Here is a 230,686-nt window from a genome sequence, read left to right as displayed (position 1 = left end):
GTGCTTTCATTTCTAAACTCATCTTCAATTTCTTTGTAGCTCTTTATCGTTTGTTTTTTATTAATGGGTTCTTGATATTCTTTTAAAATTTCCGCAGAACTTTGAGGATAAAAAATTTCCGCATTTTTGTCCCATTTATATCCCCTTTTTCTTAAGATAGTTTTGATGGAATTTTTATTTTGACTATCTTTACTCTCTTTAAATAATTTTTCCAGTTTTTGATTCTGAAATTGATTGTAATATTCCAATCGAGCGTTAGTACGAATGGAGTTTTCGGTCATCTTATTTTCTATATAATTAAAGGCTTCTTGTCCAGCTTTCACTGGAAGGCCTCCAATTGCTTTAATATAATTTTTCATCTTATATCCTCGTCTCGTATATTTATTTGAGTCTATAAATAAACTCTAGAATATCACTAAATTCTCTGATTTTTCATGAAAGATTTGTTTTATTTATTATCGATGGGTTCACCTAAAGTTTTATATATAGTATTGCTGATTGACTTTCCTAATGGCCCTTTTATTGTTAAGAACCTGTTGAATGAAGATGTATAGGCAGCTACTCCCACTAAAACAGCGAATGGTCCACCAAATGTAATGAGAGGCAGACCAATCAACAATTTACCTAATTGTTTTATCGGTTTCGTACTAAATATCACTTGTACTGACATAATATTTTTATTCGGTTCTTCAGCTATTGTGATGTAATAGTTACTTTTTCGATGGGTTAATGAGTAGACCGTGATTTTCGTATTATCTTCGAAAAGTTTTATCAGTTCTCTTGAAGTGTTATCAAGGGACTGACTTACAATCTCATCCTTATTTAAAAATTTTTCTGTTTTATGATACTTGTATCCTTTATTTAGTACGAGAGTCTTTAAAGTTTCTTCAAATTCAGTCAAATCTTTTTTCTCATAGTTTATAAATTTCATTTCTATTCTCCATTTCTTTTTAGTCAGTTGGTTTTATGATTCATATAAACTCGATTCATTTCAATCAATCGATTAGTGATATGTTCTCGAACATAATCAGGTGAAATGACGTGTACATATGGGGAGTGATTGAAGCATAGGTTGTGGATCTCGGATATATTCAATTTAAATATTGCGACAATGTATTCATCTGTGTCTTCTTCGATGGAATGGATGAACTGATTATTTTGAAGTGTATGCCACACTCTTCTATCAATCTCAAGTGTTACAGTGTGTTCCGATGTATTTGATGTTTGTTTGTCTAAAGTGAAGTTACCGCTATCTAGTGGTAATCCTTCGAAAGACTTTTGATTTTCCACAAGTAAGGTAAACTGGCCATATTGAAAATTGAGTGCGTTGGGTAGAATTCTCTTTTTCAATTCAGTATGATAAATGGCTTTTGATTGAATGATTGCATTCCAAACATTGTCTATATTTCTCTTTGGTAATACATCACCTATAACGTTGAATGTCTTAAGAATGGCTACCAACTCTTCACTCTTATCTCGATATCTCTGATATATCTCAGATTCGATGAACTGATAAATTTCTTTATTAATCGTGGGTGTTAATGTTCGAATTATGATTAAAAGATACTTAAATGTGTAATCATTGTATGAAGTGATTTCATTGTCTAAGAAATAACAGTTATCCTGATGAGAATATGTGACTTCAACCCGTCTACCCCCGTATTCTTCAGAGTCATAGAAGTGGGTGCGAATATCGTCAATATCTCGTTGGATCGTACGGGCATTTACCCTCATTTCTGTACTTAATTCTGCTTTATTTATTCGTTGCCCTTTGAGTAATCGAATGAAGATAGACAATATACGGTCAGAGCGGTTCACAATCTCACCTCCAGATACTAATTACTATAATTTTATCGAATGGGATAGTCGTCTCCCGTCACTCTTATCACTCAATCTAAAAATATTCTAAATTATGTGATTGTTGGTAATTATGGTATGCGGAACATAAAAAAAATCAGATAGACAATATACGTCTAACTGAATGAAGGATAGAGTGATAATGCGGAGTTGAGCTTTGCTTATGAATATTATGAGGAGGTTTCTTCTGTCTGTTTTTCATCAGATTGAGAGCGTATCTCCCCCTTCTCCACCATCCACAAACTTCTTGTGGCAGGTGTCAATGGATGACATAGTTTCTTGCTGCGTGGATTAATCAACACTCGAATTTTATCCGGGTAGGGCTCAAGAATTGTGTGAATATCTTTTACTCTGACAGAGAATATTTTTGATGTGATTGACCCCCAAGCGAGAATCACAGTATCACTGCTTTCTATCGCTTTTAAGATAAATTTATCCGTATCCTCATGAATAGTGTCTTCGACTTCATCTGCTTGTTTGTGCATCTGCATATTCGAACACAAGTTAACCATCTGTACCCCTCCAAATCCCATATCAGAGACATTATTAATAATGAGTTGCGTGGTCAGGTCAACCTTAATATCGCCGTCATAGTTCGGAAATTTAGTGATTACAGTAACGAGCGGTTGTTTTGAATTCCAGACTTTCTTAAGTAGTAGTCTGTGTCTACCATCATCTGTGAAATGACTTTCAGTGCGTAGTGTACTTTTTATGATATTGCTCATTTGAATCGCTCCTTAGTAAGTTATTTTCCATTGTTTTCTTCAAGTATCTTTATGATTTCCGTGGCAAGTATGATGCCGATTTGAACGACTTGAACCCAGTTCATTTAATGACCTCCTTAAATATCTCCAAATGCTTTCATAGAATAAAACTCATTATTGTTATTGATGATGATGTGATCCAGTACTTCGATTCCAAGTATTTCTCCCGAATCCACAAGTCTTTTGGTGAAAAAACGATCTTCATTTGAGGGTTGAATATTTTGAGAGGGATGGTTATGTGCGATGAAGATGGCAGCAGCATTGGAAAGGATGGCATTTTTGAAGATTTCACGTGGATGAACGGCACAATTATTTAAAGTGCCGATGTGTGCAATTTCAATATTTAAGATTTGATTTTTCGTACCGAGACTGATGACAGCAAAATGTTCACGGTCTGTATCTGCAATGAGTGGCTGAACCACTGAAAGACCCATTTCAGGGCTTGTAATCCTGTCGTGGGTGATGCTTAACTGCTCGATGGCTTTCTGGTAGATACGGTTTAAAGGGATTTGTGTATTCATGTATTCATTCCTTTCACTGATATGCATTTATATTTTTTTGATGAGTGTTTTATTGCCGTGCTTTAGATACAATATGTGTTGTTCGTCCTCTATCATGTAGCCGAGAGCAACAAGTTTTTGATTTTGGTAGATTTCAAAAGGGAAAATGGGAGTATTGTCTGTTGTGTAGTAGTAGAGGTTGTGTGTCATTTCTTGGTCAGGAAATAATGATTGTATATGCGGGTCTTGAAAAGTCTCGATACTGGATAGGACAAAAGATTCTGAAGGACAGTCTTCCAATGGTCGTTCCAAGTGACTATACATGTAATGTTGTAACAATGGGTTCAAGTGAGTTACCTCCTCTTTTTAGTTTCAAACTCGAAAACTCGTGAATGTTTGAATGAATATGATTGTATTTATATTTATTTCTGATGTGAGATTCTCTTTAAATATTATTCATATATGATTATTTACGAGTTTACGAGATGAATGTTGGTTTAATTTCATCGTTTAAAATTGAAAAACACAAACTCGAAAACTCGCTATTTTAAGGGGGATTACAATTATTTTTGATTTCAATATTTGTTTCTCTTTTAAAATATTATTTATATAAATATTTACGAGTTTACGAGTTGGTCTATTCTCAAAGGATTAAATCAATGGTGTATTTTTCTGTTGTTTCATTCAATCTTTGATGGATAAATGCTTTGGGGGAGGGATTTCAAGAGGGATTGGTTTAAGACTTTGGAATAGGACAGTATTGAAATGGTTGTACTTCTTATGGCAGACACCTCCTTTATGATTATTCGTTGATATAATATATATCTGATTTCTGTTTTATTGCATGTGTCTGAATATCGTTGATTTGAATGCCTTGAGAATATGAAAAAAGCGAAGACTGTTTAGAGTCTTCGCTGGTCTGTTTCCCTGCCAATAGTGTGTGACCAACATCTTTTTTCAGGTGTATTGTGAGTTTCTTGATTTGACGTGGTCGTGTTTTTTCAAAGGTGATTGTATCAATGACGGATAAATACATCTCTTTGATTAACATTTTATTTTCTTTTTTGAAGGATACTTTCAACTGAGTCAGAACATTATCGAGTGTCTGTGTATCGTACAAGATTGGTGATTCAACCGTTTCTGTCTCAGGCTCCAAATTTTTGAGATTCTTCTTTTTTGCATCCAATTCACTGTTCAGTTCTTTAATTCGATCCGAGAGCATCGGTTTCAAGTCACTGTCTGTTTCTATCGCTAAATTCAGACGATTTATTTTTTCAGTGATTTCGATAATTTCAGTCTCAATTTGTGGGGATTGACTCTGCAGTGTTTCAACATTTGCTTTAATTCTTTCATTTACTTCTTCTATGACCTGTTTCATCAATGACGGTTGGTCTAACAGTTCAATGATAAGACTTTCAACACGAGATTCAATATCATCTGCTCTCACGCTATTCGCACTACAAGCCGTCGCACCTTGTGCTCTGAATTTTTGACAGGAATAATACCGGATTCGTTTCTTGGTTCCGTCTTTCAGCGTATTGGTTGTGTTGGCAGCCATCATTGCAGAACCGCATTGAGGGCAACGTAGGATACCAGTCAGTAGGTTGGAACCATCACCAATGACTTTGGGTCTGAATGAACGCTTCTGCATCATCTCCTGTACCGTGTCCCATTGTTTTTCAGTGATGATGCTCTCATGTTGACCATCGACCAGTATAGGATTATCATTCTTGCCTTTTCGTCTTTTAGTGTTCCAGTCGACATAGTTATTGAAGCGTATTTTTCCGGCATATATCGGATTCTTCAATATATATTTCACTGAACATAATCCGAAAGGTTTTCCTTTCTTCGTCCGATATCCACAATGATTTAAATGGTTGGCAATTGCTCTATGACCTTGCCCCTTTTCATACATATCGAAAATTTGTTTGACAATCGCTGCTTCGTATTGATTTACTGTCATTGGATCCCGGGATGATTCTGCTTGATTATATCCAAGAACAGTGACACCGTTGGTTAATCCGTCCATGGCTCTTTGTGCCTGTCCGAGTTTTACATTATCGATGATGATGTTCCGTTCGTATTCACTGACTGCTGCCAGAAGCTGCATCATGAACATCCCGGTACTGGTGGTGACCTCGAAGCTTTCACTTAGTGAATGAAAATCGACATTGTGTTTTTGAAGGTCTTCCACAATTGACAGTAAATCACGAGTATTTCTGGCCAGACGGGATAATTTCCACACATATATTTTGTTGAATTTACCATGCTTTGCGTCCTCCAGCATGGTCAGTAAATTGGGTCGCTTTGACATATTACTGCCGCTCAGTCCTTTATCGGTATACACTTTATAAATATCGTAGCCCTGTTTCTTACAGTACTCCTGTAACGTTTCAATCTGTGCATCAATGGAATAGCCTTCTGCGGCCTGCATCTCTGTCGATACGCGGGCGTAAATGGCTACCTTGATTGTTTTGCCCTGTGCTTTATCATTTATCATTAGTGCTGTCCTCCTCTATTGGTTTACAAATACTGTGTTCCCATCCTTTTAAATATATATTGATGATGTCACCATCTGTATTGACTTCAACTGTTTCAACTAACTGCCATAAGGCCATATCTACATCTGAACGGTGTTGAATGAGTCCGGAAACTTGTTCTAAAGTTACATTGAGAGCAGCGGTCTGTTTCAAGGTCTTTTTATCTGATTCCAGCTCATGAACTTGTGCTTTGAACTCAGATATGTCAATGTATCCTTCTGCCAATGCAGTAACTAGTTCATCCTTCTTCTTCTGATTGTCTTTTAGTGAGTTTTGTTGTTGAGCGTATACCTCTTTCAGTTGATGATTGACCTTCGTATGAATTTGATTTAATGCATCTCCATACGTCAAAAATGTTTTGAGATACTGCATGACCTGATGTTCTAATGATTTAATGGGTATACGCTTCATTGCGCAATCATGGTATTGTCCTGATAATTTTGAAGGACATACGTAAAATGGTGTCGCATTAGGCTGCTTATGGTAGTGGTATGTGGACAGTTTTTTTCCGCATAAAGGACAGATGATTTTATGCCTTAAATTTGCATTTACTGTATGTTTTCTTTCACGTTGTTTGGATTCTCGTAGTTTCTTGGCTGTTTCAAACATCTCTTTTGAAATGATTGGTGGCAGCGCATCTCGAATAATCCCATATTTTCCGACATAATCACCCGTATACTTTGGATTGAGTATGATATATCGCACTTGTGCTGGGTTCCGTCTAATTAGTGTGGGATGTGCCTGAAGTGATTGAGAAATCTTTTTATATCCATTTCCAGAGACATACATTTCAAATACGTATCCTACCGTCTTTGCCTCTTTTTCATGAATCACAAACTGTTTATTTTCATATCGATAACCAAATGGTGCAAAGGTAGTAATGACATATCCTTTTTGAAATTTGGATTTTAATGAGTTCTGGATATTTTCACTAATTATATTACGTTGCAATTCAGCCATTATAGCGAGTGTCTGTACTTTAAACTTATCTGATGCGTTTTGATATCCCAAGACTTCATCATTGAGGCTTTCAAGCGATACTTGATGTTGACTGCAGAGTTCCAAGAAGTGAAGCAAATCTTTTGTATTACGGGCAATACGATCCATCCGCCATACAATCACCTTGTCTACCGCATTGGATTGAATAAGTGAAAGCAGACGTTGCATCTGCTTTCGCTTTAAATTCTTTCCTGAGGCGGTATCACTTAACTCCATATCAACTGACAATCTCTGCACTTTACAGTACTGTTTAATGCCTTCAAGCTGTCCAACAGTAGAGGATGCCTTATCTGTTTTCTTGAGTGACTGCCTGGCATATGCAATGATTTTTTTATTACTCAGCATTTAGTAGATTACCTCCTGTTTAAAAACAGTACAGGGGGACTTAGATACTCCCCCTTACTGCAACTGTTAGTCTTCTTCCACGGATGTGACATCATTCATTAATATATTTACCAATGATGTTACGACCATATCGATGTCTTGATTCATACAATTACCTCCCTATAATTAAAGCCCTTTTAAGTCTTCTTCGATGCTGTCTATGGTCTGTTTAAAAGGACTTACAGCACTGTTTGAATTATGTTCTTCTATCAGCTTCTGATTGTTTTCAAGTATTGAACTTGATTTTTGATTTTCGATATACTCAAAATCCCCGTAGTTTTCTTTTGGAATAAGCAATTTATAAAAGGAGCCGATTCGCTCACCATCAGTTGACTCTTGCATAGCGGTTCTATCGGAGCTGTTAGTGAGAAAATATTTTTTATCTTTAAGTGCTCTTGCTACTATCGTATGACCTTGAAAACCGTTATTATCGCAGAATTTTTTAAAGTCATTTCTTAAAATTCTGATATAATATTCTTCATGTGTACCTTGTTCAAAGAATCCAATAGTTTCAGTACGGTGAGGCACATCCGATTTTTTATCGACAATCTTATTTTGATTATTAATCAAGTATTCAATTAGTAATACGAATGCAGATTGAGCTAAATCACGTTGTTTGCTGACATTTTTCTCATGATTAACTAAAAAATCAAAAAGCTCTTCTTCATTAATGCTGACATCATGTTTTTCGAAAGTACTGGTACAATTTAGGGTTGTGGCTGCAAGAAGGAAAGCAGCATAATGATTGATTAATCGATCCGCAACATCACTGGAGCCTGTTAAACTGTTTTTTAATGTTTCGATGGCTTCATCATAGATTTCCAAAATCGTATTTACAGGTGTTTCCAGTAGTTCTGAAGCAACCTGAGGTAAGATATGTCCGTAATTATCATGAATGACGGATTTAATATTTTCTGACTGTTGAGCACTATTTGTGAATGTGTCTTTAAAGGAGAACGTTCGGATGTTTAATCCGATGTTCTTCTTTGAACTTGGCAATTCATCAATTCCCATCTCTCCAGTAGATAATACGATTGTTGACCAATGACGGGGTGGCCTTGCCACACCATTTACATCAGAACGGGAACGTTCCACACCTTCAGAAATTGTATATATTAAATCCGTGATGCTAAGATTGTTACTAGCGGAAATTTCATCGAAGCATACGGGGATACCCATATTATTGGATAATTTACCGATAATCGCATTTGATGTTGCATTCCAGTTGTCAAACAGTCCTTTATTTGACTTTGGACTGCCAGCAGTTGATAATGCGAGTTTGGCAGCCGTAGTTTTCCCCGTGCTGCTCTCACCACTGATGTGCACTACGGGGCAAAACACATCCTTCCCTGCATCTTTTAAATAAGTGAGTACAACGCCACTCACACCAAGAACAACAGCAAATTCCAAAGGCGTATTTCCTTCCACTTGTTCTTTGAACATTTTCATCCATTCTTCGGCAGAACCGCTTGGTGAGAGGTTATAAGGAGATTTTGAATCGAGTTCAGCATCTTTTCGGAGCGCTCTGTCACCATAGTAATCTAAACCATTTCCATCATTTATCAGACCAACTTGTTCATACAGTGTGGTTTCAGGTAAATTAAATGCCATATCCATTAAGGCAGCTGATAATGCCACCTTATTTCTTGAGTGGACTGGAAGACCATATGTTGCCAGTTCTTCAATCCTTCTGCTGGATAATATCGCCATGTCATCTTCGTGTATTTTTTGTCCATTAAGTGATATTTCAATCACTGTTTTATTCGATGGACTAAAAACACGTTTCTTTGAAATCCTAATGGGTGGTGCGACCAACACTTCTTTTTTTGTTTTGGGGTTGTATTCATACCAACCGCCTTCTTTTAATTCCATAAAACACATCATCCCTTCCACTTTTAACTTAAAATTGAAGATTGCACTGTAGTGACCCTTAGTGCAATCTCTGTTGATTAAAGTCTACGATAAATATAGTTATTACCGCTTTTTCCTACTTTGGCGAAATGCTCGCTGTTATTCTGCAGGTAGTGAGATAACTTACGACTTATAATTTGCTTTTCTTTGGTATTCAACTGCTGATGAACAGAGTTGTATAGACTACCAGTAGAAAATGTAGTGCCTGCTGGTAACGCATAGGCACTAGCAATCATTTGTCGGTAAACATTTGATAAGTTTGCCGTTAAATACTTCATTAAAATGTCCTCCTCTCAAATAATATCGAGTCACCTGCGGACGCAAACGATTTGTCTTTAAAGTGAATCTGTTGCTATATGATGAAATATCTTCAGTTTGTCTGGTGAAAATATATTATTTTATACTCAAAGTTATTTTATTCATTGAAAACATTTCATCCCGCATTATATTTATTGCTTTAGAAGTATGTTAGTAGTAACTGATTCCTCTAGCTTTTAGTCGAAGCAGTTGTCGTTTTTAGATGTCCTCCGATAAATTGATTTCAGAAATTTGAAGCTCTTCTTTAAATGTAAGAATATTAACATCATATTTTTTGGCATAATCTAGTACAGCGTTTACGATTTGGGTATTTTTTGAAATTTCATCAGTGTTAAACAGGAATAAGTTATCAACAGTTTTGAATCGAATATGATGAAGTGCATCAATTAACCTAGGTTGATCATTAATCATCTCTCTGAGCTCGTCCTGTATAAAATCCAAATCATCTAATTCAGTATAAAATCCTTCTGTAAAAGGACAATCGGAATACATGTGGACAGTACTCTCCAATTGATAGCCATGATAAATGTTGGACAAGTATTTTTCCCGTTTCCATGACAGATCAATTGAAATTGTGAACTCACCATTTTCATTGGTGGATGAGGATGAAGGTACTTCTAGTACATCTGTAGGCTCATTACCCATATTGCGGTAAATAATATTTTTAGAATCTTTATTTAATAATTCTCGAGGGATGACTACCATCTTCTTTTTCAAAGCTTCTTCTTTATTAATACGTTTGTAATAATCCAAGAAATTCTTTACAAAAAATCCTTGAGGATCTTTTATTGATTTTTCATAATTGAACGGTGATTTTTCATAGCGATTTACTAGCTCAATAAACTTGTTTATGTGACTGGCAAGGTAAATAGACTGGTCAAATATAAATATTGATCGATCCAATATTTCTTTTGGAATGTCGCTTAAAATCGAACGCCATATACAAGATGAATAAATATAGTCCTCAATACTTATTTCAGGGGATATGAAAAATTGCGTTATACTATCGAAATAAAATATGATATTAAAGTATTCATTTCCATAGGTGTATCCGTCGATCTCGAAAGCTAACTCGTTATAACTTTCAATAGTTAAATGATGTAAAACATAGTCATGACTATGATTTATAAAATGATGTACTTCTTCTAAAGTGTTTGAGGTTTCATATTTCAGACAATTCCTTGATTCCGATGCGATGCTATTTTCTGTGTAGTTATCAAATCCGAACTGTGTTTCACTTAATGTTGCATCGATAAACAATGTTTTCTTCTTCATACGTATTCTCACTCCTATTTTTAAATTAATTAGGCCCTTAATATCAAAATTGTCTTAGATGTAGTAGGATAATCACCCTACTCTTTGTATCGTATTTTCACTCCTTTCGTAGCACTATTTCATTTCGTCGAGGACCTAACAATACTAAGATTAATAGAGTTCAAGACAAAAATAATTAGCCTATCCAAAAGAATATTTTTTGGATAGGCTATATACATGGGAGTTATTTTTTGTTTAATGACTTTAAATTATCTAGCATTTTATATGCAAAATTCCAAGAAGTGATATTTTCAGAACTTTTTTGAATGTGATTATTATCTTTAAAGGACTGAGTAATACGTAAGAATTCTTTGTATAAGCTTATTATCGTGCTAACATCCTTTTGGTTATGACTAGATTCAGCGATACCATAGTTTTGCATGATTTCAAAAACTCTATTTGTATCCCTCATAAAATAATCTAGTAGGATTGGGGACACACCATCTTTTATAAACCTAGTTCTATTCACTTGCATTAATAAAACCATTTTTTTGAATGTTTTATAAAATTCATTAAATGTGGGTTTAAAATATTCATGGTTTTCTAGTGTCATATTATCATCTTTTATTATTTCAATTTTTTTAATATAGTCCATGGTCTTATAAAGATTGACATTATATGAATTAACGGCGTCTTGAATTTTATCTAAGTTCTCATAATGCTCATCTTCAATTTTCATACTAACAGGATCATTAATTTCCCAAAAATTACTGAATTCTATCAATCTGGGAATACCAGCTTTTTTCTTTTTATCTTTCATTTCCTTGATTTGTTTTTGTATTATTTCCTTTTCATCTTCACGTCCTTCACGCATTTTAGATAGTGTATTTACAATAAACCAATCTAATAGCTGGTCATCCGTCGAATGATTATATCTATTTGTAGAGTCTTGCTGCTTGTAATATTCAAATCTTTTATAAGTCTGTTCCAAGTCAGTGAAGTTTGGATGTAAGTCAAAATTCATATACTTGGTCTTTATAATCTCAGGCTCAGGACCTTCGTCTAAAAGTTCAAATATCATTTCATCAATTCGATAAGCCAGTTCTCTGTGTCTTTTAGCGCTTTCGATAGGATCAAGGGAACCAGTATATTGAATGAACATTGAAAAAGAATCCTCTAATTTTTTTCGAGCAGATAAAAATTCTAACGTTTCGTCATATATTTTATTGGCATATATATAAGCTTTTAGAGGTTGATCTTCTATGTCATCGATTGCTTGTACTACATTTTCTATAAATTTTATAAAGGAATCAGGGTTATTATCTCGATTTTTTATTCTATATTCTTCATCAGACATTTTTGATTCGGTAACTTTAAATGGTGCCGTTTTAAGACCATTCATTAGTACAATCAGTAGTTCAGCTTCATATTTATTAAATCGATAATTAGCCGATTTAGACCCAGCCTCTACTTGATACAGTGTTAAATCCAATCCGTATAACACCCATAACTTATTAACGTTCTGAGAAAAAATTTTAGGGGTTATTTTTAGTCGATCCTGAATATATTTACCAGTATACGATTCGTTTAGCAAATTCATCACCTCTTTTATATAGTATTTATAAATATAATATATAATCAAAAATTTTAATAGTTTCAATTGTTCAATATATTATAGATAAAGTAAATGACTTGATATAAGGAACGTATGTTCCTATAATGTACTGAAGAAGTAAAATAATTATTCTGACATTTAATGGAGGTCCTGAGGTTGGGAAATAGAATTGAAGACAACGAAAGTATACGTCTTATAAAATCATTGAAGGATGATTTAAATAATAGTCGAACTGTATATCCAAATCATAAAGTAGATGAAATAACAGAAAATATTGAGACATTATCTTTGATTCCAGATAAATATAATGAAATATTTTTAAGTAGTGGATGGATTGCACATGAAACATTGGATATAGAAATCATGAACAAAGCAATCAACATTTATAACGAAGAGAATCTCAGCCGTGCCGAAGAATATATTCTTTCAATGTACAGGAAGAAAATTAAAACCAATTTAAAAATCGTAATAGCGCAAAGCCCTATTTTTTCACGCAAACGGCTTATTTATTTAGCCCAAGAAGATTATAACAATAAAAGATATCACTCCTGCATACCTGTGATTTTAATGTTATTAGATGGTATTGTTGATGATATTAAGAATTCAGGACTATACTCAACGAATACTGATTTAGAGATTGAAGACAGTATTACTGGGCATAAGCGAGGACTTAAGAAATTAATTGAATTAATCACTAGTGCTACTCAAAAAACTAATGTAAATTCAATCTCGATTCCATACAGGAATCGTATTTTACATGGCAGGGAGTTATCGTATGATAATGAAATAGTCGCAGTTAAAACTTTTGCCTTATTATTTTACGTATCAGATTGGATTAGAAGTTTACGAAATGAAGAGCAACGTAAAAAGGATTCCATTGCTATGAATAACCTAACAATACCTACTAGACAAGATATAGTAGCTCATGATGATAAGAAAAGAGAAGACTTATTTAAACAATGGAAGCCGAGAGAAAGAATCCATCTTGAAAATCCTGATTTAAATACACATAATACTACAACACCCGAAGGTACAGTTTTAGCGTTTTTTAAGTATATTCAGGAAAAAAATTACGGGACTCCTGGTAAGTTCTACTTTAAAGAGATTTATGGAGATGTATCCAGTGGGCAACAAGCAGGAGTCTTAAAAATCCCTTGGGAAAATAAGGAAATAATTGGAGTGAGAAACTTAGTGTGTACTGATACCGGTCCTTCGAAATCAGATATAACTGTCCAAGTTGAATATAAAGTTAATGGTTGTAAAAAAACAAAAGAAATAAGTGTGTGGACTATTTATGAATTAGAAGGATATGCCCCTAATAGAATCTTGGAAGGTGGCATTTGGACAATTCCAAGAATAGAAAGTATAGGATGGGAATTAGACTAGTTATACAGAATGAATGACAGTAATTATATTAAAAAAATGTGAACTAATTTGATTAAGAAACTGTCCTCCTAATCAGCAACAAGTCATTGGTTAACTAAGAGAATTTATATATAGTTTAAATCAGGATATGAATAACGGAGCTATAGTTGGATCGCCAGATATTTCTAAGTATGAAGAAGAATGTATAAAGAAAATGATAGAAGCAACACCAAAATTCGACTATAAACCTATACTAACTAAATATAAGAAGTACATCATTGTTTAGATAACGAAAAAGATATGAATAAAACAGATTTATTCATAGAGCAGATACTTTTAATTAAATAGGTTAGAAATAAATTTACACATTACTCTCCTATCATGAATCATCCCAGTGAGGACATGGATGAAGGTATTGATATTATTGAGAAGTTTAAGGGATTTAATATCTGTTTAAATAAATTTTCAAGTGGTAAGAGAATCTATCCAGATACTTTTTTATCATTAGATTTCCTGAAAGTGTTATGGAAAAAAGACCGCACCATAAAGTGATACGTAGCAAGTTATCATAAATGATTGGATATTTTGAAAAAATATATAGATATACGAAAATAGTGGAGGAATAAATGTAACAGAATCTATAGTCCTCTTGGCTAGTGTTATTGCTGCGTCTATTTTTAACGTATCTAGCCATAAATAGTACTAGAGATAATGATGAACAAGTTTACAGAAACCATATTAAATCAGGATGGATTATACTTGTAGATGTGTTAATTGTGGGTATGGGACTTTATTACTTTTTTAAACTAATATGACTGTTTTGTATCAGAAGACGGATTTGAACAAATCAAGTGATTTTTATATTGAATATAAGATTTTTAGTGAGATTTAATCCTGATATTGTGAAGGTTATCAATTTTTGTCCAAATGTCACTATAGTTATTATAGGGAATACTTTGCTTCATATAACCGTAAATAGCTATTCTGTATTCTCTTTGAGATGTATATAAATTAGGTTTGTAGAATACTGTATCTAAAACATTGTCGATATCATTAAAGTTATCGAACAATGGATGCTTGGTATCGAAATACTCGACAGGTCCCATTCGATAGGAAATATATTCTTTTTCTAATAATTGATTTTTAATAGTATTGACAAAATGATTTGGATCTAAGGTTATGTAGATAATTCTCTTTTCTGAGTAAGTAGGTAAAGAGTCAAGATATGAAGTTTTAAATTTATATAACCCATCTTCAGTTGATTCTACATCTTCTGAAGTAATGATTGTAAAACAGTGTATTTTTATATTTTCTATATCGCTTTTCCATTTTGAATGGCGAAGTGACTTCAGTTCTTTTAATTGATGTATCTCACTTTCACCTTCAATCTGAAAAAGTACTATATAATTATTTGGATCTTTCTCATGGCAAGCGACACCTTCATCTAAATCTTTAATCAGTGTATCAGGCACACCTTCGTCTTTATAATAAAATAAATTTTGCATAAAAATCTTACCGCTTTCAAAATCTGAGGCATATTCCGGTAATACATATTTTAAGAAGCCAATTATCTTCATTTTTAATCTCCTTTACAATAATGATAATATATGAAAAAGATTACTCATTCGTAACTCTACTATAGTAAAATATAATTCACAATATCTAGGAGAGATAATAAAATGAAGAAGTATTTATTAGCTCATATTTTATTTTAGATGCTTGTGGGTATTCCGAAGAAGCAATAAATGTAAACATTCAAAATGAATTAGAGATTTAGGCATCAAATGGTGAGTATAAGCTTAGGGAAAAGAATTATAAGGGTTTAATAGCTTTTAAAAAGGGACTGGAGAGTAGCGTATGAGCGATTTTAGTGAAATTCCACAAATTAAAGAACAAGAAAATTTCGCTAAGGAATTTAAGAGAAATGAGAAGTTTTTTAAGCGATTACTACCTAAAGAAAAATATGAAGAAGCTCGGTTAGTAGTAGAGAATATAGAGAAATTAATTATATTACCTTCAAAATATAATCAATTATTTTCAGACCATGGTTGGATTGCTCATGAGTCTATAAAACCAGAATTGATGGAAGAAGCTATTAGAAAATTTAATGAGAAAGATTTTGAATCGGCAGAAAGTTACATTATGAAATGCTATGAAGAAAAAATCAAGAAGGGAATAAAATTTACCACAGCTGTAGAACCATTATTTTCTAGAAGAAGATTAATTAATCTTGCTATTGAGGACTTTACAGAAGAACGATATCACGCATGTATACCGATTATACTTATGTTAGTAGATGGTGTTGTAAATGATATAAAAGACAGTGGTTTATTTGCAGAATCAACAGAGTTAGAGGTGTGGGACAGTATTTCGGGTCATAGTGAAGGACTTAAAAAGGTGGTTAAAATTTATAATAAAGGCAGAAAAAAAACTACCGAAGAACAATTAAACCTTCCGTATCGTAACGGGATTTTACATGGCAGAGATTTAAATTATGATAATAAGAAAGTAGCATTAAAAAGCTTTGCACTTGTATTTTACCTTTCAGATTGGATTCGTGCTTATAAAAGTGAAAGTTCGAGAAAAGAGGAATATTTGGCTAACATAAATTATACTTTTGAAGATTACATTTCTCATAAAAAAGATATGCAAGAATTTGAAGAGCTTCAAAATGAATGGGAGCCAAGGGATATGATAGTGATTGATAATCCCAAATTAGAAGATTATGATGAAAGTACTCCAGAAGGTACTGCGATTCTTTTTATTAACTATATTAAGCAAGGTAACTTTGGATCCCCTACTAAATATTTTTCTGAACAGCATTATGGTGATTTACTTAAGAAACACAGAATCAGACAACTAAAAGAGACTTTCGAAAATAAAGTTATAATATCACTTGAAAAAGTTACTTGTGAAGATATTGGCAGTGCAAAATCCAAAATCAATGTAACTCTGACATATTCATCAGATATTTATAGCGAAAACAAAGTAGAGATGGAATTAAATTTAAACTATGAAATGAATGGCAAAATTGAAAATAGATTGAAAGAGAATGGTAAGTGGATTATCAGAAATATTCTAGGAGCCGGGTGGTTATTAGTTTAAGATAGTACATTTGAAATATATAAAGAATTTTGTTTTGACTGTGGTTATCCTATTGCTCAAAAAATCTGGATTAAACGTTTTGGTAAACCAGACTATAGAAGAATTAACATGTGGGGAAACGATGTAGATCACTTAATCTGGGTCAGACCTGTGCCGGAAGTATAGAATAAAACCGAATCATAAAGTGATACGTATTTGCATATCACAGTTGATTCGGTTTTATAATGTATTTCTTAATAGAAATGCTGTCTCTTGGAATCTTCAAATCTATGTTTCTTAGCTATTATTTTTATTTCGACGGGGCTATTCTCGAGCTATTTCTAACATATAAAAAATTTAATCCAGTCCCTACCCTGTACTCTTTGCATCGCTGATTATAGCGTTAATCTCACCACCGATTAAAATCAAAAGAGAAGATAGATACAGCCATATCATTAAAATGACGATGGTTCCAAGATTTCCATAAATCATGGAATAATCAGCGATACTTACATAATACGAGAATCCGAGTGAAACCAGGTGCCATCCAATTACAGCGAATAATGTGCCTGGAATGATATCAAGGAAGCGTAATTTTTTATTTGGAGCGAAGTAATACAGACATGCAAATACGACTATTAAAATGATAAAGCTGATCGTCCAGCGAAATGTGTTCCAATCCTGAAGGAAGGCCGAATCAAATCCTAGGAAGGAAGAAATAGATAAGCCGATTTCTCTTCCAAAAACAAGGAATATTAAAGAGATGATCACACCTATAATCATACCGAAGGTCAGCAGAATCATCACACCAAGAGCATTAAAAAAAGACCTGCTCTCCTCCACCTGATAAGCACTGTTTAATGTCCGTATTAATGCACCTGTGCCCATTGCTGACAGCCATATCGCCACAATCATACTTAGCGACATTAAGTCACCCCTGGTGACCTCAAGTACCTGGTATAGGTTGGCTTCAATCAGCTGCATTGATCCTTCCGGTGCATAAGGTCTGATGGTATCCAGCACTGTTTCGGTTCTAATGGGCAGAAAACGCATTAAGGTAAACATCAAAATTAAAAATGGAAACAATGCGAGCAGTAAATAATAAGCGAGTTGCGCAGCCATATCAAACACTTTATTTTTCATTGAATGTTGGAATAGATTTTTGAAAAAGCTTTTTATTCGGGTCATCATCTAATTTCCCTTCAAAGTTATTCGTTTCGATAGAAACTTTCTATATGAGAACTGTATTTATTTTAGCACTGTGGTTCATTACACAAACTGTAGAGTCAGTTTGTTATGTATCTTGGGTCTTCGTATTCTTCCTCACACAGTGATTACAGCATGTTTATACATACCCGCTATTTTATACTGCTACTCCGAAATTTTATAAGTATCATCTTTTTTTCTGCAGAATATCGTGTATTATATTATTAAATCGAAAGTCATACTTATGATGAAATGAGAAACTGAAATATGAACTGTAATGATACAGCTCTTTATAGTTTTGATAACTGACACAGGGTAATCATAGAATATTTCAATATTAGAAAGGGGAAAGTTACATGGACAAAGAAACACTAAAAGAATGGGTTAAACCTTATAAGGACAATTCAAGTCACCCGTATTATCGTCCATTTATCGCACATGATGATCAAAAGAAATACAATGTTTTCTTAGTTGGTATTAATCCGGCAACGCCGATATATTCCCATGAAATAGATTTAGATAAGTATGTTGAATTGCTGACAGATTATGAGGAATTTCATAAAAAATATGATGAAATCCGTATAAACCAAGGTAAATTAAAAATGTCGCGCACCCGAATCGGAATAACCAGTTTTGTTGATGAAATTGAAAAACGCACGGGGGAATCAACGCTGGAGACAAATGTTAATTCTTATCCAACAAAAAATAAAAAAGAATTAAAGAAGGTTGAATCGGAAATTATAAATCATGGATTCCGTTTATTTTATGAAGTTTTGATGGATCACTCACCACAGGTAATCATTGTACATAGTAAAAAAGGAATCGAAGACTTAGTGAAAGTACTCTATAAATACAATATCATTGATGAACAACTATTTTGTAAAGAGTCAGTATCTGAAATGGAAAGCAGTAAAGAACCATTTATAAAGTTAGATTATCAAAATGGTAAAAAAGGAGCAGTATTTGTTTGCAGACATCTTATGCTTCATGGTTATAGTGGAAGTTCATTTTCAGCATTTAAAGATAAAGTAGCGGCCTATTTGAAAGATTGTTAAATGAATTTTATTTTAAATCTAATTACTATTATATTGCTGGTTGATCAATAATGTACTATAATTAGTACTAAATATAGTGCTTATAATAGGTTTTAAGGAGTGTGTGATATGAAAATTCTAGATGTTCCATATACAAGTTTATCCGATATGAAAAAATCCCCGGCCAATGCATTCGTTAAAGCAAGAGAAAGTAAGACAGGAGTTTACGTATTCAAAAATAGCAAACCGTATGGTGTGGTTATGACTAGTGAGCAATATGAAGAATTAAATTTAGAAATTGAGTCATTGTATGACAAAATAGATGAGCTGATTGTTAAAGAACGTATTGCAGAAACTAATATCAAAGTATATTCAGAAGAAGAAGTGCTTGGTGATGTATTAAATAATGTTGAATATGATGACAATGACGGTTGGGAGTAATCTATGTATGAATTACAATTTACGCAATATTCACAAGCGGAACTAGATAAACTTGATGGTAGTAAAAAAATATTCGTATATAAAGCGTTCCAAAGAATAAAAATTAGAGGCATGGAAGCTGGACAGCCATTATCTGGAGAACTTAATCAATGCAGGAAACTTAAAAATAATAAATTGGGACTGCGTATTGTTTTTAGAGAAGTGAACGACAAAATAGAAGTGATAGAAATAGTGGCGATTGGCAATCGATCAGATAAAGAAGTGTACAAGAATTCTATTAAAAGACTCAGGGACGTATAACAGGGATAACTATGTAATGAAGCAGGTTTATCTAATTATAGAAGCAATTTGGACTGCCAGGAGAAGGTCGTTCAAGTTGCTTTTTTCTTAATTTTACTCCATGGCGCTATTACTTTAATTTTTTGGAACTTATAATGAGCAAAAATATAGAGAAAATTGGTAGACTAGTTGATACAAATCTTAGAGAATTAAAAATCTCATACTTACTTTACCAATGGTTTATTTCTTAGAAGGATCATTAGAAAAATATTTCGGGAGCTTTAATTTTGTAGTTATAATTGTGTTTTTCATTAATTACAGGGATTCTAATAATAATATTTCTTAGTGGAATTTATCCTTTTTAGTGAGAGTTCTAGTTTTGGTAGTGGTTAAGTAGCATAGTCCGAAAGGTACTTATATCATTTTTATTCTAAAAAAGATTCAAAGTCATATTTCAGTATAGGTTTGAGTCTTAGTATTTTATCAGTATTAAGATAAAGTATGCATTGTTCAGTATTATAATTTACCAGGGTCCTTATTTATCTTATATTGTAAGATATTGTTACAAAGATTATTTCAAAAATATTTGTAATAATCTATAATTAAAAATATATAAGGAGGGGTTTCATGACTACAATAAATGAAGATATAAATAATCTAGGAATACATATTGATTTTATGGATACTTATAGTTACGTACTATGCCAGAATGAAGTATCTATTGTGACTCAATTTAATATTGAAAATAATAGTGGAGAAGAAATTGAAGATATTAGAATTAAATTTTACTCTGATTCCAATATAGAATTATTTAATGAATTTAATCAAGAAATTACTTTACTTCCTCCCCAAAGAACATTTTGGATGAACAATATAGCATTGGATTTAAATTTCGAGTATTTCTTCAATATAAAAGAAAAAACTGTAACTTATATCAATGTTGAAATCAAAGTAGGACATGGAAAAGTATTTCAAACTAGGTTAAAAATAAATGTTCTTCCTTTTAACCATTGGTTAGGAACGTATATTCAGCCAGAATTAACAGCTGGTTTTGTGCTGCCAAATAATAGTGAAGTATTAAGAATTATTTCAGAGGCTAGTAAATTATTGAATGAATGGACAGGTAACCCAAGTTTTGATGGTTATCAGTCAAGGAATCCAGAACGAGTTAGGAATCAAATTGCAGCAATTTACGGTGCCCTAAAAAATGATGGAATTGCATATATTAACCCACCTGCTAGTTTTGAAAATTACGGACAGAAAATCAGATTTCCCAATGAAATAATTAATTATAAACAAGGAACATGCCTGGATTTATCATTCTTGTATGCAGCTTGTTTAGAATGCATCGGCTTGCATCCCTTAATAATATATACGAACGGTCATGCTTTTATAGGCTGTTGGTTGGAAGAATTAAGATTCTCCGAAGCTATTATCGATGATATAACGGAACTTACAAAAAGAATGTCTAAAGGAATCAGCCAGGTTATTTTAATCGAAACAACTGCTGTAACTTATGGAAGTAATCATAACTTTCAATCTGCTGTCGAAATAGGACAAAACAATTTAAGCAATATAAATGACTTTAACTTATTTATTGATATATCTCGTGCCAGACAAGACAGAATCTTACCGTTACCTTTTTATCTAAATGATAATGAATCATATAAATCAGAAGGATATGGTGAGGTCGAGAAAGTTCATAACATACCGATGGACAATATTATAGTACATAAAAACATAAATACAGAAAAAGTTGAGGATATTTCAAAAACTTCTGTTTGGGGTAGACATCTCCTAGATATGACCTTAAGGAATCCAATGTTGAATTTTAAAGCAACTAAAGGCTCTCTTCAACTTATGGTACATGATCTTGCAGAATTAGAAAATGAACTAGCATCACATTCTCATTTTAAAATCATCAATAAACCAAGAGATTATAAAATCGATATTAGTGATAACAACTTTTATAATATAAAAAACTTGAAGCATCTATATGGTGATATTATTGAATCAAATTTTAGAGAAGACGTAATCAGAAGTTTTGAAACCAAGGATTCTTTAGAGAGGAAAATGACTGAAATATATAGAAAGGCAAGAAATAGTATCGAAGAGAATGGTTCAAATACTCTGTTTCTTGCTATTGGTTTTTTAAAATGGTATGAAACTGAAACAAGTCAAAAAACACTTTATGCTCCTATATTACTTCTTCCTCTCTCATTTGAGAAAAAGAGAGCCAAAAGCTCTTTTTATCTTCAATTAAATGATGAAGAGCCGCAAATTAATGTCACTTTGTTAGAATATTTGTATCAAAAGTTTGGGATAGATATACGTGGTTTAAGAGAGTTGCCTTTAGATGAAAGTGGGATTGATATCTCTCAACTATTTTCAGCTATAAGACGTCAGATTATGGATCGCGCTGGGTGGGATGTAGAAGAGTATGCTTTTATAGGTAATTTTTCATTCAGTAGTTTTGTTATGTGGAATGATTTACAAATTCGTAATAAAGAACTTATTCATAATAAAAATATTCAAACGCTCATAGAACAAAAATATGATGAAACCGATACTGTTAAAAGTATTATAGCACGGGATATCGACAAACAAATTCTACCGCATCAACTTCCGATGGGGAGTCAAGTGGACTCTTCCCAATTGGAGGCAGTTAAAGCCAGCATTGATGGGCGAAGCTTTGTTTTGCATGGCCCTCCAGGTACGGGTAAATCACAAACAATCACTAACATGATTATCAGTAATTTAAATAAAGGCAGGAAAGTTCTATTTGTGGCTGAAAAAATGGCTGCCCTGAATGTTGTGCATGAAAGATTAGAAAGGCTCGGTTTAGATGAGTATACATTAGAACTTCATTCAAACAAAACTAAGAAAAGTGATTTCTTAAATAAACTTGATAAGACTTTGAACAGTAAAAACAATTTGCCAGTGTCGGATTATGTAGATAAATCTGAACACCTCCATAATTTAAAAAAAGAATTGAATGACTATGTTGATGCGCTACATTTACCTGACAGTAGTGGTACTAGTTTATATGATCTCATTCAACAAAACGAAGACTATAAACACGTACCTAATGATATTAAGATAAATATAAAGAATGTGAACCAGTCTGTAATAGAAAAAGTAAAAGATGAATCTTCACTTTTACAGGGAGCAATGGAAGAGATTAAAGGTTCATTTTTTGAACATTCGTTAAGAGATTTCAATATGGTTGAGTACTCTATTAAAAAAAGTACAGAGTTAGCAGAAATAATTCAGAGGTTCACTGAGTTGATTAATAGGATAACAGCTGACAAGAATATTTATAAATTTGAACCAGATATTATTGAGGAAGCAGAACTTCAAATTATTAAGGAAATTGCAAGTATTATTGATAGTAGAAATTTGAATATAAATATACCAAAAGAAATTGAACAATCAAACAGCCTTGAAGAATTATCAACTCAATTTAAAGAGGCAGAAAATCTTATTAATCTTTATCTTAACAGTATGAAATCAGTAGATTCTATATTTAAACAAGGCATCATGAATCTCAATGAAAATGAATTATTATTAGAATTTGAAAATATAGAAAATAAACTTACATTATTCAAGAAACGAAAATTAAATAGAGTAGTGGATAAATTGAGAATTCATGCGTTAGATATGAATAATTTAACTATTGATACATTCAAAGATAATATACAAGATATTACTAATTATAAAAATGCAAAGCAGAATTTATTCGATAGAGAAAAATATTTCACCACAATATTTGGAGAGTTATGGAGACAGGAAGATACTGATTTAAATATTTTAGGTGAGATAATTAGTTTTTTGAAGAAAGTTCAAGATATTCGACTGACAGAAGATGATTACAACTATATTAACCATTTGGTAGAGATACGTAAATCATCAATAAATGAATATGATAATTTTTTGGAGATGTTGAGTTCATATTCAAAAATAAAAAATGATCTTGTAAATAAGTTTGGATTAAAAAATGAGAAAATAAAAAATTATACTTTGACAGAATTGACTAGTAAAAGTAATCATTATATAGAGGGAATAAAGGACTACAGAGCATTAGCGTCCATTAATAATGCAATCCAAAATATGGATGACATTTTCAAATCAGAATTGCGGGAACAATTTTTAAATGTTTCCGATAGAAATATTCCAATTCAAGATTATATTTTCAAAAATATCACCGGGCAATTAATTGATAATCATTTTGAGAGAAATTCTATGATTAATTCATTCAATGGTATGGACATGAATAATAAAATAGAACTTTTGAAGAAAAGAGAGTTGGAATTCTATAATCTTAATATACAAGATACAATAAATAAAATATCATTCGAAGTGGACAAAGTAAAAACAGACGCTAAATATGATGATGAATTGGTTTTCTTACAAAAATCTATACGTAGTCGTAATAGATCCACATCAATTAGAAATATTTTTAACCAAGCACCAGACATCTTAAGGTCAATATTCCCAATAATGCTGATGAGTCCAATTTCAGTAGCGCAATATATTGATACAAAATTTCCTAAATTTGATTTAGTTATTTTTGATGAGGCATCTCAAATTCCAACATCAATCGCAATTGGTGCAATTTCCAGGGCTGAAAATTGTATAGTTGTAGGAGACCCAAATCAAATGCCACCAACTAACTTCTTTAAATCGAATAATATTGATGAAGATAATATTGAATTAGAAGATTTGGAAAGCTTACTAGATGATTTTCTCGCAGCTAGCCTGCCTGAGAAACATTTACTATGGCATTATAGATCAAGACATGAGAGTTTGATTTCTTTTAGTAATGTAAACTATTATGATAGTTCTTTGAGAACTTATCCATCAATTGATGCGTTAAAGTCCCACGTTACAATGGAAAATGTCCATGGTATTTATGATCGGGGGAGTACACGCACCAACCAAAAAGAAGCTAAAGCAATTGTTAAGGAAATTATTGAAAGATTGAATGACTCAAACTTAAAAAATAAAAGTATTGGGGTTGTAACTTTTAACAGTTCACAACAAGATTTAATAGAAGATTTTCTTCAAGAAGAATTTTCAAAACATCCCGAATTGGAATCTTTTAACTTAAATATGGAAGAACCGATATTTATTAAAAACCTGGAGAATGTTCAAGGTGATGAACGAGATGTTATTTTATTTTCTACGACCTATGGATATGACGATAATGGAAAAATGACTATGAATTTTGGTCCTCTTAATCAAGAGGGAGGATGGAGACGTTTAAATGTAGCTATCTCTCGTTCCCGTGAAGAAATGAGATTATTCACTTCATTTAACCCAGAAGATATTGATATTAACAGAACTCGTGCAAAAGGTGTCCATAATCTTAAAAGTTTTTTAGAATTCGCAAAAAATAATCATGCTTTGTCTACTCCCCTTTTTGATACTCGAGAACACAATAACCAAATTATCAAAGAGATTGAAGAAAACCTCAAGTTAAAAGGATATCAAGTTGAGAGAAACGTTGGGAATTCTGAATTTAAAATTGATTTAGCAGTAAGAAACCCGATAAATGAAAATTCTTTTTTACTGGGTATAATGTTGGATGGTAAAACTTACTATAATTCAAGTACTACAAAAGATAGAAATATTATTCAACCTGATGTCCTCAATCGTTTAGGTTGGCAACTTCATAGGGTATGGACAATTGACTGGTATGAAAATAGTGAACGTGAGATAACTCGTATTTATGATAAGTTAAATAGTATTACAGTATAAAATATTATTCTGTATAATTAGGACCCGTATTTGAGAAAATTCACGTGCGGGTCCTGTTTTTTGTTTGGTACATTAATTCTTATTTGTGTCTTACAAATTTAGAAATATGTGTACGATAAAATAATCTTTATGTTTTAAATTATGTGGTCTAGAAAACTTATAGAATCGTATTTTCTTAAAACGCAAAATCAATCCTCCTCCCCCGTCAATATGCGTCATTATTGAGCGGCTCCAATAATTATGGTAAAGTACTTTTGTTAAATATGGAGTAGGAGGATGCCGTCATGATTAGGGCTAACTGTGATGAAGAGAAAGAAATGCCTGTGGTTACAGGCGCGTCGTTGAAAGTAATATCCCGAAGTGTGTGTCACACGGGGTTGAATGAAATGAGGGTGACATATGCCTGATCACCATTTGTTAGTTGAGAATCTTACTTCTGTTTGGTGGATAGTACTGGTTGCTGCACTCGCACCGATACTTGCATTGATTTCACGCAGGTATGTACCTGATGTGGTGTGGCTCCTTGCATTCGGGGTGGTTATCGGTCCGAACATGCTCGGCCTGGCGGAGCAGACGGTTGCCGTAGAGTTCCTGCGGGAACTCGGGATGGGATTTTTATTCCTGCTCGCGGGTTTTGAAGTCAGTACGTCTGATATGCGGGCGCGTCAAGGTAAACACGCGGCTCTTACATGGATGATATGTGCCGCTCTTGGTGTCGGTGCGGGGCTGTTACTTACGGACGGTGAATTCCGTGTGGCAATAGTGCTCGCTATCGCCTCTACATCAACGGCACTCGGTACACTGCTGCCGATACTGAAAGATTCTGGCGTAATGAACACCTCACTCGGCAGGGCGACGATGACGCATGGTACGTACGGGGAACTGCTGCCGATTGTAGCGATGTCACTGCTCCTTTCCACATTCGCAACATGGCAGGCATCGATTGTTCTGATTGTCTTCGCTGTTATTGCTGTTCTGGTTGTCGGTCTTCCGATACGATTCATCCGAAAAGTACCGCTTCTAGGCAGAGCGGTCGTATCAGCATCCAACACGACCATGCAGACAACATTAAGAATGACAGTTTTTGCACTGGTGACACTGATGCTGCTGACAGCTGTATTTGAACTGGATATTGCGCTCGGTGCATTTTCTGCAGGTTTATTACTCAATGTGGTATTCAAAACGTTCTCTCCGGAACACGGTGAAGAAATTGCACACAAAGTTGAAGTTGTCGGATTCAGTTTTCTTATTCCGATTTTCTTCGTCACAAGCGGAATGAGTATTAATCTCGGTCAGGTGTTAAGTGAATGGCAGCTCCTGATTGGATTTGTCGCTTTAATAGCGATTGTCCGGGGTCTGGTGGTCTTCCTCCGTGAGCGGTTGACCAGCACATATTCAGGAATTGAATCACCGAGAGAGCAAATTGCGCTCGGCTTATATTCAGCGACCGGCCTACCGATTATTGTTGCAGTGACGCAGATTGCGGCCTCATCAGGAATCATCGATCAGGTAACGGCTGCCACTATGGTCACCGGCGGGGCTTTGACAGTATTGATCTTCCCGCTTATCGCAAACCTGATTCTGCCGAAAAATCATTAAAAGAATGCCGGTTTCAGCCTGATTAATAAAAGACGGGATGACATAGTTGTCGTCCCACCTTTTTTCGTATAGATATTTTATTAAAATAAAGGGAATCGGTGCAGTTTATTCAGCCTACTGCTCTGTATCCGAATCCGTACTTGTACCCCGCCAGTAACGGTATGAGATAATGGTCAGAGTAATCACGGCTATCCATGCAGCCACTAATACGACACCGTTAAATACAGATTGTTTTACTGCAAAGGCACCTAATGCGACCAGGGAGACCTGTCCCGGTATAGAGGCAAGAAATGTTGCAGATATGAAGGCATGCTGTTTTACACCCAGGGCACCGGCACCGTAATTAACCGGCCAGTACGGCAGTCCCGGCATCAACCTCGCCGTACACATTGCCCAGAATCCGGCGTTATTAAGATATTTCTTTACAGTAGAACTGTGCCGGCCGAGGAGTTTAAAAGTGATATTCTGACCTGCAGTACGGGCGAGCCAGTAACCAATCCATGAACCAAGTATCACGCCGGAGAAAGAAAACAATGTCCCTCCGACAACACCGTAAAGAGAACCTGCGACTAATGCAGGGACCGTAATGGGGATAGGCGTAACAGCAATTGCTGCAGTAATGCCGATAAAGACCAGCCACCCGGCCCAGCCGTATCCGAGGATGATTTCACGCATCTCTTCGGGTTCAGGTAAATCCATGTTAAAGCTGATCCACAAAAAAGATACCCCGAGTATAATGAGCGCAATCAAAGAAATGATTGATCTCGGTGAAAATGCATCACTACGGTCTCCTCCGGAACTCATAATGACTGCCCTATTCTTAAATTTTTATCAAAGGCACCAAACAATGCATTCGATTTTCCAACGTTGTCTATGATTTTCATTCCAAATCCTCCTGAATTTTGATTTGTAAATTTCTTGTTAGAACGCTGCCTGCATTTATGTAAAATATGAACAAGAGTCTGGGTATCAGACTCTTGTGTTAACATGTCATTCTAATTTTGTATCTAATGTTCCGGTTCTCTTTTACAGGAGACAGGAATATGAAATGTGTCTTCCGGAAGTATTAAGGCAGCTGGTTCCCTGCCGCGAGATAAATATCATACCATTCCTGTCTATCGAGGACGATGTCCGCCCCGGCAGCACTGTCAGCAATTCTTTTCGGATTCATCGTGCCGAGGATCACCTGGAAGTTTGCCGGATGTCTTAATATCCATGCAGCAGCTACCGCATTTTTAGTTACGCCGTATTTTAAAGATAGTTTTTCCAGAGTCTCATTTAATTTCGGGAATTTTTCATTATCTATAAAGACCCCGTCGAAGGTACCGTATTGGAATGGTGACCATGCCTGGATAGTTGTGCCTTCATTTTGTGAAAAAGTGAGTATTGAACCGTCATGGTCGACAGATTGTGAATCCGTCATGTTTGCATGTAACCCGACATCTATCATACCGCTGTGCATGATACTGAACTGCAGTTGATTAATAATGAGTTTCTGGCTGACATTATTCTGAAGTAATTTGAACTGCTCAGTGTTGAAATTGGACACACCGAAATGTTTTACCTTACCCGACTTCTCCAGTTCATCAAAAACCGAAGCCACTTCTGCCACGTCCATCAACGGATCCGGACGGTGAAGCAGGAAGGAATCCAAATAGTCAATCTGCATTCTCTCCAAGATACCGTCTACGGAATTAAGTAAGTGTTCTCTGGAAAAATCATATCTTTTTTGTTCCCTGTTTTCTGCAGTCGGCGGCACAATTCCTGCCTTTGATTGTATGAAAATGTCTTCACGGTTTACAGAAGACTGTTTGAGAGCCTGTCCAAAAATGATTTCAGACTGTCCTTTGCCGTAAATATCCGCAGAGTCAAAAAAATTAATGCCGTTGTGATATGCAGTTTCTATCACTTCCGCTGCCTCATCAACAGAAAGTTTGTCCATTCTCATGTTACCCAGGATGACTGATGATGCCTGCCATTCAGTGTTTCCAACATTTTGTGTCTTCATTAAAATCCTCCTGAATGATTCATTAATATTTAGCGGTGAAATTAAAAACATATCCATTACTTTAATTTCAATCCCCTATTCAATTTAAATATACTGTTTAAGTGCCTGTAGTTCAACTTTTTGAGAATGATATAATATATTCATCATCGTTACAGGGACTGTAGTTTTAAAGAATATACTTTTAAAATAATTATACTGTAAATATGAGTGGGAATCTCGAGTGGCTGAGAAAAATAATAAATACAATATCGCTGTGATTATCGTACTCATTGTTGGTCTCGGTTTAGGTCTCTTAGGATATTTTGGTTTCATGGAGTTTATAAAACATTTTCCAATGAATGGTTGATTTAAGAGATTATTTTAAGAAAAATAATATAAATAAAGGGTGAGATTTTTGGAAAAAGCAATTGTCATCGGATGCCCGGGAAGCGGGAAAAGTACATTTTCAAGATTATTGATGAAGAAAACGGGTCTGCCGCTGTTTCATTTGGATATGCTGCAATGGAAGCAGGACAGAACAACAGTCTCAGGGGAAGTTTTTCAGGAACGGCTGGATGACATTTTAAATACAAATCAGTGGATTATTGATGGTAATTACTTATCAACCATGGAAGAAAGAATGAGGGAAAGTGATACAATATTCTTTTTGGATTACCCTGTAGAGACATGTCTTTCAGGTGTCAGAGAAAGAATAGGAAAAAAGAGATCGGATATGCCCTGGGTTGAAGTGACAGAGGACGCGGAATTTATGGCATTCATCAAGAATTTTAATGTAGATACGAGACCGGTGATACAGGAGTTATTAGAAAAATATTCATATAAGAGAGTAATTATATTTAAGGGCAGAAAGCAGGCAGAACAATTTTTAGAGGGAATAGTGTAAATTCTTATGCGGTATTATTAAAATGAGGGAAACTATTATGTAGATGCTGTTTATAAATGAAGGAATTTATAGTAAAAGAGACCATTCTGTGTTAACTCAGAATGGTCTCTTTTGATTAGCATAGAAAATATGTTTAGCTACTTCTGTTTTTTTCGTGTGAAGAACAATAATGTGGCACCTATAAGAATTAAACCTAAGATAATTACAATTATATTATTTGCTGACACACCGGTTAATGGTAATTCATCTGCTGTTTCAGTATCAGATGTGCTGCCTGTCACTTGACTATTATTATCTGTGTTCTCAGGTGTTTCCGGATTCTCAGGTGTTTCCGGGTTCTCAGGTGTTTCTGGATTCTCAGGTGTTTCTGGATTCTCAGGTGTTTCTGGATTCTCAGGTGTTTCTGGATTCTCAGGTGTTTCCGGGTTCTCAGGTGTTTCCGGGTTCTCAGGTGTTTCCGGGTTCTCAGGTGTTTCCGGATTCTCAGGTGTTTCCGGGTTCTCAGGTGTTTCTGGATTCTCAGGTGTTTCTGGATTCTCAGGCGTTTCCGGATTTTCAGGTGTTTCCGGATTCTCAGGTGTTTCTGGAGTCTCAGGGTCTGGGACTTCAGGTTCTTGTTCTTTGGTTGGTATAACGATTACAGTATTCGTATCTTTCGATTGACTGCCGAACGTTACAGTAGCAGTATTCTCAACGCCATCTTTTAATGCATTTTGGTCAATATTATTGAATGTGGCATAAATAGTCATCTTAATATTCTGGCCTTTTAATGTCTCAATAACTTCTGGATCAGTGATTGTGAATTCAATATCCTGACCAGTGACTGTCAACACACCATAATCTAAAATACTGCCTGAAGAAATTTCTATACTATTATTTTCAAGAGATTCAATTTCTGAATTAACTGCATCGATTTCAGTATTTAAAGATTCAATACGAGTTGTCATCTCTGAAATTGATTCTTTGACAGCTTCAGTATTTACTACAATTTCTGCCTTAGTATCTTCTTCAGTCTGGAATTCTTCTTTGTTTTCTGTTTCTTCAGGAACTTCTTCAATAGGTGTTATCTCGGTAGTATCGCTATCATCAGTTCCTTCATTTTTTTCAGCTTCAGCAGGTTCTTCCTGAATGCTAGTCTGATCTGATATTTCTTCATTTGCATCTTCAGAAATATCATTACTATTAGTATCTTCAGGCAACTTACTTGTTTCAACTTCATCAGATTCTTTCTGAGCAGTAGTATCATCTACTGCTTCTTCATTCACATCTTCAGAGATTTGTTCCTGAGAGTCTGACTCCTCATCAGATATTGCTTGATCTAAAGTTGTCTGGAGTGCTTGGAGTTCAGCCTCGGCTTCGTTAAGTTCTGTGGTTAGTCTCTCTTTTTGTTCTTCTAACTCTTCGAGTCCCTCTGGTGTTTCTTCAGATGATGTATTACTATCAATAGTCACATCTACAGAGCCAATCGTAAGTCTTTCATCAATTCTGTCAAATATACGGAATGAATTGATATTAAGAGACGGGTCAATTACAGTTTCAATATCAAAAACAAAACTCTCATTGTTGTCCGATAATTGGTGTTGTCCTTTACCATTCACTGACTTTTTAGTTGCAAGGTCGGGAACCGGTGTCTCCTCAGTCGGTACCTCAGTTTTTATTATGGCATCGTCTATATCAAATACTAGAACATTTTTTGGTGAAATACCTGAGACAATTGCTTTGTTTGTAATTGTTGAATACTGTAATTGTTCTTCAGTAACTTGATGTTGAATATCTATTGTTGTATTTTCACCAGGTTCCAGTGAAGTTGTTTCTAATGTGATGTTACCACCGAGCATTGGATCGTTAAGAACAAGATTTGTTAGGTTAACATCACCATTGTTTGTAATCTTGAAAGTATATGTGACTGTATCTCCAGCTTGAGTCACTGTGTCAGTATCGCTGGATTTTTCCAACGTGATGCTTGGATTTTCCTCAGTATCTGTCACTGGAACATCAACTTCATCTTCATCTCTCGGAGTTTCCCCACTCGGAGTTTCTCCGGTAACTGACGCGATGTTGTGAATATTTCCAGCATCGATATCGTCCTGAGTGACAGTATATTCCTGCGTGACAGTCGTTGAGTCACCCGGTGCGAGCTCGGTTACATCCAGATTGATGTTTCCGCCCAGCATTGGGTCATCAAGGATTACATTTGTTAGGTTAACGTCGCCATTATTTGTCACCTTGAAAGTATATGTGACTGTATCTCCAGCTTGAGTCACTGTGTCAGTATCGCTGGATTTTTCAAGCGTGATGTTCGGATTTTCCTCAGTATCTGTCACTGGAACATCAACTTCATCTTCATCTCTCGGAGTTTCCCCACTCGGAGTTTCTCCGGTAACTGACGCGATGTTGTGAATATTTCCAGCATCGATATCGTCCTGAGTGACAGTATATTCCTGCGTGACAGTCGTTGAGTCACCCGGTGCGAGCTCGGTCACATCCAGATTGATGTTTCCGCCCAGCATTGGATCATCAAGAACAAGATTTGAAACGGTTACGTTACTGTCGTTCGTCACGATAAATTCATACGTGACGATTTGACCGGCTTCAACAACGGCATCCAGGTCACTGGATTTTTGAAGGGTTAAGCTGCCTTCAACATCCTGAGGCACAGACACTGTGTCTGTATCCTGGACAGGCTCCTCAGAACCAGGTGGTGTACCAGATACGGTCGCTTCGTTGTTGACGACGCCTGTATCGACATCGGCTTGAGTCACAGTGTAACTTGCTTCCGCAATGAGTATATCACCCGGTTGGAGGGTGATGTTTTCGACATCTTCAATGGTTTCATCATTAATAGTTAAGTAATTAATATCACTAATGCCATCAAGAATATCAGTCAGATTGACATTGCTCAGTGTGACATTCCCATTATTCGTTGCGGTGAAGGTATATTGGATATCTTCACCTTCGACTAAGTCATTTCGGTCCGCGATCTTTTCAAGAGAAATACTTGGCTCCTGTGTCCCCGGAAGTTCATCTTCGTCAGTATCTTCCGGTGTGCCGCCTCTCGGATCTTCACCCGTGATAGACGCAATGTTTTGGATACCACCATTGTTGAGGTCCTCCTGCGTCACAGTGTATTCCTGCGTGACAGTCGTTGAGTCACCCGGTGCGAGCTCGGTCACATCCAGATTGATGTTTCCGCCCAACATTGGATCATCAAGAACAAGATTTGAAACGGTCACGTTACTGTCGTTCGTCACGATAAATTCATACGTCACGACTTGACCGGCTTCGACAAATGCATCCAGATCACTGGATTTTTGAAGGGTTAAGCTGCCTTCGACATCCTGTGGCACAGAGACTGTGTCAGTATCCTGAACGGGTTCTTCCGAATTTGGTGGTGTTCCGGATACGGTTGCTTCATTGTTGACAACGCCGGTATCGACATCGGCTTGAGTCACGGTGTAACTTGCTTCCGCAATGAGTATATCACCCGGTTGGAGGGCGATGTTTTCGACATCTTCAATGGTTTCTCCGTTCACAGATACATATGTGATGTCACTAATACCATCAAGAATATCAGTCAGATTGACATTACTCAGCGTCACATTTCCATTATTCGTGGCAGTGAAGGTATATTGGATATCTTCGCCTTCGACTAAGTCATTTCGGTCGGCTGCTTTTTCAAGAGAAATACTCGGCTCCTGTGTCCCTGGAAGTTCATCTTCATCCGCATCTTCCGGTGTACCGCCTCGTGGGTCTTCCCCTGTGACGGACGCGATGTTTTGGATATTTCCAGCATTAATATCGTCCTGAGTCACAGCATATTCCTGCGTAACAGTCGTTGAGTCACCGGGTGCGAGTTCAGTCACATCCAGATTGATGTTTCCGCCCAACATTGGATCATCCAGTACCAGATTCGAAACGGTCACGTTACTATCGTTGGTTACGATAAATTCATACGTGACGATTTGACCAGCTTCGACAAATGCGTCCAGGTCACTGGACTTTTGAAGGGTTAAGCTGCCTTCAACATCCTGAGGCACAGAGACTGTATCTGTATCCTGTACCGGTTCTTCAGAATTCGGTGGTGTTCCGGATACGGTTGCTTCATTGTTGACAATACCGGTATCGACATCGGCTTGAGTCACGGTGTAGCTTGCTTCCGCAATGAGTATATCACCCGGTTGGAGGACGATGTTTTCGACATCCTCAATGGTTTCTCCGTTCACCGATACGTATGTGATGTCACTTAGACCCTCTAATACATCGGTCAAGTTCACATTAGATAATGTGACATTCCCATTATTCGTGGCAGTGAAGGTATATTGGATATCTTCACCTTCGACTAAGTCATTACGGTCCGCGGTTTTTTCAAGAGAAATACTCGGCTCCTGTGTCCCTGGAAGCTCATCTTCGTCGGTATCTTCCGGTGTGCCGCCTCTCGGGTCTTCCCCTGTGACTGACGCGATGTTATGAATATTTCCAGCATTAATATCGTCCTGAGTCACAGTGTATTCCTGCGTCACTGTCGTTGAATCTCCTGGTGCGAGTTCGGTCACATCGAGTGCGATGTTGCCACCAAGTATTGGATCATCGAGTACCAGGTTCGAGATGGTTACATTACTGTCATTGGTAATGATAAATTCATACGTCACAACTTGACCGGCTTCAACAAATGACTCTAAGTCACTGGACTTTTGAAGGATTAAGCTCCCCTCGACATCCTGCGGGACAGAGACTGTATCTATGTCCTGCACCGGTTCTTCTGAATTCGGTGGTGTTCCGGATACGGTTGCTTCATTGTTGACAATTCCTGCATCGACATCAGCCTGTGTGACAGTGTAACTTGCTTCCGCAACCAATACATCATTGGGCTGAAGTGTGATGTTTTCGACATCTTCAATGTCTTCTCCGTTTACTGAAACATATGTGATATCGCTCAGGCCCTCTAACACATCGGTTAAGTTCACATTAGATAATGTGACATTCCCATTATTCGTTGCGGTGAAAGTATAGTGGATATCTTCCCCTTCGACTAAGTCATTTCGGTCCGCGGTCTTTTCAAGAGAAATACTCGGTTCCTGTGTTCCTGGAAGCTCATCTTCGTCCGTATCTTCCGGTGTGCCGCCTCTTGGGTCTTCCCCTGTGACGGACGCGATGTTTTGTATGCCACCGTTATTGAGGTCCTCCTGCGTCACAGTGTATTCTTGAGTGACAGTCGTTGAACCCTCCGGTGCGAGTTCGGTCACATCGAGCGTAATGTTGCCGCCCAGCATTGGATCATCGAGTACCAGGTTCGAGACGGTTACATTACTGTCATTCGTCACGATAAATTCATACGTGACGATTTGACCAGCTTCAACAAATGCATCCAGATCACTGGACTTTTGAAGGGTTAAGCTGCCTTCAACATCCTGAGGTACAGAGACTGTGTCTGTGTCCTGGACCGGTTCTTCTGAATTCGGTGGTGTTCCGGATACGGTTGCTTCATTGTTGACGATACCAGTGTCGACATCGGCCTGCGTGACGGTGTAATTTGCTTCCGCAATGAGTACATCACCCGGTTGGAGTGTGATGTTTTCGACATCTTGAATGTCTTCTCCGTTCACCGATACATATGTGATTTCACTCAGACCATCAAGGATATCAGTCAGATTGACATTACTCAGCGTCACATTCCCATCATTCGTTGCGGTGAAGGTATATTGGATATCTTCGCCTTCGACTAAGTCATTTCGGTCCGCGGTTTTTTCAAGAGAAATACTCGGCTCTTGTGTTCCTGGAAGTTCATCTTCATCCTCATCTTCCGGTGTGCCACCTCTTGGGTCTTCCCCTGTGACGGACGCGATGTTATGAATATTTCCAGCATTAATATCGTCCTGAGTCACAGTGTATTCCTGCGTCACTGTCGTTGAATCTCCTGGTGCAAGTTCGGTCACATCGAGTGCGATGTTACCGCCCAGCATTGGGTCATCCAGTACCAGGTTTGTCACTGTTACGTTACTGTCGTTTGTCACGATAAATTCATACGTGACCACTTGACCAGCTTCAATAAATGCATCCAGGTCACTGGACTTTTGAAGGGTTAAGCTGCCTTCAACATCCTGAGGCACAGAGACTGTATCTGTATCCTGTACCGGTTCTTCAGAATTCGGTGGTGTTCCGGATACGGTCGCTTCGTTGTTGACAACGCCGGTATCGACATCAGTCTGTGTGACGGCGTAACTTGCTTCCGCATTGAGTACATCGCCCGGTTGGAGGATGATGTTTTCGATATCTTCAATGGTTTCATCATTAATGGTTAAGTAATTAATATCACTTAGACCCTCTAATACATCGGTTAAGTTCACATTATTCAGCGTCACATTCCCATTATTCGTGACAGTGAAGGTATATTGAATGTTTTCGTCTGCGACTAAGTCATTTCGGTCGGCTGTTTTTTCAAGAGAAATACTCGGCTCCTGTGTCCCTGGGAGTTCATCTTCGTCGGTATCTTCCGGTGTACCGCCCCTCGGATCTTCCCCTGTGACGGACGCGATGTTTTGGATACCGCCGTTGTTGAGGTCCTCCTGCGTCACAGTGTATTCCTGCGTCACAGTGGTTGAGTCACCGGGTACGAGTTCGGTCACATCGAGTGTGATGTTGCCACCCAACATCGGATCATCCAGTACCAGGTTCGAGATGGTTACATTACTGTCGTTCGTAATGATAAATTCATACGTGACGACTTGCCCAGCTTCGACAAATGCATCCAGGTCACTAGATTTTTGAAGGGTTAAGCTGCCTTCGACATCCTGAGGCACAGAGACTGTGTCTGTGTCCTGCACCGGTTCCTCAGAACCAGGCGGTGTTCCCGATACGGTTGCTTCGTTGTTGACAATACCTGCATCGACATCAGTCTGTGTGACAGTGTAACTTGCTTCCGCAACCAATACATCATTGGGCTGAAGTATGATGTTTTCGACATCTTCAATGTCTTCCCCGTTTATCGATACATATGTGATATCACTAATGCCATCAAGGATATCAGTCAGATTGACATTATTCAGCGTCACATTCCCATTATTCGTTGCGGTGAAGGTATATTGGATATCTTCACCTGCGACTAAGTCATTTCGGTCCGCTGTTTTTTCAAGAGAAATACTTGGCTCCTGTGTCCCGGGAAGTTCATCTTCGTCCGTATCTTCCGGTGTACCGCCTCTCGGATCTTCCCCTGTGACGGACGCGATGTTTTGGATACCACCGTTGTTGAGGTCCTCCTGAGTTACAGTGTATTCCTGCGTGACAGTCGTTGAGTCTCCCGGTACGAGTTCGGTCACATCGAGTGTGATGTTCCCACCCAGCATTGGGTCATCCAGTACCAGATTTGTCACTGTAACATTACCAGTATTTTCAACCTCAAAGGTGTATGTTATTGTTTGACCGACTTCAGTAATCTCTTCCACATTACTAGTCTTTTCCAAACTGATAGATGAATTTACTTCAAGTGTATTAATGATATCAAATCCATCTTCACTGTACTCAGTGGTATAGCCATCTACAGTAACTTCTTGAACATAATATTCATAAATTTCTCCTGTTGAGGAGTATGACGGATGTCCTTCAAAAACATATCCCCACTCATCATTCTCATTTGGAGTCACTGTAACAGTTTCAACAAAAGTGCCATCTGTCTGGTTTTCAGTTGTTCTATACAAGTGGATTTCGATTTCCGGAGGGCGGTTCATTTCTCCACCATCATCTTCCCAGATTTTTATCCCCGAAACTTCTAAAGACGTTCCGCTAATCTGAGGAACTTCGAACTCTCTTACAGTATCCGGGTTGTCAGCATTAGGAATAAATGTTGTTGTCCCATTTGTTCTGAAATAATCGTCGCTTGTGAAGTTTTCATTATCTGTATCAAGATGTACTTTATAACGTAAATTTACAGATTGTCCTGCTGCCAGATTTAGATTATCAAGAGTGATTGTTTCACCATCTAAAGAAACATTTACACCGTTAAGGAGTGCAGAATCACTTGCACTTAAGAAATAATCACCATCTGATAAGTTCGCATCACTTGCCGCTGTAAATGAATCACCCTGCAGCGCCAGTTCAACCATTTCTCCCATCGGATCAGTTACAGTCCCATTTTGGATACTTCCTATAAGACCTGTTGAAATTTGACTTAAAATTTCAACGATTTGAGATACTTGTGCAGCATTATAATATTGAGACGGGCTAGAAGCGATATTTTCCATTACATGGGTTACTTGTTGTAATGAAGCACCGGCATCTCCGGTTAATTCTATCCCGATGGAATGCATGTCAATACCGTTGCTTTTTAAAGTCTGCGCCGCATTTATTGTATTTGTTCCATGGTTAAATCTGTTGTTAGAACCATAGAAGAAACTAGTGCCCCGACCTTGAATCGTATTGCCATCATGACTAATAGTCGGTGCTCCGTCAGTAATAGTAATAATCACCTTATTTTCAGCATTGCTTGCAGCCAGAATATTTCCTGCTTCATTCAAAGCTTCTTGTGTGTATGTTCCGCCATTATTTCCGGAACCTCTATTGTTAGGAACATTCGCAGGCAGTCGATTAATTAAACTGCTTGGGTTCGTTGTTAATGTTTTGTGAGAATAATTGCCCATATTCCCACCATAAACAGTATTACGTCTGCCATCCATGACATGGGTCCCGTATGATACGAGAGCCATTCTGATATTTTCGTTATCGTCAGTCAGCATTTGATTGATAAAATCGGAAACTGCATTATATGCAATGCCCACTCTGTTATTATTTGCCATACTGTTGGAATTATCATAAACAATAACAATGTCAGTGGGTTCAACAGTCTCCCTGTTTTTCCCTTCAATATTTAAGTCGATAAAATATTCTCCGGGAGTCCCTGTATATGTAGCATTTTTCGAAATAATTGATTCTTCAAATTCCTGGGGTGCTCCCGGGTTAATCATTCCGCCTGTACCATCATCATGTATTTCTTCAGCCAAAGCTCTATTATCACTATCTCCAATAAATGATATGTAGCTGAAAATACTTGAGCTGATGATTAACAGTGCTAAAAAGACTAATCCAAATTTTTTGGAAAAACTTCCTAGTACCACTATTCTTCACTTCTTTCTTTAAAATTGAATAATATTTAATTTAAACCTTATTTTTACAATAAATTGCGATAAAAATTAAGTGTCATAATAATTGATAATTTAATCGATCCTCCTTTTAATAGAATTGTTGAATCATAGGTGAATATCATTAAATCAAACCTTAAATTTATTATTTAGAAGTCTGCTAATAACTATTTGTAAAGTTGTATGTAAGCAAAGGATTTGATAATGATATTCAGATCTAAATCCATCTGTTGAAAAACTTAATCTACTATTACAATTTTTAATATATCACCTTTGTATTAATAAAAATCGCTATGATTTGTCATGATTTGCATAGGAAGATGTAAATTATGGTTTTAAGGATTTGCTTGTACTGTATTAATTAATGAGAGCTTATATTTTATAATTTAAAGATAGATAAGAGTATTAATATCAGAAGGCAGGGATAGGGTATGTGGGATGTGGTTCCCTCAATTGAAAAGCACAAATTTAACATGATTGAATACTTATTTTCTGAAAGTATGCCTGTAACAATACAAGAGCTTTCTGAAGTTTTGATGATTTCACGGAGAAGTGTTGGTTATTATTTATCAGACCTAAAAAAAATTTGTAAAGATTTAGACGGGGAATTGATTACTTCAACAGAGGGTATCAGTCTTAAACTGCCGGTCAATATTGGTTTGGATTATTTCCAGCGTGCTGTATTTAAAAACACTGAATCATTTCAGCTTTTGGAAAAATTATTTTTTGAGGATGTTGTCAGTAAAAAAGAAATGGCAGATTATTTGTATATTAGTCCATCAACTTTAAACAGGTTGTTAAAGAACTTGAACACCACCCTGGATTATTTTGGACTATCAATTCATACAAGTCCATTATATATAACTGGTGAAGAATTAATGATTCGAACATTTTATATTTCATATTTTCAGGAAGCCTATAGTGTTACTGAATGGCCGTTTCATAATATTGATGAGAGAACCTTCAAAAAATTGATAGAAAAATTGTCCGGTTCTTTTAGATTTGAAGAAAATTCATTTAATATAATAGAGTATCGTAATATTATAGCGGTATGTACTGTGCGGGCACTGCATAATCATTTGTTGGTAGGGGGAAGTAAATATTCATGTGAAGATATTGAGTGGTTGAAAAATACTGTTTCGAGTCTAAATCTACCAGAAAAAGTCCGTCAAAATTGTTACAATGAGCTTTTAAGCATGCATCATTTTTTCGCAGATATATTTACAGATAATCAGATGAATTCAGCATTAAGGTATAATGATGAAGTAAGAAATATTGCCGAAGTGAACGATATTGCTGAAATAATTAACACTTTATCAGAACAGTTTAATCTTCCTGATGATGTTAGACCATCCAAATTTGATATTTATCGAATTAATTTAAAAATATCCTATTATGGAAAAGGTTTATCAACTTGTAAATCAATCAACTACTTATTATTTAAGCCGCGGGAATATAAACTCGTAACGATATATGAGCATCATTATTCCCCATTTTATAATGCCCTTTACCAGCTGTTGGTTGAGTTGTTTGATAAGCGAAAATTGTATTTTGGTGAGGATATGATTAAGGATATACTTAGCTCGTTTATCCTCACATGGAGTAACTTAACGAAAAATTTGTTCTATCAGTTTAACTCCTGCAGATTGTTAGTCTACAATCATAGTACTGATTCAATTGCTTTAAGTTTCTCTGAGGAACTTAAAAGTACATTAAGACGGTTTATTGAAGTAGACACTATACCAGGTAGGGAAATCAGTGAAAGGAAATTGCTTCAACATGATTTTGATGTATTAATTTCATCGACTACTTTACAGTTGAATATTAAGCAGCCGATATTTTACCTGCACCGCCTGCCTGATTTTTCACTGCGGCTGGCTGAACTCGAACAGTTGATTGATACTATCCTGCAGAAGAAAAGAAATCGTTTGTTACCGCATAAGTAATTATGGATGTGCCTGAAATATGATAAAGGTCTGTAGCAGATTAATGTTAAATAAAGAACTCAAGATTCTCCCAGCTGATAGCTTAGAGTTCTTGAGTTCTTTATTATATTAAAGGCTGTTCTGAATGGTAGATTTAATGATGATATCTATCTCCCCATTCTTCACGTAACACACCCATCCGGATAGAATCATAATAGTGATTGTTATAGTATCTTACTTTTCTTATTCTGGCTTCCATCTGCATGCCTAATTTTTCTCCAACTCTGATCATCCGTTCATTTCCGGACCAGGTGGTAAAACCTGCACGGACGAGCTGCATAGTATTAAATAAATGGCTGATCCACATACGCATTGCACGTGTACCTATTCCCCTGCCCCAGCTGACAGATTCATATAAAATAATACCAGTCTCAAGCCACTTGGACGGCTCGTGTTCCCAGTAGTATGAAACTGTCCCGATACACTCGCCGGATACTTCAATCACCCACATACTATCGTCACCAATTAGTGATTCAGCTGTTTTCATAAAGTCCTCATAGGACTTCGAAGCATGGGGATAATACGGGGCATCCCATTGCTTCCATTCAGGTGCTTCTTCCTTATATACAAGTCTCCATATATGCGGAAGGTCTTTTCTTTCAATCGGCCGCAGCACTAATTCATTATCTTTATACACAGAATTCCTCTTTTCATTTTTTAATTGGAAAAGAAGAGTCCTACTCCTACTTTTCCATCACCAGGTTTTCATATAAGTTTTTCATGTCATCACACCTCTCTAATTAATACATTAATTTTAACATTTAATGTAAATGAACACTATTTATAATCTAAATTAAATTTATTTTGCAGGACAGTATGACATTCTGTATAGAAAATGATTCGGCATGAGATGTCGTGGTATGATAATGACACAGCATAATCTTAATGCAGATGGGTACGAACAATATAAAAACTAAAGATAGAGGATAGATATGATGAATAAAAGAACGAGAACACAGAAGCAGGATACGACATGGGTGGTTAAGGAAAAGACTGAGGTATTGAAGTTTTTAATTGAAATGATGCCGTCACAGAGCCGAAAATCAGTAAAAAGTATTTTAAGCCGCGGGCAGATTTTTGTGAATGGAAAGGGTACGACTCAGTTTAATGATGAACTTGTACCGGGAGACCGCGTGGAGATTCGTTCAGCGGCCAGTAATATTAAGCTTAAAGGCATACAGATATTTCATGAAGATGAGGATATTATTGTCGTTGAGAAAGAAGCCGGCGTATTATCCATCGCTTCAGAGAAAGAAAGTAAAATAACTGCCTACCGCCTGCTTTCAGACTATGTGCAGAAAAAGAATCCAAGAAACCGTATTTTTGTCGTGCACCGCTTAGACCGTGATACATCTGGTGTGATGGTGTTTGCACGGCGCAGGGAAGTACAGCAGAAGCTGCAGAATGCATGGAAAAATGCTGTCAAAGAACGGACATATATCGCACTGGTGGAAGGCACGGTTACTGAAGGCGGTAAAATCACTTCATGGCTGACGGAGAATAAAGCCCTTATTATGAGATCCAGTAAAAATCCTAACAAAGGTAAAAAAGCAGTTACACGATATAAAGTATTAAAATCCAATAAAAAATTCTCACTGCTTAAGGTGAATCTGGATACAGGACGTAAAAACCAGATTCGTGTGCATATGCAGGATCTGGGGCACCCTATCGTTGGTGATAAGAAATACGGTGCACAAAATAATCCTATCCGCAGAATCGGTCTTCATGCACATGTCATTTCATTCAACCACCCTGTAACAGGAGAATTGTTACGGTTTGAATCAAAAGTACCGGAAGAATTCACAAGAGGGTTTAAGTAAGTCTTGCAGGAAGAAATATATTCATGAACGTATGACTATTACAGATGAGGTGATTAATTGACTGATTTAAGTTCAGCACTGCCCGGCACCTGGATAATTAAAGGTACAACATTTCCAATGTGGACTTCAGGAAAAAGACTTAGCCCTGCGATTACTTATACACTGAAGCAATCTAATCCGTTAAAGTTTTTTGATTTAGTGACCTATACAAATAAAAACAAGATAAAAGAAATTAAGGGTATTGATCATTTTAGAGAAGGACAGTTTGTATGGAGAGGGAACGGTATTTTAAAATTATTAAAAAGTAAGTGGGAAGTGATTTTTATCAATGACGACCTGCTCATTATTCAGTTTCAGTCCTCTCTGGTTACACCATCAGGTCTTGATATACTGACGCGTAAGGAACATCCTGATTTTGATGTGAAAAAATATGTAGAGAACAATCTGCCCGGTCTCAACCTGACTGAAGAAATGCTAGAGAGCGTTGAATGGCTTTAAGTTATTAAAAAATGTAACTGATTATCCGTGTTTAACTCCTCGTAATTTCAGGTACATATATGGAGAATAATGATGAGGCAAGAGGTGATTGGAATGAATAAATTAGAAGGAAAGACTGCTGTACTGACAGGTTCAAGTACGGGAATCGGACAGGCATCAGCGAAGGTGATGGCTGAGCAGGGGGCACATGTTCTGATGCTCGATATATCGGAAAGTGTTGAAGATGCAGCCCTGAAATTAAGAAATCAGGGATTTAAGGCGGATGCATTTATAGTGGATATTTCTGAAGAATCTGCAGTGAAAGAGACTGTCGATGAAATTGAAAAACGTTTTGGAAAGATAGATATATTATTCAATAATGCAGGAATTGATAATCCAGCCGGCAGAGTTCATGAGTTTCCGGTCGAAGTATTTGATAAAATTGTCGGTGTAGATTTGAGAGGGACTTTCCTTGTCACTAAGTTCTTTCTGCCGCTGATGCTCGATAACGGCGGATCTATTATCAATACCGCTTCTTTCTCGGGCCTCGCAGCTGATTTAAACCGTTCTGCATACAATGCAGCGAAGGGTGGAATTATTAATTTCACAAAATCCATCGCTATTGAATACGGCCGGGAAAATATACGTGCCAATTCAATTGCACCGGGCACAATTGAGACTCCTTTAGTGGATAATCTGGTGGGAGACAGTGAAGATGATGCCGGGAAGGAATTCCGGGATAACCAAAAATGGATCACACCACTTGGCCGGTTAGGTACGCCTGAAGAAGTAGGTAAACTGGTTACGTTCCTTGCTTCTGATGATTCATCATTCATTACTGGAGAGAATATTACGATTGACGGCGGTGTGATGGCATATACCTGGCCGGGTGAAATGCTCAGTGACTCAAAATGGAAAGAAACAACAGAATAATATTCACAGTTAAATAAGAGATGGTCTACATAACCGCTATGCAGACCATCTCTCTTTGATATTTTTATTTTACGATAATGACTGGTTTTTTAACACGCTTCACTACTTTATGGCTGACACTGCCCATGACCATTTCCTGAAAACTGTTTAATCCTCTGCTGCCGAGAACTACCAATTGAAACGGACCGTTGTTGGCAAAAGAGACGACTGTTTCGTCAGGGATGCCGTATTCAAAATAGAGTTCATAATGAATGTTCTGTTCTTTGTATAATTCAATAATTTTCGAAAGCTTTTTTTTACGTTTGGTTTTTAGACCTTCTGAACTTTTCTGGTGCAGCACATCTTTTTTAATTTCATTACTGTTAATAACATTAAGGATTGTAACCACGCTGTCTTCATGTATGAAATTTAAACTCTCCTCTGCGGCTCTGAAACTGTTCTCCGAACCATCTGCGGCCAGTAATATTTCATTATACATATTCATTTATACCTCCTTATTAAGTGAGATGCTGCTCGTTTAATTTACTAAGTTCCTTCATGATTTTCCTGCTGTCTGCATTCAATTGATTGACGGAAACCTGATTACCATGATCTTCAAATTTTTTAACAATTGTATCAATCGCATCCACAGCGGAGTCATCCCAAAGGTGAGCTTTTGAAAAATCCAGATAAATATCTTTCCCGTATTTCTTAAATTTAAGCTGCTCTATCGTCGTATCAATGGAGGCAAAGAAAATCTGTCCCTCGAAATGAAATGTAATCTGATGTGTAGTCTCTTCGACAGATACATTTACTTTTGATATTTTTGTTGCAAAGAAGATGGCACTGAATATAACACCTGTAACTACACCGACGGCAAGGTTGTGTGTAAATAAAACGATGGTTACTGTAATAAGCATCACAAAAGCATCTGTCCGAGGTGCTTTTACCAGGTATTTAAATGAGCCCCAGTCAAACGTACTGACAGAAACCATGACCATAATACCCGCAAGAATAGGCATTGGGATCTGAACCACCCAGTCGCCAAGAACGATAATCAAGAACATTAATACGACACCTGCAGTAAATGTGGACAGACGCGTGGTTGCACCTGATGTCACATTAATTATTGACTGGCCGATCATTGCACATCCGCCCATACCGCCGAAGAAACCATTGATAAAGTTTGCGATACCCTGTCCCCTCGATTCTCTGTTTTTACTGCTGTATGTATCTGTAGCATTATCAACAATTTTGGCAGTCAAAAGACTTTCCACCAGCCCGACAACGGCCATCGATAATGAATAAGGCAGTATAATTTTTAAAGTTTCGAGGTTAAAGGGTATATCCGGTATAAGAAAGGCTGGCAGTGAACGGTCAATTGTGCCCAAGTCCCCTACTGTTCTCAAGTCACTTCCAAATATAATATAAATTCCTGTCAATATTACAATCACAAAAAGTGGAGCCGGTATTTTCTTTAGGAATCTCGGCAGAATATAAAGAATTGCCAGTGTGACAATTACATATATGTATGTATCAAATGATATACCGAATATGTGCTCGAGCTGTGTCATAAAAATAAGTATCGCTAAAGCATTCACAAAACCGATCATTACAGAATTGGGAATGAATTTTAAAAGTTTCCCGACCTTAAGTATGCCGAGAATGATTTGAATCAATCCCATTAGAATCGTTGCAGCGAGTAAATAGTCGAGACCATATTCTCTGACCAAAGGAACAACGATTAATGCGACTGCGCCGGTGGCAGCTGAAATCATGGCGGGACGACCGCCGACAAATGAAATCACTACAGCAATAATGAAAGAGGCATATAAACCGACCATTGGGTCAACACCCGCAATAATTGAGAAAGCAATTGCCTCCGGTATTAAGGCAAGAGCAACAACAATGCCTGACAGTATATTTACAGCAGGTTCAGTGAACCATTCTTTTTTAATAGTTTCGATCATATTGAATGCTCCTTGTAATATGTAAAAGCTGATATATTATTATAGCAGAAAACAGTGATATAAATGATATGGTATTTTCGTAATTTAGAAATAGATTATTTAAATAGAAACATCTAAAAAAACTCCGTATGATCTTTCGACCATACGGAGTTTCAGCTATATTAGTTAAATCTTACCACCAGTTATTTTGGTTACGGAATTGAACTGCAGATTCTACAGAACCATAACGGTCTTCAGCATATTTTAACATACCTTGAGTCTGTTCTTGAACAGAACCAGTACCCCATGATTGTTTAGTCTGACCAAGACCTTGGAAGCCTGTTGGACTTACTGCGTTCGGGTTACCACCGGATTCAGGCATTACGATAGACTGCCACATAGCTTCAGTACCACCAGCAGCTAAGAATTGTGATTTAGTAGAACCGCTGTTTGAAGACTGAGTTTTTTGTGGTGCAGCTGCCTGAGAGTCATTTGACTGCTGTTGTGCAGGCTGTTGAGTTTGAGCTTTTTCAGAAGCTGTATTGTTGTTTGAGTTATTTGTGTTGTACTGAACATTGTTTGTTTGTACTGTTTCCTGGGTATTATTGTTGTATTCAACATTTTGAACTGGTTCAGGCTGACTTACTTCCTGTGTAGGCTGAGCATTGCCGTTACCGTATGACCATGAAAAGTTAACGCCGTCTGATTCAAAGTTGTAGTTAACACCGTTGATGTTGAAGTTATAGTTATATGAACCTGCATGAAGCGGTGCATTATTTAATTCGCCTGCATTTGACTGAGCAAGTTGTGCAAGTTCTTCCTTATTGATTTCAGAAGCTTCTGCAGTCTGACCGGATGTAATACTTGTTAAACCTAAAGTGAATACTAAAGTAGTAGCTAAAATTGCTTTTTTCATAATGTATGATTCCTCCAAAATTATATTGAACACGCTGTAATTAATATAAATGTATGATAAAACCGATAGGTTCTAAATGTTCTTGTTCGTTTAAGACAATGAATAATATATCATAATTTTTTTATTTGTATGTTACAGTCTGACAATAAAGAGATTACATTTCGTAGTAATACATGAAATGTTGTTATATTTCTGTATTCTGGCTGTATTATTTCTGAATATTCTCTGGTATAGAACCAATTGAAATCCTTATGTAAGTAAAAATTTAATGATATTTCTTTAAATGGTATTTTTTGATAATTATAAATTAAGTACATAATCTTTATCACAGTAAGTATTTTAATGATATATGTATATAAAAATGGATGCCGGAACCCGGCATCCATTTTTGAGTTTAAATCTTACCACCAGTTATTCTGATTACGGAAGTCCATTGCAGCGTCAACAGAGCCATAACGTTCTTCAGCATAGTTCAGCATACCTTCAGTCTGTTCTTGAACAGAGCCGGTACCCCATGATTCTTTAGTCTGACCAAGGCCTTGATAACCCAGTTCATTTACTGCATTAGGGTCACCGCTTGATTCAGGCATTACGATAGATTCCCACATAGCGTCTGTGCCGCCTGCAGCAAGAAATTGTTCTTTAACTGATCCGTCGTTTGAGCTGGATGCAGTTGGAGCTGCGGGCTGTGAAGTTTCTTCTGTGTTTTGTACAGGTTCAACAGACTCAACTTCTGCTTCCTGAGTTTCCTGCTGTACTGGTTCAGTATTTTGAACCGGTTCAGCTACTTGTTCCTCTTGAACATCATATTGTACAGGCTCACTTACTTCCTGAGCTTGTTCATTATTGTAGCCGTTATATTCCCATGAATAGTTTGTACCATCTGATGAGAAGTTATAGTCAACATTGTTGTGGTTAAAGTTATAGTCATATTCACCTTCGTGGAGCGGTGCATTATTTAATTCGTTTGAATTAGACTGCGCTTTTTGTGCAAGCTCTCCATGATTGATGGATTGTTCAGATGCCTCTGCATCCTGATCTGCTGTGATACTCGCTGCGCCTAAGCCTAATATTAAAGTCGTAGTTAAGATTGTTTTTTTCATAACTATGTTCGTCCTCCTAATAAATTTCTGCTAATTAAAGCGGACGTGTTTTAATCATTTAAGATCAAAGAGCACATTCAGTCTTAAATTTTTAAGACAATGCCTAATGTAACACATATATCCGTGTCATGTGTTACAGCTCAATAATAATGAGGTTACAATTCCCCTCTTTCCATGTAATTGTTGATATCTCATTGTATTATTTCTGAGTATTTTCGCTGTCAGGTACAATTTACACCTTGTGAATGCTTTGATTAAACCTAAAAAATAGAAACAGCTGATAATTGTCAGCTGCTTCTATATAAATGCTCTTTTTGTTAAGAAGTTATTATTCCGTATGGTTTTGCAGTTTTTGATTAATAGACTTTGAATCTCTGACTGTCAGCAGATAGTTAATCGTCATAATCACGAGCATTGTGATGCCGATAAATAATGCAGTCTCCAAAATTTCAAGGACAGTCAGATTCATTGATCCGAGATAGACACTGATAGTAATAAAAGCAATAATACCAACTGAAATCTGGATGCCGTACCGTATTAATGCCGGCAGAGCAGTATGATGAATCATCGTTGTCATGCCGATTAATGCCGATGCCGTCCATACGCCGATAATACCGGCAGTTGTAATAAATGTACTCTCCCCGCTTATTGTGAATATAGAAAATAAGAGATAGAGAAAACTCCCGATATAAATGGACTGCAGTGTGTACGCTGTTAAGTATCTCATTTTCCTTCCTCCTTCTTGTTTAGATTCCGAGTGCTTCTTTTAATAAAGTCACATATCTACGGGATATACTGACTTTCATACCATTTGAAAGATGTGCGAGTAAATTTCCTGAAAACGAAGGCTCTACTTTTTTAATATGATGTATATTGATTAATGACGATTTTGATACCTGTACAAAGGTCTGTTTTGGTAAGTCCTCGTACAGAGATGCAAGGGTGCTTGAAGTCTTATGCTCATCTTCTGTTGTATATACGGTCAGTTCTTTCTGGTAAACTTCTGCAAATATAATGTCTGTTTTTTTAACGATAATATAACTGTCATCCTGCTTAATAACCATTGAAGATTCATTTTTATTAAGCGGCTGGAGCTGATTCATAATCTCTGCGCCTGTATTTGGTGACTGACAGCGGATAATAATATTATCTTCAGACAGGTGTTCTTCTATAGACAGTTCAATATTGTAGTTTTTTCTCATAACCGGCCTCCTTGTGCTTAGTATATGAAAGAAAATAGATTTTGTGTGGAAATTTTCCCGAGCGGGTCAAATATCTGCCGGACCGGTTCAAACAAAATCATCCTCCGGAATTCCGGAGGATGATTCTTCTGATTAATGAGGCGGTATCACCTATATCATCAATGCGCGTATTAGGTTGAATAAGGCAAAAAGGAATAAAGAGATTCCTGTCCCGATGCCGGTGACGGCACTGTTTGCAACATCCAGCCTTTTTGACAGCGGCAGTGAAATGAGTGAAACGACAGTGATGAGACCGCCTAAAATATTATAGGTGAAATCATTAAATACAAAACTGAGTGGAAAGAAATGAACACCGACAACGAATGCAATCCAGGGGGCGACATAATCAGAATGCTTTTTAATCAGCAGAACTGCACTGACAACGGCCGCGACTGTGAATTCAATAGCAACAAAAATAATGTAATAAGTGAAGTTTGACTGCTCGTGAAGGATGGACGCATTGTTCCAGTGAGTGATACTCAAATAGATGCCGGCTGCAGAAACAATGATTCCGAGTGCCGAACCGATACCGAGATAGACTCTCCATGATTTCCTTGGTCTTTCCTGAGCCCAGCCGAACCAGACAAAGGAAAACAGTCCGAGTATTGCAGCTGCCATCGTATAATCGCGGATATATTCTTCCATAACAACACCGCCCTTTTAAATGTCTATACCCATATATAGAAGGAAATAAAAAAAGACTCCGGGGAGTCTTTAAAGTTTTTCATCGTTATCATTGTTTTCTGATTCAATATCACTGTAGTCTTCTTCTGTGTCATCAGTATCAAAATCAGTTGTTTCTTCAACTTTATTAAAGTTTGCAGCATCACTCTTTGATAATCCTTCAAGGAAGCTGTTGACATCAAATCCTGTCATCTGGCCCATACTTTCCTGGAGCTTTGCCATTGTTCCCGTAACAGTAGTCGGCAGTGATTTAATCTGATCACCCTGCCCGCCGTCAATAATTCGGATGGATTCCACACTGCTCATTGATTCGCTGACTGCTTTTGCAAATTCAGGCATCATTTCAATCAGTTTTTCCAGAATGATGACATCTTTATGTTCTGCCATTGCTTTAGCCCGGCGCTCAATTGCTTCCGCTTCTGCAAGACTCTTTTCGCGAATGACTTTCGCTTCCGCCTTACCTTCCGCAATACGTGCCTCGGATGCAGCTTCTGCTTCTTTAACACGGGCATAGTAATCTGCCTCTGCCTGCTGACGGCGTACTTCTACCTGCTGCTTTTCTATTTCAACATCGTTTTCCCGTTCCAGTTTCCGCAGTTTTAACTCATTCTCTTTTTCCTGCTCCCGGATTTCAAGGCGTTTTCGTTCAACATCGAGGCGTCGTTCTTCCTCCTCAAGTTTCCCTGCTGCTCTTGCTGCAGCATTTTCTTTTTCTGTTTCTGCAAGGTTTCTTGCAGCTTTCAGGTCTTTTTCCTTACGGCTGTCGGCAATATTCATTTCTCTTTTATACTGCTCGTTGGAGATAGTTTCATTATCCTTAGCCTGCTGGATTTCTGTTTCACGTCTGTTTTCAGACTCCGCAATCTCTGCTTCTTTTCGGACTCGTGCAATCTGCGGCCGCCCGAGGTTCTCAAGATAGTTTTCATCATCTCTTAAGTCGGATAATCCTAATGAAGTAATTTTGAAACCCATCCGGTTCAGTTGATCCTGCGCAATTTCACGCACTTGTTCGTTAAAGCTTTCCCGGTCCTTATTAATCTGCTCCACTGTCATTTTAGATAAGATGGCGCGGAGATTTGAATTCAGGACTTCTGATATCTCATGCTGAATATCTTTCTGGTCTTTTCCGAGGAACTGTTCGGCGTATTTAACAATGCCATCAAGGTCATCCGCTACTTTAACAGTGGCAACAGCCTGACCGTATATTCCGACACCTTCCAAAGTGTATACTTTCGGTGTCGATATCTGAAGCTGAAATGATTTTAATGAGACTCTTGTGCCTGTCTGGAAAAGTTTCAATCTGTGCCCGCCGCCGCGGGTGACTTTCATGTACCGTCCCTGATCATCCCGGTAAATATTACTCTCTTTCTTCTCATCTCCAAGATTCGGACCTGTAATAATGAGGGCTTCATTGGAAGGGACTGTGCGGTATCTCGCTTTCATAAATAAATACCAGCCGATTCCGCCGATAAGAAGAACACCAATCAAAATGAAGACAATAATTAATGCACCAGTAAATTCAAACATATTCGAACTCCTTTTCTCTTAATTTTGTGAAGCAGAAGTATAACAATTTAAGATTCCCATATATTGTATAAGTAGTCAATGAATATTCAGAAATTAAAGATAACTGATTAAAAAACCGGCACCGAGAATAAAATACTCAATGCCGGTTTAAATGATTATTACAGAGGCTCACTTCTGATATGGAATCTGACACCTCTCGGGCCTTCGACACTGAACATGCCGCCGATACCGTCAACCACATCCAGTGTAATCTGTGTGTGCTTCCAGTATTCATACTGCTTTTTGTGCATGTAAAACGGTACACCCTCTACTTCACCGAGTTGAATGTCTGCTGCACCGATAATCATTGTGCCTTCTTTTAAACACATGGGACTCGAGCCGTCGCAGCATCCGCCGGACTGATGGAATATGAGGTTCCCATGTTCTTTTTTTAAATCATGAATGAGTGATTTCGCTTTGTCAGTTGCTTCTACTTTTTCAAGTACAGCCACTTAGAAAAATCCTTTCGGTGATTCGCCGTAGCTGACCAGTAAGTTCTTGGTCTGTTGATAGTGTCCAAGCATCATCTTATGATTTTCGCGTCCGATACCACTCATTTTATATCCGCCGAATGCAGCATGTGCGGGATAATCATGATACGTATTGACCCATACACGTCCTGCTTCAATCGCACGTCCCAAACGATACGCTCTGTTCTGACTGCGTGTCCATACACCGGCACCAAGTCCGTATAAAGTATCATTCGCAATCTCAATCGCTTCATCATCGTCCTTATACGTCGTTACTGCGAGTACCGGACCGAAAATTTCTTCCTGGAAGATACGCATTTTATTGTGGCCTTTGAAGATTGTCGGCTCAAAATAATATCCGCCTTCGATATCTGCGTCGTCAATCTCTTTTAAGTTACCGCCTGTCAGTACTTCCGCCCCCTCTTTTTTACCGATATCGAGGTAGGAGGCGATTTTTTCTTTCTGCTCTTTTGAAGTCTGTGCACCCATCATAGTATCCGGATCCAGCGGATTGCCAATCTTAATCTGTTCAACACGTTTAATCACTTTTTCCATGAATGCATCGAAAATATCTTCATGGATGATTGCACGTGACGGGCATGTACATACTTCTCCCTGGTTCAATGCGAACATGACAAGACCCTCAATTGCTTTATCAAGATAGCCGTCATCTTCATCCATCACATCTTTTGCGAAAATGTTCGGTGATTTACCACCGAGTTCAAGTGTTACCGGAATGATATTCTGGCTGGCATTCTGCATAATAATCCGGCCGGTGGTTGTTTCTCCGGTAAACGCGATTTTATTGATTCCTTCATGCGTTGCGAGTGCCTGCCCTGCTTCTGATCCGAAGCCGTTAACAATATTCAGGACACCCGGAGGCAGTAAATCACCGATGAGTTCAACAAAATGAAGAATGGTTGTCGGTGTCTGTTCCGCCGGTTTTAATACGATGGAGTTACCTGCAGCAAGTGCCGGGGCAATTTTCCATGCCGCCATCAGCAGCGGGAAGTTCCAGGGAATAATCTGGCCGACAACACCGATTGGTTCATGATAATGATAGGCTACTGTATCGTTATCAAGCTGTGAAATACCGCCTTCCTGTGCGCGGATCACCCCTGCAAAATATCTAAAGTGATCAACGAGAAGCGGCAGGTCTGCATTTAAAGTTTCACGAACAGCCTTACCGTTCTCAAAGGTTTCTAAAACAGCGAATTCTTCCAGATTTTCTTCTACACGGTTGGCGATTTTATTCAAAATATTACTGCGTTCTGTAACTGAAGTCGTCCCCCACGACTTCTGTGCTTCCTGTGCAGCAGCGACCGCTTTATCAATATCCGCCTGCTTTGAGCGCGGTACTTTTGAAACAGCTTTACCGATAACAGGTGATTCATTATCGAAGTATTCACCGTCTGCCGGTGCTGTCCACTCTCCGTTGATATAGTTCTCGTACTGACTCTTTACTTTGTACTGTGCATTTTCTTTATTCGGGAATTCAAAAACCATTTTGTTACCCCCTTTTCTGTGATACTTTAATTTTAACTAAAGCGCTTTCATTATGTAAAGAGTTAACGCTTAATAAGGTAAAAAATGTTTTATTATCTATCTATTGGAATCGCTTTGTTGAAGTGCCGGACAATAAAAAAATGCCCGCATTGCGGGCATTATCTTATGAGTCTATTTCAACCAGTTCACCGTTGACTGCATTAATTTCTACATCAACATTATTGTCGTCATCGTCATCATCATCGTCGTCATCATCGTCATTGCTGCTGTGGTCACTGTTGATGACTTCAAATTCGTATTTCAGATCGTCTACATCATACTGCCAGTCTGTCACTTCACCGCCGGCTTCTTCAACAGCTTTATCTTCTGCTTCCTGAAGTGAGATGATATCTTCTTCATGAGCGTCTACGAGTTTATTGTAGCTGCGTTCATTACTGTCTTCATTTTCACGGTCTTCTTCAACTACGGATAAGTCTTCAGCATCAAGCGTTACTTCATATTCTTCAGTCTGACTTTCGAGGTTGACCTCATAATAGTTTTTACCGTTTTCTTCTTCAAAGCTGATACTTTCAAGTACACCGTCAAAGTTATCCTGAGCAGTCTGTACAGCTTCTGCTGCCTTGTCATCACCTAAAGCATCAAGGATATTTGAAGCATCGACTGAAGTGTTTTCAGTATTTGCAGATGCCTCGGAACCTTTGGTATTCTCATCGTCATTGGCGCTTGCATTTCCGCCGCATGCACCAAGTAATAGTGCAGATGCGACTGTTCCGGTGATTAAAAAGTTCTTGTTAAATTTCATATTATTCATCCTCCAAAAATATTTTGTTTATTTATTTGTTACCTGTAGTATATCCACCGGAACCTAAAGGACAATTAATGAATTATTAAAAGATGATTAAAATGTTTTTTACGGAAAAATATACGTTTAGTTATGATTCAAATTGCCTGATCCGTTGTCTGTTTGTTTTTCCTGTACAAAGAATCCGTCATTTTTATTCCATTCGGCAAAAAATATATCGTTTATCTCGTATCCGGTCTCATGCTTTAAGTGTTCTTTCAGCCAGTTTTCGTCATAACCGCACTGCTCCAGAGTCTCATGCTCGACTTTGCCGTCGTCTATAAATAAGTGGGACCGGACATTTTCCGGAAATTGTTTCATGGTCTCACCCCGGGTCGGCGGGTCTTCGGATGCATATTTCAGTATGGATAACTGCCCGTTCTCTTCAAGAAGTGCATATCGTACTTCTCTGAGTGTAAAAACATTGTGCCGCCTGAGGAGCGACCGTACTTCATCGACTTCCATATGATTTTTACGCATGACTTTACTGTCAAGTTCACCATCATTAATTAAAATCACGGGCTGCCCCTTTGTTAACCGCCGGAACCGGCGGCTTTTTAAAGCAAACTTCTCAATCAAATAAATGAGTACTGCCCAGTAAAGGAGCGCAAAAATGATTTCATATACATCTACCGAAGGATCAAAAAGCGATTCTTCTACAATGCTGCCGAGAATGAGCGCGTAAACAAAATCGAGGGGCGTAATCTGTGCCAGTTCTTTTTTACCCATGAATCTTAGAACGAGCATGACACCGATAAGACCGACAGTCAGTTTTAATGCATATTCCATCATTATTATCCACTCCCTAAGTGTAATATTTCTTTTTAATACCCCGATACGAGACCGGGAAACAGGAAGGAGAGTTATATTTTCATAATCTTTCAGAATATTTGTTGAACTAAAATATGCACTGTGGTATCTTATTTCTTAATTTGCTTAGGCAGAATGTTATTTATTTTATTGAAAGAAGGCAGATGAATGATGGAAATTAGAGTACTTGAGACAATGGATGCACTTTCTGAGATCAGCAGAATTGAAGAAACAGTATGGGGCATGCCGCCGCTTCCTGTGCATCAGACATTAACTGCTGTTAAAAACGGCGGTCTTGTGATTGCTGCGTATGACGCGGACAAAATAATCGGTTTCAGTTATGGTTTCGCCGGGTTTAAAGAAGGCAGAGTGTATCTCTGTTCTCATATGCTCGGTATAGATGAAGGATACCGTTCGCAGAAAATCGGTGAAAAGCTTAAGAGAAAACAACGTGAATCAGCAGTGGAAAAAGGATATGAGGAAATACGCTGGACGTATGATCCGCTTGAGACACGGAATGCTTTTTTAAATTTAACAAAGCTGAACGGGGTGTGTACGACTTATATAGAAGATGCGTACGGTGAGATGAAGGATGGTATTAATCGCGGTCTGCCCTCCGATCGTTTTGAAGTACACTGGCATATTAACAGTCCGCATGTACAGAAACCGTATGTACATGATACTTCCGGTACAGTGAAGCTGAATGATATTTCCTACAATTCAGCAGGGCTGCCTGTGTGTGAGGAAGTTCCTTATAATGATTTAAAAAAACATTCATATGCAGTAAAAGTGCCTAAAGACTTTCAGAATTTAAAGAAGCATGATACATCATTGGCGTTATACTGGCGTTACAGCACCCGTACATTATTCCAGGCACTGTTCAAAGCAGGGTATGCGGCGGTGAATCTTGAAGTGTCGGAAAAAGAGGCGGTATACGTCTTTGTAAAAAAAGATGTTTTAAATTTAACGTGTTAAACACCACCTCAGACGGGATGAATAATGAATATCCGTCCGATTGCCTGACAGGACAGATATTTTCACGTAAAGAGAAGACAGAATTCTTTATATTTATGTTATATTAATATTAATTCAATTGATATTTGAGATTGTCCCTTGAATAGTTATTATAAAATGGAGGTTCTTTAAATGGGTCAGGAAAAACCAAAAGATGTCATATTAATAGGCGCAGGTGTTTTAAGCACGACATTCGGCACACTACTTAAAAATATAGAGCCGGATTGGAATATTAAGCTTTTTGAACGTCTGGATCAGCCGGCGATTGAAAGTTCTAATGAAAGAAACAATGCGGGTACCGGACATGCGGCACTGTGTGAACTGAATTATACAGTTGAGCAGGCGGACGGTTCTATAGATGTTGAGAAAGCGAAAGAGATTAACGAACAGTTTGAAGTGTCAAAACAGTTCTGGTCTTACCTGGTTAAGAATAAAGAAATTGATAATCCGAAAGCATTCATCCATGCCCTTCCCCATATCAGCTTTGTGCAGGGAGAGGAGAATGTGGATTTTCTCAAGAAACGCTTTGAGAAACTGCAGCCGCTCGAAATGTTTGAAGGTATTGAATATACAGAAGACCATGATGAATTGAGACAGTGGATACCTTTAATGATGGAAAACCGCAGTCAGGATGACAAAGTGGCGGCAAGTAAAATTGATTATGGTACAGATGTGAATTTCGGTGAGTTGACACGTAAACTCGCTGCAAACTTAAGTAAACATGATAATGCAGACGTACACTATCGTCACGAAATCACAGGATTCAGAAGACTTCCTGATAACAGATGGGAAGTTAAAGTGACAAATCTTTCAAGCGGACAGACAGAATATCATATCGCTGATTATATATTTATCGGTGCGGGCGGGAATGCGATACCTTTACTTCAGAAAACAAAAATTCCTGAAAGCAGAAATCTCGGAGGCTTCCCAATCAGCGGTGCATTTTTAGTATGTAATAATCCTGAAATTGTGAACCGTCATGATGCGAAAGTGTACGGTAAAGAACCGAAAGGCACACCGCCTATGACAGTACCTCACCTTGACAGACGGTATATAGAGGGTGAAAAGAGTCTGCTCTTCGGTCCGTTTGCGGCAATTGGTCCAAAATTTCTTAAAAACGGTTCGAATCTGGATCTTTTCAAATCCGTCAATTCAAGCAACCTTATAACATTGATGTCCTCAGGCGTTAAAAATATGTCTCTTGTAAAGTACTCTATTGAACAGGTATTAATGAAAAAAGAAGACCGCATGAAGGAACTCAGAAGATTTGTTCCGGATGCGAAAGATGAGGACTGGGATCTGCATATTGCAGGTAAACGTGTCCAGGTCATTAAAGATACAGAAGAATACGGCAGAGGATTCATCCAGTTCGGAACTGAAGTGGTTCATTCGGAAGATCATTCTGTGATTGCGATGCTTGGGGAATCACCGGGTGCATCAGTATCCGTATCTGCAGCACTTGAAGCAATTGAGAAGAATTTCCCCGAGTATATGAATACATGGGATGAAAGAATTAAAAAAATGATTCCTTCATTCGGGGCATCTTTAATTGAAGACGCTGATTTAATGAAAGAAATCAGAAAAGCAACTGACAGTGATCTCGAACTGCAGTAAGTGATAAAAGCCTTTCTCCATAACCGGAGAAAGGCTTTAATTTGTTACACGAGCTTTTTCTTTGAAAATTTATTCATCAGCCATCTCACCGTCAGTGCAATACCGATGGTAATTCCGACATAGCCGAGAATCGGGTAGACGATATTTACGAGTTCGACAAAGCCGACAAACGTCATTAAATAACTGATAACCATAGAAGCAATTAACAAAAGTTTATACTTTTTAGAGTACGCTGTTGTAAAACGTGTCAAAAACGGATACATGAGTCCGACGACAGAGTTGTATATCAGAAGCAGGATAACGATTGAGAAGATGACTGCCACTGTCGGATGCATATTTTGAGCCATTGCCATTGTCGGCAGTGCGACTTCATTTGCCTGGGTAATAGTTGATAAAATACCGCCGTTCACAAGCAGCATTAAAAGCAGTATCACAAGGCCGCCATATATGGCACCGCGCCTTGCCGCCCGGTGTTTAGTGGCCTCAGACCCCATGATAGAAAGGAAACTGAATGCACATGCAAGAACGGTACCGCTGTAAGTAATTGCATCAAGCCACCAGAAACCGGTGGGGGTTCTGGTGATATCGGCATAGTCATTCACTTCGCTGAAAGGAATCTGCGGATTCATCATGTTGTAACCCGTAATAATAATGACTGCTAAAACAAGGATTGGTGTAATACCACCGACAACAGCTACGATTTTACTGAAATCAAGAAGCAGTGTAACGGATACTGCAATAATTAAAAATATAATTCCGAGCCATGGTTCAATCCCGAAACTCTCATTAAATGTCGCTCCGGATCCGGCAATCATGACAGTCGCGAGGCCGTATAAAAAGAAGACCAATATGTAATCGACCACTTTGCCGAGCTTTTCTCCAAACAGCGCATAGATGGGAAGGACGTGTGATTCGGCATTGAGCCTGTAGCCGAGCTTTGAAGCCTGTCTTCCGATAAACATAATCGTAAAGGCGGATAGAAGTACACCCGCAAAACTCCATAAACCGAAGCTTGAGAAAAATTGAAGTACCTCCTGCCCTGTTGAAAATCCGGCACCGACAATAATACCGGCATAGGCGAGACCGATTTTCCACGATTCGCGGTGATAATGTTCTTTCATATCTACTGCTCCCTTCGTAATAATTATATATACCACAAAAAATGATAAGTAATCATAATTGTAAGTAAATGAAAGGAAACTAGAATATATACAGGCAGTTGTACAAACAGTAAAGGCATCCGATATCGGATGCCTTAAATTCTTTTATTTTTAAACATTAAGTACAGGAAGTAAGGTGCACCGATAATTGCGACCACAATGCCCGCAGGAATTGTGCCTGTCTCAACCGCAATCTGTCCAAGTGTGTCAGCTGTAACAAGGAGTACAGCACCGGCTAAAAGTGCGACCGGCATATAAAGCTGATGTCTCGGACCGACAATACTGCGTGCGATATGCGGACCCATCAGTCCGATGAAGCCGATACCGCCGGCAACTGACACTGCTGCTGAGGACAGGAGTACCGCAAGGGTTAACAGTACGATACGCTCCCGGTTTAAATTGATGCCGAGATTCCTTGCAGTCAGGTCATCTGTATTAATAATATTAAGCACATTGGATTTCATAAAGATGACCGGCACAATAATAATCAGCCATGGCAGAAGTGCATAGACAAACTCCCATTGATCACCCCAAATGGTCCCTGCCTGCCAGTTCGCGATAAATTCAATCTGGTCGGGTCTTAAACTCCGCATAATCAGTATAGACGCCCCGCTTAATCCGCCGGCTAAGCCGATACCGATTAATACCATACTTGCCGGTGTGATGCCTTTACCTTTACTGTAACTAAACATAAATATCAGTAATGCAGCCAACAGTCCGCCGATAACACTGACTACAGGAATAACGTATATAAAATGTGCCGGATTAACAGTACCGAAAGCTATAAAAACAGTAACAGCAAAGCCTCCGCCGGCATTAATACCGAGAATACCCGGGTCAGCCAGAGGGTTTTTGGAAACGCTCTGCAGAACAGCCCCGCTCATACTTAAAGCCATACCCGTCAGTGCTGCAACAATCATCCGAGGCATCCTGAATTCCATTAGTATGAGCTGATCCCGGGCATCACCGCCGCCGAATAAAGTTTTGAAAAAGGTACCGGCTGACATTTTATAGTCCCCTGTAGTAATGTTCCAGGCAATAGTAAGAAACAGTATGATAAGAAATGAGAAAAATACAATCCGCTGAAGCCTGAGAAGTTTAGGATGTATCATATAATCCGTCCTCCCCGCTTCACTAAAAATAAAAAGTACGGTACGCCGATGAATGAAATCACCGCACTGATCGGTGTCTCTCCTGCGAGCCTGCCGATAGTGTCCGCAGCCATTACAAATGAAGCACCGAGCAATACAGTCATCGGAATGACTTTTCGGTAATCCGTACCGACGAGAAAGCGTGCAATATGCGGCACCATTAAGCCGACAAAGGCGACCTGCCCGACTAAAGAAACGGCAGTACCTGCTAAAAGCATACTGAAAAGCAGTGTAACGTTTCTGATGACACTGACATTCTGACCGAGTCCGCGTGCAATATCTTCACCGAGGTTCAATATCGTTAACTGCCGGCTCATTAAAAACATCAGGACAGTAATTGTTAGAATAACGGGTAGTGCAATGTATATCTGCGGCCACGTAGTGCCTGATACCCCGCCGGAGCTCCAAAATAAAATAGATTGATTTAATTGAAAATAAATAGCTACCGCCTGTGCAACTGCGGTGAGAAGTGCACTGATGGCAGCGCCCGCCAGAATGAGGCGGACTGCATTAAAGCCGTCCCGCCTCGATCTGCCGATTAATATCACTAATGTCCCGCCGAGGATTGCTCCGATAAAGCCCGCGAGCATTAATACAGAAAATGATACAGTCGGTGAGAAGGCAAACGTTAAGGCAATCATCAGACTGGCGCCGGCATTCAGACCGATTAAGCCCGGATCACCGAGACTGTTGCGTGTAACACTCTGTATGCCGGTACCGGCAAGAGCGAGAGCAATACCGACAAGTAATGCCCCGATGTTTCTTGGAATACGTATATCGGCAATGATACTGTGATCCATATTGGAAGCGTCATAATGAAAGACTGACTGCCATATGGTACTCATTGTGATATTTGCACTGCCGAGTAATATGGACAGCAGAAAGACAGTGACAAAAATAATGGTGGTAATGATTATTTTAAGAGTGAAATGACTTTGACCTGGTTTACTCATAATCATTCAGCTCACTGACTTTCGATGATGATATATACTGTCTTTCAGCCAGTTGGTAATTGAGAATAAACGGCTTTCCTGTAACTTCATCGGTACTCAGAACGGCATCTATTTTAAAGACATCATGGAGCAGTGCTTTATTTAAAATATCATCCACTTTACCGGTTGCAACAAGTTCTCCGTCTTTCATTGTCGCGATATAGTCCGAGAACCTGACGGCCTGATTGATATCATGAAGAACCATGACAACTGTGACACCGTGCAGTCTGTTCAGTTCTGTGACAAGTTCCAGAATCTCAAGCTGATGTGAAATATCAAGAAATGTTGTAGGTTCATCCAGGAATATGATATCTGTCTTCTGTGCAAGAGCCATCGCAATCCACACCCGCTGCTTCTGTCCGCCGCTTAAATCGTTAATCGTTCTATATTTAAAATCTTCTATACCTGTGACGGTCATTGCCCAGGAAATAATCTTTTTATCTTCTTTTGATAAGCTGCCCATCCCTTTTTGATAAGGATATCGTCCATAAGAGACAAGCTCCCCCGCAGTCAGGCCGTCGGAAACGACCGGTGACTGAGGGAGTACTGCAATTTTTCTGGCTATTTCTTTTGATGGTATATCATGAATATTTTTACCGTCCAGTGTAATCTTCCCTGAGGATACAGGGTGCAGTCTTGACAGTGCTTTAATTAAAGTCGATTTTCCGCAGCCGTTCGGACCGATGACAGAGGTGATTTTTTTATCCGGAATTTCAATGTCCATATTTTTTATAATCACTCTGTCACCGTATTGAACTTGAACTGCTTCGCCGATTAAACGGTTCATATTACCCATCCTTATCCGTTTATTTCATTTGATCTAACTGCTCGTTAATCACGCCTCTTTGGTATTCCAGTGAAATAGGATCATTGTATCTTGATTCAGCCATGTCGAGTGTGATGACATGTTCATTTTGAACTGCCTCGGCATTCTTCCAGACTGCAGTTTCAACGATCTCTGACGGCTCACTGCCGTTTACCGCAAGTACAGTATAATCTCCGATGTACTGTGGAAGATCCTCAGGTGATAATTCTACAGAGAACTGTCCTTCAGTCACTTCTGCAAGCGCATCAGGCTGTACAAAACCGTAACCTTCATACAGTATCTCCCCGCCGCGTCCGTAGTTCGGGCCGAATGAAGCAAATCCTCTGGAATCTGAAGAAAAGATAGATAAAGTATTTCCTTCAATCAATTCGCCGTATTTTTCGCGTCCTTCTGCCATTGAAGCATCCCAGTCAGACAACCACTGTTCTGCCTGTTCTTTTTCATTAATCAGTTCACCGAGAAGCAGTGTATTGTCTCTGAATGTGCTGATATTTGAATCGAATGTTACTGTCGGTGCGATATCCTGCAGTTGTGACAGGTTTTCGTCCTGTGCCGTCGCAACAATCAGGTCAGGATCATAATTGACGATTTCTTCAAGGTTTGCAGGGTCGATTCTGTCAATTCCTTCAGTTGCATCATTCAAAACAGCATCCTGTTCTACAAAGAACGGTACAGCTTCCGGTGTATAACCGAATTCAATCAAGGCACCGATGTATGTCGGGTGCAGTACAACAATACGTTCAGGGTTTTCAGGTACTTCAACCTCTTCACCGGAATCTGTTGTGAACATTTTTGTGCCGGATGCCTCTTCTGCTTCTGAGTTATTCGAAGTTTCTTCAGTTGTTTCTGTGGAATCATCACTTTCGTCAGATGAAGCACTGTCATTACTGCAGGCAGCTATCACGAGCAGTAAACTTCCTAAAATCAGCAGCCAAAATTTATTCATATATATCAGTCCTTATTTTTTATTATTTAATTTTAAAATTTTTGAAACAGTAATTATTGATTCTTCAAAGTTTCCTCGCTGTACATGTACTTCATATTTTTCTCATCGAGAATATGGTTATGTGAAGATACTTCAGCAGTTTTATGTGCATCAGGCTGAATGAACAGCTTTGCATTGTTGACGGCATTCACAGCATCCTGGTAGGCACCCGCAATCAGATGGACTTTCCCAGGGTATTTGACACAGTCTCCAGCTGCGTATACGCCCTCCACTTTTGTTTCGCCCGTAGATGAGGCCGGGATATAGAAGTTATCTACCAGTTCGATATCAATCTTATTTTCTTTAAACAGGAGATTATCTTTGTTATAGCCGTGGTTGATTAATACCGCATCATATTCCTGTTCATAATGCTCTCCGGTTTTATTGTTATAGAGTTTAACGGAGGACACTTCATTGTGACCGTTGAAATCAACAATTTCAGTATTTGTAATCATCCGGACACCATTATTTTGCATGCGGGTAATATCCGCCTCAAGTGCCCTCACTTTGTCACCGCGGTAGATTAATGTCAGACTTCTGGCATTTGGTGCAAGGTCATTACCCCAGTCGACTGCTGTTGGACCGCCGCCGGAAACAAGCACATCCTTATTATCAAAATCCTTAACATCAAAGACAGTATAGTGCAGTCCCTTTCCTTCATATGATTCTGCACTCGGCACATCGATTTTTTGATGGCTGATAATACCACTGCCGCCGATTGCGACAATGACTGTTCTGGAATAATGCACAGTTTTAGACTCAGTATGTATGTTGAAAATACCGTCATCATCTTTCGAAATTCCGGTAACAATCGTATTGAGTTCTACAGCGGGATCAAAAGTCAGAGCCTGTTCGATGGAATCATCAATCAGCTGCTGTCCGGTCACCGGTTTTACACCGCCGACATCCCAAACCATCTTCTGGGGGTACACTTTCACTTTGCCGCCGAGTTCTGGATTACCTTCGAGTATTTTCGTCTTCATTTCCCTGAGCCCGGCGTAAAATGCAGAAAATAAGCCCGCAGGTCCTGAACCGATAATAGTAATGTCATATATATCTTTTGTCATGGATTCACTCCTCATATAATTGATAATGATTATCAATCTCATATTATGGCGAAAGAATCAGAAAGTCAACATATATTTTTGCTTTTAAATAAAGATATACATAATAAAAAAGCGGCACCAGCGCCGCTTTTTTTGTGAGTTATAAGTTTATGTGTTCTATGGCATGCTCAGCTGTGTCATTCTGCCTCCGTCAACAGTGTAAACCTGACCGGTAATAAAAGACGCATCATCAGATGCAAGGAAACAAATGAGTGCCGCAGCCTCCTCAGGTGTCCCTGTTCTTCGAATAGGATGAATCTTCTTGATGTCATCTTTAAAAGTATCCGCATTCGGAAGATTATCAATCATATTAACATTCAGTTCAGTATCAATCCATCCCGGTGCAACAGCGTTACACCGTATCCCCTCGTGTCCGTGATCCACTGCAACAGAGCGGGTCAATCCATGAAGCCCTGCTTTCGTTGCACTGTAGGCAGCATGCATCGGATTGGGTGAGATTCCTTCAATGGATCCTGTATTTACAATGCAGCCGCCTGTCTTTCTTAAGTGCGGGAGTGCCGCACGGATGAGAAGAAATGGTGTGGTTAAATTAACACTGATATTTTTTTCCCAATCTGAAACACTCATACTTTCGATTCCCGATTCTGTCATCATTCCGGCGTTATTTATCAATATATCAAGTCTGCCGGTACGCTGAATGACTTCATTGATGACCATTTCAGCTGCTCCAGGCTGTGAGAAATCAGCCTGAATACATTCAAATTCGGAATCTTCACTGCGCTGTACTGTAATCACTTCAGCACCTTCACTGAGAAGACGGCGGGCAGCTGCTCTGCCGATTCCCGTTCTTCCGCCTGTGACTAATGCCACTCTTCCTTCAAATCTTTTTCTGTCTGCCATTGTTATTCCCCCGTTATACGTTTAGTTTAAATACGCTCTTCTAAAAGACCGGACCGATAAAATTAAACAGTAAACCGAAGATACCGGACCATGCTGCGATACTTACAGCCATCCAAAACATCAAATACGAACGTTTAATGTCAAATGTGCATGCAATCAGTGCTGTCAGATGACTGCTTAAAAGACCGACACCTAAAAAACTCAGGCCCGGAACCCCGTATTTCTCAAAGTATCCTCTTAATCTGTCATCGGTACTCCTCTTCTTTTGCTTCTGTTTATTTTCCAGTTCCTGAGTGCTCATCCGCTTTTCCCGGAAGTTTTTAATCCAGGCACTGACTTTATCTACGAATATAATCAATAAGCCGACAGTCAGTGTATTTCCGATAAAAGCTGCAATGATTGTCGGAATCACCGGCAGACCCAAAAGAATACCGCCCGGCACCGCAAGCATATATTCTATAAACGGTACTGCTGCAGATAATGCAACAATAACAAGTTCCCTTATGATATCCAAAAACGACATGAAACATACCTCCTGATGTATATTATTTACATATAATATAATTAATGATTACTATTAGCATAAATATTTAATCAGATAAATTCAACTGTTTCTGATATTTAAGTACATCTCTATCAGTCTTTATAACGCCGGGCGTTATTTTAGTTTGATGCTTTAATAACAATGTTTTTCAGAATCTTTTTCATAGTTTATGTACGGTGTTATAACGCCTCGAAAAATACAGTAATGAATTCACTTATATGAAATATATGAATGTTTTAATAAGTCTAAATACTTGCGCTTAAGTACACTTTAGAATGTAAAATGAAATTATTAAATCATAAAAGGATGGTTACCATGGGAAATGACATTCCAAAAAATTCAAATATGGAAGTATTCGAAACATTGGAGTCAGAAGTGCGGAGTTACAGCAGAGGCTGGCCGGCAGTTTTTGAAAGTGCCAAAGGATATAAAATCCGCGATACAGAAGGCAGGGAATACATCGACTTTTTTGCAGGTGCAGGAACACTAAACTACGGGCATAATGATGACCGGATGCAGGAGAAATTAATTGAGTATATTAAGAATGACGGCATCATCCACAGCCTTGATATGGGAACAAATCCGAGAAAGGATTTTCTTGAAGCATTTAATGATATTATACTGAAACCGAGAAATTTGAGTTATAAGGTGATGTTTCCAGGGCCGACCGGTACGAATAGTGTGGAAAGTGCGTTGAAGATTGCGAGAAAAGTCACCGGACGTGATACAATCATCAGTTTTACAAATGCCTTCCACGGAATGACACTGGGTTCTCTTTCTGTGACCGGTAATATATTTAAGCGGCGGGGGGCAGGTGTTCCGCTTGCTGATACAGTATTTATGCCGTTCGATCATTACATTGAGGGTGTGGATACTGCGGATTATATGGAACGTTATCTCGCGGATAACGGCAGCGGTGTAGACCTGCCGGCAGCTGTAATACTCGAAACTGTGCAGGGAGAAGGCGGTATCAATGCAGCAAGCATGGACTGGCTGAAGAAAATCCATGCACTCTGCAAAAAGTATGATATTTTGCTGATTGTAGATGATATACAGGCGGGCAATGGACGGACAGGTACATTTTTCAGTTTTGAACCGGCAGGGATTGAACCGGATATTATCTGTCTGTCTAAATCCATCGGCGGTTTCGGTCTGCCGATGGCGGTGACACTGATTAAGCCGGAATACGACCAATGGGCACCCGGCGAACACAATGGCACATTCAGAGGCAATAATATGGCATTTATCGCAGCTGTAGAAGCATTCAGATACTGGAAGAACAGTGATTTTGAAAACAGTGTGAATGAAAAAGCAGCATATATGGCTAAAGAAATTGAACGTCTGATTCGGACTTACCCGGGTCTGCAGGGATCACCAAGGGGCAGAGGTTTAATGCAGGGAATCGCAGTCGGTAAAGAAAATCTGGCATCGGAAATTTGTGCAGAAGCTTTCAGGAACGGTCTGATTGTGGAAACTTCCGGTCCGGCGGATGAGGTGGTTAAATTTCTGCCGCCGTTAATCATTGATAAAGCCGGTCTCGCTGAAGGATTTGAAATTTTGGAGAAAAGTATACAGAATGTCCTTTAAAAAATGTAGTGAATAAGGGGGAGAGATGTTTGGAAACGGTACTTTTTGTTAATATCAGACCCTATAAAGTTGAACGGGTCCGTCCGATTTATGCTGCGAAACAACTCGGATACAGAGTGGCGGTAATCGCAGATGAAGATCCAGGGCTTGACCCCGGCATGATTGATGACCTGATTATCGCCGACACCTATGATATGGACACTTCACTTAAGAAAGCAGTGGAATACGCCGGAGGACATTGTGTCACGGGTGTAATGACATGGACGGATAAAGATGTGGAACTGACTGCGAAAATCGCGGAAGCTTTAAATCTTCCCGGAATCAGTGTGGACGCATCAAAAAAAGCGAGAAATAAGTATTTAATGCGGGAAGCATTAAAAGATCTGCCGGATATTTCCCCGAAATACAAAAGAGTCCGTACGCTGGATGATTTAAAGCAGGCAGTTGAAACAGTCGGACGGCCGGGTATTTTCAAACCAGTCGGCGGTGCCGGAAGTAAAGGAATCTTTAAAGTGGATATGGATACAGATATTCAGCACCTGTACGCGGAAATGGTTGAAACGGCGTCTCCGGAACACGATAAAATTTATACGTACTACCCGGACGAATATGTGTATGAAGAATATCTGGAGGGTGCTGAGATATCTGTCGACGGTGTAATCCAGAATGATACGGTGTATATTACCGGTGCCGCGGATAATCTTGTGACAGATGATTATTCACTGGATTACCTTGAGGTTTTTCCGTCTGAAGAAGACAGCAGCACCATAGAACATATTAAGGAGACGGTGGAAACAACAGTTAAAGCACTCGGGTTTAATCATTGTGCCTTTCACCTGGAAGGACGATTGACCCCGGACGGTTTTAAAATCATTGAAGTCGCAGGTCGTCCGGGCGGCGGGTTTATCGCCACACATGTGATTGAACATGCCGCAGGTGTATCTTATTTGGAATTTATCATTAAAGTCGCGACTGGACAGAACATCAAAGACAGCTGGCCGGAATTCGATAAAATCAGCACCCAGAGTGTCTGTCATTATGAAGTGCTGGCTGAAAAAGCAGGTACAGTAAAGGATTTACGAGGTTTGGATGATGTGATTGAAGATGAGGATATTATTGTGCTGGTGCCGTTAGGAAATATTAACGATGAGATTACACTGCCTCCGAAGGATTTTGAAACCTGTTATCTTGCGACAGCTGTTTTGAAGGGTGAAAATTTTGAAGGAATAAAACGAACCATCGCCCGGCTTGAGGAGAAGCTGACGTACCAAATTGAATAAAAGTATTGCCTCGAATGGGTTATTCGGGGCTTTTATTTTCCTTATAGTCAACTATAAGTTGATTTATTCTATGAATGTTGATATATAGGAGATACATTATTTAGGAATGATGATATAAAATTGAAGTGAGGTGATATCGATGAACCAGATGAATATCAGGGAAAATATTTTGGAGAACAGAAAGCGTTTGAATTTTACGCAGCAGAACCTGGCGGAATTTTTGAATATCAGCAAGGCTGCTGTATCAAAATGGGAGCAGGGACATTCTGTGCCGGACATTCAGTACGTCGGTGAGATGGCAGTGCTGTTTGATATATCTGTGGATGAACTGATTGGGTTTTCACCTGATCTTTCTAAAGAACAGATTAAAACAATTTTTCATTCTCTTTCGGCTTCGTTCAGCCGTGAAAATTATGATGATGTGCTTCAGGAAGTAAAGCGTTACGGCAAACGTTACTATAACTGTTATCCTTTTTTAGCAACACTGATTAACTTACTGGTAAACCATGTGAATCTTGCTGAAACACCGGAAGAAACACTTGAATTGACGGAGACGTTCATTGACAGAGTGATGACACATACAGATTCTGCGAAGCTGAAAGAACAGATGATGTTTTACCGTGCGGCTATGCTGATTACACACGGGCAGCCGGGAGAAGTCATCCCTCTCCTGAAAGATTATACAGAGCCGCGGATGCCGATTAACAGTGTGCTTGCACAATCATATTTGATGACCGGCGTGCCGGGTAAGGCAAAGGAAGTGCTGCAGGCAGAAGTTTACGAGTCCATGGTATTTATCATGAGTGATATGACAATGATGATGTATTCTGACTTGTATAATGATCTCGAGGCGGTGATAGAACGCGGAACTGCCCTGGATGAAGCGTTTAAATTGAAGGCGCTCCATCCAAGCTCGACATTGAATTTCTATCTGGTCGCTGCGATGAAGATGAGCGGCGATAAGGAAAGGTGTCTTTTCTACCTGAATGAATTTCTCGAGTGTGTGAAACATCTGGCGGATGCGTATTATTTACATGGAGATGAATTTTTTTCGGATATCGACGACTGGCTGAATAATCTTGATATCGGAAATAATGCACCGGTGAGCTTAATGAATGCCAAAAAACAGCTGATACATTCAGTGACTGATAATGAAGTATTTAGAGATTACAAAGAAGATATCGCATTTAAAAATATTGTACACACTTTAAAAACAACATTGGAGGAGAAATGATATGGACATTGAACTCAGAGAACTGCTGCCTTTTCTCATCCCATTAATTATTCTGCAGTCGGTCTTAATGATTACAGCGCTTGTCATGATTTTCAGGCAGCAGACATTTAAGTATCTTAACAGGTGGGTATGGGTCCTCATCGTCATTGTTTTTAACCTTGTCGGACCGATTATTTATTTTGTACTGGAGCGTCGGTAGTGATGGAAATTCTTAAAATTGACGGACTCAAAAAGGCGTTTCACGGTAAACAGGTCATTGACGGTTTAACAATGTCAGTGGAAGAAGGGACAATTTACGGTTTTATCGGAAACAACGGCACAGGGAAAACAACGACGATGAAGATGATTCTCGGTCTTTTGAAACAGGATTCAGGGACAGTATTTGTCTCAGGGGAACAGGTCACATTCGGAGATACAGCAACGAACAGACATATCGGCTACCTGCCGGATGTTCCTGAGTTTTATCCATATATGAATGCCCGGGAATATTTAAATTTATGTGCAGAAATTACTGATGTAAATAAACAAGAGCGTGCAGAAAGAATTGAAACACTGTTAAAATTGGTCGGTCTTAACGGCGAAACATCAAAAATCAGAACATATTCAAGAGGCATGAAGCAGCGGCTCGGCATCGCCCAGGCGTTAATTCACCGCCCGAAACTGCTGATTTGTGACGAGCCGACAAGTGCACTCGATCCAGGCGGCAGAATGGAAATATTAAATATATTGAAAGAAATTAAAAGTGAGACAACTGTGATTTTCTCCACACATGTACTGACAGATGTGGAGCGGATATGCGATCAGGCGGGCGTCCTTCATGAAGGAAAAATTCTTCAGGAATTTAATTTGAAGGCGGATGATTTCGGAGATAAGGGGATTATCATCAGACTGAATCCGGATGAGTTCAGCTGTCTCAGTCATCATTTAAACATGACGCATATTGAGAATACAGACTATCGTGTCACTAATCATTCATTACAGGAAGTATATGAAGTACTTCATAAAAACAATATTTATCCGGAATCTATTGTACGTGAGAAAAAATCACTTGAGGATGTTTATCTGGAGGTGACAAAATGAGTCAGCTGACTGCGATGTTTAAGAAAGAGTGGATGGAATCCATCCGTCAGTTTAAAACCGCCGCACTGGTGATTGTATTGATTATTTTCGGGATAATAAGTCCGCTGACGGCATTATTAATGCCGGATATTATGGAGATGGTAATGGAAGACAGCGGTGTTCATTTTGAACTTCCGGCAGTACAGGCCGTTGATTCATATATGCAGTTTTTCAGTAACTTGAATCAGATGGGACTTGTGATACTTGTTATCGTTCTTGGCAGTACGCTGACTAATGAAATCTCCCGTCATACACTCATTAACCTTGTCACAAAAGGGTTGAAGCGGCGTACTGTGATATTTGTGAAATATTTCTATGCATGTCTGGTGTGGACAGTGGGTTATGTGATGAGTGCAGTCATTACATATCTGTACACGATTTATTATTGGGATAATGATGTGCCGCATGTGCTGCTTAGTTTCAGTCTGACATGGCTGTTTGGAATATTTTTAATCAGTATTATTATGTTCGCATCGTCGATTTTTAAATCCAGTTACATTGCGGTGTTGATGACAGTACTTGCTGTTGTTGTGGTCATGATTGCTTTAAGCATTCATCCGGGACTTTCGGAATATATGCCGCAGTATTTACTCGGGGGGAGTACAGGATTGTTGAACGGCAGTCTTCAGCCGGAGGATGTCTCTCCTGCCGTGACTGTCACTGTTTTAACGAGTATTTTAATGTTTGTTTCTGCAGTCTTTATTTTTGATAAAGCTGAAATATAAGAGCGCCCGCCGGGGCGCTATTTTTCTATGAATAAAGGAATCAATTCCTGTTTTTTAACATCAACGAGGCCGAGGTTACTGAGCCTGATCTCAGGTATAACGGTCAGTGCCAGAGAGGACATTGCCATGGATGGTGCCCTTCTGCCGACTTTTACTCCCATATTAAGTGAGGTTTCATTAAATTTGAAGATGACCGGTGCGAGTGTCTCAACAGAACTGTCAGCCATCAGTCCTGCAACCGGGAGGTCAACTGCCGCCTGCAGTTCGCCTTCATCAAATAATACAAGTCCGCCGCCTGTTGATTCAAGATATTTCGCAGCATGATACATATCTTCAGCGTTCGTGCCGACAACAATCAAATTGTGGCTGTCATGGGACAAGGTAGTGGCATATGCCCCTCTTGAAAGACCGGCGTTTTTCAGTACGCCTGTAAATGGTTTATCCCCCTGGCCGTGTCGTCCGATGACGGATGCAAAAAGGTAGCCTTCCGGCAGGCGGCGGATGATTCCGTCTTCTGTTTCGAGGTCGAGTGTGCCTCTTTCGGTGGTGCCGATTTTTGTCATCTCCATCGTATTAATTGAGACGGTTTTTTTATTATCAGGAGTGGTAATGTGAAAGTCATCTATTTTAATATCAGGAATTTTTACAGTGTTTTCCCGGAGCACTGCTGCAGATGACTGAATATCATGAATCATTCTGCCGTCTTTGACTTGATGGATGCCTTTTGTAAATACGTCTGTCACATCCATTTTTTCCAGAGAATCAACAAGTGAGAAATCTGCAGAGTATCCGGGACCGATACCGCCGCGATGCTTTAACTGATAACGCTGTGCACCGTTCAGCGAGGCGTAACGGACGGCGAGCGGTGCCGGGATTCCCTCTTCAATACATCTTCTGACGACTCTGTTCATCTGACCGCCTTGATACATATCACTCGCTTCAACATCATCTGTGCACATCGCGATATTTGCAGCATAAGGAACTTCACGCCAGGCATCGGCGGCAATATCTGCAAACTGGCTGACACTTGATTCACGGATGTACACTGTCATCCCCTGCCGGAGCTTCTCTATAATTTCATCGGCGGAGCGGCTCTCATGATCTGAATCGACACCCGCTGCCATGTACGTATCAAGGTGACGTCCGACAGTTCTTGGGAGGTGTCCTTCATTACAGACACCGCGTTTCAGTCCTTCGTCAATAATTCCTGCCATGCGGTCGCTCTGATTGATAACGCCGATATAATCCATAATTTCTGCAATGCCGACAACACGTTCTTCTTCAAGCAGGCTGCCGATGTCTTCCGCTTCAAAGACAGCACCCGAAGTTTCAAGACCAGGGACCGCCGGTACAGCGGAAGGGATGGTGATGAATATATCAACCGGCATATCTTTTGTTGCGTCAATCATGTATTTAACACCGTCGACACCAAGAACATTCGCAATCTCGTGAGGGTCAATGACTGCGGCGGTGGTACCTCTTTCAATCAGTGCCTTTACAAAGTTTTCAGGTGTCACCATGGTACTCTCGATATGTACATGACAGTCTATGAAGCCAGGTACAGCATACTTTCCGGAACCGTCAATCTCTGTATCGCCGGACATTTCGTAAGCCGGTTTTCCTTCCTGATACCGTGCAACACCTGCAAAAACATCTTCTTTAATACCGATGTCCGCCCTGTATATTTCAGCGGTGAATACATTGACAAGATTGACGTTTCGAATGACAGTATCCATTGGAATATCCCCGCGTGATGCTGCAGTGATTTGAGATTTTTTATACATAAATACGCCCCTTTACAAAAAAAGACGGAGAATTATCTCCGTCTGTAGTTTTATTCGCTTAATCTAATGTTAATACCAGGGCCGACAGGCAGGTCAAGAAGCACCCATACGACCATCAGTAAAATCCAGCCGGTTAATAGGAAAATCGTATATGGAATCATTGTTGAAATAATTGAACCGAGTCCTGAACGTGAATCGTAGCGTTTCATAAAGCCGAGGACCATGATCAAGTACGGATTCAGCGGCGTTAGAAGACTTGTTGATGAGTCACCGATACGATATGCAACCTGGGTAAATGCGGGATGATAGTCGAGCAGCATAAACATCGGTACAAATACCGGAGCCATCAGTGCCCATTGTGCAGATCCGCTGGTAATAAACTGATTCAATACACCCATTACTAAAATAAATATAATAATTAAAGGTAAGCCGGTAAAGTTAACAGATTCCAGAAAATCTGCGCTGTTTACGGCAATAATAGTACTTAAGTTTGTCCAGTTGAAGTACGCAATAAACTGGGAAATTGCGAATACTAAAACGATGTATGGTGCCATACCTTTAATGGCACTTGTCATATACACCGGAACGTCCGATGCTTTTTTAATCGTTTTTGCAGTTACACCGTATGTTACAGATACAACAATGAATAACAGGAATATAATCGGTATAATATTTGACAGGAATGGTGATGGAACAAGGCTGCCGTTCTCACCACGGAGCACGGAATTTTCCGGCCAGATTAAAGCAATCACGAGACCAGCGTAAAGGAGAGCGGAAATAATTGAGTATATCAACGCTTTCATTTCCTGCTTGGACACTTCGTCCTGCTCCTGCTCCAATACACCTTCCTCGGCATATTCAGGGTTATATTCTCCGAGTCTTGGCTCGATAATCTTTTCAGTAACAATACCGACCAGGAAAACAACAACAAACACGGAAGCAGAGATAAAGAAATAGTTATCTACTGCTGTAACGACCATATTCGGATCAATTGACTGAGCTGCTTCTGTTGTAATACCTGCAAGAAGTGCATCAGTTCCGGCAATCATCAGGTTGGCTGTGAATCCTCCGATAGCACCGGCAAAACCGGTTGCGATACCTGCGATAGGATTTCTTCCAAGACTGTAAAAAATCATCGCGGCGAGCGGCGGAATAATTATAACGGCCGCATCTGATGCGATATTCCCCATCACGGCAACAAAAGCGATAGCGTATGTAATGACTGCTCTCGGTGCTTTTGCGATGGAAGCTTTAATGGCAGTATCGAACAGGCCGACACCCTGCGCAACACCAATACCGAGAATCATTGTAAGAACCAGGCCGAGTGGTGCGAATCCTGTAAAGTTCGACAGCATGGATTCAAGTGCGAATAAAAGCCCTTCACCGGATAACAGATTCTGTGCAGATACTTCCTCACCGGTCCCCGGATGGACAACCGATACATCAAAGTAAGCAACGACTGCTGAAATCACAATAATAATTGCAGCAAGGTAAACGAATATCATAAATGGATGCGGGAGTTTATTACCAAAGTACTCCACAAAATCAAGAACACTCTGTGTTCTTGATTTATTTTGATCTGTATTGTTCATCATACACCTCTTTATAGTAATAGAATTTTAGTTTAATTTGGATGGTGTGACGCCTTTTGGAATCGGACATTCATAAGGTCTGCCATTTTTCCGGCGGTCGAATTCTTCTTTTGCAGCAGTGATTTTCTCAGGGCTGTCAAGCAGTGCACCGGCAGTCTGTGCCATGATTTTTGCGGCATGAATCATACCTTTCGCAGCGTAAGTAGTCTTTCCCTGTGTGACAGTCTGCCATGTGTGCATTTGTGTACCGAAAGCATAACAAGTCGCAAGACATTGTACCGTAGGTGCAAGCTGGCTGACATCTCCGACATCTGAAGAGCCCGGCAGCAGGTCGACTGCTTTTGAATACGGCGCAGGATCGCCGCACAATATACCATACGAATCCGGTGCCTCCTGACCTGCTCTGTGGTATGAACCTGTAATCTGTGCACTTGAATGATTAATTTCATCTTCTGTTAGTGTCTCTTGAATCTGCTCTGCAAACTCAAGCTCATCAGCAGAATAGGAAATACCGCCGATTTCTTTAAGCTGTGTTTCCATTACTTCTTCAAGTACGTTGTTGCGCAGGTAGTTTGAGCATGCTTTTTCGAAATGGATACTGAGTTCGGTTTCTGTCATTAATGCCGCACCCTCAGCAATTTTCTTCACACGCTCGTAAACAGCTCCCGCCTTTTCGACAGTAAGGTCACGCATTAAATAAAGAACTTCCGCCTCTGCCTGAACAACATTCGGCGATACACCGCCGGTGTTTGTCACAGCGTAATGCAGGCGTGCACTGTCCTCAACATGTTCTCTCAAATAGTTCGCACCAACATTCATCAGCTCGACAGCATCAAGTGCGCTCCGTCCGAGATGCGGACTTGATGCCGCGTGGGTAGAAACACCTTTGAATTTAAAGGATACTTGATAATTTGCGAGTGTCTCACTTGTCCATACCTGCGTGTGGACCCAGGGGTGCCAGCAGATGGCAACGTCAATATCATCAAAGACGCCTTCCCGGGCCATAAACGTTTTGCCGGAGCCGCCCTCTTCACCCGGGCAGCCGAAAAACTGTATGGTGCCTTCGAGATTATTTTCAACCAGATAATCACGTGCAGCTATTGCTGCAGCCATGGCGCTTGTACCTAACATATGGTGGCCGCATCCATGTCCGCTGCCGCCTTCTTCAATCGCTTCCTGCCGAGGCGATTCTGCTTTCTGACTGAGATTTGACAACGCATCAAACTCACCAAGAAAAGCAATGGTCGGACCACTTGAACCGAAAGAAGCTGAAAATGCTGTTTCAATGTCTGCGATCCCCCGTTCAACTTCAAAGCCTTGTTGTTCTATGTAATCTGCAAGTTTTGCACTGGAAATATTCTCTTCGAAGCGGAGCTCCGGATGATCCCATATGTCCCGTGAAATTCTGACGTAATCCCTTTCTTTCCCCTCAATACTTTGTTGTATGGTGTCATATAATGACATATTCCATCCCCCTTGATTAATTATGTAGATACACAAGAATTTAATCATTTTAGCATAGTATCACAGTATAGACAATGTTAATAAGTCAGAAAAATCTCAATACTATTTTTGGAAATTGGCTGATTATGGTGGTCTTTAAAGCATGTGGTATCGGGATTTTAATTGTTGATGGTCTATAGAAGACTATTTTCCCTGAAAGTATTTTAGTATAATTATGCATAAACAGATGATTTTTCAAGGTGAATCATATAGAATAATAGATATGGTTCCGTAGCTCAGCGGGAGAGCGCTTGCTTGACATGCAAGAGGTCGGTGGTTCGATCCCACTCGGAGCCACTTTGTACAGATTTATAAAGGGATGTGCTGTCGTGAGGCAGCGCATCTTTTTACATACAGGCAGAATTTTTAATTTGACTGCTTCTGAATGATACACTTTATTATATATTAAAAATAGAGAGGTGTTATTTATAATGAAAGTTCTAGTTGCAGGTGCAAATGGAAAAGTCGCAAAACACTTTGCAGATATTACAGTGAATCATTCTGATATTAAAGAGAAAGCAGTGATTCGTAACAAGGAACAGCAACCTTTCTTCGATGAGCGCGGTATTGAAACAGTGGTTTTGGATATCGTTCACGACTCCATCGAAGATTTCGCAGAAGCGATGAAAGATGTGGATGCGGTGATATTCTCTGCCGGAGCGGGCGGTAAAGGGCTCGATCAGACAGTGATGATTGACCTTGACGGTGCTGTGAAAATCATGACAGCAGCGGAAAAAGCAGGTGTAAAACGATTTGTGATGGTCAGTACGTTCCGTACCGGACGCGAAGAAATCGCAAGAGAAATCAAAGAAGACGAAGCTCTTAAAGTTTACACAATCGCAAAACACTATGCAGATGAATGGTTGAAAAACCGGACATCTCTTGACTGGACTATTATTCATCCGGGTATCTTAACAGATGATGCAGGGACCGGAAAAATTAAAACCGGTATGAATCAGGATATTAATGAAGTGCCCCGTGCAGATGTCGCTGAAGCACTAGCAGCGGTGCTTGAAAACAACGATACCATTCATAAGGAATTTGAAGTGTTATCAGGTGACGAGACGGTGGTTGACGCAGTTAAATCTGTCTGACATTTAAAATAAGGCATGCCCCTCGGGGCATGCCTTATTTTTGATGATACTTTCTGAGAAACTTTTTGACTTCTTTTGAGAGTATTTCATCCGGTCCGTCAACATCAGCATGAATGACATCTGTCACTGACAATCCTTTAAGTGAACCGGACTGTATCCCCCACTCTTTCTTCCACGCTGTTAATTGTATGACAGAACTCGCGTAAACAATCCGGCCGAGACCAACCAGAGCATGGGCGGAAGCACACATTGAACAGTGTTCTCCTGATGTATAAACAACAGCTCTTTTTCTGTCAGCAGCATTTAAATGTTCTGCCGCCCATCTTGCGATTTCAAATTCCGGATGACGCGTGTTATCGCCGCCTGAAATTCTGTTGCGGTCTTCAAATAACACCTCACCTTCGCCGGAAACCAGCACAGAACCGAACGGTGCATCACCATTTCGAAGTGCTTCTTCAGCTAATTCAATACACCGCTTTAAATGTACTTTGTCTATTTCAGAAATCATATTATCACACCTCATTTCCCGGGAAATATAAAATATTATAGTTACTATTATATCGATAAAATTATGTAATATGTATGAGAGTTAGTATTTGAATGAAAATACAGCCCATCATCCATTTTAAACCATGATATTCAAATATCTTCTATTATAAAATTCTATTTCAGTTTAAAGAAAACGTTTAATACATGAATATCATCCATTTAAAAGTGTTTTTACACCAGTGAACTTTGACAGACTGCCGAAAAATATGTTTAAAATGTAACTTGTGTGTTAAAAGTCCTTCACATTCTCACTTCCACTTACTTATTTAGTGAAAATAAATTTTATTTAAATCAAAAATGGAGTTGATTATTTGAGTTCTGATCATAAGGACGAAATTAAAATAGGATTTGCCTATGTCGGTGTTGTACTCGGTGCAGGTTTCTCGACAGGACAGGAAATTCTTCAGTTTTTCAGTAATTTTGGAACAATGAGTTATGCAGCTGTCATTTTATCTGCTGTCGTGATTATGTTTATCGGCAGACAGGCAGCAAAGCTTGGAAATCGAATGGATGCTGAATCACATCTGGAACCGATAAAATTATTATTCGGCAGTACGCTTGGGAAAATTATCGACTATGTACTGGTGTTTTTCCTATATGGTGTAATGGTGATTATGCTTGCCGGCGGCGGTTCGGCATTTGAAGAAAGTTTCGGAATCCCTTCATGGATCGGGTCATTCATTATGATGATTGCGATGGTGATTACATTAATGCTGGATTTTGATAAAATATTGACTGCTCTCGGGGCAGTAACGCCGTTTCTTGTTATTATTGTGATGATTATTGCGGTGTTCAGTTTCATTAATCCATCTGTATCATTTGGTGAACTGAACCAGTATTCAGATATAAGTAAAACACCTACAGGCTACTGGTGGCTTGATGCAGTCACCTACAGTGGTATTGTACTTGCGATGGCTTTCAGCATATTATCAATTATGGGCGCGCAGTCAAGAACACATAAAGTCGCGAGACACGGCGGCTTATACGGTGGTGTGATACTGCTCGTACTGATGCTTTTGATGAACGGCGGACTGGTGTCCAAAATGGATGTCACATCCACAGCAGATCTCCCGACACTTGTACTAGCGGCAGAAATTCATCCGCTCTTATCATTGTCACTAACGATAGTGATGCTGTTGATTATCTATAATACAGCAGTCGGAATGCTGTATCCTTTCCTCTCAAGATTTTGGAAACCATACAGCAGAAATTACAAGACAGCACTTATCATCAGTGCAGTTGCGGGTTACGTACTCAGCCTTGTCGGCTTTGTTGATCTTGTGAACTTTTTCTATCCGATACTTGGATATCTGGGTGTCTTAATGGGTATAATGCTCACCATTCGATGGGTGAGAAATAAAACATCAAAAAAACAATTACTCTAAAAACAGCCCTTAGACTGTGCATAACAGTTTAAGGGTTTTACTGCATCTACTGATTGGTGATTTCATCAATCAGCAGGTGCATTTTTTCAGCATCAATCCTGTGACCGGCAATCTCTGTGTGGGTGAAATGCTTTCCAGAGACAAATACGGACTCAATATTCAGGATGTTTTCAAAGTGTTCAATGGGATTTTCATTAAGAAGGATATAGCCGTCGTCCTCTCCTGTAACTTTCCGGGCTTCAACAGTCGCTTTGTAAAGTACTTCATAAGCATTAAGACCGAGAGATTTAAATTCATTCAGCTCTTCAATCATTGAAAGTCCGGGGTATACCCATGTACCTGCAGGTGCATCCGTTCCAATATACACTTCACCGCAAAGTGCCAGATATTTTTTCGTAATCTTTTTAACCATTTTCAGCTGCCATGCCTGCTTCTCCATAAAATCAGAATCCAGATAGGTTTCAATCTCCAAGAACTGCCGGTTAACAGTAAACACTTCTTCATTATCGAATAACTGAAGCTGCTTCGAATCTGACAGTGCTTCCCCGTTAAAACTGCGTCCCTTCTTTGATAAATGTGCATATAATGAAAGCGTCGGTACAATCTTTACGTCCTGATCAATTAGAGATTTGAGCACCCCGGTCAGTTTATCCTCATCAACCTCCTGTGCCCGGAGTGCGTCAAACTGCTCAATTGGCATATTCGGATGAAAATCCGGGTACAGACTTTGAATAATTCCGGAAGCGTGTTCCAGCCAGGTAACGCCGTAACGGGCTGCTTTCAGTGCATCAATAGATTTTGACTGGAGGAAATCACCCGCAGCTTCAAGATTGTATGAGCGACTTTTATCAGTGACTATTTTAAGAATATTTTCCTGAATATTGCCGTATACTTTAACAAAGCGTGCCTTTTGTTCATATAGTTCATCTACCGCTTCTGCTGCCTGCTCTGTATCATTCGTCGAGATATTTCCATATGAAGTCGGTCCCCATAGTCCAGGATCTCCGTCGATGAAACGGTAAGTTGCATAAATTTTCGGCGAGACACGGTCAATTGAATGAATGAGGTCAAAATTTCCACCGGTATTACGAACGGATGTGACGCCGCTGTACAAGTAATGTCTGGCACTGGCAGGAGTAATATGAGTGTGCATATCTACGAGTCCAGGCATCAAATATTTCCCTGTACCGTCAATGGTTAAGTCGACAGTGCCCGGAATGTGGATATCTTTTATTTCAATCTTTTTTTCTTCTAAATTAATCCAGTTTACATTTTTAATACGATACATCATAACCCTCCTTTTCTAACTTTTGATATAGAAAGACACGCATGTTTTTCTTGATGTTATCGTCAATCAGCTCTGAAAAATTCATTTCATACTTTTCTTCAAGCTGCCATATTTTCAGGATGATTTTCCAATGTCCCTGGAATGAAATATCAAGAAGCTGGAACCATTCCTCTACATTCCCCTGATAGTCATGGGTTGTTCTGATTCTGTCTATTAAAAGCTGCCATGATTCTTCCATCCCGTGCTGCGCCTGAATTTTTGAAATGTCATGAACCACCTTCAGCTCATCCGGAGACAAACAGCGTGCGAGCGTATCTGATTTTAACTGCTCCAGCTCAGCCATTTCCTTAATACTGTGTACATCCTGTTCTGAATAGTAATTGAGGAGTTCTTTAATACTTTTCACCATACCGAGATCTCTACTGATCTCTTTTTCCTTATACGTCACGGCATTTTTGAAGAGGGTGTGTATATCATCACTGTTTTTCATTTCTGTCCGGATTTTTGACAGGCTGTATCCTGATTTTTTGAGAAATAAAACGACAAACAGCTCGGTGATTTTCTCACGGCTGAAATAACGATGGCTGTTTTTCCGGAGACTCGCTGTTACAATTCCTTCATTGTCATAATACCTGACAGTGCGCTCAGTAATGTTGAGCAGTGATGCAGTATCTTTTGTCGAATACATATCCATCAATCCTCTCTGGCTTTATTATACGTACTGACGTAACGTCAATTGCAAGTTTTAATTTCAAAAAATTCTAAACTCTGTAAATAAGTGTACTAGTATGATATTTAATACTCACTCTTAAATCACCGGGGAAATTCTCTATGAGACATAAAGATTTTTCATTATTAAGTACAGCCCTTGGTGTATCGACTTATGCCAATCACTTCGGCTCTTTTCTTTTATCATGGATGGTCTATGATTTAACCGGTTCAAAGCTTGCGATGGGAACGTTATGGCTTTCAATTATCATCGGGCAGATGCTTGCACAGTTTTTAATCGGACCGTATCTTGACCGGTGGCGGAGAAAGAATGTCATGATTGTTTCTGAAATGTTAAGGCTCGTGATTTTCAGTGTTCTGCTGGTGTTTATATTACTTGGAAGCGAGACCCTGATACTGATTTATGCAGGTGCATTTTTAATTTCAATCGCATTCTTCGAACCTGCAGCAAACGCACTGATTCCAAGTATCGTAGATGACAAGCAATTGATTTCAGCGAATGCCAGAGCGACATCGATCATTCAAATGACGAGAATTGCTGGTGTGCTTTCTGCGGGACTTGTGGCACTGCTCGGGGTGACTTTGTCTGTTTCACTGGTCATCATACTGCTCGTTACCTCAATGATGTTCATTATCATGATTAATGAAGACGGGAGACGGATCAATCATAGGACCTCATGGATGACACAATTTAAAAAGGGATCGGTTATATATTTACAGAAACCGGTTTTGATTTACCTCGGTATATTTATGGCAGTGTCAAACTTCAGTATATTTGCGGCACAGGCAATGTACCTGCCCTTTGCCATGGAAAACTTAAACGGCAATGCATGGACGTATGGTATATTCGCAGCATCATGGCCGGTCGGTTACATTATCGGAGCACTGATTCTCGGCAGTCTGCCGGATTTCGAGCTTTCGGTACGAATCAAAATCATGATTGCAGCGTTAGTTCTCGGTGCATTGACATTTATACTGCTGGCATTCTCAGGAAATATTTATACTGCAGTAGTTGTTGAGATTGCTGCAGGGATTTCAGGACCTTTCTGGAATGTCTACAGTACCCATCTCTACCAAATCACCGTACCAGAAGGCATACGTGCCCAGGTATTTTCATTCAAAATACTGATTGCGAGAATCTTTGCACCTGTCGGTATATTATTCGGCACGTTTGTCTCTGCTGCTTTTGGCATAGAAATTATGCTGATGATAGTGGGTACCCTCTCATGCACAGTGATTCTTCTTGTATACTTTATCTTTATGAGAGGACGTAAGGAAAAACTGCTCGATAGATCATCTATTGGGAGTTAAAACATTGAGTCGGACCTTATTCAGAAAGTATCGTTCTTTTTCAAGAATAAAAACCAAAACCCAGTAAACAAAAAAGGCGCCTCGTAGAGGTGCCTTTTTTGTTAAATATATATAAGTGTTTCGAGGGGGCTTAGTTATAATATCTCATCAATAGGTGCCTGGAATCCTTTTAATACGTCAACAGAGTGGGCGAATTTCTTCTGCTCATCTTCATCCAGAGCGACTTCGATGATTTCACGAATACCGTTACGGTTAATGACAGCAGGGATACCTGTGTACACACCATCATGTCCGTATTCTCCTTCCAGATATCCGGAAACGGTCAGCACTGCATTTTCATCGCTGAATATTGCTTTAGTGATGCGTGCAAGTCCCATCGCAACGCCGTAATAAGTGGAGCCTTTAGCTTCGATAATTTCGTATGCGGCATCGCGGGTTTTTACAAACATTTCTTCAGCAGCATTTGGATCTTTGTTATCGAGTACTTCTTTTACGGACTTACCTGCAACATTGGCATGTGACCAGTGTGCGAGTGAGGAATCACCGTGTTCTCCTAGCATGTTGGCATCAACACTTGACGGTGCGACATTAAAGATTTCTGAAATATTATACTGCAGTCTTGCAGAGTCAAGTATGGTTCCGGATCCGATGACACGTTCTTTAGGCAGTCCGGAGAGTTTCATTACAGCGTATGATAATACGTCTACTGGGTTTGTTGCGATCAGGAAGATACCGTCGAAACCTGTTTTCATCACTTCATCAACGATGCCTTTAAAAATGTTGGTGTTTTTTGCTACAAGGTCGAGACGCGTTTCACCCGGTTTCTGTGCAGCACCTGCACAGATGACGATTAAATCAGCATCCTTACAATCTTCGTATGTGCCGGCGTTAATTCTGATCGGCGACGGTGAATAAGCGACACAGTGATTTAAATCTGCGACATCACCTTTTACTTTATTGGTATCGAGATCAATGATGCTGAGTTCATCAGCAATTCCCTGGTTGACCAGACTGAATGCATAACTGGAGCCAACCATTCCGTTACCGATTAATACGACTTTATTTCCTTTAAATTTGTTCATTTGAATTACCCCTCTTTAATCAATTTTTATAATTATTTATATTTGTTTTGTGTTAAATAAACAGCGTCAGTATGAAGGTCAGGATACAGATGAATACAAGCATACCCAGACTGTACTTCAAGGTCATTTTAAGAAGTTTGGATTCTTCGCCGACCTTTTGAACGGCGGCAGTTGCGATTGCTATAGACTGCGGTGAAATCAGTTTTGCTGCGACACCGCCGGCAGTGTTTGCTGCGACGAGCAGAGATCCGCTGGTGCCGATTTCAGTTGCGACAGTAGCCTGTATCGGTGCAAACAGTGTGTTGTTATTGACGACTGAACCTGTCATGAATACTCCGATCCATCCGAGGATTGGAGAGAATATCGGAAATGCATTTCCGACCGATGCGATACCCTGACTCATTGCGTTGGTTAATCCGCCGTAAGTAGTGATTCTCGCGATAGCAAGGATCAAACATATGGTAATCACCGGTAAAAATAGTTCTTTAGTTGTCTGGCCGAGCAGTCCGCCGGCCTCTTTAAAGTTAATTGTACTTGCAATGATGATGGTAATCAAAGCAGACAATAGTATCGCAGTACCTGTAGCGCCGATGATGTTGACGTTCAAAGTGATGAGTCCGCCGGTAATATCATTAGCAGTACCGGGTATCGGCAGGTTGAATACGAGTGCGTTTAAAATTCCGCCTTCTGTGAACAAGTCCTTGAAGAATTGAGCACTCCATATTAATACTAAGATGGTTAAGATATAGAACGGGCTCCATGCGTAAATGACTTCCCGGACAGTTCTGAGTTTAGGTGCTTCAACATTTTCTGCATTCAGTCTAAAGATGTTTTTTGGTTGATAGAATCTTGAAAGTACAGCAAGTGCAACCATTGCTGCGAGCGGTGGAATAATATCCGCAAGTTCAGGTCCGTTAAAGACAATGATGAATGTCTGAAGACCGGTATATACTATAGAGACAACGAGTATTGCCGGCAGTATTTCTTTTATTCCTTTGAAACCGTCAAGCATGAAAATGATTAAAAATGGAATCAGGAATGCAAGGAACGGTAAAATAAGTGCTGACATCTGGGATACATCCATCGCCGTGATGCCGCCTTCTAAATTAAGTGAATCCACGATACCAATCGGTATACCAATCGCGCCGAATGCACCGGAAGCACCGTTCGCAACTAGGCAGAGCATTGCGGCTTGAAGCGGTTTAAAACCAAGTTGAATGAGTAATACCGCACAGACTGCGATCGGCACTCCGAATCCTGCAGCCCCTTCTAAAAAGGCATTGAAACAAAATCCGATAAGCAGCAGCTGGATTCTCTGGTCCTGTGAAATTCCGGCGATACTGTCTTCAATGATTTTGAACTGGCCGGTGTGCTGTGAGATTTTATAGAGCCATACCGCCATAATAATGATGTAGCCGATAGGCAGCAGTCCCTGGAAAGCCCCTTCCAGCATACCGCCGGCTGAAATGTTGATTGGTGTGTCAAACACAAAAGTAGCAATCGGAATAGTGATCACTAATGTGGTCAGTGCTGCATATACACCTTTCATCTTTAACAGTGTTAAACATAATAAGAAGACGATAATCGGTGTGCTTGCCACAAGTGTAGATAATAAGAAATTATCAAATGGCATAATTGATGATAGATACATTATTGTTTTCTCCCCTCGAGAAAAGTTTGTTATTTATTTCACAATTAATATATCACGAGAGAAGAAAGATGAAAACAGTTATTTGTGAAAATTATCACATAAAACGTTTTCAATATAAATCTGACTGGTTTTTATAGACAATGGCATCCTGCGCTGTTTCAAAATGTGTAAATAAAAAGGAACTTATACGTGTAAGTTCCTGTGAATTTGAAGTGGTACCGACTCAACTTATATTTTATTTTTAACCAAATGTCAGATGTTCAAACATAATTTAAAGTATTTCATACGACATCATCGGGTGAAGAGTTAATCACTTAGAAAAATGATGAATACTTTGATAGTTCATATCGTTACATATATCTAAGGAGAAATCATCAAGGTGATAAACAACGGACCACTCTGTATCCCATTCACCGTTCCATTCAATACTCACCTTCTCGAGTAGGTGCATTGCTTCGGCAGCGGTCAGTGTTGAAGCGGATGATTTCAGTGTTTCTTTTAACTCATTATACCGGTCGTGTCCGATACCCGTACCGAAATCTTTTCCCGGGGAAAGCTGGAAGTTTGTTGCACAGCGGGCATCAACGATATTCATCTCCTGTTCCGACCAATCCACTACAACAGTATGCCCTGTCTTGTCGGCAATGAGCAGGTGATACGGCATCCCTGCAGAAGAATGCATATCATATGTGCCGAGCATAGCGACCGCCTCGTTTACATTGGCAGCCTTATCAAGAAGCATTCTTACAGCGAGTGTCGTAATGATATTGGTTTTCCCAGTGTTCTGGGCAGTCGGTTCGGTCTGTAACTCCAAAACTGATACGCTGAGTCCTTTTTCATTGAGTCCGTCCACCGGACCGTAGGGTGCTGCAAGTATCGAAAATTTGCCAATCAGTGTTTCAGGCATTGTTCCTGTTTCCTCAGATACACCGAGATGTGCGAGGTTGACCATAGAATATGAACGGTACCCTTCTTTTGGTGAGGTATATACCAATAAGGCAGCAGCCTGCGCATAATCAAAATTCCGTCCGACAATATGTTTTCCTTCCGGGGTTTCTGCAGAAAAAGCACTGCATCCGAAGAGATTTTCATTTGTTTTAACCGGATAACCGAAGAACAGTTTTTTCGACAGTATTCCTTCGAGTTCATCAACATTTTTGACACCTGTTTTTAAAATATCATCGAGTTTGTAGTTGGCATGATAATCGACCTGATATAAATCACCTTCAATATTTTTAATGCTGCGCATGGTTTTAATTCTTGTGAATAAAATGACGGCGCCTGCAGTGATGACACTGAATATTACGATACATAAAGCAATGATGCCTCTATATGTTTTCATGTTTTACTCCCTTCAACATCATGTTCTTTACGAAAGATGCTGTATATCTGCTTTTATTATAAAATGTAAGGAAAACACCGGCAATGTTCAATGCAGGGAGAAACTGTCTGTTTATCGACACTACGCCCGATTTCTGTCGGATATTGATGAATGGAGATGGGAGTATGGATGCTGTGAATAATGACAGGCGTGTTCGAAAAACAAAGCGCGCATTACATGAAGCACTGATTAATTTAATGAGTGAGAAAGACATTCGGAGTATTTCGGTTAAATCTCTGACTGAGAAAGCAGATATCCACAGATCAACATTTTATGCCCATTATGTTGATATTTTTGATTTATATGATGATCTGGAAGATACTGTGATGTTCGAGCTCGAACATTTGATTACCGAAAATTTTTCTTTAAAACTGCATGATTATTTTAGAGTACTTTTTAATTATATTGATGAGAATAAAAACCTCTGCAGACTTTTGTTTACCGGTGAGCATGCGTCCTGTTTCCTGGCCAGGCTTACGGACTTATTCAAGGCAGCATGTCTCGAAAACTGGTCGGGTTTTATGGGTGAGAGAGGAAGGCATGAAGCATTAGCATATTATGCTGAATACCATCTGAACGGGGGTTTTGCGATGGTCCGCAGATGGGTCGATTCAGATTTCAAATATCCGAAAGAGGAAATGGTACGCATGATTGCCGGACTGGATGCACATATATCAAAATACCTGGCAGAGGAACAGCAAACAGAGACCCTGAAGTGACTTCAAGGTCTCTGTCTGTTATTTGTTTTCAGCATCTTTTCGTTTGGTGTAAAGTGACAGGCCGAATATAATGATGATGCTTATAATGAACAGTGAAACGGCTGAAACAATCAGATACTGTTCACTGCCCGGACTGTTGGTAGTCAGTTGGGCGATAATATTCGGCAGTGAGAGTGCGAATGCAAGAACAGCATAGAAATATTTTTTAATGATGCATGCCGTGATTACTATCACACCAAGTAAAATAAAGCCGATAATCATGTTAGTACTATCCTGAAGTGTGAATAACTCAAAAACCGGGTAACGGTTCACAAGGAATAAGCCGCCCGTCAGAACCCCCATATACAGAATACTGAACAGGATGATTGTGAGTATTCCCTGCTTATCTATTTTTTCTGTCTTAAAGTCTGTATGATTGACGATGATATATTTAAAAGTGGCATAAATTGCTAACGGACCAAGAGTGATCAGCAGTGCATAATAGACGAATTGACTGACAGTCCAGTCAAAGCTGCCGCTGATTAATGACGGTGTCATAAATATGCCGATCATATAAACGATGAAAAGTGTCATCCATTTTTTAAGATGATTTTCCTGAGGCATTTCCCGGGAAATACTGCTGAGATATTCTTTGACCGATCCCCCGGTAACATCGTTTATTGATTTCCCATCTTTCTCAGCTTCTGTCAGATGATCCTCGAGTTCTGCTTCCATTTCTTCCATCTCATCATCTTTTTTTCCTCTGGCCATCATTTCAACCCGAAACAATCTTAAAAATTTTTCCGATTCTTTACTTAACATTTAAATCACCTCTAACCAGGCTGTTCATACCTGTATTTAGTTTTGACCATTTTTCTGTAAAAATCTTAAGTTCTTTGGCACCTGACTCGCTGATGGAATAATATTTCCGCTTCGGTCCCCCGCTGTCAGACTTCACCATACGTGTGTTGACATATCCTTTTTTACTGAGTCTGAGCAATACCGGATAAATACTCCCCTCGCTGATATCGGGGAATTGATGGGACTTTAGTTTTTCCGTAATTTCGTAACCGTATGTTTCCCCGTGCGAGATTAATCCCAATATAGCCCCGTCTAAAAGACCTTTCATGATTTGATCACTGACTGACACGGCAGAACCTCCTCTCTATCTTTTAATATAAGGTAGTGGATTATTTAAAAAGACAATCAACAGTGACTATCTTATATTAAAAGATACTATATAAATGGTATGCTGTCAACTATATTACATAGAAAGATAGTTAGGAAATTAAAAATCCTTCGAAATTATATTCCGAAGGATTTAAATATTATGCATCCTGTTCTTCATTCTCCAATTCTTTAATCTCTTCTTCGGTCATTTTAGTCATTGTGAAGCCTGTGAAACCGTACAGTAATGAAAATACCGGTGTGAAGAATGCCAGAAATAGAAATGGTATGAATGTTAATGGTGCGACACCGAGTGCTGCCGCTGCAAAGATTGCGTTCGCATTCCACGGGATTGCCGCTGCACCCTGTGTGGCGGTGTCTTCCATGACACGGGAAAGGTTTTTCGGCTGCAGACGATGCTTATCAAATAATGGTTTCACCATAGTTCCCGTGAGAGCCATTGCAGAACTTGCAGACCCCATGATTGCGGTGGCGAGATAACTGGTCACCATTGTAGTTGGGATCAGACTTCTGACAGATTTTACGTGACTGAAAAACGTTTTTAAGAATGTGTTCAGTATTCCGGACTCATTAAGAATGCCTCCAAGTCCAAGGGCGAATAAAAACAACGCAACAAGGTTAAACATGCTTGTCACTCCGCCTTGAGAGAGTAAGGAATCCATGACTTCGATTCCGGAACTTGCCACATACCCGTTATACATGACATCTATTGCCTCCGACAGGCTTACATTCTGGTAAAAAATGGCGACAACACCGCCGACTGCTGCACCGATAAATATGGATGTAATCGGCGGTTTTTTAAATATAAGCAGAGAGATGACAATTACTACGGGAATCAGTGTGATGATGCCGAGATTAAAGCTTTCCGAAAGATAATTTGTCATCGCATTAATATCTGTGAGACTTGCATCACCCTGACCGTAATTCAATCCTAAAATGAAAAAGACGATGAATGTCAGTATATATGCGGGGATGGTTGTCCAGAGCATATGTTTAACGTGATCAATGACATCTGCACCGACCACTGCTGCAGCGAGATTGGTAGTATCAGATAATGGTGAAATTTTATCTCCGAAGTATGCTCCGCTGATGATAGCGCCGGCAGACATTCCTGCCGGGAGGCCGAGGCTGTGGCTGATTCCCATTAAAGCAACACCTGCAGTCCCCATTGTTCCCCATGAGGTACCTGTAGATACCGATACAATTGTACAGAAAAGCAGTGCTGTAACAAAAAAGTACGTTGGTGAAACAATTTGAATGCCGTAATAAATCAGTGTCGGCACAGTACCGGAAATGAGCCATGCACCAATCATGGCACCAACCACCAGTACAATCATTGACGGCAGCAGGGCTTTTGACATCATGGAAAACATTGCTTTTTGAATATGGTCATAAGAATGTCCTAAGTATAAGATAAATGGAATAGTGATCATTAAAGCAATCAACAGCATCATTTCGATGGAGGCATCAAAAAATACAATACCCGACATTATAACCAGTATGACAACCGCCATTACTAAAATGGAATACCCGATTGATGGTGTTTTAATATTTTTGTTCAAAATATATCAGCTCCTTTTAAGAAATGAAACACAGAGATAAATACATATACCCTAACTGCCGGGTTATAATGATTACTCTGTGTAAACGTGATGTCCTAAGCTTATAAAAGCAGTGACATAATATATTATTTTTTAAGGCATTGAAAGCCCAGTAACACTATATTATATTGAGCGGAATAAGTATACCCGGAATGTTAAAGTGCGACTATTGTGTGAAATCAGGATGATGTAATATAAAGGTGATGCATTATTATTTCAGATTGATGTCTACACTTTAAGAAAATATCTGACAGGAGATGAATTTATGGAGTTATGCGAATTCTGCTATCCGGAATTGAATGATAATCAGATAATTATTCTGGAGAATGATGTATGTCGGTTTATGTGTTTAAAAGACAATGCAGGAAGCGGCAGACCGCTTGAAGGGTCCGGAGTGATAGTGACGAAAGCGCACCGGCTGTCGCCATTTGAGTTAACTGACGGGGAGTGGATGGGAATTAAAAGGTTATTTGAGAAGGTGAAGGAATATATAGATGAAATGTATCAACCTGATGGTTTCAATATTGGGTGGAATGTAGGAGAGACAGGCGGTCAGCATATACCGCACTGCCACCTCCACATTATCCCGAGATATTCAGATGAATCTCTTGCCGGACAGGGTATCCGCAGTTATTTGAAGAGTGATAAGAATATTCGCTGATATCATATATCGAGCACTTTTTTGATGTGATGGATGACTTGATTGATATAGGAATCCTGATGTGGGACAAAGCGCGTTTTATCAAACGTCTGCACTGTTTTTTGCAGCTGATCATCTGTCCCGGGTATCTGTCCTTCTGCCTGAACGGCAGATACTTCCCCTGACCATAATGATTCAAAAGATTTTAAATCAATATCCATCATTCCGGAGACCTCTTCTTTTTGGAATTGATATGAAGGTTCATATCCGTCCGGCATCACATATATATAAACATGGGCAAATTCTCTGTCTGTAAAGTGATTTAAATATATTTCATCACGGATTTTTCCTGCATATATTAAATCATTGAAGGAAACATTAATACCGAGCTCTTCGTGAACTTCCCGGACGCCGTCTTCTGTCGTCTCATTACTCAGAAGATGCCCCGCTGCTGAAATATCAAGCATATCCGGAAAGTCTTTCTTATCCGCACTTCTCAATTGAAAATGTATCATTGGAATACCGTTCTTTCTGCTGATAATCCAGCAGTGGAACGTTTCATGCCAAAGTCCTTTTGAATGCACTTCATCCCTCATTGAGACACCTGAGTATACACCCTGTTCTGTAAAAATTTTTAACTGTTCTTTTTCCATGATATCCCCTTTTCTGCGTCTGATTTATCTCCATTATTCCATAACCGGTAAGGATAATAAAAAAATAGGCAGCATCGGTGGTGAATATTGAATATCAGAGCATCTAAACTTCTGCATACAAAAAAGACCGCCACAACTGTGACGGTCTGATTTCTTAGAGTTGTCGGATAGTGAGTATTAAATCATCCAGCTTCCTCTCCATACGGTGAAGCAGGAAGAAAGTAATCACTACCGGGAACCCGACATCACTCACAAGAGGTATCCAGTCCATTTTAAACTAAAACTGATTCCTGCTGCTCGACAATCTTAGCAGATGCAACACTGACTGGTTTCCCCTGTGACGGTGTTAAGCTGCTTGAATCAATGATCTTCTGTGCTTCTGCCATAACCTGCGCGCTTGTTAAACCTGTTTTGGGATTGTTCAGGGTTAACGTGAATTTACGTTCATCCTGAGTGTTAAATACAATGATTAATTTTCTGTTCATGATGTGCCTCCTTAATTGTAATTACTAAAACCGGGTTGATCTGTGTTTAGCGGATAACGTGAGTCTGTACTTTTTCGACAATCGCATAGACATCCTCTGTGAGTGCTTCAAATGCAGCTGCCAGAGCGTTAATCTGTGTATCATTTGCAAGAATATCGACATTTGATACAGTGCGGGAGCGCAGTACGTCTTTGCCTTCGTCATTTGTGACGAAATAGTAGAACTTAGCTGATGTTTGTTTTAGCATGTGTTTCACCTCCTCACACATATATATCGAACACGTTTTTAAAAAGGACAATTTTTTCGGAAATAAAAAAAGACTTCACTTACCGGGGTAAGTAAAGCCTGTATATTTTACTGTTCTTTTGGAGAGATGCCTCTTTCAAACACTTCCCAGATGTGTGTGATGCCTTCTTTTTTATATTCTTCTTTGTACATCACCGGTGTAGTGGACAATCCGTCCACGAGAAGGAAGTACGTATCATAAATCTGCTGGTTTGAAAGAGCAGGATCAATTTCCCCGTTTTCTTTTCCGCGTTGAATGAGGTCATTGAACATCTCAGTCATAATCTGTTCGTTTTCTTCAAACTTCTGAACAATCACCGCCTCTAAGTCTGCCGGCTGATACCTGGAATACCTGTAATAAAACTCTGAACTGCTCTCATCATCATAGAGTGAGAATCTGAGCAGGAGATCATGCAGCAGTGATTTCACCGGTCGATCCGTGTCGGACAAGACTTTAGCGACACTTGAAGTGTATTCGATGAATTCCTGTTCCATGACAGCCTTGAAAATGGCTTCTTTACTTTTATAGTGTGCGTAGAGTGACGGCTTTTTAATCCCAACACTCCTGGCGATGACAGCCATGGACGTTTCCTCATAGCCGGACTTCGCAAAAAATTCTCTTGCAGACTGCAGTATTTTTTCTTTAGTATCCATAAAATATGCCCCCTATGTCACGATTTTCTGGAAATTCTTCGCTTTGAATAAAATCACGAGACCTACAATCAGGCCGATAATACCGAAACCGGTTAACACAGTCTGTACAGCAATACCTGCACCAGTCAGACCGGATACAACGGCATAGGCAATCGGATCAAAGCCGTTCATTGCGAGGAAGATCAGACTCATGACACGTCCGGTCATCCGGTTGTCTGTCACTTCCTGTGCAGCTGTAAAGAACGGAATAAAGACAAATGACATAGATAATCCGATGAAGAGCAGAACGAATGTCAACATGCCGAGATTTCCGACAACACTGAATATCAGGAAGAATACAGTCGTCGCCAGCAGACCGTATAATGTGGTCCGCCCTTTTTTATTTACAACATAGTTGCCGAGTATCATTGTACCGATAATCATACCGATACTTAAACTCACTTCCATATATGAAAGGTTAATCGGTGTACCGCCGAATAAATCGACAAGAAGCGGCATTGCGATGTGCAGCGTTCCGAATATGAAGAAGTTTAATGTGATGAGTATTAAAATACCGATCATCAGGAAGTTTGAGCTTCTGACATATTTGAAGCCTTCCACAAGGTTCTGCATCGGTGTCTGTTTCACTTCATTTTCAACCGGACCCTCTTTAATAAACGGCGGGAATACGAGAACTGCAGATATCGCAATCAGTATGGCACCGACTAAATAGCTGGTCGACACCGAGCCGAACTCCATAATAACACCCGCCAGTACCGGCCCGAGTATAAACGATACCTGATCGACACTTTGGAAGTATGCATTTGCTTTTTGAAATGATCCTTTTTTAAATATTTTAGGAATCATTGATGTACTCGCCGGGCCGAAAAATGCGTCCAGCATACCGAAAAGGCCGCCGAGAATCAGAAGCCATACAATATTCAGCTGATCTGTAAAAATTAAAATTGTCATTACAGCAAGTATGACCGCCTGACTTAAGTTCGTTCCGAACATAATGACAGTCTTTTTATAATTATCCGCCAAAACCCCGCCGTAAGTCATCATTACAAGACGCGGTACAGTAATCGCAATCAGCACCCAGCCGAGCATAGACGGCATATCAAGTACCCTGATGACGTACCATGTTGTTGTAGTCAAAAACATACTGAATCCTGTAACGGCAAAAATACTGGTTAAGAATAACAGTAGAAATGTTCTATTTTTAAATATATTGGTTTCCATTTAATTCACCTACCTACCGTTAGGTAGTATAAACGATGGAGTAGGTTAAAGTCAATAGAAATTGAATAGAAAAGATATTAAACTACCATATTCAGAAATTAAAATAAGAAATAGTCTGTTGACAGAAACAAAGAAGAAATTTATACTGTTTATGAAATCGATACCATAAATGAGGTGATTCTATGGCAACTATTAAGGAAGTGGCAAAACATGCGGGGCTGTCTGTAACAACTGTGTCACGCTATTTAAATAACCACCCTTATATCTCTGATGAAAAGAAAGAAAAGATTCAGAAGGCTATGGAAGCGCTGGATTATACACCGAATGCCGCAGCAACACAGCTGCGTTCGAATAAGTCTTATACAATTGGAATTATTGTGTCACGGATTACAAATCCTTATTTTTCCTACCTCATTGATGCGATTGAGCAGGTCGTTAAACCGACCCCCTACCACACTTTAATACTGCAGACTTATGATGATCCGAAAGAAGAAGTACGACTGCTTGATATGCTGAAGCAGAGGACGATTGACGGAATAATTATGTGTTCTATAGAGAATGACATATCCCTTATCAAGCAATACAAACAGTACGGACCGATTGTGGTAACCGGAGATATTTCATTGAAAAAATCAGGACTCCCGGTTGTGGCGACAGATCAGGAAGAAGCAACGTATCTGGCGATTAAATACCTGCTTGATAAAGGCTACACGGAAATCGGCTATTGTACAGGCGGTATATTTTCGAAGTCGAAACATGGTTCTTCAAGAAAAAATGGATTTATCAAAGCATTGAATGAACATCACATTGAACTGAATGACAGCAGAATATACAACAATGTCCACACGATTGATGATGGATTTAAACTCGGACGAAGCATTTTAAATTCACCGAAGAATGAATGGCCTGAGGTGATATTTACAAGCAGTGATGAGGTGGCAATCAGCCTGATTCATACATTTATTGAAGCGGGAGTGAAGGTGCCCGGGGATATTGCAGTGATGGGTTATGACAACCAGCCGCTCACCTCTATGATACAGGTGCCATTGACGACAGTATCACAACCTGTCCAGGCGATTGGTGAGGAAGCTGTGCATTTATTAATCAGTTTATTAAATGAAGAATCATATGAAGTGAACGAAGACAGGTTAATGCTTGAAATTGTAGAACGAAAATCAGTATAAAAAAGGACAGCTGCGGCTGTCCTAAAAATTAAAAAACATGGTATCGATACCATAATTACAGGAGATGAAAAAATGGAAACAAAATGGTGGCAGAAAGAAGTCATTTATCAAATTTATCCGAGGAGTTTTAATGATTCAAATGATGATGGTGTCGGTGACATCAAAGGGATCATTGAAAAACTGCCCTATTTGAATGACCTTGGTATTACGATGATTTGGATATGTCCAATTTTTAAATCACCGATGGTTGATAATGGTTATGATATTTCTGATTATGAGGATGTGAATCCCGAATTCGGTACAATGTCGGATTTGGATGAACTGCTTAAAAAAGCGGCTGATTACGGAATTAAATTAATCCTTGATCTTGTAATCAATCACACTTCTGATGAGCATGTATGGTTTAAAGAGGCACTTAAAAATCCTGAGAGTAAGTACAGAGACTACTATATATTTAAAGACAGCCGAGACGGGATGCCGCCGAACAACTGGCGTTCCATATTCGGAGGCAGTGTCTGGGAGAAAGTACAGGGTGAGGATAAATACTATATGCATGTGTTTGATAAAAAACAGCCGGATTTAAATTTCGAGAATCCTGAAGTTAGAAAAGAAATTTATCAAATGATCAACAGATGGCTCGATAAAGGGCTTGCCGGCTTTCGGATTGACTCCATTACGTTTTTGAAGAAAGATCAGGATTTTGAGAGTCTGCCTGCTGATGGGAATGATAACCTCGTGACTTGTAAATATAAAACAAGAAATAGACCGGGGCTTGATCAGTTTTTAATGGATTTGAAGAGAGAAACATTTGATAAGTACGACTGCGTGACTGTCGGTGAGGCACCGGGTGTCCAATACGATGAATTTGATGATTTTATCGGGGAAGACGGTTACTTCTCAATGATTTTTGATTTTAAATACGCAGATATTGATGTGGAGTCCGGAAGTGACTGGTTTAAACGTACCAACTGGACACCGAAAGATTTCAGAGAACTGCTTTTTAAAAGTCAGGATGCCATACAAAAAGTCGGCTGGGGTGCAAACTTTATCGAGAACCATGATCAGCCGCGTGCCTTGTCGAAGTTCATCAAGGATGAGCGTTATCATAATGAAATTGGCGGAAGTGCACTTGCTCTGATGTACTTTTTCTTAAGAGGCACACCGTTTATATACCAAGGCCAGGAAATTGGAATGACGAATTTTGAACGCTCTTCCATCAAAGAGTTCAATGATATTTCAAGTATCGATAATTACTACCGCTCAATGGAAGAAGGATTCAGTGAAACAGAAGCGTTGAATTTTGTTAACTTAAGAAGCCGTGATAATACGCGTACCCCTTTCCCGTGGAATGCGGAGGAGTATGCCGGATTTTCAAAGGCAGAGCCGTGGCTCGCGCTTACTGAGAATTATAAAGAAATCAATGTAGATACAATTGCCGGCAGGGAGTCTTCATTACTTGATTTCTATAAAGAATTAATCCAGCTCAGAAATCATTCTGTTTATAGTAACACTCTGATATACGGTGAGTTCGAAGCGGATGATTCAGCATCAGAAAACATTATTAGTTATAGAAGACAGCATCAAAATGAAAGGCTGCAGGTTGTTGTGAATCTGTCCAATCAGACAGAAAATTATACATTTGATAATGCGCCGAGGCGTGTCATTATCAGTAATTATGATCAGTTCGATATTAACGAATGCAGATTACAGTTGAAGCCTTACGAAGCAGTGTTGGTGGAAGTTTAGTTTTTGTATCCAAATAAAGAGAGGTGAATCATATGTCAAAAGAAAATAAGTACAAAAAGATTGCAGAAGAGATAGTGAATGTTGTCGGTGAAGATAATATTGAAAGTGCCACACATTGTGCCACCAGACTAAGACTGTCGGTTAAGGACCGTAAGGCAATCAATGATGAAGACATAGAGGAAATTGATGAAGTAAAAGGAATATTTTATACCGGCGGTCAATATCAGATTATTCTCGGCACGGGTATTGTAAATAACGTGTATGAAGAAATGAATAAGATAAGTGAATTTGAAGAAGTAACGAAGGAAGAAATGAAGGAGAATAACCAAAAAGGAATACAGCGGGCCATTCGTTTGCTTGCGGATGTATTTATACCGATTATACCGGTACTTGGTGCAACAGGGTTATTCCTCGGTCTTCAGGGTGTTGTGTTTAATGAATCGGTGTTGGGTGCATTCGGTTTAACGCCGGATATGATTCCGGATTATGTAAGGACGATAGTCAGCGTACTTACAGACACAGCATTCGGTTTCCTGCCGGCATTTATATCATGGAGTGCATTCAGAACTTTCGGGGGAACGCCAATTATTGGTTTCTTGATTGGTCTGATGCTGGTGTCCCCTGCCCTGCCGAATGCTTATGAAGTAGCGGGCGGTGACGCAGATCCGATTATGGTGGCAGGTTTCATTCCGATTGTGGGTTATCAGGGAAGTATTCTGACATCATTATTCGCAGGTATTATTGGTGCGAAACTCGAAAAACGTTTAAGAAAAATAATGCCGAACGCATTGGATTTAATATTTACACCGTTTTTCGTCATATTAATTATTATGCTGTTCTCTATGTTTGTGATGGGTCCTATCGTTCATTTGATTGAATCGGCAGGAATCTCTATGGTAAGAACATTCATACAGATGCCGTTTGGTCTCGGTGGACTTCTGATTGGCTTCATCTATCCTCTGGCAGTCATGACAGGGTTACACCATATGTTTATCATTGTAGAAACATCATTGCTGGCTTCAACAGGATTTAATCCGTTAATCACGCTTGCTGCGATGTACGGTTTCTCAAATGCCGGCGTGTGTCTGGCACTTGCACTGAGAAGCAGGAAAGCGTCATTTAAGACAGCAGGAATCAGTGCAACAGTGACACAGCTGCTTGGTGTGAGTGAGCCGGCACTCTTCGGTGTCGTGCTGCGCTCCGGTATTAAAGCGCTCGGTATTATGCTTGCATGTTCCGCAATCGGCGGCGGTGTACTGGCGTTATTAAATATCCAGGCCAACTCATACGGCCTCGCAGTAATTTTGTCACCGTTAATGTATATCTATGATTTCAGTCAGGTTCTCACATACGTGATTGTCGGTGTGGCAGTGTTTGCAGCAGGCTTTATTATTACGAATATGTTCGGCGTGCCGAAAACGGGCGACGTTGCGACAGCAAATGTGAGTGCGGGTCCCTTACAGGAGGAAAAAACATCTGTCATTAAGGAAGAAAAGAATGACACACCTGCAGTACAGTCACTGGTTTCTGTAACAGACGGAACGTTATTGTCACTGGCAGATGTGAATGACCCGGTATTTTCAAACAGAATGATGGGAGACGGTTATGCAGTACAGCCGGATTCCGATGAAATCAGCAGCCCTGTATCAGGCAGAGTAACTTTGATTTCAGATACGAAACATGCGATCGGCATTGAAACAGATGATGGACTCGAAATACTGGTTCACATGGGCATCGATACAGTCGACATTAAAGAAGAAGTCTTTGATATTAAAGTAAGTGAAGGCGATGCAATTAAACACGGCGATTTAATCGCGACGATGAACAGAGCACGTATTGAAGCACTTGGAAAAGAGAGCACAGTCATTGTTGTTGTAACGAATACTGCAGATAAAGTATCCAGGCTGGTACTTACAGATCAGGGTAAAATTGAGCGTAATGTTAAATCAGCGGAACTGGAGTTAAAGTAAATAATTTGTCTATGCAGTATTGTATTTAAAAGGCTGATAGTATAGTATGTATAAAGTTGGATGGACTGAAGTTTGTCCGGCTGCACAGGTTCGAAAACCTCCCTGTATAAAAAACTAAGGAGACGATACTATCAAAAATAAATTATTACTCTATAATGCAGTGCTTGCTGCGATTTACGTTGTTACAACTGTAATTAATCCAATCGGTACGATGGCGATTCAAATCCGGGTCAGTGAAATGCTCGCAGTGATTCCCTTCATCAACCGACAGTATATCCCGGGGCTGATACTCGGTGTTGCCATTGCGAACTTATTTTCACCGCTGGGTATTATTGATGTTGCGGTGGGTGTCAGTATCGCAGTCATATCGTATACAATCAGTTACTTTGTGAAGAATATATGGGTTAACGTAGTTCAGTACAGTGTATTATGCGGAATCATTGTCGGCTTTATGTTGTGGTCTGTGACCGGCATTCCTTTCTGGCTGAACTTTGCAACAATCACAATATCGACGTTAATCACGACATCAATCGGTGCAGTATTATTCGGTAAAATTCTTCATAGAATTCTGCCGGAAGTAAAATAAAAAGATTTCCCGGGTAATTATCTCTATAATTATCCGGTTTTTTTACTGGATTGAAAGATAAATAACAGGGTAAAGAGGAATAAGGAGTGATTAATATGCTGTTTCAGGTATTTATCCGAAGTGTGCTTCCTTTTGCGATTTTAATGTCTATTGCTGCATTCCTTTACTATGACGGTCAGCTGGAGAGTGCACAGGGCACATTTACCGCAGGTATTATTTTTACCATCGTCAGCGGTGCCTCGGTGATTTATGATTTAAATCACTGGAGTATTGTAAAACGCAGTGTCGTTCACTTTCTTGTGATGCTTGTTACGATATATCCAATCCTTCTGATGAGCGGCTGGTTTGAGCTGAACTCTGTAATGGATTACGCAGTGGTACTCATTGTGTTTATTTGTACCGGTATTGTTTTATGGGTATTGATGCTGTTAGTTGTCACTCTGATTTCAAAATTTAAAAATAAGAATGAAGATTAAATGTATCGTCCTTTGATTGGACGATGCATTTTTATTTTCATAGGGCAAATGGATGGTTATTTTAATAACAAAAAATGAGATAAAAATAAAATTAATGAATAAATATAAACAAAACATGAAAATTGTTGTATACTTTTAATTAAGTATTACAACCTTTTTTTGGATATATGACTATCATCATCCAAATCAAGAGGAGCAATGGATTTGTCTGCCAATAAATTGTGAAGAATAACGTCTTTTATTATCTGAATATTGCGATTTATAGGTTCGGTCAACAAATTGAAAATATAAGGGGAGAACATATTTACAGTAGTTGAATTAAGAAATATCACTATTCATTAGAAAAGGGGTTAATGAGTATGAGTGAAAAGAGTGTTGAGCTGACTGAAAAAGAGCAGCAGGAATTATTGGAAAAATTTGATGCGGAATCCAATACCAGAAATTTAAAAGGGATTATTGCATCAGTCATATTTGTATTATTAATTGTCTTTTCACTTTTTCAGCTTTACACAGGGATTTTTGGACAGTTTACTGCATATATTCAACGAACAGTGCATCTGGGGTTTGCACTGGCATTAATCTTTCTTCTGTTCCCGGCAAGAAGAAAGATGAAAAAAGATACGATCCCATGGTATGACTACATATTGATGATTTTATCAGTCGTTGTCTGTGCATACTGGCCGGTGTACTACGACACCCTCGTACAACAATTCGGAGGCATTTCGCTCATGCAGATGATTATTGGTGGCCTTGCAATTCTTCTCGTACTGGAAGCAGCACGGAGAGCGGTTGGTTTTCCGATTACAGTAATTGCGCTTCTGTTTCTCGGTTATGCATTATTCGGGGCGTATATGCCGGGTGCACTCGCCCACCGCGGGTTGTCTCTTGAACAGTTAATACAATCTATGTTCTTTACCACTGAAGGGATATTAGGCACCCCGCTTCAGGTGTCATCAACAATTATATTTTTGTTCCTTCTGTTCGGTGCATTTCTGGTACAGACAGGCATCGGTAATTATTTTAATGATCTTGCTATCAGTATTGCCGGAAAACGTGTCGGCGGCCCTGCCAAAGTGGCAATTTTTTCTTCAGCCTTGAACGGGACAATCTCGGGAAGTTCAGTTGCAAATACTGTAACAACAGGTTCATACACCATCCCGATGATGAAAAAGCTTGGTTACAATAAGAACTTTGCGGGTGCAGTAGAAGCGGCTTCATCAACCGGCGGTCAGATTATGCCGCCGATTATGGGTGCTGCAGCATTTTTAATGATTGAGTTTGCAGGGGAAAGTTATTGGGATATTGCTAAGGCGGCAATGATTCCTGCATTACTTTATTTTTCAGGAATCTGGATTATGACACATTTTGAGGCGAAAAGGATTGGATTAGTCGGTCTGCCGGATGATGAGATTCCTAAGAAGCGTGACGTGCTTAAAAAGATTCACCTGCTGATTCCGATTATCGCCATTGTTTACTTTCTGTTCGTGGGCATGAGTGTTGAACGTGCAGCAGTTTACGGTATTTTATCTATCATACTTGTCAGTTTATTCAGAAAAGATACAAGAATTACGCCGACGAAATTCTTTTTAGGGTTGGAACAGGGAGCAAGAACAGCTCTCGGTGTCGCAGCCGCTACGGCCTGTGCAGGAATTATTGTAGGAGTTGTAACTAAGACAGGGCTGGGTTTGAAGCTGGGTAATAGTTTAGTTTCTATGGCAGGAGTGATTGCCAACTCACCGGAACTTCAGTTGATGTTAACACTGATTTTCACCATGATTACTTCAATTATTCTTGGTATGGGATCACCGACTACAGCGAACTATATCATCACATCTACGATTGCACTTCCTGCAATTATTGCACTGAATGGTGAGCTGGACGCAGCGATTCCTGTTTTAGCTGCACATATGTTTGTATTTTATTTTGGAATTGTTGCAGACATTACACCACCGGTTGCCCTGGCAGCTTTTGCTGCAAGTGGTATATCCGGAGGAGAACCGATACGAACCGGGTTGAATGCAACAAGATTAGCGATTGCCGCGTTTATTATTCCATATATGTTTGTGTTGAATCCGGCCCTTCTGATGATTGACGCAACAACGACTGAAATCATTTTCTCTCTAGTTACCGCTATGCTTGGGATGGTTTCACTTGGAGCGGGGTTAATCGGTTACTGGTATCGACCGGTTAAATGGTTTGAAAGAATTATCGCAATTATTGCAGGTTTATTGTTAATTTATCCAGAGGGATATTCAGATACAGCAGGATTTGTAATTTTCATTATCATGCTCGTGATACAGTTTATGACAAGAGACAAAAAGAGCAGCCAAACTAAAGCAACAATGAATTAAGTAATATAGAAAAATAATAGTAAAGGAGGCTTGGAAGTGCAATCTCTGCGCAAGAGGTGGTAAAAGCATGTAAGAATCATCTGTTTAATAATGATTAAGTGTTGTTTCATTCAAAGAGGAGGAATTTTAGATGCAAAACAAGGGATTATTCAAACTGTTTTTAATTTCAATGCTGGTATTAATTATTGCAGCTTGTGGAAATGAAGATTCATCAGGGGACGGGGAAGTCGCAGATGAAAGTGAAGATCCGGATATGATTCAAATCGCAACAGGCGGCACGAGCGGTGTGTACTACCCGCTCGGCGGTGAAATCGCAACAATTATTACCAATAACACAGACGTGGGTGCAGATGCGATATCTTCCAATGGGTCGGCAGAGAATGTGATGTCAATTGAAAACGGTGATGTGGAGATGGCACTTCTGCAGACTGATATTGCGTCATATGCTGTTGACGGAGAAAACTCTTTTGAAGAACCTGTAGAACATCTGTATGCAGTCGGTTCGCTGCATCCTGAAACAATTCAGATTGTGACAACAGAGGGTTCAGGGATAGAATCAGTAGAAGATCTTGCAGGTAAAAATGTTTCTGTCGGTGCACCGGGATCTGGAACATATATAAATGCAGAGCAGATTCTCGAAGTTCACGACATGACTATCGACGATATTAATGCGCAAAACCTTGATTTCAGTGAATCTACAGGCGGTATCCAGGATGGTAATATAGATGCAGCATTTATCACTGCCGGGGTGCCGACAGGTGCGGTGGAAGGTTTATCAGCGACATCGGATATCCAGATTGTACCGATTGCCGGTGACAAAGTCGACGAACTTGTAGAAGCATACCCTTTCTATGCACCATTTACAGTTGAAAGCGGCACATATGGTTTGTCAGAAGATGTTGAAACCGTTGCTGTATTTGCGATGATTGCTGCTTCAGACGCATTGTCTGAGGATTTAGTATATGAAATTACTAAACAAATATATGAAAATGCTGAAGGAATGGCGCATGAAAAAGCACAATTTATCAGTTTAGACAGAGTGGATGAAGGTATCAGTATTGATTTCCATCCAGGGGCATTAAGATACTTTGAAGAAGAAGGTATAGAAGTAGGTAACTAAAATTTAAAAATAAAGCTGATCCGTTTGGTGAACATTCACTTGAACGGGTCAGCTTTATTTATCTCAGCAGTAATACTGCAGCAAAAAATACAATCGCAATAATTAATATTCTCTCAAGGAGTTTGTCCGGCAGTATACTTGCATACTTCCCGCCCATAAATCCTCCGATGGCAGAGCCGACAGCCAATGCAGCAGCAAATCTCCAGTCAATTAGTCCATTGGATAAAAATACGAAGGTGGAGACAAATATGTAGATGAAAGTCACAATGGTTTTTACACCGTGAACCTCAGCCATAGGGATTTTAGGGACAAGAATCACCAGTGTTAGTGCCATGAAAAACCCGACTCCTGCCTGAAGTGCACCACCGTAAACACCAATTAATAAGAAGGCAGCCAGTAACAGCACAAGAGAAGTTTTAGGATTCACTTTTCCTTTGAAGAACCGTTGGGGTTTCACAATGAGGAGAACCGCAAAAATAATCATGAATGTTGCCAGCAGCGAATCAAATGTGTCCTCAGCAATATTAACAGCCAGATTAGCACCATATATCGAAGCAATGGTTGTCGGCACCGCAAGTAATAAACCGAGCTTCCAGTTTAAGTGGCCGTTTTTATGGAATTGAAATAAGGCAGAGGCGTTTTGAAACAGTATTGCGATTCTGTTGGTTCCGTTTGCTACATTGGACGGAAGACCGAAAAAAATCAGCATCGGCAGGGTCAGCATGGAGCCCCCGGCTGATACAATATTGATAAAACCAACGATAATTCCGACCAGGAGTACCGCGATTAGTATGAATATATCCATTTATATGCTTCTTTCTATGTAAAATTGTGATCTGCTTAATTTAATTATACGATAAAAATAAAAGATATTACAGACTGCATCTTCTGAAAGAAACATACTATAATATTCATACACTAATGGAGGTGGTTTTATGGACGAAACAACTAACGGCCCGGACAACGGCCCATTTTTTCACGGAACAAAGGCAGAACTTCATATCGGCGATGTTCTGACACCGAATTATGAGTCAAATTATCAACGTAAAAAAGCGAACTATATTTACTTTACCGCAACGCTCGATGCTGCCAAATGGGGAGCGGAACTTGCGAAGGGTGATTTGAAAGAAAGAATTTATCTCGTTGAACCTGAAGGGATATTCGAAAATGATCCGAATGTTACGGACAAGCGTTTTCCAGGGAACCCCACCCGTTCGTACCGTTCGAAGGAGCCGTTGAAAGTCATTGCAGAACTGAAGTGCTGGGAGCGTCATTCTGATGAGATGCTGAATCATATGCGTACGAGCCTTGATAATCTGAGGAAACAGGGACTTGATGTGATTGATGACTAATCTTAAAAAATCAAATGGAGAGAAATGCTATGAGTAGATTTGAGAAAATGCAGACATTGGTTATACTGGCAGCAGTGATTACGGGATTAATGATTGGACAGAATGCTTTCATTTCTCATTATGCAGAAAACTTCATCATGCCGTTCTTACTCTTGATGCTGTACGGCCTGTTTTTATCTGTACCAGTCAAAAATCTGCAGGCTGCATTTAAAAACTTAAAATTTTTGAGTATCAGCACCATCATTAACTTTATATGGACACCTCTACTTGCTTACGGTCTCGGTGCTCTGTTTTTATCTGATCATCCGGCACTCTGGCTCGGCTTTATACTGCTGCTTGTCACACCCTGTACCGACTGGTATTTAATATTTACATCCATTGCGAAAGGAAATCTGTCCTTATCCACATCCATCCTTCCCGTTAACCTGATACTGCAGATGGTGCTGCTGCCGGTGTATTTATTGATATTCTCAAGTACTTTTGAAACAGTTTCAGCAGGCACAGTTTTCGAAAGTGTATTTTTAGTACTCGTTCTTCCCTTTATTCTGGCTAATATCACTAAATATTTATTTAGAAATAAAAACCAGTTCCTGAAACAGAGACTTCTTCCGTTTTTCTCATCCTCACAGATATTCCTGCTGTCACTCGCTGTTACGGCGATGTTTGCTTCAGAGGGTGGTGTGCTCTTTGAAAATCTTGATATTATGATATTAATTCTGATACCGCTTCTTTTATTTTTCGTTGTGAATTTTATTGTTGCAGAAACAGCCGGCAGAATATTTAAGTTCAGCTATGAAAATCTGGTCAGTCTGAATATGACTGTTGCCGCAAGGAATTCTCCACTTGCACTCGGAATTGTCATCGCAGCATTTCCGGATGAACCGCTTGTTGCGTTTGTGCTCGTGGCAGGACCTTTAGTAGAGCTTCCGGTACTTGCCCTAGTTTCGAATGTGTTATTGAGATCAAGAAAATACAGATAAGAGATAAAAGGATATAATAGATATAAGTGAAGTGTTCTGTGAGTGGGAAATAGTAATCAAAAATTCGGTAGTTTACGAGTCAGAGGAAGGGTGTTATTGATGGGGAGTAATAATTATGATGCATTGGCAGAGAAAATTATTGCCGGTGTCGGCGGCGCCGGTAATATTGAAAATGTGATTCACTGTGTCACCCGGCTGCGATTTTATTTAAAGGATAAAACGCAGGCAGAAACAAATGAGATTGAGCAGCTGACGGGTGTGATGGGTGTTGTGGAAGCGAGCGGGCAGTATCAGGTTGTGATCGGCTCTGCAGTTGACGATGTCTATAAATCTGTCATTAATCAGTTATCCTCAGAAGACCGGGATGTGTCAAATGAGAGAGATGAATCTGATGCAGAAAGAACTTTTTTTCAAAGTGTACGACATAATTTTAACCGGCTGATCGGTGTGATTACCGGATCTGTGATGCCGATTATCAGCATTCTTGCAGCAGCCGGTATTATTAAAGGACTGCTTGCACTTTTGACGACTTCCAACCTCATAACGGACAGTGGAACTGCGTATTTAATTATTAACGCAATGTCGGATGCTGTGTTTTATTTCCTGCCTGTTTTAATCGGGTATAATGCAGCGAAGCAGTTAAACGGAAATCCCATACTTACAGCTGTAATCGGCGGTGTGATTATTCATCCGACAGTTCTCGAGGCTGCGGGCAGCGAGATGAGTATTTTATCTATCGGATCATTCGACTTTCCTTTTATTGAGTATACATACTCCATATTCCCGATGATACTTGCAGCATGGATGGTAAAAGTCCTTGAAAACTGGCTGAAAAGCTGGGTTTCGTCGTATATTCAGGCGATATTTATACCTATCGCAGTTATCGGCATCGTCGGTGCGGCGACGATTATCATTACGGGACCGGTACTGGTTGGATTTTCATCTCTTCTGGCTAACGGTCTCGAATATATGCTGAATGTAAATGCACCGGTATTTGGTGCTGTGATTAACGGTTTCTATCAGATACTGGTTGTTTTCGGACTTCACTGGGGAATTATTCCGGTTTACGTCAATGACTTTGCGACACTCGGCTACAGTTATTTATCAGCAATGGTCAGTATGACAATTGTGGCACAGGGCGGTGCTGCACTTGCGGTCGCTGTAAAAACGAAGAAGCCTGAGATTAAAGAAGTCGGCTATGCGGGTGCCTTTTCAGCATTCTGTGGGATTACTGAACCCGCAATTTACGGTATTAATCTGCGCTTTCGAAGACCATTTATCTGTGCAAGTATTGCCAGTGCACTCGGCGGTCTTCTGACAGGTCTGTTTGGTATTAATATGTGGAGTATTATCGGTTCTGTGATTGGTCTGCCGTCCTTTATCGATCCGGAGAACGGTATCACAGCGAACTTCTGGTATGCAGTGCTTGTCACATTTATCACATTGGCTGCTGCTTTTATCCTGACGTATATATGGGGATACAATGATAATATGACAATGCGGAAGAAACGTGATAAACCTAAAAATCCTTCAAAAAATTAAGAAAAGTAAAATGATAATACGGTTTCATTATTGAACGGTCTGTAGTAGAGTGAATATTGAAATATATTTTCACAGGTATACAAAAAATAAGTTAGATATTACGATGAATTGCCACATCAGCGGAGGGAAAACATGAAAAAAACAATGAAAGTGTTAATGACCGCAAGCGCCTTTATAGGCGTCATTGTCGGGGCTGGATTTGCATCAGGACAGGAAGTGCTTCAGTACTTTACCAGCTTTGGTCTGCCGGGAATTTTTGCAGTACTTATCTCAACAGTAATTTTTGCATATATTGGAATGATGCTGGTCTGGCTGGGGAGTAAGGCGCAGACCACTTCGTATAATACTGTGATCTATAAAATCAGTCACTTTAAAGTTGTAGGGATACTGGTAGACTGTGTACTGGTATTTACCCTGTTTGGTGTCGGCGTTGTGATGATTGCCGGTGCGGGAGCAAACCTGAATCAGCAGTTTGGAGTACCGCACATTATTGGTGCGGTTCTGATGGCTGTACTGGTGATGCTGACAGGTATGTTGAAAGTAAATAAAGTGATTGCTGTAATCAGCAGTATTACACCATTCCTGATTATATTTGTTATCATTATTTCTATTTACAGTTTTGTTACTATGGATAGTTCTCTTACAGATTTAAATGAAACTGCACAAAGCCACGGCCCATTCTTTCCAAACTGGTTTATTGCAGGTTTGAACTATGCTGCATTTAATACTTCTGTCGGTGCTGCGATGTCGATTGTAATGGGGAGTGCAGAAAAAGATGGGAGAACAGCAGCACTCGGCGGCCTGGTTGGCGGTCTGGGTCTCGGTGCATTGATTCTGCTGAGTTACTTTGCGATTTTCTCAAAAATAGAAGAAGTCGGGCATTTAGAGATGCCGATGCTCGGTATTGTAAATGATATCTCCCCTGTTCTTGGAATCATCATGGCTGTTGTCATATTCGGTATGATCTTTAATACAGCAATCAGTATGTTCTTTGCGTTTGTCAGCCGTTTTATCCCGGTTGAGACAAAACGTTTCAATATTGTGCTTGCAGTCACACTTATTGTTGGTTTATTGTTAAGCGGTATTGGGTTCACTGATCTGGTATCTCATTTCTATGGTGCTATTGGTTACATGGGTCTCTTATTAATCATTGTATTAATTATTACCGCATTCAGATTCAAAAAAATTAAATTTGATGAATAAAAAAACGGGCTGATGCCCGTTTTCTTATTCAGTCCCGCTTTTAAATTCCACAAACATTACATGCTCAATAAAAGAATGCGCAACCTCTCCGTTTCTGCTTTTTGTGATTAATTTCAGTTCCTGATGAAATGTATCGCCTACAGGAATAATCATTCTGCCGCCCGGTGCAAGATGATTAATAAGGGCTTGAGGGACTTCCCCGCCTGCTGCAGTGACCATAATTCTGTCAAATGGTGCGTGTTCCTGCCATCCTGAATGTCCGTCACCGTGAAGAAAATGAATATTGGAATATCCAAGTGCTGTGAGACGTTCCTCCGCCCTTATATACAGTGCATTAATCCGTTCAATTGTATAGACTGCACGGGAAAGTTCAGCAAGCAGTGCAGTCTGAAAGCCGGATCCGGTCCCTATTTCAAGAACTTTACTGTCCGGTTCAAGATCTAAATACAGTGTCATACTAAGAACAAGACTCGGCTGTGAGATTGTCTGCCCGTGTCCTATTGGCACAGCCCGGTCAAAATATGCAGATTCCTGGTGTATATCCATAAACGACTTTCGGTCCAGGTTCAAAAAGCAGGACTTTATCTTCGATTTAGAATATTTCAACAGCATCACCCGCTTATATCTAATCGTAACGTCTAAAAAAGTTTATAAAGATTGTCACATGCTTTTGCTGCGGTAATATCTTTTTCAGTCAGTGCTTTTTTAGAGAATGTAATCCATGAGATTTTAACTGTTGTGTATGCAATTGAAATACCCGGATGATGCTGGGCACCTTCAGCATACACGCCCACCTTTTTGACAAAGTCCAAACCGTCCAGATAGTGATTAAACTTAAAATTCTTTCGTATTCTCTCACCGTCAAGTTCCCAGCCATCCAGTTCTTCTACAGCCTTTTTGACATCTGACATATGAATGTCTCCCCTCAAAAAATAATCGTATTTTATATTCTCTACCCGGTATATAGCAGCACCAATCAGTTATTTTAATACCGAATACGTTTCGGTACGGGTCTCATGGGTAGTATGTGTTACAGGAGGCGGTTGAATGCGTTACTTTTACGATGCAGCAGTTGTTATTGTCAGTACTTTAATATTGTATTACTCTATGCGTATAATGGATATTTTCTTTAATACGGTGACTTCAAGTCTGCTGTTAAATGTTGATTTTATAAGAGATTATCAATCAGTTACTTTCTTTGAAGAAATGGCGTATCATACAATTGTGTCAATGATAGTATATATTATTCTGCTTAATATTAACTGCCGTTTAAATCAATTTTATAGATTCTCAATTATATTTAGTGTAATCATTTTCGGTGCTCTGTATTTTGTTCTTACACTGGCAGCGGAGCGTGAAATATTTATAATTAATTCTGCCGGTTTTATTGTTTGGATTACAGGACATTGTATTTATTTAGTATTTGTCCACTATGCTGTAATCTGGAGGAACAGATTTTCAGACCGTAATTAACTAGGCAATCAAGTAACAGCATTGAGGAAGAGAAAACTTTTATAAAAAAATAAACAAGTGAATCAGTATATGTATTGTAAATGTAAAGATCCCTGCTGAAATCTCAGCAGGGATCTTTACGTTTTATAAGTCTCTTTCGTCTACACCGGCATCTTTTTGTTCCTGATATTTCTTTTCTTCTTCATCAAGATATTCTTTTAAACGGTGTTTGTTTGGTGTAATCGTAAGACCTAAATGTTTTCTTTCTTTATTGGCATCTTTATAGAACGAATACATCATCATGATAATGACAAAACTGAATGGCAGTGCAGCAATAATCGCTGCAGACTGTAATGCCTCAAGACCGGTTTCTCCGCCTGAGAGCAGCAGGATAAACGCGATTGATGATAATGCAATTCCCCATACAATTTTAATGAAAGCAGACGGTCGAAGTGAACCGTATGCAGTCTGCATTCCGAGAACAAATGTTGCGGAGTCTGCAGATGTAATAAAGAATGAGGATACTAATATAATTGCAAGTATTGATAATGGTATGCTTAGCGGCATTTCATTGAATATTGCATAAAGCTGTGTTTCAGGACCGAAATCTATTATGCTCGGCACCTGTTCTGCCATTTCTATACCTGTTACACCGAATACTGTAAACCAGATGATACCGATTGCTGTAGGTACAGTCAGTAAGGCAAGAACAAATTCTCTTACTGTACGTCCTTTTGAAACACGCGCGATAAAAATACCGACAAACGGACTCCAGCTTAACCACCATGCCCAATAATAAATTGTCCATGTCTGGAGCCACTCATTCTGGTTGGAATTCAGTGGTGCTGCATCCAGAGTTTTAGAGATAAAAGTGTTAATATACTCACCCGTTGCTGTTGGAATCATATTCAAAATAACCATAGTTGGTCCAAGGAATAACACTGCAAGGAGAAGGATCAACGCTAAAAACATGTTTAAATTACTAAGGTATTTGATTCCTTTACTTAGCCCGCTCCATGCACTTCCCAGGAATAAGAATGTGACTACGATAATAATGATTCCCTGTACTGTAATGTTAATTGGAACATCGAACAGGTAGTTCAATCCGCCGTTTACCTGTGTTGTCCCGAGACCGAGGGACACAGCGACACCTACTACAGTAGCGAAAACCGTTAATACATCAATAAATGTACCGATTGGACCGTCTACTCTGTCACCAAGAATCGGACGAAGTGTTTTTGAGAGAAGCCCGGACTCACCTTTTCTGAACTGGAAATATGCAAGAGCAAGAGCGACTGCCCCGTACATACCCCATGCATGTGCTCCCCAGTGGAAGATTGTCGCACGGATGGACTCAAGTATCGCTTCATCACTGCCCGCATCTGCAACAGCAGGTGCAATCACATGCGAGATAGGTTCAGATGTACTGTAGAAAACAACACCAATCCCCATTCCGGCACTAAACAGCATTGTCAGCCATGAACGTGTACTGAACTCCGGTTTATGATGCGGTTTACCGAGTTTTAATTTACCAATTGGACTGAATATGAGAAATATACAAAAGAATAACATCCCTGATGTAATAATCATATAGTACCAGCCGAAGTGATTGCTGACCCAGTTGGAAATGGCACCTGAAACAGCACCAAATTGGGTTGGATTAATAGCGCCGAGTATAACGATTATGGCAACTATAATTACCGAAACTTTAAATACACCCGATAATTTCTTATTATTTGAATCTGAAGAATCGTTCATTAATTTGCTCCTTTAAGTATTATTTATAGTATTGAAGTGTATACTGCTCTTAAATTAATCTGCATAAAGATATAACTTCATGATGGTAACAAAATTACATAATGAGTGCAATTTAGATTCACAGAAAAATAGCGGTTACATCATATATAAGCGTTATATTATCGTTTCTTTGCTTTATGTAAACGTTGATTTGAAAGGCTTTTTAAAGTAACGATATGTGTTATAACTTAAGTGGTAATATTACTCTATTATTTTCCTGGGAAATTAATAAAGAGAAGCCATATGCAATTTATATACTGTTTATAACCTATTCATACAGTGTTTAATCATTTTTATGAAAAATAGATAGAAATTAGTATGGGAAATTTCGAATCCTGTACCGAGCTGATGATATAATTTTAAGTATTAACAGATGATTCACGTGAAACAAGGTCAGGAGACATGCATAATGAATATTAAATATTATGAACGTAATCAAATGCGTAATCAAATGCCGGCAATGTGTATGATGCAAAATAAGGCTCGAGGTGCAAACATAGTGACAACACCTCGAGCCTTATTTTTTCGAATCTCTGAAGAAATCCTGCAATACCTTATATTGTGAAGATTTTTTGATTCTAAAATGTCAGTTTATTTATTTAATTTAAATGTCCGATACTCTTAAGTAATTCTGTGAACAGTGCTGTTCTTTCCGTCAGGGTATTAATTTCCAGGTATTCATCGTCACTATGCTGAGCACCGCCGACAGGGCCGAGACCATCGATTGTATCAATACCAATCGCGGCCGGAAAAGAGGCATCGGAGCCACCGCCGGTCGCAGTATGCTGTACTTCAATTCCTAGTTTACGCCCTTCTCTTTGAATCAGATGAACGAGTGAATCTGTACCTTCTGTAAATTCCATAGGTGGTCTGTTCAACCCGCCTGAAAGTTCGATGACTGTACCTTCAACATCTGCTTGTGCCACAATCTTTTTAATTTCGGAGTCCACCCACTCCCCTTGCGCCTGTGTGGATATTCTGACGTCTACCGATGCAGTGGCATTTGGTGCGATGATATTAGATGCTTTCCCACCTGAAATTTGAACAACATTCACATGTAGTCCTTCTTCAGGACGGGACAATGCTTCAATTTTAAAAATCTTATGTGCGAGTTCTTTAATGGCACTGCGCCCGTTATCGGGTTCAATTCCTGAATGTGCTGCAACACCGGTAATATTTAACTGGTAATTGCTGCTCCCCCGCCTTGAGCTGACGATAGAGCCGTCGATTCTCGCCGGTTCGAGAACAAGTGCATATTTTTTCCCTCTTGATTTTTCAATGATGAGGTTTTTAGAAGTTTTAGATCCAATCTCTTCATCACTGTTAAATACCAGTATTACATTTTTATATGTATTATCCCCCTGCTCAACTAGATATTTTAAAGTGTGATAAAGCATTACATGGCTGGCCTTCATGTCTATTACTCCGGGACCATATGCTCTTTCTTTTTTGACAGTAAATGGACGTTCTTCAGCAGTGCCTTTCGTAAATACAGTGTCCATATGTGCAAGGATTATTATCTCAGGATTCTCTGCGTCTTTGTGTTTAATCACAAGGTTGTTCCCTGCCGCATTATTTAGGACCTCCTCTGTTTGAAATCCTATTGCCGAGTAAAGGTTTTGAAGATATTTTCCAAAAGCATCGATACCTTCCTTATCATAAGAACCGCTGTCCATGTTAACAATTTCTTCGAGCATGTTTAACATATCACTTAGTTGATTATTGAAATCCAAAAAACCACCTCTTGTCAGAAAATTTAGTCATTATGATATTATAAAGAAAAATGAATGAGAAATAAAGTACGCTTAATCACAAAGATTAAGCGTACTTTATATAAATAGTTATTTTTCAAATACATCTTTAAAAACTTTTTCTGATGCTTTCCCATCATCCCAGCTGCAGAAGCGGTTATAGAATGTTGTGTAACGTTCATTATAATTTTCTTGAACATCTTGTATATTTTTGATTGAATCAAGTACTTCATCATTCGTGCTTAATAGAGGACCAGGGAGTTCCTTTGCCATATCGATATAAAAACCTCTCAACTGTCCTTGATATTTTTCAATATCATAAGTGTAGAACAGTATTGGACGTTTAAGGTTTGCATAATCAAAGAATACTGAAGAGTAATCTGTAATCAGAATGTCAGATACTAAATATAATTCACTGATATCGTTATAGCTCGAGAAGTCATATGCAAAGTCCTCAAGACCGGTCAAATCAATGTTAGAAGAAACCACATAATGCATACGGAGAAGAATAATATAATCATCACCGAGTTCTTCTTTCATACGTTGAAGGTCGAGCTGCAGGGTAAAACGGTATTTCCCCACTTTATAGAATTCATCATCTCTCCAGGTGGGTGCGTATAGAATCACTTTTTTATCAGAAGGAAGATTCATCTGTTTCTTCAAACTGTTTATAAGGTTCACATCATTATTATTCGTTAATACATCATTTCTTGGGTAACCGGTGTTAAGCATTGTATTATCGAACCAGAAAGCCCTTTTAAATATATCAGCAGAATACTGGTTGGGTGCAATTAAATAATCCCACTTACTTGTCTCGCGGTTGAAATTCCTCTTATACCTGGCTGAATTTGTGCCGGGCATATGAACATCTTCCATATCCCCTGCGAGCCTTTTGAGAGGTGTTCCATGCCAGGTTTGAAGAAATACCTGGTCACTCCGTTTAATATAGTTATTCGGCATCCTTACATTACTGACGATGTATTTTGCCCGTGCAATGTAGTAGTAATATTTAAGTGAGGCGCGTTTTACTGTTTTCGGCCGGCCGGGTATATGAAAATCATTGTTTTTAACCCATACATATTCATAATTTTTATCATTTTTCAACATATACTGGTAAATATATTTAGGGCTGTCAGAGTATGATTTCCCTTGAAAACTTTCAAATACTACAAGATTATTTTTAAGTTTTAATTTAGAGAAAAACCTTTTGTAAAGGATACTTTTACGGCCTTTTTTAGAGTCAAAGCCGTGATAAATGTCTCTAAGAAAATGGTGAAAATTACTTAATGTTTTAAATACATTTATTTTATTTGTTTTGATTGCCCTAACATCGTTTTTTAGTACGAAGTCTTTATTCTGTATAATACTGGAATCGATTTTACTGATACTTTCTGAAAGTCCTTCAAAATAGTAGTCGATAACATTATCATCTTTGAATTCAGTAATCAGTCTTCTACGATAGAAATTTAAAAGCTTATTATCCAAAAATTTTTCAGCATCAGGACTGAGTTCATTACTTTTCAGAATGTTGTAGGCGCTGAAAAGATCTTTGGCCAGCTGTTCGACAGGTAACTGACGAAGAGACGGGTTATTGATAGGATCATTTTTTCTTCTGCGGAAGTAAATAGCTTCTCCGACATAGGGAACAAGTTCAATCTTCTCAAGCAATGGCACCATGAATGTTAAATCAGAGTATGTTACCAAATTCTCATTGAATTGTAGATTATTATCATCAATTATTTCTTTTGATATTAAGAAATTCAGGGCTGAGTTATTTTTTATAAGATTAAATTTTCTGGCAGAGAATGTCTTAATTTGATGCAGTCCGGGTAATATTACAGCACTGCTTGAACTGAAGTCTGCCGCTTTAATATGACCTCTGATTATTGGTGCTTCTCCAATGCTGTCATGCAGAATTTGAAGTGTTTTTTCCGGTATATAGTCATCGCTGTCAAAGAAATAAATATACTCCCCTTGTGAATGCTCAAGACCAATGTTACGGGCAGATCCAATTGTTGATACTGCTGGAAGTTCGATGTAACGGAATCTATTATCTTCAATGTATTTTTGGTCCAGATGTTTTTTCAGTAAACTAATATTTGAATGAAGAATAACAGCTTCAAAATTTTCATGAGTCTGTTTGAACAAAGAATCAAGTGACTGATTTAAATACTTTTCATTGTTTTCGGCAGAAGTGATAACGGAAATTAATTTGTTCATTTTTACCTCTACTTTCTCTATTGAATAATGCTATCGTGACATATATAACGATAACTTTTTAAATTTATACATCATACTATTATCACATATTTTTTAACAAAATCGAAGAGAATTCATTTTTTGTTAGATTATAATGAGTGTGCCAATTTCAGGATTCATATCATTTTTAGAGAAATATAATTATAAATCACTGATGAGGTTATTATACTATTATTCATCATAAAATCTACTATCTAATCATATAGGTACGACAAAAAATATATTTCGAAAACAGTAGATTTCCGATTTATCTTAAAATTGAGACAATAATTTTATTTAAAGTGATATAATTATAAGGATAATATAATATTTGGAGTGAAAAGAATGAGTGATTTAAAGAGTACATTAATTGAATGGCGACGTGATTTTCATAAGCATCCGGAAGTAGGGTTTTTGGAGATGCGTACTGCGTCCCTCGTGGCAAAAAGACTGACAGATCTCGGTTATGAAGTGAAACTCGGCCGTGAAGTAATGAATCCGGATTACTGTATGGGGAAACCTGATGATGAAGAAACTGCTGAACATTATGAATGGGCAAAAGAAAACGGTGCACTTGAAGAATTTCTGCCTTACTTAAAGGATGGATATACTGGTGTTGTCGGCATACTGGATACTAAAGCGCCCGGCCCTACGGTTGCATACAGAGTGGACATGGACGCTCTTCCGATTTATGAATCGACAGAGGAAAGTCATGTGCCGAAACAAAAAGATTTCCGTTCTGTCAATAATTATATGCATGCGTGTGGTCATGATGCGCATACAACTATCGGACTCGGTCTTGCAACACTTCTTAGTGAAAACAAGGATCAGCTCCGGGGGAAAATTAAATTAATATTCCAGCCGGCAGAAGAAGGTGTACGCGGTGCACGCTCGATGGTAGAAGCAGGTGTAGTGGATGATGTGGATTATTTTATGGCCCTTCATATCGGTACAGGTGTACCGTTCAATGAGTTCCTTGCTTCAAATAACGGATACCTCGCTACTTCAAAGCTGGATGTAACATTTAAAGGTCTGGCTTCACATGCCGGCGGACATCCTGAAGAAGGTAAAAATGCGATGCTTGCAGCAGCAAGTGCTGTATTAAATCTACATGCGATACCGAGACATTCGGGAGGCTCGACACGTGTCAATGTGGGTGAACTTCATGCAGGAAGCGGCCGTAATGTTATAGCTGACAGTGCCAGTCTGAAAGTGGAAATACGCGGTGAGAATTCAGAACTGAATGCATATATGAAAAATTATGCTGAGGAAGTTATCAAAGGTGCAGCACTGATGCATCAGGTGGATTACGATATTAAACTTGTGGGTGAAGCAGTTAATGCTGTAGGATCTGTAAAACTGGCTGAGAAGATGTTCCAGGAAGCAGAAAAAGTAGGTTTGAAATGTCAACTTGAGGAGAATAAGCCGTCAGGTTCAGAAGATGCGACCTACTTTATCAATGCAGTTCAAAAACAAGGCGGGTACGCCACATATTGTGTCTTCGGTACGAATTTAGCAGCCGGGCACCATAACGAAAAATTTGATATTGATGAAGAAAGTATTCTTCCAGCAGTACAGACTTTATTTGAAACGACGAAGTCTTTAACAGCCGAATAATAAAAAGAATGCCTCTCTAAGTTTTATTTCTGCTTGGAGAGGTTTTATTTTTTGAGAAGTGACTGAGCAGTGATAAAATAATGATAATAATGAGGTGATATAATGCATACTTTCTTGCTGAAAAACATACGTACAGAACGAAAACGATGGACGGAAAATATATCAACAGCAGGTGATGTGACAGCCAGTACTAATCTCTTGATACGAGATGGTAAAGTTGAGGCGTACATTGATGATATCAGCACCTTCAATGAAGACATAAAAATAGTCGATGGAAATGATTTATTAATCGTACCTGCTCTGCGTGAGATGCACTGCCATATAGATAAGAGTAAACTTGGGACCAGCTGGACCCCTGTTTCTAAAGCGTCTTCGATTGTTGAGAGGTTTACAAATGAACCTAAAGAGCTTGATAAACTGGAAATCCCTATGGTTGAAAGAGCAGCAAATCTGATTGCACTGGAGCTTTCTCACGGTGTGGATTTTTTCAGGACACATATTGATGTGCACAGTGCTGTCGGACAGAGGTTTTTGGAGCAGAGCCTGACTGCTGCTGAACGTTTTCAGGGAGCGGCCGATTTTGAGTTTGTGGCATTTCCACAGCACGGGCTGCTGCGCTCGCGTTCTATCGAAGAAGTAGATACTGCACTGAAAAACGGTGCTACGATTATTGGGGGTGTAGACCCTGCTTCTGTAGATGGTGATTCTAAAGCTTCACTCAATGCCACTTTTGAACTCGCAGTAAAACATGATGTTGATATTGATTTACATATTCATGACAGGTATGATGATTTTCTGGAGACATTAAAATATTTACTTGATTTCACTGAAGAGGCAGGTTATCAAAACCGGGTGGCAGTTAGTCACGGCTTCGGCTTGAATGACCTTGGACATGAAGAAAGCGGGTTGTTTAACCGCATAAAAACAAATGGTATTAAAGTGATATCAAGTGTGCCGCTTACAGGTAATATCCCGCCGCTGGAAAAACTGCGGATATACGGAGTTGATGTTAATATCGGCTGTGACAATATTTATGACTGCTGGAGCCCATATGGTTCTGGAGACATACGTGAAAAACTGAGGCGTTATGGTGAGGCATTTAATATTAGAACACATAATGAAATTGCAGATATATTGCCCGTAGTCACAGGGAAACCTCTGGATTATGAAAATGAGTTTAATGCATCAGGTATCAATGTAGGCGACGAGGCATCGTTTTTACTCACAGAGGCATCATGTATTACTGAATTTATTGCCAGACCGACAGTAATCAACAAGAGATTTTATAAAGGAAAATGCATTAATTTCCCGGGAAATTAATGCACGAGATAAAGGTGATATGATATGAAAAAAGCAGTGTTATTTGATATGGATGGTACTTTAGTTAAAACAGAAATTATTCTGGAAGAGGCGTTAAGTATTACTTTAAAGTCTTTGGACAGGAATGATATAAAATATATAGACAATCCCATAGAAAAATATAATGAAATTATGGGAGTACCGCTGAATGTTGTCTGGAGAAATATACTATCGAAGCCGAGTGATCACCATATTCATATGGCCAACAGGTGGTTTCAAAATGCATTGATATATTGTATAGGTGAAGGGAAAAGCAAAATGTATGAAGGTGCAGAAGATACGCTGGAGTATATAAAATCCAAGGGTTACGAAATTTTTATTGCAAGTAACGGTGATAAAGATTACCTGGAGGCACTTTATCAAAATCATCATATGGAACGCTTTATTACAGGCGTATACAGTATAAATGATATAGAAACTTCCAGTAAGTCGGATTTGGTGAAACATATCATCCAAGAGGAACAGGTGGCACCGGAATATATTGTTGGTGACAGGTTATCTGATTTTATTGCAGGTAAAAACAATGATATTCATGTGATTGGATGTAAGTTTTATTTTTCTAAACCGGATGAGCTTATAGAAGCGGATGATGTGATAGAGTCATTGGGTGAATTGAAAAAAATAATATGAATTAATAAAGACAGTATGCGGAAAACCCGTATACTGTCTTTACTTTAACTATCTTTTTTTTGAACCAGGCTCTCAGCCAGTGAGAACCATTTCTTTTGATAGCTCTTTTTACTGAAATGGGTATTTATATACTTACGCGCTTTATGACCCATTTTTCTGTTTAAGTCTTTATTTTGAAGTAAATAAATAATCTTATCAGCGAGCTCATCGATATTTCCCTTTTCAACCAATATTCCGTTTTCACCGTCAATAATCATGTCGGAAGGACCATAACTGATATCATAGCTGATTACAGGTGCTCCGTTAACCATACTCTCCATAACACCAAGTGAAAAACCCTCCGAACGGGAAGTCATCAACGAGAATGCCGCTGACTGATAGACTTTATTCGGTTTACGGGTATACCCTTTTAATTTTACTGACTTGTTGAGATTGAGCTTTTTAATTTCCTGCTCGTATTCTTTGGAATAATTTCCGTGACCCCATATTTCAAGTTTCGCTTCAGGCACATGCTGTACGACTTTTGAAAAAGCTTTAATAGAATGTGTGATATTTTTAAGCTTAGAGAATCGGGAAACGATGACAACTTTATTTAAATCACGTGTTTTTATATAATTTCGTTTATAACGTGTATAAGCTATGGTTGATCGGATTCCGGTAATTCGTGGAACATGCACTTCAGTGTAGTTTGGAATAACATGTATTTTTTCGTCCTGACCAAAACGCTCAACAATATCGGATTTTTGTTTTTCCGTAAGCACTGCGATGGCATCGACATTTTGAATGTTTTCTATTAAATACTTATTCTTTCCTGTCAGACCAGAGTAGATATCGTCCGGATTTTTCAGATGATTACTGTGTAACCTGAGAACTTTTTTTGCATTTTTATAATCAAATTTAGTTAGCAGATAATCTGTTGATCTTGTATCCGAAATAATGACAGTATGTTTGCTGGATTCATCGATAATTGATTTTAACCAGTATTTTTTATGAACAGTTTCATTACCGGTTGTCTCTGTAATTAACTCTTGTGATGGGGAAAGATTCAGTACTTTGTTAGCTTTCATGGTGTCGGTATTATACCAAATCTTTAGGAAGGGATTTTCAAATTGATCATAAAAATCAACTTGTTTCACCTTTTTATTTTCCTCAGAATAGTACTGTCTTCGTGAAAGGTGATTGTAATAGTTAAATAAATCCCTTTGATATTTAAAACGATTTTCATCAAAATAGTCAATATAATCCAAGGTATTATCTTTTCTTAGAACTGCAGTTTTGTGGAGAATACCATCTTTCAACAAGGAATATCCGTTAAAGTTTTTAGCCTCAGCAATTTCATATTTTTCAGAATAGCGATTTTTATCAAAATATAATTCCTCGAGAGATGAAGTGTTTTTGTCCGTATATCCACCACGGTCTTCAAACATATTACGGATAGTGACATTGGGACTTACTTTGTCTAATTCCACTAGTGTATTGCAAATGATGGGAAATCTTGTTTCGTGCCGGAAAGTCAGAATTTGAGTATCATACCCTGCATCAGCGAATGTGCTTGCCTGCCTTAGGCAGGCATGAGTCAGGCCGCCCCGGTCAACATCAATTGAATTTAATAAAAAAATAATTCTCGGTTTCATAATTATTCACCTTATATGTGTGACTTCTATATTCTTTAGTACATTTACTGATTATACGCAGTGCAGTGAATATAATATAGGGCAATCTCATACCGGAATGTATTTTGAAAGACAAAATATTATAGTCTAGTATAAATATTTTAAAAGAATATATCATTTAAAGCAAATATTATCAGACTTTGCATCAACTGAGGCTGTATCGATTTTCCTTAAACGGCAGACCGAGTTCGTCTCTTAATGTTTCTCCATTATATGATATGTCATAGTACCCTTTTTCCACAAGAATCGGTACCACTTTATTAATAAAATCATCATAGACACTGCCGAGGACATGGGAAGTCATTACAAAGCCGTCAGCCGCTTCATTATCAATCCATTCTATCAATGTGTCTGCGACTTCTTCATAAGTACCCATAAAAGGTGTTTCCCGGGTGGTCTCTCTTAATGCTACTTCCCTCAGCGTCCAGTTGTTTTCTTTTGCATCCTGCTTAATTGCATCTGTTGTTGACTGGAAGCTGTTTTTACCGACATCACCAAGTTCCGGGAAAGGCGCATCAAGGTCATACTGACTGAAGTCATGATGGTCAAAATAACGACCCAGATAATCAAGCGCCTGGTCGATAGTCACGAGATTCTGGATTTCTTTATAACGTTCTTGTACCTGTTCATGAGTGGCACCGACAATCGGAGAAAGTGCAGGAAAAACCTTAACAGAATTTTCATCACGTCCGGCCTCTCTCACCTTCTCTTTTAAAGCTTTGTATGAATCTTTTGCCTGCTCCAAAGTGCCGCCGTGGGTAAATACTGCATCTGCATATTTTGCTGCAAATCCAGAACCTTTTTTGGAAGCACCTGCCTGGAATATAATCGGCTGACCCTGCTCAGAACGATCAATATTTAGAGGACCTTTAACGTTGAAAAATTCTCCCTTATAATTCAATTCATGCATCTTGTTTTTATCAAAATACTGATTATTACGAGCATCCCGGACAAAGGCATCATCTTCCCATGAATCCCATAATCCCTGCACTACCTGCAGGTGTTCTTCAGCGATATCATAACGCAGGCTGTGTTCAGGATGTTTATCTTTACTGTAGTTGTCAGCACTGCCTTCAAGCGGAGATGTGACTACATTCCACCCTGCACGTCCCCGGCTTATTTTATCGATTGATGCAAGCTGTCTTGCAACAGTATAAGGCTCGCTGTAAGATGTTGAAATTGTACCGACCAAACCTATATTTTTGGTCAGCGGTGCCAGTGCAGAAAGAACAGTCAATGGTTCAAAGCGGCTTAAAAAATGAGGTATGGATTTTTCATTGATATATAAGCCGTCTGCAACAAAAACAAATGAGAAACCTGCATTCTCTGCTTTTTTAGTTATTTTTAAATAATGATTAAAATTAGTACTAGCATCAGAAGGAACTTCGTTACTTCTCCATGCATTCATGTGTCCGCCTGGTCCATGTAGAATAATGCCGAATTGAATTTTTTTGTTAGTCATTGTACCCCTGCTTTCTGATAGTTATTAATATGTGCCGGTGCAAGTGACTGCACGGTATTTAATCTGATTTCTGCATCTGTCGTGGGAAGGTGAAGCATAAATTCATCAATCTGCTTATCATTATTAAGTTCAGACAGCGTCTCAATGACTTCCTGCTGACTGCCGAGAATTATTTTAGCTTGTCTTCGTTTGACCTGAATGTCTTCACCGGAGTTTTCAAGGAAATTATCGACCTGTTTTTGTGTCAGAACACGAAGTTTTCGGCCGTTTTCAAAAGAAAGCTGATAGTATTGATTTTCTTTTTTAATGCGCTGTTTTGTTTCATCGTCTTCTGTCACGATTGCTGAAAGTGCCACAATCAATGTCCCGTTTTCAGATTGGTTTCTGTAAGCATCTACAACCTGTTTTAACAGTTTAATATCGTTATTAATGAAATGTGCAAAAATATAATTAACGCCTTCCGATGCTGCGAATTCGGCAGACTCTACACTGCCGCCGAGGAGAAAAAGCTCCGGTGGACTGCTTGTATCTGGCGAGACTTTAAGTGAATGATGATCTTCATGGGTGTTATTCAAATAATTTTTTAAGGAAGTAAACCGTGTGTTAAATGAGTCGATGTCTTTTCTCAGCTCAGATTGAAGCGCATGTGTTGCGGTCGGTGTACCACCCGGTGCTTTCCCTACCCCAAGGTCGATTCTCCCGGGGGCAAGATGATTAATCAGCTGGAACTGTTCAGCGACATGAAAAGGATTATGGTGTGACAGCATGATACCTCCTGCACCAATATGTATTGTGTTAGTGTGGGCGGCAAGGTGAGACACCAGCACTTCAGGTGAGGTGCCGATAAGCTTGTCCATATTGTGATGTTCTGAAACAAAATAACGCTTATATCCCAGATGTTCTGCTTCCAGCGCTAAATCAATCGTGTTTTTTAATGATTGTTCCACACTGTGATTTTTTAGAACAGGGCTTTGATTTAAAATACTGAGCTCCATAGAATCCTCCTCGTAATGTAATATAGCATATCTTTTAACTATGAATTAGAATCATGTTATCATGCTTTTAAAAATAATCAAGTATATCAGCCTGAAAAGTTTGAAATTTGAATAAAATGATGAAGAAAGTACTCTCACTAATGCTGGAATATTATTTAAGGCGAGGAAATAAAGATGATTCCTTCCTGTTTTCATTCAGAAAATTATGATAAAATTTAATGAAATAAATATACAGGAGATACATATGGAGTCGAAAGAAAAATTATTGATTAATGAAACGGAACGTGCACGATTCTATAGAAAAGTCCTGATTGTGGTCAGTATTTCTCAGATATTCGGTGGAGCAGGACTTGCTGCAGGTGTTACGGTCGGGGCCTTGATTGCCCAGGAGATACTCGGGACAGAGGTGTATGCGGGTGTACCCGCGGCATTATTGACTCTCGGTTCTGCCGGTGCAGCATTAATGATCGGCATGCTGTCCCAAAAATTTGGGAGGCGTTACGGCCTCGGTATCGGGTTTATGCTCGGCGGTCTTGGAGCTGTGCTCGTGATTACGGCGGCAGCACTTAATAATGTATGGCTGCTGTTTGCATCTCTTTTGATTTACGGTTCAGGTACTGCATCCAACCTGCAGGCGAGATACGCCGGTACTGATCTCGCGAAGCCTTCTCAAAGGGGGAAGGCTGTCAGCTTCACAATGGTTATGACAACATTCGGTGCAGTACTCGGACCGAATCTGGCAGAATTCATGGGCAGGATAGCTGTATCATGGAGTCTTCCTGCCCTGTCAGGACCGTTTATACTTGGTGCAGCAGCCTACATATTGGCAGGTTTGGTTCTATTTATCATGCTGCGGCCGGATCCGTTATTTATTGCAAGACAGATAAGACAGCAGGAAGCGGACACATTAAATAACGATAAAGTAACGGCATCATCAGCAGCAACAAACAGACATAAAATTATTTTCGGTGCATTCGTAATGATTTTAACGCAGATGGTAATGGTTGCTTTAATGACAATGACACCGGTACATATGGGTCATCACGGCCATTCTTTATCTGCAATCGGGATGGTAATCTCAATTCATGTTGCAGCGATGTACTTCCCTTCTTTAGTTACCGGGATGTTAGTTGACCGTATCGGTACTACTAAAATGAGCGTTATTGCGGCGGTTACTTTACTTATGGCGGGATTATTTTCAGCATTTGCACCCGGAGATTCCATGATATTAATGGCAGTCGGACTCGCGTTACTGGGTCTTGGATGGAATTTTGGACTGATTAGTGGTACAACAGCAATTGTACATGGTACAACGCCGGAAACACGTGCAAAAACGCAGGGTAAGATTGATGTGTTTATTGCCTTGTCAGGTGCAACGGGCGGTGCATTATCCGGGATGATGATGGCCGGCACAAGTTACATGTTACTGTCTTTAACAGGGGGGTTATTATCGCTCTGTATCATTCCGTTACTGACCTTTAACCGCAGAGCATAAAATTATCATTTTACACCTTTATGTGAGAAAATAACCGTGAGATACATACTCTTCAGCCAATAATGGATAATAGGAGGTGTATAGCAATGGGTAAAGTCATCCGGCTGATTACTGAAAAAAGTACAGCATATTTGATTGATGAAGAGAATAACGAAACGATTGAAGTGAGCATCGATGAAAAAGCGGCAGATAAATTATCATCCTGGACTGAAGATGAGTATGTGATAAAGCTTGGAAAACCAAATGAAGAATGGGATTCCAATATGGTCGATGAAGGGGCAATGACGAGTGTTCAATATTATTATGATCTTAGGGATTCAGCATCAAAAAAGCCTAAAATATCATAATGAAATTGAATAATATGTTTGTTGTGACGGCGCTGCATTCCTGATGCAGCGTCTCACTTTTAGTATAGGAATGCCATGTGTTATTTTATTGTAACGCATGGCATTATAAATTTTGTGTCTGGAGAGATAACATGTCAAGATCAGAAAAAGTGATTCTTACAAATATGTGTATGATAGAGGACGACAGCGGAAAGATATTGATTCAAAACAGAGCAGGGAAAAGCTGGCCCGGTGTCACTTTTCCGGGCGGACATATCGAATACGGAGAATCATTTGTTGATGCTGTTGTGCGTGAGGTACAAGAAGAAACCGGATTGACTATAAGAAATCCACAGTTGTGCGGTACAAAGCAGTTTCAAACGCGTAACGATGAGCGTTATATTGTATTGATGTATAAAACGAATGAATTTTCAGGAGAAATTCAAAGTTCGAGTGAAGGAGAAGTGTCCTGGATTAATCAGTCGGACTTGAATTCCTATACACTTGCAAATGATTTTGAATCGATGTATGAGGTAATGATTTCAAACAGGCTGAGCGAATTTTATTATGATAGAAATTCTAAGGTCCATCTAAAGTGATGATGAATAAAATCAAAAAGCACGTAATGGAGGACGTACAGTGATTATTACATTATTTTTGTTATTAACAGGACTGATTGCAGCTGTTGTAGGTTCTTTAGTCGGACTTGGCGGCGGTATTATTATTGTTCCAATGCTTATATTCCTGGGGATTGAACTGAATATGCTGGAAGGCATTACACCTCAGACGGCTATCGGGACATCCAGTATGGTCCTTGTATTTATAGGTTTATCGTCTATTATTTCATATAACCGCTCAAAACAGGTGGATATAAAAAACGGAATGTATTTTATCATAGGTGCGATACCCGGTGCATTTTTGGGATCATACACCAGCGGTCTGTTTACGATTGACAGTATGCGTATATATTTCGGATTGTTTATTATATTAGTCAGTTTTATATTGATATTCAGGGATAAAATAAAACCTTCACGTATGTTTCAGAATGAGAAATACATAAAACCGCATACGGATGGAAAAGGAGAGGTCCACTATTACGGCTTCCCACCGTATATAGGAATTGCAGGGAGTTTTATCGCAGGATTTACTTCAGGTTTGTTCGGTGTCGGCGGCGGTGCTTTGATGACACCGATGATGATTCTCTTGTTCCTGATGCCACCGTCTATTGCGGTGGGAACAAGCATGTTTATCGTTTTCTTTTCGAGCCTTGGTGGTGCTATGGGACACATGTTTCAGGGGAATATTAATTATCTTTATGCGGCCGTTCTCATTCCGGCAGCATACATTGGTGCTAAAATTGGTGTCCGTATTAACCGCAAATTTTCTTCTGATGCGATTGTGACAGCACTGCGGGTAGTCCTGCTGTTGCTCGGACTGTATATGATTGTGCAGGGATTTAGTTAAAATAATACCCACTGAGGAGAATTGCTCTCCCAGTGGGTGTTTAAATTTATCTTTGTCTCGGTTTTGATTTTGAAAAACCAAGCCATTTCATTACACGTTTAATACCTGGAATGTGAAGAAGCATGAATTCGAGAACCTTCAAATCTCTCTTCAGGCGGCTCGGCTGTTTAATCAGACGGTAGAGCCATTCAATTTGGAATTTAATCCAAAATTTCGGTGCTCTGCTGACATTTCCAGATAAGACATCCAGACTGCCCCCCACTCCGATAAATATTCCTTTATCAAATTTATCCATACTGTGATAAATCCATTCTTCCTGTCTCTGCATACCAAGCGCTGCAAAAATAATATCAGGTTTTGTACTTGCTACATAATCACTGATCTCCGGATCCAATCGGTTGAAGTATCCGTTTCTGCGTCCTGCAATAATTAAATCAGGGAATTGCCTTTTGGCTTCTTCGGCTGCTTTCTTATTGGCATCCTCTTTAGCACCGAGAAAAAAGACACTGTATCCGTGTTCGTTCGCATGCTCCAGCATCTTATACATGACATCCACACCTGTTACACGTTCAACGAGACGCTGTCCGGTAAAGTTTGCAGCATGAATGATTCCAACACCATCAGGCAGAACATAATCTGATGACTGAACAATAGCTTTAAAGTCGGGGTTGTCTCGTGTTGCGACGACAAATTCGGGATTTGCAGTTACTATGAAACATTTTTCCTGATTTTTAAGCTTTGGATAAATAATGTCGTCGAGAAATCTTTTTTCAGTAATATTAATAAATTTTACACCCATTAAATGAGCATACCCATATTGATCTGACATCACAACACCCCCAAACTGTTAGAATGATTGACAACTTACTTTAATGCAATACGGACTGCTTTGTAAAGCAATATCCATTGTATCTTAAAAAGACACCTGAACGGTGCCTTTCAATGCGTAAAAATATTTACCACAAAAGAAACAGGGTTATACCTCTTCTTCATGTAAAACATGGTTACTGTGTATCCATACTTTGTCATCGGTTTCTTCAATCGTACCTCGGTACCATATATTTTTGCCGATTAAAATTGTTTCACTGACAGAGAATTGACGTCCGGCAAAATGCTCCAGAGTTTCGTGGGCAGACTGACGGTTCCCGCCCCACGGTTTATAAGCTGCACTGCCCTCACCATTCAATATAAAAGATTTTGAATCGAAGTCTACCATTGTGTGGACATGTGATGTTGTTTCTGAGGCTTTTATCCAGCCGATCACCCCGTCCTCACCGCTCGGCTCATCACTCAGCAGATAGTAGTCTTCAAAGTGATGTGTCGCAGCGCGCTTAACATAATAGACTTTATTTTTATAATGGGATGCTTTTAACTTATCCTCTTCGATATCAGGCGCCTGATAGATGTATGTCGCATACGTTTTTAAATGCGCCAGTCTGCTGACAGGACGGATTTCGTATGTCTGGGAAGCATCCAGAAGCTGTTCGGTATCTTCCATCAGTGTCAGACTGCCGATTTGTTTGTATTTTAAGGTTTTAGAGTCCTTATTTAACATTGAAGTTCTGTATTTTTCGCGTTCTGTTTTTGACATGGACTGCCATTTATTAAGAAATGCTTCATATAAAGGAATGATATCACTGACGTCACCGTAAGCTTTTACACGCCCGAATTCTAGCCATAATAACTTATCACAGAAACTCTTTACCTGACCGATTGAGTGGCTGACAAAGATGATGGTTTTACCCTGCTGTTTAAATTCTGTCATACGTCTCAGACTTTTTTCGGCGAATGCTTTATCCCCGACTGACAATGCTTCGTCAATAATAATAATGTCGGGATCAATGTGTACGCTGATAGCGAAACCGAGACGTGACTTCATACCGCTGGAGTATGACTTTACAGGCTGATCAATAAAGCTCTCAAGTTCGGACAGTTCGATGATTCCCGGCTCAAGCTCTTTAATCTCCTGTTTTGAGAAACCGAGCATTAGACATTTAAGTTCAATATTATCGCGGCCGGTCAAATCATTATTGAGACCGGCTGCTACGGCAATCAGTGCGGTTTGACCATTGACAGACACTTTCCCGCTCGTTTCAGGGACTATGCCGGCCACAATGTTGGATAATGTGGATTTACCTGAACCGTTAATACCGATAAAGCCGACAACATCTCCCTTATCCGCTTCAAAATTAACACCGTTCAATGCATAAAAGTCTTTACCATGCGATTTCGGGCTGATTAAATCAAGCATCCGTTCTTTGGATGTATCGTACAGCTTATATTTTTTGACAACGTCTTTAATTACTATTGCTTTTGTCATATATACAACCTTCTTATAAGTAGTCGATGAAATTTCGTCGGAATTTTACATGTAGTATTGAGCCGACCATGAACATTATGAAAATAACGGCCCAGAAATATAATGTATATTCCCAATGTGTGACAAGGTACCATTCAGTACCGAAAAATGCTGCACGGTAACCTTCAATTAAATATACAAGCGGATTTAACTGCATAATCACCTGCAGTGTCGGGAAATCAGCGAGTATAGACAACGGCCAGAGCACACCGGATAAGTATAGTACCATTCTGAGCAGTGAGTTCAGTAATAAATGCACATCACGCACAAGTGTTGAAAGTGTTGATGTAATCAATGCGAATGACAGTATAAAAGCGTATGTGCCGAATATAAAGTACGGCAGCTGTACAAAGTAAATATCGACGTAATACCCTGCAAACTGAAAGACGATAAATGCTAATGTGAGCATAATTAAATGCGTGTAAAATTTGGAAAACACAGGTATATTAGGAATCACGCTCAATGGGAAATTCATTTTTGACAGCATTTTGAGTCTGCTGTAAATGGACTTTGAACCCTCAATACTGGCCTGATAGAAAAATGTCCAGACAATAAATCCCGCAACCAGCCAGAAGAAGAACGGCACTTCCATTCCGCCTATTTCTACAGGTGCACGCTGACGTAATGTACCGAATACAAACCAGTAGATTAAAATACTGATTGTCGGAGTCAGTACTTCCCATACAATGCCGAGATAATTATTTTGATTTTTACTTTTCATGTCATACAGAGACAAACGCCTCACCAGATAGAAGTGGGACAGCTGCTCACGTAATACGAGCCACATGGATTTCATATTTTTTTCACAACCATTCAATTAACTAATGCTGAATTATATAATTTTGTTTTGTAAATGTCTAATGATTTCATCACTGACTTTTTGAGATGCAGTTCCATCTTCCAGGTAACAGAAACGATCCCTGAATTCTTGCGTATTATATATATCATTAAAATTATTCCCGGCGCAGTGATTGATTTCAGAAATCAGTTCAGAAGTAGTTTTAACAAGCGGCCCCGGCGCTTCCCGTTCAAAATCGATATAGAAGCCGCGTAAATTATCCCTGTAATTTTCAATGTCATATACATAAAATATCATCGGTCTTTTGAGGTTGGCGAAGTCGAAGAAGACTGATGAATAGTCAGTAATCAGCATATCCGAAATCGTATATAAGTCTCTGATATCATCGTGCTTCGAAAAGTCATAGAAAAAGCCCTTGTATTTACTGAGATCAAGGTTATCTGCAATTAAATAATGGAGTCTTAATATAATGACATAGTCTTCGGACAATGCGCTGTACATCTCATCACAGTCAAACTGCAGTGAAAATTTGTATTTCCCTTGGGCATGGTAATCATTATCACGCCATGTAGGTGCATAAAAAATCACTTTTTTATCAAGCGGGATACCGAGACGCTGTTTCAACTCAGTCTGATCCGACTCATTGTTATGGCTGTAGAGAAAATCATTCCTTGGATATCCCGTCTCTAGAAGATTCCGGTTGAACTGGAACGCCCGCTTAAAAATATCGCTGGAATAACGGTTGGGTGACACCAGGAAATCCCATTTATCAGCTTCCAGAATAAAATTCTTTTTGTACTGTTCTGTGTTTGTAGAAGGCATATGGACTTCATCCATATCATTCGCCAGGCGTTTCAGCGGTGTACCGTGCCATGTCTGCAGGTATGTCGTCCCTTTGGCTTTAGGAATCCATAAGGGCAGGCGGCAGTTTGTAATCCAAAGTGTGGCCTTTGACATATAAATCAGCCAGGATAGAGAAAGTCGTGTGACAAAAGGGATTTCATTGTCTCTGAAATATTGTACATGCCTCTTATCAACGCTCCAAAGAAGCCTGTAACCGGGATAATTCACAGACATGTACTCATAGATTGCTCTCGGATTGTCACTGTACTGTTTGCCGAGAAAGCTTTCAAACATAATGAGTGTCGGATCTTTGTAAAAAGATTTTTCACATAATAAGAAGAGCATTTTATACACTTTAAATATTACTTTTTTAATTAATTTCATGATTAGATCACCTGAGAATGTATTCGTTATTTTGATATGTGTTATAATCTATTGTAATCTTAATTATTATACCATTTAAAAAAGCTTGAGTATATCGGAGGATTAACGTTATGAAAAAAGTAATTACGTATGGGACATTTGACTTAATTCACAGTGGACATATCCACTTGTTAAGACGTGCAAAGGCATTGGGAGATTACTTGATTGTTGCGGTTTCTACAGATGAATTTAACCAGATTAAGCATAAAGAGGCATACCATTCATTTGCTGACAGAAAGTTAATTCTGGAGGCGATCCAGTATGTGGACGAAGTGATTGGTGAGGATAACTGGGAACAGAAAGTTACTGATGTTAAAGACCATGACATTGATATTTTTGTTATGGGTGATGATTGGACAGGTGAATTCGACTTCTTAAAAGAGCAGTGTGAAGTTGTTTATCTCCCGAGAACAGAGGGCATTTCCACGACAAAGATTAAAAATGATTTGTCGATTAATGATTAAAGAAGCAGCACTATTTCTTTACCTCCTCCTTGTGAGGGTATTGTTTTCCCTGTGCAGGTGTTTCAGCATTCAAAATAAAACGGTACTGCTGACATCATTCGGTGATAACATGCAGCATGTTGTCACCGAGCTGGAACGTTCAACAGACTCAAAAGTGATTATACTGAAAGAGCCGCGTTGTTCATTCCGGTTTCAATTTCAAAAACAGCATGTGACATTATCTTTTTCTCCCTTATCACCGATTCATTTCATCAGAGGAATGTATCATCTGGCGACGAGCAGAGTAGTTTTCGTAGATAATTATCATGTGATTCTTGCAGGCTGCCGTTTTCATAAGAGCGTCACCTGCGTGCAGTTATGGCATGCAAACGGTGCGGTCAAATTGTTCGGTTTAAAGGATAAGTCTGTCAGCGGCAGAACACGTTCAGCCAGGCACCGCTTTCGTGCAGTGTATAAAAATTTTCATAAACTTGCTGTCAGTTCTGATGATATGGCTTCTATTTTTAAAGAAGCATTCGACAAAACAGATGACAGCATTTTAAGAACCGGTGTTCCGCGGACTGACTTTTATTTTGATGAGGAAAAAGTGTCGGCATCACGTGATGCTGTGAGAAGAAAGCTGTCACAGCCCGATGATAAAATACTGTTGCTGTATGCACCGACTTACAGATCTGAGGAGTTGAACGTTGAATCGGTTAATTTGGATATCTTTAAGTTAAAGGAGCAGCTTGGCGAAAGGTATCACCTTTTAATAAGAGTGCACCCTGCTGTAAATTTGTCAGCAGTTGCTGATGATGGGTTTGTTACGAATGTATCCGGGGATTATCAGATTGAGGAGTTACTGGCAGCATCAGATGTGTTAATCACTGATTACTCATCGACGCCATTTGAATTCTCAATACTAAACAAACCGATGCTCTTTTATCCTTATGATCTGGCATCCTATGAAGAGAAAACGGGAATCTGGTTTGATTACCAAAAAAATATCCCGGGAAATATCGCGATGACAACTAAGGACTTAATACGTATGATTCAGACCGAAGATTATCATTTTCATAAAGTGAAATCTTTTAATGACAGATGGAATAAGTATGCAGACGGACATTCGACGGAACGTCTGATTAACATGTTGTATAGATAAAGGCAGCCGATTAATCGGCTGCCTTTATCTTATTTAATACTGCTTTATAAATACGCTCGCGGTTGTGATGATCCTGATATTCAAAAATACCGGAAAGGTCTGTATGTCTGCTCATAAACTGATTTTGGATGCTTTCTTCGATTAAATCAATGAGAGTTTCTTCATCTTTAGCTGTATCACCAATAAAGGTCTCATGTAACGGACGTAATTTTCCATTTTTAAAGAAGCGGCCGACATCAAAATGGTAGTAAATGACAGGCTTATTCATCAATGAGAAATCAAAGCTTACACTGGAGTAGTCGGTAATCAGCAGGGAATGGCTGATTAATAATTCCTGAACTGTCCGGTCTCCAAGCTCTATAAAGTGAATTCGGCTGGTTGTATCCACATGTGATGCATTAAAAAAGACCTGTGCCCGGTAATGCGGGTAGAAATTTAAATTAACATTATAATCCTCAAGAACTTTATGCAGGCGGGGATTTTGAATCAGGTTCACATAGCGGTGGTAATACCTGCTCTTCAAAAATCCGTCATCAGATGTAATCCAGTCTCTCCATGTCGGCATCAGGAGTATATTTTCTGTCTTATGATTAAATGGGAGAAGGTCGAATCTCGCAAGTCCTGTTACGGCTGTTTCCTGTTCACTGTACCCCATTTTTTTCATGACTATATCTTCTTTTTCAGGAATACTGCTTACAATAAACAAATCAAATGGAAGTTCATAATATTTTTTATGATATTCTGCTGGTTTTCGGCCTAATACCCCGTGTTGGAGAAACACTTTGACGGTGTTTTCGTAACCGTAAAATCCACTTGCGGGTTTATACGGCAGCAGGTTCTCGAGGTCGTGTGTACCGAGCAGCACCCCGGCTTTAAAAGAGATATGAAAATGCTTATCGGAACCGAAAATCAGGACATTTTCTGTATCTTTAATTTTAAGGAAATCTTTCGAATCTCTTTCAATGACATAATATGCATCAACATCAGTATGTTCTCTTAACCACAGGAACATGGAGTAACCGTTGTCCTGTGCGGTATCATAACGTTCACCAATCAGCCATACATTCATATCTTTTTTGATACCGGCATATGATTTATCGATATTCCCGGGCACCATGAATGATTCGATCTTTATATTATTATAAGGTGTCGTTGTAATCAGCTGGAAGTGTTTATTTCCTTCACTGTCGACAGTATAATCGGCACCATAATAATTGTCTTTTTTGTAGTTGGAATGCTGATATTTAATCTTTCCTTTACGAATAACTTCCCCTTTCCCATCGGTAATAATGACGAATAAATCAATAATGGTTTTATTTTTACTTTTGATATTAATCAAATCAATATCCTTCAGGTTAATTTTAAAGTTATTTTGAATTTCAATTTGTACATTATCCGAAGTATATCTTTCTTCAAGTAACAGATAAGCGTTACAGTTTTCAAACTCATCCAGTCCCGTAATGTACCCGGCTATGGTGTAATCTTCAATGTGTGTCACAAGGCGTCTGACTTTGGGACGGGTTGCTTTAAATCCGAGCAAAGTATCTTTACGTTCATAAAACCAAATTTTAATACGTTCAGAATTAAAAAGAACACGCAGACGATCATTAAAACCTATTTCATTTAATTGGGATACGGAAGGCTGAATATAATACGATACAGGTTCTTCAGTATGCAGAACAATACGTTTTCTTGAGAAATTACTGACAAGATTTTCAATAGGGAGGTCTGCAGTGTATTCTCCGTGATTATTGTATTCCGCCCTGAAAGCGGTGCTTTCCTGAGTCAGAGTATCAGTGACAATAACAGAATCTAATTTGAACGTATCAGAGTATCCGGCTGTTAAGCGGACGTTATCCCCGTGAATGGTACTTTCAAATTTATTAAGATGTACTTTATGTGTTTCAATATTGGCGATAGGTTTGTGATTTCTCTTATTGATTACCACCTGATAATAAGGAGTATTAAAAGTGACAGTCTGATCTATTGCAAGTACATGAAGACCGGAGCCTCTAACAGCATAAACCCGTGCTGTCCCTTCATTAACAGCTTCAAAATCTTCTGCAGAAAATTCTCTGCTGTTTACAGTGTCGTTCTCGATCTCGACTATTTTATGATTGTATATCAATGCTATGCCGGTAATTTCGTCGGCATCATAGTTAAAAGAAAAATGATTATAGGACGCAGTGATATTTTCTGCTTTAACAGTTTCAGCTTCAAATGAGTAGCTCGGGAACATATGGGCTAACTTTAAACTGCCGTCTGCAGAAATATTAAACAATTTATTGTCGGCAAAAAAAGAGCTTTGATCAAATTTAAGAGCATCTGCAGTATAAATAAGCATTTTCTTATTATTGACAGACACCTGGATTTTTGAGGTTCCTTCTAAATGAATAAAGTATTCATACGGTATATTGATGGAGAGTGTCTGGTTAATAATACGATACGGTAAATGGCGGACATCGGCACCATTATTTAAAGTGACACTGATTTCATTTATATTAATAAAGTTCTTCATTGAGAGCGTCAGTGATACGTATGTATCGAAAGGTGTCACATCCTGAAGGGTGACTTTTTTAATAAAATATTTTCTAATATTTTTCCACTGTCTTTTTATTACACTCATATCTTGAACCCCTAATTATTCATAATCTGCTGTTATTTAATATGCATTCTTATCCATTATACAATGTAAGAATCAAAGTAAAAACAATAATCAATCATATGGAAAAAGACACAATATTTAAAAGTTAGGATATACGAAATTTACAGCCGGAATGTTTCAATTTTTCAGTTTTTATTTCGGGGTATCTAAACATTAATTTTTGTATATAAAAAGCCTTGATTATCATCTGTGAATGTTGGATAATAAGTTCTCATTGATGAGTGGACGGGTGATAAAATGGGGAATATTAATAATCTTAAATTAGCTCAAAGAGGTGCATACTTAAGCCTTGTTGTTTACATTATACTTTCTGTAGTGAAACTTTATGTCGGTGTTGTGTATGGTTCATCTGCAGTATTTGCGGATGGATGGAATAACACAACAGATATATTCGTGTCTATTGCGGTTTTAATCGGTCTGAAAATATCCATTAAGCCGCCCGATGAAAATCACCCCTACGGACATTTAAAGTCTGAAAACATTGCAGCGCTTCTTGTATCATTCATTATTATGTTTGTCGGCGTTCAAATCATTTTGGACAGTATACCGAAGATGATTAATAATGAGTACAGTACACCGAATACAGTTACGATTTATGTCAGCATCATCAGTGGATTAATCATGCTTGTTGTGTACATGATTAATGCAAGGCTTGCAAAAGAGACAAAAAGCAGCTCTTTGAAGTCAGCAGCGGCAGATAATATGTCGGACAGTTTTGTCAGTCTCGGTACAGGGGCAGGATTAATATTAACCCAATTTGGAATGCCTGTTCTCGATGTGATTATTGCCTGTATTCTGGGTGTCCTGATTACGTACACCGGCTTTAAAATATTTAAAGAAGCAGTATTCACATTAACAGATGGTTTTGATGATGAAGATTTAATGGAATATAAAGAAGATGTACTTGAGGTGAAGGGTGTTAAAGATGTTAAGTCGATTAAAGGGCGTTACCACGGCAGCAGCATATTTTTAGATGTAACGATTATTGTGGATGCGGACATCACTGTTACAGAAGCGCATCATATATGTGATGAAGTGGAAAAAGACATGCATTATAAAGGCGTTTCATCACTTTATGTACATCCTGAGCCGTATATAGAAAAGGAATAACAGATTTGATTCTAAATAAAATAAAGACCGCGTCACTCCTTTTAACTTCAAGGGGTGGCGCGGTCTTTTGTTTCAGTGATATTTACTGCGTTGTTTTAGTCTTTATTAGAAGGATAGCTGTAAGGGTTGTCTTCAGATTTTGTCTCTGAATCGTTCTCTTTCTGATCTTTCATTTTATCGACATCACGCTGTGTAATAATTTCTCCTTCTGGAGTCATATATTTCTTGTTCATTCTTCGTGTCTCTGAATCAATTAAACTGTAGATGATTGGAATAACAAACAATGTCAGGAATGTGCTTGCTGTCAGGCCGCCGATAACGACGATACCCATTGGTGCAATTCCTTCAGTTCCTTCACCAAGCTCAAGTGTGAGCGGCAGCATACCTAATATGGTTGTTACTGCTGTGATTAAAATTGGTCTGAAGCGGTCCTGTACACTTTCTACAATTGCATCATAACTGGACATGCCCTTTTCTTTTTGCTGTAGGATGTAGTTGATGATGAGTATGGCGTTATTAACTACGATACCAACAAGCAGTATCAGACCGACCATTGCAACAACACTTAGAGAATTTCCAGTAAGGAATAATGCCAGTGAAACACCAATAGTTGACAGCGGTATAGTCATAACAACAACAAATGGTGCTCTGAATGATTCAAATTGTGCTGCCATTACAAGGTAAGTGAATACGATACCGAGTGCAACTGCCAGTGCCATTTGCGGTATTGCGTCAGACAGCATTTCCATATCGCCGCCCATGGAATAACTTGTATCTTCGTGCAGGTCAAGGTCTTCTATTGTATCTGTGACCAGCTGGTTGGCAGCATCTAAAGAAGTGCTGCTGTTATAAATGATTGTCAGTACTCTAGTATCTGTCATATTATCACGGTTTATCTGAGGCAGAGAATCTGCACGTTCAAGAGAAGCAACTTCATTCAGTTCAACATAATCTCCCGAACTGTTTGGAATAGAAATGTTATTGAAAGATTCTTCACTGTGAAGGATATCTTCCGGATATTTCACATTGATAGACAGATAACTGTCGTTCTCTTCAATGGTTGAGGCCTCAACACCGTTCGCTGCCTGATACAGAGCCTGTCCGATTTCTGCAGGCTGCAGACCGTTTTCCCGTGCTGCTTCCTGATCAACAATGACCTGAAGCTCTTCTACTGTTCCTGTATTGCTTGATGTCACACTTGTAATGTCCGCTTCATCTTCAAGTGCTGAGATCACTTCATTTTCAGCTTCATTTAAACGGTCGGTATTATTATCTGACAGATTTAGTTCAAGTGTGTTAGGCTCACCCATTCCCGCCTGGGACATTGGTGAAATATTAATGTCAGCAGCATCATCAATTTCTGTAATATCTGCTTCAATCTCATCAATGAAGTCAATGGTGGATTGATTTCTGTCAGCAGCATCAACCAGTGTCGCAGTGATCGTTGCTTTATTGCTCTCATCAGTGAAGGACATCATTCCTGATGAACCGGTTGTACTTAAATAAGAATCTACAATTGACTGATTATCGAGCTCTTCCTCAATCGCTTCAACTGTTTCTAAAGTATCGCTGAGCAGTGTTCCCTGATCTTTTTCAACTTCGATCATGAAAGATCCTTCATCCTGTTCCGGCATGAATTCAATACCTTGTGAGAACATGCCGACAGCACCGACGACGAAGATAATGACTGTAGTAATCAGGACAAAAACGCGGTGTTTTAAAGTCCAGGCTGTCATTTGACGAATCTTCTTCATGTAGCCTTTCTCTTTTCGTTCGTCCTCGCGCATATTGTCAGGTACTGTTAAAATACGGCTCGCGAGCATTGGTACGACAGTCACCGCAACGAATAATGAGGCAAACAGACTGAATACGACTGTAACTGCAAGCGGTGTGAATAACTGACCCATCAGTCCTGTAACAAATACAACCGGCAGGAACACAGCGCCTGTTGTCAATGTTGCAGCGAGAATTGCGGTGATGACTTCCTGTGTACCTTCACGGGCTGCACGTTTAGGGTCTTTGCCCATGGTCAGATGGCGGTATATATTTTCTATAACAACAATAGAGTTATCGAGAAGCATACCGATACCGAGAGCCAGACCGCCTAGTGTCATCATATTAATACTGATGCCTGCAAAGTACAGAAGTGCAAATGTCGTGATGATGGAAAACGGAATAGATAATCCGATGATTAAAGGTGCTTTTAAATTGCGTAAAAATGCAAACAGTACAATCATTGCAAGAATTGCACCGGTAATCAAGGATACATAAATACTGTTAATCGCAGTATCGATATAGTCTCCTTCATCATAAAGTGTATCTACAGAAAGCTGTTCGTATTCATCAGAATCGAGCAGATCATTAAGCTGTGTATTAAATTCTTTATTTACAGCAGATGCATTTGCCCCGTCAGCAAGCATCATTTCCATCTGAACAGCAGTGTCCTGATTAAAGTGTGTAATCACACCGCCGTTATCTTCTGTAACGTTTACTTCAGCAACATCAGCTAAAGTGACGGTCCCTGCATCCTCAGGAAGTTCAAATAGTACAAGGTCTCTAAGTTCCTCAACACCTTCCATTCGGTTCAGTGTACGCGTAGAAATATTGTAGCCCTCTTCAGTATCTTCAATTGTACTGATTGGCATAGAGAAATTATTCGCTTCAATAATATTTGCAATGTCGGACTGTGAGAGATCGTATTCACTGAGTGAATCCTGGTTTAATTCAACAGCGATTTCTCTGTCGAGCAGACCGTTAACATTGATTGAAGCAACGCCTTCAATGGACTCAAGTTCACTAACCAGGTCATTAACCTGATTTTCAAATTCAAGAGTGTCATCATTTTGTGATGTAACAGCCATTTGAATACTTGGAAGCATGGAGATATCGAATTCTATGAAGTTAGGATCCTCAGCTTCCTCGGGAAGATTGGTCTGGCTGATTGTACGTGTAATTTCATTCTCGACTTCAGATATACTCATATCGAAATCAAATTCGAGAATGATTAAAGACGAGCTTTCCTGGGACTGGGATGTAATGTTTTTAAGCCCCGTTACTGTGGACAAGTCATCTTCCAAGGGCTCTGTCACACTGTCGAGCACCTCATCAGGTCCTGCACCCGGATAGCTTGTAGCAACTACAGCGACAGGCGGGTCTATATTCGGCATCAACTGAATTGGAAGCCTTGTTAGAGATACGACTCCAAGTATCAGAAGAACAAACATAACGACCAGAGTGAATTTCGGTCGCTTGATAGAAAAATTGGATAAATTCTTCAATGATAAAACTCCTTTTATAAAAATATTCTTTAAGATTTTAAAATTACAACAACGTGTTGTATCATATCTTATTATACTAAAATTAATAATGTATAATCACAATAAACAATTCACAGTAAAATGTTCAAAAAGGAGTATTTGATAGATGAATGTCAAAGAACAGACAAAATTAAATTTAAAAGAAGCATTTTGGAAAGTGTATAAGGAAAAGCCGTTAAACAAAATATCAATCAAGGAGATTACTGATATTGCAGGTTACAACCGAGGGACATTTTATAATTACTATAAAGATGTTCATGACATGTTTGAAGAGATAAAACAGAGTCTGATGCCGCCGGAAGAAGAAATTGCAGTTATGTTAAAAACGATTAAGCAGAAGGAATGGGATAAAATGATTGATGTGAGAGATTCGAGTGAAGACATCAATCAGAGAGATCAGATTTTACTGCTCTTCGGGCCGAATGGAGATCCGAATTTCATTCATGAGTATAAGAGGGATATCCGGAGAAAAATCTTAAGACAGGTAAACGATATCAGTACTAAAGACAGCTTAAAACTTGAGTATGTACTGGAGTTTATGCTGTCAGGATTGTTGAGTGTAGCAATGCTTTGGTCTGAAAATGATGAAAATATTCCTGAAGAAGAACTGGATCAGGTATTCTATGAAATCATGGAAAGCGGATTGAAGGAGATTCTGGTAAACATTTTGAGTGATTGATTAGAATGTTTTTAAGCATTACTTGAGCATTATATACAGAGGTTTTTCACCCCTGTATATACTGCTTCTAAAGTGTTTTTAAGAATAATGCATACCGTTACTGAAATAGCTTTTTCTCCATAATGATATCAGTCTGCGGATCATCCCCCATTACGAAATGATGACGCCCTGTAGATTTGAATCCCATTTTTTCATAAAATTCAATAGCATTCGGATTATGTTCCCATACACCGAGCCATATTTTTGAGCATCTGTAGTTTCTTGCGAGTGTCAATGCTTTGTTGTATAACTGCTTGCCGAGCCCCTTCTTTTGAAATTCATTCTTGATATAGATACGTTCTATTTCAAGGGAATCCCTGCCCATGTCTTCAGTTTGAGCGTCTCCGATATTTACTTTTAAATATCCTGCCAGTCTGTCGTGAAGATATATAAAGTGGAATTCCGAGTTTGGATTCTGCAGCTCACTTTTAAGTTTCTCTTCTGTAAACGCTTCTGATAAGTATGCCTCCATATTTGCAGCGGTATTTCCAGGTCTGAACGTTTCGTCAAATGTTTGATAGGATATATCAAGCAGTGTATCCCAGTCTTTGATTGTACAAGCGACAATTTGTATACTCAAATGAATCTCCCCTTTCCAATTAATCGTTTTCTAAATATATTTCGTTGTACATATTCTGCATATGAGATTCCACTTGTGAGATGTTCTCCGAACATGCTTTAAGCTCATCCTGATATTTACTTGTATCTTTGAAAGTGTTTTTATAGCGGAGTTTATGCTCTAAACTTGCCCACATATCCATACCAATAGTACGCAGCTGAATTTCTACAGGCACTTCTTCAACAGAATTCGATAAAAATACAGGGACGGATATCACGATATGGAGACTTTGGTACCCATTCTCTTTAGGGTTTTCTATATAATCTTTCCGTTTGATTAATTTGATATCTTCCTGTTTCAGTAAGAGGTTCTCAACAGTATAAATATCTTTGATATAGTTGCATATCACCCGTACCCCGGCAATATCAAGAATATTTTTCTTTGCAGACTCAGGTGTCATATCACAGCCTTTTCTCTCCATTTTTTTGGCAAGACTTCTGACATCTTTTACTCTGTGTTCTGTATGATGAATCGGGTTATGCATATACACAAGTTCAAACTCCTTATCCAATATACGAAGCTTGGTTGTGATCTCATCCAACGCAGAATCATATAGGTTTTGGAGTGTCACAAAACCGATTAAGCGGTTAAAAGTGTCCTCAGGATTACTTAGTTTTCCGAAATTTTCTAAGAACTCTTTTCGCAAAGAATCTAATTTTGAAGGTTGGTTTTCTTCAATATACATTGCCAACTACCTTTCTTAGGAATATTATAGTTATATTATATATGAAGAATTCATTTTATACTCGTTTAATGGGTGTAAAAGATGTGGATGAAGGGGGTTTATAAATGATTGTAACCACTGCAGGCCGGACAAACGATATACTGAGAGAGCATGCAGTAAAAACAGCTGAAAAATATGGTCTGACATACGTAGAGCGCGATAAACAGTCAATAAGCAGTTTATTTAAAAAATATGATTCAGATGTGTATTGTGTCGGTGCTTTTAAAAATATGCTGAATATCATCGGAACAGGCCGGGTACTTCAATTCCACCCGAACATAGCACAAATCAGAGCCAAAAGAATTCTGTCGGGTAAAACTGACAGGCTGATTGAGCTAACAGAGATTGCTGAAGGAACAACTATTCTGGACTGCACCATGGGGCTTGCTTCAGACAGTATCATTATGAGTCTGATGAGCGGCATCAAAGGAAATGTAACAGCAATTGAAAGTGATTTTTCTGTGTACATGATGGTTTCAGAGGGACTGAATTATTATGATACCGGAGTAAGTACAGTTAATGCAGCAATGCGGAGGATTCAAACTGTACATGGAAATTATAAAAAGGTTCTGCAGAACCTGCCGGACAATAGTTATGATGTGGTATATTTTGATCCAATGTTTTCCGAGACGGTAAAAAGTTCTGATGGAATGATGTATATGACAGGTCTTGTTAATAATGAAGAATTGTCTGAAGAAAACGTACGGGAAGCTGTACGGGTGGCGAAGCGTAAAGTGGTAATTAAAGATCATTTTAGGAGCCCGAAATTTGATGAATTAGGATTTAAAAAGGATATCAGGCCATCGAGCAGTTTTCATTTTGGAGTCATCAATGTCCATGAATGCTGAGAAAAATAAAGAAGCACAGGATTCACTCCTGTGCTTCTTTGTTTGTTTTTAAAATTAGATACCTCTTGGAGGCTCGTCTTCCTGTTCTAAGAAGGCTTTTACTTCTTCTTCGTGCTCCTCAGGTGAATTTTCTCTGTAATCCTGAAGTCTTTCTTTGTTCGGCGTAATAGTAAGTCCCAGGTATTTTCTTTCCTGGTTCGCATCTTTGTATAATGCTGCGATTAACAGAATTACAACGATACTGAATGGCAATGCTGCAGTAATAGCAGCTGCCTGCAGTGCATCAAGTCCTGTTTCACCGCCGGCAAACAACAGAATAAATGCGATTGCAGCGAGGGAAAGACCCCAGACAATTTTCACTTTTCCTGATGGTGTAAGTGAACCGAATGATGTCTGCATACCGAGAACAAATGTTGCCGAGTCAGCTGATGTGATAAAGAAACATGCAATAAGCACAAGAGCAATCAGCGACAGGATTAGTCCTAAAGGAATTTGATCAAATACTGCGAATAACTGCTGTTCGGGTGCAAGGCTAAATATTTCAGGTGCACCTTGACCAGCTGTAATTCCGGTCATACCAAATGCAGCAAACCAGATAATACCGATTACTGTTGGTACAAGTAAAACAGCAACTATAAATTCGCGGATAGTACGTCCTTTAGACACACGGGCGATGAAGATACCAACGAATGGACTCCAGCTCATCCACCAGCCCCAATAATAAAGTGTCCAGTCAGCCATCCATGCATTTTTCTGGTCGTTCAGTGCGGCTACATCAAATGAGTTAAATAAGAATGACTGCAGATAAGCACCTGTACCGCTGGTCATCATGTTTAAAATCAGCATAGTCGGACCAATAATCAGTACAGCGATTAACAGAATTCCCGCAAGAATCATGTTGACGTTACTCAAGTACTGGATACCTTTACTGAGTCCGCTCCAGGCACTGTAAAGGAATAGTGCAGTTACAATAACAATGATGATACCCTGTACAAATAAGTTAGTCGGGATACCGAATAAGTAGTTTAGTCCGCCGTTAATCTGAAGTGCACCGACACCAAGGGAAACAGCAACACCGACAACAGTTGCAAATACAGCCAGAACATCAATAGCAACACCAAGTGCACCATCAACTCTGTCCCCGAATATCGGGCGCAGTGCTTTAGAAAGTAATCCGACTTCTCCGCGTCTAAACTGAGAATACGCAAGTGACAGACCTACAACTCCGTATATAGCCCAAGCATGGATACCCCAGTGCAGAAAAGAACCACGCATAGCGTCGAGTATAGCTGCACGTGTTTCAGGCTCAGCCTCTGCAGGTGCGATGTAGTGTGACATTGGTTCAGAGGCACCATAGAATACGAGTCCGATTCCCATACCTGCACTGAAGAGCATCGCCAGCCAGGAAATCGTACGGAATTCCGGTTCGTCTTCCGGTTTACCTAATTTTAATTTACCAATGGGGCTCAAAATCAAGAAGAGACAGAAAAATACTATGAATGTGGTAAGTATCATATAATACCAGCCAAAATGCTCTGTAATCCATCCTGATATAGAACCGGCAATATTGTTAAATTGCACCGGCCAAATGGCACCCAATAATACTAGAATTGCAACGGCAATAGCCGAATAGATAAAAACTTTCGAAAATTTACGTTTTTCTACCGAATTATTCATGACATCCTCCTAAGGTGTAATTTTACATATTATAATATTTCGACTTGCCCATACTATCATACAATGCAGTAATAATTCAACCGGGTAATTGAAAGTTAAAGAATGAACGCCTTCATGCAGGCGTATTGTAATAATCTTTTAAAGGCAGTAAAAATAAGTTACCTGTCTGCATTAACAGGTAAAGTCTATAATCACTTACCCAAATAAATAAAATAGAAACAATTATTTAAATATAAAACGCCTGCCCGCGTGTAGAATAAGTGCGGACAGGCGCTTTATATCTATAGTTCAGAGCTTTCGGACATAATGAAATTCATTACGGAGTCCGGCAGCGGAATACCATCTGCTTTTCTTTTTGAGGCAGTCAGCATTTCTATATCACCTGGTACATAGACTTGTTCAATACCTTTTGCGGGTGCAGTATTCCTGATTTCACGAATCATTTGGTCGAGTCTGGATGTAAACATTTCGACAGGCAGGAATTTCGAAGGATCCACGGCCATGAAAAAATGACCGAGTTCCCGGTTTTTATCATAATCTCCGTACATTTTAGAGACGTGAGGTCCGAAGGCGGCACCTGTAAGCAGTGCCGAAAAAATCTCCACTACCATTGCAAGACCATAGCCTTTCGGACCGCCGAATGGTGATAAAGAGATGACTTCATCAGGACTTTCAGTTGGGTGTCCATTTTTGTCCACCCCCCATGATTCTGGAATTGATACGCCCCGTTCTTTCGCATCTAATATTTTTCCGAGGGCAACAGTGCTTGTCGCAAAATCAAGAATTACAGAGTTCTCCTCTCTGGCAGGAAAAGCAAATGCAATAGGATTAGTACCAAAAAATGCTTCGCTTGAACCGTAAGGGGTAACAATTTTATCAGTGTGGGTCATCGCAATGCCGATTAAATCTTCATTAGCAGCCTGTTCGACAAAATAGGACAGAGCACCGCAGTGGCTGCTGTTTTTTACTGCAACTGCCCCTACGCCCTCATTTTTTGCAGAAGTCACCGCTGTTTTCATTGCTTCTTTGGAAATATGATGACCAAAACCGTTATCTCCGTCAAAAGTATATGTTGAACTGGATGTTTTCTGGATATCGTAGTCAGGAGATGGATTGATGCCTCCTTTTCTCAATCTATTAATATAATGGCTGACTCTTAGTACACCGTGAGAGTCTACGCCTCTTAAATTTGCATGTGTCAAAACATCTGCAATTGTTTCGGAAATATCCTCCTCCACTCCGTGTTTGTTAAAAATATACTGAGTACGTTTGAATAAATCGTTGTAGTCTATCATGTTTATCCTCCTTGATTATTTTTGGAAGGGGTTTCATTTATACTAGCATACTTGTATGGTAGTATGGTAATATAAATTTTGTCAGGAGGGATTGTAATGAAAATGAAAAAATATAAGGTGTCTACCCGTGATTTTGTATACGATTCTTTAAGAGAATCGATTATGCAGCTTGAGCTGCCGCCGGGGTCTGCAATATCGGAAAAAGAGATATCAGAAGAACTTGAGGTCAGCCGTACACCTGTCAGGGAAGCATTTTTGAGATTAACAGAAGATGAACTTTTAACAGTCCTTCCTCAAAGAGGTTCATTTGTTGCACTGATTGATTTAGATCATGTAGAAGAAGCGAGATTCCTGAGAGAACAGGCAGAACTCGGTATTTTTAAACTGGCATGTCAGAGTGAAATTGACGGTATTTACATAAAAAATCTGGAAAAAAATTTAAATGACCAAAGATGGGCAAGAGATAATAATGATGAAGAGACATTATTCATGCTCGATAAACAATTTCATGAACTTGTCGCACAAAGTGTGGATAAATCCCGTGTCTGGAAAATGATTCAGAAGATGGATGTGCATTCAAGCAGACTCAGAAAGCTCAGCCTGACAATGAAACTCAATTGGAGAATTTTAGTAGAACAGCATGAAGATTTGCTTGAGGCGGTTAAAAACAAGGACGCAGAAAGCTCAGACTCGCTTGTTCGTAAGCATTTATCGCTTTTGAAATATGATCAGAAACAGTTGAAAAAAGAGTATCCGGAATATTTTATTTAAAGAGGAGGAGATTTTAAAGATGAAAAGATTTACACTGGCTGTTTTGGCAGCGTTATCATTTTTATCGGCATGCTCGGAAGACTCTGGTTCCGCAAGTGCAGGTAAAACTGATGAAAGTGGTGTCACCCACTGGAAAATGACACATATATCGGACGGCAATCACCTGTGGCACAGAACCGCAGTTGAATTTGCAGATTTAGTGGACGAGAAGACAGATGGTAAAGTGCAGATTGAGATTTTTCCGAACAGTCAGCTTGGGAGTGAAGTGGATAATATCAACTCGATTAGATACGGCGCAACAGATTTAACGATTACAGGTGAAACGCTGGAAGTATGGTCGCCTAATGCAGTGATGCTCGCAGTTCCGTATGCTTTTGACAGCCAGGAGCATATGAGAAGAGTCATAGAAGGTGATCTTGGCGAGAAAATTGAAAACGATATCAAAAAAGATGTTGGTCTGACGCCGTTGTTTTATATGGAGAGAGAACCAAGAAATCTGACATCCAACTACCCTATTAATCATCCGGATGATCTGCGCGGGTTCTCAATGCGTGTACCGAATGTACCTTTATTTCTCGATGCATGGTCACAGGCCGGCGCACAGCCTCAGGTTATTAGTCTGAGCGAGGTGTTTACCGCACTGCAGCAGGGTGTGATTGACGGTCAGGAAAACCCGAACGATTTAATCAGAAGCAGTGGTTTTTATGAAGTGCAGGACTACATTAATGAGACTGAGCATGTAAGGTCATGGATATATGTTGTTGTCGGCTCTGAGCAGCTGGAGGCACTGCCTGAAGATCAGCAGCGGGCAGTACTTGAAGCGGCTGAAGAAGCAAAAGTATATTCACAGGATTTGCTGGAGGAAGAAGCAGAGACTGTCAGGACAGCACTTGAAGAAACCGGGGTTGAATTTAATAATCAGGTTGACCAGGATGCGATGAGAGAGGCCATGATGCCTGCACTGGAGTCATACTTTAATGATGAACAGTTAGAGCTTTACAACGCTATACTAGAGAGCGGAAACGGAGGTGATGCAGAATGAAAATAATGAATCAGGTTGATAAGATACTGGGGATTATCTCTATGTTGCTGTTCACTTCTTTAATAGTGGTGGTTGTCATTCAAATATTGAGTCGTTACTTCCCGTATGATTTTGTATGGACAGAAGAATTATCCAGATACTTATTTGTTTATTCAATGGTTACTGCAGCACCGCTTGCCCTCCGGAGAAATGAGTTTATCACTGTAGACATGCTGGTTACAGCCCTTCCTGAAAAGGGACAGAGAATCTATGAGAGTGTTATTGCAGGGGCAGTCGCCGTATTCTCGATTGTGCTGTTTATATACAGTATTACCCTGTTTAATCTTGGGCTGGATTTTTATTCTCCGACTTTAGGTTTTCTCATGGCCTATGCCTATGCAGCAATTCCATTACTTGCAGTTCTACTTTTTGTATATTCGATAACATATATAATTGATCGTTACCAAAATAACATACAGGGAAAGGAGATTGATGAGATATGATGGCGTTACTTGTGGTTGGACTATTCTTGTTATTCATCGCTGTCGGTATCCCGATTGCTTTTAGTTTAGGGCTTTCAGCATTAATCTACCTGTTTGTTGCGGGTGTACCGCTCACCGTTATTCCGCAGACTATGTTTGCGGGTCTTGATTCATTTGTAATGCTTGCAATACCCGCATTTATACTTGCTGGTAATTTGATGAATGCCGGCGGTATTACCAATCGGATTATCGATTTTGCGAATGCGTTGGTTGGACATATCCGGGGCGGTCTTGCTCTAACTAACGTTGCTTCATCTCTCGGTTTTGGAGGGATATCAGGAACAGCATTATCCGATACTGCGAGTATTGGTTCCGTAATGATTCCAGCGATGAAAAAACAGGGATACGGTGCTGGGTTCTCAGCGGCTGTAACATCAATATCATCAACAGTCGGTCCGATGCTGCCGCCGTCGCTGCCGATGATTATTATAGGGACTCTGGCAAGTATATCGATTGGGGATTTATTTTTAGCAGGAGCAATTCCAGGTGTTCTATTGTCTGTCGGTTTTCTTATAGTGACGTATTTAATTTCAGTAAAAAGAAATTATCCTAAAGGGGAGAAACAGTCAGCCGGTGTAATAGCCAAAAGTTTTTTAGGTGCTTTCTGGGCATTATTGATGGTTGTCATTATACTTTGGGGGATTTTAGGCGGGTATTTCACACCTACTGAAGCTGCGATTGTCTGTGTGATATATGCTTTTATTGTCGGTAAGTTTGTTTATAAAGAATTAAAATTTAATGAAATACCACAAATATTAATGAGTACTTTAAGAACGACTGCATCTATTATTCTGCTTGTCGCACTTGCAAATACATTCGGCTGGATTCTGGTGGCAGAAGGTGTGCCTTTATTGATTGCGGACAGTATTCTTTCAGTGACTGAGAATCCTATATTAGTAACGTTACTAATCATTGTGCTGCTGCTGATTGTCGGCATGTTTATGGAGACTATCGCGGCACTTGTGATTTTATTCCCGGTACTGCTTCCTGTAGCGGAAAGTATTGGTATGGACCCTATTCACTTCGGAGTGGTTATGGTGCTTGCATTGATGATTGGTTTATCTACACCGCCGGTCGGCGTGTGCCTGTTTGTCGCTTCATCGTTTGCGAAAGTACGTATTACGACTACGGTTAAAGAGTTGATTCCCTACTTTGCAATCGCGGTTATTGTACTTGTCATCGTAGCATTTATACCGTCGTTATCTTTATTTTTACCAGGATTATTTGAATAATGGAAAAGGAGCATGAATAATGAGAGCAGTACAAGTTGAATCACCCGGGAAACTGGACATTGTTGACATTGAAAAGCCGGAGATTAAATCTGCCGGTGATGTATTGGTGAAAGTGAAGAATGCAGGCATCTGCGGGTCTGACGTTCATATATATCACGGCAGTAATCCGTTTACTGTCTACCCGAGAGTCATCGGTCATGAGGTATCCGGTATTGTAGAAGAAACCGGTGACGAGGTGACGAACCTGAAACCGGGAGACCTTGTCTGTCTTGAACCGATTAAATCCTGCGGCACATGTTATGCGTGCCGTAATAATCAACCGAATGTATGTGAGGAATTGGAGGTCTTCGGCGTTCATATTGAAGGCGGGATGTCAGAATATCTGGCAGCTGATCAGGCGAACTGGCATAAAATTGATCCGCGTATCTCAAGTGAACAGGCGGCACTTATTGAACCGATGACAATAGGTGCCCAGGCCACAATGCGGGGCGAAGTAAGGAAGGACGATACTGTTTTGATTATTGGCGCAGGACCGACGGGGATTGCCTGCTTAATACAGGCGAAAGTACTCGGCGCAAAGGTGTTTATTTCTGATTTTAATCAGTCAAGGCTGGATTATGCCGAATCAATTGGTGCAGATGCTGTCATTCAGCCTGCTGAAACAGATGTTGCGAAAGAAATTGAAAGGCTGACTGAAGGAGAGCTTGCCAATGTCGTGATTGATGCTGTTGGACTGCCGCAGACATTCGAACAGGCAGTTGAATCCGCATCAATAGCAGGAAGAGTAGTTACACTCGGCTTCAATGCCTCGGCCTCAGCTATCCCTTCTCTTCTGCTGACGAAAAAAGAATTAAAGGTATCAGGGTCGAGACTGCAGACACACCAATTTCCTAAAGTGATAGAACAGGTAAATCAAGGGATTATTGATCCCGCTCAGATTATATCCCATCGTTTTTCAATAGATAATGTAAAAGAAGCGTTTCAACTGCTTGAGGATTCACCTGAAGCAGTAAGAAAAATAGTACTGACATTTTAACTGGCAAAGGAGTATGCATAATGAAAATGACATTTAGATGGTACGGTGAAGGTAACGACTCTGTATCGTTATCTCAAATTAAACAAATCCCTGGTGTAGAAGGACTCGTCTGGGCACTGCATGATAAAGCTGCCGGCGAAGTATGGCCGTTGGATGAGATTTTGGAAGTGAAAAAACAGGCTGATCAGTATGGTTTCCATCTTGATGTGGTGGAGAGTATTAATGTTCATGAAGATATAAAGCTCGGGCTCTCAAGCCGTGATCAATACATTGAAAATTATAAGGAGAGTCTGCGTAACGTTGCCAAAATCGGTGCGAAGGTCGTATGTTTCAACTTTATGCCGGTATTTGACTGGACACGAACGGATTTATTCAAGGAACTGGAGGACGGTTCTACAGCATTATTTTATGAGCATGAAAAAGTAAAAAATATGAATCCGGATGATTTATTTAAACAGACCATTGGTTCAGGTTATTCCATGCCGGGCTGGGAACCGGAACGTCTTGATGTGATTAAGGACTCTTTTGAAGCATATAAGTCAGTCAGTGATGAGGATTTGTGGGCGAACCTTGAATATTTTCTCGGTGAAGTTCTGCCTGTGGCAGAAGAAGAAGGGGTTAAACTTGCAATACATCCGGATGATCCGCCATGGCCGGTATTTGACCTGCCGAGAATTATTGTGAGTGAGAAAGCAGTGGAGCGTTACCTGTCTATTTCAGACAGCCCGTCTCACTGTATTACGCTCTGCAGTGGTTCACTCGGAGCCAATCCTCAGAATGATATTCCGAAAATCATCAGACGTTTCAGCAGCCGCATTGCATTTGCGCACATCAGAAATGTGAGACGGTATGATAATTCGGACTTCATTGAAACATCTCACAGAACACAGGATGGTTCAGTGCCTATCGATGATGTCGTAAAGGCATATCATGAAACAGGTTTTACCGGCTATGCCCGTCCGGATCACGGCAGACATTTATGGAATGAAGACTGCAGACCCGGATACGGTTTATACGACAGAGCACTCGGCATTATGTATCTGTGGGGACTCTGGGATGCATATGAACTGACTAAAGAAAACGAGGTGAAATAATATGCTTCCTGAATATAAAAGTTTAAAGGGGAAAGTGGCTGTTGTTACAGGCGGCAGCGGAGTTTTATGCCGGGAGATGGCAAAGACACTGGCAGCCCAGGGTATGAAGGTCGCGATATTAAACCGCAACGTTGAAAGTGGACAGGAAATAGCTGATGATATTAAGAGTGGGGATGGTACAGCGATTGCAGTCAGCTGTGATGTCCTGGATAAAGAAAGTGTTAAAGCTGCATACGATACAGTTAAAAGGGAGCTCGGGGACTGCAGTCTCTTAATCAACGGTGCCGGTGGCAATCACCCTGATGCTATTACGGACAAAGAAATATATGAGGCGGGAGATATATCGGACGAGGCTGTGAAATCCTTTTTTGACCTGGAGTCCGGAGGATTTGATCACGTATTCCGTCTTAACATCATGGGAACACTGATTCCAACACAGATATTTGCAAAAGAAATGACGGAAACAGGTGGTACAGTGATTAATATTTCATCAATGTCCGCACCGTCACCAATGACAAAAGTACCTGCCTACAGTGCAGCAAAGTCAGGAATTGAAAACTTAACGAAGTGGCTGGCGGTTCATTTCGCAGAAGCGGGTATCAGAGTGAATGCGATTGCTCCGGGTTTCTTTTTAACAGAACAGAACCGGAATCTGCTTTTAAATAAAGACGGCTCCTATTCAGAACGGGCCGGGAAAATTATTAATCATACACCTCAGCGTCGTTTCGGTGAACCTGAGGACCTGCTCGGTACATTATTATTTCTGTCGGATGACAGTATGTCAAAATTCATTACAGGCATTACTATCCCGGTTGACGGTGGATTTATGGCTTACTCGGGTGTTTAAAAAAATGAGGACGCAGCTTTTAAAAGCTGCGTCCTCATTTTTTAATGGTGTCCTTCAATTTCAAGTTCTTCATCGTCACCAATCAATTCTTCCAGAATCATATGTTCAAGCATGTCTGTATTTCCGACAGTAAAATATCTGACTGGATCTGCTGTAATCTGATCGTGATTAATGGATGCCTGTATATAGAATAAACCGTCATGTGGTATTTCAATATCTGCTGTGTAGTAGCCCGCTTCATCATATTCTGCAGTATAGTCTGTCCCGAACTGTTCAGACTCCCTGCTCCACCAGATAGTGAAGGAAACCTCCGCATCAGTAATCGGTGCATCATCTGCATTGATGTAAAGGTTAACAGGCGATATCTCTTCTGAGGACTTTATTTGAGAAAGGTCAACGGCAATGTCAAAATCGGGAATGTCATTATAAATATCATGTGTTTCATCAGACAGTATACTGCACGCAGACAACATGGAAAAAGCCAGTATTATCAATAATATTCTTTTCATAAAGCCCCCTATCTATAGAAAAAATTTCTCAGTGTTTCATTTTTTCTAATTATAAATATATTAATCAGCCAGATAATAATCAGTGATACACCGACCAGCGGGAAAATCAAACCGAGCACAATTAAAGTGAATAATATTCCTTTGTGCCGGACAATACTTTCAGATTTCGGTGCACCCATACGTCCTTTTGGTTTACGCTTCCACCACATCCAGAATCCTGTAGCAACCATACCAATCAAACCGATACAAATGACGAGTCCGAACAACTGGTTAATGAGACCGAACTGGAGTCCTTTATGAATAGTAATTCCGAGGGCAAAAAACTTTCCAATCGGGCCGTAATGGTCGTAACGGTAATCTGCAATCACAGAATTAGAATATTGATCGATATGGACCGTCGCTTCGTCCTGTGCGCGGTCAGGGAATGTACTGAGTGTGAATACCCCGGTCTCACCTGCCGGATAAAAGATATCATATGATGGATGGATGCCGGTGCTTTCGGCAGTTTCAGCGATATCATTGATGGATGCCTGTCTGTAGCCGGAAATCATTTCAGAATCAGCAACAGGAAGCTGTTCTGCAGCCCATGAAACATCGGCAACATCTTCTGTTACAATATCTGATTCAGGTGCATCCCCTACCCATATTGAGGGCGGGTACCCGCTGCCGGAAGCGGTAACCAGCTGTTGTACACCGTTACCCCAAAAGCCAGTCCAAAGCAGGCCGGATAATAAAAAGAACAGAAGGGAAAGTGAAAACCAGAACCCGGAGACAGCATGGAGGTCACGCCATCGCACCCTGTTACCTTTATTAAGGCGGAATGTGAATACGCCTTTGATTTTTTCTTTTGTTTTCGGGAACCATAAGTACAAGCCGGAAAGTATCATGATAATGGTCCAGCAGGCGATTAATTCGACGATTCTGTCCCCTATTGTTCCGGCAGACAGTTCCCCGTGAACACGTTCGATGATATCCATCGGCCGTGTATTATCATTGATTGTACCGAGCACTTCCCTTGTGTACGGGTTGATAAAAATCGTCAGGGCATCGCCGTTGTTATCAATTAGTCCGACTTCAACAGAACGTGACGGGTCTTCACCCGGACGGTAGCGTGTGACATCACCGCCGCCCGCTGTATTGACAGCTGTATTGACTAAATCACTTGGATTCAGGCGCTCGCCGCCCTCTTCGACCTGATAATAGTCTTTGTATATGTATGCCTCAATATCATGCTTAAATAAGTATATTGCGCCTGTCACAGCAAGTATGATTAAAAATGGAGAAATGATCAGACCGGCATATAAATGCCACCTCCAGATTAATGGATGAATCGATTTTTTCTTCATAAAGCCCTCCTTTTGACTACGGATTCTATTATGAATCATTGATAGGCATAGTGCATGTGTCAATTATGACAATATCATAAATTTCACGTGAAACATCAGTTGAATCATAAAATAAAGCACCTCACTGGTTAGGTAAGGTGCATACAGGTATAGTGCTTTCAGGTTACATAGGCTGGAAAGTATGATATATGCTGCGGGACAGCATATATTACACAAGTATTTCATGATGTGACAATAATGTTACAGTAATATTATAAAAATATCAAATGTTAAATCATATGAATATTTAAGGAATTGGGAAAAGTGTATATATTCAATTTATTTCTTCATTTTCTGAAGTTTCTCTAATACAGAATCGATATCAGTACCGATACTTAACTCCACTGCCGCAAGGAAAGCACCCTCGACAATAGGTGCATGAGCAATATGAAGATTATATTTCCCATCATACATCTCAACTGCCATTTCAAGGTTCATTAAGCTTGAGCCGATATCATAAAAGCATATCGTGTCACCGCCTGCTCCTGCGAGCATATCATTGATGAGGTCGATACTTGTCCCGATATCCTGTCCGTCATTGACACCACCCGATGCATGAATCGTAACACCGGGAGCCATCTGTTCAATTAAAGCACGGCTGCCCTCTGCAATTTTACTGCTGTGGCTGATAATTAATATCTCTGGCATACTGTCACTCCCCTAACGATAATGCATGAAGGATATAAACTGCGCTCTGTGCACCGGGATCAATTGTACCTGCAGATTTCTCTTTAAAGTATGCTGCCCGGCCTTTTTGAGCAATCATATCTTCTGTATCATCCGCGAATTTTTGAAGTGCATCCAGATTCAGTTTCCCGGTTTCCCTGACTAAATCAGGCGCTCGTTTGATGACATCATACATTGTCTTCTCTCCGCCTTCAACCTTGCCTTTATCTGCAACAGTTTCAGCAAATATATCCAGTAATTCAATCAGGTTGTCCTGGTCAATTTCTTCTTTAGCGGCACTGCTCATCTTTACAAAGCTGAAACCGTAAAGTGGTCCGCTCGCCCCGCCGATGGAGCTCATTAATGTCATTCCGGTCTGTTTTAAAATGTCGGCAGTAGAACCTGCTGTCACCTTATCATTGACCGCATTAAATCCGCGTTTCATATTTACGCCGTGGTCCCCGTCCCCGATTTCTCTGTCGAGAGATGTTAACAGTGATTCTTTTTCTGTGAAAGTATTTTTTAAACCGTGCATTCTTGAAAGTAGTTTTTCATTGTCCATAAGATACGCTCCTTAATAATGAGTAGATTCAGTCGGTGCATTTAACGACTTTAAAAGTTCATCATTGTGCGACACGATGGTTAGAGAAAACCCCTGCATATCAAGTGCTGTCATATAGTTGCCGACAAGCAGTTTATGCACTGTTTTCCCCTTTTCTTCAAGCGCCTCCATAACATACTTCGTAACGATAAGGAGTTCACTATCCGGTGTGCCGCCCATTCCGTTAATCATGAGTATGATATCATTGTCATCATTATGAGGCAGGAGTTCCGACAGAAGACGGCCGGCAATTTTATCAACAGTCTCAGATTTTTCTCTGTAAATCCCCTTCTCTCCGTGAATTCCGATACCAATCTCCATTTCGTCTTCTTCCAAATCAAATCCGAATTCTCCAGTTGTCGGAACGAGGCATGGATGAACGGCCATTCCGATAGAGTGCAGACTTTCCATCATGTTCTCGACTTTTTCAACAATCTGTTGAAGATTAGAGCCGTGACCCGACAAGTAACCGGCGTATTTGTGAACGAGAACTGTGCCGGCAACACCGCGTCTTTGTTCGGCATTGTCTATAGCGATATCATCCCGGACAATGACTGTTGCGACATTGTGCCCTTCTGCTTCCGCGAGTTCTTTTGCCATATCAAAATTAAGCACATCACCGGCATAATTTTTAACAACCAAGAGAACACCGTCACCATTATCGACAGCTTTAATGGCTGCAAGAATTTTATCCGGTGTGGGTGATGTGAAGACTTCACCGCATACAGCAGCATCAAGCATACCATCAGCAACGTAGCCCGCATGTGCCGGTTCATGTCCGCTGCCTCCGCCTGAGACAATCGCCACCCCGCTCTCTTTTTTCACTTTTCTAACGACGATGGAATCTTCAATAATAGAAATTTTTTGGTCATGAAATTTTAAACCATCCAGCATATCTTTAATAAAATGTTCTTTTTGATTAATTAACTTTCTCATTATTTTAAACCTCCCCTTTTAAGGTCATTATACTGCTAAAACGTTTTCAGTTAAAATAAAAAAGTGTTTTAGAATAAGATGGGGTTCTGTAAAAGTATTATAATAGCCCGCAGGGAATTTTTAACGTAATATATATAGTAACTACTATTACAGGGTGGCAGAAATGAAAATAGGCGTAATATCCGATCTGCATATCGACAGATATAAGAATACAACAGAATATATACCAGTCTTTGAGAGAACATTGGCAGAGGTGATTAAGGATCGTGGTGTCGAGCTCTTGATTATTGCCGGAGACATCTCTAATAATTACGATATAACGACGTTATTTATACGGAATGTCAAGCGGTTGTCAGGGATTGATATTTATTTTATCCCCGGTAATCATGACTTGTGGTCGGGCGGGGAGCAAACGGATTCATATGGACTTTTGAAGGCTTATGAATCACTGCCGGAATGTTTAATCCGTTCACCGCTTACGATTAATGATGAATGGATTATTGTCGGTCATCCGGCATGGTATGACTATTCCTATGCATCAGAGCGCTTTTCATATGAGCGCCTGAATAAGCGTGCCTATTACGGCGGGACATGGCAGGATAAGGTGAATATAGACTGGAAGATGAGTGACCCGGAAGTATCTAAATCATTCAGAAAAGTAATCGAAAAGGATCTGTTATCTGCCGGTGATAAAAAAATAATCCTCGTAACGCATGTCGTTACACATAAGAGGTTCAGGGTGCCTATGCCGCACCGGTTATTCGATTACTACAATGCCTTTATCGGTACAAGTGATATGGATGATTTATATGAACAGTACAATATTAAATACAGCGTGATGGGGCATGTTCATTTCAGACATTATATTGAAGAGGCGGATACCACATATATCTGCGCATGCCTTGGTTATAAACGGGAATGGCGGACCGATGACATGTCATATGAAATCAATGATTCATTATTTGTTTTTGAAATCTGAGTTTGGGGGCAGTGTTTTGGATATTTATTATAAAGTGCAGAAAGAAATTTCACAGACTTCAAAAATTGATGATATACCGGAAAATGTTGATTTTGTCTGGTACGATATTCAGGAGCTGGACAGTGAGTCGGCACAGCTTGGTATTGTCACAAAAGATTTAGAGGACATCAAGACCGGAAGCTATCTGCCGAAATATATTGATTATAATGACAGTCGTCTGTTTGTCTGTCATGCGATGGGGATGGATTTAAAAGCGCAGCCAATCAATATCATTGTCTCCGGGAATCAGTTAATTACTTATCACAATGGAATACTGGATGATCTAATTGATATAGAGACGGTTTTAAAAATTGATGATATCAACCCGGTGGACGCTTCATTAACTATATTGGAACGGACAGTGGAAAATTATTTTAAGGCAGCTTATGATGTTGAAGAAGATGTTTTTGCACTTGAAGACAGACAGGGCACGAACAGACAAAGCAGAGGTTTTATGGATGATGTGTTTGAAATCAGGTCCAGATTACTAAAGGTTAAGCGGGTAATCCTGCCTGTGAGTGAACTGGTTATCAGTATCAGAACGGAAGGCAGACTGGTTGAAGGCAGTCATCAGAAAAGTGTGCTCAGGCATATAGATTTGATGCTCAAGCGGCAGATGAATATCATTCGGTCAATCGATGACATGACAGATGAGATACGTGACAATTATGTTTCATATAACTCGTATAAAACAAACCGGGTAATGACACTTTTAACACTGATCTCAGCAATATTTCTGCCGTTGACTTTAATTACAGGTATCTACGGTATGAATTTCGACTATATGCCTGAATTATCGTGGCACTACGGCTACTTTATTATCATGGGTATTATGCTGTTCATCAGTATCGCAATGCTGATGTACTTTAAAATAAAAAAATGGCTTTAAGGAGGCGTTATAATGGCGTTATTTGAAGAGTATGTAAACAAAATTGAAGAGCTTGATAAACGTGACAGAATGGAAGAGGTCCTTGAGTGGATTCATAAAGAATATCCTGAACTGGAGCCGGTTATAAAGTGGAACACGCCGATGTATCTGCATCACGGGACCTTTATCATCAGTGCAGACTGTGCAAAGGCACATATTTCAGTGGCACCTGAACCGAAGGCAGTCAAAGAGTTTGCAGAAAAAATAGATGCTGCTGGATATTCAAAAACAAAAGGGCTGTTCCGCATAAAGCATATTGAAGAAGTGGATTATAAGCTGATTGGAGAAATTATTGAATACAACATGAAGGATAAAGAGGGTTATAACAAGCTGTGGAGATAGAGTATGTTGATTTGAGGTGAGAGGATGAAAGTGTTCGAACAATTTTATATGAAGATAGAAGACGACCGGAACCGTGAACAGTTTATAGAAATGCTTGAGTGGGTGCATGATGCATTTCCTTCACTCGAGCCTGTATACAAATGGAATCAGCCGATGTTTACAGAGAACGGCACATTCATAGTCAGTTTTAATACTGCTAAAAAACATTTTTCTGTTGCACCTGAATTTAAAGGAATTGAATCGTTTAAGAAACGTGCAGAATCCCTTGGGTATCAGACAAGTAAAATGTTTATCAAAATCGGCTGGGACCAGAAGGTTGATTATGAATTTCTGACGGATATTATTGAGTTTAACCGTGAGGATAAGAAGGGGAGCCTCACTTTTTGGCGTAAGAAGTAGTTCCTGTATCTAGTGTTATCTATCAATGATATAATATTTTAGAATACATTTATGCGAGGTTTTTTATGGCAAAGTTATACTATAGATTCGGTACCATGCAGAGTAATAAGAGCAACCAGATTATTACGACACATCATCAGTACACTACACAGGGGAAAAGATGTCTTGCATACTCAACACCTGTGGATACGAGAAGCGGATATAAAAAAATTAAGTCGAGAATCGGGCTGGAACTCGATGCGGAGTATATATCAGAAAGTATATTTGATGATGTTAAGGCACTCCATGAAGAGAAAGCAGTTCATGTTATTGTAGTGGATGAAGCTCAGTTTCTTTCAAAAGAAGACGTGCATAATCTCAGCGATATCACTGATGAACTGGATATACCGGTTATCGCTTTCGGATTGAAGACGGATTTCAGAAACGAACTTTTTGAGGGCAGTAAAGCACTTCTTGAACTCTCGGATGCCATAGATGAATTAAAAACAATCTGTCAGTTCTGCAATAAAAAAGCGACATTGAATATGAGACTCCTGGACGGGAAACCGGTAAATGTCGGGGAAACTATTCAGATCGGTGATGAGGAATACGTTCCTGTATGCAGAAAGTGTTATAAAAAACGACTTGAATTAGTTTAAAACAGGTGGACGACAGTCTTCCTGTTTTTTTCTGTCATCAATCTTTTATGGGATATTGTATAATATGATTACTAATTATTTTAATCAAGTTTTAAGAAATCTCTAATTCATTTAAAGTAATCATGCTTTATATTTAAAATGAACCTATAAGGAGCGAGTAGAATGCAGAAAATTTTGATCGTAGAAGATGATGAGAAAATTGCACGTGTCATTCAGCTTGAACTTGAGTTTGAGAACTATGAAACTGCAAATGCCTACACAGGGAAAGAGGCATTGGATAAATATGAAAATAAGCACTTTGATTTGATTCTTTTAGATGTGATGATTCCTGAGCTGAATGGTCTCGAAGTGCTGAGGCGTATACGTCAGCACGATGATGCCGTTAAAATTATTATGCTTACTGCGAGAGATGCTGTAATGGACAAGGTCAGCGGTCTTGACTCCGGGGCGAATGACTATGTCACAAAACCGTTCGAAATTGAAGAGCTGCTGGCAAGAATACGTACACAGTTGAAGGAAAGCATTCAGAAAAATGAGGATAATGAGACGGTTTCAGTGCGTTGTATCGACGTTGTACCGTCTTCAAGAGAAGTCTTTGTAAAGGGTGAAAATGTGTATCTGACACAAAAAGAGTATGACTTATTTTATTATCTTTTGGAGAATAAAAACAGGGTGATGTCCCGTGAACAAATTATAGAAGCGGTCTGGGGATATGATTATTTCGGCGATACAAATACAGTGGATGTTTATGTCAGATATTTGAGAAAAAAATTGGATACGGAAAAAGAGTCTGTAATCACGAGTGTTCGTGGTATCGGCTATATTATTAAGGAATAGCTTATGAAACTGGGAACTAAAATACAGCTCTATACCACTGTAATGATTGCGATTGTTGTTGTGTTAATTAACGTTTTCGTTTATTTCTCCTATAAACATTTTTCTCTTGAAGCGGAACTGGGGCAGCTTGAAAACCGTGCAGTTAATATTATGAAACAGATCCAGGATGCGCATGCGGATGGTGTGAGTACTGAAACGGTACTTCAATCACCACTGTTATCAGATGGATATATTACAGTATTAGATGAAACAGATAATCAAATTGCGCGGGTTGCGACTGATGCACGTTATGCTCAAATAATGGGTGAATCATACAGTACTGGACAGTATACAGACGAGGGAATACATGATGATATCCATTTTGCGATGGTATCGCTGCCCATTATCTGGGATGACGGATCAGTTAAGAATATGCAGATGTATGAAAATATAGGCTTCTTATATGACACTTATGAAATTTTACGATGGGTACTTGCAGTGTCTACTTTGATTATTATTGTGATTACATTTTTGCTAAACCGTATAATCACCAATATTGTAATTACTCCGATTAATAAATTAATTAATAAGATGAGAAGGACAGACAATACAAGTGCCTATACAATGCTTGAGGTGAACCGTAAGGATACGAAAGAGCTTAAGGAACTGTCCCAGTCATTTAACGATATGATGCTTGATTTAAAGGCTCATGATGAGAACCAGCAGGCTTTTATTATGAATGCATCACACGAATTAAAAACACCAATAACGGTTATAGACTCATACAGTCAAATGTTAAAAAGATTCGGCAGAGAAAAAGAAGATTTGCTGGATGAGAGTATCGCTGCTATTTCTGATGAGGCCAAACGTATGAAATATTTAACAGAGCAGCTTTTAAGTTTTGCGAAAGTGACACATCACTCAGAACATTTTAAACCAACCGAAATCAATGTAGTAAATGTTGTTGAAAAAATTACAGAGAGACTTGAAGCAGTGTACGGCAGGAAAATTAACCTCTCCAGTAATAAGGAGACTGTGAAAATTAAGGTGGACACAGATACATTTGACCAGTTAATTAAAATTTTTCTGGATAACGCCTATAAATACAGTAATGATGAAATAACGGTAGGTATTAAAGATAAAGATAATACAGTTGATATTGAAATCAGTGACCGGGGTATCGGAATACCACAGGAGGACCTGGAACATATTTTCACACGTTTTTACCGGGTGGATAAGGCGCGTGCGAGAAAAACAGGGGGTTCAGGTCTCGGCTTGTCAATTGCGGAAGAACTGGCAAAGCTGAATGAGGCGGAAATAAGCGTGAGCAGTACACCTGATGAAGGGTCAGTATTCACAATCAGCTTTAAAAAGTCCGGTTTTAAGAAATCCGGGTCTTTTGAGGAGGTGGATGATGAAACGAACAGTTAAGATATTAATTGCACTTTTGGCAGTGGGTATAGGAATTTTAATAGGTATCACTATTGTAACGTCAGTCGGCAGCGAATATATGGATGAAGCCGAAGCCAGGTCAATGGTAGAAGAGCGGTATCAAGGGGAAATCACAGAGGTTTCTTTGTCTGAAAATGAAGAGATGTATACCGTTACGCTGGAAGACGGAGCAAAACTTTATACAATAATACTGGACCGGGAAAATTACAGTGTCTCAGAAATGAGTGAAACAGATAATCCGAATGCAGAAGAGCAGGAGAAGAAAGAAGGAGAATCATCCGGAGGGAATGATTCATCTGAAAACGAAACTTCTTCTTTGATAACAGATGAGGAAGCCCGGAGTATCGCCTCTGAAGAAGTAGGGGGAGAGTTTTTGCAGTCTGCCTTGAATGATACGGCAAACCCGGAGGAATACCTTGTAATGCATTTAGTTGATGATGACGATGAAGCAGCCATTGTTTCACTGAATGCAAGAACAGGAGAAATTAATAGAGTGATATGGCTGGAAATTGATTTAAACGAAATCGGAGATCTTGGCGCATTTATTAAGGAAGTTGCTGAATATAATGCGGAAAACCCATACTATTACAGTGAATTTGATTATGAAGACGGCGAGTATGAAGAATATGATAATTAAGACGGTACAGGAGTACCGTCTTTTTTTATTGAAAAATATAATAACGCAAATCAAAAGCTTAAACTTAAAGGTATAATTTGATATACTTTGTATTGGTAATGATACTCATTTTCACTGAGGTATATAATGTTTGGAGGTGTGTACTGCTGATTGAATTTAAAGAGGTAACAAAAGTATTCCAAGGTTTAAACGGAAGCTTTAATGCACTGGATAACGTCGGGCTCTCGGTAAAGAAAAACGAGATTTTTGGATTGATTGGTGAGAGTGGCGCGGGGAAGTCGACTTTGATGCGGTTTATCAATGCACTGGAGGTACCAACGAGAGGACATGTAATTGTTGATGGTATCGATGTATCGACACTCGGATCAAGGAAGCTTAGAGTGTTCCAAAAAGATATCGGTATGATTTTTCAACAGTTTAATCTTCTTAACAATAAGACTGTGGAAGAGAATATCCGTCTGCCGCTTGAATTACATAAATATGAAAAGCCTTTATCGGTTGAAGAAGTATTGAGTTTTGTCGGATTGGAAGATAAGAGGTATGCATATCCGGGTCAGTTATCAGGCGGGCAGAAGCAGCGGGTAGGTATTGCACGAGCACTGATTACACGGCCGAAAATACTGCTCTGTGATGAACCGACATCTGCACTCGATGAACGTACTACAGAGGAAATTATTCGGGTGTTAAAACGGGCGCACCAGACATTTGATGTGACGATAGTGATTGTAACACATGAATTGAATGTTATTAAGCAGCTATGTGACAGAGCGGCAGTACTTGAAGACGGAAGAATCATTGATGTCATCAGCATTGAAAATAATGCCGGAGAAACGGATGGTCCTGTTAAGTCATATTACGAAAGAGTCTTAGAGGTGTTAAAAGATGAGTGATATATTTAACACTTATATAGAAAGAGTCATTGAGTTTTGGCCGAGTCTCCTCGAAAGCATCGGGGAAACCGGAATTATGATGGGCTTTGCTATGACAGCAGCGATACTTCTCGGTCTGCCGCTGGGGACACTCTTGTTTCTGACTGCTAAAGGCCAGCCGATGCAGAATGTGTTTATTTACCAAACAGCTAATGCTTTTGTGAACATTGTGCGTTCATTTCCGTTTTTACTGCTGGTCGTTGCAATGCAGCCTTTTATCCGGGAGGTTTACGGGCGTGCAACGGGAGATCCTGTAGCAGCATCGTTTCCTATGATGCTTATTGCGATTGCATTGTATGCGCGGTTTGTCCAACAGTCGCTTCTTGATGTACCGAAGGGCGTTACAGAAACCGCAAGATCTATGGGTGCGTCTACACCGCAGTACGTTACAAAGTTTTTATACGTTGAGGCCAGAAGTTCTTTGATTATCGGCTTTACTACAGCGTTTGTGAGCTTTATATCCTATTCAACAATTATGGGAGTTGTCGGCGGAGGCGGTATCGGAGATTTTGCAATCCGCTACGGCTACCAGCGTTACGAGACCGATATAATGTATACTGCAATTATTGTTATTATTATTATTGTTCAGCTGCTTCAATGGCTGGGATTAAAACTTGCAAAGAAATTAGATAAACGATAAATAATAAAGGTGGAATTATAATTATGATTAAAAAGTATTTGTTATTATCCATATTCAGTGTTGTACTGCTTCTTGCTGCATGCGGCAGTGATGAGAATTCAGAAGAAACCGCAGATGAAGGTGAAAGTTCAGACGAAGAAACTGTCATCAGAGTTGCTTCACAGACAATACCGATGACTGAAGTCGTGGAACTTGCCGGCGAAGCTATTGAAGAGCCATATTCAGTAGAACTTGTTGAAGTATCTGACAATATTCAATATAACGAAGCGCTTCTTAATGAAGAAGTGGATGCGAGCTTTGCACAGCATGAACCTTTCATGGAGATGTTCAATAATGAGCGTGACGGAAATCTAGTTGCTGTTCAGCCGATTTATAACGCGATAGTCGGTTTTTATTCCCCTGTATATGATTCGGTTGATGATATTGAAGACGGTGCGGAAGTAGCGATCCCGAGCGATCCATCGAATGAAGCGCGTGCATTAATGATTTTGGAACAGCATGATTTAATTGCGCTTGAAGAGGGTGTAACGTATGAAGCGACGGTTGATGATGTGGTCGAGAATCCGCATAATCTGACATTTACTCATGTGGATTTACTTAATTTAACGGCATCTTATGAAGATGGTGTGGAACTGGTGTTTAATTATCCTACTTATATTGAATCCATCGGTTTGACGCCGGAGGATGCTGTATTCCTTGAGGAAGACGGCGACAATACTTTTGCTATTCAACTGGTTGCCAGAGAAGATAATGAAAACAGCGAGGAAATCGAGGCACTTAAAAAAGCATTCACTTCACAGGAAGTTTATGATTTCTTATCAGAGTTATCGGAAGAAGGACACTTAGAGCCTACTTTTGAAGTGACGGAATAAGATTAAAAAGGGCTCAGTTGCATATGCAACTGAGCCTTTTTATATTTGCCTATTTTCTGAAAGTCTCAAAGAAGCTTACAAGGCTTAACCCGAGTAAAGAAGCTGCCCCTTTACTGCCTTCAAATCCATGACCTGCTTTTAAGTGCTTGAATACGGCTGTGCCGAGAACAATACTGATGAGCAGTGTACCAAGGCGGGTAAATGTCTTGCCCAAAAATGATAAGAACAGGAGTCCTGCGCCGGCTGCTTCGAGATAACCGGCAATTTTCATCTGTGGAGCACTGACTTCAAAGGTATCTTCGAATTCTTCACCCATCTGCCCCTTCTTTTTTACTTTCTGTAAACCGCTGTTAAATACACCTTTACCAATATAAAGATTAACTAAGTACTGCAGCATGAAATGTTCACTCCTTATGTTTAATTGACTGCTTACTATTTATACCCTTTTCATTTAATGAGTACACATCTTTCACTTAAATTATATACAGTAATCAGACTAGTAAAATCATGATATAATTTGATAATATAGACAGTAAAATCAATGAAAAAGTTTTGGGTAGATAATTATGGAGAATAACCACATTCAAAAAGAAAAAGCCAGATATCTCGCGGGACTTGACGGCTTAAGGGCAGTTGCTGTCATCGCGATTATAATATACCACCTGAATCCAGAATGGCTTCCGGGAGGTTTCTTGGGTGTGGATACCTTTTTTGTTATATCGGGGTATTTAATTACAAGTCTCCTTCTGTATGAATACCGTACTAAAGGTACAATTGATTTAAAAGGTTTCTGGATCAGACGTTTTAAACGGTTAATTCCTGCTGCGTTTTTTATGATTACAGCAGTCCTTACATATACTTTGTTTTTTGAAATAGAAATGATTCAGCGCATGAAACAGGATGCGGTGGCTGCATTTTTCTATGTATCAAACTGGTGGTACATTTTTCAGGATGTCAGTTATTTTGACAGCGCTGAGAGTCAGCCGCTTCTCCACCTGTGGAGTCTTGCGATTGAAGAACAGTTTTACTTAATCTGGCCGCTGGTTTTCTTTTTATTAATCAGAAAAAATAAGAGTATGGCAGGGGTATTCGGTATAACGCTGTTAATCTCTTTAATATCGCTGGTAATAATGGTTGTTCTTGCAGAACCGATGCAGGACAATTCAAGGGTGTATTTTGGAACGGATACCCGTCTCCAGACACTGCTTCTTGGTGTGATGCTTGCATACATCTGGCCGCCGTTTAAGTTGAAACGGGCAGTGGATGTAGATGTGAAAAGATGGATTGACGGTATCGGTGTTGTATCGCTGTTAATACTGATTTATTTCTTTTTTACAGTGAATTCTTCCGACTACTGGATATACTTCGGAGGTCTGTATTTAATATCTGCAGTCACGCTGTTATTAATCGCTTCAAGTGTGCATCCGTCAACGATGCTTCCGAAAATCCTCGGCAACCCTGTGTTTTTATGGATTGGTACCCGCTCATACAGTCTGTATTTATGGCACTATCCTGTCATTGTATTGATGAACAGACATTTTATACAGGGGCAGATTCCTTGGTACATCATCATTATTGAAGTGATTATGACAGGCGTATTTGCAGAGGTATCATACCGGTTTATTGAAACACCGATACGTAAAGAGGGATTCCGTGCATTATGGCCGGTGAATAAAGCCCGTATTCAGGCGGGAGTGAGAACAGTTGTTTTTGGAGTGTTCATCATAATCAGTGGCGTTGTTTTGACTGGGATATTCGACCATCACCAGGTGAATTTAGGTGACGGCAAAGAAACGGAATTCGTAGTAGAGGGAAGTAATGAAAGCATCGTATCTATTGATGAGGAAGGTGAAGCGGTGAACCTTCTGGAGGAAGCGCCGTTATTAATCGGTGACTCTATCACAGTTGATATTGGGGAATATATATCCGGGAATATACCGAATGCAACGATAGACGGTGCTGTTGGCAGACAGTTGAATGATACGCTTGAGCTTGCCCGTGAAAAGTATGATGAATATAAAAGTAAAGAAGATATTGTCGTGCTGCAGCTTGGGACAAATGGTGATTTTACAGACGACACACTGCATGATTTAATCACATTTTTTGAGGATGCGGATATATATTTTGTAAATACGAGAGTTCCGAGAGACTGGGAAGGTAATGTGAATGAGCATATTTATGATGCTGCAGAACGTTATGATAATGTCACATTAGTTGACTGGTATACCTATTCAGAAGGACAGAATGGATATTTTGCGAATGATGGTGTGCATTTACTGCCGGAAGGTGTTGAGGCACTTTCCAACCTGATTATAGATACAATCAGAGATAATCATAATCCGACTAAAGGAGAGGTGGACATTGATAGAAATCAGATACGAAGCGCCAAATAATAGGGAATACAGAGAGCTGAGAAGAGTATGCGGACTGACTGTATATTCACAGGAAGCAGCAGCTAAAGGGCTGCCGAATGCATGTCATAATGTCATGCTTTATAATAAGGCATCATTAATTGGTATGGGGCGTGTGGTCGGTGATGGTGGCACAGTATTTCAGATTGTAGATATTGCTGTACACCCTGATTACCAGGGGCTCGGTTACGGGAGAAAAATCATGGATGAAATTATGGTGTTTTTGGATTATGCTGCAGAGGAGAGTACGTATGTAAATCTGATTGCAGACTATCCAGCAGATAAACTTTACGAACAGTATGGTTTTAAGACAACTGAACCTGCTTCTACAGCGATGGCGAGAAGATATTAAAAGTATTGAAATGAACGGCACCGGCCGATTTTTGGGGCAGGTGTCGTTTTTATGTCAAGATTTACTCCAGACATCTGTTGAGTTTTTGTCTGAATGAGAATATAATGCTGTTCATATGTGAATTTTACTGCCTGATAAAACAGATTATTCTGTAATTTTATTTCTTCAATGGAGGTCTTCGTTATTGAACAGTTACTGAGTATTATACTGCTTCTTGTTATTTTAGTTATTTTTACGTTATTTACTTATTATGCACCATACGGCAGTGATGTCATGGGAGCTCTTGCTACAGCAGCAATTGCAACTTTTCTCGTTGAGGCGCTTCAGCGTTATGTTATCGGTGATATTTTTAATATCCCGTTTTTACAGGAAACAGGAACAGTCGCAGGGGAATTGAGCGGCGTTATCGTCGCGTTCCTCGTTGCACTGGCAATGAATGTCAGACCGCAGAATGCAGCGATACTCGCCGTCTCATTCGCTGGAATCGGTTTGATTCCGGGAATGTTCTCGGCATATCTTATTGCATTTATCATTATATTTATAGAGAAGAGAGTGAAGAACGGTCTGGACTTTATTTTTATTATTCTGCTCTGTGTCCCTCTCGCCCGCTTACTTGGGGTTTTGATTACACCGTTGGTAGATGGTTCGCTTCTTCAAATTGGTGAACTGATTCAGGCAGCTACGCTGACGAGCCCGCTTATAATGGGACTTCTTCTCGGAGGTATTATAACAGTGGTCGGCACATCACCGCTCAGTTCAATGGCCCTGACAGCGATGCTTGGTCTGACAGGAGTGCCTATGGCTGTTGCTGCTCTCAGTGCATTTGCGTCATCATTTATGAACGCGACACTGTTCCACAGATTGAAAATCGGCCAGTTGAAATCTGTAGTATCTATTGCTATTGAACCGTTATCAAAGGCAAATTTGGTATCAGCAAATCCAATTCCTATGTATACAACGAATTTTGTCGGCGGTGGACTTGCCGGAATGATTATTGCTTTATCCGGAATGGTTAATGATGCACCGGGTACGGCTGCACCGGTTCCCGGACTGTTGGTTATGTTTGGTTATAACCCTGCAGGACAGATTTTGATGTATGCAGCAATATGTGCTTTGGTATGCCTTGCTGTCGGTATTATCGGATCAATAGTATTCAGGAATTTCCCTGTGTATAATAGTGAAGTGCTGAATCAAAAAGAAAAATATGAAAATTAATCTTAAAGTATGGGATGAAAAATCTCATACTTTTATTTGTTAACTTTTTGTGAAAATAATCACATTAGAAAGGTTTTATTGTATAATAAAAGTGTTAAAAATATTACATATTTCTATCTGTGTTTTGGGGAGGAAAGAAAATGAGTAAGGAAAAGAATAAAAAAGAATTCAAGCCGTGGTGGATTTTAGCAGCCTTTTTAGTAATGATTGTGATTAATCTAATGCCTGTACCGGATGCCCTTGGTGTAATCGGGCTCCGGGCGTTATCCATTCTGGCATTTGCTGTGATTATGTGGGTGACAGAAGCGGTCAAATATCCGGTATCATCAGTAATGATTGTGGGTCTGATGATTATACTGCTCGGGTTCAGCCCTGTCGGTGATCTCGGCAGTGTTCTTGGGGTACCGGATTTATCAGGCAGTGATATGCTCGGAACACAGGCGGCGTTATCATTGTCATTTTCCGGGTTTGCAACGTCTGCAGTAGCACTCGTTGCAGCAGCGTTATTTTTGGCGAGTGCGATGCAGATTACCAACCTGCATCGAAGGCTCGCGTTGTATGTACTTAAAATCGTCGGGAATAAAACCAATGCGATTGTCATGGGTACAATTCTTGTATCCATTATTCTGGCGTTTTTTGTGCCCTCTGCAACAGCACGTGCCGGTGCTGTTATACCGATATTAATTGGTATGATTGCAGCATTTAATATGAGCAAAGAGAGCAGGCTGGCAGCGTTACTGGTAGTGACTGCGGTACATGCAGTCTCTATATGGAATGTCGGGATTAAAACTGCAGCGGCACAGAATATTGTTGCGGTAGGTTTTATTAACGAAGCAATGGGAATGGATGTATCGTGGCTTGAATGGTTTATCTACGCTGCACCATGGTCAATATTGATGAGTGTTGTTTTGTATTTTGTAATGACTAAGTTATTCAAAGCAGAAACAAACGAAATTAAAGGCGGCCGGGAATTGATTCAGTCTGAAATTGAAAAACTTGGTCCGATTAAACCGAGTGAGCTTAGATTGATTGTCATTGCAGGGCTGCTTCTGATTGCATGGGCAACAGAGGGTGTACTTCACCCGTTTGATTCATCTTCAGTGACACTGATTGCTCTCGCGGTGATGCTGTCACCGAAAATCGGTGTGTTTACATGGAAAGAAGTTGAATCCACAATTAACTGGGGGACTATTATTGTATTTGCCATTGGTATCTCGCTCGGAACGGTACTGTTAAGAACAGGTGCAGCACAATGGCTGTCTGATGTGACTTTCGGAGCGATGGGGCTTGATAATATGCCGTTAATTGCTGTCATCGCCCTGGTCAGTATATTTAATATTTTAATTCATCTCGGTTTTGCCAGTGCCACGAGTCTCGCATCAGCATTAATCCCTGTGTTTATCGCACTGACAACGACATTGAACCTTGGAGATTCGAGTCTCGGGTTTGTATTAATCCAACAGTTTGTGATTTGTTTCGGTTTCCTTTTGCCGGTGAGTTCTCCGCAGAATATGCTGGCATACGGTACGAACACGTTTACCGTTCAGGATCTGCTTAAGTCGGGAATCGTTATTACTGTTGTCGGTTATATTCTGGTTCTGATTCTTTCTGCGACGTACTGGCAGTGGATTGGACTGTTATAAGGCTGCGGACACTCTACCAGAAAGTAATGGCTACAAAAAATGTTACTATGGAAAGAACGAAAGATGTGATTAAAACTGCAAGGAGCGGCCGTGCCGCTCTTTCTTTTATGTCTTTAAAAGATACTTTAAGCCCGAGAGCCGCCATTGCCATTGTCAGAAGCAGGGCTGTCAGTTGATCGATATAGTAGAGCACATTTTCAGGGATGGTAAAGAAAGTGTTAATCAGGCTCATGATGATGAAGCCGAACAAGAAATAAGGCACTGCCACAGCGTTACGACCTTCTCCAGGCGATTGATATTTTTTCATAAATACTATTAACAGAAAACACACCGGTATTAAGAGAAGTACACGGCTCAGTTTGGCGAGTATGGCAAGAGACAGCCCTTCATCACCGGCCTGAAAGCCTGCAAGCGCAACGTTCGCCACCTCGTGAAGACTGAGACCTGTCCAGACAGCATAGCTCTCAACTGACATATCAAAAGCGTTATATATGAATGAATATATAAGTGCAAACACAGTGCCGACAAGCGATATAATGCCGATGCTGATTGCTGCGTCCTGCTCTTTGGATTTTATGATAGAGCTTGTTGACGCAATAGCTGCAGCCCCACAGATTCCGGTACCAAACCCCAGTAGAACAGCGATATTTTTGTCACCTTTGATCAAAGAGTTGATTAAAATCATTAGTCCGATACTGAAAATAATCACCCCTGCACTGATTAAAATAAGCTGGGGACCGTCTTTGAAGACGATGGATATATTTAATTTTAGACCATAGAGTATAACAGCAAGTTTTAACAGACGTTTCGCTGAAAATTCAAGCCCGGATTTAAATGCCTCCGGATACCCGAAAAACTGCCTGTATATGACAGCAGTAAATATTGCTGCAGCTAATGCACCGATATTGTTCAACAGCGGAAGACTTGTAATAAGCATACTGAATAAAGCGGCTGCGAACGTAATAGCAATACCCGTTATAAATCGTATATTTGGATGTTGTGTCTTCATTATTATCACCTGATAAAAGACTATCATTAGCTGTGTTATAATACTAATGCTATTTTAATATATAAAGTATAACAAAAATGATATGAGGTGAAGTTGTGCTGAATAAAAAAATGAATGTACTGAAAAATGTTGTTGAGGCGGGGAGTTTTACTGAGGCAGCAAAGAAACTTTATACATCACAGCCGGCAGTCAGCAGAGATATTAAGCAGCTTGAAACAGAATATGAAATTCAAATATTTGAAGAGACGAAACACAAATTAAAACTGACTGCAGAGGGAGAGGTTCTTTACCGTTACGCTGTTGACATGGAGGTGATGAATGAGCATCTTATCAATGATATTTATCAGACCGCGGGAGAAGTGAAAGGGGATATTTATATTGGTGCAAGCCACTCATTCGGAGAGTTTGTCCTGCCTGGTATACTGATTGATATACATAGAAAGTATCCCGAACTGAACTGCCATGTGCATATCGGTAACTCTCAGGAAATCATTGATCATTTAAGGGATAAAACAATTGATATTGGTGTTATTGAAATAGACAAAACATATACAGGAATTGAATTATATCCCTTATTCAAAGATGAGATGGTAATGATAATACATAAATCACTGGATAAGGAGGGCGGCAGAGGGCAGAGTAAATGCTTTGTCCGGGAACCTTATTCAGGAACAAGATATTATCAGGAAACAGCACTCAAAAATACAGGATTGACACCTGTAAAAATAGAAATTAACAATACAGAATTGATAAAAGAATGTGTGAGGAATCGAATGGGGTTCAGCATTCTTTCAAAATTAGCTGTAGAACATGAAAATTTGAAAGAAATGCAGATAAGTCCAACAGGTATTACACGGAATTTTTCAGCAGCGGTTTCCAGTGGACGGTATAGGTCACTAAAAGTACAATCTGTTTTGGATATACTGCATTCAAATGCGTAGTTACTTTATTCTAATTAGTGTATCTTTTCAATTGAAGATGGTAAGATGTTCTTTCATAAATGATTTATATATTAATATTGTAAATTTGTGTAAAGATTCATTTGTTTTTCACATTTTTATAGTATAATTTTAATAAACAGGTATCGTTGAGGAGGTGCAGTTATGGGAACAATCCAGTTATTTTCAATTCGTAAATTAAAGGCTGGTGCAGCTTCAGTTGCGCTGGGGTTATTTATGCTGTCTCATCAGGTCAGTGCTGATGAAAAAGAGAATGGCGGCCCTGCTGTACCTGAAGAAACAATACATGCAGCGGAAGACATTGTTCTGCAGGATGAGGTAATATTCCAGGGTGAAAACTATAATCTGTCCGATAATATAGTGGATGCCGGTGGACCTGCTGTTGTTGATGTCATCGACATGACAGATGAAAATGCTGTCAACACTGATGTCCCGGGTCAGTATACCGGCACTGTAACGCTGGTGTTCGAGAATAATGAGACCATACAGCGTACAGTAAATATTATTGTAAAAGAAAGTGCGAATACAGACAGCAGTAATAATTCTGCAGATAAAGCGAATAGTGAAAAACCGGATGAGACTGCAGGTTCAGGTGCCGGCAATAAGATGTCAGAGGGTAAAGAGCAGCCGGAACAGGAACAAACTGAGGTTCCGAAAGAAAATGATACAGAATCAGAAGAGATGCAGAACCCTGCGGGCGGTGGTGAAGACGTAACCGAAGATAATCCTGAATCCTCCGAAAAAGATAAAGAGACCGATGGAAACCAGAATAATGATGAATCGGATGAAACGTCAGAGACTGAGGATCAGGAAAAGGGTGGTGACTCTGAGTCCACTGAAGAAGATAAAGAGACCGAAGAAAATCAGGATAATAACGAATCGGACGAAGCATCAGAGGCTGAGGATCAGGAAAAAGATGGTGACTCTGAGTCCGCTGAAGAAGATAAAGAGACCGAAGAAAATCAGGATAATGATGAATCGGATGAAATGTCAGAGACTGAAGACCAGGAAAAAGATGATGATTCTGAATCCACTGAAGAGGATACAGAGACCGGGGAAAACCAGAATAACGATAAATCGGATGAAGCGTCAGAAGATGAGAATCAGGAAAAGGGTGGTGACTCTGAGTCCGCTGAAGAAGATAAAGAGACCGAAGAAAATCAGGATAATAACGAATCGGACGAAGCATCAGAGGATGAGAGTCAGGGAAAAGGTAGTGACTCTGAGTCCACTGAAGAAGATACAGACACCGGAATTGTCGCAGAGCCTGAAAATTCATATGAAGAAACACCATCGGAAGGAAATGATGAAGTGCCGGAAGATTCAGCGTATCCGGAATATGAAGTTTCTGATGATAATGGCAGTGACACACCTGCAGATACTGAAGAAATAGAAGAATCACCGAAAATCACGGCAATGAAAAGTAATGAGACTGCTGATGATTTGGACGATTATATGACAGAAGATGAAATCGCAGAAATCTTGGGAGATATTAACCTTGATTTAGAGCATTCCAATGATGATGAGTCTAAAAGAAAATTGACACGTTCACTGCTGAAATATCTTTCTGACCTGCAGCAGGGAAGTGAGTACCATGCTGTAGCACCGCCGGGTTCGAGAGTCATGACAAAGGGTGAATTTCAGAAGGACAGGGACAGCCTGTATCCTCTGAATCCTGACAAATTTTATAATAAAGGTGATTTTACTGCCGATGCACGAGTTGAATGGGTGGCAGTTGCCGATTATACGAGGGACAGTATCACACCGACAGGAAATCATTTATATTTACTGGACGGCAGGAATCCGCTCAGCAGAGGCCATTTTGAAGTGCAGCATTATGAAACTGTAAATGAACAAAATGACAGCATTTCACCTGTCTTTAGAGTATCTGTCGGTACGGTGGATAGTTTGGAAGATGTAAATATTATCCTTGGTCCCGGTGCCGGCCCTGATGGTGTGAACTGGAATTTTGATAATCATGCTGAAGCCACAATGCACCGCGGAAATGAATTTAAAATGAGCAGCGATATTGCAGTGGGCAAACGTTTTGGTAAAGCGGTGGATATTTCAGAGAATAATATCGAGATGAATGTTTTGGAAGGTGACCAGCTTCAGGTAAAGATTAAGAAAATGAATGCCGGAGAGCATTTTATGTTTTCTGTCACAGGGACCCCCTTAAATAGTGATGGTGTCTTAAAAAGAGAGCACTTTGTTGCAGATGCACGTTTGAGTGCAGATTTCGCATAAATATATAATCACGACCGCCTCAATGGGCGGTCGTTTTTTGTAATGCATAGTGTTATAGATAGGTAGTGATATGTGTTATAAGGAAAATCCTTTATATTCAATGAATTGAACATGATTAATCAATTAAAATACCGCTGTGCATTATCGATATGATATGCACAGCGGTATGAAATTACTGCTCTAAAGCCTGACGTTTTTCCTGGACAGTATCAACCAGTACTTTAAGTGCTGCTGTTACTTCATCCTCTTTTCTTGTCTTTAATCCACAGTCAGGATTCACCCAGAAAAGTTTTGTGTCGATATTCGTCAGTGCACGGTCAATGGCTTCTTTAATCTCTTCAGGCTTCGGTATTCTCGGGCTGTGAATATCATAAACCCCTAAGCCGATACCAAGGTCATAAGTGATATCTTCAAAATCCTGTATCAAATCGCCGTGGCTTCTTGATGTTTCTATAGAGATTACATCGGCATCCAGTGCTTTAATTGCATGGATGATTTTACCGAACTGAGAGTAGCACATATGCGTATGAATCTGTGTTTCATCCTGTACGGATGAAGTGGAAATTTTGAATGCATTGACAGCATCATCTAAATATTGGCCGTGATACTCACTTCGGAGCGGCAGGCCTTCACGTAATGCAGGCTCATCCACCTGAATAATTGTAATACCTTCTTTTTCTAACTCCTGCACTTCATCTTTGATTGCGAGTGCGATTTGATTCATTACTTCTACTTTAGGAATATCTACTCTTTCAAATGACCAGTTTAAAATAGTTACAGGGCCGGTAAGCATACCTTTTACAGGTTTTTCGGTCAGGCTTTGTGCGTATAATGTTTCCTCCAAAGTCATAGGCTTGGTCCATTTAACATCACCGTAAATGATAGGCGGTTTGACTGCTCTTGTACCATAAGACTGTACCCAGCCGAATTTTGTTACCAGGAAGCCGGCGAGTCTCTCACCAAAGAATTCCACCATATCATTTCTTTCGAACTCACCGTGGACCAGGACATCGATATCCAGGTCTTCCTGAATATCAATCCATCGTTTTGTTTCGGATTCGATAAATGTTCTGTACTCTTCGTCGCTGATCCGGTTGTTTTTCCAGTCTGCACGATATTTACGAACCTCTTTTGACTGAGGGAAAGAGCCGATGGTTGTTGTCGGTAACAGCGGCAGATTTAACTTTTCCTGCTGTTTTGCACTTCTCGACTCAAACGCCGAAGCTCTTTCTACAGGAACATCAAAGTCATATTCCAGATGTTTGAAGGACTGGTTGTTGAAATTAACAAAACGTTCCTGCAGCGCGTCGAGCTGTGAGCTGTCATTATGATTGAAGTAGGCTTTTAATGCAGCAAGCTCTTCAAGTTTTTCAGTCGCAAATGCAAGACCGTCTTCCACAGATTGATCCAGTGACTCATTTTTCAGTGTTACAGGAACGTGAAGCAGTGTAGATGACGGTTGAATAGTTAAATCATCCACATGGTCTTTAAGTGTCTGCACAGTTGATTTGACTGTTTCCAGGTCACTTCTCCAAACATTACGGCCGTCAATAACACCTGCATAGAGTGCTTTATTCTTCAAATCGCCATTTTTAATCTGCTTTAAATTTTCACCCTGGTCATGAACAAAGTCGAGACCAAGACCGTAGACAGGAAGTGAGGACAGAAATTCAACATCCGCTCTTTCAAAATATGTCTGGATGACGATGTTTTTACCATCAAGAGCATCATTAAAGTACTCATACACTTCTTTAGTGATATCTTTCAGTGATTCAGAGCTGTCTGTGACAAGTATGGGCTCATCGACCTGGAAGTAATCCACATCACCAAACTGATTGAAGTATTCTGTATATAACGGCAGAAGACTTCTCACTTTTTCCTCAAAAGACTGACTGCCGCCTTTTGATAATGCAACATAAGTGACAGGACCGACAATGACAGGGTGGGTGCTGCCGGAGCGCTCAGTGTACTGCCTGTCAAATGCGCTCTGATTGAACTTAGGCGATACATTATCCCATTCGGGAACGATGTAATGATAATTGGTGTTGAACCATTTAAGCAGTGCGCTTGCGACATGTTCTTTATTCCCTCTTGCGATGTTGTAGAGGAGTGTTTCATCGACGTCCTGTCCCTGGAAACGTTCAGGAATGATATTGAATAACAGTGAGGCATCGAGAACATGATCGTAATAAGAAAAGTCTCCGCTCGGCAGTGAGTCGATGGAATAGCCCTCCTGTAGTGCCTCGTTGTCAGCTTTAATATTTTTCAGCGTATCATGCAGCTCATTCAGTTCGATTTGTCCGTTCCAGTAATTTTCAATTGCCTTTTTCCATTCTCTTTTTTCACCCAGTCTTGGGAATCCCAGATTTGAAGTTTTAATTGTCATATAATCTCTCCTTTTGAATTTAATGATTCTTCTATAGATTTTGCATAATCAACTAAATGTATTGATAAATCATATTTTAAGAACGGCGTAATAATGTAAAGGCCGTTAAAATATTTATAAACTTCATCAATCAGTGCCTCACAGTATTTAAATGTGAGTGCTTTCGTAGCTTCTCTGTCGTCTCTGACTTCATAAAATGCGTTCAGCAGTTCTTCTGAAAGCTTAATGCCTGGTATTTCATTGTGAATGAAAGCGGCATTGTTGTAGCTGGTAATCGGCATGACACCGATGAATACCGGCATGTCCAGTTCTCTTGTTGCATCATATATTTCTTTTACTCTGGAAGCATCAAACACAGGCTGTGTAATAAAGTAATCCATGCCCGCTTCTTTTTTCTTATGGAGCTGTTTCACAACAGCATCCAGCCGTCTTGCGTTCGAGTTCAAAGCCCCGGCAACAGTGAAGTCCGTCTTAACTTTTAATGATTCACCGTTCATATTCATGCCGTTGTTAAATTGTTTAATGACCTGGGTCAGCCCTTTTGAATTAACATCATATACGCTCGTTGCACCCGGGAAGTGACCGATTTTGGACGGATCGCCTGTAATGGCCAGGATATCTGTGACACCAAGCAGTGACAGTCCCATTAAATCCGACTGAAGTCCGATTAAGTTGCGGTCACGGCAGGCGATGTGTGCGAGAACACGTATATCATATTTTTCTTTAATCATTCCTGCGGCAACGATATTCGAAATTCTTGCCTGGGCGAGAGAGTTGTCTGCGATGGTCACGGCATCGACATTTCTTTTGGTCAGAGCGTCAACACCTTTAAAAAATTTTTCTGTTTCCAGATGTTTTGGTGTATCCAGTTCGACGATGACAGTTTTGCTTTCCAGTACAAGGTCCTTTAAAGAAGTCGCTTTTTTTTGTGACGCAGAGCGGATTTCTTCATAAGGAATCACTTTTTTGTTCGTTACAGGTTTTTTGCCGTGCACATGATTATAAATCTGCCGGATATGATCCGGTGTTGTACCGCAGCATCCCCCGACAAGCCGTATCCCTTCCTGGACAAGCATGTCAGCGATATCTCCGAAGTAGGACGCATTTTCGGAATAATGAAATTCATTGTCCTCAAAGTCAAGCATACTGGAATTAGGGTAACAGCTTAGAAATGCACCTTCAGGCAGCTCTATATGCTTAAATGCTTCTTTCATATGGTGCGGACCGTGGTGGCAGTTCAGACCGACAACATCTGCACCGGCCTCAACGAGCTTCTTCAGTGCCTCGTTGATTAAGTAACCGTTATACAGAGATTTCGTATTTGGTGCTGTCAGTTGTGCAATGACAGGAATGTCATAGTGTTTCTTTGTATGCTTCACAATAGCTATGAGTTCATCAAAATCATAATAAGTTTCAAAAAGAATCGCATCGACACCATTTGAAACAAGAGCATCAATCTGAATGTCCGAGTGGTAAAGAATACTCTCGAGGCTGTAGTCTTCTTTTTTGTTTGTTCTGAAGCCGCCGACAGTGCCGAGAATATAAGTGTTTTCTCCTGCAGCCTTTCTGGCGATTTCAACTGCTGCAGTATGAATATGCTTTACTTCATGTTCGAGACCGAACACTTTTAGTTTTTCATAGTTTGCACCGTAAGTATTGGTTTGAATAATATCTGCACCGCTCTCGATATAAGAACGGTGAATTTTTTCGATTTTTTCGGGATGCGTTAAATTGTATTCTTCAGGACAGGTATTCTGGCCTTCAGAGTAAAGGATGGTTCCCATTGCGCCATCGGCAATGAGAACTTTATCTTTCAAATCATTTAAAAGTCCCATGTAATCACTCCTGAGTAGATAATCTGTGATTCACTTTCCGTCCGCGCTGGACGATGGTTGCATGTTTTTCCTGTACGAACAGCAGTGCAACAGCAGAGAGCAGGCATGGGATTGCAAAGCCGAGGAATGACATCTGCGGTGCAATATTTGTCATGAATATCATTCCGATGAGAAGCGGTCCGAGCACTGAACCAATCCGCCCGACCCCGACTGCGACGCTCAGGCCGGTTCCCCTGATATCTGTCGGATAGAACATTGTAATATACGGGTTGATTAAGTTTTGAGTGCCTGCGGTACAAGCGCCTGCCACTGCAATAAGAACGAATAATAATGCTGTACTTCCAGTAAAGCTGAGTGCTGCAAAACATAATGTTCCGGTGAAGAGCAGGGTGAGAAGTACATTTCTATGTCCGATACGGTCCACCATGTAGCCGCCTGCAATCGTCCCTGCAATCTGTCCGACAGCAAGTGTCATTGTGAAGATTAAGCTTGATGACACGCCGAAACCGGATTCCTGCATAATGTTCGGCAGCCAGTTACCGAGGCCTGCAATCATCATCAGAGTACCAATGACAGCTATCCAGAACATTACAGTGCTGAACGCTCTGTTGTTATTGAACAGTTTCTGTACAGGCACACCTTTTGTTTCACGTGAAACATCAGTGAGGTAAAATGAATCTTTTTCGGAATAGCTGCTGCTTCCCGTAACTTTATTTAAAATGTTGGCTATTTCAACGTTATTCCCTTTTCTGACGTGGTAGGTCGTTGATTCAGGGAATTGCTTTAACAGAAACGGAATAACAAGTAATGTTAGTATGCTGATCCAGAATAAAAAGCGCCAGCTGAGGTATTCAAGTGCAAATATCCCGAACAGTGAAGCACCGATTGTCCCGATGGAATAACCTGTGTACATCAGTGCAACGATCATTGCTCTGTTTTTAAGGGGGGAATATTCAGCCATTAATGAGATGACAGCAGGCATCAGTCCACCCATACATATTGCAGCAATAAAACGAAATATGATAAATGTTGTTTCATTTGGTGCAAAACCAGCCAGAAAATTAAAGAGGCCGATAATAATCAGGCTGAAAGTCAGAACTTTTTTCTTGCCTATGACATCACCGAGTGAGCCGAGGAGGAAGGTTCCGACCATCATGCCAATCATCGTATAACTGCCGATCGCTCCGGCCTGTGCAGGAGTGATATTATAATCGACAAGCATCTCGGGCAGTGCGATACCGTAAAGTGCAATATCAAAGCCGTCTGATGATATGGCGAAGAAGCACCATAAAAATATTACAAGGTGAAATTTATTGAATTTACTTTGAGCAATAACCGTTTCGGGATTAACTTTGTTCATTTACATCTCTCCATCATTTATTTCCATACATCTTCTGCGATACTGATGACGTGTTTGATTTTGTTCCACTGATCGTCTTCGGTGAGTACATTGCCTTCTTCAGTTGATGCAAAACCGCACTGTGGACTCAGGGCAAGCTGTTCAAGAGGAACATATTCACTCGCTTCTTTGATACGTGCTTTTACTGCATCAGGATCTTCAAGTACACCGTCTTTGGAAGTAATCAGACCGAGTACGATAAATACATTATCCCGGTTGACGTGTCTGAGCGGTCTGAAATCTCCGGAGCGGTCACTGTCATATTCCAAAAAGAAGCCGTCAATATTCAAGCGGCCGAATATTTCTTTTGCGACCGGTTCATAACCGCCGGACGTAATCCATGTAGAGCGGAAGTTTCCGCGGCATATGTGCATCGTGATTTTTAAGTCTTCAGGCTTTCCTTCAACAACCCTGTTCAGAGTTTCCAGGTATTTTTCTTTTAAAGCATCAGGATCTTTCCCCTGCTCAATCAGCTTCTGTCTCTGCTCATCAGAACATAAGTAACCCCATGAAGTGTCATCCAGCTGAAGATATCGGCAGCCAGCATCATAGAAGTCTTTGAGCACCTGACGGTATGTTTCTACAAGGTCATCAAAGAAAACTTCTTCATCCGGATAGATATCTTCACTCACTTCTCCGCGGAAGTGAAGCATATTAGGACTTGGAATCGCATATTTCGCAACAGTATCTCCTGCTGTTTCCTGAAGGTATTTAAAGAACTTCAGTTCAGGGTGTGTCTGGTAATGAAGTTTATCCGAGACCTTGATTTGTCTTGCTTTTGTCGTCGTATTCTTAAACTGAATACCACCGCCGCCTTCCGTACCGGTGACGCCACCGAGCCCTTCGAGAAAATCGAAGTGCCACCATGCACGTCTGAATTCACCATCGGAAACGGCTTTCAGACCGAGTGATTTCTGTTTTTCAACGATGCGCGCGATTTCTTTATCTTCAACCTCTCTTAGAGCCTCAAGAGTGATTTCATCAGCTGCATATTTTTCACGTGCTTCTTTTAATACTGCGGGTCTTAATAAGCTCCCGACATGGTCGTATCTGTATATCTCTAATCCCATTTCCAATAACCTCTCTTTAAAAAGTATTGTATAAATCCTATCATGACTGTAAGATATAGACTAACTGATGTTTTGAATACATTGATATAACTTTTAGCTATAACAGAAAGTGAGGTATTTTATGTCCATTCAACAATTGAGATATTTAATTGCTGTAGTAAACAGCGGATCGATTAATGAAGCGGCGAGAGGGCTGTATATTTCACAGCCGACACTGTCTAAAGCCATCAAAGAGCTTGAGAGTGAGATGGGGATCAATATATTTACAAGAACTTCAAAAGGGATTTCTTTATCGTCTGACGGTGCAGAGTTTTTGAGTTATGCAAGACAGGTTGTTGAGCAGGTTGAATTGATGGAGAACAGGTATCTCGATAAACCTTACCAGGAGCAGTTGTTGTCAGTTTCGACCCAGCATTACTCATTCTCTGTGGATGCGATGGTAATGATGATTGATAAGTATGGAGGGGATAAATATCAATTTTCACTTAAAGAGTCGAGAACGTTTGAAATTATCGAAGATGTTAAAAACCTGAAGAGTGAGATTGGTATTCTATATATGAACCAATTTAATGAAAAAATTATCTCACAGCTCCTGAAAGAGAGTCAGCTTGAATTCACGCCGCTCTTTACTGCGAGACCGCATGTATTTATCAGTAAGGATAATCCACTTGCTTCAAAAAAATCAGTAGGAATAGATGAGCTTGATCCATACCCCCGCCTGTCATACGAACAGGGTGAGAATAATTCATTTTATTTTTCAGAGGAAATTTTAAGTACTTTAAAAGTATCGAAGAGTATCCAGGTGAGTGACAGAGCGACACTATTTAACTGTCTGATCGGCTTGAATGGTTATACGATTTCAACAGGGATACTCAGTGAGAAGTTAAACGGCACCGATATTATACCGATACCGCTGGATATTAAAGATAATATTAATGTAGGGTGGATTGTAAATAAAAAAGCACAGCTCAGCCGGATGGCGAAGCTGTACCTGGAAGAACTTGAACAGTGTATGGCGTTGTATAAGCTCTTATAACGCTGTGCGTTATTTATAAATATATTCAATGACCTCGAGTGCCTGGTCAAGTGTTTCTACTGTGACATTTGCTTTGTTGGATAATTCTTTCAAAGGATGAATCACTGATTCAGGACGGACAATAATGACCGGTTTTCCTGAATGTATCGCCGTTGCAACGTCCATTGTAGTGTTCCACTGCTTGTATTCTTCCCCGAATAAAGCAATGACAAAATCAGCCTTATTCATTAATACGGATGTTCTGAAATTGTTGACACTGGATGCGGCATCATCCTTAAAAAACGGACCCGGCTGCTCTCCTAAAATTTGTTCACCGATATTATCCGATAAATCATGATCAGTCTGAGGAGAGACGAAGTTGAGAGGGAGTCCTTTCTCCTTTGCTTTTTCAGTTAAATCATCACGCCAGCTTCCGTGGATATGACCGGCTAAATACACAGTAAATTCCATGAATATTCCTCCTTGAAATAAATAAGATTCATCATTATTATACCCGTCTTTAAATGTGTTAAAATGTGTTTGCAGTAATTTTGTATCTTTTTTGAAAGGATAACCAATCATGATGAAAGTTGCATTATTTGATTTTGACGGCACGATATATCCATATGAGACATTTAATATTCTGATGGAAAAATTAAAAACGCATCCTGAGTATAAAAAATCTTACAGAATATTTATGACGAAATTTTTGCCGGTATATACGGCTTATAAGCTTAATATTATTTCTAAAATGCTCATGCAGAAGAAGGCGATGGAACTGTACATGCTGTCTTTTAAGGGACGGAGTAAAGCAGAAATAGAAGACTTTTTCGCTCAGGCAGCAGCAGGAATGGCAGAGGATTTAAGAACATCCCTCATTGAAGAAATAAAAGAGTTAAGACAAAAAAATTATTATACAGTACTCATCTCAGGTGCATATGTTCCGTTACTAGAGGCGTTATTTGATAAGGGACATTTTGACTGTATTATTGGCACCGAGGTGCATTACAGCGGTGGTGCATATAACTATAAAGAAGGTGTCCAGCGTGTTCATGCCGAGGGTAAGATTGACAGCATAAAGCAGCATTTTCATGATAAACAGATTGATTGGAATGAATCCTGTGCATACAGTGACAGTTACACAGACTTAAAAATGCTTGAGCTCGTCGGTCATCCGGTTGCTGTAACACCCGACCCAAAACTGCTTGAAACAGCGCAGTCAAATAATTGGAGAATTTATTCAGAAGAAAATGGAGGTTCACTATGAGTTTATTAAATATTGAGCAATCAGAATTGTATCCAACGGAGAAGTTAGGTCCCGGCGTTGAAGGAACTTTATTATATAAAGTCGGAGAACAGACAGAGTTTCCCGGCGCTTATATCACAACCAATGAAAGAATGATTATGAGTGTTGATATGAACGGGGAAGCATATAAGCGTGTGTTCAGCTATCAGGACATTATTAAAGTATATGTAGAAAAAGAGGCACTGTTTTTGGAATTCCCCGAAGGTATGGGAAGAATCGCAATGGTTAATATCACTGACGGTGATGAAGCAGAATTCGTTGATTATGTTACAAAAAAAATCAATGCTTAATTCAACCGGCTTTAAAAGAGAGGTGCAGCAATTTTTGCTGTATCTCCTTTTTTGAATAACAACTTTTCAATCAGTATGTCACATTGATAAAGTGGTATCACTAATTACCCCCTTTTATCATTAAATTAAAAGGAGTATAATTAAGAGTGTTGATAGAATAATTTGTCATATATAAATCATCAAGTACGTATTTTACATATTGATGATTTTTAATTATGTAGTAAGGGAGCATTGCAGTTAAGATGAACAATGTAAAAACTAACACAGATGTAATTTTAATTGGTAGTGGAATAATGAGTGCTACATTAGGCACATTGATTAAAGAGCTGAACCCGGACTGGGGAATTAAAGTATTTGAAAAGTTAGGCGCTCCGGCACTTGAGAGTTCTGATGCAATGAATAATGCAGGAACAGGTCATTCTGCATTGTGTGAATTAAACTATACACCCGAAAGTAAAGATGGAAGTCTGGATATTCATAAAGCAGTCAAAGTTAACGAGCAGTTCCAGCTGTCAAAACAGTTCTGGGCGTCATTAGTCCGTGATGGAAAACTCGATAAACCCGGCGATTTTATTAAAGCGGTTCCACACTTGAGTTTTGTTGAAGGAGAGAAGAACGTAAACTTCCTGAAAAGACGTATGGAAGCACTGGTAAATAACCCGTTATTTGAAGGTATGGAGTTTTCAAGTAATCATGAAAAACTTCGGGAATGGATGCCTTTGATGATGGAGGGGCGTGGAGAAAATCTTCCAATCGCAGCAACAAAAATAAAATATGGTACAGATATTAATTTTGGAAGTTTAACACGTAAACTATTCAATCTGCTTGAACGTTCCGGGGCATCATTGAACTATAATCATGAAGTGCTGGATATAAAAAAGCTGGGATCTGAAAAATGGCAGGTTAAAGTAAAAAATTCAACAACGGGTCACGTTGAATATCACATCAGCCGCTTTGTATTTATTGGAGCGGGCGGGGCGACACTGCCGTTGCTTCAGAAGACAAAAATAAAAGAATCAAAGCATGTCGGCGGATTTCCGGTCAGTGGTTTATTTTTAGTGTGTAATAATCCGGAAATTGTAGAAAAGCATGAAGGGAAAGTTTACGGCAAGGCGAAAGTCGGTGCACCTCCGATGTCTGTGCCGCATCTTGATACACGTTATATAGACGGGAAAAAGTCTTTGTTATTCGGACCTTTTGCAGGTTTTTCACCGAAGTTTTTAAAAACAGGATCATATTTTGACCTGATCGGATCAGTAAAACCGTATAACGTTACTACAATGCTTGCAGCAGGGGCGAAAGAAATGGGATTGACCAAATACTTAGTTCAGCAGGTGTTATTATCAGAAGAAGCCCGTATGAATGAATTAAGGGAGTTTGTCCCGAATGCAGTCAGTAATGACTGGGAAACTGTTGTTGCAGGACAAAGGGTGCAGGTGATAAAAGACACAGAAAGTAACGGTAAAGGAACGCTGCAGTTCGGTACTGAGGTAATTACAAGTGAAGATGGAAGTATCGCAGCACTGCTTGGTGCGTCACCGGGTGCGTCTGTATCAGTTGAGGTAATGATTGATATACTTAAACGCTGCTTCCCCGAAGAATATAAAGAATGGCTGCCGAAACTGAAAGACATGATCCCATCTCTTGGATTAATGCTTTCAGAAGAGCCGGAACTCTACAAAAAAGTCCAGGAAGATACAGATGAAGTTCTGGATTTAAAAGAATCAAAAGTAATATTGTCATAACTAAAGTGGCTGAATAACGCTCCAATAATGCCTGTGTTCCTGCAGGTTTAAAACTAAATAATATAAATTAAGAAGCAGGCGGATCTTCCGCCTGCTTCTTATGTTCTCCTGTTTTTTAATGCATTCTCAATGTCATCAATTACATCCTGGACATTTTCAATACCTATGGACAAACGAATCAACTGCTCATCGATCCGGCGTTTTCTCAACTCATCCACCGGCATATCTGCATGTGTCTGTGTGAAAGGGAAAGTAATAAATGTTTCTGTACCTCCGAGACTCTCGGCAAACGTACATACTTCAATATTTTCAAGGAGTTTTGCAACACTGTACTTCTCATCAAGTCTGAGGCTGAGCATTCCTGTCTTCCCTGAGTACATGACTTCTTCTATTGCCTCATGATTATCAAAGTGTGCAGCGACTGCCCGGGCATTTTCACTTGAACGCTCCATTCTTAAGTGAAGTGTTTTTAAACCTCTAATCAGGAGATAACTGTCAATCGGAGATAGTGTAGCGCCTGTCATATTATGAAATTCAAATAGTTTTTCTCCAAGTGTTTCATCCTTAACCGTGACCACTCCTGCGAGGACATCGTTATGACCGCCTATATATTTTGTGGCCGAATGAATTACAATGTCAGCACCCTCCTGAAGCGGCCGGGAGAGGTAAGGTGTTAAAAAAGTGTTATCAATAATGGTCATGATATTATTCTTTTGAGCGATTTTATAAAGCGGCTCGAGTGGTGTAATATCCATTGACGGATTTGAAATCGGCTCTATGAAGAATGCTTTAGTGTTTGGGTTTATCTCTTCTTCAATTTCATCTAAATTTGAGAAATCGACATACTTAAATTTAATATTATAAGTAGAGGTATAAAAATCAAACATTCTGAATGTGCCGCCGTATAAGTCAAAGCTGACGAGGATTTCATCCCCGGGTTTGAACAGGTTGCAGATGAGCTGAATTGCCGCCATACCGCTTGATGTTGCGAATGAATGCGTCCCGTCTTCTAATTCTGCGAACGCTTCTTCAAATTGTGTACGTGTGGGATTTTTAGTTCTTGTATAGTCATAACCGGTAGACTGTCCAAGTTTTGGATGCTCATAGGCAGTTGCCAGATAGATTGGATTAGTCGTTGCTCCGGTATGATCTTTAGTCAAAGAAAGTTGTGAAAGTTTTGTCTCCATGTATTAGCCTCCAGTGATTAATCTTAATTAGATAATTACGACTATTATAAACTATAAGGTGCTTCATAAACAGACTATTACGAAAATACTTTTGTATTCTTTAATTTAAAAATGAATCACGATGTAAAATTATATTTTTATATGAAAAAGTAACGATATAATAGAAGTGCTGGTTGTAATGCTGAAAACACTTTTACACTAATTGTTTAATATGTGTTATAACGCATATCGCACTATAGTTACTGCAACGTTATAAAGTTGTTGGATAACAGGCTGCATTGATGGTAAAATATATATTGAAAACAGAATGAGGTTATATGGAGGATAATATAATGAGCGAATCAAACAAAGCAGTTTTTTATACAACCGCGCAGGTTACTGAAATGGTGGATTTATCAGACCAGAATGTAAGAAAGTATGTAAGATTGCTTGAAGACAGAGATTACAATGTTGCAAAAGATGAGCATAACAGACGTCTCTTTTCCAGTAATGATGTGGTAGTGCTGAAGGAATTGATTGTACAGGCTAAACAGCCAGCATATACTCTTGAGACCGCAGCTGATGAAGTCGTAGGGAATCTTGACAGTATTCTCTCTAAAAATGAAAATTCAGTACAAAAAAACGTTAATAATAACGATGTAACAGAGATGTTCATTAAAGTAATGGAGAAACTGGAAGATATCCAGGAAGAAAACAGGGATTTAAAATCAAATATTAATAATTTGGTCCACCGGCTGGAAGAGTATGATAATCAGCCTAGACAGAATTATTTAGAGTATTCCGAAGAAGACAAAGAAGAAGATTCAAAAGACGACGCACCGGATGATGAAGATACTACTGACAATGCAGCTGAAACAGAAGAAAGTGAACAGTCTGCTGAGGAATCATCTAATCAGGAGCAGGAGGATTCGAATCAGGAGGAGACTGCTGACGGGGAAGAAAGCTCTGAAGAAACAGGGAATAACATTGATATGGGTGAATATAAATCAGAAGAACAGGAACAAGAGGAGAATGAAAAGAAACCTGAGAAAAAAGGAATTTTCGGCGGCTTCTTTGATTTTCTAAAAGGCTGATCCACGTATTTTATTTATATTGAATAGAGGGTCTCTGTTATGAGTAAAGTGATTTGGATTACAGGTGCATCAAGCGGATTCGGTTTTTCGGCGGCACAGGATTTATTGAGATACACGAACCATAATTGTGTGTGTCAGTGCGAGAAGGACGGACAGGTTGAATATTTTAGAGGCTGATGGTGCGGTGGTTTACCCGCTGGATGTACGTTATGAAGCAGATGTGGAAGATACTGCTGCCCAAATTGTGAAGGATTACGGCACTATAGATGCGGTACTCGTTAATGCAGGGTTTGGTGTGTACGGTACGGTTGAGGATGTCCCGGGATCTGCTGTAAAAGCACAATTTGACGTAAATGTTTTTGGTCTTGTGGAGACGATAAAGTCGGTTCTTCCTGTGATGAGAAAGAACAGGGCAGGCAGGATTGTAATTACCAGTTCTACTGCGGCACATGTGTCGACCAAAGGGATGGGATATTATTCCGCGACAAAACATGCAGTACGTGCAATTGGTACAGCATTAAGACAGGAAGTAAAGGACTTTGGTATCGATGTTGTAATGATAGAGCCCGGTATCGTCAAAACTGATTTCAAAGAAAATGCCCTTAACAACAGTTATATTGATGATGAGAATAGCCCATATTATCCAATGATGGGTGAACTTAAAAGTTATATGCTTGATGCTTTTGAACGGGCACCGGGCATGACTGTCGTAAAAGATATTATGCTGTATGCACTGCTGAGTGATAAAGTAAAACCTGTTTATAGAACAGACGCAAAATCAATGCTTCAAAATCATCTGATTCATTTAGTGCCGCAGAAAATATATGATAAAATAATTTCATCAATAATTAAACGATAAATTTAGTTGGGATTTGAAAATATGTTTGAAGTGTTTCAAATAGGGAGTATCATCATACATCCGGTTTACATTGCTGTAGTAACGTCATTTTTAATCTCATATCTGCTGATTTGGGATTCTGAAGATAAGCAGGAACTATATAAACTTTGGCTGAAATCAATTATTATTCTCTTTCTGGTGTATAAATTGTCCTTTTTAATTTTCGATATCAGCCAAATAAGCAGCTGGATTTATGCAGACGGCGGCTCTGAAGGACTTCTCGCCGGGATTGTCGTGTCTTACGCATATTTAATATATAAGACTGACCGTCTGTACTTTGTTGAGTCATATATGTTTTTAGCTGTCAGTTTTATCATGCTGTATAATTATTTCGAGTACCAGTCACTTTCGCAGTGGCCTTATCTGGTGCTGATGGCTGTATCACTGTTAAGTCTTTCTGCAATGTACTTTTTGAGTAATCATTTCAGAAAGATACTGACTGTGTTTGTTGTGACTACAATTACACAGCTCATATTGAGAATGTTTATATATAATGGTGAGATATTGATTGGTTTATCAATTATTGAATGGTGGCTTTTAATCAGCCTGGCTTATGTAATAGTGATTACATTCAGAGGGTTGAAAAATGAAGTCGGCGATACAATGAAGGCGAATGAACCGTAGAATGGAAATGAGGCTGTCCGGATGACCGGACAGCCTCATTTTATGTGAACGTTGCTGCAAGCAGTGCTTTAATCGAATGCATACGGTTTTCAGCCTGTTCGAAAACTTTCGAATAAGAGGCGTGGAATACGTCATCAGTGACTTCAAGTCCGACAGTTCCGTATTTTTCATACGCCATTTTTCCGACATCTGTATTGGTGTCGTGAATTGCCGGCAGGCAGTGAAGAAATAGAATATCAGGATTATTAATAGAAGATATGAGGTTTTCATTCACCTGATAATCTTTCAACAACTGGTACTTTCGATCAAAATCAGCTTCCTCACCCATTGAACACCAGACATCAGTGTATATCACATCGCTTCCTGCGATACCGTCTTCAATGGATGAAGTGATGTTCACTTTACTGTTCGAATTCTGCTGAAGGCCTGAAACAATCTCCATTACTTTTTCTGACGGCTGAAGTGAATCCGGTGCGACAATGTTGATGTTTGCACCGAGAATAACGGAAGTCACAAGCAGAGAGTTTGCCATGTTATTATCACCATCACCGATGAATGTAATGTTTTTACCTTTATAGGTTCCGAGCGTTTCTTTTATTGTTAAGAAATCAGCAAGCATTTGTGTGGGGTGCCACTGATTTGTTAACGCGTTCCAGACCGGAACAGAGGCATACTCACCGAGTTCTTCCACAGTTTTTTGCGCGTAGCCTCTGAAAGCAATACCGTCAAACATTGAACCCAGCACTTTGGCAGTATCTTCTACCGACTCTTTAGACCCGAGCTGGATGTCATTTTTGGAGAGATATTCAGTATGTGCACCAAGTTTTGATGCCGCCACTGTGAATGCAGATCTTGTTCTTGTAGACTGCTTTTCAAACAGCAGTGCAAAGTGTTTCCCTTTCAAAATATCCAGCTGTTCTTCATCACTCACATGATGTTTAAGTTTTTCAGCATAAGATATCAAAAACTCAAGTTCGGATTGACTGAAATCAATCTCCTTCAAAAAACTTTTACCTGTAATACTACTGTCTACTGTCAAATATTCGACCGTCCCATGTAACCAACTCCTAAAAGTGTAATAAATTCATTATACATAAATATCCCCTATAATCAAATAAAAATTTAAAATAATGTATAAAAAACCATTTTAGATGGTTTGATTGACTTTGCCGGTTGAATACTCTAGAATACCTAATGGCGAACAAAGTTCGTTTGTTTCAAAATAATATTCGGAAAAACGGGGTTTATAATATGGAAAACGTATTTGATTATGAAGATATTCAGTTAATTCCAAACAAATGTATAGTAAATAGTCGTTCAGAGTGTGACACATCAATAAAATTCGGGAAGCATACATTCAAGCTGCCTGTAGTGCCGGCAAACATGCAGACAATTGTTGACGAAAATATTGCTTTATATTTAGCGGAAAATGGATATTTCTATATTATGCATCGTTTTAAGCCGGAAGAACGCATTGATTTTATTAAAGATATGAATAAAAAAGATCTGATTACTTCAATCAGTGTCGGTGTAAAAGAAGAGGAATTTAAATTTATAGATGACTTGAAAAAAGAGAGCCTGGTTCCGGATTATGTCACAATAGATATTGCACACGGACACTCGAATGCTGTCATCAATATGATTCAATATATTAAGAAAAATATACCGGAAACATTTGTTATTGCCGGAAACGTGGGAACGCCGGAAGCTGTACGTGAGCTTGAAAATGCCGGAGCTGATGCAACGAAGGTTGGTATCGGCCCGGGTAAAGTTTGTATTACAAAGATTAAAACTGGTTTTGGAACAGGCGGCTGGCAGCTTGCGGCACTGCGTTTGTGCGGAAAGGCTGCGACTAAGCCGATTATTGCTGACGGCGGTATTCGTACGCATGGTGACATTGCAAAATCTGTTCGTTTTGGTGCTTCGATGGTGATGATTGGTTCTTTATTTGCAGGACATGAGGAATCACCGGGAGAAACGGTCGAAAGAGACGGTAAGAAATTTAAAGAGTACTTCGGCTCTGCATCTGAATTCCAAAAAGGTGAAAAGAAAAACGTCGAAGGTAAAAAGATGTTTGTTGATTATAAAGGACCATTACAGGATACGCTGACAGAGATGCAGCAGGATCTTCAGTCCTCCATTTCCTATGCAGGCGGTGATAAGCTTGACGTCATCCGTACGGTGGACTACGTGAAAGTGAAAAGTTCTATCTTTAATGGTGATAGAGTATATTAAAAAATGCATCAGGCAGAGGCCTGATGCATTTTTATTCTTTCATATCAAGACTGTGAAGGTCATGGTACCTTACTTTTGACTCGACCATCATTTCTTCCATCGTTTTGACATCTTCGTCTTTAATCGCAGTAGACAGCTTATCGAGCTGGTGCTTAAAGTTATCAATGTGTTCAACTAAATAATCTTTATTCATAATAAATAACTCCGGCCAGAGTTTTTCATTTATATTGGCGATGCGGGTCAGGTCGCGGTAGCTGTCCCCTGTATACTGCTTTGTATTACGCTCTACTAAGTCACTGTTGATTAGAGAAATCGCTATAGTATGGGTGAGCTGACTGGTGAATCCGATAATCTCATCATGAAATTCCGGCGTTATTTCCGAAATGTTTCTAAAGCCGATATCTTTAACAAATTGGGATAGAAACTGAACATTTTCAGTTTTATTTCTAGGTGTCGGTGTAATCAGATAGTTTGCGCCCTGAAAGACTTTGGCACTGGCGAAAGCAAGTCCGCTATTCTCGCGGCCGGCCATTGGATGACTGAAAATAAAGTCTACATTTTCCGGAAGTAACGGTTCAATACTGCCGATGATATTGCGCTTTACCCCCGTTACATCTGTAATAATAGTGCCGTCGCTTAAATATGGAATATATGAACGGACAACATCTTCAAGAATTAATGGATACACTGAGAAAATAATGAAGTCTGCTTTTGGAATGATTTCAGAAGGTGATTCAAACCCCTGGATGATCAAATTCTGTTCTTCTGCCGTACGCAGAGTCTCTATATCTTTATCTATAGCGTATACTTCGTGGTTAAGGCCCGATTCTTTAATCGCTAAGGCGAAAGAACCTCCGATATTTCCAAGCCCCACAATGACAATTTTCATGTGATCCCTCCGAATAATTTATATGTGAGAGTATATAGATAAATGAATGAAACAGCAAGAATCAAAAAAATCTGAAAATTATTTCATTTTATATATTGACAAAAGAATTTTCACAGCATATAATTGCAAACAACATACATTACAAATTGGAGCGATTCTTATGTTGGGACTTACAAAACAACAAATTAATAATCGATTTTACTTTAGCTATTTTTGATGCCGTTTGTACACATCATTGCGTACAAACGTTAAACGAAAGTTTGTATCAATGATGGCTAAAGCATTTTGTAATGTCTAGCCATTTAATAGATAAGTGGCTGGAGGATCGGTTCTCTATATAGAATTTTATCTGCTGCCACTTATTTATAACATAAGTGGCAGTTTATTTTTTATAATATTATTGGGAGGTCTTTGAGTATGATTATTCACGTAACACACGATGCAAAAGAATCTGAGGTACAGACACTGGTAGAGAATATTGAAGCAGCAGGATTTAAGGTACACCGTTCAGACGGTGAACGCCGGACGATTATTGGTTTAATTGGAGATACTTCAAAAGTGGCTGATAATGACTTTAAAAAATACAGAATAGTAGATGGGGTGTACAGAATTCAGGCGCCGTATAAGAAAGCAAACAGAAGATTCCATGAAGATGACAGTGTGATTGATGTTGGCGGAGTAAAGGTTGGCGGATCGAACTTCATGGTATGTGCGGGGCCGTGCTCTGTTGAAAATGAAGATGATACAGTTGCACTTGCGAAACAACTGAAAGAAGCAGGAGCAAATACACTGCGTGGCGGTGCTTACAAGCCGCGTACGTCACCATACAGCTTCCAGGGTCTTGGTAAAGAAGGACTTAGAATTTTAAATGTTGCAAAACAGGAGACTGGCCTTCCGGTTGTTTCTGAATTAATGGGAACAGAACATATTGATGATTTCGTTGAAATGGTTGATGTGATTCAGGTTGGTGCACGTAATATGCAGAACTTCGACTTATTAAAGGTACTTGGACAGACAAACAAGCCGGTACTATTAAAGCGTGGTATGTCTTCAACGATTCAGGAGTGGTTAATGTCAGCTGAATACATTATGGCAGGCGGAAACAACAATGTAATCTTCTGTGAGCGCGGTATCCGTACATTTGAAACAGCTACAAGAAATACATTGGATATTCAGGCTGTTCCGGTGATTCAAAAAGAGTCACATCTTCCAATTGTTGTGGATCCAAGTCATGCGGCAGGTGTCAGATACTTAATTCCGTCTATGGCTAAATCAGCAGTTACAGCAGGTGCAAACGGTCTGCAGATCGAAGTGCATCAGGACCCTGAAAATGCATGGAGTGACGGCCAGCAGTGCTTAACGCCGGCAGAATTTAAAGATTTGATGCAGCATATCAACCTGCTTGTTGAAATGGAAAATAAAACAATAGAGCAGGCACCTATTATCCAACACTAGAAGAAAGGGGGAATCCCATTTGAATACTCATAAATCACTCCGGAAGGAAATCGACCGTATCGATGAAGAGCTTGTGAAATTATTTGAAGAAAGAATGAACATATCAGTAGAAGTGGCAAACTATAAAATAGCAAATAATATTCCGGTGTTTGATGAAATGCGTGAAAAAGAAGTGATTGAAAAAAATGTTGCACGTATTTCGGATAGTAAACTTAAAGAGTACGGTGAACAGTTCTTCAATCATCTCATGGGACTCTCCCGTCATAGGCAGCAGGAACTAATCAATGAAGAAAGACTTTCCAAAGATTAATATATAAAATAAAGCCCTCTGCATATGCAGAGGGCTTTATTTATCTGTTCTCGAGATCTGTTAAGTCATAGTAGGTATTCTGATAAGCTTCATTCAGCCAGTTGTTAAACAGCAGGTGACCGTGGCTTTTCCAGGAAAATGTCGGTGCGTAACCAGGGTCATTACCCGGGAAATAATTATAAGGCACCTGAATATCAAGACCGCGTTTCACATCACGGACATATTCACTTTTAAGCGTGTCCCGTTCATATTCCAAATGACCGAATATGAATAAGTCTCTGTCGTCCCCCGTTGTCAAAATATCAGGACCGTGTTCTGGATGTGAAGTAAGTACTGTTAAATCTTCATTGAATTTGATGTCACTCATATCCATTTTGCTGTTCCTGGACTGAGGAACGTGGTAGACATCATCAAATCCTCTTAAAAATGGATGTTCAGGTGCTTCATTACGGTAGTTGAAGATGCCGAAAAGCTTCTGCTCAAGCGGCTCTTTTTTCATCCCGTGATAATAGTGCAGGGCAGCCTGTGCCCCCCAGCATATAAAGAATCGTCTGAAGACGTGGTTCTCAGACCATGCAAAAATTTCTTCAAGTTCTTTAATATAATCCACATCATTGAATTCCAGGTGTTCCACAGGCGCACCGGTGACAATCATCCCGTCAAAATACTGATCGGAAATTTCATCAATAGTATTATAGTATTTTTGAAGATGACTGGTGGGTGTGTTTCTGCTTCTGTGTGTTTTTGTATACATAAACTCCACATCAATCTGAAGCGGTGTATTACCCAGCAGCCGCAGTAAATGAAGTTCTGTTTCCTCTTTTTTCGGCATTAAGTTCAAGATTAATATTCTAATCGGCCGGATATCCTGTGTAATGGCACGTGATGCTTCAATTGTATAAACATTTTCTTTCTGCAGGTTCTTTTTAACCGGCAGTCCTTCAATTATTTTAATAGGCATTAGATCGCATCCAATCCTTTACTGAGATCTTCAATAATATCGTCAATATGTTCGAGACCGATAGAAACACGAATCATTTCAGGTTTAATACCGCCTGCTGCCTGTTCTTCTTCGGTCATCTGCGAATGTGTTGTAGAAGCGGGATGGACTACAAGTGATTTCGCATCACCGACATTCGCAAGGAGCGAGAACAGTTCCATGGACTCAATGAAGCGGATGCCCGCGTCATAGCCGCCTTTGACGCCGAAAGTGAAAATGGATCCGGCACCTTCAGGCAGATATTTTTCTTTGAGTTCATGATAAGGGCTTGAAGTGAGACCGGCATAATCCACCCATTCGACTTTTTCGTGGCCTTTGAGGAATTCAGCTGCCTTCACCGCATTTTCAACATGGCGCTCCATGCGTAATGACAATGTTTCAATTCCCTGTGTAAGGAGAAAGGCATTGAATGGAGACAGTGCGGCTCCAGTGTCACGCAGTAATGTCGTTCTGATTTTAAAGGCGAATTCTGCAGGATGGAAAGTGTCTGCGAAAACAAGACCGTGGTAGGAATGATCCGGCTCGCTGAAGCCCGGGAACTTTCCGTTTTTCCAATTAAAGTTACCCCCGTCTACAATCACACCGCCGATGGATGTTCCATGTCCGCCGAGAAACTTCGTAGCAGAATGAACAACAACATTGGCACCGTGCTCAATCGGACGGCATAAATAAGGTGTTGCGAATGTATTGTCTACAATCAGCGGAACTTCGTTTGTACCTGCAATCTCTGCCAGAGTCTCAAGATCCTCGACATTACCTTCCGGGTTGCCGATAGTCTCAACAAATATCGCTTTTGTATTGCTCTGGACTGCATTCTTTACATCGTCCGGGTTTTTAGTGCTGACAAGTGAAACATCAATCCCGAATTTACTTAAAGTATGAGTGAACAAAGTATGTGTCCCCCCGTAAAGGCTCGTAGTCGCGATGATATGGTCTCCGCTGTTTGCGACTGCCTGTATTGCATAAGTAATTGCAGCCATGCCGGATGCGACACCGAGACCTGCTGTACCGCCTTCAAGTTCTGCAACGCGTGTTTCGAGGGCTGCAGTCGTTGGATTGGTGATACGTGTGTAGATGTTGCCCGCTTCCTTCAGAGCAAACAGGTTGGCTGCATGCTCAGTGCTGTCAAAATTATAGGAAGTCGTCTGGTAAATCGGTAGTGCACGTGAGTTCGTTGCCGGGTCAACCTCCTGTCCGGCATGAAGCTGCTTCGTTTCAAATCTGTAGTTCTCAGTCATGAACATTCCTCCTTATTTTTTATTTATATAATAAAACAGCCTCCCTGTGGAAACAGGCAGGCTATTGTTCGCTCATCTATCAGGATAACCTGCTGGAATTAGCACCTTACTTAAAAGGTTGCCGGGCGTCACGGGGCCAGTCCCTCAGCCACTCTGGATAAGTGTATATTGAATTGTAGATTATGTTACACAGTCCGTTTGTTTTTGTCAAATAAATTTAAAAATTTAGTTTTTTATTCTTTCAATAATAACGCGGGAGGTATTTAAGGCGTTACAGTCTAATGTACAGATTAATGTTTAAAGAAGTATTGACAATGACGCATCTACTGATTACGATTGCTATCAGTATATAAGATGAAGAGGTGTTGATTATGAATGCAGTGTTAGTGGCTGTAATTGTGATGATTGTATTAAGCTTATGCCGTTTAAATGTCGTACTGGCATTATTTGCAGGTGCACTGACAGGTGGTTTGATTGCCGGTATGGGTTTTCTCGATACAATTACTGTGTTTACGTCAAACATTGTCGGCGGTGCGGAAATTGCATTAAGCTATGCCTTGCTGGGAGGTTTTGCGGCACTGATTGCCTACAGTGGCATTACAGACTTTGTCGTCGATAAAATATTGAAAGTATTCAAAAAAGACAGCACCAAGAGTGCAAGAATTACAGCTAAAATAAGTGTCATTGCGGCACTGCTTATTATTTCGATGCTGAGTCAGAATTTAATTCCGGTACATATTGCATTTATTCCTATTTTAATACCGCCGCTGTTAAGTTTGTTTAACGAACTGCAGATGGACCGCCGTCTCATTGCAGTTATTCTGACTTTCGGTCTGACATTTACATATGTCATTCTGCCGTACGGGTATGGGCAGATATTTCAAAATACGATAGTCACGAGTTTTGAAAATGCGGGAGTGTCTATTGCACTGGCCGATGTGACAGCTAATATGTGGATCCCATCCCTCGGATTTATAGTTGGATTGATTCTTGCAGTTATTTTTTACAGTAAACCGAGACAGTACAGGACGAAACGAATTACTCTTGCAAAGCCAAAAGAGGTGAATATTAAAATAGCGATGATAGCTGTTATTGCCATCATTGCAACATTTACTGTTCAGCTTCTTACTGAATCAATGATTTTTGGTGCAATCGCAGGGATATTAGTCTTTTTCTTTTCATTTCAGTTTAAGTGGTCAAAACTTGATGATGAATTGATCAAAGGTATTCAGCTCATGGCATATATTGGTATGGTAATGCTTGCGGCGAATGGTTTTGCAGGCGTTATTACAGAATCCGGCCATGTTGAACCGCTGGTAACGAACGTAGCCGGTTTTTTAGGGGACAATAAAGCACTAATAGCGATGTCAATGTTGGTAGTTGGTCTGCTGGTCACTCTCGGAATCGGGTCTTCATTCGCTACAATACCGATTATCGGAGCAATTTTTATCCCGCTTGGTATTGAACTTGGACTGTCACTTCCTGCAGTGATTGCTTTGATTGGAACGGCAGGTGCACTCGGAGATGCTGGCTCCCCGGCGTCTGACTCGACACTCGGGCCGACTGCAGGACTGAATGTAGATAACCAGCACGATCATATTTGGGATACATGCGTACCGACATTTATCTTTTTAAATATTCCGGTGGTTATTACAGGGTTTATTGCTGCGATGATTTTATAGATTACAAGAGGAAAGATGAATCGCCACGGCATTTTTATTGTGAATACTAATTTGGCTATTCGTGTAATGGTAATTATTAGAAATTCTCTTTTGTATGAGCTTGCTATTTTACACTACTGTGATATACTTAAAGATGCTCAATCAACTTAAAGAAGGTGAAGCTATATGGATACAGAATTGAACCTTACGCTTCTCACTGAACGTTTAACTGCATACCAAATCAGCCGTGCAGTTGATATAGACGAGCAGATGGCTCAAAAAATTATTGAGCAAGAAGTGAGTATTGATGAATTAGAACCACAAATTATTTACCAGTTAAAAGAATTGAATGATAAGTTACTGAACTAAGATTAGACTGGAAACTCAGTCTTTTTTTATTTACATATTTTTAAAGACAGTGAGGGATTAAGTTAAATTCCGACTTTAGCCCTATGCATAAATATCGTATAAGTGATAATATTATGGAACATTGTAAATAAGTAAAAGGAGTATTTTTAAATGAATCTTTTGATTATTGAGGGTAGTCCCTTTCCGGTATCAAAAACTGAAGTGATTGCAGAAGAGATTAAATCCCAGATTGAACAGCCGGAGCACAAGGTTGATATTGTAAAATTGTCTGAATGGGATATCCCTATTCTAGGCAGTGGAAAGACAGAAGATGTTGAGAAACTAAAACGTCTGGCGGAAGAAGCGGATGCTTTCATTATTGGGACCCCGAATTACCATACTTCCTTTTCAGGAGCCCTGAAAAATGTTTTGGATCATTTATCCACGGACGAATTTGAGATGAAGCCTGTCGGTCTCTTCTGTGTGAGCGGCGGAATGAGAAATACAGATCCTTTAACACAGTTAAGACTTGTTATGAGGGGGCTTCACGGACTGACGATACCGACTCAAATCAGTGCAGCAGATGCAGATTTTGAAAAAGATGAGTCGGGACACCCTTATTTATATAATCAGGGAGTTAAGCAGAGAATCAGTGTTATGATAGACTCTTTAACTGAATTAGTGTATAAAGTGAAGTAAGCATCATTTGATGCTTATTTTTTTTGAGAAAAAGTAAAGGGCTAATAAATTTATGGATAACAGAGTAAAAGATAACTGGCTGTTGATTGCAGTATGTCTGATTATGATTGTATTTGTAATCACATTTATATTTTCTGAAGTGGCGGTGGAAGATGTGGGAAATGTTGAAAATAGATATGATTATACGTTTCAGGAGGCGCTTGAGCGTCAGTTAACCAATGGGACAACAGATTTGAGGTTTCAGGACGGATATTTAAACCGTGCATCAGAATCCGACATTCGTCAGGCGATGAGTATTGATGAACGTCATATTTTTGAGTTTCTGCATTTGAATGAAAAAGTAAATCTGACAGAAGATGAAGTTAATCAGCTGCTTCAAGGAAGAGGTATTCTTGAAGGGCAGGGTGCGGCGTTCCTCGACGCACAGGAGAGGTATGACATCAATTTGATTTATTTAATCAGCCATGCACAGGTGGAGACGGGGAATGGTTCGTCAGAGCTCGCAGAAGGTATTTCCCCTGATGGGTCCGGCGAAACGTATTATAATTTCTTCGGTATCGGTGCGTTTGACTCACAGGCTGTTGAAGCGGGCAGCAGCCACGCTGTAGAACAGAATTGGGATTCACCTGAATCTGCAATTTCCGGTGGTGCGGAATTTATCAGTGAGTCTTATGTGAATAACAGTCAAAGAACGCTGTATGAGATTCGCTGGAATCCCAATAATCCCGGTGTTCATCAGTATGCAACAGATATCGCATGGTCTGAAAGTATCGCCGGAATAATGGAGAGATACTATCATGATGCCAATCTTGAAACACCCGAGATTGAAAGGGTATATTACCAGGGTGCAGACTCTGGTGAATAAATCCCGGTGCCGGTGAAAAGTTTATCAAAAATGATCTTCATCCCTTAATTCTAAAGGGATGGGTGTACACATTAAAGGAACTGCCGCGGATGAAGCCGACCGCAGTAATGTTTAAATCATGTGCGAGCTTTATCGCAAGATCTGTCGGAGCAGATTTGCTGAGAATGATACCGACGCCAATTTTTGCAGCCTTAGTCAAAACTTCCGAAGATATGCGTCCTGAAAATACGAGGATTTTATCACGTACTGTAATATTTTCTGAAATGCAGTGACCGTATAATTTATCGAGGGCGTTATGCCGGCCGATATCTCCTCTATGGACAAGTGTTTTTTCCGGTGATGCAATACTTGCGTTATGGATACCGCCGGTTTCCTTGAATATCGTGCTTGTTTCCTGCATTTCTTTCATTAAGGCGATGCATTGTTCCGGTGATAACGTTTGTTTTGTCATCGATACTTTAGCGGTATCAGCATCACTCTGGAAATAGAACTGCCTGCTTTTACCGCAGCAGGAACCTAAAATTCTTTTTGTATACTGGAAGTGATCCGGCTGGATGTCTCTGTGAAGTTTAACGTGGCAGAAACCGCCGCTGTCATCTAAATTTACAGAAAGAATTTCTTTTTTTGATGTAATAACGCCTTCTGATGCAAGGAAACCTGTCACCAGATTTTCTAAATACTCGGGAGAACATACGAGGGTGGCAAATTCAATATCATTAATATAAACGGTCAGCGGAAACTCCTCCGCAACTGTGTCCGTTACTTTTTTCAATTCACTGTTCTGGTATTTTATAATTTCTATTTCAGTCGTAATCCCCATGGTTGATTCACCTCTTAAAAATGATTTTATTATCTATTATTGTAAATTATTTGAATAGTTAATATAATAGGCATAGTTGTATTTTTGAAAGCGTTTCATTTAATGATAACTTAGGGGGCAGATTAATGGAAGTAAATAAGAATCGCTGGCTGATTGCCTGTTCAGGTGTCGGCATACATATTTCTATCGGATCAGTTTATGCATGGAGTGTATTTACCGGACCGCTTCAGGAAGAGCTTGGCTGGTCTTTATCAGATGTGTCATTGACATTCAGTCTCGCAATTTTATTTCTCGGCTTATCAGCAGCATTTATGGGGCATTTTGTAGAAAAATATGGTCCGAGAGCATCAGGGATTATATCGACGACATTCTTTGCTGCAGGGATGGTGACTGCGGGATATGCTGTTCAGATTGAAAGCCTGTGGCTTTTGTATTTAGGGTACGGTGTTCTCGGCGGGATTGGTCTTGGAATCGGGTATATCACACCTGTGTCGACACTTGTGAAATGGTTCCCGGACCGCCGTGGCATGGCGACAGGTCTTGCGATTATGGGCTTTGGTTTTGCTGCGATGATTGCAAGTCCTGCGATGGAGTATTTAATGACGACTTACAGTATTCCGGCAACGTTCTACATTTTAGCAGCGGTTTACTTTGTTGTCATGATAGTATCAAGTCTTTATCTTGAAAAGCCGCCTGAAGGATATCATCCAAAAGGAGACCGCATTGATAAAGAGGAAAAAGATAAGGCCGTCAAAGATCTGGCGCAGCTGACAGCAAACGAAGCAGTCAAAACAAGACGATTCTATTTTCTGTGGATTATGCTCTTTATTAACGTTACATGCGGTATCGCAATACTGAATGTTGCGAGCCCAATGTCAGTGGAAATGACCGGGCTGAGTGCTGCCGCTGCTGCACTGGTTGTAGGAATTATGGGTGTCTTTAACGGTGCAGGGCGTCTCGCATGGGCATCTGTGTCGGACTATATCGGCAGACCGAATGTATATACATTATTTTTTGCGATTCAAATTGTCATGTTTGCTGTTCTGCCGCTGGTATCCAATCCGATACTGTTTGCAGTCATATTATTCGTGATTATGACATGTTACGGGGGTGGTTTCGCATCAATTCCTGCCTATATTGGAGATATTTTCGGTACAAAACAGCTGGGTGCGATTCATGGCTATATTTTAACGGCATGGTCCGCAGCCGGACTCGCCGGTCCGTTAATCATTTCCAGAATATATGAGGCGACAAGCAGTTATACGATGACTCTATATATCTTTGTTGCAATGTTTGTCGTGGCACTCGTGGTATCATTATTAATAAGAACAGATATTAAAAAGCTGAAGGACAGAGCGAATGCGTAAAAGAAATGAAAATATAATTCAAGGGGGAACGTTTTATGGGCAGAACATTGCACCCGGGTCCAATTAATAAGACGAAAAAATGGGATAAGAGTTTATGGGTCAGTCCGATTCCGTTCGGTGTAACGAAAGTGAAGCCGCGGCATATGATTGATTCTGCGAAGATTGCCTGGAAGAATAAAGACAATTTGAACTATGCAAAGAATATCATTTTAAAAGGTGTGTGTGACGGCTGTGCGCTTGGTGTCGGAGGGCTTCAGGACCAGACTTTGAACGGACCGCACGTATGCACCACCCGTTTTAATGTTCTCAGACTGAATACGGCGCCGCCGATTAAACCTGAAATGCTTCACCAGGACATTGACGAACTTAGAAAATTAAGCAGTGCGGAGCTCAGGGAGCTTGGAAGAGTTCCTTACCCAATGGTTCGAAAAAAAGGAGACCGTAAGTTCAAGCGGGTATCCTGGGATGAGGCCATGACGGTTGTTTCAGATAAGATGAAGTCACTTGATCCGAAGCAGTTTGCTTTTTATTTAACGAGCAGAGGAATTACGAATGAGTCATACTATACGGCATCTAAAATCGCAAGGTACTTAGAGACGAATCACATCGATAATGCTTCACGTATCTGCCATTCGCCGAGTAAGTCGGCATTAAAGCGCTCTGTCGGTGTCGGGGCATCAACATGTAACTATCAGGACTGGCTTGGAACAGATGTGCTTGTATTCTGGGGGAGTGTGGCATCGAATGCATCACCCGTCTCTACAAAGTATATGATGGAAGCCAAAAAGCGCGGTACAAAAATTATTGTGATTAATCCGTACAGAGAACCTGCGATGGAAAATTACTGGGTGCCGTCTGTAGTGGAGTCAGCACTCTTCGGTACTAAAATTGCGGATGATTTTTATGAGGTAAATATCGGCGGAGATATTGCGATGATGCACGGTATTATGAAGCACTGGTTTGATATGGAGGAAGAAGTGGAAGGTTCTGCAGTAAATCATCAGTTTGTTCAGACGCATGTCAATAATTACGATGAACTGAAAGAAACTGTCATCAACCAGTCATGGGAACATATCGTTCAGTCATCGGGTGTTTCTAAAGAGCGGATTATTGAACTTTCGAACTTACTTGCAGGGTCGAGAAATGGTGTGATGGTATGGGCACTCGGCCTGACAATGCATAAGCATGCGACAGATAATATCTCACAGGTGGCGAACCTTGCGCTTCTCCGAGGATGGCTTGGTCGAAAACATAATGGTCTGATGCCGCTTCGCGGTCATTCAAGTGTACAGGGCTCAGGAGAGATGGGTGCCGACCCGTTCTCTCTCCCGGGCGGCGATTACAATGAAGAGAATACAAAACGCATTGAAGGTTTATGGGGCTTTAATCTGCCGGAGTGGCCGGGAGATTCAGTGGGTGTGACAATTGAAAATGCGATGCTTCCGGAAGACAGTGAAAGAAAGCTCAAACTGTACTATATGTCCGGCGGTAATTTCCTTGAAACAATGCCGGATCCGAACTTTGTGAAGTCGGCGCTTGAAAACTTAGAGGTCAGAGTCCATCAGGATATTATTTTGAACACATCAACCCTTCTTGATGCGAAGGAAACAGTAGTTGTGCTTCCTGCGAAAACACGTTATGAGCAGGACGGCGGCGGATTATCCACATCGACTGAACGGATGGTTTATTTCTCCCCTGAAATTGAAGGGAACCGCAACCGGATTGCTGAATCACGCAGTGAATGGAAGATATATGTTGATCTGGCTAAAAGGGTGAAACCTGAGGCGGCGCATTTAATTGATTTTAAATCCGGTCAGGAAATTCGTGAAGAGATTGCGAAGGCACACCCTCAATATGACGGGGTGCAGTATTTGAAAAAGGCCGGCGATGTATATCAATACGGTGGTGCATGGCTGTGTGAAGACGGCATATGTCCGACGCCTGACGGCAGGGCAAATTTAATCAGCATGGATATCCCGGATAATAACGCAAAAGCAGGAGAGTATAAGCTTCTGATGAGACGGGGCAAGCAGTTTAATTCCATGGTATACGGCAGTAAGGATGCGTTCAACCATATGGGGCGTTATGATGTCCTGATTAGTGAGAGGGACGGAAAACGTCAGGGTGTCGATGAAGGAGAAGCGGTTGTGCTCTACAATCAGAACGGCGTGTTCCAGGGGTTTGTGAAATTCGCCGATATTAAAGACGGCAATCTCGGTGTTCAGTTCCCTGAAGGCAATTTCCTCGTTGAAAAAGGGATTTATGAAAGCTTTGTAGAAATGCCGGATTACGTGACTGATGTGAAGCTTGAGAAGGCAGACCACTTTAATGCAAATAAAGACCGGCAGTATTATGAAAAGCCGGTTCCTGACCTTGAAGACAATCCGAATTAAGTAAGCTATTGAGAGGCTGCATCATGCAGCTTCTTTTTTATGTAAAATCATGTAATATTCAAAAAACTTTCCCTTGTTTTGTATGGTACAATATCGAAAAAGAGAAATGGAGGAAAGTTAATGGAGCAGTCAAAATGGGGCTCGAAATTAGGATTTATACTGGCAGCAGCGGGTTCTGCGATTGGACTTGGAGCGCTGTGGCGTTTTCCATATATGACAGCAGAGCACGGCGGCGGCGCCTTTTTATTAGTATTTTTAATTTTTACATTAGTAGTCGGTCTGCCGCTGTTATTATCAGAGTTTGTAATCGGCCGCGCAAGTGGACGGAATCCGATTGACGGATTTGAATATTTAGGCGGGAAAAAAGGATACCGCGTGCTCGGCTGGGTAGGAAATATTGCAACGATGTTCCTGCTCAGTTTCTACAGTGTTATAGGCGGATGGATTTTGATTTATTTAGTTGTTGCAGGTGCTGATTTATTGAATATAATGAATATCTCAAGTTATGGTGCGACATTTAATGAAGTGATTACAAACCCATTGTATGCACTGCTTGGGCAGGCTTCGTTTATGCTGCTTACTGCAGTTATTGTTGGTCAGGGTATTCAGCAGGGGATAGAACGTGCTTCTAAAATTATGATGCCGCTCCTGTTTATATTATTTGTCATTATCATCATCCGTTCTCTTACGCTTCCGAATGCGATGGAGGGTGTCAGCTTTTTCTTAACACCTGACATCGGCGGAATTACCACAGAAGCGATTCTTTTTGCACTGGGACAATCATTTTTTGCATTAAGTATCGGGGTTACAGCAATGATGACATATGCTTCTTATCTGGATGAGAAACAGAATCTGACTAAATCGGCTTTATATATCGTACTGATGAACGTTACAATTTCAATTATGGCTGGTCTTGCGATTTTCCCGGCAATTGCATCTTTAAATGTCGAAAATGCTGAAGGTCCGGGACTTGTGTTTGTCGTTATTCCGGAAGTGTTTAATGCGATTCCGTTCGGTATGCTGTTTTATATATTATTTCTGCTGGTATTTTTGTTTGCTACAGTCACTTCATCCATCTCGATGATTGAAATCAATGTAGCCAACACAATTAAAGGCGATGAATCAAAACGGAAAAAAGTCACTTATATATTTGCGGCTATTATATTTCTGATTGGTGTACCTTCTGCACTTTCTGAAGGTGTACTGAATGATGTTGTATTTTTTGCAGGAACCATTTTTGACAATGTGGACTTCCTGGTATCGAATATACTTCTGCCTGTCGGTGCTTTAATCGCGTCAGTGTTTACAGGCTATATTATGGATAAACGTATGGCTATGGCTCAGGTAAATGTCAGCGACGGTAGTAAATATATGTGGTTGTTTAAAACATGGATCTTCATGCTGAAGTTCCTCCTGCCCCTGATTATTATTATTGTATTCATTGTTAATTTCACACCAGGCGGTTAAAAACCGGAGACCAAATCAATCTTTGATTTGGTTTTTTTTATTTTTAAAAATAAAATTTTTGTATACTTTAACATCTATTCGCACTTCAAAACCGTGATATGAGGGGTTTAAAATGGTCATGTTAGATTATCTTACATCAATTAGTATTTTCAGAATTATTGTGATAGTATAAAAACATGACTTGAGGGGGTTGCCATGAATCAGGATAGAATGCGACGAAATACTCCAATTTTTCCGATGTCATCTGCAATGAAATTAACCGATCTCACAGCAAGGCAGATTAGATATTATGAGTCATTAAATTTAATTTCTCCAGAAAGAAGTACAGGAAATCACAGGCTTTTTTCGATGAATGACCTGGACCGCCTGCTCCAGATACAGACATACATGGAAAAAGGCTTTACGATGAAACGTATAGGAGAAATTTTGAATGAGCCTGAGAAACTGAGGTCCCCTGAAGTGCTCAAGCATCATGAATATTATAACCCGCTTTTAAACCGTGGAGATTTATCGAGATTTTTCCAATAACTATTTTAGGAGAGTGACAGTAAGTTATGAAGAATGAATTCACAAGAGAAGACATTAAGCGAATTGCAGAAGAAGAAAACGTACGTTACATCCGGTTACAGTTTACAGATATTTTAGGAACAATTAAAAATGTGGAACTGCCGATCGGTCAGTTGGACAAAGCGTTGGATGGGGAAATGATGTTTGACGGATCATCTATCGAAGGTTTTGTACGTATTGAAGAATCAGATATGTACTTAAGACCGGACTACAACACATGGACTATTTTCCCGTGGACTGCAGGAAAAGGGAAAGTTGCCCGTTTAATCTGTGACATCTACGGCGTTGATCAAAAGCCGTTTGTAGGAGATCCGCGTACAAACTTAAAACGTGTACTGGAAGAAATGGAAGAAATGGGCTTCTCAGCATTCAATCTTGGACCGGAACCTGAATTCTTCCTGTTTAAGCTCGATGAGAATGGCAACCCTACGACTGAATTAAATGACCAGGGCGGTTATTTCGACCTGGCACCGACGGATTTAGGTGAAAACTGCCGTCGTGATATCGTTCTTGAACTTGAAGACATGGGCTTTGATATTGAAGCATCCCACCACGAAGTAGCACAGGGACAGCACGAAATTGACTTTAAATATGCAGATGCTTTAACAGCGTGTGATAATATCCAGACATTTAAACTTGTTGTTAAAACTGTTGCAAGAAAACATAATCTGCATGCGACATTTATGCCGAAACCGCTTCATGGAATCAACGGTAACGGAATGCACTTTAACGTATCATTATTTGACGGTAAAGAGAATGCATTCTTTGATGAAAATGATGAAATGGGCTTAAGCGAAGACATGAGATACTTCATGGCAGGTGTTCTAAAGCATGCCAGAGGTTTTACAGCAGTAACAAACCCGCTTGTAAACTCATATAAGCGTCTGGTACCTGGTTATGAAGCGCCAAGCTATATTGCATGGAGTGGAAGAAACCGTTCGCCGTTACTCAGAATCCCTTCTTCACGCGGGTTGTCAACACGTGCTGAAGTGCGTTCAGTAGACCCGTCAGCGAACCCTTACCTGGCACTTGCAGTTATTTTAAAAGCCGGACTTGACGGCATTAAAAATAAAATTGAACTGCCGGCACCGGTTAACGAGAACATTTATGAAATGTCCCGTGAGGAAAGAGAAGCTGTAGGTGTTGAAGATCTGCCATCTACACTTTACACGGCATTGAAGGCATTGAGAGAAAATGGTGTTATCCGTGATGCCCTCGGTGAACACATTTACAGACAGTTCCATGTGAATAAGAGTATTGAGTGGGATATGTACCGTTCTCAGGTTTCTGAGTGGGAATTACAGCAGTACTTAAACCAGTATTAATATAAAAAATGCAGTTCCGGTTTTTCGGAACTGCATTTTTTATTTGGACAGCCTTTTCTTTATTATCTTAATGTTATCTTTAAACTCCTTGAATGCTTCATCACTGAGCTCAGTATCTTTATAACGGTATTGAAGATAATTGTTGATTTCTTCTTCGGGTATAACCGACTCAAGGTTTAAACGCTTAATCCATTCATTAATCGTTTCATCATGATACCGGCCGAGCTTTTGTTTCGCGAGCCACTTTTCAAAATCAAAATATTCTTTTCGTACTCTGTGGTCAGGCACCGTTCTTTTCTTCTCTGCTTTTTTCTGAATGCTTTCTCTATATATATTCTGTGATGGTTGATTCTCATTATTTTTATGCAGTGCACCGCGCTTTTTAAAGTATAGAACGATGATAATGACGACAGCAGTAATGAGTAAAATACTGATTATCATCCCGCCGTTGATTGATAAAAATGGTTCTGAAGGTTCCTGAGTGAATATTTCACCGTCACCAAGTTCAGACTGTGTTTCTTCATCCTCAATTTCAGGCGGTTCAAGGTTAAGGTTTTCAAACCAATTAAACATTGGACTGATAAGTACTGAAAAACCGTAAAGAAGCCTCGAAGTAATAAAGTGTACGACACTGATTGTGACAGGGTAAATAAAACTGATTACTGCTGTGGAAGCAATTACCAATACGGTGAGTACTGCAAACAGTTTAACAGAAATAACGGTGTTGTAACGGCTGTCTGAAAGCAGAACAATGATTTTTCCAAGAAAATAAAATACAATCATAACGATGAAAATAATATGGAATACACTGATATAATGTACAGCCGCTCCAATCTGAAACATATTGATAAGTATCAGAAGTGAGAAGGCAGTGACTATAGCGGCATGCTCCAAAGTGTTTTCGATACTGTCATGAAGCTGCTCCAGACGATAAATACTGAGTGCAGGGATGAGTAAAGCAGTCAGCCAGTAATAATCAAGCATGAACATGGCCGCTGCCGACACAGGAACTAAAAGATAAACATAACTGATATTAAATCTTTTCACAATCAGCCGGCTGATAATCAGCTGACCTAAGAAGATTATCACCATTGAAGTAATATGCGGTGTATGATTTCCGGTATTTAAAATATTTAACAGTGAACCGAACATAAGTAGCGGAAACATCTCTATTAAATATTTATGTGCAAATAACAGGTGGTATTTTAAATGTGTCATGATTTAACCACCCGCTTTCCTGAAAGGTCGTATTTTTCCAGACCGTGTTCATCGAGCTGATAGAGTGAAGCCCCTTTACGGCTGAAATAGGCAAGTTCCTCTATGATTAAAGGATCGGTTTTCCCGGTGAATATAATATGGGTGGGGATGCTTTCATGGTGTGCTACATGCCTTAAAAAATTATCGAAGCTGATTGTGAATGTCACGGTTTTGATGCGCGCGAGTGTTTCAAGTGTGTTTTTATAATGTGCTTTTCCTGAACTCTTCTCCAGCTTGAAAAAATGACTGCTGTCAAAAGTTTTCATATTTGAAATTAGTCCGTACGGAATACCTCTCTCTGTCGCATAGTGTGTCAAAAATGCGAGTTTCTCAAATATCTCCTCAATATTTGCAGGCGGAGCATATGTTTTTTCTGAGCGCAGATTAATCAAAATCATCCATGAAATATCAGTCGTCTGTTCATAAATTTTAGTGCGCAGTTCGCCGTTTTTGGCAGATAGTTTCCAGTGGATATCTCTTATATTATCCATTGTCTCGTAATCTCTTGTTCCCTGTGTCAACAGCGGGTCTGAGAACAATGAGTGGTTTTTCGCAAATGCGCCCTGTTTCATTTGTGACTTTAACTCTTCAGTGTGAAAAGCGAGATAATCGGGATAAATAATAATTTCATGATCAGAACGGCCGGTACTCTCAAGTACGATAGAACCGAAACCGAACAATCTCGGAATGCTGATGACACTTTTTGAAATTTTAGCGGTCCCTCTGCCTGCAGCAGTAAACGGCAGTTCAACAATCGATTCACTTTTTTGAAAGACTGAGAAAATGGATTTTGTTTCGGACTGATTTCTTATTTTAAGTGAATAATCTTCCTTGAATTGAATGTCATCTCCACATGTGACAGTGATACCGGCACCAAGGATGGGAACCATACCGTTCTGACGGATACGAAGTCTTAAAGTACCATTCTGTCCCTTATATTTTCGAATTTCTTTATCAATAATCTCGACCCTCAAGTGTTTTGCGACATGTTTTTCATAAACATAGTTGAACATAAATACAGTGAGCAGGAGCGAAATAATCAGGACTAAATATATATTTACATCTCCGGCATAAAAGCTGTGCGCCAGTATAAGAATAAATACAATGACCATCAATGACGTGTATAAGCTGGATTCGGTATGATTTACTTTATACTTCATCACGGGCAACACCATATTCCACTGGGACTTCTGTCTGTTTCAAAATATTATCTATGACCTGTGAAGGTGTTTTGAGTGTCATTCCTTCTATATTGAGAATAATCCGGTGGGACAGTACGAATGGAGCGATATACTTTACGTCATCAGGTGTTACATAATCACGGTTGTTAATGAGCGCAATACCAATGCTCGCACGCATTAAAGCCAAAGTACCGCGGGGTGATACACCAAGTTCAATATGTTCATGGCTTCTTGTCTGATTAATAAGATCGATAATGTAATTTTTTACAGTCTGATTCACTTCTATTTCTTCTGCTTCTTTTTGAAGCTGAAGGATATCATCGATTGTGAAGACGGCTTTGATATCGTTGGATACATTTGAATGACGGTGGATGTCCATCATCATTAACTCGTTTTCTTTTGAAGGATATCCCAAAGAAATTTTCATGAAAAATCTGTCCATCTGTGCTTCGGGAAGGTCGAATGTACCCTGCCTGGATTCGATTGGGTTCTGAGTTGCCAGAACAATGAAAGGTGATTTAATAGGTATCGTCCTGCCGTCTATTGTCACCTGTTTTTCTTCCATTACTTCGAGAAGTGCAGACTGGCTCCGGGGCGTTGCGCGGTTAATCTCATCTGCCAGCAGTATATTAGTATCGACAGGACCTATCTGAAGTTCGAAATCATGTGTTTTCGGGTTATAGATGTTGAGACCTGTGATATCACTTGGGAGAATATCAGGTGTAAACTGTATTCTTGAAAAATCTCCGCCAATTGCTCCGGCAATCGATTTTGAGAGTGCAGTTTTACCTGTACCCGGAACACTTTCAAAAAGAATATGTCCGCCCTGTATCAGGCTGATAAAGATAAGATCAATGATTTTTTCCTGACCGATTATGACTTTTCCGATTTCATTTTTAAATTCATTGAGTGACTCAGTTACATTCATATGTTAAAAGCCCCTTTATATGTAAAATGTGTGTTTATACTATAATACCAGTTTCCTGAGATAAGTAAAAACAGGATACAAAAAGGCCGCTGTCCTTACGGATAGCGGCCGGAATGAATATTTAGTCGAAGATAGTATACTCTTCTCCGATACTGTCAACATCGTCACCTAAGCTGAGTTCTGTGATTGCACGTGTGTTACTGCCGATACGTTCAAGACTTCCGATAAGATCAACGTATATCAAACCGCCGTCTGTTGAACATATACCTTTATTCATACGTTTCACGTGTTGTTTTCTCAACTTGCTTTCAATTTTATGTGACTTCTGAGTCATACGTAAAATTTCTTCAAGCTCCTGAGGGTTATAGATATCAATTGCTTCAACAGATTTTCTGTATGATTTTTCTACATGATTAAAGAAATCTGTAAGTCCTTCTTCTGCTGCCTCGGAAAGTGAGATATTTTTTTCGAATCTGTTATGGTTCAGTTCTGTAAAGTGAACAACCTGCAGGCTGACTTTTGACAGGATACGGTTAATCTCAAGAAGCGTTGTCTGACGGATATTATCTTCTTCAGCAGGTGTTGTATATTTAGAAATCTCCTGAAGGTATTTGCGTATGCTGTCCTGAAGTGCATCAACAACCGCAGCTTTCTCGGAAACCTGTTTCAACACTTTTGGATCCTGTGTATTTCTGTATTTTTGAGCATCCTCAAACATACTTAATGTCAGTGTACCAAGGTTTTGAATTTCTTTTTGAGCAGCCTGCAGAGAAAGTGAAGCAGACTGTTTTAATAATGAAGGCTCTAAATGCGAAGCTTTAAAGTCTTCAGAGAAATCCTTGCCTGGAATTATTTTAGTAACAATCCATGCTAAAAATCCGATTAAAGGAATGTGGATCAAAGTGTTAATCACATTATATGAACCGTGTGCAAAGGCGATAGTCATCCGTCCGTTTAAATCAAATACATTTTCAAGATAGCCTACATACATTATGAAGATTGGAAGAATAATCATAAATATTGTGGCACCGATAATGTTAAAGGTGACGTGGACTGCTGCTGCACGTTTCGCAGCAATTGTACCTGCAAGTGAAGCGAGTACCGCTGTAATCGTTGTACCGACATTATCTCCAAGCAGGATAGGCAGTGCACCTTGCAAGTCAATCAGGTCATTCACATAAAAGTTCTGTAGAATGGCGATTGTAGCACTTGAACTTTGTACAATGACAGTCAGGATTGTACCGACACCGAAACCAAGGAACGGATTATCCGACATTGAAAGCATTAGGTTTGAGAAAGTATCCAGTTCCGCAAGCGGTCCGACACCGTCTCCCATAAGTTCCAAGCCGTAGAATAAAGCACCAAATCCAAAGAGAACCCTTCCGATGTTGGTTACTTTTGGTGATTTAAAGAAAAATATAAGTAAAGCCCCGAGAGCCAGGATAGGCAGTGAATATGCACCGATATCCAATCCAATGATGAATGCCGTAATCGTTGTACCGATATTGGCACCCATTATTACACCGATTGCCTGTTTCAGCGTCATAAATCCGGCTGATACTAAACCGATTGTAATTGCAGTTGTTCCGGAACTGCTTTGAATAAGAACAGTAATCATAATACCGGCTAGTATTCCGAGCAGCGGGTTAGATGTCATTTTGTTTAATATTTCGCGAAGTCGATCTCCGGCAGCGGCCTGTAAGCCGTCTCCCATTTGTTTAATTCCATACAGGAATATACCGAGTCCACCCAAAAATGTGAAAATCACTTCCATCGGGCTTAATTCCATTGTAATACCTCCACTGGCACCACGGCACCATTAATTAATAGTTTATTAAGTAATCTACAGATTACGTAAATATATTATAAACACTCATGGTACAAATTGCATCAGGATAAATAAATTAACCCTTTATTTTTTTAAAGACACAGAATATATAATATATTTATTCGACAATTTTAAGTGAATATGAGAAACTGGAAGATATTTAGTATATGAAAAAGATAACCTAAAGGAGGGTTATTAGGGTGACTGTAGTATTATTTGATGTAGACGGTGTGTTTCTGAGTGAGGAAAGATGTTTTGATGTCTCGGCGCTTAGTATACATGAGTTATTGTTTAATCCGAGGTACTTGAATCTAACTCAGGAGAAATTCAGTATAGACTGTACTGATAAAGAAATTTCAGAAATCCGGCGGAAAGTGTTTCTGGATGATGAAATTCTTGCGTCATTTAAAAAAATCGGCCTGAATTCCAATTGGGATATGCTGTTTATCACATTCTCAGTTGTATATATTAACATTTTGAAGGATGCAGGTATTAATCTCGAGACGATTAAACTTGAAGATTTATACGGGACAGGCGAAATGCTCGGACATGTAGAAGCGGACTATGACCGCGTATCTGAATTTCTGTCATCAAAAGCGCATTCAAAAGACACGATTTATAAAGAACTTGAAAATTATGCTGTGGAAGTTTTAAATGTTTCGAATACAGATCCATTTAAACTCTACGGTCCAATCTGGCAGCTCGGCCAGCACGTTTATCAGGAATGGTATCTCGGCAGTGACGCAGTAAGAGGTACAGATGATTTTCAGGTTGAAGAAGGTAAGCCGGGTTATTTGAATGATGAGGTGTGGATTGAAAGTCCTTCTGACATTAAAAAAATGCTCGACAGACTTTTGGATAACGGCTGCACGATTGGAATTGCAACGGGACGCTCGAGAAATGAAACGCTGATTCCGTTTGAAGCAGAGAATGTACTTTCATATTTTGATGATTCCCGCATATCTACAGCAACCGAAGTGCAGAAAGCTGAAAAAAATAATGAATCGGATGCGACACTTTCAAAACCTCATCCATTCAGTTATTTATGGTCGTTATATGCACATGAGGATACAAAGTATCAGGATGCTGTTGAAGGACGGAATGTATATGATGAATCCGAGGTATATGTAGTAGGGGATTCAATCGCTGACTTTTACTGCTCGGATAAAATGAATGTGAAGTTTATTGCGACATTAACAGGATTGACGGGAAGTGAGATTATACCTGATTTTCAATCACTTGGTGTGGCTGCTGAAAATATGGCGGATACAGTTCTTGATGTTCCGGATATTATATTAAATGGCAAGTAAATATTAAAGGGCTGGTGCAGTGCACCAGCCCTTTAATATTTTAAGTTGTGGATAAATCGACCTGACGGAGCAGATTGAATCCTTTAATAGTCTTCAGCTCTTCCATTGTTTCATCACTAACCGATGAATCGAGGGAGAGGGATAATAATGCTTCGCCGCCTTCTGTGGAGCGGCCGAGCTGCATGCTTGCAATATTGACATCATTTTTACCGAGTGTATAGCCGAGGTCTCCAATAATTCCCGGTCTGTCGATGTGGTTGATAATGAGTATATGCTCACTCGGTTTGATATCGACCTGATAATCATTGATTTTAACAATTCTTTCACCGTAGCCGTCGAGTACACTGGCACCGAGAGTGAGTGATTCTTCACTGTTCGTTAATTCGACTTCAAGGTAGTTATTGTATCCGTGTGCCTTGCCGCCCTTATGGACTTTATATGTCACATCCTGCTCCTGGAGATAATACATAGCGTTAATGATATTGACGCTTTCTCCAAAATGGGGTCTGAGCAGGCTTGCAACAAATGACCGTGACAGGATGCTCGTGTCATCCAGTGCAATATCACCGTGGTACTTTACTTTGATCTCGGACGGCGGACGGTTAAGCATCTGTATGCCGACAGCACCCATATGACTTGCGATATTTAAGTAAGGTTTTAGTTCTTTATTAACACTTTCACTGATTTTAGGTGCGTTGACAGCATGACGAATCGTGTTGTTTTCAAGAATATCGATAATTTCCCGGGAAACACTTACAGCCACTTTTTCCTGTGCTTCAACTGTAGAGGCACCGAGATGTGGAGTTACTACGACTTTCGGATGGCTGAGGAGCGCAGTGTTTGTCGGCGGCTCTTCAGTGAATACATCAAGTGCAGCACCGCCTGCGGTACCATTGTCGAGGGCAGTTAACAGCGCTTCCTCATCTATGATTCCACCCCTCGCAACATTAATCAGTTGAACGCCGGGTTTTGCCTTTTCAAAAAATGATGTACCGACAATGCCGCGTGTCTGAGGAGTCAGAGGTGTGTGGACGGTAATAAAATCAGCCACTTCCGCAATCTCTTCAACTTCCAGCTTTTCAATGTCGGCTTCATTGGCTTTTTCATCGGACAGGTACGGATCAAAAGCAACGATTTTCATGCCAAAACTTTTTGCACGCCGTGCAACACCAAAACCGATTTTACCAACGCCGATAATACCGAGCGTTTTACCGTACATTTCGATCCCTTTATGTGCACCGCGGTTCCATGTACCGTCAGATAATTCTTTATGTGCACGTGGAATATTGCGGGTTAAAGAGAGCATCATTGCCAGCGTATGTTCTGTTGCGGAAATGGTATTTCCTTCAGGTGCATTGACAACAATAACGCCGTATTTTGTCGCAGCATTGATATCAATATTGTCGACACCGACACCTGCGCGCGCAATTACTCTGAGTTGTCGTGCGTGCCGGATGATTTCTTCTGTAATGGTAGTCTGACTCCGTACGATTAATGCGTGGTACTCATGAACAATTTCCAGAATCTCTGAATCATTTAAACCTGTATTAATATCTACATCATAATTTGGGTGGTTCAATAACTCTTTAATACCATCTTCACTGATTGGATCGAGAACAAGTACTTTATAACTCATTATAATAAACCTCCTGAGCAGCACTGAGTGCTTTGCCGTTGTAATTTTTGCCGCGTGATTTTGTAATAATGTGCTCAAGAGCGGCAAGCACTGTCAGCATATCATTCGGGAACATATACCCCATGTGACCGATTCTTAAAATTTTGCCTTTCAGGTGTTTCTGTCCGCCGGCAATCGTTATATTGTAGTTATTTTCCAATGATGTTTTAATAGTTGAAAGCTCTTCAGTACTGCTTTTGAACGCTGTAACGGTAGGCGATGCATATTGATCTTCGACAAGGAGTTCAAGGTCGAGGGCTTTTAAGCCTGCACGGAGCATATCACGCATCAGTACATGTCTCGCATACACTTTTTCATAGCCTTCAGCTTCAAACATTTCAAGTACTTCATCAAGTCCCTGTATAAGGGATACTGCAGGTGTAAACGGAGTCGAGCCGTCTTCAAGTGCGTCAAAATACTTGTTGATGTCAAGGTAGAATCTTGAGAGCGGGTTTTCTTTTGCTTTTAGGCGGGCTGCATCATTCATCGCGACGAATGCAAGACCCGGCGGAAGCATCAGTGCTTTCTGGCTGCCGGTAATCAATGCGTCTATTTTTGAAGACTGCATATCAAATTTCATACCGCCGACAATACTGACACCGTCCACTACAAATAATGTACTGCTGTGATAATCTTTAACGATATCTCCAAGTGCCTGCAGCGGATGGACAACTGCTGTAGATGTTTCGCATGCCTGTGAAAAGACAACTTTCACATTTTCAATACCGTTTAAGAAAGATTTAAAAGATTCAACATCAGCCGCTTCTCCCCAAGGTACTTCAAACACATGGACATTAAACGGATAGGTCTTTGCGATGGATTTAAAACGTTCGCCGAATGCACCGCTTGAAATAATAACGATGTCTTCAGAGTCTTTTACAAGATTGACCATCGCTGTTTCAAGTGAGCTTGTGCCGCTGGATGAAAGAACAGCGACATTCTGATCTGTACCAAATAAAGGCTTAATTCTGCCCTGTACACTCTCCATTAATTTTTTAAATGCGCCGGAACGATGACCAATCATTCCGCCCGCCATTCGTTGATTGACTCTTCCCGGTATAGGGGTTGGTCCTGGTGTCAGTAACAAGTTCTCCTGCATGATAACGCCTCCTTGTAATAATGCTCCTAATGATATCAAATTATTCAGTATTTTCAATTGTTATGAACATAAAAACGAGATAAAAGTGTAATTATACTAAATGAAAACCTTTTCTAGTTATCTTTGCCGTCTTTTAAGATGTTATCAACGAGTGAATGTGCTTCCTGGTAGATGTCCCGGTAGGAGCGGCCGTCCAGTTTATGAGTAATGTCATCGAGGTTTTGGAATGTAATCTCCTTTTCAAGTGCTTTATAAATCTGCTGGTCTTTATCCGGTGCATCTTTTTTTAAAGGCATCAGTAAAATCAGGGACCAGTTCTGAAGACGGATGTAATAATCAAAGACATCATAAAGTTTCCTGAAGTCATCTGTACCGTCATATGATTTTGTATGTACTTTAGTTGTCATGACATCTGTATCTGCAAAAAATGCTTTTCGTGTTGCAGGGGAGTGGATGTTCTGTCGGTTTAATTCAAACTGGCCGATACCGATTGCATGAAAATCTTTCGCATTCAGTGAGTCTTCAATTTGATGTTTTTCAAAATATTCTTTTCTGTATTCAATTGAATGGCTGGTGGAATATCTTCTGGCAAGGTCTTTAACAAGGGAGCTTTTCCCTGCATTCGGCGGTCCAATGACAAGTACATTCTGCACAAAGAAGCGTCTGAACGGACGTGTGACATAGTCCCAGTTTAACAGTGCGTCTTTCCGTATATTTGTCCCGCTGATTTTAAGTTCCTGACGGTCGACGAGTGTTACTTTAGTATCGACTTCGGGCCATTCATCATTAAAAAAAGTTTCGAGCGGTTCAATATATTCTGTTTCCCCGACGTAATATGTGATGCTTTTTATTTCTCTTGGCAATGAAGCAACGGATGAAGAGACAGAGGATGTTAACATTTGGAGCCAGGGAATCCAGCCGTCGGGATATCTTGGGATATTTGTTTCGTCCAGTTTAACGACAGTGACGTTATTATCGTCTTTTAGCAGCTGGCGCATTGCCTTCACCCGGTGCTCAAGATTCATACCATACTCATCCCCGCGGTCTCCGTCATAACCGCTGACAATGACAAGCGCATGACGATTTTCCCGCTTTGCCCGGATAATCTGCTCAAAGTGACCGACATGACATGGTGCAAAAGTCCCGAAATATATTCCTAAATCTCTCATAAATTTATCTCCCTATTTGTTGTAGTCTCTTTACTTTACCTTACATTTACCCCTTAACCAATGATTAAGTCTGTCCTTTTATGATAGAATGATGTATCGATAAAATTGGATAGTGAGGAAAATATGCATGTTTAGATGGGTCAATATACTTAAAGGCTTTTTAATGGGTGTCTGTGAATTGATACCCGGTGTGAGCAGCGGTACAATGGCGCTGCTCTTAGGAATTTATGATCAGTTTCTCGGTGCAATCAGCCGTCTTCTGACAAAGGATTTCAAGAAAGCGGTAGTATTTTTGATACCGATTGTTTTAGGTATGGGTCTCGCAATTATCAGTATGACATCATTAATGGATTTCCTGCTGCAGAATCACACTGTTCCAACGCATTTCTTTTTCCTTGGGATGGTCCTCGGGGTAGTCCCGATGATGCTCAGGTTGTCTAATGTTAAGTCAGAATTCACACTGCTCCATTATATTCTCGTGGTACTGTCATTGTTATTAGTGTACTTCCTTTCGGTCATACAGGACCCTGATGCTGCAGCCAATGCAGAAATCAGTTTAAGCCAGATGCTTTTCCTGTATTTTGCAGGAACAATCGGTGCAGGAATTATGCTTCTTCCGGGTATTTCAGGCTCACTTGTGATGTTAATTCTCGGAGCATACCCGACAATTATTTATTCCATCAGTGAGTTCACTTCGTTTAACTTTAGTGTGACACCGCTTTTAATCGCAACAGGTCTTGGGATACTGACAGGTATTCTTGGTGCGAGTAAGGTGATCTCTTATTTCCTGCGCAACTATACGTATTTAATGTACGCAGCGATTATCGGACTGCTGCTTGGGTCAGTCTTTCCTATATTTCCGGGACTTCCTTCCGGTGGGGCGGAATGGAGTGTGTCGGTCATAACATTCCTGTCAGGTTTGTTAATCAGTCTGTATATGGGGATGGAAAAGAGAAACGGACGTCAATCAAAAAAGTCATGATTCATTAAGAACCATGACGCCGGTATTAAATATTCACATAGATTAAATATACAAAATGGGACAGTGCAGCTGCTGCAGTGATTACACTGAGAATAATCATGAGTTTTGAACCCCGGACGAGGATATAAGTGACGGCTAATAAAAATGATACAGCTGCTAAAATTACGCGGAGGCTGACAAGCTGCACGAAATCTGTACTGCCGTAGGTTCCGAGTTCGATAATACTCCATAAATTGATTATAATTAGGATAGACAAGATTAAATTACGCATATAAATCACCTTCTTTCCACCGATTATAGCAGATTTATATTTGATAATGAGGAGAAAACTATGTACAAGCAATTACATTTAACCGATGAAGAACATAATGAATTTGTAGAAAACCATCCGAACGGAGACCTGCTTCAGCTCACAGACTGGGCTGAGTCTAAAAAACTGACACACTGGTATTACCGCCGTTTTGCGGTAGGGGATGATGATGGCAATATAAAAGGTGCAGCGGTGCTGTTGTTCAAAAAGCTGCCGAAAGTGAATTTTACATTGTGCTATATTTCCCGGGGGTTTGTATGTGACTACCATGATGAACTGCTCGTGCAGAAAATGCTCGATGAAGCGGTTGAAACTGCCCGGAAGGAAAAATCCTACACGATTAAAATTGATCCCGATCTGCCGCTTGAAAAACACAGAGAGACAATTGAATATTTAAAGCGTCTCGGCTTTAAGCACCGGGGGCTTCTGGACGGTATGAGCAAAGAAAATATACAGCCGCGTCAGACAATGGTGACAGAGATTGATAAAACAGATGATGAACTTCTTAAAAGCTTTGAGCGCAATAACAGGACAAAGGTTAGAAATGCTGTAAGAAGAGGGACTGAAGTGGTGAAGTCTTCCATGGACAATCTGCCGGTATTTGTGGATTTGATGAAAGAAACCGGAGAACGCGACGGCTTTTTAACACGGGATATCACATATTTTGAATCAATGTATAAACATTTGAATCCAAACGGACATATGGAATTGTTTCTGGTGAAGTTAGTTCCGGAGCGTGTCGAGTCTTCAATTAATGAGGATCTTGAGAAACTGGATAAAGAAATTTCAAAGGCTGATAAAAAGAAAGAAAGTGCCAAAAAAGAAAATCAGATGAAGGACCTCTCGAAACGCCGTCAGAAGCTCGAGAAACAACTGGCTGAAGCATCAGAGATAAAAGATAAGCATCCAGACGGTCTGGTGCTCTCAGGTGCATTGTATGCACAGTCCGGTCATAAATCCTATTATCTTTACGGTGCTTCATCAAATGAGTACCGTGACTTCCTGCCGAATCATAACATGCAGTTTGAAATGATGAAGTACGCGCGCGAAAATGGTGCGAAAACATATGACTTCGGCGGTGTCAGTGTCAATCCGGATAAAGACTCGGCTCATTTCGGTTTATGGCAGTTTAAGAAAGTCTGGGGAACAGAAGTTTCTGAGAAAATCGGTGAGTTTGATTATGTGCTTAACCGTCCGGTATATACACTCGCAGAAGTAGGTGTTCCGGCAGTTCAGAAAGGTAAAGTGAAACTTAACCAGCTTTTAAAAGGAAAAAGAAAATAAAAATCAGGCACTGTATTTGTATAAAGAGTCCCCGTGATTATCTAAATCGCGGGGATTCTTTTATTGTGCACAGACATAAAAAAGAGCCCGGAGGCTCTTTAAATCATATATGACGGCAGAAAGGCAGTAATGATGATGAATATCAATGACAAAATACCCAGTATCAGCAGTGTACAGGCAAGTGTATTGTGAAGCCGGGAATTTTCATATAAATTCGGCCCGATTTTCAATGCACGTATGCTTACAACGACTGAAAACAGTGCAATAGCAGTCCATATATAGTTGTTGAAGAAAATCAGTCTGTGATTAACGACTGCATTGGTGAAGGACATCACTAACATGAGAATGAGTAAAATTAGTATTACACGTCTCAAGTACCTCTCCCCGTTTCTTTAAATAGTGAGCAGCATAATGATTAATGTCGCTGATAATAATAAAGTAAAAGCATAAATCAGAAGGAGGGACTTACGATCTCCTTTAGTTTCTTTGAACCCTGCAATTTCAATTGATATAAAAGTACAAAGTCCAAGTGCAAATATGATGAGTGCATCCGGGTTAGGCGTGTTTATACTCTGAAGTGTCAGCATCAATAAAAACGAAACACCTGAAAGGAGTCTCAAAATATCGAGTACTCGGTGGCGCATGACGGCCACAGTGGAAATCCCAATCACCAGATAAATCATTAACATTAATATTAATAATATCATACGGTACGCTTCCTTTTCTTATAAAATTGAAAAATGAAAAATGTTGAAAGGACAGTCATGACAGCGCCGAAGAAGAACGGCAGTCCAACCGTAATTACAAATAATAAATTAAATAGAACGGGTCCTGCAATCCTTCCGAGACTGTCCATGGAGTATGTCGTTGCTGTCATTCGTCCCATTTCAAAATGACCGGCCTCTTTTGTGATTTCAGAGGTAACCAGTGTTTTAACCATGGCATTGCCGACCATCAATAAAACAATACATATACCTGCATAGAACAAGCTTCCCATAAACGGGAGCATGATGAATGCAATAAATGTAAAAATCTGTCCGAGAATCATGACGGGCTTCTCCTGTCCGTCATTAAGCTTCCGGATGACACCGCCCTGAATCAGTGCGTTAAACAACCCGCCGATGAAAAATAAAATACCCATCTGTGCCGGTGTAATGCTGATTTTATCTATCGCAAGAAGCTGGAAAGTACTTTCCATTCCGCTGACTGCAAACATCAGCACAAATGTTGTCACAAGGAGAATGCCGACCGGTTTAATGAAATACTCACTCGGCATGACAATTTCTTTGCGTGTTTCCGTGTCCGGCTTGAATGTTTCACGGACTTTGAAAATACTGAAAAGGAGTGCTCCTAAAATGACGAGTGTGGTCATGTAATATGCAAAACTCAAACTGATTTCAGCAAGCAGCCCGCCGACACCCGGCCCGAATATAAAGCCCATGCCAATCGACATGCCGATCAGTCCCATATACTTCGTCCGGTCTTCCCGTGAAGTAATATCAGCGACCATACTCGTTGTCGCAGTATAAAGTGCACCGGAAGCAGCGCCCCCGAACAAACGGCTGATATATAATATCCATAAATGATCTATAAAAATACCGAATACTAAAAAACTCATCGCGAAAACAAGCAGTCCGTAAAGTAATACAGGACGTCTGCCGAAGCGGTCGATTAAGCGTCCGAAAAACGGCGCAGTAAGAAAGCTTGCAAGAGAATAAACTGCAAGCAGCCATCCCATATGTGTAGTTGAGACACCGAGGTCTGTAACAAGCTGGGGGATGACGGGAATGATCATGCTGAACCCGAAGTAAATCAGGAATTGAATCACCATGATGAATGTTATCATTCTTTTCATATGTTATTGCACATCCTAGCAGTTATTTTTGTTTATTATCTTTAATGGCTTTTTTAACTTGTGCAATTTCATCCTCGATTGCGTGCAGCTGACTCTCGAGTTTATCGATGTTATGACCGGTGGATTCTACTTTCTCAAGATCCCCCTGAACACGTACATAGTCGTGCTTCAACTCACGCAGTTTATATTCTAAATCCATGGAATCACCTTCTTTAAATACTATTTGTATCATATCATATGCTTTTAGAGAAAAGGAATGACAATATTATGGAATCCTGCATTGAATAAAAAAACGGCACCGTTAAAGGTGCCGTGGGAATACAGCTTAATCGTCTGTTGTAATTAATTCACCGGTTTCTGCATTAATAACTACGTCGTAATCATTACCGCCGTCTGCATCTCTGATTTCAATTTCATATATCAGCTGACCGTCTTCCATTTCCAGAGTGAACCCTTCGAGCTCACCGCCGACTTCATCAATCGCGGTCTGTACCGCTTCATTAAAAGGAACGGCATCGTCATAGCTGAAACTTTCAATATTAATGTTGTTATCCTGTTCTGTGTGCTCGTTAATGACGCTTAAATCCTCAACTGAAACCTGCAGTTCATACTCGTCATCACTTGTTTCAAGGTTTACCTCATAAACCCATGTGTTGTTATCATTATCAAGTTCAAGACTTACAAGGTCACCTTCAAAGTTTTCATGCGCTGTTGCAATGGCATCAGCAGGATCAGTCGTAATGTTGTCAAGAGAGATGGAATTGCTGCTGCCGTCGATTGAACCATTTGAGTCGTTCGTATTTTCTTCGGTGCTGTCATCATTTGATCCGGAGTCTTCTGCGGTACTGTCATCAGTATTTTCATTTGAGTTATCGGCAGTTGATGTGTCCTGTGATGCATTTGTATCGTCAGTGTTTTCATCATTATTACTGCCGCACGCAGCAAGTGCTGCTGTACTGAGTATAATGATAAGCATTTTGTAGTATGACTTCATAAATATCATTCCTTCTTTCTGATTCAAATAAATTTTATCTGCAGTATTTATTAACCGTTTTCATGAGAATATAAACAAATTTCTTTCAAAAGTGTATTGTTATTTACCGTCTGCAGTCATAAAATGAATAGCGTACAGTAGATTGGAGGTTGCTGTGTGACAGAAGCAAAACAACTTTTGATAAAGCGATACATATTTTTTTCGGCGGGACTGATTATACTCTCGCTCGGAGTAACTTTGACGATAAAAGGACATGTCCTCGGATTGTCTCCGTGGGATGTGCTTCATTACGGACTGTGGGAAACTTTCGGCCTTACAATTGGTTCGTGGGGGATTATTATTGGTGCAGTAATTGTCATTATTACCTCTATTGCAATGAGGAAGCTCCCGGCAGCAGGGGTGTATATCAATATGTTCTGTATTGGAATTTTTATTGATATATTCAATTTCCTGCTGCCTGACCCTGAAAATCTGACAGTTCAGATTGTGCTTTTCTGCCCCGGCGTCATTGTGATGGCGTTTGGTGTTGCATTTTATATCACACCGAACCTCGGTGCGGGGCCGAGAGATTCTTTAATGCTGGTCCTGGTACAGAAATTCAATTTTAAATTGTCCAGTGCGCGTAACGTGATGGAACTGGGCGCGTTGTTCTTCGGCTTTTTACTCGGTGGTCCGGTGTTTATCGGGACACTGTTGATTGTACTGTGTCTCGGCAAACTGATTGAAAAGTTTCTTCCTATTACTAGAAGGATGTTGGTGCGTTACCTGGGGCATGATGATCCAAACATTATAAAAGTAAAAAATTAAAAACGACAGGAGAAAGTGATGAAAAAGTTTTTTGACTTTGACGGCTTGGGAACAAATTACAGACGGGAAATTATTGGTGGTTTGACGACGTTTTTGTCTATGGCATATATTCTGGCAGTGAACCCTGCAATGCTCTCTCTGCAGGGAGTAGACGGTATTCCTGATGAGATGCGTATGGATATTAATGCAGTGTTTGTAGCGACATGTCTTGCAGCTTTTGTGGGGTCCATTCTGATGGGGGTCATCGCGAAGTATCCGATTGCGCTGGCACCGGGGATGGGGCTTAATGCCTTTTTCGCATTTACTGTTGTCCTGACAATGGGAATTCCATGGCAGACTGCTTTAACAGGTGTTTTATTTTCAGGCGTAATATTTGTACTGCTGACTGCGACAGGTTTACGTGAATATATTATTAATGCGATACCAATGGAGATGAAAATGGCGGTCAGCGCAGGGATAGGCTTTTTCATAGCCTTTGTCGGCCTGCAGGGTGCGGGTATTATTGTCAGTGAACCAAACACACTCGTACATATTGGAGATTTTCATAACTCTCATGTGCTTCTTGCAGTTTTCGGGATTGTCATTACAGTCGTATTAATGGTAAGAAAAGTTCCGGCGGCAATATTTATCGGTATGGTTCTGACTGCGGTCGGGGGTCTTTTGACAGGTCTTCTGCCGATGCCTGAAGCTGTTGTGAGTTCAGTACCGAGTGTTGCTCCGACTTTCGGCGCAGCATTTGAAAACATCCTTGATCCTTCTGCAATATTTAATGTACAGTTTTTAATAGTTGTCCTGACGTTTTTGTTTGTGGACTTCTTTGATACAGCGGGTACACTTGTCGGTGTTGCGTCACAGGCAAACCTGATTAAAGATAATAAACTGCCTCGTGCAAGTAAAGCATTGTTTGCGGATGCGACCGCGACAATTACCGGTGCGATTTTCGGGACGTCCACTACGACATCTTATGTAGAATCAACTGCAGGTGTAGCAGCTGGAGCGAGAAGCGGCTTTGCAAGTGTTGTTACAGCATTTTTATTTTTAGCGGCATTGTTCTTTTCACCGCTGATTGTTATGTTCACTTCGGAAGTGACTGCACCGGCGCTTATTATTGTAGGTGCACTGATGGCATCGAATCTTGCAAAGGTAGACTGGACGAAGTTTGAAGTGGCGGTTCCGGCATTCCTTGTGGTATTAATGATGCCTCTGACTTACAGCATTGCAACAGGAATTGCAGTCGGCTTTATCTTCTATCCGATTACGATGATTATGTCGGGCAAGAGAAAAGAAGTTCATCCTATTATGTATGGGTTGATGGTGCTCTTCATCTTATACTTTATATTTATAGCACAGTAAATTTACTTTCTAAATTTTCGAACAATAAAGAATTTAAATAATATCGAAGAAAAGCAAAAAAATCTCGGGTAATCTGTTGATTTTTTTGTTTTTTTCGTGTAATATAACTTCCGTTGGACTTAAAAGGCACATCAGTGTGTCTTCATTCAGAAAACCATGTTAAAGCCTAGAGCCTATCGGTTTTCGCAATCGACGAAGCGAGAGGTTACTGACACGCCCGGCCGCTTTGCCATGGCTGCGTGCTGGAGAATTTTCGTGGAGAAGTCTATCAAACTTATGATGACGACCAAAAGGAGGTTAAATAATGGCAAAACAAAAAATTCGTATTCGTTTAAAAGCGTATGATCACAGAGTGCTGGATCAATCAGCAGAGAAAATTGTTGAAACAGCTAAACGTTCTGGAGCAGATGTTTCCGGTCCGATCCCTCTTCCAACTGAGAAGACTGTTTACACAATTATCCGTGCGACTCACAAGTACAAAGATTCTCGTGAGCAGTTCGAACAACGTACGCACAAACGTCTTATCGACATTTTAAACCCTACACCAAAAACAGTTGATGCTCTTATGGGCTTAAACTTACCATCAGGTGTAGACATCGAAATCAAATTATAATTTTTTCAGGAGGTGCGACTTTCGATGACCAAAGGAATCTTAGGTAAAAAAGTGGGTATGACTCAAGTTTTCGGAGAAAACGGTGAGCTTATACCAGTAACTGTAGTAGAAGCTGCAGGAAACGTAGTATTACAAAAGAAAACAGAAGAAACTGACGGATACAATGCTGTACAAATCGGTTTCGACGACAAACGTGAATACTTTGAAGGTGCTAGATCTAACAAGTATGCAAACAAAGCAGAAACTGGACATGCAAAAGCTTCAGGAGCTGCTCCTAAGCGCTTCGTACGCGAATTCAAAAACTTAAGCGTTGATGAATTTGAAATCGGTCAAGAAGTCACTGTAGATACATTTGAAGCAGGGGACTTTGTAGACGTAACGGGAACTTCTAAAGGTAAAGGTTTCCAAGGTTCAATTAAACGCCATAACCAGTCACGCGGGCCAATGAGCCACGGTTCACACTATCATAGAGGACCAGGTTCAATGGGTACTATGCAGGACGCTCACGTAATCAAAGGTAAAAAATTACCTGGACGTATGGGTGGCGACACTACTACTCTGCAAAACCTAGAAATCGTACGTGTAGATGCGGATAAAAACGTTATTCTTATTAAAGGAAACGTACCGGGTGCACGTAAAGGATATATAAAAATTGCATCAGCAACTAAAAAGAGTGTTAAATAGGACAAATTAGGAAGGGAGGATTTAACACATGACAAGCTTAGATGTCTTATCAAAAGAAGGTACGAAAGTAAATTCAGTTGAGCTAAACGAAGAAATTTTTGGCATTGAGCCAAATCAACACGTGCTTTTCGAAGCTGTGAACCTTCAGCGTGCATCACTTCGTCGTGGTACACACGCAGTGAAAAACCGTTCTGCAGTGCGCGGTGGCGGTAGAAAGCCATACAAACAAAAAGGAACTGGTAACGCACGTCAAGGTACAATCCGTGCGCCGCATTATACCGGCGGTGGTGTTGTATTTGGACCAACTCCAAGAAGTTATTCATACAAAATGCCTAGAAAAATGCGTCGCTTGGCAATTCGTTCAGCTTTATCAGCTAAAGTAAACGAAGAAGTGCTTTCAGTAGTGGAAGATTTCACAATTGAAGCACCAAAAACAAAAGATTTTCTCGCGATTCTTGAAAATCTTGACGCAGATAAGAAAGTACTACTTGTACTGGGTAATGAAGATGCAAACATTGAACTATCTTCAAGAAACCTGCAAGGCGTTACAGTACTTACACCGGAACAGCTTAATGTTCTGGATATCCTTTCTGCAAACCGTGTTATCTTCACGGAAGGCGCAATCACTAAAGCAGAGGAGGTACTTCTGTAATGGATGCACGCGACATTATCAAACGTCCGGTAATTACTGAACGTTCAGCAGATTTAATGCAACTTGACAAATACACATTTGATGTAGACGTGAGAGCGAATAAAACTCAGGTGAAACATGCGGTTGAAGAAATTTTCGATGTAAAAGTTGAAAAAGTGAACATCATGAACTACAAACCGAAGAAAAAACGCATGGGTCGTTACCAAGGCTACACAAACAGAAGAAGAAAAGCGATCGTAACATTAAAAGAAGGTTCAATCGATATATTCTAAATTGAACATTACCATTAAGGAGGTAAAACGAGATGGCTATTAAAAAGTATAAGCCGACCACAAACGCTCGTCGTAATATGACTGGTTCGGACTTCGCAGAGATTACTTCAACAACTCCGGAACGTTCATTATTACAGCCGCTTCCGAAAAAAGCGGGTCGTAACAACCAGGGTAAAATCACTGTACGTCACAAAGGTGGCGGACACAAACGTCAATACAGAATCATTGATTTCAAACGTATTAAAGACGGTGTACCTGCGAAAGTAGCGACAATCGAGTACGATCCAAACCGTTCAGCAAACATTGCATTAGTAAATTATGCTGATGGTGAGAAAAAATACATTCTTGCACCTAAAGGTCTTCAAGTAGGTCAGGAAATCATGAGTGGACCTGAAGCAGATATCAAAACTGGTAATGCTTTAACACTTACAGATATCCCTGTAGGTACAACAATCCACAACATCGAATTAAAACCAGGACGCGGCGGACAGCTTGCACGTTCAGCTGGTGCCAGCGCACAGGTTCTTGGTAAAGAAGGTAAATATGTACTTGTCAGACTTAAATCAGGTGAAGTACGTATGATTCTTGCAACTTGCCGTGCAACAGTTGGTTCTGTTGGTAATGAGCAGCATGAGCTGATCAACATCGGTAAAGCCGGTCGTTCAAGATGGCAGAGAAAACGCCCTACAGTACGTGGTTCTGTAATGAACCCTAACGACCACCCACACGGTGGTGGTGAAGGTAAGGCGCCAATCGGTCGTCCGTCACCAATGTCACCTTGGGGTAAACCAACTCTTGGTAAGAAAACCCGTAAAGGTAAAAACCGTTCTGATAAGTTAATCGTAAGAAGACGTAAGAAGAAGAAATAATACAATCAATAGTGTGCGGGTTTAAGATCCGCACACATTATTGGAAGGAGGCGCCAGTATGGCTCGCAGTCTTAAAAAAGGACCTTTCGTTGATGGACATCTTATGAAAAAGGTGGAAAACCTTAACGAAACTAACAAGAAAAGCGTAATTAAAACTTGGTCTCGTCGCTCAACAATTTTCCCTAACTTCATCGGACACACTATCGCAGTGTATGATGGACGTAAACATGTACCAGTCTATGTTACAGAAGATATGGTTGGTCACAAATTAGGAGAATTTGCTCCAACAAGAACTTATAAAGGTCATGGAAACGACGACAAGAAGACAAAAAGATAAGTAGATTTAACTCGTCAAGAAGGAGGAACGTATAATGCAAGCGAAAGCAGTTGCTAAAACAGTTAGAATTGCACCGCGTAAAGTGAGATTAGTATTAGACTTAATCCGCGGAAAAGAAGTCGGTGAAGCAGTTTCTATCTTAAAGCTTACTAACAAAAGAACATCACCGGTCGTTGAGAAATTAATTAAATCAGCGGTAGCGAATGCAGAACATAACTATGATATGGACATCGATAACTTAATCGTTTCTGAAGCGTATGCTAACGAAGGTCCAACACTTAAACGTTTCCGTCCACGTGCGCAAGGACGTGCGACAAAAATCAACAAACGTACCAGCCACATCACAATCGTTGTTTCTGAGCCGGTATTAGAAGATGTTGAAGAAACAGAAGAAACACAAGTGGAAGAAAACGCATAAAACCTTAAGGAGGGAATTAATTTGGGTCAAAAGATTAATCCAATTGGACTACGTACTGGAATTATCCGTGACTGGGAAGCTAAATGGTATGCTGACAAAGACTTCGCGGATCTGTTACACGAAGACTTAAAAGTACGTAAATATATTGAAACAAACCTTAAAGATGCTTCGGTCTCAAAAGTTGAAATTGAGCGCGCGGCAAATCGTGTGAATATCGCACTTCATACTGGTAAACCTGGTATG

213 protein-coding genes, 1 tRNA gene and 2 riboswitches (2 of these 216 cut by a window edge) are annotated in these 230,686 nt (G+C 39.7%); of the genes, 109 read left to right on the top strand and 105 right to left on the bottom strand.

Annotated elements, in window-relative coordinates; all coding sequences use genetic code 11:
• The 11 genes from ACFSX4_RS11360 to ACFSX4_RS11310 form a co-directional block, all read right to left on the bottom strand.
• A protein-coding gene (locus ACFSX4_RS11360; RefSeq protein WP_377774688.1) for a hypothetical protein crosses the window boundary here: on the bottom strand, positions 1–359 show its 5' portion. It extends 4 nt beyond the left edge of the window; the window shows 359 of its 363 coding nt (coding positions 1–359); it begins with the start codon at positions 357–359; its stop codon lies off the left edge, out of view.
• A gap of 89 nt (positions 360–448) precedes the next feature.
• Entirely contained in the window at positions 449–931 is a 483-nt protein-coding gene (locus tag ACFSX4_RS11355) for a hypothetical protein (protein WP_377774686.1), read from the bottom strand.
• 23 nt (positions 932–954) lie between these two features.
• Positions 955–1,818: a helix-turn-helix transcriptional regulator gene (locus ACFSX4_RS11350; protein ID WP_377774684.1), complete on the bottom strand. Its 864-nt coding sequence runs from the start codon at positions 1,816–1,818 to the stop codon at positions 955–957.
• 209 nt (positions 1,819–2,027) lie between these two features.
• Positions 2,028–2,582 (bottom strand): DUF1643 domain-containing protein, encoded by a 555-nt coding sequence (locus ACFSX4_RS11345; RefSeq protein WP_377774682.1) that lies wholly within the window; start codon positions 2,580–2,582, stop codon positions 2,028–2,030.
• A gap of 116 nt (positions 2,583–2,698) precedes the next feature.
• Entirely contained in the window at positions 2,699–3,142 is a 444-nt protein-coding gene (locus ACFSX4_RS11340) for a JAB domain-containing protein (RefSeq protein ID WP_377774680.1), read from the bottom strand.
• A 781-nt stretch (positions 3,143–3,923) separates the two neighbouring features.
• Positions 3,924–5,621, bottom strand: coding sequence for a recombinase family protein (locus ACFSX4_RS11335; RefSeq protein WP_377774678.1), 1,698 nt, complete (start codon positions 5,619–5,621; stop codon positions 3,924–3,926).
• Positions 5,611–7,005 carry a recombinase family protein gene (locus ACFSX4_RS11330; protein ID WP_377774676.1) on the bottom strand — a complete coding sequence of 465 codons (1,395 nt, stop codon included), beginning with the start codon at positions 7,003–7,005 and terminating at the stop codon, positions 5,611–5,613. The genes ACFSX4_RS11335 and ACFSX4_RS11330 overlap by 11 nt, the downstream gene beginning before the upstream one ends.
• A gap of 165 nt (positions 7,006–7,170) precedes the next feature.
• Positions 7,171–8,916, bottom strand: coding sequence for a DUF927 domain-containing protein (locus ACFSX4_RS11325; protein WP_377774674.1), 1,746 nt, complete (start codon positions 8,914–8,916; stop codon positions 7,171–7,173).
• 77 nt (positions 8,917–8,993) lie between these two features.
• Entirely contained in the window at positions 8,994–9,233 is a 240-nt protein-coding gene (locus tag ACFSX4_RS11320; protein ID WP_377774672.1) for a hypothetical protein, read from the bottom strand.
• A 238-nt stretch (positions 9,234–9,471) separates the two neighbouring features.
• Positions 9,472–10,548 carry a hypothetical protein gene (locus ACFSX4_RS11315; protein WP_377774670.1) on the bottom strand — a complete coding sequence of 359 codons (1,077 nt, stop codon included), beginning with the start codon at positions 10,546–10,548 and terminating at the stop codon, positions 9,472–9,474.
• Positions 10,549–10,771: 223 nt separating this feature from the next.
• Positions 10,772–12,127 carry a DUF6038 family protein gene (locus tag ACFSX4_RS11310; RefSeq protein WP_377774668.1) on the bottom strand — a complete coding sequence of 452 codons (1,356 nt, stop codon included), beginning with the start codon at positions 12,125–12,127 and terminating at the stop codon, positions 10,772–10,774.
• 171 nt (positions 12,128–12,298) lie between these two features.
• On the opposite strand from ACFSX4_RS11310, the gene ACFSX4_RS11305 reads away from it, so the two are divergent.
• Positions 12,299–13,528, top strand: a complete 1,230-nt coding sequence (locus ACFSX4_RS11305; RefSeq protein WP_377774666.1) for a hypothetical protein — start codon at positions 12,299–12,301, stop codon at positions 13,526–13,528.
• Between the two features lie 857 nt (positions 13,529–14,385).
• On the opposite strand, the gene ACFSX4_RS11300 is transcribed toward ACFSX4_RS11305, so the two are convergent.
• Complete coding sequence (locus ACFSX4_RS11300) at positions 14,386–15,084, bottom strand: hypothetical protein (RefSeq protein ID WP_377774664.1); 699 nt, start codon at positions 15,082–15,084, stop codon at positions 14,386–14,388.
• A gap of 280 nt (positions 15,085–15,364) precedes the next feature.
• Here ACFSX4_RS11300 and ACFSX4_RS11295 point away from each other — a divergent pair, with 280 nt between their 5' ends.
• Positions 15,365–16,612 carry a hypothetical protein gene (locus ACFSX4_RS11295; RefSeq protein ID WP_377774662.1) on the top strand — a complete coding sequence of 416 codons (1,248 nt, stop codon included), beginning with the start codon at positions 15,365–15,367 and terminating at the stop codon, positions 16,610–16,612.
• A gap of 348 nt (positions 16,613–16,960) precedes the next feature.
• Here ACFSX4_RS11295 and ACFSX4_RS11290 read toward each other — a convergent pair whose 3' ends face one another.
• On the bottom strand, positions 16,961–17,782 hold the full coding sequence (locus tag ACFSX4_RS11290; RefSeq protein ID WP_377774660.1) for a YihY/virulence factor BrkB family protein: 822 nt from the start codon (positions 17,780–17,782) through the stop codon (positions 16,961–16,963).
• Positions 17,783–18,153: 371 nt separating this feature from the next.
• On the opposite strand from ACFSX4_RS11290, the gene ACFSX4_RS11285 reads away from it, so the two are divergent.
• The 6 genes from ACFSX4_RS11285 (at position 18,154) to ACFSX4_RS11260 (ending at position 26,910) form a co-directional block, all read left to right on the top strand.
• On the top strand, positions 18,154–18,852 hold the full coding sequence (locus ACFSX4_RS11285) for a hypothetical protein (protein ID WP_377774658.1): 699 nt from the start codon (positions 18,154–18,156) through the stop codon (positions 18,850–18,852).
• 108 nt (positions 18,853–18,960) lie between these two features.
• Entirely contained in the window at positions 18,961–19,272 is a 312-nt protein-coding gene (locus ACFSX4_RS11280; protein WP_377774656.1) for a hypothetical protein, read from the top strand.
• Positions 19,273–19,275: 3 nt separating this feature from the next.
• Positions 19,276–19,572, top strand: coding sequence for a type II toxin-antitoxin system RelE family toxin (locus tag ACFSX4_RS11275; protein ID WP_377774654.1), 297 nt, complete (start codon positions 19,276–19,278; stop codon positions 19,570–19,572).
• Positions 19,573–20,178: 606 nt separating this feature from the next.
• Complete coding sequence (locus ACFSX4_RS11270) at positions 20,179–25,311, top strand: DUF4011 domain-containing protein (RefSeq protein WP_377774652.1); 5,133 nt, start codon at positions 20,179–20,181, stop codon at positions 25,309–25,311.
• Between the two features lie 284 nt (positions 25,312–25,595).
• Positions 25,596–25,718: a hypothetical protein gene (locus tag ACFSX4_RS11265; RefSeq protein WP_377774650.1), complete on the top strand. Its 123-nt coding sequence runs from the start codon at positions 25,596–25,598 to the stop codon at positions 25,716–25,718.
• Complete coding sequence (locus ACFSX4_RS11260) at positions 25,711–26,910, top strand: cation:proton antiporter (RefSeq protein ID WP_377774648.1); 1,200 nt, start codon at positions 25,711–25,713, stop codon at positions 26,908–26,910. Before ACFSX4_RS11265 ends, ACFSX4_RS11260 begins: the two co-directional genes overlap by 8 nt.
• A 114-nt stretch (positions 26,911–27,024) precedes the next feature.
• Here ACFSX4_RS11260 and ACFSX4_RS11255 read toward each other — a convergent pair whose 3' ends face one another.
• Positions 27,025–27,714 carry a TVP38/TMEM64 family protein gene (locus tag ACFSX4_RS11255; RefSeq protein WP_377774646.1) on the bottom strand — a complete coding sequence of 230 codons (690 nt, stop codon included), beginning with the start codon at positions 27,712–27,714 and terminating at the stop codon, positions 27,025–27,027.
• A gap of 262 nt (positions 27,715–27,976) precedes the next feature.
• Entirely contained in the window at positions 27,977–28,918 is a 942-nt protein-coding gene (locus ACFSX4_RS11250; protein WP_377774644.1) for an aldo/keto reductase, read from the bottom strand.
• A 220-nt stretch (positions 28,919–29,138) separates the two neighbouring features.
• On the opposite strand from ACFSX4_RS11250, the gene ACFSX4_RS11245 reads away from it, so the two are divergent.
• Both ACFSX4_RS11245 and ACFSX4_RS11240 read left to right on the top strand, forming a co-directional pair.
• Positions 29,139–29,264, top strand: coding sequence for a hypothetical protein (locus tag ACFSX4_RS11245; RefSeq protein ID WP_377774642.1), 126 nt, complete (start codon positions 29,139–29,141; stop codon positions 29,262–29,264).
• 48 nt (positions 29,265–29,312) lie between these two features.
• The gene (locus tag ACFSX4_RS11240) at positions 29,313–29,801 is read left to right on the top strand and encodes an adenylate kinase (protein ID WP_377774640.1); all 489 of its coding nucleotides are present in this window, start codon (positions 29,313–29,315) and stop codon (positions 29,799–29,801) included.
• A 137-nt stretch (positions 29,802–29,938) separates the two neighbouring features.
• On the opposite strand, the gene ACFSX4_RS11235 is transcribed toward ACFSX4_RS11240, so the two are convergent.
• The gene (locus ACFSX4_RS11235) at positions 29,939–38,905 is read right to left on the bottom strand and encodes a DUF7507 domain-containing protein (RefSeq protein WP_377774638.1); all 8,967 of its coding nucleotides are present in this window, start codon (positions 38,903–38,905) and stop codon (positions 29,939–29,941) included.
• A 455-nt stretch (positions 38,906–39,360) separates the two neighbouring features.
• Here ACFSX4_RS11235 and ACFSX4_RS11230 point away from each other — a divergent pair, with 455 nt between their 5' ends.
• A complete protein-coding gene (locus tag ACFSX4_RS11230; protein WP_377774636.1) occupies positions 39,361–40,875 on the top strand; it encodes a helix-turn-helix domain-containing protein in 1,515 nt (504 codons plus the stop codon).
• Positions 40,876–41,008: 133 nt separating this feature from the next.
• Here ACFSX4_RS11230 and ACFSX4_RS11225 read toward each other — a convergent pair whose 3' ends face one another.
• Positions 41,009–41,551: a GNAT family N-acetyltransferase gene (locus ACFSX4_RS11225; protein WP_377774634.1), complete on the bottom strand. Its 543-nt coding sequence runs from the start codon at positions 41,549–41,551 to the stop codon at positions 41,009–41,011.
• A 298-nt stretch (positions 41,552–41,849) separates the two neighbouring features.
• On the opposite strand from ACFSX4_RS11225, the gene ACFSX4_RS11220 reads away from it, so the two are divergent.
• The 3 genes from ACFSX4_RS11220 (at position 41,850) to ACFSX4_RS11210 (ending at position 44,144) form a co-directional block, all read left to right on the top strand.
• A complete protein-coding gene (locus ACFSX4_RS11220; protein WP_377774632.1) occupies positions 41,850–42,734 on the top strand; it encodes an RluA family pseudouridine synthase in 885 nt (294 codons plus the stop codon).
• A 57-nt stretch (positions 42,735–42,791) separates the two neighbouring features.
• Positions 42,792–43,232, top strand: coding sequence for a hypothetical protein (locus ACFSX4_RS11215; protein WP_377774630.1), 441 nt, complete (start codon positions 42,792–42,794; stop codon positions 43,230–43,232).
• Between the two features lie 93 nt (positions 43,233–43,325).
• Positions 43,326–44,144 carry an SDR family oxidoreductase gene (locus ACFSX4_RS11210; protein ID WP_377774628.1) on the top strand — a complete coding sequence of 273 codons (819 nt, stop codon included), beginning with the start codon at positions 43,326–43,328 and terminating at the stop codon, positions 44,142–44,144.
• Between the two features lie 64 nt (positions 44,145–44,208).
• On the opposite strand, the gene ACFSX4_RS11205 is transcribed toward ACFSX4_RS11210, so the two are convergent.
• The 12 genes from ACFSX4_RS11205 to ACFSX4_RS11150 form a co-directional block, all read right to left on the bottom strand.
• On the bottom strand, positions 44,209–44,622 hold the full coding sequence (locus ACFSX4_RS11205; RefSeq protein WP_377775383.1) for a universal stress protein: 414 nt from the start codon (positions 44,620–44,622) through the stop codon (positions 44,209–44,211).
• 19 nt (positions 44,623–44,641) lie between these two features.
• Entirely contained in the window at positions 44,642–46,093 is a 1,452-nt protein-coding gene (locus tag ACFSX4_RS11200) for a SulP family inorganic anion transporter (RefSeq protein ID WP_377774626.1), read from the bottom strand.
• Between the two features lie 172 nt (positions 46,094–46,265).
• Positions 46,266–47,006, bottom strand: a complete 741-nt coding sequence (locus ACFSX4_RS11195; RefSeq protein ID WP_377774624.1) for an aggregation-promoting factor C-terminal-like domain-containing protein — start codon at positions 47,004–47,006, stop codon at positions 46,266–46,268.
• A 383-nt stretch (positions 47,007–47,389) separates the two neighbouring features.
• Positions 47,390–48,091 carry an aggregation-promoting factor C-terminal-like domain-containing protein gene (locus ACFSX4_RS11190; RefSeq protein ID WP_377774622.1) on the bottom strand — a complete coding sequence of 234 codons (702 nt, stop codon included), beginning with the start codon at positions 48,089–48,091 and terminating at the stop codon, positions 47,390–47,392.
• Between the two features lie 328 nt (positions 48,092–48,419).
• Entirely contained in the window at positions 48,420–48,818 is a 399-nt protein-coding gene (locus tag ACFSX4_RS11185; protein ID WP_377774620.1) for a DUF3021 family protein, read from the bottom strand.
• 19 nt (positions 48,819–48,837) lie between these two features.
• Entirely contained in the window at positions 48,838–49,293 is a 456-nt protein-coding gene (locus tag ACFSX4_RS11180; protein WP_377774618.1) for a LytTR family DNA-binding domain-containing protein, read from the bottom strand.
• A 150-nt stretch (positions 49,294–49,443) separates the two neighbouring features.
• Positions 49,444–49,977 (bottom strand): hypothetical protein, encoded by a 534-nt coding sequence (locus ACFSX4_RS11175; protein WP_377774616.1) that lies wholly within the window; start codon positions 49,975–49,977, stop codon positions 49,444–49,446.
• Positions 49,978–50,046: 69 nt separating this feature from the next.
• The gene (locus tag ACFSX4_RS11170) at positions 50,047–51,543 is read right to left on the bottom strand and encodes a flotillin family protein (RefSeq protein WP_377774614.1); all 1,497 of its coding nucleotides are present in this window, start codon (positions 51,541–51,543) and stop codon (positions 50,047–50,049) included.
• Between the two features lie 158 nt (positions 51,544–51,701).
• Positions 51,702–52,034: a DUF779 domain-containing protein gene (locus ACFSX4_RS11165; protein ID WP_377774612.1), complete on the bottom strand. Its 333-nt coding sequence runs from the start codon at positions 52,032–52,034 to the stop codon at positions 51,702–51,704.
• Complete coding sequence (gene exaC / locus ACFSX4_RS11160) at positions 52,035–53,558, bottom strand: acetaldehyde dehydrogenase ExaC (RefSeq protein ID WP_377774610.1); 1,524 nt, start codon at positions 53,556–53,558, stop codon at positions 52,035–52,037. It lies immediately after the preceding gene.
• A 163-nt stretch (positions 53,559–53,721) separates the two neighbouring features.
• The gene (locus ACFSX4_RS11155) at positions 53,722–54,360 is read right to left on the bottom strand and encodes a PepSY domain-containing protein (RefSeq protein ID WP_377774608.1); all 639 of its coding nucleotides are present in this window, start codon (positions 54,358–54,360) and stop codon (positions 53,722–53,724) included.
• Positions 54,361–54,486: 126 nt separating this feature from the next.
• The gene (locus ACFSX4_RS11150; RefSeq protein ID WP_377774606.1) at positions 54,487–55,191 is read right to left on the bottom strand and encodes a DUF421 domain-containing protein; all 705 of its coding nucleotides are present in this window, start codon (positions 55,189–55,191) and stop codon (positions 54,487–54,489) included.
• A gap of 186 nt (positions 55,192–55,377) precedes the next feature.
• On the opposite strand from ACFSX4_RS11150, the gene ACFSX4_RS11145 reads away from it, so the two are divergent.
• Together ACFSX4_RS11145 and mqo (ACFSX4_RS11140) are read left to right on the top strand one after the other, a co-directional pair.
• On the top strand, positions 55,378–56,184 hold the full coding sequence (locus tag ACFSX4_RS11145) for a GNAT family N-acetyltransferase (RefSeq protein WP_377774604.1): 807 nt from the start codon (positions 55,378–55,380) through the stop codon (positions 56,182–56,184).
• 171 nt (positions 56,185–56,355) lie between these two features.
• Positions 56,356–57,837: a malate dehydrogenase (quinone) gene (gene mqo, locus ACFSX4_RS11140; RefSeq protein WP_377774602.1), complete on the top strand. Its 1,482-nt coding sequence runs from the start codon at positions 56,356–56,358 to the stop codon at positions 57,835–57,837.
• Between the two features lie 44 nt (positions 57,838–57,881).
• Here mqo (ACFSX4_RS11140) and ACFSX4_RS11135 read toward each other — a convergent pair whose 3' ends face one another.
• The 8 genes from ACFSX4_RS11135 to ACFSX4_RS11100 form a co-directional block, all read right to left on the bottom strand.
• Positions 57,882–58,958, bottom strand: a complete 1,077-nt coding sequence (locus tag ACFSX4_RS11135) for a YkvI family membrane protein (protein WP_377774600.1) — start codon at positions 58,956–58,958, stop codon at positions 57,882–57,884.
• A 134-nt stretch (positions 58,959–59,092) separates the two neighbouring features.
• The gene (locus tag ACFSX4_RS11130) at positions 59,093–60,109 is read right to left on the bottom strand and encodes a FecCD family ABC transporter permease (protein ID WP_377774598.1); all 1,017 of its coding nucleotides are present in this window, start codon (positions 60,107–60,109) and stop codon (positions 59,093–59,095) included.
• On the bottom strand, positions 60,106–61,107 hold the full coding sequence (locus ACFSX4_RS11125; RefSeq protein ID WP_377774596.1) for a FecCD family ABC transporter permease: 1,002 nt from the start codon (positions 61,105–61,107) through the stop codon (positions 60,106–60,108). The genes ACFSX4_RS11130 and ACFSX4_RS11125 overlap by 4 nt, the downstream gene beginning before the upstream one ends.
• Positions 61,094–61,927 carry an ABC transporter ATP-binding protein gene (locus tag ACFSX4_RS11120; protein WP_377774594.1) on the bottom strand — a complete coding sequence of 278 codons (834 nt, stop codon included), beginning with the start codon at positions 61,925–61,927 and terminating at the stop codon, positions 61,094–61,096. The genes ACFSX4_RS11125 and ACFSX4_RS11120 overlap by 14 nt, the downstream gene beginning before the upstream one ends.
• Positions 61,928–61,946: 19 nt before the next feature.
• The gene (locus tag ACFSX4_RS11115; RefSeq protein ID WP_377774592.1) at positions 61,947–62,912 is read right to left on the bottom strand and encodes an ABC transporter substrate-binding protein; all 966 of its coding nucleotides are present in this window, start codon (positions 62,910–62,912) and stop codon (positions 61,947–61,949) included.
• A gap of 53 nt (positions 62,913–62,965) precedes the next feature.
• Positions 62,966–64,018, bottom strand: a complete 1,053-nt coding sequence (locus tag ACFSX4_RS11110) for an NAD(P)/FAD-dependent oxidoreductase (RefSeq protein ID WP_377774590.1) — start codon at positions 64,016–64,018, stop codon at positions 62,966–62,968.
• Between the two features lie 156 nt (positions 64,019–64,174).
• Complete coding sequence (locus ACFSX4_RS11105; RefSeq protein WP_377774588.1) at positions 64,175–64,918, bottom strand: SDR family NAD(P)-dependent oxidoreductase; 744 nt, start codon at positions 64,916–64,918, stop codon at positions 64,175–64,177.
• 40 nt (positions 64,919–64,958) lie between these two features.
• Positions 64,959–65,441, bottom strand: coding sequence for a small multi-drug export protein (locus ACFSX4_RS11100; RefSeq protein ID WP_377774586.1), 483 nt, complete (start codon positions 65,439–65,441; stop codon positions 64,959–64,961).
• Positions 65,442–65,777: 336 nt separating this feature from the next.
• Between ACFSX4_RS11100 and ectB the strand changes: the two genes are divergently transcribed.
• From ectB to ACFSX4_RS11070, 6 genes are all read left to right on the top strand, one after another.
• Positions 65,778–67,049, top strand: coding sequence for a diaminobutyrate--2-oxoglutarate transaminase (ectB, locus tag ACFSX4_RS11095; RefSeq protein ID WP_377774584.1), 1,272 nt, complete (start codon positions 65,778–65,780; stop codon positions 67,047–67,049).
• Positions 67,050–67,078: 29 nt separating this feature from the next.
• The gene (locus ACFSX4_RS11090; RefSeq protein WP_377774582.1) at positions 67,079–68,329 is read left to right on the top strand and encodes an ATP-grasp domain-containing protein; all 1,251 of its coding nucleotides are present in this window, start codon (positions 67,079–67,081) and stop codon (positions 68,327–68,329) included.
• 139 nt (positions 68,330–68,468) lie between these two features.
• The gene (locus ACFSX4_RS11085) at positions 68,469–69,563 is read left to right on the top strand and encodes a helix-turn-helix domain-containing protein (RefSeq protein WP_377774580.1); all 1,095 of its coding nucleotides are present in this window, start codon (positions 68,469–68,471) and stop codon (positions 69,561–69,563) included.
• A 1-nt stretch (position 69,564) separates the two neighbouring features.
• Positions 69,565–69,762, top strand: a complete 198-nt coding sequence (locus tag ACFSX4_RS11080; protein WP_377774578.1) for a PLDc N-terminal domain-containing protein — start codon at positions 69,565–69,567, stop codon at positions 69,760–69,762.
• Positions 69,763–69,764: 2 nt separating this feature from the next.
• On the top strand, positions 69,765–70,643 hold the full coding sequence (locus tag ACFSX4_RS11075) for an ABC transporter ATP-binding protein (protein ID WP_377774576.1): 879 nt from the start codon (positions 69,765–69,767) through the stop codon (positions 70,641–70,643).
• Complete coding sequence (locus ACFSX4_RS11070) at positions 70,640–71,407, top strand: ABC transporter permease (protein WP_377774574.1); 768 nt, start codon at positions 70,640–70,642, stop codon at positions 71,405–71,407. The genes ACFSX4_RS11075 and ACFSX4_RS11070 overlap by 4 nt, the downstream gene beginning before the upstream one ends.
• A 17-nt stretch (positions 71,408–71,424) precedes the next feature.
• On the opposite strand, the gene ACFSX4_RS11065 is transcribed toward ACFSX4_RS11070, so the two are convergent.
• Genes ACFSX4_RS11065 through ACFSX4_RS11055 form a run of 3 tightly spaced genes read right to left on the bottom strand, consistent with a single transcriptional unit; the run spans position 71,425 to position 76,247 of the window.
• Positions 71,425–73,191: an adenine deaminase gene (locus ACFSX4_RS11065; RefSeq protein ID WP_377774572.1), complete on the bottom strand. Its 1,767-nt coding sequence runs from the start codon at positions 73,189–73,191 to the stop codon at positions 71,425–71,427.
• 50 nt (positions 73,192–73,241) lie between these two features.
• Positions 73,242–74,786: an AbgT family transporter gene (locus ACFSX4_RS11060; protein WP_377774570.1), complete on the bottom strand. Its 1,545-nt coding sequence runs from the start codon at positions 74,784–74,786 to the stop codon at positions 73,242–73,244.
• 24 nt (positions 74,787–74,810) lie between these two features.
• A complete protein-coding gene (locus ACFSX4_RS11055) occupies positions 74,811–76,247 on the bottom strand; it encodes an amidohydrolase (RefSeq protein ID WP_377774568.1) in 1,437 nt (478 codons plus the stop codon).
• 264 nt (positions 76,248–76,511) lie between these two features.
• On the opposite strand from ACFSX4_RS11055, the gene ACFSX4_RS11050 reads away from it, so the two are divergent.
• Positions 76,512–76,583, top strand: a tRNA-Val gene (locus ACFSX4_RS11050).
• 134 nt (positions 76,584–76,717) lie between these two features.
• Positions 76,718–77,380 carry an SDR family oxidoreductase gene (locus ACFSX4_RS11045; protein ID WP_377774566.1) on the top strand — a complete coding sequence of 221 codons (663 nt, stop codon included), beginning with the start codon at positions 76,718–76,720 and terminating at the stop codon, positions 77,378–77,380.
• A 34-nt stretch (positions 77,381–77,414) separates the two neighbouring features.
• Here the strand turns inward: ACFSX4_RS11045 and ACFSX4_RS11040 are convergent, their stop codons facing one another.
• The gene (locus ACFSX4_RS11040) at positions 77,415–77,888 is read right to left on the bottom strand and encodes a nucleoside deaminase (protein ID WP_377774564.1); all 474 of its coding nucleotides are present in this window, start codon (positions 77,886–77,888) and stop codon (positions 77,415–77,417) included.
• 352 nt (positions 77,889–78,240) lie between these two features.
• On the opposite strand from ACFSX4_RS11040, the gene ACFSX4_RS11035 reads away from it, so the two are divergent.
• Positions 78,241–79,314 carry a YkvI family membrane protein gene (locus ACFSX4_RS11035; RefSeq protein ID WP_377774562.1) on the top strand — a complete coding sequence of 358 codons (1,074 nt, stop codon included), beginning with the start codon at positions 78,241–78,243 and terminating at the stop codon, positions 79,312–79,314.
• A 46-nt stretch (positions 79,315–79,360) separates the two neighbouring features.
• Here ACFSX4_RS11035 and ACFSX4_RS11030 read toward each other — a convergent pair whose 3' ends face one another.
• Positions 79,361–80,602 carry an amidohydrolase family protein gene (locus ACFSX4_RS11030; RefSeq protein ID WP_377774560.1) on the bottom strand — a complete coding sequence of 414 codons (1,242 nt, stop codon included), beginning with the start codon at positions 80,600–80,602 and terminating at the stop codon, positions 79,361–79,363.
• Complete coding sequence (locus ACFSX4_RS11025; RefSeq protein ID WP_377774558.1) at positions 80,589–81,290, bottom strand: MerR family transcriptional regulator; 702 nt, start codon at positions 81,288–81,290, stop codon at positions 80,589–80,591. The genes ACFSX4_RS11030 and ACFSX4_RS11025 overlap by 14 nt, the downstream gene beginning before the upstream one ends.
• Positions 81,291–81,433: 143 nt before the next feature.
• Here ACFSX4_RS11025 and ACFSX4_RS11020 point away from each other — a divergent pair, with 143 nt between their 5' ends.
• Complete coding sequence (locus ACFSX4_RS11020) at positions 81,434–82,642, top strand: MFS transporter (protein ID WP_377774556.1); 1,209 nt, start codon at positions 81,434–81,436, stop codon at positions 82,640–82,642.
• Between the two features lie 134 nt (positions 82,643–82,776).
• Here ACFSX4_RS11020 and ACFSX4_RS11015 read toward each other — a convergent pair whose 3' ends face one another.
• The 3 genes from ACFSX4_RS11015 to ACFSX4_RS11005 form a co-directional block, all read right to left on the bottom strand.
• Positions 82,777–83,724: an L-lactate dehydrogenase gene (locus ACFSX4_RS11015; RefSeq protein WP_377774554.1), complete on the bottom strand. Its 948-nt coding sequence runs from the start codon at positions 83,722–83,724 to the stop codon at positions 82,777–82,779.
• 52 nt (positions 83,725–83,776) lie between these two features.
• Positions 83,777–85,375 (bottom strand): L-lactate permease, encoded by a 1,599-nt coding sequence (locus tag ACFSX4_RS11010; RefSeq protein ID WP_377774552.1) that lies wholly within the window; start codon positions 85,373–85,375, stop codon positions 83,777–83,779.
• A gap of 310 nt (positions 85,376–85,685) precedes the next feature.
• Positions 85,686–86,717: a linear amide C-N hydrolase gene (locus tag ACFSX4_RS11005; RefSeq protein ID WP_377774550.1), complete on the bottom strand. Its 1,032-nt coding sequence runs from the start codon at positions 86,715–86,717 to the stop codon at positions 85,686–85,688.
• Between the two features lie 164 nt (positions 86,718–86,881).
• Between ACFSX4_RS11005 and ACFSX4_RS11000 the strand changes: the two genes are divergently transcribed.
• Positions 86,882–87,475 (top strand): TetR/AcrR family transcriptional regulator, encoded by a 594-nt coding sequence (locus tag ACFSX4_RS11000; protein ID WP_377774548.1) that lies wholly within the window; start codon positions 86,882–86,884, stop codon positions 87,473–87,475.
• Between the two features lie 18 nt (positions 87,476–87,493).
• Here the strand turns inward: ACFSX4_RS11000 and ACFSX4_RS10995 are convergent, their stop codons facing one another.
• From ACFSX4_RS10995 to nhaC, 3 genes are all read right to left on the bottom strand, one after another.
• Complete coding sequence (locus ACFSX4_RS10995; protein WP_377774546.1) at positions 87,494–88,276, bottom strand: DUF1129 family protein; 783 nt, start codon at positions 88,274–88,276, stop codon at positions 87,494–87,496.
• Positions 88,266–88,604, bottom strand: coding sequence for a PadR family transcriptional regulator (locus tag ACFSX4_RS10990; RefSeq protein ID WP_377774544.1), 339 nt, complete (start codon positions 88,602–88,604; stop codon positions 88,266–88,268). Before ACFSX4_RS10990 ends, ACFSX4_RS10995 begins: the two co-directional genes overlap by 11 nt.
• A gap of 178 nt (positions 88,605–88,782) precedes the next feature.
• Entirely contained in the window at positions 88,783–90,204 is a 1,422-nt protein-coding gene (gene nhaC, locus ACFSX4_RS10985; RefSeq protein ID WP_377774542.1) for a Na+/H+ antiporter NhaC, read from the bottom strand.
• Positions 90,205–90,508: 304 nt separating this feature from the next.
• Here nhaC and ACFSX4_RS10980 point away from each other — a divergent pair, with 304 nt between their 5' ends.
• Positions 90,509–90,904: an HIT family protein gene (locus ACFSX4_RS10980; protein ID WP_377774540.1), complete on the top strand. Its 396-nt coding sequence runs from the start codon at positions 90,509–90,511 to the stop codon at positions 90,902–90,904.
• A gap of 2 nt (positions 90,905–90,906) precedes the next feature.
• Here the strand turns inward: ACFSX4_RS10980 and ACFSX4_RS10975 are convergent, their stop codons facing one another.
• The 6 genes from ACFSX4_RS10975 to ACFSX4_RS10950 form a co-directional block, all read right to left on the bottom strand.
• A complete protein-coding gene (locus tag ACFSX4_RS10975; RefSeq protein ID WP_377774538.1) occupies positions 90,907–91,536 on the bottom strand; it encodes an NUDIX hydrolase in 630 nt (209 codons plus the stop codon).
• 154 nt (positions 91,537–91,690) lie between these two features.
• On the bottom strand, positions 91,691–91,807 hold the full coding sequence (locus ACFSX4_RS10970) for a YvrJ family protein (protein ID WP_377774536.1): 117 nt from the start codon (positions 91,805–91,807) through the stop codon (positions 91,691–91,693).
• Position 91,808: 1 nt separating this feature from the next.
• Positions 91,809–92,021: a DUF2922 domain-containing protein gene (locus tag ACFSX4_RS10965; protein WP_377774534.1), complete on the bottom strand. Its 213-nt coding sequence runs from the start codon at positions 92,019–92,021 to the stop codon at positions 91,809–91,811.
• Positions 92,022–92,067: 46 nt separating this feature from the next.
• Complete coding sequence (locus ACFSX4_RS10960) at positions 92,068–92,268, bottom strand: DUF1659 domain-containing protein (RefSeq protein WP_377774532.1); 201 nt, start codon at positions 92,266–92,268, stop codon at positions 92,068–92,070.
• Between the two features lie 107 nt (positions 92,269–92,375).
• Complete coding sequence (locus ACFSX4_RS10955; RefSeq protein WP_377774530.1) at positions 92,376–92,960, bottom strand: TetR/AcrR family transcriptional regulator; 585 nt, start codon at positions 92,958–92,960, stop codon at positions 92,376–92,378.
• Positions 92,961–92,972: 12 nt separating this feature from the next.
• A complete protein-coding gene (locus ACFSX4_RS10950; protein ID WP_377774528.1) occupies positions 92,973–94,181 on the bottom strand; it encodes an MFS transporter in 1,209 nt (402 codons plus the stop codon).
• Positions 94,182–94,363: 182 nt separating this feature from the next.
• On the opposite strand from ACFSX4_RS10950, the gene ACFSX4_RS10945 reads away from it, so the two are divergent.
• The 7 genes from ACFSX4_RS10945 (at position 94,364) to ACFSX4_RS10915 (ending at position 103,614) form a co-directional block, all read left to right on the top strand.
• Positions 94,364–95,365 carry a LacI family DNA-binding transcriptional regulator gene (locus ACFSX4_RS10945; protein WP_377774526.1) on the top strand — a complete coding sequence of 334 codons (1,002 nt, stop codon included), beginning with the start codon at positions 94,364–94,366 and terminating at the stop codon, positions 95,363–95,365.
• Between the two features lie 72 nt (positions 95,366–95,437).
• Positions 95,438–97,111: an alpha-glucosidase gene (locus ACFSX4_RS10940; RefSeq protein ID WP_377774524.1), complete on the top strand. Its 1,674-nt coding sequence runs from the start codon at positions 95,438–95,440 to the stop codon at positions 97,109–97,111.
• A gap of 32 nt (positions 97,112–97,143) precedes the next feature.
• Positions 97,144–99,081 carry a PTS beta-glucoside transporter subunit IIBCA gene (locus ACFSX4_RS10935; RefSeq protein ID WP_377774522.1) on the top strand — a complete coding sequence of 646 codons (1,938 nt, stop codon included), beginning with the start codon at positions 97,144–97,146 and terminating at the stop codon, positions 99,079–99,081.
• Positions 99,082–99,160: 79 nt separating this feature from the next.
• A riboswitch (PreQ1 riboswitch) is annotated at positions 99,161–99,205 on the top strand.
• Positions 99,206–99,241: 36 nt separating this feature from the next.
• Positions 99,242–99,667, top strand: a complete 426-nt coding sequence (locus tag ACFSX4_RS10930; protein ID WP_377774520.1) for a QueT transporter family protein — start codon at positions 99,242–99,244, stop codon at positions 99,665–99,667.
• 95 nt (positions 99,668–99,762) lie between these two features.
• The gene (locus ACFSX4_RS10925; RefSeq protein WP_377774518.1) at positions 99,763–100,143 is read left to right on the top strand and encodes a DUF3021 family protein; all 381 of its coding nucleotides are present in this window, start codon (positions 99,763–99,765) and stop codon (positions 100,141–100,143) included.
• Between the two features lie 359 nt (positions 100,144–100,502).
• Positions 100,503–102,494, top strand: a complete 1,992-nt coding sequence (locus tag ACFSX4_RS10920) for a TRAP transporter permease (protein ID WP_377774516.1) — start codon at positions 100,503–100,505, stop codon at positions 102,492–102,494.
• Positions 102,495–102,624: 130 nt separating this feature from the next.
• The gene (locus ACFSX4_RS10915; RefSeq protein ID WP_377774514.1) at positions 102,625–103,614 is read left to right on the top strand and encodes a TAXI family TRAP transporter solute-binding subunit; all 990 of its coding nucleotides are present in this window, start codon (positions 102,625–102,627) and stop codon (positions 103,612–103,614) included.
• Between the two features lie 58 nt (positions 103,615–103,672).
• On the opposite strand, the gene ACFSX4_RS10910 is transcribed toward ACFSX4_RS10915, so the two are convergent.
• A complete protein-coding gene (locus ACFSX4_RS10910) occupies positions 103,673–104,419 on the bottom strand; it encodes a sulfite exporter TauE/SafE family protein (protein ID WP_377774513.1) in 747 nt (248 codons plus the stop codon).
• Positions 104,420–104,549: 130 nt separating this feature from the next.
• Between ACFSX4_RS10910 and arr the strand changes: the two genes are divergently transcribed.
• The 4 genes from arr (at position 104,550) to ACFSX4_RS10890 (ending at position 108,691) form a co-directional block, all read left to right on the top strand.
• The gene (gene arr, locus ACFSX4_RS10905) at positions 104,550–104,966 is read left to right on the top strand and encodes an NAD(+)--rifampin ADP-ribosyltransferase (RefSeq protein ID WP_377774511.1); all 417 of its coding nucleotides are present in this window, start codon (positions 104,550–104,552) and stop codon (positions 104,964–104,966) included.
• A 29-nt stretch (positions 104,967–104,995) separates the two neighbouring features.
• Positions 104,996–105,946, top strand: a complete 951-nt coding sequence (locus tag ACFSX4_RS10900; RefSeq protein ID WP_377774509.1) for an arsenic resistance protein — start codon at positions 104,996–104,998, stop codon at positions 105,944–105,946.
• Positions 105,947–106,045: 99 nt separating this feature from the next.
• Positions 106,046–107,488: a PTS transporter subunit EIIC gene (locus tag ACFSX4_RS10895; protein WP_377774507.1), complete on the top strand. Its 1,443-nt coding sequence runs from the start codon at positions 106,046–106,048 to the stop codon at positions 107,486–107,488.
• A 132-nt stretch (positions 107,489–107,620) separates the two neighbouring features.
• The gene (locus ACFSX4_RS10890) at positions 107,621–108,691 is read left to right on the top strand and encodes a YkvI family membrane protein (protein ID WP_377774505.1); all 1,071 of its coding nucleotides are present in this window, start codon (positions 107,621–107,623) and stop codon (positions 108,689–108,691) included.
• Positions 108,692–108,715: 24 nt separating this feature from the next.
• Here ACFSX4_RS10890 and ACFSX4_RS10885 read toward each other — a convergent pair whose 3' ends face one another.
• Both ACFSX4_RS10885 and ACFSX4_RS10880 read right to left on the bottom strand, forming a co-directional pair.
• On the bottom strand, positions 108,716–109,297 hold the full coding sequence (locus ACFSX4_RS10885; protein WP_377774503.1) for a protein-L-isoaspartate(D-aspartate) O-methyltransferase: 582 nt from the start codon (positions 109,295–109,297) through the stop codon (positions 108,716–108,718).
• Between the two features lie 32 nt (positions 109,298–109,329).
• Positions 109,330–109,602 (bottom strand): 4a-hydroxytetrahydrobiopterin dehydratase, encoded by a 273-nt coding sequence (locus ACFSX4_RS10880; RefSeq protein WP_377774501.1) that lies wholly within the window; start codon positions 109,600–109,602, stop codon positions 109,330–109,332.
• A gap of 136 nt (positions 109,603–109,738) precedes the next feature.
• Between ACFSX4_RS10880 and ACFSX4_RS10875 the strand changes: the two genes are divergently transcribed.
• Positions 109,739–110,164 (top strand): hypothetical protein, encoded by a 426-nt coding sequence (locus ACFSX4_RS10875; protein ID WP_377774499.1) that lies wholly within the window; start codon positions 109,739–109,741, stop codon positions 110,162–110,164.
• A 123-nt stretch (positions 110,165–110,287) separates the two neighbouring features.
• Here the strand turns inward: ACFSX4_RS10875 and ACFSX4_RS10870 are convergent, their stop codons facing one another.
• The 3 genes from ACFSX4_RS10870 to ACFSX4_RS10860 form a co-directional block, all read right to left on the bottom strand.
• Positions 110,288–111,901: a BCCT family transporter gene (locus ACFSX4_RS10870; RefSeq protein ID WP_377774497.1), complete on the bottom strand. Its 1,614-nt coding sequence runs from the start codon at positions 111,899–111,901 to the stop codon at positions 110,288–110,290.
• Between the two features lie 638 nt (positions 111,902–112,539).
• Entirely contained in the window at positions 112,540–113,673 is a 1,134-nt protein-coding gene (locus ACFSX4_RS10865) for a M20 family metallopeptidase (RefSeq protein WP_377774495.1), read from the bottom strand.
• A gap of 108 nt (positions 113,674–113,781) precedes the next feature.
• On the bottom strand, positions 113,782–115,911 hold the full coding sequence (locus tag ACFSX4_RS10860) for a bifunctional glycosyltransferase/CDP-glycerol:glycerophosphate glycerophosphotransferase (RefSeq protein WP_377774493.1): 2,130 nt from the start codon (positions 115,909–115,911) through the stop codon (positions 113,782–113,784).
• A 363-nt stretch (positions 115,912–116,274) separates the two neighbouring features.
• Here ACFSX4_RS10860 and ACFSX4_RS10855 point away from each other — a divergent pair, with 363 nt between their 5' ends.
• From ACFSX4_RS10855 to ACFSX4_RS10845, 3 genes are all read left to right on the top strand, one after another.
• Positions 116,275–117,546 (top strand): amidohydrolase, encoded by a 1,272-nt coding sequence (locus ACFSX4_RS10855; protein ID WP_377774491.1) that lies wholly within the window; start codon positions 116,275–116,277, stop codon positions 117,544–117,546.
• A 102-nt stretch (positions 117,547–117,648) separates the two neighbouring features.
• The gene (locus tag ACFSX4_RS10850; RefSeq protein WP_377774489.1) at positions 117,649–118,866 is read left to right on the top strand and encodes a deaminase; all 1,218 of its coding nucleotides are present in this window, start codon (positions 117,649–117,651) and stop codon (positions 118,864–118,866) included.
• 24 nt (positions 118,867–118,890) lie between these two features.
• Entirely contained in the window at positions 118,891–119,535 is a 645-nt protein-coding gene (locus ACFSX4_RS10845) for an HAD hydrolase-like protein (RefSeq protein ID WP_377774487.1), read from the top strand.
• A 44-nt stretch (positions 119,536–119,579) separates the two neighbouring features.
• Here the strand turns inward: ACFSX4_RS10845 and ACFSX4_RS10840 are convergent, their stop codons facing one another.
• The 3 genes from ACFSX4_RS10840 to ACFSX4_RS10830 form a co-directional block, all read right to left on the bottom strand.
• Positions 119,580–121,169: a glycosyltransferase gene (locus ACFSX4_RS10840; RefSeq protein WP_377774485.1), complete on the bottom strand. Its 1,590-nt coding sequence runs from the start codon at positions 121,167–121,169 to the stop codon at positions 119,580–119,582.
• Between the two features lie 184 nt (positions 121,170–121,353).
• Positions 121,354–122,670 carry an LLM class flavin-dependent oxidoreductase gene (locus ACFSX4_RS10835; protein WP_377774483.1) on the bottom strand — a complete coding sequence of 439 codons (1,317 nt, stop codon included), beginning with the start codon at positions 122,668–122,670 and terminating at the stop codon, positions 121,354–121,356.
• Positions 122,667–123,665 carry an MsnO8 family LLM class oxidoreductase gene (locus tag ACFSX4_RS10830; RefSeq protein ID WP_377774481.1) on the bottom strand — a complete coding sequence of 333 codons (999 nt, stop codon included), beginning with the start codon at positions 123,663–123,665 and terminating at the stop codon, positions 122,667–122,669. Before ACFSX4_RS10830 ends, ACFSX4_RS10835 begins: the two co-directional genes overlap by 4 nt.
• A gap of 205 nt (positions 123,666–123,870) precedes the next feature.
• On the opposite strand from ACFSX4_RS10830, the gene ACFSX4_RS10825 reads away from it, so the two are divergent.
• The 4 genes from ACFSX4_RS10825 to ACFSX4_RS10810 all read left to right on the top strand — a co-directional run bounded on the left by ACFSX4_RS10825 (position 123,871) and on the right by ACFSX4_RS10810 (position 126,950).
• Positions 123,871–125,160: an MFS transporter gene (locus tag ACFSX4_RS10825; RefSeq protein ID WP_377774479.1), complete on the top strand. Its 1,290-nt coding sequence runs from the start codon at positions 123,871–123,873 to the stop codon at positions 125,158–125,160.
• 86 nt (positions 125,161–125,246) lie between these two features.
• The gene (locus ACFSX4_RS10820) at positions 125,247–125,507 is read left to right on the top strand and encodes a hypothetical protein (protein ID WP_377774477.1); all 261 of its coding nucleotides are present in this window, start codon (positions 125,247–125,249) and stop codon (positions 125,505–125,507) included.
• 131 nt (positions 125,508–125,638) lie between these two features.
• A complete protein-coding gene (locus tag ACFSX4_RS10815; protein ID WP_377774475.1) occupies positions 125,639–126,085 on the top strand; it encodes an 8-oxo-dGTP diphosphatase in 447 nt (148 codons plus the stop codon).
• Between the two features lie 43 nt (positions 126,086–126,128).
• Entirely contained in the window at positions 126,129–126,950 is an 822-nt protein-coding gene (locus ACFSX4_RS10810) for a sulfite exporter TauE/SafE family protein (protein ID WP_377775381.1), read from the top strand.
• 46 nt (positions 126,951–126,996) lie between these two features.
• Here the strand turns inward: ACFSX4_RS10810 and ACFSX4_RS10805 are convergent, their stop codons facing one another.
• The 4 genes from ACFSX4_RS10805 to ACFSX4_RS10790 all read right to left on the bottom strand — a co-directional run bounded on the left by ACFSX4_RS10805 (position 126,997) and on the right by ACFSX4_RS10790 (position 131,335).
• The gene (locus tag ACFSX4_RS10805) at positions 126,997–127,779 is read right to left on the bottom strand and encodes a WecB/TagA/CpsF family glycosyltransferase (RefSeq protein ID WP_377774473.1); all 783 of its coding nucleotides are present in this window, start codon (positions 127,777–127,779) and stop codon (positions 126,997–126,999) included.
• A gap of 147 nt (positions 127,780–127,926) precedes the next feature.
• A complete protein-coding gene (gene tagH, locus ACFSX4_RS10800) occupies positions 127,927–129,270 on the bottom strand; it encodes a teichoic acids export ABC transporter ATP-binding subunit TagH (RefSeq protein WP_377774471.1) in 1,344 nt (447 codons plus the stop codon).
• Positions 129,271–129,283: 13 nt separating this feature from the next.
• Positions 129,284–130,105 carry an ABC transporter permease gene (locus ACFSX4_RS10795; RefSeq protein ID WP_377774469.1) on the bottom strand — a complete coding sequence of 274 codons (822 nt, stop codon included), beginning with the start codon at positions 130,103–130,105 and terminating at the stop codon, positions 129,284–129,286.
• A gap of 36 nt (positions 130,106–130,141) precedes the next feature.
• A complete protein-coding gene (locus ACFSX4_RS10790) occupies positions 130,142–131,335 on the bottom strand; it encodes a CDP-glycerol glycerophosphotransferase family protein (RefSeq protein WP_377774467.1) in 1,194 nt (397 codons plus the stop codon).
• A gap of 110 nt (positions 131,336–131,445) precedes the next feature.
• Between ACFSX4_RS10790 and tagD the strand changes: the two genes are divergently transcribed.
• Positions 131,446–131,838, top strand: coding sequence for a glycerol-3-phosphate cytidylyltransferase (tagD, locus tag ACFSX4_RS10785; RefSeq protein ID WP_377774465.1), 393 nt, complete (start codon positions 131,446–131,448; stop codon positions 131,836–131,838).
• A complete protein-coding gene (locus ACFSX4_RS10780; RefSeq protein WP_377774463.1) occupies positions 131,831–132,979 on the top strand; it encodes a CDP-glycerol glycerophosphotransferase family protein in 1,149 nt (382 codons plus the stop codon). The genes tagD and ACFSX4_RS10780 overlap by 8 nt, the downstream gene beginning before the upstream one ends.
• Before the next feature lie 10 nt (positions 132,980–132,989).
• On the opposite strand, the gene ACFSX4_RS10775 is transcribed toward ACFSX4_RS10780, so the two are convergent.
• Positions 132,990–135,605, bottom strand: coding sequence for a CDP-glycerol glycerophosphotransferase family protein (locus tag ACFSX4_RS10775; RefSeq protein ID WP_377774461.1), 2,616 nt, complete (start codon positions 135,603–135,605; stop codon positions 132,990–132,992).
• A gap of 276 nt (positions 135,606–135,881) precedes the next feature.
• On the opposite strand from ACFSX4_RS10775, the gene ACFSX4_RS10770 reads away from it, so the two are divergent.
• Positions 135,882–136,754 (top strand): cation diffusion facilitator family transporter, encoded by an 873-nt coding sequence (locus ACFSX4_RS10770; RefSeq protein ID WP_377774459.1) that lies wholly within the window; start codon positions 135,882–135,884, stop codon positions 136,752–136,754.
• A 95-nt stretch (positions 136,755–136,849) separates the two neighbouring features.
• Here ACFSX4_RS10770 and ACFSX4_RS10765 read toward each other — a convergent pair whose 3' ends face one another.
• A complete protein-coding gene (locus ACFSX4_RS10765) occupies positions 136,850–140,032 on the bottom strand; it encodes an efflux RND transporter permease subunit (RefSeq protein ID WP_377774457.1) in 3,183 nt (1,060 codons plus the stop codon).
• Between the two features lie 145 nt (positions 140,033–140,177).
• Between ACFSX4_RS10765 and ACFSX4_RS10760 the strand changes: the two genes are divergently transcribed.
• Entirely contained in the window at positions 140,178–140,750 is a 573-nt protein-coding gene (locus tag ACFSX4_RS10760; protein WP_377774455.1) for a TetR/AcrR family transcriptional regulator, read from the top strand.
• A gap of 97 nt (positions 140,751–140,847) precedes the next feature.
• Here the strand turns inward: ACFSX4_RS10760 and ACFSX4_RS10755 are convergent, their stop codons facing one another.
• Positions 140,848–141,369, bottom strand: coding sequence for a GNAT family N-acetyltransferase (locus ACFSX4_RS10755; RefSeq protein WP_377774453.1), 522 nt, complete (start codon positions 141,367–141,369; stop codon positions 140,848–140,850).
• Between the two features lie 19 nt (positions 141,370–141,388).
• A complete protein-coding gene (locus ACFSX4_RS10750) occupies positions 141,389–142,093 on the bottom strand; it encodes a GTP pyrophosphokinase (RefSeq protein ID WP_377774451.1) in 705 nt (234 codons plus the stop codon).
• Between the two features lie 104 nt (positions 142,094–142,197).
• On the opposite strand from ACFSX4_RS10750, the gene ACFSX4_RS10745 reads away from it, so the two are divergent.
• Positions 142,198–142,980, top strand: coding sequence for a class I SAM-dependent methyltransferase (locus ACFSX4_RS10745; protein ID WP_377774449.1), 783 nt, complete (start codon positions 142,198–142,200; stop codon positions 142,978–142,980).
• Positions 142,981–143,034: 54 nt separating this feature from the next.
• Here the strand turns inward: ACFSX4_RS10745 and ACFSX4_RS10740 are convergent, their stop codons facing one another.
• On the bottom strand, positions 143,035–144,657 hold the full coding sequence (locus ACFSX4_RS10740) for a BCCT family transporter (RefSeq protein ID WP_377774447.1): 1,623 nt from the start codon (positions 144,655–144,657) through the stop codon (positions 143,035–143,037).
• Positions 144,658–144,938: 281 nt separating this feature from the next.
• The gene (gene allD / locus ACFSX4_RS10735) at positions 144,939–145,952 is read right to left on the bottom strand and encodes an ureidoglycolate dehydrogenase (RefSeq protein WP_377774445.1); all 1,014 of its coding nucleotides are present in this window, start codon (positions 145,950–145,952) and stop codon (positions 144,939–144,941) included.
• Between the two features lie 96 nt (positions 145,953–146,048).
• On the opposite strand from allD, the gene ACFSX4_RS10730 reads away from it, so the two are divergent.
• From ACFSX4_RS10730 to ACFSX4_RS10700, 7 genes are read left to right on the top strand one after another with little or no spacing between them, the layout of a single operon-like run.
• Positions 146,049–146,723 carry a GntR family transcriptional regulator gene (locus tag ACFSX4_RS10730; RefSeq protein ID WP_377774443.1) on the top strand — a complete coding sequence of 225 codons (675 nt, stop codon included), beginning with the start codon at positions 146,049–146,051 and terminating at the stop codon, positions 146,721–146,723.
• 19 nt (positions 146,724–146,742) lie between these two features.
• On the top strand, positions 146,743–147,765 hold the full coding sequence (locus tag ACFSX4_RS10725) for a TRAP transporter substrate-binding protein (RefSeq protein WP_377774441.1): 1,023 nt from the start codon (positions 146,743–146,745) through the stop codon (positions 147,763–147,765).
• Complete coding sequence (locus tag ACFSX4_RS10720; protein ID WP_377774439.1) at positions 147,762–148,247, top strand: TRAP transporter small permease; 486 nt, start codon at positions 147,762–147,764, stop codon at positions 148,245–148,247. The genes ACFSX4_RS10725 and ACFSX4_RS10720 overlap by 4 nt, the downstream gene beginning before the upstream one ends.
• Positions 148,244–149,518: a TRAP transporter large permease gene (locus tag ACFSX4_RS10715; RefSeq protein WP_377774437.1), complete on the top strand. Its 1,275-nt coding sequence runs from the start codon at positions 148,244–148,246 to the stop codon at positions 149,516–149,518. The genes ACFSX4_RS10720 and ACFSX4_RS10715 overlap by 4 nt, the downstream gene beginning before the upstream one ends.
• Positions 149,519–149,537: 19 nt before the next feature.
• On the top strand, positions 149,538–150,554 hold the full coding sequence (locus ACFSX4_RS10710; protein ID WP_377774435.1) for a zinc-binding alcohol dehydrogenase family protein: 1,017 nt from the start codon (positions 149,538–149,540) through the stop codon (positions 150,552–150,554).
• 20 nt (positions 150,555–150,574) lie between these two features.
• Positions 150,575–151,648 (top strand): mannonate dehydratase, encoded by a 1,074-nt coding sequence (uxuA, locus tag ACFSX4_RS10705; protein ID WP_377774433.1) that lies wholly within the window; start codon positions 150,575–150,577, stop codon positions 151,646–151,648.
• A 1-nt stretch (position 151,649) separates the two neighbouring features.
• Positions 151,650–152,495 carry an SDR family oxidoreductase gene (locus ACFSX4_RS10700; protein ID WP_377774431.1) on the top strand — a complete coding sequence of 282 codons (846 nt, stop codon included), beginning with the start codon at positions 151,650–151,652 and terminating at the stop codon, positions 152,493–152,495.
• Between the two features lie 41 nt (positions 152,496–152,536).
• Here the strand turns inward: ACFSX4_RS10700 and ACFSX4_RS10695 are convergent, their stop codons facing one another.
• From ACFSX4_RS10695 to dhaK, 5 genes are all read right to left on the bottom strand, one after another.
• Positions 152,537–153,004: a hypothetical protein gene (locus tag ACFSX4_RS10695; protein WP_377774429.1), complete on the bottom strand. Its 468-nt coding sequence runs from the start codon at positions 153,002–153,004 to the stop codon at positions 152,537–152,539.
• Between the two features lie 8 nt (positions 153,005–153,012).
• Positions 153,013–154,350: a PepSY-associated TM helix domain-containing protein gene (locus tag ACFSX4_RS10690; RefSeq protein WP_377774427.1), complete on the bottom strand. Its 1,338-nt coding sequence runs from the start codon at positions 154,348–154,350 to the stop codon at positions 153,013–153,015.
• Positions 154,351–154,668: 318 nt separating this feature from the next.
• Positions 154,669–155,037 (bottom strand): dihydroxyacetone kinase phosphoryl donor subunit DhaM, encoded by a 369-nt coding sequence (gene dhaM, locus ACFSX4_RS10685; RefSeq protein ID WP_377774425.1) that lies wholly within the window; start codon positions 155,035–155,037, stop codon positions 154,669–154,671.
• 4 nt (positions 155,038–155,041) lie between these two features.
• Positions 155,042–155,617, bottom strand: coding sequence for a dihydroxyacetone kinase subunit DhaL (dhaL, locus tag ACFSX4_RS10680; protein WP_377774423.1), 576 nt, complete (start codon positions 155,615–155,617; stop codon positions 155,042–155,044).
• A 12-nt stretch (positions 155,618–155,629) separates the two neighbouring features.
• Positions 155,630–156,592 carry a dihydroxyacetone kinase subunit DhaK gene (gene dhaK, locus ACFSX4_RS10675; RefSeq protein WP_377774421.1) on the bottom strand — a complete coding sequence of 321 codons (963 nt, stop codon included), beginning with the start codon at positions 156,590–156,592 and terminating at the stop codon, positions 155,630–155,632.
• A 163-nt stretch (positions 156,593–156,755) separates the two neighbouring features.
• On the opposite strand from dhaK, the gene ACFSX4_RS10670 reads away from it, so the two are divergent.
• The 11 genes from ACFSX4_RS10670 to ACFSX4_RS10620 all read left to right on the top strand — a co-directional run bounded on the left by ACFSX4_RS10670 (position 156,756) and on the right by ACFSX4_RS10620 (position 165,263).
• Positions 156,756–157,571, top strand: a complete 816-nt coding sequence (locus tag ACFSX4_RS10670) for a metallophosphoesterase (protein WP_377774419.1) — start codon at positions 156,756–156,758, stop codon at positions 157,569–157,571.
• 16 nt (positions 157,572–157,587) lie between these two features.
• Complete coding sequence (locus ACFSX4_RS10665) at positions 157,588–158,499, top strand: CorA family divalent cation transporter (protein WP_377774417.1); 912 nt, start codon at positions 157,588–157,590, stop codon at positions 158,497–158,499.
• Between the two features lie 12 nt (positions 158,500–158,511).
• Positions 158,512–158,880 (top strand): iron chaperone, encoded by a 369-nt coding sequence (locus ACFSX4_RS10660; protein ID WP_377774415.1) that lies wholly within the window; start codon positions 158,512–158,514, stop codon positions 158,878–158,880.
• A gap of 24 nt (positions 158,881–158,904) precedes the next feature.
• Positions 158,905–159,279, top strand: coding sequence for an iron chaperone (locus ACFSX4_RS10655; protein WP_377774413.1), 375 nt, complete (start codon positions 158,905–158,907; stop codon positions 159,277–159,279).
• 65 nt (positions 159,280–159,344) lie between these two features.
• Positions 159,345–159,917, top strand: coding sequence for a thymidine kinase (locus tag ACFSX4_RS10650; protein ID WP_377774411.1), 573 nt, complete (start codon positions 159,345–159,347; stop codon positions 159,915–159,917).
• 162 nt (positions 159,918–160,079) lie between these two features.
• Positions 160,080–160,754, top strand: a complete 675-nt coding sequence (locus ACFSX4_RS10645) for a response regulator transcription factor (protein ID WP_377774409.1) — start codon at positions 160,080–160,082, stop codon at positions 160,752–160,754.
• 3 nt (positions 160,755–160,757) lie between these two features.
• Positions 160,758–162,164, top strand: a complete 1,407-nt coding sequence (locus tag ACFSX4_RS10640) for a sensor histidine kinase (RefSeq protein WP_377774407.1) — start codon at positions 160,758–160,760, stop codon at positions 162,162–162,164.
• Complete coding sequence (locus tag ACFSX4_RS10635; RefSeq protein WP_377774405.1) at positions 162,148–162,822, top strand: hypothetical protein; 675 nt, start codon at positions 162,148–162,150, stop codon at positions 162,820–162,822. Before ACFSX4_RS10640 ends, ACFSX4_RS10635 begins: the two co-directional genes overlap by 17 nt.
• A gap of 77 nt (positions 162,823–162,899) precedes the next feature.
• Positions 162,900–163,712, top strand: a complete 813-nt coding sequence (locus ACFSX4_RS10630; RefSeq protein ID WP_377774403.1) for a methionine ABC transporter ATP-binding protein — start codon at positions 162,900–162,902, stop codon at positions 163,710–163,712.
• Positions 163,705–164,391 (top strand): methionine ABC transporter permease, encoded by a 687-nt coding sequence (locus tag ACFSX4_RS10625; protein ID WP_377774401.1) that lies wholly within the window; start codon positions 163,705–163,707, stop codon positions 164,389–164,391. The genes ACFSX4_RS10630 and ACFSX4_RS10625 overlap by 8 nt, the downstream gene beginning before the upstream one ends.
• A gap of 23 nt (positions 164,392–164,414) precedes the next feature.
• The gene (locus tag ACFSX4_RS10620) at positions 164,415–165,263 is read left to right on the top strand and encodes a MetQ/NlpA family ABC transporter substrate-binding protein (protein ID WP_377774399.1); all 849 of its coding nucleotides are present in this window, start codon (positions 164,415–164,417) and stop codon (positions 165,261–165,263) included.
• A gap of 49 nt (positions 165,264–165,312) precedes the next feature.
• On the opposite strand, the gene ACFSX4_RS10615 is transcribed toward ACFSX4_RS10620, so the two are convergent.
• Complete coding sequence (locus ACFSX4_RS10615) at positions 165,313–165,660, bottom strand: hypothetical protein (RefSeq protein WP_377774397.1); 348 nt, start codon at positions 165,658–165,660, stop codon at positions 165,313–165,315.
• Positions 165,661–165,829: 169 nt separating this feature from the next.
• Here ACFSX4_RS10615 and ACFSX4_RS10610 point away from each other — a divergent pair, with 169 nt between their 5' ends.
• From ACFSX4_RS10610 to ACFSX4_RS10595, 4 genes are all read left to right on the top strand, one after another.
• On the top strand, positions 165,830–167,656 hold the full coding sequence (locus ACFSX4_RS10610) for an acyltransferase family protein (RefSeq protein WP_377774395.1): 1,827 nt from the start codon (positions 165,830–165,832) through the stop codon (positions 167,654–167,656).
• Complete coding sequence (locus ACFSX4_RS10605; protein ID WP_377774393.1) at positions 167,625–168,026, top strand: GNAT family N-acetyltransferase; 402 nt, start codon at positions 167,625–167,627, stop codon at positions 168,024–168,026. Before ACFSX4_RS10610 ends, ACFSX4_RS10605 begins: the two co-directional genes overlap by 32 nt.
• Positions 168,027–168,209: 183 nt before the next feature.
• Entirely contained in the window at positions 168,210–169,241 is a 1,032-nt protein-coding gene (locus tag ACFSX4_RS10600) for a PTS sugar transporter subunit IIC (protein ID WP_377775379.1), read from the top strand.
• Positions 169,242–169,381: 140 nt separating this feature from the next.
• Positions 169,382–170,884 carry an SLC13 family permease gene (locus ACFSX4_RS10595; protein ID WP_377774391.1) on the top strand — a complete coding sequence of 501 codons (1,503 nt, stop codon included), beginning with the start codon at positions 169,382–169,384 and terminating at the stop codon, positions 170,882–170,884.
• A gap of 13 nt (positions 170,885–170,897) precedes the next feature.
• On the opposite strand, the gene ACFSX4_RS10590 is transcribed toward ACFSX4_RS10595, so the two are convergent.
• Positions 170,898–171,893, bottom strand: coding sequence for a YeiH family protein (locus tag ACFSX4_RS10590; RefSeq protein ID WP_377774389.1), 996 nt, complete (start codon positions 171,891–171,893; stop codon positions 170,898–170,900).
• A 95-nt stretch (positions 171,894–171,988) separates the two neighbouring features.
• Here ACFSX4_RS10590 and ACFSX4_RS10585 point away from each other — a divergent pair, with 95 nt between their 5' ends.
• Both ACFSX4_RS10585 and ACFSX4_RS10580 read left to right on the top strand, forming a co-directional pair.
• Entirely contained in the window at positions 171,989–172,834 is an 846-nt protein-coding gene (locus ACFSX4_RS10585; protein ID WP_377774387.1) for a LysR family transcriptional regulator, read from the top strand.
• A gap of 162 nt (positions 172,835–172,996) precedes the next feature.
• Complete coding sequence (locus tag ACFSX4_RS10580; protein ID WP_377774385.1) at positions 172,997–175,099, top strand: YSIRK-type signal peptide-containing protein; 2,103 nt, start codon at positions 172,997–172,999, stop codon at positions 175,097–175,099.
• A 172-nt stretch (positions 175,100–175,271) separates the two neighbouring features.
• Here the strand turns inward: ACFSX4_RS10580 and metE are convergent, their stop codons facing one another.
• Genes metE through ACFSX4_RS10560 form a run of 4 tightly spaced genes read right to left on the bottom strand, consistent with a single transcriptional unit; the run spans position 175,272 to position 181,789 of the window.
• Positions 175,272–177,485: a 5-methyltetrahydropteroyltriglutamate--homocysteine S-methyltransferase gene (gene metE, locus ACFSX4_RS10575; protein WP_377774383.1), complete on the bottom strand. Its 2,214-nt coding sequence runs from the start codon at positions 177,483–177,485 to the stop codon at positions 175,272–175,274.
• Positions 177,482–179,320, bottom strand: coding sequence for a bifunctional homocysteine S-methyltransferase/methylenetetrahydrofolate reductase (locus tag ACFSX4_RS10570; protein ID WP_377774381.1), 1,839 nt, complete (start codon positions 179,318–179,320; stop codon positions 177,482–177,484). The genes metE and ACFSX4_RS10570 overlap by 4 nt, the downstream gene beginning before the upstream one ends.
• Positions 179,321–179,324: 4 nt before the next feature.
• Complete coding sequence (locus ACFSX4_RS10565) at positions 179,325–180,680, bottom strand: MFS transporter (RefSeq protein WP_377774379.1); 1,356 nt, start codon at positions 180,678–180,680, stop codon at positions 179,325–179,327.
• 17 nt (positions 180,681–180,697) lie between these two features.
• Positions 180,698–181,789 (bottom strand): 5-methyltetrahydropteroyltriglutamate--homocysteine S-methyltransferase, encoded by a 1,092-nt coding sequence (locus ACFSX4_RS10560; RefSeq protein ID WP_377774377.1) that lies wholly within the window; start codon positions 181,787–181,789, stop codon positions 180,698–180,700.
• Between the two features lie 121 nt (positions 181,790–181,910).
• Between ACFSX4_RS10560 and ACFSX4_RS10555 the strand changes: the two genes are divergently transcribed.
• A complete protein-coding gene (locus ACFSX4_RS10555; RefSeq protein ID WP_377774375.1) occupies positions 181,911–182,825 on the top strand; it encodes a LysR family transcriptional regulator in 915 nt (304 codons plus the stop codon).
• A gap of 9 nt (positions 182,826–182,834) precedes the next feature.
• Here ACFSX4_RS10555 and ACFSX4_RS10550 read toward each other — a convergent pair whose 3' ends face one another.
• Positions 182,835–183,275: a YtoQ family protein gene (locus ACFSX4_RS10550; RefSeq protein ID WP_377774373.1), complete on the bottom strand. Its 441-nt coding sequence runs from the start codon at positions 183,273–183,275 to the stop codon at positions 182,835–182,837.
• A 109-nt stretch (positions 183,276–183,384) separates the two neighbouring features.
• On the opposite strand from ACFSX4_RS10550, the gene ACFSX4_RS10545 reads away from it, so the two are divergent.
• The 3 genes from ACFSX4_RS10545 to mqo (ACFSX4_RS10535) all read left to right on the top strand — a co-directional run bounded on the left by ACFSX4_RS10545 (position 183,385) and on the right by mqo (ACFSX4_RS10535) (position 186,145).
• The gene (locus ACFSX4_RS10545) at positions 183,385–184,071 is read left to right on the top strand and encodes an HAD family hydrolase (protein ID WP_377774371.1); all 687 of its coding nucleotides are present in this window, start codon (positions 183,385–183,387) and stop codon (positions 184,069–184,071) included.
• Entirely contained in the window at positions 184,068–184,400 is a 333-nt protein-coding gene (locus ACFSX4_RS10540; RefSeq protein ID WP_377774369.1) for a hypothetical protein, read from the top strand. Before ACFSX4_RS10545 ends, ACFSX4_RS10540 begins: the two co-directional genes overlap by 4 nt.
• Before the next feature lie 242 nt (positions 184,401–184,642).
• Entirely contained in the window at positions 184,643–186,145 is a 1,503-nt protein-coding gene (gene mqo / locus ACFSX4_RS10535) for a malate dehydrogenase (quinone) (protein ID WP_377774367.1), read from the top strand.
• 98 nt (positions 186,146–186,243) lie between these two features.
• Here the strand turns inward: mqo (ACFSX4_RS10535) and ACFSX4_RS10530 are convergent, their stop codons facing one another.
• Positions 186,244–187,332: an aminotransferase class V-fold PLP-dependent enzyme gene (locus tag ACFSX4_RS10530; protein WP_377774365.1), complete on the bottom strand. Its 1,089-nt coding sequence runs from the start codon at positions 187,330–187,332 to the stop codon at positions 186,244–186,246.
• A gap of 332 nt (positions 187,333–187,664) precedes the next feature.
• Here ACFSX4_RS10530 and ACFSX4_RS10525 point away from each other — a divergent pair, with 332 nt between their 5' ends.
• From ACFSX4_RS10525 to ACFSX4_RS10510, 4 genes are read left to right on the top strand one after another with little or no spacing between them, the layout of a single operon-like run.
• Positions 187,665–188,405 carry a hypothetical protein gene (locus tag ACFSX4_RS10525; protein ID WP_377774363.1) on the top strand — a complete coding sequence of 247 codons (741 nt, stop codon included), beginning with the start codon at positions 187,665–187,667 and terminating at the stop codon, positions 188,403–188,405.
• A gap of 39 nt (positions 188,406–188,444) precedes the next feature.
• Positions 188,445–188,582, top strand: coding sequence for a hypothetical protein (locus ACFSX4_RS10520; RefSeq protein WP_377774361.1), 138 nt, complete (start codon positions 188,445–188,447; stop codon positions 188,580–188,582).
• Positions 188,563–189,264: an SDR family NAD(P)-dependent oxidoreductase gene (locus ACFSX4_RS10515; protein ID WP_377774359.1), complete on the top strand. Its 702-nt coding sequence runs from the start codon at positions 188,563–188,565 to the stop codon at positions 189,262–189,264. Before ACFSX4_RS10520 ends, ACFSX4_RS10515 begins: the two co-directional genes overlap by 20 nt.
• Before the next feature lie 21 nt (positions 189,265–189,285).
• On the top strand, positions 189,286–189,927 hold the full coding sequence (locus tag ACFSX4_RS10510; protein ID WP_377774357.1) for a hypothetical protein: 642 nt from the start codon (positions 189,286–189,288) through the stop codon (positions 189,925–189,927).
• A gap of 40 nt (positions 189,928–189,967) precedes the next feature.
• Here the strand turns inward: ACFSX4_RS10510 and argF are convergent, their stop codons facing one another.
• Positions 189,968–190,966, bottom strand: coding sequence for an ornithine carbamoyltransferase (gene argF, locus ACFSX4_RS10505; protein ID WP_377774355.1), 999 nt, complete (start codon positions 190,964–190,966; stop codon positions 189,968–189,970).
• A 212-nt stretch (positions 190,967–191,178) separates the two neighbouring features.
• Between argF and guaC the strand changes: the two genes are divergently transcribed.
• On the top strand, positions 191,179–192,162 hold the full coding sequence (gene guaC / locus ACFSX4_RS10500) for a GMP reductase (protein ID WP_377774353.1): 984 nt from the start codon (positions 191,179–191,181) through the stop codon (positions 192,160–192,162).
• 31 nt (positions 192,163–192,193) lie between these two features.
• Here the strand turns inward: guaC and ACFSX4_RS10495 are convergent, their stop codons facing one another.
• The gene (locus tag ACFSX4_RS10495) at positions 192,194–193,051 is read right to left on the bottom strand and encodes a prephenate dehydrogenase (protein ID WP_377774351.1); all 858 of its coding nucleotides are present in this window, start codon (positions 193,049–193,051) and stop codon (positions 192,194–192,196) included.
• A gap of 417 nt (positions 193,052–193,468) precedes the next feature.
• Here ACFSX4_RS10495 and aroF point away from each other — a divergent pair, with 417 nt between their 5' ends.
• Both aroF and ACFSX4_RS10485 read left to right on the top strand, forming a co-directional pair.
• A complete protein-coding gene (gene aroF / locus ACFSX4_RS10490) occupies positions 193,469–194,506 on the top strand; it encodes a 3-deoxy-7-phosphoheptulonate synthase (RefSeq protein WP_377774349.1) in 1,038 nt (345 codons plus the stop codon).
• Between the two features lie 19 nt (positions 194,507–194,525).
• On the top strand, positions 194,526–194,816 hold the full coding sequence (locus ACFSX4_RS10485) for a chorismate mutase (protein ID WP_377774347.1): 291 nt from the start codon (positions 194,526–194,528) through the stop codon (positions 194,814–194,816).
• A gap of 40 nt (positions 194,817–194,856) precedes the next feature.
• Here ACFSX4_RS10485 and ACFSX4_RS10480 read toward each other — a convergent pair whose 3' ends face one another.
• Together ACFSX4_RS10480 and ACFSX4_RS10475 are read right to left on the bottom strand one after the other, a co-directional pair.
• Complete coding sequence (locus ACFSX4_RS10480; RefSeq protein WP_377774345.1) at positions 194,857–195,777, bottom strand: homoserine O-succinyltransferase; 921 nt, start codon at positions 195,775–195,777, stop codon at positions 194,857–194,859.
• Positions 195,777–197,054: an O-acetylhomoserine aminocarboxypropyltransferase/cysteine synthase family protein gene (locus tag ACFSX4_RS10475; protein ID WP_377774343.1), complete on the bottom strand. Its 1,278-nt coding sequence runs from the start codon at positions 197,052–197,054 to the stop codon at positions 195,777–195,779. The genes ACFSX4_RS10480 and ACFSX4_RS10475 overlap by 1 nt, the downstream gene beginning before the upstream one ends.
• Positions 197,055–197,123: 69 nt before the next feature.
• A riboswitch (SAM riboswitch) is annotated at positions 197,124–197,218 on the bottom strand.
• 207 nt (positions 197,219–197,425) lie between these two features.
• Here ACFSX4_RS10475 and ACFSX4_RS10470 point away from each other — a divergent pair.
• From ACFSX4_RS10470 to ACFSX4_RS10455, 4 genes are all read left to right on the top strand, one after another.
• A complete protein-coding gene (locus ACFSX4_RS10470) occupies positions 197,426–198,736 on the top strand; it encodes a Na+/H+ antiporter family protein (protein ID WP_377774341.1) in 1,311 nt (436 codons plus the stop codon).
• A gap of 165 nt (positions 198,737–198,901) precedes the next feature.
• On the top strand, positions 198,902–199,084 hold the full coding sequence (locus ACFSX4_RS10465; RefSeq protein ID WP_377774339.1) for a hypothetical protein: 183 nt from the start codon (positions 198,902–198,904) through the stop codon (positions 199,082–199,084).
• 150 nt (positions 199,085–199,234) lie between these two features.
• The gene (locus ACFSX4_RS10460; protein ID WP_377774337.1) at positions 199,235–199,762 is read left to right on the top strand and encodes an NADPH-dependent FMN reductase; all 528 of its coding nucleotides are present in this window, start codon (positions 199,235–199,237) and stop codon (positions 199,760–199,762) included.
• Between the two features lie 52 nt (positions 199,763–199,814).
• Positions 199,815–200,627 (top strand): N-acetylglucosaminidase, encoded by an 813-nt coding sequence (locus tag ACFSX4_RS10455; RefSeq protein WP_377774335.1) that lies wholly within the window; start codon positions 199,815–199,817, stop codon positions 200,625–200,627.
• A 37-nt stretch (positions 200,628–200,664) separates the two neighbouring features.
• Here ACFSX4_RS10455 and fdhD read toward each other — a convergent pair whose 3' ends face one another.
• Complete coding sequence (fdhD, locus tag ACFSX4_RS10450; RefSeq protein ID WP_377774333.1) at positions 200,665–201,447, bottom strand: formate dehydrogenase accessory sulfurtransferase FdhD; 783 nt, start codon at positions 201,445–201,447, stop codon at positions 200,665–200,667.
• Between the two features lie 125 nt (positions 201,448–201,572).
• Between fdhD and ACFSX4_RS10445 the strand changes: the two genes are divergently transcribed.
• From ACFSX4_RS10445 to glnA, 5 genes are all read left to right on the top strand, one after another.
• The gene (locus ACFSX4_RS10445) at positions 201,573–202,814 is read left to right on the top strand and encodes an L-lactate MFS transporter (protein WP_377774331.1); all 1,242 of its coding nucleotides are present in this window, start codon (positions 201,573–201,575) and stop codon (positions 202,812–202,814) included.
• 35 nt (positions 202,815–202,849) lie between these two features.
• Positions 202,850–205,207, top strand: coding sequence for an FdhF/YdeP family oxidoreductase (locus tag ACFSX4_RS10440; protein ID WP_377774329.1), 2,358 nt, complete (start codon positions 202,850–202,852; stop codon positions 205,205–205,207).
• Between the two features lie 120 nt (positions 205,208–205,327).
• Positions 205,328–206,674 (top strand): sodium-dependent transporter, encoded by a 1,347-nt coding sequence (locus ACFSX4_RS10435; protein WP_377774327.1) that lies wholly within the window; start codon positions 205,328–205,330, stop codon positions 206,672–206,674.
• A gap of 195 nt (positions 206,675–206,869) precedes the next feature.
• Positions 206,870–207,202 carry a MerR family transcriptional regulator gene (locus ACFSX4_RS10430; RefSeq protein ID WP_377774325.1) on the top strand — a complete coding sequence of 111 codons (333 nt, stop codon included), beginning with the start codon at positions 206,870–206,872 and terminating at the stop codon, positions 207,200–207,202.
• 26 nt (positions 207,203–207,228) lie between these two features.
• Positions 207,229–208,566, top strand: coding sequence for a type I glutamate--ammonia ligase (glnA, locus tag ACFSX4_RS10425; RefSeq protein WP_377774323.1), 1,338 nt, complete (start codon positions 207,229–207,231; stop codon positions 208,564–208,566).
• 39 nt (positions 208,567–208,605) lie between these two features.
• Here the strand turns inward: glnA and ACFSX4_RS10420 are convergent, their stop codons facing one another.
• The 4 genes from ACFSX4_RS10420 to ACFSX4_RS10405 all read right to left on the bottom strand — a co-directional run bounded on the left by ACFSX4_RS10420 (position 208,606) and on the right by ACFSX4_RS10405 (position 213,721).
• On the bottom strand, positions 208,606–209,784 hold the full coding sequence (locus ACFSX4_RS10420; RefSeq protein WP_377774321.1) for a hypothetical protein: 1,179 nt from the start codon (positions 209,782–209,784) through the stop codon (positions 208,606–208,608).
• Positions 209,781–210,983: a DUF58 domain-containing protein gene (locus ACFSX4_RS10415; RefSeq protein WP_377774319.1), complete on the bottom strand. Its 1,203-nt coding sequence runs from the start codon at positions 210,981–210,983 to the stop codon at positions 209,781–209,783. The genes ACFSX4_RS10420 and ACFSX4_RS10415 overlap by 4 nt, the downstream gene beginning before the upstream one ends.
• Complete coding sequence (locus ACFSX4_RS10410) at positions 210,973–211,932, bottom strand: AAA family ATPase (RefSeq protein ID WP_377774317.1); 960 nt, start codon at positions 211,930–211,932, stop codon at positions 210,973–210,975. Before ACFSX4_RS10410 ends, ACFSX4_RS10415 begins: the two co-directional genes overlap by 11 nt.
• A 121-nt stretch (positions 211,933–212,053) precedes the next feature.
• A complete protein-coding gene (locus tag ACFSX4_RS10405; RefSeq protein WP_377774315.1) occupies positions 212,054–213,721 on the bottom strand; it encodes a Na/Pi cotransporter family protein in 1,668 nt (555 codons plus the stop codon).
• Positions 213,722–213,960: 239 nt separating this feature from the next.
• Between ACFSX4_RS10405 and ACFSX4_RS10400 the strand changes: the two genes are divergently transcribed.
• On the top strand, positions 213,961–215,070 hold the full coding sequence (locus tag ACFSX4_RS10400; protein WP_377774313.1) for an HAD family hydrolase: 1,110 nt from the start codon (positions 213,961–213,963) through the stop codon (positions 215,068–215,070).
• A gap of 40 nt (positions 215,071–215,110) precedes the next feature.
• On the opposite strand, the gene serA is transcribed toward ACFSX4_RS10400, so the two are convergent.
• The 3 genes from serA to ACFSX4_RS10385 all read right to left on the bottom strand — a co-directional run bounded on the left by serA (position 215,111) and on the right by ACFSX4_RS10385 (position 219,013).
• Complete coding sequence (gene serA, locus ACFSX4_RS10395; protein WP_377774311.1) at positions 215,111–216,706, bottom strand: phosphoglycerate dehydrogenase; 1,596 nt, start codon at positions 216,704–216,706, stop codon at positions 215,111–215,113.
• Positions 216,696–217,844, bottom strand: a complete 1,149-nt coding sequence (locus ACFSX4_RS10390) for a pyridoxal-phosphate-dependent aminotransferase family protein (protein ID WP_377774309.1) — start codon at positions 217,842–217,844, stop codon at positions 216,696–216,698. The genes serA and ACFSX4_RS10390 overlap by 11 nt, the downstream gene beginning before the upstream one ends.
• 113 nt (positions 217,845–217,957) lie before the next feature.
• Positions 217,958–219,013, bottom strand: coding sequence for an AAA family ATPase (locus tag ACFSX4_RS10385; protein ID WP_377774307.1), 1,056 nt, complete (start codon positions 219,011–219,013; stop codon positions 217,958–217,960).
• 127 nt (positions 219,014–219,140) lie between these two features.
• Here ACFSX4_RS10385 and ACFSX4_RS10380 point away from each other — a divergent pair, with 127 nt between their 5' ends.
• A complete protein-coding gene (locus tag ACFSX4_RS10380; protein ID WP_377774305.1) occupies positions 219,141–219,995 on the top strand; it encodes a DUF368 domain-containing protein in 855 nt (284 codons plus the stop codon).
• A 25-nt stretch (positions 219,996–220,020) separates the two neighbouring features.
• On the opposite strand, the gene ACFSX4_RS10375 is transcribed toward ACFSX4_RS10380, so the two are convergent.
• Positions 220,021–220,266, bottom strand: coding sequence for a hypothetical protein (locus ACFSX4_RS10375; RefSeq protein ID WP_377774303.1), 246 nt, complete (start codon positions 220,264–220,266; stop codon positions 220,021–220,023).
• A gap of 60 nt (positions 220,267–220,326) precedes the next feature.
• On the opposite strand from ACFSX4_RS10375, the gene ACFSX4_RS10370 reads away from it, so the two are divergent.
• Complete coding sequence (locus ACFSX4_RS10370) at positions 220,327–221,589, top strand: lipid II:glycine glycyltransferase FemX (protein WP_377774301.1); 1,263 nt, start codon at positions 220,327–220,329, stop codon at positions 221,587–221,589.
• A 98-nt stretch (positions 221,590–221,687) separates the two neighbouring features.
• Here the strand turns inward: ACFSX4_RS10370 and ACFSX4_RS10365 are convergent, their stop codons facing one another.
• From ACFSX4_RS10365 to ACFSX4_RS10345, 5 genes are all read right to left on the bottom strand, one after another.
• Positions 221,688–221,963, bottom strand: a complete 276-nt coding sequence (locus ACFSX4_RS10365) for a hypothetical protein (protein ID WP_377774299.1) — start codon at positions 221,961–221,963, stop codon at positions 221,688–221,690.
• A gap of 18 nt (positions 221,964–221,981) precedes the next feature.
• On the bottom strand, positions 221,982–222,296 hold the full coding sequence (gene mspA, locus ACFSX4_RS10360; RefSeq protein ID WP_377774297.1) for a membrane stabilizing protein MspA: 315 nt from the start codon (positions 222,294–222,296) through the stop codon (positions 221,982–221,984).
• Entirely contained in the window at positions 222,293–223,444 is a 1,152-nt protein-coding gene (locus ACFSX4_RS10355; RefSeq protein ID WP_377774295.1) for an MFS transporter, read from the bottom strand. Before ACFSX4_RS10355 ends, mspA begins: the two co-directional genes overlap by 4 nt.
• 22 nt (positions 223,445–223,466) lie before the next feature.
• Positions 223,467–223,643: an SE1832 family protein gene (locus ACFSX4_RS10350; protein WP_377774293.1), complete on the bottom strand. Its 177-nt coding sequence runs from the start codon at positions 223,641–223,643 to the stop codon at positions 223,467–223,469.
• Positions 223,644–223,769: 126 nt separating this feature from the next.
• Positions 223,770–224,438, bottom strand: a complete 669-nt coding sequence (locus ACFSX4_RS10345) for a PepSY domain-containing protein (protein WP_377774291.1) — start codon at positions 224,436–224,438, stop codon at positions 223,770–223,772.
• Between the two features lie 156 nt (positions 224,439–224,594).
• Between ACFSX4_RS10345 and ACFSX4_RS10340 the strand changes: the two genes are divergently transcribed.
• The 10 genes from ACFSX4_RS10340 to rpsC all read left to right on the top strand — a co-directional run.
• Positions 224,595–225,245, top strand: a complete 651-nt coding sequence (locus ACFSX4_RS10340) for a YczE/YyaS/YitT family protein (RefSeq protein WP_377774289.1) — start codon at positions 224,595–224,597, stop codon at positions 225,243–225,245.
• 18 nt (positions 225,246–225,263) lie between these two features.
• Entirely contained in the window at positions 225,264–226,598 is a 1,335-nt protein-coding gene (locus tag ACFSX4_RS10335) for an NCS2 family permease (protein WP_377774288.1), read from the top strand.
• A gap of 304 nt (positions 226,599–226,902) precedes the next feature.
• Positions 226,903–227,211: a 30S ribosomal protein S10 gene (gene rpsJ, locus ACFSX4_RS10330; protein WP_377774286.1), complete on the top strand. Its 309-nt coding sequence runs from the start codon at positions 226,903–226,905 to the stop codon at positions 227,209–227,211.
• 24 nt (positions 227,212–227,235) lie between these two features.
• Positions 227,236–227,895 carry a 50S ribosomal protein L3 gene (gene rplC, locus ACFSX4_RS10325; RefSeq protein ID WP_377774284.1) on the top strand — a complete coding sequence of 220 codons (660 nt, stop codon included), beginning with the start codon at positions 227,236–227,238 and terminating at the stop codon, positions 227,893–227,895.
• Between the two features lie 28 nt (positions 227,896–227,923).
• The gene (gene rplD, locus ACFSX4_RS10320) at positions 227,924–228,547 is read left to right on the top strand and encodes a 50S ribosomal protein L4 (protein ID WP_377774282.1); all 624 of its coding nucleotides are present in this window, start codon (positions 227,924–227,926) and stop codon (positions 228,545–228,547) included.
• A complete protein-coding gene (rplW, locus tag ACFSX4_RS10315) occupies positions 228,547–228,819 on the top strand; it encodes a 50S ribosomal protein L23 (protein WP_377774280.1) in 273 nt (90 codons plus the stop codon). The genes rplD and rplW overlap by 1 nt, the downstream gene beginning before the upstream one ends.
• A gap of 32 nt (positions 228,820–228,851) precedes the next feature.
• Complete coding sequence (gene rplB, locus ACFSX4_RS10310; protein WP_377774278.1) at positions 228,852–229,688, top strand: 50S ribosomal protein L2; 837 nt, start codon at positions 228,852–228,854, stop codon at positions 229,686–229,688.
• A gap of 58 nt (positions 229,689–229,746) precedes the next feature.
• Entirely contained in the window at positions 229,747–230,025 is a 279-nt protein-coding gene (gene rpsS, locus ACFSX4_RS10305; RefSeq protein WP_377774276.1) for a 30S ribosomal protein S19, read from the top strand.
• A 34-nt stretch (positions 230,026–230,059) separates the two neighbouring features.
• Positions 230,060–230,443 (top strand): 50S ribosomal protein L22, encoded by a 384-nt coding sequence (rplV, locus tag ACFSX4_RS10300; protein ID WP_377774274.1) that lies wholly within the window; start codon positions 230,060–230,062, stop codon positions 230,441–230,443.
• A gap of 21 nt (positions 230,444–230,464) precedes the next feature.
• Positions 230,465–230,686 carry the 5' end (the start) of a 30S ribosomal protein S3 gene (gene rpsC / locus ACFSX4_RS10295; protein ID WP_377774272.1) on the top strand. Its footprint extends 423 nt past the window's final position, so 222 of the gene's 645 nt are visible here — the first part of the coding sequence; its start codon is at positions 230,465–230,467; its stop codon lies off the right edge, out of view.

The sequence above is a fragment of the Corticicoccus populi genome, from assembly GCF_042686195.1.
GTDB lineage: Bacteria > Bacillota > Bacilli > Staphylococcales > Salinicoccaceae > Corticicoccus > Corticicoccus populi.
Note: the sequence above shows the minus strand (reverse complement) of the source record. Positions and strands in the feature narration are given on the sequence as shown.

Coding starts and splice junctions, on each gene's coding strand:
- ACFSX4_RS11005 (WP_377774550.1), bottom strand. CDS start 86,717: ATGAAAACATATAGAGGCATCATTGCTTTATGTATCGTAATATTCAGT.
- ACFSX4_RS10910 (WP_377774513.1), bottom strand. CDS start 104,419: ATGGATATATTCATACTAATCGCGGTACTCCTGGTCGGAATTATCGTT.
- ACFSX4_RS11175 (WP_377774616.1), bottom strand. CDS start 49,977: ATGGAAGAATATATCCGCGATTATACGATGGCAGCTGCAATACTCGGA.
- metE (WP_377774383.1), bottom strand. CDS start 177,485: ATGACAATTAAAACTTCAAATCTGGGATTCCCAAGACTGGGTGAAAAA.
- mqo (WP_377774602.1), top strand. CDS start 56,356: ATGGGTCAGGAAAAACCAAAAGATGTCATATTAATAGGCGCAGGTGTT.
- ACFSX4_RS10895 (WP_377774507.1), top strand. CDS start 106,046: ATGGGGAGTAATAATTATGATGCATTGGCAGAGAAAATTATTGCCGGT.
- ACFSX4_RS10565 (WP_377774379.1), bottom strand. CDS start 180,680: ATGAACAAAGTTAATCCCGAAACGGTTATTGCTCAAAGTAAATTCAAT.
- ACFSX4_RS11190 (WP_377774622.1), bottom strand. CDS start 48,091: ATGAAAAAAACAATCTTAACTACGACTTTAATATTAGGCTTAGGCGCA.
- ACFSX4_RS11205 (WP_377775383.1), bottom strand. CDS start 44,622: ATGTATAATGAAATATTACTGGCCGCAGATGGTTCGGAGAACAGTTTC.
- ACFSX4_RS10355 (WP_377774295.1), bottom strand. CDS start 223,444: ATGAAAAGAATGATAACATTCATCATGGTGATTCAATTCCTGATTTAC.
- ACFSX4_RS11030 (WP_377774560.1), bottom strand. CDS start 80,602: ATGTATCGTATTAAAAATGTAAACTGGATTAATTTAGAAGAAAAAAAG.
- ACFSX4_RS10555 (WP_377774375.1), top strand. CDS start 181,911: ATGTCCATTCAACAATTGAGATATTTAATTGCTGTAGTAAACAGCGGA.
- ACFSX4_RS10545 (WP_377774371.1), top strand. CDS start 183,385: ATGATGAAAGTTGCATTATTTGATTTTGACGGCACGATATATCCATAT.
- ACFSX4_RS11015 (WP_377774554.1), bottom strand. CDS start 83,724: ATGAACAAATTTAAAGGAAATAAAGTCGTATTAATCGGTAACGGAATG.
- ACFSX4_RS10955 (WP_377774530.1), bottom strand. CDS start 92,960: ATGGATACTAAAGAAAAAATACTGCAGTCTGCAAGAGAATTTTTTGCG.
- ACFSX4_RS10855 (WP_377774491.1), top strand. CDS start 116,275: ATGAGTGATTTAAAGAGTACATTAATTGAATGGCGACGTGATTTTCAT.
- ACFSX4_RS10980 (WP_377774540.1), top strand. CDS start 90,509: ATGGAGTTATGCGAATTCTGCTATCCGGAATTGAATGATAATCAGATA.
- ACFSX4_RS11080 (WP_377774578.1), top strand. CDS start 69,565: ATGGACATTGAACTCAGAGAACTGCTGCCTTTTCTCATCCCATTAATT.
- ACFSX4_RS11110 (WP_377774590.1), bottom strand. CDS start 64,018: ATGACAAAAGATATATATGACATTACTATTATCGGTTCAGGACCTGCG.
- ACFSX4_RS11060 (WP_377774570.1), bottom strand. CDS start 74,786: ATGATGAACAATACAGATCAAAATAAATCAAGAACACAGAGTGTTCTT.
- ACFSX4_RS11210 (WP_377774628.1), top strand. CDS start 43,326: ATGAATAAATTAGAAGGAAAGACTGCTGTACTGACAGGTTCAAGTACG.
- ACFSX4_RS10770 (WP_377774459.1), top strand. CDS start 135,882: ATGGGGAATATTAATAATCTTAAATTAGCTCAAAGAGGTGCATACTTA.
- ACFSX4_RS10410 (WP_377774317.1), bottom strand. CDS start 211,932: ATGAATGTAACTGAGTCACTCAATGAATTTAAAAATGAAATCGGAAAA.
- ACFSX4_RS10580 (WP_377774385.1), top strand. CDS start 172,997: ATGGGAACAATCCAGTTATTTTCAATTCGTAAATTAAAGGCTGGTGCA.
- ACFSX4_RS10715 (WP_377774437.1), top strand. CDS start 148,244: ATGATGGCGTTACTTGTGGTTGGACTATTCTTGTTATTCATCGCTGTC.
- ACFSX4_RS10670 (WP_377774419.1), top strand. CDS start 156,756: ATGAAAATAGGCGTAATATCCGATCTGCATATCGACAGATATAAGAAT.
- ACFSX4_RS10460 (WP_377774337.1), top strand. CDS start 199,235: ATGAATCTTTTGATTATTGAGGGTAGTCCCTTTCCGGTATCAAAAACT.
- ACFSX4_RS10970 (WP_377774536.1), bottom strand. CDS start 91,807: ATGGACTGGATACCTCTTGTGAGTGATGTCGGGTTCCCGGTAGTGATT.
- ACFSX4_RS11065 (WP_377774572.1), bottom strand. CDS start 73,191: ATGTATAAAAAATCTCAAATCACTGCAGCATCACGCGGGGATATTCCA.
- mqo (WP_377774367.1), top strand. CDS start 184,643: ATGAACAATGTAAAAACTAACACAGATGTAATTTTAATTGGTAGTGGA.
- ACFSX4_RS10780 (WP_377774463.1), top strand. CDS start 131,831: ATGATTAAAGAAGCAGCACTATTTCTTTACCTCCTCCTTGTGAGGGTA.
- ACFSX4_RS10840 (WP_377774485.1), bottom strand. CDS start 121,169: ATGAAACCGAGAATTATTTTTTTATTAAATTCAATTGATGTTGACCGG.
- ACFSX4_RS10925 (WP_377774518.1), top strand. CDS start 99,763: ATGCTGTTTCAGGTATTTATCCGAAGTGTGCTTCCTTTTGCGATTTTA.
- ACFSX4_RS10880 (WP_377774501.1), bottom strand. CDS start 109,602: ATGTCAGATGTCAAAAAGGCTGTAGAAGAACTGGATGGCTGGGAACTT.
- ACFSX4_RS11265 (WP_377774650.1), top strand. CDS start 25,596: ATGATTAGGGCTAACTGTGATGAAGAGAAAGAAATGCCTGTGGTTACA.
- ACFSX4_RS10465 (WP_377774339.1), top strand. CDS start 198,902: ATGGATACAGAATTGAACCTTACGCTTCTCACTGAACGTTTAACTGCA.
- ACFSX4_RS11200 (WP_377774626.1), bottom strand. CDS start 46,093: ATGATCGAAACTATTAAAAAAGAATGGTTCACTGAACCTGCTGTAAAT.
- ACFSX4_RS11045 (WP_377774566.1), top strand. CDS start 76,718: ATGAAAGTTCTAGTTGCAGGTGCAAATGGAAAAGTCGCAAAACACTTT.
- ACFSX4_RS10510 (WP_377774357.1), top strand. CDS start 189,286: ATGTTTGAAGTGTTTCAAATAGGGAGTATCATCATACATCCGGTTTAC.
- ACFSX4_RS11025 (WP_377774558.1), bottom strand. CDS start 81,290: ATGTATTCGACAAAAGATACTGCATCACTGCTCAACATTACTGAGCGC.
- ACFSX4_RS11130 (WP_377774598.1), bottom strand. CDS start 60,109: ATGATACATCCTAAACTTCTCAGGCTTCAGCGGATTGTATTTTTCTCA.
- rpsS (WP_377774276.1), top strand. CDS start 229,747: ATGGCTCGCAGTCTTAAAAAAGGACCTTTCGTTGATGGACATCTTATG.
- ACFSX4_RS10850 (WP_377774489.1), top strand. CDS start 117,649: ATGCATACTTTCTTGCTGAAAAACATACGTACAGAACGAAAACGATGG.
- ACFSX4_RS11325 (WP_377774674.1), bottom strand. CDS start 8,916: ATGGAATTAAAAGAAGGCGGTTGGTATGAATACAACCCCAAAACAAAA.
- ACFSX4_RS10920 (WP_377774516.1), top strand. CDS start 100,503: ATGAGTGAAAAGAGTGTTGAGCTGACTGAAAAAGAGCAGCAGGAATTA.
- ACFSX4_RS10720 (WP_377774439.1), top strand. CDS start 147,762: ATGAAAATAATGAATCAGGTTGATAAGATACTGGGGATTATCTCTATG.
- ACFSX4_RS10805 (WP_377774473.1), bottom strand. CDS start 127,779: ATGTCAGATCAATATGGGTATGCTCATTTAATGGGTGTAAAATTTATT.
- ACFSX4_RS11250 (WP_377774644.1), bottom strand. CDS start 28,918: ATGAAGACACAAAATGTTGGAAACACTGAATGGCAGGCATCATCAGTC.
- ACFSX4_RS11335 (WP_377774678.1), bottom strand. CDS start 5,621: ATGATAAATGATAAAGCACAGGGCAAAACAATCAAGGTAGCCATTTAC.
- serA (WP_377774311.1), bottom strand. CDS start 216,706: ATGAGTTATAAAGTACTTGTTCTCGATCCAATCAGTGAAGATGGTATT.
- ACFSX4_RS10470 (WP_377774341.1), top strand. CDS start 197,426: ATGAATGCAGTGTTAGTGGCTGTAATTGTGATGATTGTATTAAGCTTA.
- ACFSX4_RS11020 (WP_377774556.1), top strand. CDS start 81,434: ATGAGACATAAAGATTTTTCATTATTAAGTACAGCCCTTGGTGTATCG.
- ectB (WP_377774584.1), top strand. CDS start 65,778: ATGGGAAATGACATTCCAAAAAATTCAAATATGGAAGTATTCGAAACA.
- ACFSX4_RS10915 (WP_377774514.1), top strand. CDS start 102,625: ATGCAAAACAAGGGATTATTCAAACTGTTTTTAATTTCAATGCTGGTA.
- ACFSX4_RS10645 (WP_377774409.1), top strand. CDS start 160,080: ATGCAGAAAATTTTGATCGTAGAAGATGATGAGAAAATTGCACGTGTC.
- ACFSX4_RS10730 (WP_377774443.1), top strand. CDS start 146,049: ATGAAAATGAAAAAATATAAGGTGTCTACCCGTGATTTTGTATACGAT.
- ACFSX4_RS11270 (WP_377774652.1), top strand. CDS start 20,179: ATGACTACAATAAATGAAGATATAAATAATCTAGGAATACATATTGAT.
- ACFSX4_RS11345 (WP_377774682.1), bottom strand. CDS start 2,582: ATGAGCAATATCATAAAAAGTACACTACGCACTGAAAGTCATTTCACA.
- ACFSX4_RS10375 (WP_377774303.1), bottom strand. CDS start 220,266: ATGCGTAATTTAATCTTGTCTATCCTAATTATAATCAATTTATGGAGT.
- ACFSX4_RS10390 (WP_377774309.1), bottom strand. CDS start 217,844: ATGCAGGAGAACTTGTTACTGACACCAGGACCAACCCCTATACCGGGA.
- ACFSX4_RS10610 (WP_377774395.1), top strand. CDS start 165,830: ATGGAGAATAACCACATTCAAAAAGAAAAAGCCAGATATCTCGCGGGA.
- rplD (WP_377774282.1), top strand. CDS start 227,924: ATGACAAGCTTAGATGTCTTATCAAAAGAAGGTACGAAAGTAAATTCA.
- ACFSX4_RS10405 (WP_377774315.1), bottom strand. CDS start 213,721: ATGGAATTAAGCCCGATGGAAGTGATTTTCACATTTTTGGGTGGACTC.
- ACFSX4_RS10995 (WP_377774546.1), bottom strand. CDS start 88,276: ATGTTAAGTAAAGAATCGGAAAAATTTTTAAGATTGTTTCGGGTTGAA.
- ACFSX4_RS10650 (WP_377774411.1), top strand. CDS start 159,345: ATGGCAAAGTTATACTATAGATTCGGTACCATGCAGAGTAATAAGAGC.
- mspA (WP_377774297.1), bottom strand. CDS start 222,296: ATGATATTATTAATATTAATGTTAATGATTTATCTGGTGATTGGGATT.
- ACFSX4_RS10830 (WP_377774481.1), bottom strand. CDS start 123,665: ATGGAGCTCAGTATTTTAAATCAAAGCCCTGTTCTAAAAAATCACAGT.
- fdhD (WP_377774333.1), bottom strand. CDS start 201,447: ATGGGGATTACGACTGAAATAGAAATTATAAAATACCAGAACAGTGAA.
- allD (WP_377774445.1), bottom strand. CDS start 145,952: ATGATAGACTACAACGATTTATTCAAACGTACTCAGTATATTTTTAAC.
- ACFSX4_RS11320 (WP_377774672.1), bottom strand. CDS start 9,233: ATGAAGTATTTAACGGCAAACTTATCAAATGTTTACCGACAAATGATT.
- aroF (WP_377774349.1), top strand. CDS start 193,469: ATGATTATTCACGTAACACACGATGCAAAAGAATCTGAGGTACAGACA.
- ACFSX4_RS10975 (WP_377774538.1), bottom strand. CDS start 91,536: ATGGAAAAAGAACAGTTAAAAATTTTTACAGAACAGGGTGTATACTCA.
- ACFSX4_RS11355 (WP_377774686.1), bottom strand. CDS start 931: ATGAAATTTATAAACTATGAGAAAAAAGATTTGACTGAATTTGAAGAA.
- ACFSX4_RS10540 (WP_377774369.1), top strand. CDS start 184,068: ATGAGTTTATTAAATATTGAGCAATCAGAATTGTATCCAACGGAGAAG.
- ACFSX4_RS10380 (WP_377774305.1), top strand. CDS start 219,141: ATGTTTAGATGGGTCAATATACTTAAAGGCTTTTTAATGGGTGTCTGT.
- guaC (WP_377774353.1), top strand. CDS start 191,179: ATGGAAAACGTATTTGATTATGAAGATATTCAGTTAATTCCAAACAAA.
- ACFSX4_RS11120 (WP_377774594.1), bottom strand. CDS start 61,927: ATGAACCGTTTAATCGGCGAAGCAGTTCAAGTTCAATACGGTGACAGA.
- ACFSX4_RS10550 (WP_377774373.1), bottom strand. CDS start 183,275: ATGGAATTTACTGTGTATTTAGCCGGTCATATCCACGGAAGCTGGCGT.
- ACFSX4_RS10745 (WP_377774449.1), top strand. CDS start 142,198: ATGATTGTAACCACTGCAGGCCGGACAAACGATATACTGAGAGAGCAT.
- dhaL (WP_377774423.1), bottom strand. CDS start 155,617: ATGGACAATGAAAAACTACTTTCAAGAATGCACGGTTTAAAAAATACT.
- ACFSX4_RS10940 (WP_377774524.1), top strand. CDS start 95,438: ATGGAAACAAAATGGTGGCAGAAAGAAGTCATTTATCAAATTTATCCG.
- ACFSX4_RS10350 (WP_377774293.1), bottom strand. CDS start 223,643: ATGGATTTAGAATATAAACTGCGTGAGTTGAAGCACGACTATGTACGT.
- ACFSX4_RS11280 (WP_377774656.1), top strand. CDS start 18,961: ATGAAAATTCTAGATGTTCCATATACAAGTTTATCCGATATGAAAAAA.
- ACFSX4_RS10945 (WP_377774526.1), top strand. CDS start 94,364: ATGGCAACTATTAAGGAAGTGGCAAAACATGCGGGGCTGTCTGTAACA.
- ACFSX4_RS10870 (WP_377774497.1), bottom strand. CDS start 111,901: ATGAACGATTCTTCAGATTCAAATAATAAGAAATTATCGGGTGTATTT.
- ACFSX4_RS11000 (WP_377774548.1), top strand. CDS start 86,882: ATGGATGCTGTGAATAATGACAGGCGTGTTCGAAAAACAAAGCGCGCA.
- ACFSX4_RS11125 (WP_377774596.1), bottom strand. CDS start 61,107: ATGATTATGAGTAAACCAGGTCAAAGTCATTTCACTCTTAAAATAATC.
- ACFSX4_RS10960 (WP_377774532.1), bottom strand. CDS start 92,268: ATGCTAAAACAAACATCAGCTAAGTTCTACTATTTCGTCACAAATGAC.
- ACFSX4_RS11220 (WP_377774632.1), top strand. CDS start 41,850: ATGAATAAAAGAACGAGAACACAGAAGCAGGATACGACATGGGTGGTT.
- ACFSX4_RS11255 (WP_377774646.1), bottom strand. CDS start 27,714: ATGAGTTCCGGAGGAGACCGTAGTGATGCATTTTCACCGAGATCAATC.
- ACFSX4_RS11135 (WP_377774600.1), bottom strand. CDS start 58,958: ATGAAAGAACATTATCACCGCGAATCGTGGAAAATCGGTCTCGCCTAT.
- ACFSX4_RS10900 (WP_377774509.1), top strand. CDS start 104,996: ATGAGTAGATTTGAGAAAATGCAGACATTGGTTATACTGGCAGCAGTG.
- ACFSX4_RS11290 (WP_377774660.1), bottom strand. CDS start 17,782: ATGATGACCCGAATAAAAAGCTTTTTCAAAAATCTATTCCAACATTCA.
- ACFSX4_RS10420 (WP_377774321.1), bottom strand. CDS start 209,784: ATGACACATTTAAAATACCACCTGTTATTTGCACATAAATATTTAATA.
- ACFSX4_RS10890 (WP_377774505.1), top strand. CDS start 107,621: ATGAAAAAAACAATGAAAGTGTTAATGACCGCAAGCGCCTTTATAGGC.
- ACFSX4_RS10660 (WP_377774415.1), top strand. CDS start 158,512: ATGGCGTTATTTGAAGAGTATGTAAACAAAATTGAAGAGCTTGATAAA.
- ACFSX4_RS10345 (WP_377774291.1), bottom strand. CDS start 224,438: ATGAAGTCATACTACAAAATGCTTATCATTATACTCAGTACAGCAGCA.
- ACFSX4_RS11150 (WP_377774606.1), bottom strand. CDS start 55,191: ATGATGGAATATGCATTAAAACTGACTGTCGGTCTTATCGGTGTCATG.
- ACFSX4_RS11315 (WP_377774670.1), bottom strand. CDS start 10,548: ATGAAGAAGAAAACATTGTTTATCGATGCAACATTAAGTGAAACACAG.
- rplV (WP_377774274.1), top strand. CDS start 230,060: ATGCAAGCGAAAGCAGTTGCTAAAACAGTTAGAATTGCACCGCGTAAA.
- ACFSX4_RS10635 (WP_377774405.1), top strand. CDS start 162,148: ATGAAACGAACAGTTAAGATATTAATTGCACTTTTGGCAGTGGGTATA.
- ACFSX4_RS10845 (WP_377774487.1), top strand. CDS start 118,891: ATGAAAAAAGCAGTGTTATTTGATATGGATGGTACTTTAGTTAAAACA.
- ACFSX4_RS10455 (WP_377774335.1), top strand. CDS start 199,815: ATGGATAACAGAGTAAAAGATAACTGGCTGTTGATTGCAGTATGTCTG.
- ACFSX4_RS11230 (WP_377774636.1), top strand. CDS start 39,361: ATGTGGGATGTGGTTCCCTCAATTGAAAAGCACAAATTTAACATGATT.
- arr (WP_377774511.1), top strand. CDS start 104,550: ATGGACGAAACAACTAACGGCCCGGACAACGGCCCATTTTTTCACGGA.
- ACFSX4_RS10965 (WP_377774534.1), bottom strand. CDS start 92,021: ATGAACAGAAAATTAATCATTGTATTTAACACTCAGGATGAACGTAAA.
- ACFSX4_RS11145 (WP_377774604.1), top strand. CDS start 55,378: ATGATGGAAATTAGAGTACTTGAGACAATGGATGCACTTTCTGAGATC.
- ACFSX4_RS11085 (WP_377774580.1), top strand. CDS start 68,469: ATGAACCAGATGAATATCAGGGAAAATATTTTGGAGAACAGAAAGCGT.
- ACFSX4_RS10825 (WP_377774479.1), top strand. CDS start 123,871: ATGATAAAATTTAATGAAATAAATATACAGGAGATACATATGGAGTCG.
- ACFSX4_RS11100 (WP_377774586.1), bottom strand. CDS start 65,441: ATGTCGTTTTTGGATATCATAAGGGAACTTGTTATTGTTGCATTATCT.
- ACFSX4_RS10690 (WP_377774427.1), bottom strand. CDS start 154,350: ATGAAGAAAAAATCGATTCATCCATTAATCTGGAGGTGGCATTTATAT.
- ACFSX4_RS10530 (WP_377774365.1), bottom strand. CDS start 187,332: ATGGAGACAAAACTTTCACAACTTTCTTTGACTAAAGATCATACCGGA.
- ACFSX4_RS11010 (WP_377774552.1), bottom strand. CDS start 85,375: ATGTATCTATCATCAATTATGCCATTTGATAATTTCTTATTATCTACA.
- ACFSX4_RS10815 (WP_377774475.1), top strand. CDS start 125,639: ATGTCAAGATCAGAAAAAGTGATTCTTACAAATATGTGTATGATAGAG.
- ACFSX4_RS10935 (WP_377774522.1), top strand. CDS start 97,144: ATGTCAAAAGAAAATAAGTACAAAAAGATTGCAGAAGAGATAGTGAAT.
- exaC (WP_377774610.1), bottom strand. CDS start 53,558: ATGGTTTTTGAATTCCCGAATAAAGAAAATGCACAGTACAAAGTAAAG.
- ACFSX4_RS10385 (WP_377774307.1), bottom strand. CDS start 219,013: ATGAGAGATTTAGGAATATATTTCGGGACTTTTGCACCATGTCATGTC.
- uxuA (WP_377774433.1), top strand. CDS start 150,575: ATGAAAATGACATTTAGATGGTACGGTGAAGGTAACGACTCTGTATCG.
- ACFSX4_RS11185 (WP_377774620.1), bottom strand. CDS start 48,818: ATGAGATACTTAACAGCGTACACACTGCAGTCCATTTATATCGGGAGT.
- ACFSX4_RS10835 (WP_377774483.1), bottom strand. CDS start 122,670: ATGACTAACAAAAAAATTCAATTCGGCATTATTCTACATGGACCAGGC.
- ACFSX4_RS10795 (WP_377774469.1), bottom strand. CDS start 130,105: ATGAAATCCATGTGGCTCGTATTACGTGAGCAGCTGTCCCACTTCTAT.
- ACFSX4_RS10440 (WP_377774329.1), top strand. CDS start 202,850: ATGGGCAGAACATTGCACCCGGGTCCAATTAATAAGACGAAAAAATGG.
- ACFSX4_RS10480 (WP_377774345.1), bottom strand. CDS start 195,777: ATGCCTATTAAAATAATTGAAGGACTGCCGGTTAAAAAGAACCTGCAG.
- ACFSX4_RS10335 (WP_377774288.1), top strand. CDS start 225,264: ATGAAAAAGTTTTTTGACTTTGACGGCTTGGGAACAAATTACAGACGG.
- rplW (WP_377774280.1), top strand. CDS start 228,547: ATGGATGCACGCGACATTATCAAACGTCCGGTAATTACTGAACGTTCA.
- ACFSX4_RS11155 (WP_377774608.1), bottom strand. CDS start 54,360: ATGAAATTTAACAAGAACTTTTTAATCACCGGAACAGTCGCATCTGCA.
- ACFSX4_RS11300 (WP_377774664.1), bottom strand. CDS start 15,084: ATGAAGATAATTGGCTTCTTAAAATATGTATTACCGGAATATGCCTCA.
- ACFSX4_RS10615 (WP_377774397.1), bottom strand. CDS start 165,660: ATGCTGCAGTACTTAGTTAATCTTTATATTGGTAAAGGTGTATTTAAC.
- ACFSX4_RS10820 (WP_377774477.1), top strand. CDS start 125,247: ATGGGTAAAGTCATCCGGCTGATTACTGAAAAAAGTACAGCATATTTG.
- ACFSX4_RS10790 (WP_377774467.1), bottom strand. CDS start 131,335: ATGAAATTAATTAAAAAAGTAATATTTAAAGTGTATAAAATGCTCTTC.
- ACFSX4_RS10725 (WP_377774441.1), top strand. CDS start 146,743: ATGAAAAGATTTACACTGGCTGTTTTGGCAGCGTTATCATTTTTATCG.
- ACFSX4_RS11055 (WP_377774568.1), bottom strand. CDS start 76,247: ATGTCATTATATGACACCATACAACAAAGTATTGAGGGGAAAGAAAGG.
- ACFSX4_RS11070 (WP_377774574.1), top strand. CDS start 70,640: ATGAGTCAGCTGACTGCGATGTTTAAGAAAGAGTGGATGGAATCCATC.
- ACFSX4_RS10620 (WP_377774399.1), top strand. CDS start 164,415: ATGATTAAAAAGTATTTGTTATTATCCATATTCAGTGTTGTACTGCTT.
- glnA (WP_377774323.1), top strand. CDS start 207,229: ATGAAGAATGAATTCACAAGAGAAGACATTAAGCGAATTGCAGAAGAA.
- ACFSX4_RS10950 (WP_377774528.1), bottom strand. CDS start 94,181: ATGGAAACCAATATATTTAAAAATAGAACATTTCTACTGTTATTCTTA.
- ACFSX4_RS11105 (WP_377774588.1), bottom strand. CDS start 64,918: ATGGCAGACAGAAAAAGATTTGAAGGAAGAGTGGCATTAGTCACAGGC.
- ACFSX4_RS11115 (WP_377774592.1), bottom strand. CDS start 62,912: ATGAATAAATTTTGGCTGCTGATTTTAGGAAGTTTACTGCTCGTGATA.
- ACFSX4_RS10625 (WP_377774401.1), top strand. CDS start 163,705: ATGAGTGATATATTTAACACTTATATAGAAAGAGTCATTGAGTTTTGG.
- ACFSX4_RS10760 (WP_377774455.1), top strand. CDS start 140,178: ATGAATGTCAAAGAACAGACAAAATTAAATTTAAAAGAAGCATTTTGG.
- ACFSX4_RS10430 (WP_377774325.1), top strand. CDS start 206,870: ATGAATCAGGATAGAATGCGACGAAATACTCCAATTTTTCCGATGTCA.
- ACFSX4_RS11285 (WP_377774658.1), top strand. CDS start 18,154: ATGGACAAAGAAACACTAAAAGAATGGGTTAAACCTTATAAGGACAAT.
- ACFSX4_RS10775 (WP_377774461.1), bottom strand. CDS start 135,605: ATGAGTGTAATAAAAAGACAGTGGAAAAATATTAGAAAATATTTTATT.
- ACFSX4_RS10590 (WP_377774389.1), bottom strand. CDS start 171,893: ATGAAGACACAACATCCAAATATACGATTTATAACGGGTATTGCTATT.
- ACFSX4_RS10495 (WP_377774351.1), bottom strand. CDS start 193,051: ATGAAAATTGTCATTGTGGGGCTTGGAAATATCGGAGGTTCTTTCGCC.
- ACFSX4_RS11275 (WP_377774654.1), top strand. CDS start 19,276: ATGTATGAATTACAATTTACGCAATATTCACAAGCGGAACTAGATAAA.
- ACFSX4_RS10875 (WP_377774499.1), top strand. CDS start 109,739: ATGCGTTACTTTTACGATGCAGCAGTTGTTATTGTCAGTACTTTAATA.
- ACFSX4_RS10560 (WP_377774377.1), bottom strand. CDS start 181,789: ATGGGATTAGAGATATACAGATACGACCATGTCGGGAGCTTATTAAGA.
- ACFSX4_RS10710 (WP_377774435.1), top strand. CDS start 149,538: ATGAGAGCAGTACAAGTTGAATCACCCGGGAAACTGGACATTGTTGAC.
- tagH (WP_377774471.1), bottom strand. CDS start 129,270: ATGACAAAAGCAATAGTAATTAAAGACGTTGTCAAAAAATATAAGCTG.
- ACFSX4_RS11040 (WP_377774564.1), bottom strand. CDS start 77,888: ATGATTTCTGAAATAGACAAAGTACATTTAAAGCGGTGTATTGAATTA.
- ACFSX4_RS10370 (WP_377774301.1), top strand. CDS start 220,327: ATGTACAAGCAATTACATTTAACCGATGAAGAACATAATGAATTTGTA.
- ACFSX4_RS11295 (WP_377774662.1), top strand. CDS start 15,365: ATGAGCGATTTTAGTGAAATTCCACAAATTAAAGAACAAGAAAATTTC.
- ACFSX4_RS11330 (WP_377774676.1), bottom strand. CDS start 7,005: ATGCTGAGTAATAAAAAAATCATTGCATATGCCAGGCAGTCACTCAAG.
- rplB (WP_377774278.1), top strand. CDS start 228,852: ATGGCTATTAAAAAGTATAAGCCGACCACAAACGCTCGTCGTAATATG.
- ACFSX4_RS10570 (WP_377774381.1), bottom strand. CDS start 179,320: ATGGGACTTTTAAATGATTTGAAAGATAAAGTTCTCATTGCCGATGGC.
- ACFSX4_RS11180 (WP_377774618.1), bottom strand. CDS start 49,293: ATGAGAAAAAACTACAATATTGAACTGTCTATAGAAGAACACCTGTCT.
- ACFSX4_RS10595 (WP_377774391.1), top strand. CDS start 169,382: ATGAGTAAGGAAAAGAATAAAAAAGAATTCAAGCCGTGGTGGATTTTA.
- ACFSX4_RS10655 (WP_377774413.1), top strand. CDS start 158,905: ATGAAAGTGTTCGAACAATTTTATATGAAGATAGAAGACGACCGGAAC.
- ACFSX4_RS10860 (WP_377774493.1), bottom strand. CDS start 115,911: ATGAACAAATTAATTTCCGTTATCACTTCTGCCGAAAACAATGAAAAG.
- ACFSX4_RS10475 (WP_377774343.1), bottom strand. CDS start 197,054: ATGACTGAGAACTACAGATTTGAAACGAAGCAGCTTCATGCCGGACAG.
- ACFSX4_RS10525 (WP_377774363.1), top strand. CDS start 187,665: ATGAGCGAATCAAACAAAGCAGTTTTTTATACAACCGCGCAGGTTACT.
- ACFSX4_RS10700 (WP_377774431.1), top strand. CDS start 151,650: ATGCTTCCTGAATATAAAAGTTTAAAGGGGAAAGTGGCTGTTGTTACA.
- ACFSX4_RS11170 (WP_377774614.1), bottom strand. CDS start 51,543: ATGTTTGAATTTACTGGTGCATTAATTATTGTCTTCATTTTGATTGGT.
- tagD (WP_377774465.1), top strand. CDS start 131,446: ATGAAAAAAGTAATTACGTATGGGACATTTGACTTAATTCACAGTGGA.
- ACFSX4_RS10750 (WP_377774451.1), bottom strand. CDS start 142,093: ATGTATATTGAAGAAAACCAACCTTCAAAATTAGATTCTTTGCGAAAA.
- ACFSX4_RS10415 (WP_377774319.1), bottom strand. CDS start 210,983: ATGAAGTATAAAGTAAATCATACCGAATCCAGCTTATACACGTCATTG.
- rpsJ (WP_377774286.1), top strand. CDS start 226,903: ATGGCAAAACAAAAAATTCGTATTCGTTTAAAAGCGTATGATCACAGA.
- ACFSX4_RS11260 (WP_377774648.1), top strand. CDS start 25,711: ATGCCTGATCACCATTTGTTAGTTGAGAATCTTACTTCTGTTTGGTGG.
- ACFSX4_RS10740 (WP_377774447.1), bottom strand. CDS start 144,657: ATGAATAATTCGGTAGAAAAACGTAAATTTTCGAAAGTTTTTATCTAT.
- ACFSX4_RS10640 (WP_377774407.1), top strand. CDS start 160,758: ATGAAACTGGGAACTAAAATACAGCTCTATACCACTGTAATGATTGCG.
- ACFSX4_RS10695 (WP_377774429.1), bottom strand. CDS start 153,004: ATGAAAAGAATATTATTGATAATACTGGCTTTTTCCATGTTGTCTGCG.
- ACFSX4_RS10435 (WP_377774327.1), top strand. CDS start 205,328: ATGGAGCAGTCAAAATGGGGCTCGAAATTAGGATTTATACTGGCAGCA.
- ACFSX4_RS11075 (WP_377774576.1), top strand. CDS start 69,765: ATGGAAATTCTTAAAATTGACGGACTCAAAAAGGCGTTTCACGGTAAA.
- ACFSX4_RS11340 (WP_377774680.1), bottom strand. CDS start 3,142: ATGAATACACAAATCCCTTTAAACCGTATCTACCAGAAAGCCATCGAG.
- ACFSX4_RS10520 (WP_377774361.1), top strand. CDS start 188,445: ATGAGTAAAGTGATTTGGATTACAGGTGCATCAAGCGGATTCGGTTTT.
- dhaM (WP_377774425.1), bottom strand. CDS start 155,037: ATGCCAGAGATATTAATTATCAGCCACAGCAGTAAAATTGCAGAGGGC.
- dhaK (WP_377774421.1), bottom strand. CDS start 156,592: ATGAGAAAGTTAATTAATCAAAAAGAACATTTTATTAAAGATATGCTG.
- ACFSX4_RS10445 (WP_377774331.1), top strand. CDS start 201,573: ATGGAAGTAAATAAGAATCGCTGGCTGATTGCCTGTTCAGGTGTCGGC.
- ACFSX4_RS11310 (WP_377774668.1), bottom strand. CDS start 12,127: ATGAATTTGCTAAACGAATCGTATACTGGTAAATATATTCAGGATCGA.
- rplC (WP_377774284.1), top strand. CDS start 227,236: ATGACCAAAGGAATCTTAGGTAAAAAAGTGGGTATGACTCAAGTTTTC.